The following is a 227603-nucleotide window of genomic DNA, read 5'->3' as shown; positions in this document are numbered from 1 at the left end:
CGAAACCCCGGCAGATCGTGGTCCCGCCTCACGGGGATCTGCGCCTGTTCCAGACGTGCGGCAAGTGCATCAAGATCGCTGCATAGCAAGGCGGGATGCGCTTTGCGGGCAGGCTGAAAACCTTCCTCGACCCCAAGGTGCAATCGCAGCGTGCCAATTTCAAACCACACGCCGCCCCGCCCGGAAAGACGTGCGGGTTTGGGCCGCTCTGGCAGCCCAAGAAGGTCGGTATAGAAGCGACGGGCCTGTCCCTCCTGCCCTTTCGGCATCGCAAGTTGGACGTGGTGTAGAGCGGTCAACATCATGAAATCCCTTGGCATATGCATAAATGTATACCATAGCATACAATAAGCCACAAGAATCTCTTGCCAGATCAATTTTTCTGCGCTTACCTTGTTAACAATACTTTCCCGCGCGCAATCTACGCCGCATCGAGGGCGCGCAAAACGGGACCACAACAGGGTAAGGCGGCGGGATTATTCCATGGATATCACCTTTCTTCTGAACGGAGAGAGTGTGCATGTGTCGGGCGTGAAGCCGGCGCAAACCGCGCTGGACTGGCTGCGTGAAACGCGTGGGCTGACCGGCACCAAGGAAGGGTGCAACGAAGGGGATTGTGGCGCCTGCACGGTAATGCTGGCCGACGAGGAAGGTGCGCGCGCCGTGAATGCCTGCATCCTTTTCATGGGGCAACTGGACGGCAAATCGCTTACCACTGTCGAAGGGGTCGCCCGTGAGCAGCAGCTTCACCCGGTGCAACAGGCGATGATCGAGGAACACGGGTCGCAATGCGGGTTCTGCACGCCGGGGATCGTGATGTCCCTGGCCACCTCTCACCTGACCGGGGATCGAAATCACGACGACGTGCTGGCGGGCAACCTGTGCCGCTGCACCGGCTATGCACCGATCATTCGCGCGGCGGAAAAAGCGTGGCAGGACCCCGTCCCCGAGGGGTTTGGCGTGCCGAATATCTGCCTGCCGGATCCCACCCATGACACCCAGCGCCCGGGCAGCCTGGCTGAATTGCAAGCGGCCTGCACCGCCCGTCCCGACGCCACCCTGATTGCCGGGGCCAGCGATGTGGGCCTTTGGGCCACCAAGGGGCTTCGGGATCTGGACCCGGTGATTTTTCTGGGCGGCGTGAAGGAGTTGCACAATATCCATGTGGGTGAGGACGAGATCCGCATCGGCTCGGGTGTGACCATCGAACGCACCCGACAACTGCTGGCGGACCACCACCCGCATTTCGCCGAGATGTTGTGCCGGTTTGCTTCGAAACAGGTGCGCAACGTGGCCACGCTGGGCGGAAACATCGCCAACGGATCCCCCATTGGCGACTGCCCCCCACCGCTGATTGCGGTCGGCGCGGAATTGACCCTGAACAAGGGGGGCACCCGGCGCACCCTCCCGCTGGAAGATTTCTTCATCGCCTATGGCCAACAGGACCGCGCACCAAGCGAGTTTGTCGAGGCCATCTCCCTGCCCCGCCACGCGCGGGGACTGCGGGTCTACAAGCTTTCAAAACGGTTTGATCAGGATATTTCCGCCGTATTGGGCGCGTTCAACCTGACCGTGGAAGGCGGAGAGATCACCGGCGCCCGTATTGCCTTTGGCGGCATGGCAGCCACGCCAAAACGAGCGAAAGCGGTGGAACAGGCCTTGATGGGCAAGCCCTTCTCTCGTGCCACCATCACCGCCGCCCTGCCCGCTTTTGCACAGGATTTCACGCCTCTGACGGACATGCGCGCCAGTGCAGAATATCGCCTGAAAACCGCCCAGAACATGCTGATCCGCTATTTCGAAGAGGAAAACGGCACCGCCGCCAATGTGCTGGAGGTGACGTCATGAGCATCGGAAAACCGCTCCCGCATGACGCGGCCCATCTGCATGTGACCGGGGCTGCGCGTTACGTGGATGACATCCCGACGCCCAGCGGCACATTGCATCTTTGTTTCAGCCTGTCTGACGTGGCCCGCGGCAAGATCACCGCGATGGATCTTGCCGCCGTGCGCGCCGCGCCGGGTGTGGTCGCGGTGCTGACCGCTGACGATCTGCCCTTTGAAAATGACGTCTCGCCTTCGATCCATGACGAGCCCCTGCTGGCGGTGGATGAGGTGTTTTACCTCGGCCAACCGATCTTTCTTGTCATCGCCGACAGCCATCTGAACGCCCGCAAGGCGGCGCGTCTTGGACAGATCGACATTGATCCCCTGCCCGCCATCCTGACCATTGATCAGGCGCTGGAGGCTGATAGCCGGTTCGAAGAGGGCCCGGTGATCTGGTCGCGCGGCGACACCAGCCTGGCCCTGAAACACGCCCCCCACATCATCGAAGGTCGCTTCGAGATGGGCGGGCAGGAGCATTTCTATCTTGAAGGTCAGGCCGCCCTTGCCCTTCCCGGTGAAGATGGTGACATGCTGGTGCACAGCTCAACCCAGCATCCAAGCGAAATCCAGCACAAAGTGGCCCATGCAATTGGCCTGCCCATGCATGCGGCGCGGGTCGAAACCCGGCGTATGGGCGGCGGATTTGGCGGCAAGGAAAGCCAGGGCAATGCGCTTGCCGTGGCCTGTGCGATTGCCGCACGCCAGACCGGTCGCCCCTGCAAGATGCGCTATGACCGCGACGATGACATGATGATCACCGGCAAGCGGCATGACTTCCGCATTGCTTATCGCGTGGGCGTGGATGAGACGGGTAAGATCCTCGGGCTTGAGATCACGCAGATGGCGCGCTGCGGCTGGGCGCAGGACCTGTCGCTGCCCGTGGCCGACCGCGCCATGCTGCATACAGACAACGCCTATCACCTTGAAAACGTGGAAATCACCAGCCACCGCCTGAAAACGCACACCCAATCCGCCACCGCCTTTCGTGGCTTTGGCGGACCGCAGGGCGTGCTGGGGATTGAGCGGATCCTGGACCATGTCGCCCGCACAAGGGGGCTTGACCCGATCGCCGTCCGGCAGGTGAATTTCTACGCCGACGGACAGACAACCCATTACGGGCAGGAGATCGAAGGCTTTCACATTCCGGCGATGACCGAGGCGCTTCTTGAACGCGCGGAATATGCGACGCGGCGCGCCGACATCGACGCGTTCAACGCCCGAAACCCCGTTTTGAAAAAGGGGCTGGCCTTTGTGCCGGTCAAGTTCGGGATCAGCTTCACCCTGACCCATCTCAACCAGGCTGGCGCGCTTGTCCATGTCTATCAGGACGGCTCTGTTCACCTCAATCACGGCGGCACCGAGATGGGGCAAGGGCTGTTTCAGAAAGTGGCGCAGGTGGCGGCTTCGGTCTTTGCGGTGGATCTGTCCGCGATCAGGATCACCGCCACGGACACGGCCAAAGTCCCCAACACCTCGGCCACGGCGGCCTCAAGCGGGTCGGACCTGAACGGGATGGCCGTGCGCGCGGCCTGCCTGACCATCCGTGACAGGATCAGCGCCCACCTCGCCACATACTGGTCGGTGGCCCCGGGGGATGTGGTGTTCACCGAGGGGCGGGTGCAGGCCGCCGGACGCGTGCCATTATCCTTCGCCGAGGCCGCCCAGATGGCCTATCTTGCCCGGGTCAGCCTGTCTGCCACCGGGTTTTACAAAACCCCCAGGATCAGCTGGGATCGCACCGCCGGGCGCGGACGCCCCTTTCTCTACTTTTCGCACGGAGTGGCGCTGAGCGAAGTGGTGATTGACACCCTCACCGGCGAAAACAGGATCCTGCGCGCGGACATCATCCACGACACCGGAAACAGCCTGAACCCCGCATTGGACATCGGCCAGGTCGAAGGGGCCTATGTGCAGGGTGCGGGCTGGCTGACCACCGAAGAACTGGTCTGGGACGACACCGGTCGGCTGCGCACCCACGCCCCCTCAACCTACAAGATCCCCGCCAGTTCCGACCGGCCTCGCCAGTTCACCGTGGATCTCTGGCATGAACCGAACCCCGAAGACACGGTGGGCCGTTCCAAAGCCGTGGGAGAGCCCCCCTTCATGCTGGGCATTTCGGCTTGGCTGGCGCTGGCAGACGCGGTTGCGGCCTGCGGCACGGGGTTTCATGACCTGAACGCACCCGCCACAGCCGAAGAGGTGCTGGGCGCAATCGGACGGGTGCAGTCATGAGTTTCGACCTCCCCACCCTTGAACGCGCCATTTGTGATCACGGCCCCGTGGTGCGGGTGGTGGTGGCAGAGGTGAAAGGTTCCGCCCCGCGCGACGTCGGGGCAGCGATGCTGGTCTGGGCAGAGGGTCAATCAGGCACCATTGGCGGCGGAGAGCTGGAATGGCGCGCGGCCCGAAAGGCCCGCCAGTTGTTGAAGGGGGGCCGCGCATTTGACCGCTACCCGCTTGGTCCGGCCCTTGGGCAATGCTGCGGAGGGGCGGTAAGCCTGCTCAGCGAATGCTTCGATCTTGAGAAGATCAAATCATTGAAGAATAAGAGTGTTTACGCACGCAGCCTTGATGAAAAAGACCCGCCACTTGCAGTGCATCGTGCCCTGCAGCAGGCGCGCGACCGCGGTGTGTTGCCCACGGCCCGGCTGGTGCAGGGGTGGATGATCGAACCGATCACGGCCACCCGCCAACCACTGTGGATTTACGGAGCGGGTCACGTGGGCCGCGCTTTGATAAACACGCTCGCCCCCGTGCCTGATTTTGTGATCACATGGGTGGACACGGGACCGGAGCGGTTCCCGGAACAGATCCCGGACGGGGTCACGGCACTGCCAGCCACTGCCCCAAATGAGCTGGTTCGCTACGCTCCGCAACACGCGCAGCATCTGGTGCTGACCTATTCGCATCAGCTCGACCTCGACCTTTGTCATGCGATTCTCCTGCACGGCCATGGCGGGCTTGGGCTGATCGGATCAGCCACCAAATGGGCGCGATTTCGGGCCCGGCTGCGGGACCTTGGCCATGGAAACGGACAAATCAATCAAATAACCTGCCCGATCGGCGATCCGGGCCTCGGCAAACACCCGCAGGCCATTGCGATTGGGGTGGCGACCGCGCTAATGAAAGGCGCGGTTGATAAGACGAACCAAAACGGGTTTCAGAACAGGGGGATACCGACCGATGGAGGAGATGCGCGCGCAGGACGCGCTGTTGACGCTTGAGGGGCTGAGCAAAGCCTATCCGGGCGTCAAGGCCAATGACGATGTGTCCTTTTCCATTCTGCCGGGAGAGGTCCATGCCCTTCTGGGCGAAAACGGCGCTGGAAAGTCGACCCTGGTCAAGATGATCTATGGGCTGGTGAAACCGGACAGCGGCGAGATGCGCCTGAAGGGGCAGGTTTTTGCCCCCCACACCCCCGCCGCGGCGCGCGCTTCAGGCGTGGCGATGGTGTTTCAGCATTTCTCGCTGTTTGACGCGCTGACGGTGGCGGAAAATATCGCCCTTGGCATGGACAACCCGCCCAAGCCGCGTGAATTGACCTCACAGATCCGACAAGTGAGCGAGGCTTATGGCCTGCCGCTTGATCCCAAGCGCATTGTTGGGGAGCTTTCGGCCGGGGAACGGCAGCGCGTCGAGATTATCCGCTGCCTTCTGCAGGATCCGAAACTGTTGATCATGGACGAACCCACCTCGGTCCTGACCCCGCAAGAGGTTGAAATCCTTTTCAAAACCCTGCGCAAACTGACCGCAGAAGGCACCGCGATCCTGTATATTTCACACAAGCTCGAGGAAATTCGCGCCCTGTGTGAACATGCCACGATCCTGCGCCATGGTCAGGTGGTCGACACCTGTGATCCGCGCAGGAAATCCGCACGTGAACTGGCTGAGATGATGGTGGGGACCAGTCTGCATGTCCCGGAACGAGAGCCCTCGGAGCCGGGAGAGGTGGTGTTGGAAATGGATCAGGTCAGCCTGAAATCCCACACCGCCTTTGGCACCGACCTCAAGAACATTTCGTTGACCGTGCGGGCAGGCGAGGTTGTGGGCATTGGCGGCGTTGCTGGCAACGGGCAGGACGAATTCCTGTCGGCCTTGTCCGGTGAGGCGTGGCTGTCTCATGGTGAGGTGCGCCTCAAGGGCACCTGCATTGCCAATCTGCGCCCGAATGAGCGCCGCGCCCTGGCGGTTCTGTCCGCACCGGAGGAGCGCCTTGGCCATTCCGCCGCGCCTGACATGAGCCTGACCGAAAACGCCCTGCTGACCGCAGCCGTGCGTCAACGCCTGACCAAGCGGGGGTTCCTGCGCTGGGGCAAGACCGAAACCTTTGCCCGCGACGTGATCAAGGCCTTTGACGTGCGCACCCCCGGCCCGGAAAATGCCGCCCGCTCCCTGTCCGGCGGCAATTTGCAGAAATTCGTGATTGGCCGCGAGGTGCTGCAAAAGCCCGAGGTTCTGGTGGTGAACCAGCCAACCTGGGGCGTGGATGCATCCGCAGCGGCGGCCATCCGCCAGTCGCTTCTGGATCTTGCAGCGCAGGGCGCGGCTGTGATCGTGATCAGTCAGGACCTGGACGAATTGTTGGAAATCTCGGACCGGTTCACCGCCCTTTACGAAGGCAAACTGGCGGAGCCGGTGCCAACCAAAGGGCTGACCGTTGAAACCATCGGCCTGATGATGGGCGGCGGGGAAGAAAACGGTGAAGAGGAGACCGCCGCATGATCCGTTTGGAAAAACGCCCCTCGCCGTCGCGGGCCTGGGCCACATTGACACCTGTTCTGGCCGTTGTGGCGACGATGCTCGCCGGGGGGCTGATGTTCTGGATGCTGGGCAAGGACCCGTTGGAGAGCATTCGCACGATTTTCTGGGATCCGTTGTTTCACGAAACTTTCGGGCCCTATTCACGCCCCCAGCTGCTGGTGAAAGCCGCCCCGCTGATCCTGATTGCGATCGGGCTGTCGCTGGGCTTTCGCGCGGGTGTCTGGAACATTGGCGCCGAAGGGCAATATATCATCGGGGCCATCTGCGGCGCCGGTGTGGGGCTTGCCTTTTACCCCACCACCAACCCGTTGATTTTCCCGGCCATGGTCCTTGCGGGCGCGCTGGGAGGTTGGGCCTGGGCGATGATCCCCGGCTTTTTGAAGGTGCGGTTTGGCACGAATGAGATCCTGGTGTCGCTGATGCTGGTCTATGTGGCCGAGGCGCTGCTTGCGTCCGTATCACAGGGGCTGTTGCAAAACCCGGACGGAATGGGCTTTCCCGGCTCGCGCAATTTCCGCGATTTTCCGGCCGCCCATAATGCCGAACTGATCGCAAACACGGGCATGCATTGGGGGGTGGTCTTTGCCTTTATCGCGGTGATCTTTGCCTATGTGCTGTTGACCCGCCATATGCTGGGTTTCCAGGTGCGCCTGACCGGAGAAGCCCCCCGTGCCGCCCGTTTTGCCGGTGTGAACCCCACCCGGCTGGTGCTGTTCTGCCTGGGCATTTCCGGGGCACTTGCGGGGATGGCCGGGTTGTTCGAAGTGTCGGGACCTGCGGGCCAGATCTCGATTGATTTCAATTCAGGCTACGGGTTCACCGCAATCATCGTGGCCTTTCTGGGCCGGCTGAACCCGATTGGCATTCTGCTGGCCGGGCTTTTGATGGCGCTGACCTATATTGGCGGTGAGCTGGCTCAACTGATGCTGGGCCTGCCGGCGGCTGCGATCCAGATGTTTCAGGGGATGTTGATGTTCTTCCTGCTGGCGATGGACATGTTGACCAATTACCGCATCCGTTTTGCGGCAAAACCCGTGTAAGGAGGAAAGATCATGGACCTGTCACAGATCAATCCACTCCTGCTTCTGGCCTCACTGATGGTGGCGGCCACCCCGATCCTGCTGGCCGCAATCGGCGAAGCGGTGGTCGAGAAAGCGGGCGTTCTGAACCTGGGTGTCGAAGGCATGATGATCACCGGCGCCGTGGTGGGCTTTGCGGTGACGATCAACAGTGAAAACCCCGCCCTCGGGTTTCTGGCGGCCGCATTGGCCGGGGCGGGCCTGTCGATGCTGTTTGGCGTGCTGACCCAGTACCTCCTGTCCAATCAGGTGGCAACCGGGCTGGGGCTGACGCTGTTTGGTCTTGGACTGTCATCGCTGATTGGCAAACCCTATGAGGGGATGAAGGTCGAGACACTGGCGAAATTTGAGATCCCTCTGCTGGCCGATATTCCGGTTCTGGGCCCGGTCCTGTTCCGGCATGACCCGATGGTCTATTTCAGCGTGCTGCTGATTGCGGTGGTCTGGTATGGGCTGACCCATACACGGGCGGGCCTGATCCTGCGCGGTGTGGGGGAAAACCATGACGCCGCCCATGCGCTGGGCTACAAGGTTATCCGGGTGCGGCTGATGGCGATTGCCTTCGGTGGCGCCTGTGCAGGGATGGGCGGGGCCTACATCTCTCTGGTGCGGGTGCCGCAATGGGTGGATGGGATGACGGCTGGCGCGGGATGGATCGCGCTGGCGATTGTCGTCTTTGCCTCCTGGCGCCCCTGGCGGGTGCTGCTGGGCGCTTATCTGTTCGGCGGCATTTCGGTGCTGCAGCTGAACCTGCAGGCGGCGGGTGTGCCGATCCCGGTTGAAGTGCTGGCCAGCTCCCCCTTCGTCATCACAATTCTCGTCCTCGTGGCGATCTCGATGAAAGGGGATCACGGCGCACCGGGGGCCCTTGGCAGGATTTTCCATGCAACACATTAAGGCGCAGGCAATCACGTGAAACGGCAAGAGGTCATCGACATCCTGGACGGCAGCCACCCCACTTTCGGGGGGATCGTGGCGCGCGGCATGGATGCGCTGATCCTGCTGTCCGCCGTGGCCATTGCGCTGGAGACCGAACCGGGGCTTCCCAAGAACCTGCGTCACATCCTGTTTGGCTTCGAAGTGCTGGTTCTGGGGATCTTTACCGCCGAATATCTTCTGCGGGTGACCTGCACCCGCCCCCGGCTGCGCTATATCTTCAGCTTCTGGGGGCTGGTCGACCTGCTCACCATTCTGCCCGCCATCGCCCTTCTGACCCCGCAATGGCAAGCCGTGCGGATCTTCCGCCTGCTGCGTCTGGTGCGGCTTGTCAAACTGTTTCGCGGCAGCCACGCGATGGAGCGGCTGGCAACCGCCTTTCAGGAAGTGCGCGGCGAGCTGGCGATCTTTGGCATCATTGCGGGGCTCATGCTCTATGTGGCCTCGGTCGGGATCTATATCTTCGAACATGATGCCCAGCCCGAGGTGTTTTCCTCGATCCCGCAAAGCCTGTGGTGGGCGGTGGCAAGCTTTACCACCGTGGGCTATGGCGACATGGTTCCGATCACGGCAGGCGGGCGGGTCTTTACCACATTTGTGCTGTTTTTGGGGCTGGGCGTGATTGCCGTGCCCAGCGCCATCATCACCACGGCGCTTCTTGAGGCCGATACCAACATCCAGAAAAAACTTGCGAATTCCGCCTCGGAGGCGGACAAAGAAAACCAATCGAAAACTGCTCAATCCACCAAGGGAGAATAATATGCGTGCATTGAAATCACTGCTGGCCGGTGCAGCACTGGTCGCGGGCCTGGCGGGCGCGGCGCAAGCCGAAGACAAGACCAAAGTCGGGTTCATTTTCGTGGGGCCCGTGGGTGACGGCGGCTGGACCTATGAACACAATCAGGGCCGGCTGGCCGTGGAAGAAGCCTTTGGCGACAAGGTTGAGACCATCTATCAGGAAAGCGTGCCGGAAGGGGCGGATGCGGAACGTGCGATTACCCAGATGGCGCTGGCCGGGGCAGACCTGATTTTCACCACCTCGTTTGGCTACATGGATCCGACCATCAACGTCGCGCAGAAATTCCCGAACGTGAAATTTGAACATGCCACCGGGTATAAAACCGCGCCGAACGTGTCGAACTACTCGGCCCGCTTCTATGAAGGTCGCGCGGTTCAGGGCCACATTGCGGGCAAGATGACCAAGACCAACACCATTGGCTACATCGCCTCTTTCCCGATCCCGGAAGTGATCCGCGGCATCAACTCAGCCTTTATCCACGCCAAGAAGGTGAACCCGGATGTGCAGTTCAAGATCATCTGGGCCTACACCTGGTTTGATCCGACCAAGGAAGCGGATGCTGCCAAGGCCCTGATCGAGCAAGGCGCCGACGTGATCCTGCAACACACCGATTCAACCGCACCGCAGGCTGCCGCCAAGGAAGCCGGCAACGTGATCACCTTCGGTCAGGCCTCGGATATGGCGGAATACGCCCCCTTCCCGCGTGTCTCGTCGATCATTGACAACTGGGGCCCCTACTATGTCGCCCGCACCAAAGCCGTGATGGATGGCACCTGGCAGTCGGTTGCCACCTGGGACGGCATTGGCGCTGGCATGGTGGGCATTGGTGAGATCACCGATGCGGTTCCGGCTGAGGTGAAGGCAGAAGCCGAAGCACTGGTTGCCCAGCTCGCCTCGGGCGAATACCACGCCTTTACCGGCCCGCTGAACAAGCAGGACGGCAGCGCATGGCTTGCTGATGGTGAGGTCGCAGATGACGGCACGCTGGCTGGCATGAATTTCTACGTCGAAGGCATTGACGCAGAGATCCCGTCGAACTGATCTCCTGTTTCAGGATCCTCGAAAGCCCCGCCCTGTGCGGGGCTTTTTTCTTGGTCCGGGCGCGACGGAAACCCGCCGACATTCCGTATCATGAATATATGGACATGAACGGAGACCTGCCATGACACGCGCCTTTCTCACCACCACCGCAACGGCCGCCTTTCTTGCAGCCCTCGCCCTCCCTGCTATGGCTCAGAACCAGCCCGGCGCCCATTTCATCGAAATGTGGGACCTGAATGAAGACGGGCAGGTTACGCTGGACGAAGCCCGAGAGCGACGCGGCGACATTTTCTACACTTTTGACAGCAATGACGATGGCGTCCTCAGCGCCGAGGAATATGAACCTTTTGATCAGGCCCGCGCGCAGGACATGCAGGAGCATGGCCTGTCTGGTGGGCAGGGGATGGGCAAAGGTCAGGGTCAAGGCAAAGGTCAGGGCAAAGGCATGGGGCATGGCCAAGGCAATGGCCAGGGTAATGGTCAGGGCAAAGGCCAAGGAAACGGTCAGCGGAATGGCTCTGGAATGGGACAGGGAATGGGTGAACATGGCGCCGCCCGTTCGATGGAACGCCAAAATGCCGACCTGGATGGCGACGGTCTGGTCACGCGGGAGGAATTCCTGCAAGGGCTGGAGCCATGGTTCACCCGGCAGGACCGCAATCAGGACGGTGTCATCACCCAATCCGATTTCGGTCGCGGTTGACCCCTGATGAGACATCTCGACATCCCCGCCCTCGGCGGGGGTGTTTTTTGCTCATAATGCGCTTGGGGACCAGAGCCAGTGAACAAACAAGTGTCCCAGGTTTTTCCTGCAGGGTTTCAGAGACGGAAACACCTCGGTGCCGCGTATCAGTTTCAGACGCACACACAGGACCTTCATCATGCAAAAAGCCCTGCTTCTATCCGTCCTCATCGCCATCGCTCTGCCCCTGAAAGGGATCAGCGCGTTTTCCCCCGCCGGTCAGGATTGCACATCTGGCCACGACAGCCACAACGCGCGCCCCGCCTTGCATCGGGACTGACACAATCGAAACAAGTTGGGCCGCCGGATGTCTTCCTGACCTGTCCCCGCCCGGCGGCCCGCTTGCCGCCCTCGTCTTTGCACGAGGGCGGTTTTTCCCTTTTCCTTCCGGCAATTCCAAGGCAGTGTCGCGCCATGACCGAGCTGATTTCTCTTGATGGCACACCCGCCGGGCGCTGCGCCTTTGGCACGATGCAATTTGGCGCCAAGGCCGACGAGGCCGCATCGGCGGCAATGTTTGACGCCTGCCTTGAGGCGGGCATCACCCATTTTGACACGGCCCATCTGTACACTGGCGGCGCATCGGAAAAAATCCTTGGCGCCCTGATCAAACCCCATCGCGAGCGCCTGATCATCGCCTCCAAGATCGGCTACCGAACTCCCGACAATCTGGCCTCATTGCGCGAAGAATTTGACCTGTCACGCAGGCGGCTGGGGCAGGAGGTGATCGACCTCCTCTATTTGCACCGGTTCAACCCGAACCTGCCGCTCGAGGCGCAGATCACAACCCTGGCCGAGTTGCAACAGCAGGGGGCGGTGCGCTATCTGGCCGTCTCGAACTATGCCGCATGGCAGGCGATGAAAGCCCAGTGCATCGCGCATTCCATGGGCACCAGACTTGATGCGCTGCAACCGATGTATTCCCTGGTCAAACGTCAGGCCGAGGTAGAGATCCTGCCGATGTGCGCCGCCGAAGGCATCCTGCCGCTGACATATTCACCGCTTGGCGGCGGGCTTTTGACCGGGAAATATGCCGAAGGTGGGGCTGGACGGCTGACCGAAGACGATGATTATGCCATCCGTTATGGGCCGGGCTGGATGCACCATGCGGCACAGCGGGTGAGCGAGATCGCCAGAACCCTCGGCACCCATCCAGCCACCCTGGCCGTTGCCTGGGCTGCGGCCCACCCAACGCGCCCTGCCCCCATCCTTTCCGCCCGCTCAGCCGAGCAGTTGCGCCCCTCACTTGACGGGTTGCAATACCCGATGGACGACGCCCTCTATGCGCGTCTGTCCGCCCTCACCCAATCCCCACCCCCTGCTACGGATCGTTTGGAAGAACATGTTTGACTTTATCATTATCGGCGGCGGCATTGCCGGGATTTCCGCAGGCGCCCGCCTGTCCAGCCTGGGCCGCGTTCTGGTGCTCGAAGCGGAAGAGGGTCTGGCCTACCATGCCTCGGGCCGGTCTGCGGCAATGTTCGAAGAGAATTACGGCGCGACAAGTGTCAAACTGCTCAGCCAGGCCTCACGCCCCCATCACGAGGCGGCAGATGTGCTGACCCCGCGCGGGTTGATGGTGCTTGCCCTCGAAGGGCAGGAAAGCCTGTTTGAAGACGACCTGACTGAATTGCGCCTGCCCCGGATCACGAAAGAAGACGCCCATGATCTGGTCCCGATCCTGAACACGGATCTGATTGTCGGCGCAGGATATCACCCCGATGCGTGGGATCTGGATACCGACCTGTTGCTGAACGGCTTTGCCCGTGAGTTGCGCCAGAACGGAGAGATCCAAACACGGGCGCGGGTCACCGGCATCACCCGCCTGACACATGGCTGGCAGGTCGAAACCACAAACGGGTGCCATGACGGGCATATTCTGGTCAATGCCGCCGGTCCATGGGCGGATGACATTGCCAACATGGCCGGGGTCGCTCCGGTGGGGCTGCAGGCCTATCGCCGCTCCATGGCCCGCCTGCCGGCCCCGGATGGGCAGGATGTAAGCAACTGGCCAATGTTCATGGGAGCCGGGGAAAGCTGGTATGCAAAGCCGGATGCAGGTGCGCTGATCGTGTCACCTGCCGATGAAGATCCCTTGCCCCCGCAGGATGCCTGGGCGGATGACATGGTTCTGGCCGAGGGCCTTGCCCGTTACGAAGAGCATGTCACGACACCTGTCACACGAATACTGGCGAATTGGGCAGGGTTGCGCACATTTGCACCGGATCGGTCGCTGGTGCTGGGCCCTGCCCCGGCGGATCAGGGCTTTATCTGGTGTGCCGGACAAGGGGGATACGGGATGCAATCCGCCCCTGCCGCGTCACAATTGCTGGCGGACCTTGTTGCGGGGCGTCAGCCGGATCTGCCGGAGGAGATCGTCCGCACCCTGACCCCGGATCGGTTCAGCTGAGTTCGCTTCCCGCGTGTCAGTGCCCCTCCTCGCCGCTCAGTGTCCCTCAGTGCCCCTGTGCGTCCACTTTGATGGCCTCCCAGTGAAACTTTCCCGCGCTCTGAAGTGCAAGCCCGACGCAAAGCTCAAACAGGTCACTGTCGGGGGCTGGCTTCGTGGTTGAGACGCGGAAGGCCTCGGACGGTTTGGCCCCTTTCAGGGCGCCATCCGCCCAAAGCTGCGTCATCAACGCCTCGGCAATCAACCGCGCTTCAGATCGGCGGCTGTCGACATCCCGTGCAACCATCAGGCGCACCAGTTCTGCCCGCAGCGTCAGCCGGGTTTTGCGCAGCAATCTCAGAACCCGCAGCCGGGGTGCATCATGCCCGGCCCGGCTGAACACTCCATCAGGAGGTAAAACCACGCCTTCTCCCAGATCGCGCAGCACATTGATATTGCACCGTGCTGCCCGGGGTTCCAACCGGCCCGGCATCACACCCATCCCGGTCAGAGAGCAGCGTTTGCCGGTAACCGGCGCCCAGACCCCACGCTGCCGCGCGACGCGATCAAGCAGGCCCGCCACGGCCCCGGAGGGGGGCAGGACCCGCGCAGGGGCCTGACCTTCTGTGAGCAGATTGCCCAGTGCAACCGCATGCTGGCTGCGCCCCAGCCCAAACCCGTCAAACCACCGATCCACGGGAATATCCGCGCAGGTCGGGGGATCAAGCAGCAGAAAGATATCTTTCTCAACGCAAAGCGCATGCAGCTTGCGATAGATCGCACGGGCCTCTGCGGCCGGCAGGAAGGCCAGCGCGGGGGCGGCCATCATTTCCACCCGTCCGGGCGCGAGTTCGCGCAGGACAGAAAGCCCATCTTCTGATGTGCCCCACGGGGCCTTCATCTGGGTGGCCAGAGCCTGTTCCCACCCAGCCTGGCCGGGAAGAATTTGATCCGGGCCGGGGTCGAAATCAGATTGGCCCGTTCCCCCGCCGCCCCCCTTTTCCGCCCCTGCGCCGACCTGACCAGCGATCAGATCCGCAGCAAGATCCTCTGCCGGCAACACCTGCACGCGACTGTTGTCTGCGGCTCTCAAATGTGCCGGGGTTGGGTGACCGATGCCCACGCGCAGCACCTTGGCCGTGCGTCCGCCCTGTTCAAAAAACTGGCGCAGCGCAGCAGCCGTCACGAAAGTGCCATCATCAACACCAAAAATCAGCTCTGCCTGAAACGCGGTTTTCACGCTGACCGGCACGCCCACGGGCCCCTTTGCAAACGGCCCTACAAACAGGACCACGCCTTTCCCCAGCCATTCAGGCGGGCAACGGTTGTCTTGCAAGAACACGCCGGGAGAGATCGGGAATGCCATAATGCGCCTCTTTTCCTTTGCTGGTGTCACGCCGTTTCGGGCGGATGCGCCGGGCGATCAGCCCAGCAACACGTTCAGGTGCTTGACCACGGAGCGCGCCAGCACATCCGGTTCATACCCGCCTTCAAGCATCGACAGGATCCGCCCGTCAGCATGTTGATCCGCCACGTCCTTGAGGCGATGCGTCACCCATTCGTAATCTGCATCCACCAAATTGACCGATGACATGTCATCGGCGGTATGGGCATCGAACCCGGCCGAGATCAGCACCAATTGCGGTTTGAAATCATGCAGATGCGGCAGCCAGTGGTCGCTTACGGCCTCGCGGAACTCGGTGCTGCCTGCGCCTGCGGAGAGGGGAATATCGACGAGGTTGTCGGTTTCCTTCTCGTGCCCCGTAAACGGATAGAACGGGTGCTGGAAGCTGGAGCAGAACAGCACGCGCGGCTCTTCTTTGAAGATCTCTTCGGTGCCATTGCCGTGGTGCACATCGAAGTCGATGATCGCGACACGCTCAAGCCCGTGGGCCTCAAGCGCATGGGCGGCGGCAACGGCGATATTGTTGAACAGGCAAAACCCCATCGCCTCGGCGCGTTCGGCGTGATGCCCGGGCGGGCGCACGGCGCAGAAGATCGGGTTGGCTTCGCCGGACATGATCAGGTCGACCCCCATCACCCCCGACCCGGCGGCGCGTTCGGCCGCGCGGAGCGTGCCGGGGCTCATCACCGTATCGCCATCCACTTCGATCGACTGCATCCCCTCACCCGGCGCAATCGCATAGACCCGGTCAAGATATTCAGCCGCATGCACCCGTTCGAGCTGTTCACGGGTGACCAGCGGCGCGTCCCGGTGCCGGATCACGTAATCCATCCCCGACATGATCAGCTGGTTCATGATCGCATCCAGCCGTTCCTTGGTTTCCGGGTGCATCGCCCCCGCGTCATGATCCCGGCATTCCGGGTGTGATATCATTGACAGCATCTGGTCCTCCCTTACCTCTGCCTCATTCTTTTTGGTCTGTCCGGTGCAACGGCACCTTTACGGACCGTCAGATCCACCTCTCAACGATCACCAGTTCACGGTCATCGGGATCGGGGCGCTGGGTGAAACCCAGCTCTTTCATCAATCGCAGCATCGGTTCGTTTTTCTTCAAAACCGAGCCTTCGATCACTTCCAGCCCATGCTGGCTGGCGGCATGGAACAGGCCTTTCATCAGTTTGGTGCCAAGGCCCTGATGCTGGATCCGGTCCGAGACCACGACCGCAAATTCGCAGGTCCGCCCATCGGGATTGATCACATAGCGCGCCACGCCAACCTGCACCTCGCTCCCGTCAAGTTCGGCCATGGCGACCAATGCCATTTCGCGGCGATAGTCGAGCTGGGTGAATTGCACCAGCATTTCCGGGCTCAGCTCGTTCACCTGCCCCATGAAACGCATCAGTCGCGCTTCCTCAGACAGGTTGCGGGTGAACTCCTGCACATGGTCCGCATCATCGGTGCGGATCGGGCGGATCATCAACGGCGTTCCATCGGTCAGATAGGTCTGGCGCATCAGGTGGCGCGGATAGGGGTGGATCGCCAGGTGATCATAGATCCCGTCACTGGCCGGCGGGCGGGCCACCTCGATACGTGCATCCACAGCCAGCACCCCATCCGGGCCAGCCATCAGCGGGTTGATGTCGAGCGAGAGCACCTCTGGCAGCTCACTGACAATCTTCGAGACGCGTTTCAGCACATCAACCACCGCCGCCCGGTCCACCGGGGCGTAATCCCGGAACCGGTCCAGCGCCTTGGACACTTTGGTCCGGTTGATCAGACGGTTGGCCACAACCGAGTTGATCGGAGGAAGCGCCACCGCGCTGTCGCGCATCACCTCAACCATGGTGCCCCCCGCGCCAAACAGGATGGTTGGCCCAAATACCGGGTCACGGCTGGCGCCGATCACCAGCTCACGGGTCTGCCGCAACTGCGCCATCGGCTCAACCGTGACACCGTGAATGGCGGCCTCGGGCAGCGCCCTGCGCGCGTTGGCGACAATTTCATGAAACGCCCGTTTCACGCTGGCCGCATGGGCGATATTGATCTTGACCCCCCCCACATCGGTCTTGTGGGTGATATCGGGCGAGTTGATTTTCATCGCCACCGGGAAGCCCACCGTTTCCGCAGCCACCAATGCGGCGCGTGGGTCAGTGGCCTCGATCGTGATATTCACCGGGACGTGGAACGCGCGCAAAAGCGCCTTGCTCTCCGTATCCGACAGCATCTTGCGCCCCTCGGACAGGGCGCCTTCGATGATCATCCGTGCCCCGTCATAATCCGGCTGCGCTTCTGGCGGCAGCGCGCGCGGCATTTCCAGCGCCAGCTTGCGGTTGCGATGGTGCTTTGCCAGATAACTGAACCCCTCAACCGCGCGTTCCGGGGTCTGGAAATCAGAGACCCCGTTCTCGCTGAGCAGCTTGCGTGCCTCCAGCACCGAGCTTTCGCCCATCCAGCAGGCCAGAACCGGCTTTTTGCGCCGCTTCGGCAACGCGTCGATCACCGCGCGGGCCACGGCGGTCGGGTCGGTCATCGCCTGCGGGGTCAGGAGCACCAGAACCCCATCATTGTCCGGATCCGCCATCGCGGCCTTGACGGCCGCATGATAGGCCTCGGGGCTTGCATCGCCCAAGATATCCACCGGGTTGGCGTGGCTCCAGAACGGGGGCAGCACCTGATCCAGCGCGGATTTCGTCTTGTCCGACAGCGGCGGCAGTTCGAGCCCCAGATCCACCGCGCGGTCGGCCGCCAGGACCCCGGCCCCGCCACCATTGGTCACGATGCAAAGCCGCTTTCCGCTGGCTTTTTTCGAGTTGGCAAGGATTTCGGCAGCGGCAAAAAGCTGACCCAGCGTATCGGCCCGCACAGCCCCGACACGCTCGATGGCCGCATCAAACACCGCATCCGACCCGATCAGCGCCCCGGTATGGGTGTGGGCCGCTTCGGCACTTACCGCGTGGCGGCCCGATTTCACGACAATCACCGGTTTCATCCGAGCAGCGTGGCGCACAGCGGACAGGAAGCCGGGCGCATCCCGCAACCCTTCGACATAAAGCAAAATGGCATCGGTCTTGGGGTCGGTCGCCAGAAACTCCACCACATCGCCAAAGTCGATATTGATCGAATTGCCCAGAGAGACCATGGCCGAAAACCCGGAATGGTGCGGGCCGGCCCAATCAGCAATGGCAGACAGAAGCGCACCGGACTGGGACACCAGCGCAAGCCGCCCTTCAGGGGCCTGGGTGCGCAGGAAAGACGCGTTCAGCCCCAGCCACGGACGGGTCAGCCCGACACAGTTCGGCCCCAGGAAACGGATCCCGTATTTCCGCGCGGCGGCGATCGCTTCGGCCTCAAGCCGCTTGCCCTGCACCTTGTCTGCCGCCCCTTCGCCAAAGCCCGCGGACAGGACAATCGCATGTTTGATCCCTTCTTCTCCGAGATCGCGCAGGATACCGGGCACCACCCGGGCCGGAGTGGCAATCACGGCCAGATCCACCTCTTCTGGCAGATCGCTTGTGCGGGCGTAACAGGGCACCTCCCCCAACGTCTCATGTTTCGGGTTTACCGGGAAAATCCTGCCCTTAAATCCCCCTTCGCGAAGGTTGGCATAGGTGAGCGCCCCTACGGAGTTTGAGGTCACACTGGCCCCGTACACCGCAACGGAACGGGGGTTAAAAAGCAGGTTGAGCGGGTGGGCGTCCATTGCGCACTCCTGAAGAAGCCGGTTGCCCCGCCCAACACCATGGTGGCGGGGATGATTTTGTCATAACTGACCTACACAAAACCGCTTTGACCTTCATCAACCAAAAGGCGTTATGTGGTGGTGGCAGATCAAAAAATCTGGCCTCAGCGCGGGTTTATCCAAGTGCCTCCCCCAGCCGGAACAGTCTCTGCAGCTTAAGGCGCCAGATCAATTTCGACACGTATGCAACAGGCCCCGATGGGCTGATGTGACAAAAGGTCAAGGGGCAGGGCTGAGCTTGACCTGATACTCCCATTGCGGAATTCTCTTACTTTATCGAACTGCCAGCAGGAGCAGAAACATGACCAAATTCAACGTCCCCGACATGAGTTGCGGCCATTGCAAAGCCTCGATCACCAAAGCGCTCGAGGGGGCTGGTGACGGGGTTGAGATCAGCTTTGACATGGAAAATCGTCAGGTGGCCGTATCGGGGCTTTCAACGGATCGGGTGATTGAGCTGCTGAATGAAATCGGGTTTCCCGCCACCCCCACCTGACGGACCCGGCACCGCCAAAGACGGGCCAGCTGACCTCATTCATAAAGGGGCGCTGCCCCTCGCCTCTTCGAGGCTCACCCCGAGGTATTTGAAGCAAGAAAAAGAGGCTGCCAGAACGGTCTTTTTTCTTGTCACAAATATCCCTGCCGGAGGCAGATCCCAAGCGAAGCGCGGGACATGAAAAAGCCCCCACTGGTCCGGTGGGGGCTTTATTGTGTGCTCTCAGATGGCTCAAAGCAGATGGCAGGCCACTTGCTGTTGGTTGCCGCGATCCGTAAGGCGCGGTTTTTCCTGACCACAGATCTCTTTTGCATGCGGGCAGCGGGTTCGGAACACGCAGCCTGACGGCGGGTTGAGTGGTGAGGGCAGATCGGCATCCAGCAGCATCACCTCTTTCGAGGCTTCGGCTTTTGGGTCCGGGATCGGCACCGCCGAGATCAGCGCCTGCGTGTAGGGGTGACCCGGCGCGCGATAGAGCTGCTCGGCCTCGCTGACTTCCATCACATTGCCCAGATAGAGCACCATGACGCGGGTTGAGATATGTTTCACCACGGAAAGGTCATGGGCGATGAAGATGAGCGAAAGGCCCATTTCTTCCTGCAGGTCCATCAAGAGGTTGATCACCTGCGCCTGGATCGACACGTCCAGCGCCGAAACCGGTTCGTCGCAGATGATCATTCGCGGTTTCACCACCAGCGCGCGGGCGATGCCGATGCGCTGACACTGGCCACCGGAAAACTCATGCGGGTAGCGGTTGATCATGTTGGGCAGAATGCCGACCCGGTCGAGCACCTCTCGCACCCGCTGCTTGACCTCGGACGTGGACAGGTTCGGGAAATGGGTTTTGAGTGGCTCAGCCACGATCTGACCAATTGTCATGCGTGGATTGAGAGAGGCCAGCGGATCTTGAAAGATCATCTGCATCTCTTTGCGGTGGCGGTTCATTTCGCGTTTGGACAATGACAGAAGATCATCACCCAGCCACATCACCGTGCCCGCTTCGGCCGGCACCATCCGCATGATGGCGCGGGCAAGGGTCGACTTACCGCACCCGCTTTCGCCAACGATGCCAAGGGTTTCCCCCGGCATCAGGTCAAAATCCACCCCATCCACGGCCTTCAGCGTATCAGACGGCGTCCAGGGCATGGCGCCCTCGCGTTTGATATCAAACCAGACTTTCAGGTCCCGCACGGTAAGGAGCGGATCTTTGCTGTTCATGTCCTTCATGCCAGGTCCTCCAGCGATTTCAGGCAGGCGCGGCGACGCACCTTGCGGCCCGCGACACCATCCAGTGCAGGGCGTTCCACGGCGCAGCGATCATCTGCAAAGTCACACCGCGGCGAGAACGGGCACCCTTTGGGCATGTTCATCATGTTGGGGGGGCTGCCCGCGATGGTGGCCAGACGTGCGCCTTCGAGATCCAGCCGGGGAACCGCCTGCAGAAGGCCCATCGTGTAAGGGTGGGTCGGCATTTCGAACAGGCCCTCGGTGGTGCCATATTCCATCTGCTGCCCACCATACATGACCAGCGTTTCCTTGCACGACCCTGCCACGACCCCCAGATCATGGGTGATCAGAATGATCGCCATGTTGAAGTCGCGCTGCAGGTCGGCCAGCAGGTCCATGATCTGTGCCTGCACGGTCACGTCAAGCGCGGTTGTCGGTTCATCCGCCACCAGCACATCCGGTTTGCACAGAAGCGACATGGCGATCATCACCCGTTGGCGCATCCCGCCGGAAAACTCGTGCGGATACATGGTCACACGCTTTTTCGCCTCGGGAATGCGCACGGCATCCAACATGTCGACCGCCTGTTTGACAGCCTCGCGTTTGCTGATCCCTTTGTGGTGGGTCAGCACCTCGGCCATCTGGTCGGAAACCCGCAGGAACGGGTTCAGACAGGTCATCGGATCCTGAAAGATCATTGCGATCTTTTCCGCGCGGATCTTGTTGAGTTGCGCTGTGGGCAGGTTCAGGATTTCCTGCCCATCCAGCTTGACCGAGCCAGAGGCCCGGCCGTTTTGCGCCAAAAGCCCCATGATCGCGAAAACGGTCTGCGACTTGCCGGATCCGCTTTCCCCCACAACCCCCAGCGTTTCGCCTTTGTTGAGGTCAAAACTGATCCCGTCCACGGCGGTCACGGTGCCATCGGGGGTGTCAAACTGGACCTTCAGGTCACGAACTTCAAGTAGTGCCATTTCACATCCCCCTTAGCGGTCTTTCGGGTCCAGCGCGTCGCGCAGGCCGTCACCGATGAAAAAGAAGCAGAAGATCGTGATCACGAAGAAGGTCAGCGGGAAACCCAGCTGCCAAAGCGTGCCATAGTTCATGCTTTTCACCCCTTCCGAGATCAGAGCACCCCAAGAGGTCAGCGGCTCTTGCACACCAAGGCCCAGGAACGAAATGAAGCTTTCGGTCAGGATCATCTGCGGCACCAGAAGCGTGGCGTAAACCACCACAACCCCCAGCAGGTTGGGGACGATGTGGCGGAAAATGATCTGCCAGGTGGGCACGCCGATCGCCACGGCGGCTTCGACGAATTCACGGTTCTTGATGGAAAGCGTCTGGCCGCGCACGATGCGGCTCATGTCAAGCCAGGCGGTCAGGCCGATGCCGACAAAGATCATGGTGATCGAACGACCGGCGACAACCAAGAGCAGGATCAGCACAAACATGTAGGGGATCGACATGAAGATATCGACGAGGCGCATCATGATGCTGTCGACACGCCCTCCGATGAACCCGGCAGTGGCGCCGTAAATCGTGCCAACGATCACCGCTACAAATGCACCGACGACCCCCACGGCCAGCGAAATGCGCGAGCCTTGGACCACGCGGTTATAGAGGTCACGACCATTTTCATCAAAGCCGAAGAAGTGGCCGTTTTCCAGTGATGGCCGTCCGGCCTCTTTCACATTCCCCAGCACATCCCAATCGATGGTTTCGATGTCAAATGCGCTGATCGAATGGCCGAAGACCGAAAACAGGAACACCAGCAGAAGCACAAGGACCGAGGTCATCGCGGCCTTGTTGGCCATGAAGCGGCGGCGCGCATCGGTCCAGGGCGAGCGGCCCTGCACGTCTTCTTGCACCATGCGGTCAGCCATTTCTGCGGTTTTGGCTTGCGTAAAGGGTTGAACGAGCTTGTCTGTCATATCTCCACCCTCACAGCCGGATTTTCGGGTCGATCCAAGCGTAAAGGATGTCGACCACCATATTGAACAGGATCGTCATCGAGCCCAGAAGGATCGTCAGGCCCATCATCACCGCATAATCGCGGTTGAAGGCCGAGTTGACGTAGAAATAGCCAATGCCGCCGGTCCCGAAGATCGCATCAATGATGAACGACCCGGTGACCATGCCGACAAAGGCCGGCCCGAGATAGGAAATCACCGGAAGCAGCGCCGGTTTCAGCGCGTGACGGAAGATGATGGTGCGATCCGGCAGCCCCTTGGCGCGGGCGGTGCGGATGAAGTTCGACCGCAGCACCTCAAGCATCGACGACCGGGTCAGACGGGCAATCGACGCCATGTAAGAGGTCGACAGCGCAATCACCGGCATGATGATGTTTTCCCACTGGCCGCCATTCCAGCCGCCCCCGGGCAGCCAGCCCAGCCAGAGTGTGAAAATCAGAATGAGGATCGGCGCCATCACGAAGTTCGGCAGCACCTGCGCGCCGATGGTCACCCCCACGGCAAAATAATCAAGCCAGCTGTTTTGCCGGATGGCTGCGGCCATGCCCAGGATGCCGCCGACAATGATCGCCAGCACAAACGAGATCACCCCGTAGGTCAGCGTGACCGGGAACCCCTGTGCGATGATATCATTGACCGACCGGTCCTTATATTTGTAGCTCGGGCCAAAGTCGAACTGGGTCACGATGCCCACGACATAATCCCAAAGCTGGACATAGATTGGTTGGTCGAGCCCGTATTTGGCCTCGATATTGGCGAGCACCTGCGCAGGCAAGGGCCGTTCGGAAGTGAACGGGCCGCCCGGTGCGGTCTGCATCAGCCAGAAACTGGCGATCAAGAGAATGATCAGTGTCGGGATCGCAACGGCGACCCTGCGTAAGATGAAGTTAAACATCCTGTCCCCATGTAACAGCGGCGCGCAGCGTGCCTTGATGAAGGTCAAGCGCGGCCTCAACTGTCCCCAAAAGTGATTGCACAGGGCTGTCCCACCCCGGTGCCTCACCAGAAATTTGCGGATTTGCCGCCCTGCCACGGCGTTCCTTTGCAGATTTACAAAGGGCCGACGCACCAGATCGCGGGCATGTGTCAGATTCTCAAGGGTTGTTCAAGCTCTGATCCGCAAAGGGAGGGGGCACTGCCCGGGATCACCCCGGGCAATGCCCCCGTTTGATCAGAGCGTTACTCGGCCACCTTGTAAAGGTCTTTCGAGTACCAGTTCTGTTCCACGTTCTTCACCGGCCAGCTGCCAATGACGTCCGGCTTGATCATGAAGCTGCCCGCATAGTGATAGATCGGGATCAGCGGCATGTCGGCGGCGATGATCTCTTCCACCTTGGAATAGTTGGCCTGCGGATCATCCATGGTTTTTGCATCTTTCAACAACGCGTCCACCTCGGCGTTGTTGTATTTTGCGTCGTTGTAACCCGAGCCCGACTGCACCAGATCCAGGAAGGTCGAGGCTTCGTTATAATCCCCACACCAGCCGGCCCGGGCGATTTCATAGTTCTGTTCCCCACGGGTGTTCAGGAAGGTTTTCCACTCCTGGTTTTCCAGCGACACTTTCACGCCCAGCGCCTGTTTCCACATCTGCGACACCGCAATCGCCACTTTCTTGTGGGCTTCTGAGGTGTTGTAGATCAGGGTCAGTTCCAGCGGGTTCGACTTGTCATAGCCAGCTTCGGCCATCAGCTCTGCCGCTTTTGCGTTGCGCTCGGACTGGGTCCAGGTGGCATATTCCACCGAAGGCACCTGGAATTTCGCGGTGGCACCCGGGGTGAAGGTATAGGCCGGGGTCTGGCCACCTTGCAGCACCTTGTCAACGATGATGTCACGGTTGATCGCGTAAGACAGGGCCTGACGCACGCGCTGGTCTTTCAGGAATTCCGGCGCGTTATCCGACACGTTGATCGTGTAATAATAGGAACACAGGCGCGGGAAGGCCGTGGCCTCATCGGGGTTCGATTCCTTCAGGGACGGATATTGGCCGGCCGGGATCTCGGTGCGGTCCAGCTCACCTGCCATATAGCGGGTCAGGGCCACGTTTTCATCATTGATCACCAGGGCAACAGTCTTGTCGATGATGGTGTTTTCATTGTCCCAATACATCTCGTTGCGCTCACGTACCGAGCGTTCATTGGCGACATGTTCGGTCAGCTTGTAAGCACCGTTCACCACGATATTTTCCGGCTTGATCCAGTCGGCACCGTGCTTCTCGATTGCCCATTTCGGCGACGGGAAGGTCGAAGTGTGGGTGGTGGTCAGTGCAAAATAGGGCAGCGAGCTTTCCAGCGTCACTTCCAGCGTGTGGTCGTCAATCGCCTTCACGCCCAGATCTTCCAGCGGCGCCTCACCTGCCATCACGGGGCCCGCGTTTTTCAGGTTCATCACCTCAACATACCACTGGTATTCCGACGCGGTGGCCGGGTCGGCCAGACGGCGCCAGGCATAGACGAAATCACCGGCAGTGACCGGGGTGCCATCAGACCATTTGGCATTGTCACGCAGGGTAAAGGTGTAGACGGTCTTGTCTTCGTTCGTGGTGAACCCCGTGGCCACACCCGGCACCAGGTTGCCATCTTTGTCCTGATTATAAAGGCCTTCAAACAGGTCGCGCACGATCTCGGACCCGGTCACGTCTTCCACGATCTGCGGATCAACCGAGGTGTGCTCGTCCAGAACGCGATAGGTGAAGGTCTGGTCATCAGCCAGCTTCTCGCCGGTCACCGGATGGGTGCCTGCAGCCAATGCCGGGCTGGCCAGCGCAAAGGCCGAGCCAAGCAGTGCAGCTTTGATGGTAAAGGTCATGTGGTGTCTCCCAATATCAGTTTCGATGCAGCTCGTGGTCGGTGTTGCACAGGGCGTCTAGCACCGGTTGCGCCTTCCTCCCGCCACCCGAGACTCGCGTCTCGGAAGAACATGCAGATGGGGCATCCTAAGCGGACAATGTTACCGGAAACAACTCTTTCCCGAACGACAAGCTATCTGCCATCTTGTTCGGTCAATTCGCGCGAATTGCTCCATGATCCAAGTCAAACTGACGTCTGGTTCGGCACAACTATCGGCCCCGATCGTGATATTTTTTTACCATTCGGTAAATCTTGCCATTTCCAATCCCCCATGCCACCCTTGGCCCGCAGGAATTTCGGCGGGATTTTCGGCAGGATTTCCCCCAGATCTCCGCCCCGCAGGAACCACGACACCACAGATGACACCGACAGATCACACAAAGGGATCAACCGTGCTTAGTGAACAACGGAACGACCAAAAAGGGGGCCATTCTGTGCCCCAGGGTCAGGCGCCAGCTCAGCTGCCCCAAATCGCCGACATTCGAAACCCGGGAATTCCCCTGGACATGGACTGGGTGCGCGGCGCCCAGGCCAACACTTCGGCCATTGAGCGTCGCTGCGCCACCTTGCCCGCACGGCGGTCGGTGAAAAAGGACCATCAGGCTGCATGGCTTTTGAAGGCGATCAGCATGATCGACCTGACCACGTTATCGGGTGATGACACCCCCGGCCGCGTGCGACGCCTGGTGGCAAAAGCAGTTCAGCCCGTGCGCCCGGATCTATTGCAAGCCCTTGATATGGAAGGGCTGACCACCGGTGCTGTCTGTGTCTATCACGACATGATCGAACCGGCTGTGGCGACGCTCGACCAGCTGGGGGCCACCCTGCCGATCGCCGCCGTATCCACCGGCTTTCCCGCAGGCCTGTCCCCGTTCCATCTGCGTCTGGAAGAGATCCGCGAAAGCGTGCGCGCAGGTGCAACCGAGATCGACATCGTGATCTCGCGCAGGCATGTTCTGACCGGCGACTGGCAAGCCCTGTATGACGAGATGAAGGCCTTCCGCGACGCGTGCGGCGAGGCCCATGTGAAAGCCATTCTCGCGACCGGAGAGCTGGGGTCCCTGCGCAATGTCGCCCGCGCCTCTCTCGTGTGCATGATGGCCGGGGCCGACTTCATCAAGACCTCCACCGGCAAGGAAAGCGTGAACGCCACCCTGCCCGTCTCTCTGGTGATGATTCGCGCGATCCGGGACTATTATGATCGCACCGGATATCGTGTCGGATACAAACCTGCGGGCGGAATTTCCAAGGCCAAGGACGCGATCACCTATCTCGCGCTGATCAAGGAAGAGCTGGGCGACGCGTGGCTTACCCCACATCTGTTCCGCTTCGGGGCCTCCTCTCTGCTGGGCGACATCGAACGCCAGCTTGAACACCATCTGACCGGCCACTACTCCGCCGGATATCGTCATCCGATTGGATAAGATCATGACCGTGAAAGAAATTTTCGAAACCATGGACTATGGCCTCGCCCCTGAAAGCGCCAAGGAAGCCCACAGCTGGATCGCGGAAAACGCCCCCTTTGGCCTCTATATCAACGGCAAGATGACCTCCGCAGGCAACAGCTTTGCCTCGAACAACCCCGCCAATGGCGAAGAACTGGCGCAGATCACCCAGGCCAGCGCCGATGATGTGGACGCAGCCGTAACCGCCGCGCGCAAAGCACAAGCAAAATGGGCTGCCCTGCCCGGCCATGCCCGCGCCAAATACCTCTACGCGCTGGCGCGCCTTGTGCAAAAACATGCGCGGTTATTTGCCGTTCTGGAAACGCTCGACAATGGCAAACCGATCCGGGAATCGCGGGACGTCGATATCCCCCTCGTCGCGCGCCATTTCTATTACCACGCAGGCATGGCACAGCTGCAGGATGCCGAACTGCCTGACCGCGAGGCCCTTGGCGTCTGCGGTCAGATCATTCCGTGGAACTTCCCGCTTTTGATGCTGGCCTGGAAAGTGGCTCCGGCAATTGCGATGGGCAACACGGTGGTGTTGAAACCTGCCGAATACACCTCTCTGACCGCGCTCCTCTTTGCGCAGATCTGTGATGAGGCTGGTCTGCCCAAAGGGGTTGTGAACATCGTGACCGGCGACGGGCGCGTGGGCGAAGCCATCACCTCACATGACGACATCGACAAGATCGCCTTCACCGGCTCCACCGATGTCGGCCGCGTAATCCGCCGCGCCACCGCAGGCACCGGCAAGTCGCTCACGCTCGAACTGGGCGGCAAATCACCTTACATCGTGTTTGACGACGCCGACATTGATTCAGCAGTCGAGGGGCTGGTCGATGCGATCTGGTTCAACCAGGGCCAGGTCTGCTGTGCAGGCTCGCGCCTGTTGGTGCAGGAAGGCATTGCGGACAGGTTCTATACCAAGCTGAAAGCGCGCATGGCCAAGCTGCGCGTGGGCGACCCGATGGACAAGAGCATTGATGTAGGGGCCGTGGTCGATCCGGTGCAGCTGCAGACAGTGACCACGCTGGTAGAAGCCGGCAAGCACGAGGGCGAGGTCTATCACACCCCCTGTGATCTGCCCGCAAATGGCTGTTATTACCCGCCCACGCTGATCACCGGCATGTCACCCGCCGCAACCCTGATGCAGGAAGAAATCTTCGGTCCGGTTCTGGTCGCCACCACCTTCCGCACCCCTGCCGAGGCGGTGGACGTGGCAAACAACACCCGCTATGGCCTCGCGGCCACCGTCTGGACCGAAAACGTGAACCTTGCTCTGGACATTGCACCAAAACTGGTCGCCGGTGTGGTCTGGGTCAATGGCACCAATATGTTCGACGCAGCCGCCGGTTTCGGCGGTGTGCGCGAAAGCGGGTTTGGGCGCGAAGGTGGTTGGGAAGGGCTGTTGGCCTATACCAAGCCCAAAGGCACCACCACGGCGCTGAAACCCATTGCCGCAGAGGCGGCGCCGAAAGACGCGAAGGTAGACACGCTGGACCGCACCGCAAAATTCTATGTGGGCGGCAAACAGACCCGCCCGGATGGCGGATATTCCCAAGCGGTCTGGTCATCCAAAGGCGCGCTTCTGGGCCATGTGGGCATCGCCAACCGCAAAGACGTGCGCAACGCGGTCGAGGCCGCCCATGCGGCCAAGGGCTGGGCCAAATCCACCGCCCATCTGCGCGCCCAGATCCTTTACTATATCGGCGAAAACCTCTCAGCCCGTGCCGAAGAATTCGCGGCCAGGATCGACGCCATGACAGGTGGGAAATCCGGCGCAAAAGAAGTTGAGGCCGCGGTGAGCCGCCTCTTCACCTATGCCGCCTGGGCCGACAAGTATGATGGGGCCGCCAAGCCGGTGCCAATGCGGGGCGTGGCTCTGGCGATGCACGAACCCATTGGCGTGATCGGTGGCTTCTGCCCGGACGAAACCCCGCTGCTGGGGCTCGTCTCTCTGATGGCCCCGGCCATTGCCATGGGCAACCGCGTGGTTCTGGTGGCATCCGAACCCTACCCGCTTGCCGCCACCGATTTCTATCAGGTGCTGGAGACATCCGACCTGCCCGCAGGTGTGGTGAATATTCTGACCGGCTCCCATGCCGACCTCGCCGCCCCGATGGCGGGCCACCTGAACCTGGATGCGGTCTGGGCCCAATCCGGGGCGGATATCTCGGCCATCGTCGAGATGGAAAGCGCGGGCAACCTGAAACGGACCTGGGTCAACAACGCCCGCGCCCGTGACTGGATGCAGGCCGAAGGCAAAGAGTTCCTCGCCCATGCGACCGAGGTCAAAACCATCTGGGTGCCCTACGGCGAGTGACAGGAGGGCGACACGTCCCCCCTTCTTCTTGGAAAAAATACTCTCGCCGAAGGCAAAAAACAAAAGCCCCGCAATCGCGGGGCTTTTCTCCTTTGCGTCCTGCAAAAGGATCACTTCCGGCCAAACCAGCGCCGCACCCGTCCTCGCGCCTCATCCGCCTTGTCATCAATCAGATCCCATGTCTCGGAGACATCCTCCAGCGCGGGATCAATCGAGCGCTGGCGAAACTGCCGCCACAGCGCGCGCAGAAACAGCCACGCAATGATCAGGAATGAGAAGAAAAAGATGTTGAACCAGGGGATGATCCGCACATCCGGCCCGTCAATCGGCTCCAGCCCCACCGCATTCGGGTAGATCGAGAAGAACCGGTTGCGCCAGCCATAATGGGTCATGATCGCCCAGTTTGCCCCATCCGCTTTCTGCGCAATGGCCGAGGCCTGCGCCTGCAGGTCAGAGCTGTCAAACTTGAAATAAGGCGGCCAGATCCAGCCCGTATCCTCGTTGCGATACACCATCACCTTTTCCGCCTCGCGCGGAATGAACCCCATCAGAAAGGTCTTGCGCTTGACGGTGTTGATCAACCGGATGTCCCGTGTGACCAGCTCATTTGTGCCGCTGTCTGATTGCGCAAAAAACGGCCGGTTGACCGAGGAGAAATCCATCCGGATGATCTCGGTTCCGGTCACCCGCACCACGTCATGCTGCGGCAGCACATACCAGAAAAGCAGGCCAAACATGACCAGCACGACAGTTCGAAACACACGTTTCACGTTCTCCATCGGATCCCTCAATTCGAGTTGCGCACAACAAGCGCGATAATGACCAGCACGGTCGGAATGATATAGACCAGCCCGATCAGTTTGGGCCGGAATGAGCTGTGATAGGCGGCCATCCCGGCATCCAGAAAACTTTGCCGCTCCGGGCTGTCCGCATCATCGGGATGCCCCTCGGCCCATTCGTTTTCCAGCCTCTCCAACCGAACGGAACGGGAATAGAGTGAGATCAGCCAATAGATCACGGTCAGGCCAAGATAGCCGAATATGATAAATCGCAGAAATCCCATTATCTCCTCCCGCCTTTGCCGATGCTTCCCCAGGGACCAACCCGGTCGATCCGCCTGTCCACACTCGCAGGTTTCTCTGCCCCGCCTGCTTTTGCGCGGCTCCAGGGGTTTTGCGCAGGGCCCCATGGGGTCGGGTGCTCCTCGACCATGCGATCCTCACCGCCAAACAGTCGCTCCCGCGCACCCGCCTTATTGGCCATATAATCACGATGCAGGAACTCTGCCACAAATTCACGCTTTTCGTCAGGCCATGTGGCATAGGCGTCATAGAAGGCCTGCTTGTGACAGATAAAGAGCTGGCGCACATCCAGCGGGGCCAGCTCTGACAACAGCTGGTTGATCAGGTCGCGATCCGGGTGATCCGGGCGGGCCCGCAATGTGTAGAAATACGAAGGATGGCGGCTGTCGATCCGTGGCCATTTGCCCCCGGCTTCGGCCCAGCGCACCATGGCCGCAAGCCCGCGGAACGCCTCGGGCAGGCGGTCGCCCAGCCGAGTTGCCACCCGACGCAGGGCGCGCTCTGACATATCGCCGAGATCCATCCCGACACTGGTCGCCGCATCCACCAGCATGAATTGCATTTTCTGGTGCAGGATCCGCGCCCCATCCACGCCCCGCGCCTTGACCACCGGCTCAACCAGATCATTGTGCTTGAGGAACGAAGCAATGCCGTTCACATCGGTCAGATCATAAACCCGGTCAATCATAGCCCCTTTCAGGGCCGCGCGATCCCCCGCCGTGATGATCGCGGGCGTCTGGGTGTCACGAAACACATAGACCCCGCCAAAATGGCTGGTCCAGAAATTGCCCTGCTCATAAGTGGGCGCGCCCAGATCCAATGGCACGCGGGTCACATCCCCGGTTTCGCGGGCCAGCTCAATCATCTCGTCAATCAGCTGATCATCATACCACGCGCCCTCAACCGTCTGGAAATGATCAATCTTTTCAGCGAGTTTGCGCGCGTTGGCCACATGGCTTTGCGTCGTATCCGCATTGATGGAAATCTTGCGGATCGCCAGTAGGTCGCGCATGTCCCCCACCGTATAAACCGAATTGTCGAGCTCCCCCGCCACCGCATCATGGGCGGTGAGCGCAAAGAGCTTGGCCTCATTTTCCGCCATGAACTGTTTCAGAATGCCCCGCGAGGTGGAGAAAGACGCATTGAGAAGCGGCGCCTTCTTCTGGTCGACGGTGAGGATGATGAACTGCCGATTGCAGCCGCCGGGGTTGAGGTAAGCGTCGTCCTGGAATTCCTCGCCGATTTCCGGCGAAAACCCGGAAATGTCGATGTGAAACTCGGTCAGATCGGTGATCTTGCCGGTGAGTTTCAAAAGCGCCCGATTGTAACGCGCAATCAACGCCGGGCTGTCCACCCGGATCAGATTGCCAAACATCAACCCGCGTTTAATGAGGCGTTTCATTTTAGACCTCCGTATTCCACCAGCGATGCGCCCGGCCTGAGGGTGGGTGCAGAATGCGCCCGCCCATGGGGGCGGGTCGGGCGCATCGCGGCTGCGCCGCGGGAACTGCAAAATAATTTCTCATCTGACTTTCTTGCTAAGTAGATTTTTCATGGGACGGAAAGCTTCTTCAATGCGTGCTCGGGTTTCATCCTGTTCATTTTCACCGTCATTGAGCTTATTTGTGAGCCTCTTTAGCTCTGCTTCATTTTCATTCCACCATTCTGTAAGCTGTTCATCGGACATCCTCTTATCGTGGTTTGCTGTGTTATTTTCCTCCAACCTACGGTTCAAAATTCCGAGGTCCAACACATCCTTAGCCAGCTCGCTTTCAATTTCAGCAATCGGACGGAAAGCGCATTCTGCATCACCTTGCCAACGCAATTCCGCCTCTGCCTGCATCACCATAACTTCCTCAAGGATCTCTCTGGAAAATCGCCACCTTAGCAAGCGCACTTTGTCAGTGACTTGATTTGGGATTTCTGCATCCTGCAACAATTCTATGTCTGATTTTGTCAGATACCCTCGGCGTATCTGATGCAGTATGCGCCTGTATTTAAACAACTCACCAGCATAGCGTTTGGCAAAATCAGCATCTCGTTCCTTCTTCCATGTTTTTAGACCGCACCAAGCAACAATCACACCAACGACGGTAGAGCTGCCTGCAAGCAATGTTCCAAATGCAGTCACCACGTCCGGGTCCTGCCAGACATCGTACATCACCCTTTCCCCTCCAGATACCGCCGCTTCGCCTCTTCTTGCCGGCCAAAGTCGCGCACCATGTTTTCAATCGCCACCTCGTCCGATTTATCGGCGTAGCGGAACTCGCTGTCGGCGTAGCGGTTGATCTCCTGAATGACCATCTCCACGGTGATCGGCACGCGCAGCTCGGCAATCATCGCCTTCTTCTCATCATAGGGTTTGAACAGGAACAGATCGGGGTTTTCCATCCACGCATCCGGCAGTTCAAAATCCATCGCGCGCACCTTCACCGCGTCGGTGATGTTCTTGATCGCGCGGCCGGTAAAGCGGGCATCCGCCTCCTGAATGGCTTTCAGATAGGTGCCCATCTTGGCAATGGTGTCCAGCTCACCAATCTGCCCATGCACCCGGTCAAACACGTTCAGCAAACCGGCCTCTTTCGGTCGGTTATGCGCGTCAAAACTCGCCGCCACCGCGCGTTTGATCTCTTGCGCAGCAAAGGCCTCATGCTCGCCCAGCGGGATCGAGTGGTTCTTGCCCATCAGAAGGTTGAGGATGTCGATATAATCCTCTCGCGTCTGCGGCCCGTCGACCAGAAACCGCGCTCCCGCCCGCTGGCGCAAAGCGTCATCCACATTCTCGGGATAGTTCGAAAACATGCCAAAGGTGCAGTTGCCGCGCACCACGGTGTTGGCGCCGGCAAAGGCCTCCATGAACACGGCGGTCACTTCCTGCTGACCCGCGCTGGATTGTCGGTCGCCGCGCTTGCCCGCAATCTGGTCAATATCATCAATCGTGCCAAACCCAATCACCTGTGGATCGAGCACATTCTGGATAAACGCCTTGGCATTCTGCCCCGACTTGCCCTGATAGCTGTCGATATTGTCGATGCCGAAATTCTGGTAGCGGAACGGATAGCCCGCCACCTGACAATAGTCATTCACCAGCCCCGCCATCATCTGGATCAGAGTGGTCTTGCCCGTCCCCGGCGCACCATCGCCCATGAAAGTAAAGATGAACCCGCCCAGTTCGGCAAAGGGGTTCAGTTTGCGCTCGAAATCATAGGCCATCAGCATTTTCGACAGCTTCATTGCCTGATACTTGGCGATATGGTTGCCCACCACCTCATTGGGTTTCTTGAATGCCATGGTAAGTGTGCTGCCCTTGGCCGCACGCGCAGGCGTGAAGCCCGAAATCGTCAGATCATCCGCCTCAACCCGGTAATTCACACCGGTAAACGCCGCCAGTCGCCCGGCGTTTTGCGCCCGCAACGCAACCTTCTCCATCAGCTGTTCGGCAAAGGCCAGAACGGTTGCAACCAGCTTTTCGTCACTGTCTGAAAAGGCCGCCAGATCCTGATCCAACTCCCACAACGCACCATTCAGCGCAAGCGGAGCATTGTCGGTCAGCACCTCATCAACTGCGCCGATTTCAACCGAAACCTCCGACCCGTGCGGCGCCAGCAAAAACGCCGTGGCATTGGCAAAGACATGCAGCACAGCAAGGCTCTCCGCGGCTAAAAGCTCGGCAAACGCCGCCTTCTTGTCCGCCCCCAACGCGCCCTGTAGATTGGCCCGTTTCAAAGCGGCAAGCTCGGTCGCCTCGGCAAAGCTTTCCCCCACCGCCAGCGCAATCGCAATCGCCCGGCGCAACGCATGCAACACCGTCGCCTGCTTCGGGGACACCAACGGATCGTCCCCGTCCGCGCCTTCGATCCGCGCCACCAGATGCACCCCTTCAGGTCGCGCCGTCGATCGCGTCACCAAACCCGGCGTGGTGGATCGAAACCGCCGCCTTGAGCCAATCCCGCTGGATCGCTCTGGTGCCGATGGCACTTCTTTCGGCCGGGCAATGCGCGGCGTGTGATCAACCCCGTCAAGCAGCCCGGCTGCTGCCCCGTAATGCGCCCGGATCCCTTCATCGCGAAGCTCCATCAAATCTGCTGGCATCGACATAACTCTCTCCTTTCACACTCCCCTCTTCTTGGCAGAAATACTCCGGGGGTCTGGGGGCAGCGCCCCCAGCTTGCTCAATCATCGGTAACTCAAAACCTGCCCACCCGGGCGCACCACAAATTTCCGCACATCCCGAAACCCAGGCGGGTTCTTTTCGGCAAGCACCTGAAAGGGGCGCTCCGGCAGGATAATCGCGCGTTCCATCCGGGTGGCCCCAAGGTCAACCCCGCGCCCGGCAAAGGGATCAAGCTGAAACACCTCGCGCTCTACTGTGCCGAACCAGCCAGACCGCTCTTCCTTCACTTCGCGGCTTTCCAGTTCTTCCAGCGTCCAGGCCATTGCCCAATCCTCACCGGGGGGCGACTTGGCCTCCTCCAGCACCTCGCGCAGCGGCCCGGACTGACGCGTAAACGTGTGGCTATACATCGGGCCAATGTGAAACCGGCGCAGGCGTTTCGGGTGCAGGTTGTCAAAGTCGCGATCAAACCCGGTGGCAATCGTCACCAGCTTCAGCCCCGCCATCGACTGCGCTATCAGATGCGCCCCCACCTGCGGCCAGCGTTCATCATCCTTGGGCAGCGCATATTTGCCGGTATCCTCCACCTCCATCAGATAGATGGTCGGCAGGTTCACCTCGCTGTCATAAACCGCCCAATGCATCAGGTAATGGCGCCGTGTGTGCCGCCCCTCACCTTCATTGCGGCGCCAGATCACGTCCGGGTGCATCTGCGGCCAGAAAAGCTGCCCTTTGGCCAGTTCTTCGTAATATAGCCGCTGAGACAGGCTGTATTGCAGCTTAACGGGCTTGGTCAGATCCCCCACAATCTGGCTCACCATTTCGGATTTCAGCTTGTCGGTGGAGGGCAGTCCCGCCAGATGCCCGGATGCCTGCGCCGCATCCGCCGCCATCTGCATGAGTTCCGCCGCGACCGGAAACCCGCTTTCAACCCGATCAAAGGTAAGCGCCTGTGCGCTCATACCCGAGGTCCCGCCCGAGAAATGATATTTGTTTGCAAGTGCGCGAAAGGTGAAGCCCAGCTTGACAAGATATTCCGCCAGAACCGTGACCTCATCACGCCCCATCCGCCCCTCGGCCTCCATCTGACCTGCGACGCGGGCAAGATGGCCGGTAATGGCGTCGAATTTCGCAAAGTAGCGGCGGGTGATCTGCGTATCGGTCAGTTCGGCGTGGTCACGTGGCGCAAAGCCCGCGCTGGCCTGTTCGGTGGATTTGATTTCGTCAGACATGTGGCTCCTGCAAAGCGCTAAAGGCAGCGACCGACCGAGGGTGGGAGCAAAGCGCCCGCCCGTGGGGGCGGTCGGGCGCTGCCTGCCGTTCGGCAGGCGGTGCAATCAACTCAAAAGGCATTAATACACGCACGCAGCATGCCCTCAGCCGCCATAGGCGTTCTTGTCATGCTTCTCGACAATCGCCGCAAACCGGCGGGCAAAACGTTCATCCGCCTTGGCCTTGGCCTCGAGCACCTCACGCGCAAAGACCATCTGGTCTTCATGCGCTTCCATCATGTCAGCCATACGCTGGTTGGTCGCCGTGCCAATTGCCGCCATCGCGGCCTGCGCTTCCTTGTCGGTCTCGACCCCGATTTCGTTGATCCTGTGCGCAATGTCCTGCTGCTGCGCGGTCTTGAGCGACTTGGTCAGCGCATCGTAGAGCACCACCCGCTGCTTGGTGTCTGTCTGCAGCTTGTTGATCAGCACCATCTGCGTGGCCGCCTGATTTTGCAGGCTGTCCACCCAGGTCTTGCCCTTCTCGATATAACGCTCCAGCGTCTGCGACTTCGCCAGCTTCACCTGCTCATCCTGAACCAAGCTGTTGTATTGCTTGTTCAAATCCGCAAGTTCGGTTTCCAGCGCAGTGCGCGCGGCGGCATCGACCTCATTGGCGATCTTGTTTTCCAGTTCGATGATTTGCGGATCCATACCGAGGATCTCAGCGCGCACGGTTTCCAGTTCACCCACCGTAAACTCACGCTCATCCAGCGTCTCGGTCAGGTTGCCTTCCACCTTTTCCTTCTGCTCATTGAGCACATTCAGTTGCCCTTCCAGCAGGCGCACAATCGTGTCGGACTGGCCAATCAGCTCCTGCAGCTTGTCATCAATAGAGGCCGAGCGCAGACGTTCCTGCCGCATCGCCTCAGATTTTCCCTTGGCGAAAATCCCGATAAATCCTTCCCAGGCCGTCTTGGATCTAAGCTGTTCAAATTCCGAGCTAAATCCGGCGGTCACATCATCCAGCCCCATGATCAGCTCAGCAATATTCGCATTCATTGCCTCGGTATGAGCATGCACGTCATCCAACGTCGCGTTCTCGATATCAATCGACACATCCTCACCCGATTTCATCTTGGCGCGCGCGGTTTCGATCCGCGTGGTCAGCTCGGAAATCTTCGATTGCGCCTCAGCCACTTGTGCCTGGCTTTCCTTGAGCTGCGTTTCAAATTTGGACATGTGCCCTCCCGTCAATCTTTCCCATCTGTCGCCCCATTCAAAATTGCGCGAGGCGAAAGTTAATCAGCATAACATTCAGTTGGGTCGAGTGTAGCGCGATTTCAAGATCGGACCTAGGCAAAACGCACATCTTTAGGGGGAAATTCCGGCGTTCCGCCCCCCGCGTGCAACCCGGCCAAAATCCGCGCAAAATCATTGTGTGTCCCGAAGATCCCCCCTAACGTCTTGTCATGACCAACCCCGCTGACACCCCGCTCCTGCAAGAAATCTCAGCCCGACGGGAAGAGCTGATTTCCCTGACCCAGGACCTGATCCGCATCCCGACCCTGAACCCTCCCGGGCGCGATTATCGCCGCATTTGCAGTTACTTGGCGGAAAGGCTGGGCAAACGGGGCTTCAAGATCGAGATGATCCGGGCGCAAGGTGCCCCCGGTGACAGCATCGCCTATCCGCGCTGGAATGTGATTGCCCGACACGAGGGGGGTGCACCCGGAGACTGCGTTCATTTCAACTCACATCATGACGTGGTTGAGGTGGGGCATGGCTGGACCAAAGACCCGTTTGGCGGGGAACTCGAAAACGGACGGATCTATGGCCGCGGCGCCTGCGATATGAAGGGCGGATTGGCGGCCTCCATCATCGCGGCAGAGGTGTTTGTCGACCTGTACCCGGACCACGCGGGCGCCGTCGAAATCTCGGCCACGGCGGATGAGGAAAGCGGCGGCTATGGCGGGGTCGCGCACCTGGCCGAACTGGGCTATTTCGACCCCGATCGGGTCCAGCATGTGATCATCCCGGAACCCCTGAACAAGGACCGGATCTGCCTGGGCCATCGCGGTGTCTGGTGGGCCGAGATTGAAACCAAAGGCCGCATTGCCCATGGCTCAATGCCTTTCTTAGGGGACAGCGCAATCCGCCATATGGGCGCGGTGCTGGAAGAGATGGAACGCCACCTCTTTCCGCTGTTGGCCAGCAAACGCACCGACATGCCCGTGGTGCCCGAAGGGGCCAAACAATCCACGCTGAACATCAATTCAATTCATGGGGGCGAACCGGAGCAGGACCCAGATTTCACTGGATTTCCAGCACCTTGCGTAGCAGACCGCTGCCGCATCGTGATTGATCGCCGCTTCCTGATCGAAGAGGATATCACCGAGGTCAAAGCCGAAATCCACCGGATGCTCGACAAGATCAAAGCGGAACGGCCCGCATTTGAGTATACACTCACCGACATGCATGAGGTGATCCCAACCATGACCGATCAGGACGCACCAGTGGTCAAATCCACCGCCGCCGCGATCGAAAAGGTGCTGGGTCAGCACCCCGCTTATGTGGTCAGTCCCGGCACCTATGATCAGAAACATATCGACCGGATCGGGCGGCTGAAAAACTGCATCGCCTACGGGCCGGGGATCCTCGATCTGGCACACCAGCCGGATGAATGGGTGGGGGTGGATGACATGGTCGACAGTGCGGGCGTCATGGCACTGGTGCTTGCAGAGCTGCTGTTGTGAAAGTTTAAAGTTTTCACCCTCGGAAAATCGAAAGTTTAAAGTTTCACGCGCCCGAAAAGTAAAAGTTTAAAGTTTTACAACCCACAAATCCTGCGCTCACGCCGCCAGGATCCGCTGCTCTCCGACTGCATTTTCTGGTCAAAAATATCCCGGGGTGAGCGAGCTTGCCTCGCGAGGGGCAGCGCCCCTCATCGCGACGCGCAGCGGCGCAAACAACAATGTCCGAGCAACGCGAGGCCATTAGAAGCACCGAGCCGCAGGCGAGGCCCCGGCCCCGCCACCCCCATCACACCGCGATGTTATCGATCAGCCGAACATCCCCCAGCATCGCCGCCACCAGCAGGCGCGTGGGACGGCTGAGATCAGTGACCGGCGCCAGCGTTTCGGCATCACGCAGTTCCAGATATTCCACCGCGCTGTAGCCCGCATTTTCGATCTGCTGCTTTGCGCTGTCCAGCACCACGCGGATCTCGGCCCCGTTGCGAATCGCTTGCGCCGCCCGGTCCATCTCGCGTTTCATCGCGGGGGCAATCGCGCGCTCCTCGGGGGTGAGCCGCACATTGCGCGACGACATGGCCAGCCCATCCTCTTCGCGCACCGTCGGACAGCCCACCACCTCGGTTTCGATATCCAGGTCCTGCGACAGGCGGGTGACCAGAAGAAGCTGTTGATAATCCTTCTGCCCGAAATAGGCGACATCCGCACGCGATTGCAAAAACAGCTTTGACACCACGGTTGCCACACCGTCGAAATGGCCGGGGCGATGGGCGCCTTCCAGATCTTCGGTCAGGCCGGAAACCCGCACATTGGTCGCAAACCCGTCGGGGTAGATCTGGTCAGGCGTGGGCACATAAAGCGCGTCGATCCCGTAGGGGGCAAGCTTGGCCGCGTCTTCCATTTCGGTGCGCGGGTACTTGTCCAGATCATCGGGATTGTTGAACTGTTTCGGGTTTACAAAGATCGTCACGATCACCCGATCCGCCCCTTTTTTGGCAGCTTCAACCAGCGACAAATGCCCTGCATGAAGCGCGCCCATGGTCGGCACCACTGCCACTTTTTCCCCGGCAAAAATCCACTTGCGACGCAGGGCGCGCATCTCATCCTTGCGACGCACCAGCTTTACACCGGCAATCATATCAGCGTTCATTTCTGCGGCACCTCGTCAGCAAAGACATGTTCCGGCGCGGGGAAACTCCGCGCGCGCACTTCGGCGGCGTATGCCTTGATCGCCTCTTCCCCGTCAACGCCCAAAGTGCCGAAACGCTTGACGAATTTGGGTTTGAAGGCGGTGAACAGCCCCAGCATGTCGTCCACGACAAGCACCTGCCCGTCGCACCCGGCAGAGGCGCCGATACCGATGGTCGGGATCGACAGCGCCTCCGTGATCTCATCCGACAGGCCCTTTGGGGTCTTTTCCAGCACCACGGAAAAGGCGCCGGCCTTTTCCACCGCGCGCGCATCCGCCATGACGCGGTCACGGTCTTCGCCGCGGCCCTGCACCTTGTAGCCACCCAGCGTGTTGATGGCCTGCGGTGTGAGGCCGATATGGGCCATCACCGGAATGGACCGCGAGGTGAGGAAGGCAATGGTTTCGGCCATGGTCACGCCCCCCTCGAGCTTCACCGCATCCGCACCGGTTTCGCGCATGATCGTTGCTGCATTGCGAAACGCCTGTTCGGGGCTTTCTTCGTAAGACCCAAACGGCATGTCGATCACCAGCATCGGGCGGGTGAGCCCCCGGCGCACGGCGGCGCCATGCAGGCACATCATCTCCATCGTGACACCCAGCGTATCAGGCAGCCCGTGCAGCACCATACCCAGGCTGTCCCCAACCAGAACCACATCCACATGGTCGTTCATCATCTGCGCCATCGGCGTGGTGTAAGCGGTCAGAGTGACAATGGGCGCACCACCTTTCATGGCGCGAATGTCAGACGGCGTCAGGGCCGTTTGGTGGCTGCTGGCGGACATGTATTCCCTCCCCGGAACAAGACACGCGGGGTCATCGCCCCACATTCGGCGCAATATACATGCTGCATCGCAGAAAATCAAAGGTCTGGTTTGCGCACAACTCCCCCTTGCCATGCCCCCACCCCTTCGCGTTTCATGGGGGCAACAGTGACAGTCCACAAAGGAGGACAGCCATGAGTTTTCTCAAATCTACCCTTTTCGCCCCCCCCTGCGCCCTGGCCCTGATGGCGGGCACGGCGCTTGCGGGCAATGACACGATCAGTCTCGGCATGGTGCTGGAGCCGCCCAACCTCGACCCGACCAGCGGTGCGGCCGCGGCCATTGACGAGGTGGTCTATGCCAATCTGTTCGAAGGGCTGACACGGTTTGGTCCGGACGGGTCGGTGCGCCCCGGCCTGGCGGAAAGCTGGGAGGTGAGCGAAGACGGCACGGTCTATACGTTCAAACTCCGGCCCGATGTGCGCTTTCACGATGGCAGTGAGATGAACGCGGATGACGTGGTTTTCACACTGGATCGCGCCCGCGCCGAAGACAGCACCAACGCGCAGAAGGCCCTGTTTGCCGGCATTGAAAGCGTGGCGGCGCTGGATCCGCTGACGGTGCAGGTGACGCTGGCCAAACCCAATGGCAACTTTCCCTTCAACATGGCCTGGGGGGATGCGGTGATCGTGGCGCCGGAAAGCATCGGACAGGCCGCCACCCACCCGGTCGGCACCGGCCCGTTCACCTTTGGCAACTGGGCCAAGGGCGATCACGTGACGCTTGAACGCAACCCAGATTACTGGGGCACGCAACCCGCGCTGGCCAAAGCCACGTTCAAGTTCATCTCGGACCCGAACGCCGCCTTTGCCGCGATGATGGCAGGGGATGTGGACGCGTTTCCAAACTTCCCTGCCCCGGAAACACTCACACAGTTCGAGGCAGACCCACGGTTCACCGTGATCGTCGGGTCAACCGAGGGCGAGACGATCCTGTCGACCAACAACAAGGCGCCCCTGCTGGATGACATCCGCATCCGCAAGGCCATTGCCCATGCCATCAATCGGCAAGACATCATCGACGGCGCAATGTTCGGCTATGGCACCCCGATCGGAACCCACTACGCCCCGCATCAGCCCGCCTATGTGGACCTGACCGCGAACTCATCCTTCGACCCGGACCTGTCCAGGCAATTGCTGGCCGAAGCAGCCCCCGACGGGGTGAAACTGCGCCTGATGCTGCCCCCGCCGACCTATGCACGGCGCGGTGGAGAAATCATCGCCGCCCAGCTGCGCGCGGTGGGGATCGAAACCGAGATCACCAATCTCGAATGGGCGCAATGGATCGAACAGGTGTTCAAGGGCAAGGATTTCGACCTGACCATCGTCAGCCACACCGAACCCGCCGATATCGGCATCTATGCGCGGCCGGACTATTACTTCCAGTATGATCGCCCGGAGTTCCAGGAGCTGAACGCCAAACTCGACCTGACCTCAGACCCGGAACAGCGGACAGGGCTGCTTGCCGAAATGCAACAGATCATCGCCGAGGATTACGTGAACGGATACCTGTTCCAACTGGCCAAAACCGGGGTGGCAAACGCCAAGATCCAGGGCCTGTGGGAAAATGCGCCAACCCAGGCCAATGACCTGACCGGGGTCAGCTGGGCCGAGTGATCGCAGGCCATCTTCAAACTGACCATATTCAATCTGACGGGGCGGCAAGGGCGGCCCCGTTTTCCATTCTGGCGGACGCTGGGGGCGTTGCCCCCGAGCCTTCGGCTCTCCCCCGAAGCGCTTCGGTTTTCACCTGAGACAGGGAAAAACCGAAACGCCGCAAGAGCTATCAATGTCATGGGCGTTTCGGAATAAACATGTGCCGCAAGTTTCTCCCGAAACGCTTTAGGATATTTTTGGCAAGAGGAGGATGGCAGGTGTTCTTTTCCTCTTGCTGCAAATATCCCGGGGTGAGCGAGCTTGCCTCGCGAGGGGCAGCGCCCCTTTTGCCCGAGCCAGCGGCGCAGCCGGTGGCGAGGCATCAAGCGCACCGTAGGTGCTCCTTCTGGTCGGGCCGAGCGGGGAATGCCGAGATCAGGAAGGGATGACGCCGGCCTGAGAGCTGCGCCGTTTCAGCATTGCTTCGCGCCAGGTGATATAGCTGACCGCGGACATGATCATCGCGGCACCGGCGATCACCCATCCATCCACCGGTTCGTCAAAAAGCGCATATCCCATGATCACCGCCCAGATGATCTGCAGGAATGCCACCGGCTGGGTAACTGATACAGGGGCCTCGGCAAAGGCGCGCGACATGGCATAGTGACCACCGGTGGCAAAGCCTGCCACCGCCACCAGCCAGGCCAGCTGTATCCCGCTGGGCGTGACCCAGACGATCCAGGCAAAGGGCGCCAGGGCCACGGTCACGGTCAGCGACATCATCGCCACCACCACCGCTGCCGAGGTGATCGACGACAGCCGCTTTGCAATCAGATAGGACCCTCCCAGTCCGATTGCGGTAAAGATCATTGCAAGATGCCCCGGGCCAAGCTCTCGTACCCCCGGGCGCAGGATCACCAGAACGCCGAGGAAGGCCACCCCCACCGCACTCATCCGCCGCCACGAAACACTCTCCCCCAGGAAGAGGGCGGCCCCCAGCATGACGTAGATCGGGTTGAGGTAGTTCATCGCCGTCACCTCGGCCACGGTGATCTGGGTCATGGCGTAAAACCAGCACAGCACCGCCATCGTATGCACCACCGCCCGCGCCAGAAACAGGGTCCAGCTGCGCCGGTCAAACCGCGTCTGCGCGATGCGCCCCAGCGCGGGGGCCACGAAGATCAGCCCGAACAGAAAGCGCAAAAACGCAGCCTGGGTCGAGGGCAGGCTCTGCCCCACATGTTTCACCATTGCATTCATCGCCACAAACATCAGCCCCGCAGCCAGCATCCACAGGATGCCGGACAGGGCCCGGTTTGGCGGTCGGTTGGGCGCCGGGTTGGGGGTGGGGCTGCTGCGCGTCATGGGGTGACATGATCGGATTGCACCCGGCTTGGCAAGGGAAACCCGCGCGGCCCGCCTTTGCCGCCGCCCATCCCGCGCCCCCTCCCGCGCCCTGCGCATTGGTGTGGCAATTTGCGACCTGCCCCCGGCCGGTCCGCCCGCTATGTTTGCATCACCCCGCGCCGCCTGCGCGCAAAACCTGCCAACAGGAGCCCCCATGCGTCTGATGCCTTTCCTCTTTACCGCGTTCACGCTCGCCACATCGCCACTCTGGGCCGAGGACACCACGGATATCACCGAGCTGCGCAATGATGTCTGTTCGCATTGCCATGGCGCAGAAGGAGAGGCGTCGAGCCGGATGTATCCGCGCCTCGCCGCGCAGAACCGCGACTATATCGAGAAACAGCTGCGCAATTTCCGCGACGGCACGCGGGAAAGCGACATCATGAACGGCATGGCCGAAAACCTGTCGGATGCGCAGATCACGGCACTGGCGCAATATTACGCGGCCCAGCCTCCGCTCAAACACCGGGTGCGCTCGTCGAAACAGGCGCTGGAAGCGGTCGGATACTACATCTATCACGAGGGCAATGAGTATACCAAAATCCCGCCCTGCGCCGATTGCCACGGGGAATTTGCAGCAGGCGATGCCTCCCTGCCGCGGCTGGCCGGCCAGCACCGTCATTACGTGGTGGAACAGCTGATGGCGTTTGAGGATCGGTCGCGCACCAATGACAGTGCGATCATGCATTCGGTGGCCAAGAACCTGACCGAGCTGGAGATCAACGCCGTCGCGCTTTATGTAAGCGGGCTGGTCGAGGAGTGATCCGCCGCCGCGGCGTTTTCGCGGCGCATTTGGTCGAAAAACGGATTGCCTGCGGAGCGCGGGCTTCCTACAACTGACCCGCCGGGGAGGCCCCGGCACACATCATTTTCAGGTGCTGCTGATGCGGCCGACCGCGCAAGGGGTTGGCGACTGAGGCGGAGAATCGGGAAGGCAGTGCAAACCTGCCACGTGCCCAACGCTGTAAAGGGGACTGGCCGCAACGATCCACTGGAGCTCGCTCTGGGAAGGACGCGGTCGGGAGGAACCTGAGTCAGAAGACCGGCCTGAAAATCATACTGCGCCGTGTGGACAACGGGGCAAGGACATCCATCAAGGGGAATGATATGGATATGGCCAACCCACAAACATCTTTTGACAATTGTTTTGACACGGCAGAGCGCGAGGCGCTTTACAAGACCATCTTTACCCGGCGCGATGTGCGCGGACAGTTCCGGCCCGACCCGATCCCGGATGACGTGCTGACCCGCGTGCTGATGGCCGCGCATTACGCGCCCTCGGTGGGGTTCATGCAGCCCTGGAATTTTGTCGTGATCCGAGAGGACGACACCAAGCGCAAGGTCCATGATCTGTTCGAAACCGCCCATGGGGAAGCGGCAGAGATGTTCGAAGGCGCCAACCGCGACACCTATCGCCGGCTGAAACTGGAAGGGATCCTGGAAAGCCCCGTCAATATCTGCATCACCTGCGACAAGGATCGCGCGGGGCCCGTGGTGATCGGGCGCACCCATGAACCGGTCATGGATGTCTATAGCAGCGTCTGCGCGGTGCAGAACCTGTGGCTGGCCGCACGCGCCGAAGGGCTGGGGCTTGGCTGGGTCAGTATTCTGGACCACACCCGCCTGCGAGAGGTGCTCCATATTCCCGACCGCGTGGTCCCCGTGGCCTATCTGTGCCTTGGCTATGTGTCACATTTCTTTGACCGGCCCGAGCTGCAATCCGCGGGCTGGCGTCCGCGTCTGCCGCTGGAGGAGCTGGTGAATTTCGAGCGTTTCGGGCAAGGGTCGGAAGACCCCGACGCGGTCGCGCTTCTGGAGCAGATCAGGCAGACCCAGCACAGGCTTGAAGACGGCGGGTATTCAGGCGATTTCGCACAGGCCACCTGTGACGCTGCACCAGAAACCTGACGCTTCGGCTTTGCCCGGAATGCACGCAACCTGTTGAAGTGGCTGTTTTTTGGCGCCACTTCATGCCTCAGATCAACTGCGCACCGCCGGAAGGGATATCCGTATTTCGGGCGCTAGGAGCCTCTTTGTGCTTCTGGTTTCCCCAAACACTTTGTTGGTTCGGATCTGCCCTGCTACCCAACAAAAAACCCCGACCAATGGCCGGGGTTTTCATCTTTGATCCGAGGCGGCTTAGAGCTGCGCCAGCACCTCATCCGAGGCTTCGAAATTGGTGGTGACACGCTGCACGTCATCATCATCTTCAAGCGCGTCCACCAGCTTCATCAGCTTCTGCATGCTCTCCAGATCCAGCTCGGTGGTGATGTTCGGCTGCCAGATCAGCTTGGTCGATTCCGTCTCGCCCAGCGCGGCTTCCAGCGCGGTGGCCACTTCGTTCAGGTCGGTATCGGCGCAGGTGATGCGGTGGTTTTCCTCATCGCTTTCGCAATCCTCGGCCCCGGCTTCAATCGCCGCTTCCATCACGGTGTCGGCATCCCCCACCGAGGCGGGATAGATCACTTCGCCCTTGCGGTCGAACATGAAACCGACAGAGCCGGTTTCGCCCAGATTGCCGCCGTTTTTCGAAAAGGTCGAGCGCACGGTCGACGCGGTGCGGTTCTTGTTGTCGGTCATCGCCTCGACAATCACCGCCACACCGTTGGGCCCATAGCCTTCATAGCGGATTTCGTCGTAATTCTCGGCCTCGCCACCGATCGCCTTCTTGATCGCGCGGTCGATCACATCCTTCGGCACCGATTGCGACTTGGCTTCTTTCACCGCCATGCGCAGGCGCGGGTTCTTGTCCGGGTCCGGGTCGCCCATCTTGGCGGCCACGGTGATTTCCTTGGCAAGCTTGGAAAAGAGTTTCGAGCGGGCGGCGTCCTGGCGACCTTTGCGGTGTTGGATGTTTGCCCATTTTGAGTGGCCAGCCATGGCGACCTCCGTAATTCATGCATGTCCGTATCAGTTGACGCGTTCATTACCCCATGCGGTGGCCGGGGGGCAAGGGGGGCATGGCCCGCCCGAAGATTTGCCTCTGGACTATGCTTTGCGCGCGCGGGCCTGACGGCGCTTTGCGGTCATCCGCAACCCATCGCGAATATTCAGCCCCATCAGGGTCAGGTTGACCCCGCCGGCCAGCAGTTCGATCCCCTGCACCACATAGAACACCAGGTCAAACTCATCTGATTGTGCCTTGTGATCAAGGAAGAAGGCGGCGGGCAACAGCACCCCCAGCCCGGCCAGCGCAATGACCGGCATCCGTTTCTTTTTCGCTGCAATAATCGGCCCCTTGCGTGTCTTGCCCAGGGCCATGCCGGTGGCCCCCACGGTGGCCACCGCGGGGATCAGCACAACCAGCCCATAAAGCACCAGCCGCTTGACCATGGTGATGGTCTCATGGCCGGCAAACAGCTCGGTGATCAGGGTTGAGGACCAGAAGGTCAGGATGGAGAGGAAGGCAATGGTGCCTGCGGCGGCGTGCAGTTTCGGTGTCATGTAAGATCCCTTTTCTTGTGGCGCGATTCTTTTACATAGCTTGCTATATAATATTGCATAGCAGGCTATGTAAAGCTAAAACCCCCCTATGCGTTTTCAAAAAGACATCTCTGCCGGGTATCTGGCCAATCATCTGGCGCGCCTGTTTGCCAAGGCGCTGCAACACAGGATCCGCGATCTGGGGCTGAGCGTGGGCCAGTTTCCGATCCTTCTGGAACTGTGGGCACAGGACGGCCAAAGCCAGAAAGAGCTGGTGCAGAAGCTGGATCTGGAACAGGCCACCGTGGCCAACACATTGAACCGGATGGAACGCGACGGGTTGCTGCGACGGATGAAAGACCCCAGCGACGGGCGTGCGCAACGGATCTGGCTGACCGATCAGGCCAAGGCACTGCGGGACCCGGCCTATGCGGCGGCCAATGCGGTCAATGAACAGGCGCTCTCGGGCCTGTCCGAAGACGAGCAGGCGCAGTTTCTGGCGCTGACCCAGCGCGTTGTCACCCGGCTGCGTGGCACGTCCGAAACGCTTTAGGCCCGCTCATCCTTGGGGGAGCCCATCACCACATGGGTGACGATCTGCTGCACCTGTGGCAGCGTGCCCAGTTTTTCGGTGTGGAAGAGCTTGTAGCTCGCAAGATCCTCGGTCTCGACCCTGAGCAGATATTCCACTGTGCCGGTGATATTGTGGCACTCGCGCACCTCGTCATACCGGGTCATGGCCCGTTCAAACGCATCCTGTGCTGCCTTGGTATGGGTGTTCAGCCCCACGGTCACATAGGCGGCGAAGCCGTGGCCCATCGCCACCGGGTCCAGCACGGCGCGATAGCCCTTGATCACCCCTGCCCGTTCCAGCTCCTGCACCCGGCGCAGGCAGGCAGAGGGCGACAGGCCCACGCGATCGGCAAGCTCGGTATTGGGCAGGCGCCCGTCGCGGGATAGTTCGCGCAATATTTTGCGGTTGATCTGGTCAAAACTCGTCATTGATTGTGAAGATAGCGGCAGAATGCACAATTTTGCAATTCCAAAGCGCCTGAATTGCCCAACACTTGAGAGGACAACAGGATGCCCACGGGATGCTTCCATGACACTTGACCTCTTCACCGCCTTCCTCGCCTTTGCCTTCGTGTCCTCGATCACGCCGGGGCCGAACAACCTGATGCTGATGTCCTCCGGGGCGAATTTCGGCTTTCACCGCACCATCCCGCATATGCTGGGGATTGGCATCGGTTTCACCGTGATGATTGTGCTGGTGGGCGCGGGGCTGATGCAGGTGTTTGACGCGGTTCCGGTGAGCTACACGGTGCTGAAGGGTCTGTCGGTCGCCTATCTTCTGTGGCTTGCCTGGAAAATCGCGCGTGCCGGCGCGCCAGGTAAGGGACAGGGAGCGGGACAGGCGGGCGCCACCCCGATGACATTTCTGCAGGCCGCGGCCTTTCAGTGGGTCAATCCCAAGGCCTGGGCGATGGCGCTGACCGCGATTTCAGCCTATGCGCCGGATCGGACCTTGCAGGCGGTGCTGGTGGTGGCGCTGATTTTCGGCGCGGTGAACCTCCCCTCCGTGTCGGTCTGGACCCTGCTCGGCCAGCAGATCCGCCGCGTCCTGACCAACCCGGCCCGGCTTACCGCCTTCAACGTGACCATGGCCGCCCTTCTGGTGGCGTCGCTTTATCCGGTGCTGTTTGGCTAACCTGCCGACCCGACGCGCATTTTCCCCGTGGTCAGAACTTCCCCCCGAGGTCAATGCACAGTATCCCTAAAGCATGACCACAGATCAGATCATTCTCTTTTCGCTTTTCGCCGCCGTCTTTGCCCTGCTGTTATGGGGCCGGTTCCGCTATGACCTTGTTGCCTTCACCGCCCTGATGCTGGGGGTGGTGCTGGGGGTGGTGCCCACCAAAGATGCCTTTTCCGGCTTTGGCCACCCAGCCACGCTGGTGGTGGCGCTGGTGCTTGTGGTTTCGGCCGGGCTGGTGCGCTCGGGCGCTGTGTTCCTGATCACCCGCACGCTGGTGGATGCAAGCCGCTCGCTGGGCGCGCATATCACGCTGATGGGCGCGGTTGGCGGGGTGCTGTCGGCGTTCATGAACAACGTAGCGGCCCTTGCGCTGTTGATGCCCGTGGACATGCAGACGGCGCGAAAAGCGGGGCGCGCGCCAGGCCTGTCTTTGATGCCTTTGTCCTTTGCCACGATCCTTGGCGGCATGGTCACGCTGATCGGCACTCCACCAAATATCATCATCGCGTCCATTCGTGGCGATGCCATGGGTGAGCCGTTTCACATGTTCGACTTTGCCCCGGTGGGGGGCGTGACCGCGCTGGCCGGGCTGATCTTCGTGGCACTTGTCGGCTGGCGCCTGATCCCGCAACCCGACAGCAGCGAGGCCGCCCGCGATCCGATGGCGGACGCCGGGAACTATGTCGCGGAACTGACCGTGCCGGAAGACAGCAAACATATCGGCAAACGCCTGAAAGAGCTGCTGGAGGCGGCCGAGAAAAACGATGTCGCCATCCTTGGCCTGGTGCGGGACGGCAAGCGCCGCTATGGCACCCAACGCAACACGATGCTGGCGGCGGGGGATGCGCTGGTGCTTGAGGCCCGCCCCGAGGCGCTCGATGAATTTCGCACCGCCCTTGGCCTGGCCTTCGCCGAAGAGGCGCGGCAAGAGAAGCTGACCGCCGAAGGGGCGGGGCTTTCGAAAATCGAAGTCGTAGTGCCGGAAACCGCCCGCATTGCCAGGAAAACCGCTCAGGCCATCGGGCTGGGCTGGCGGCGCAGCACGGTCTTGATGGGAATTTCGCGTGCGGGCAAACAGATCACCAAACAGGTGCGCAAGACCGAGATCATGCCGGGCGACATCCTGCTCCTGCTTGTGCCCGCAGGCAAAGAGGCGGATGTGATCGAATGGCTGGGCTGCCTGCCGCTGGCGGAACGTGGCCTGACCGTGACGCAGGATGAAAAGGTCTGGTGGGCCATTGGCCTGTTTGCGGGCGCGGTTGCAGCGGCAAGCTTCGGGCTGGTTTACCTGCCGGTGGCGCTCGGGCTGGTGGTGATTGGCTATGTGCTGATGAAAATCCTGCCCCTCGCCGACATCTATGACCATATCGAATGGCCCGTCGTCGTGTTGCTTGGATCCATGATCCCACTGGGGGCTGCGCTGGAAACATCCGGCGGGACCGAGCTGATCGCCGGAACATTGGTGGGGATCACGCAGGGCCTGCCCGCCTGGGCGGTATTGACCGTTTTGATGGTTGTGACCATGACGCTTTCGGATGTGCTGAACAATACAGCCACCACAATTGTCGCCGCACCTGTCGGCATCCAAATGGCAGACGCCCTGGGCAAGAACCCCGACCCGTTCCTGATGGCCGTGGCCGTGGCCGCAAGCTGCGCCTTCCTCACCCCGATTGGCCATAAAAACAACACACTGATCCTTGGACCCGGAGGGTATCGTTTCGGCGATTACTGGCGCATGGGCCTGCCGCTGGAACTTCTGGTGGTGGCGGTTTCGATCCCTGCAATCCTGCTCTTCTGGCCGCTCTGATCACCACACACTCCCGCGCCCTTACGCCCTTGCGGGCGACAGGCTTGGGCGTGGCCTCGCTGCGCTCGGTTCATTCCTACCTGCGCCGCTGCGCGCCGTGCTGGGGCTTTGCCCCCGAGCCTGCGGCTCTCCCCCGAAGCGTTTCGACGTTCACCTGAGACAGGGAAAATCCGAAACGCCGTAAGAGCTATCAATGGCGTGGGCGTTTCGGAATAAACATGTGCCGCAAGTTTATCCCGAAACGCTTTTGGATATTTTCGGCAAGAGGAAGATGGCAGGTGGCAGGTGCTCTTTTCCTCTTGCCGAAAATATCCCGGGGTGAGCGAGCTTGTCTCGCGAGGGGCAGCGCCCCTGTCAGGCTCACAACGTGAGCCACCGGTCGCGGCGGCGGAGCAACGCGGAGGCGCCCCTGCGGCGCACTTGCCCTGCGCTTCAGTTCAAAAGCGGATCACGCCTTCATCGGTGACAATCATATCGAGCGGCTGGTCCGTCGGTTCGAGCGGCAGGTTTTCAGCCTCTTGTGCTGCATAGGCATAGCCGATCGCAAGCGTCGGACGTTTGGCGCGCAGCCCTTCCAGGGTGCGGTCATAAAATCCGCCGCCATAGCCGAGGCGCCCACCGTTTCGATCGAAGGCCACGAGGGGGACAATCACCACTTCCGGCTCAAAGAACTCAAGCGTGGCGGGCACCTGCGCCCCGAAGGGGCCTTCGACCAGATCACTGTCCGGGCGCCACTTGGCAAATTTCAGAGGCTGGCCCGCAGCCTCGATATAGGGCACGCCAAGGGTGGACCAGGCCGCGAGGGCGGCCATGGCGGGCAGCGGGTTGATCTCGGTCCGGATCGGCATATAGCCGGAGATGGGTTTGCCTTTATGGGCGGTCAGCTCGCCAATCAGATGTGCCACCCCCAGGGCCGAACGCGCCTCGTTATGGGCGGTTTTACGGCGGGCAAAGGCCGCTTTGCGGGCTGCGGCTTTCAAGTCGGTCAAATTGGTCATGGCAGTCTCAGAATCAGGGTCGCGTTACAGAAGCACCACGGCTGCGAGGCCAAGGAAAGCGAAGAAGCCAACCACATCGGTGACGGTTGTCACGAACGCACCCGAGGCCAGCGCCGGGTCGATATCGAGCCGTTCCAGCGTCACCGGGATCATAACGCCCGCCAGCCCGGCCACCACAAGGTTCACGACCATCGCAATACCGATGACGACACCAAGCATTGGTGTGCCAAACCACAGCACCCCGACGACCCCCATCACGACCGCAAATATCACCCCGTTGACCAGCCCCACAATCGCCTCGCGCCGGATCACCCGCCAGACGTTGCTGGTGGTCAGGTCCTTGGTGGCCAGCGCGCGCACCGCAACCGTCAGCGATTGCGTCCCCGCATTGCCCCCCATCGAGGCCACAATCGGCATCAGGACGGCGAGCGCCACGAATTGCGCAATCACCTTGTCGAACTGGGCAATCACCAGCGATGCCAGGATCGAGGTCACCAGGTTCACCGCCAGCCAGGGAAAGCGCCGTTTGGTGGTGTCGATCACCCGGTCGGAAAGCGAGCTTTCCTCGCCCACACCGGCCAGTCGCAGGATGTCTTCTTCGTGCTCTTCATCAAGAATTGCCATGGCGTCATCGATGGTGATCACACCGACCAGACGGTCATCTTCATCCACGACGGGCGCGGAAATCAGATGGTACTGGTTGAACGCATAGGCCACGTCCCCTTCGTCCTGCAGCACGGGAATGGTGCGGAAACTCTCTTCTGTGATCTCGGTCATCGCGGTGGCGCGCGGGCTGCCCATCAGGCGGCCAAGGGTCACGTAACCGGTGGGGCGCATGCGCGGATCCACCAGGATCACGTGGTAAAACTGTTCCGGCAGGTCATCCTGATTGCGCAGGAAATCAATGGTTTGCCCGACATTCCAATGTTCGGGCGCCACCACCAGCTCGCGCTGCATCAGACGACCAGCGGATTCCTCGGGATAGGAGAGAGACTGCTCCACCACCACCCGGTCGTCATCATCCAGCGCCTCAAGCGCGGCTTCGGTATGTGGCTCATCAAGGTCTTCGATCAGGTCGACGACATCATCGGTTTCCAGTTCGCGCACCGCCTCGGCAAAGACCTCGGGCGCCATGTAGGAGATAATGTCTTCGCGCAGGCCCTCATCCAGTTCGGACAGAACCTCGCCATCAAATTCGCTGCCATACAGGCGCACGAAATCCTCGCGGTCATCCGAGGAAAGCTGCTCCATGAGGTCAGCGATGTCAGCAGGGTGCAGGGGCGCCAGCGCCATGGCAAGCGCGGCCGCATTGTCCGCCTGCAGCGCGTCCTTGACCGAACCAAACACGCCGCGATTGATCTCATAATCCCCGTCTTCGGGCTGCACATCATCTGTGATCTGATCGTCCAGCATCTGCGGCCCTCCTGCTTGCGCGTTCGGCCCGACCATAGGGCAAGGGACCAGGCAAGTGAACCGGACAAAGACGTTGCGATGTTAAATTTCCATGCGTAGGCTGGCGGGTGCAAATTGTTAACAATAGGCGCCGCCATGCAACTTCTTCTGGGCCAGACCCTGACCTTTTCCGAGAACCCGTTCACCACCCGCCCGGACGAGGCCACGCGCCATCACGCCCGGGGTGGCGTGGTTATTGATGCAGGGAAAATCATCGCCGTAGGTCCCGCGGATGACATGCGCGCACAATATCCGCAGGCCCAGGTGACAGACTATGGCAACGCCCTGATTTCCCCGGGGTTTATCGACGCCCATGCGCATTACCCGCAAACCGCCATTATCGCCTCATGGGGCAAGCGCCTGATTGACTGGCTGAACAGCTATACCTTTCCCGAAGAAAGCCGTTTTGCCGACCGGCCCCACGCGCAGAGCATTGCCGAAAGCTATTTTGACCTTGTCACCGCCGCCGGCACCACCACGACGGTCAGCTATTGCACCATCCATCCCGAAAGCGTGGACGCCTATTTCAGCGCCGCTCAAAACCGCGGGTTGCGGGTGTTTGGCGGCAAGACCTGCATGGACCGCAACGCCCCTGACACGCTGACCGACACCGCCCAATCCGCCTATGAGGACAGCAAGGCGTTGCTGGAGGAATGGCACGGGGTGGATCGCCTGTCCTACGTGATCACACCGCGTTTCGCCCCCACCTCAACACCCGAACAGCTTGACGCGCTTGGCACATTGTGGCGCGAACATCCCGACCTGCTGATGCAGACCCATATCTCGGAACAGCACGAGGAAATCGCCTGGGTACAGGACCTGTTTCCCGACAGCCGCGACTATCTGGATGTGTACGAAAAATTCGGACTGGCGCGCGAAGGGGCGCTGTTTGGCCATGCCATCCACCTGACCGAACGCGAACGCGACCGGTTGCACGAGATGAAGGCCAGCCTCATTCATTGCCCCACATCAAACATGTTCATCGGGTCCGGCCTGTTCGACATGGCGGGCCTGATGGCCACCGGACAGCGGATCGGGCTGGCCACCGACACCGGCGGTGGATCAAGCTTTTCGATGCTGCGCACCATGGCGGCGGCCTATGAAGTCGGTCAACTGTCAGGCACGGCCCTGCACCCGGCGCAACTTTGGTGGCTGGCAACAGCGGGTTCGGCCCAGTCGCTTTTGATGGGGGATGTGATTGGCACACTGGCACCGGGATATGAGGCGGACCTCGCGGTGATCGACCTGTCCTCAACCCCCGCCATTGCCCAGCGGGCTGCCCGCGCCGAGGATCTGTGGCAAGCCCTGTTTCCCACCATCATGATGGGGGATGACCGGGCCGTCACCTCGGTCTGGGCCGGGGGGCGCAAACTATACTGACGGTGGAAACCGCGCTTTCAGGGGCGCTGCCCCTCGCCTCTATGAGGCTCACCCCGAGGTATTTCAGGCAAGAAAAAAGGGCGCGCGCCTGCCCTAACGCGTGTCGATATTACGCCCAAACAGCGTGATGTAGAAACGCCGCGCACCCTGTAAGGATAGTGGGCGCTTCCAGTTATTTCTGTGAACCAGCAACACCTGGAAACGCTTTATTTTCTGGTCAGAAATATCCTGGGGGAGAGCCGCAGGCTCGGGGGCAAAGCCCCCTGTCTTGCTCACCCCATCAGCGCGCGGGCCAGACGGTTTTGCGCCTCAACCAGCGCGGGCAGGTCAATTGTGCAAAGCTGGCCATCACGCACCACCTGCCGCCCTTCGACAAAAAGGTCACGCACGTTTCGCGGGCCGGCCAGCAGCAGGGCGGCGGGATCCCAACTGCCGGCGCTTTCCAGGGTGGTGAGGTCCCAGATTGCGATATCTGCCCGTTTGCCGATGGCGATCTGACCGCAATCATGCCGCCCCAGCACCTCGGCGCCACCGCGGGTGGCAAGGCGCAGCACCTCGCGCGCGGACATCTGGTCGGCCCCGCGCACCGCCCGCTGCATCAGCATCACCTGGCGCGCCTCATCCAGCAGGTTGCCCCGGTCATTGGAGGCCGACCCATCCACGCCGAGGCCAAGTTTCGCCCCCGCATCCAGCATCTGGCGCACCGGGGCAATGCCTGACCCAAGCCTGCAATTGGAACAGGGGCAATGGGCGATCCCGGTTCGGGTCCGGGCAAAGAGGTCAATCTCCTGCCCGTCCAGTTTCACGCAATGGGCGTGCCACACATCCTCTCCCACCCAGCCGAGTTCTTCTGCATATTGGCCCGGGCGGCAGCCGAACCGGGCTTTGGAATAGGCGATATCTTCGTCATTTTCCGCGAGGTGGGTATGCATCATGACCTGCTTGTCACGGGCCAGCACGGCCGCGTCCCGCATCAGTTCCCGGCTGACCGAAAAGGGCGAGCACGGCGCCACGCCAACCCGGATCATCGCGCCGTCGGACGGGTCATGGAACCGGTCGATCACGCGGATACAGTCCTTCAGGATCACATCTTCCCGTTCCACCAGCTGATCTGGGGGCAGCCCCCCGTCACTTTCACCGATCGACATTGCGCCACGGGTGGGGTGAAACCGCAGCCCCACCTCCTGTGCTGCTTCAATTGTATCATCCAGCCGGGACCCGTTGGGATAGAGGTAGAGGTGATCGGAAGAGAGCGAACAGCCCGAGAGGGCCAGCTCCGCCAGTCCGGCCGTGGCGCTGATCCGCATCTCCTCGGGACCGAATCGTGCCCAGATCGGGTAAAGTGTTTGCAGCCACCCGAACAGCAACGCATCCTGCCCGCCCGGAACCGCCCGGGTCAGGGTTTGATAGAGGTGGTGATGTGTGTTCACGAGGCCGGGCGTCACGAGGGCGTTCTCTGCCAAAACCACCTCTCCGCCGCGGCCCAGATCCTTGCCGATGTCGGTGATCACCCCCTGGCATATGCGGATATCGACCCCGGACAGTTCCCGCCCGCAGGGGCCGTTCCCATTATCCATGGTCAGGACAAGATGTGCGTTTTTGATGAGATAGTCCATGTTGCCTCCTTTTGACCCGTTTCGGTGAGACAACATGGCAGACCGCCAGAAAGGGCAAAGGACACGATCCACCAAGGGATCATGCCCGGCCAACACCCGCGGATCAAGGGGCGCAGACCCGGAGAGGGCCCGCGCAGGATTGGACGGGAGGTTCCCGTTGGTGAGTGGGCCGGGTGCCCGGCAGGCGGGGTCGCCCCAAACCGGTGGCGGCGTGGGCACGAAAACCCGGTGATCAGACTTTGATCGGGTCAGCTCCGGGTGAGGATCGCCAGCGCGGCGGCGTGGATGTCGGCATTGGCGGCGGCAATGACCTGCCCCCCCTGATGGGCCGGGCCGCCCTGCCAGTTGGTGACGACGCCCCCGGCGGCCTCGACCACCGCCAATGGCGCCTGGATGTCATAGGCCTGCAGCCCTGCCTCGACCACAAGATCCACCTGTCCGGCGGCCACCAGCGCATAGCCATAGCAATCCATACCGTATCGGGTCAGACGACATTGGCGGGCAAGGGTGTGGAACGCGGCCTCTTCGGCCTTGTCGCCCACTTCCGGGAAAGTGGTGAGGATGGTGGCCTCACTCAGGGGGCGGGCCGCGCGGGTGCGCAGGGGGCGGCGCCCCATGGGGCCATCCACCCAAGCGGTGTCTCCGCAGCCAAAAAATCGTTCTTTGATATAGGGTTGGTCGATCACGCCCAGTTTCGGACCCCTGTCATCCCCCACAGCGATCAGCACGCCCCAGGTGGGTGTCCCGGACAGGAAACCACGCGTGCCATCAATGGGATCCAGCACCCAGGTCAATCCGCTAGTGCCGGTCTGGAGGCCAAATTCCTCGCCCAGAATGGCATCCTGCGGACGCCGCTCTGCCAGCAATGCGCGCATTGCCTGCTCGGCCGCCCGGTCACCTTCTGTTACCGGGTCAAAGCCTTCATCCAACTTGTTGTCAGCGTCCAGCCCATCCGCCCGAAAATAGGGCAGGATGGCGTCACGTGCCGCATCGGCCAACGCCTCGGCGACACATGTCAGTTCTTGTTGCGTCTTGTCGGTCAGCATCGGGTCCGGCCTTCTGGCGATTGTCATTGACAGTCGCGTAACGTGGCGGGACAGTCCGCGTCAAGTTCCGAGCAAGGATCAGGCAGCGTCAGACAGGACGCGGGCCAGTTCGAACAGGCGGCGGCGCTGGTTTTCCGGGATGGAATAATAGCTGCGCACCAGTTCCAGCGCTTCTTTATCCGCGAGGATATCGCTGGGCAGGTTCTGTTCGCCTTCACTTGCAGCAGTGCCTTCCAGACCTTCGAAATAGAAGCTGATCGGCACCGAAAGCGCATTGGAAATATCCCAAAGGCGCGATGCAGAAACACGGTTCATACCTGTTTCATATTTCTGGATCTGTTGAAACTTGATACCAACTTTTTCGGCCAGTTGCTGCTGTGTCATTCCGACCATCCAGCGGCGGTGCCGAATACGCTTACCAACATGTACATCCACAGGATGTTTCATCAGCGTGCTCCTCGTTACTTTGATTGTGTATTGATCAAAAACCACACCGGGGGACACAACCACAACCTGTCTTTTTGGGTAGACAACACAACTCACGGCGCTGTTACCGAAAGGGATATGCGTCAATCGCCTTTAAAAACAGGGGAAATATGCTGATAGTTTCCAATATTGGAATGCAACCTATGCATGTTTTGCAAAATGCAAAGTTTTATTTATTTTTTCGACCTACCCAGACCTGCACAAAGGAGCAATCCCGCATTCCCGCAACAATCCGCCGTTCCCCCCTTGCCGCCGATCCGTTAGGTTGCGCCAAACAGGATAAGAGGACTCCCATGCGCGCCGTTCAGATCACCGACCATTCCGGCCACCCCCAGCTGATCGAAGCCCAGCCCCTCTCTGCGCCGGCAGACGGGCAGGTTCAGGTCGAAATCCGCGCCTGCGGGCTGAATTTTGCGGATCTGCTGATGTCACGTGGGAAATATCAGGAAAAACCTGACCTACCCACCATTCTGGGGATGGAGCCTGCCGGGATCATCACCAAGGTGGGGCCGGGTGTGACCGATCTGAAAACCGGCGACCGGGTGGCTGTTTTTTCCGGCCATGGCGGCCTGGCCGAGGTGGGAAATTTTGACGCAGGGCGCTGCGCCCCCCTGTCGGAAGGGATGAGCTTCACCGACGCCGCGGCGTTTCAAATTGCATATGGCACCAGCCACCTCGCGCTGGACTACAAGGCCCGGTTGCAACCGGGAGAGACCCTGCTGGTGCTGGGGGCCGCCGGGGGCGTTGGCCTGACCGCGGTTGAAATTGGCAAGCTGATGGGCGCCACCGTGATTGCCTGCGCGCGCGGGGCCGATAAGTTGGCGATCTGCAAAAAGGCCGGGGCAGATCACGTGATCGACAGCGAATCGCAAGACATCCGCGAGGTGGTGAAATCGCTGGGCGGGGCAGATGTGGTTTACGACGCGGTGGGCGGCGCGCAGGGCGAAGCCGCGTTTCGCGCGATGAACCCGGACGGGCGGTTCCTGTTCATCGGCTTTGCCTCGGGCGACATGCCCAACCTGAAACCCAACCATATGCTGGTGAAAAACATCACCGCGATTGGGCTTTACTGGGGCGGCTACCTGAAATTTGCGCCTGAAGTGGTGGTGGACAGCCTGAAGCAGCTCTTTCAGTGGCACGCGGAGGGCAAGCTGACACCCCATGTGGGCCAGACCTTCCCGCTGGATCAGGCGCTCGACGCGCTGGAACTTCTGCGGGCGCGCAAATCAACCGGCAAGGTTGTGGTGACGATGGGGGATGGGTGAGGCGGGTGGCCGCTTTGAGCCAGCAAGAGCGATGCTATGCGCTGCACCCTCACCGGGTAATGGCGTGCATTGCCCCGTAAAGGATAGGCGTTTTCCTTAGGTGTCAGAAAGTGTTAGCGCGTCTTTGCAACCAAACTGGGTTTTGCCTTATTGATATTGGCATGTATCGATGCCAAGGTCCGCTGCATAACACCTAGGGTTGAAATTTATGCAGAAATTTTCACATGTTTTGCTCGGGTCTTTTTCCATAATTTTGGCGTCATGCGCACCAAGCATCACCAGAGCGCCAGTAGATCTTGCGACAAACTCCAGCTTTAGCAACCAGACTCCCTTACACGTGGGACGGGTTGCCGTTTATACCTACTCAGATAACGGAGCTGCTCTTTTCCAACTGGCTGATTTGGAGGGAGTTAGCTGTGTCGCGAAGCATAAAGCTTACGAAGTTAGTTTCACTGCCCCAGCTCATTTGGACATTCCAACGTATCGTAGCGGTAACTTGCCGCCGACTGTTACGTGCACCTATAAAAATCAGACCAAAACGCAGAGCACGTGGTGTGGTACGCGGAGCGGCAAATCCTATTGTGACTATTCGGACTTCAGATTTGTATTTGATAAATGAAATGCAATCACTCATGCAATTGAAGCACTTTTTCAGCATTTCTTAGATGGCAGGCGAGACGCCTGAGCCACAAGCTCCCTCACAAATCCAAAAACGCGGTGCGAATCAGCGTGAGCAGATCGTTGGACGCCTGATCCTTGGTGCTTTCGGCCGTATACATGTTCACATTGGTGGTCTTGAGCTCGGGCAATGCGCCGCCGTGGTCGATCACCTCCAGTTGGGCCGAGGTTGTGCCCTCGATCACCGCGTGAACTGCAAGGTCGGCAGACAGGGACGCCTCGATCGTGCGGGTCGAATCGCTCTCGACCGCCATTTCCCAGGCGATCCCCACATCATCCAGCGCCTTCTGCGCGCTGGTGCGAAAGATGCAGCCATGCTGAAACGCCAACCGCAGCGGGCGCATTTTCCACGCCCCTCCACCGGGCGCCCCCACCCAGACCAGCGGCAGCGTGATCAGGGTCTCACCGCCACCATCCACCGTATCCTCGGTGGTCAGGATAATGTCGCATTCACCGCGCGCGAACATGGATTTCAACCGGCTGGTGTAAGAGGAAATCAGCTGCACCTTCATACGCGGATATTCCGCATGAAAGGCTTTCAGCACCTTGGGAATGGCCGGATAAACCACGTCTGACGGCACCCCCAGAACAATCTCGCCCTCATAGGCGTGGTCGGTGAGGCGCAAAAACACCTCGTCATTCAGGTTGAGCATCCGACGGGCATACCCCAAAAGCTGCTCGCCATCCGCGGTCAGCGCCACGCCACGCCCGGACCGATCCAGCAACCCGCGCCCCAGGCTTTCCTCAAGCCGCTTCAACTGCATCGACACGGCGGATTGCGTCAGGTTCAAAAGCCCGGCCGCCCGCGTTACCCCGCCCGCATCCGCCACGGTGGCGAAGCTGCGCAATGCGGTCATGTCCAAATTTCTCGGCACATCACTCTCCTTGATATCTCACACCACAAACATTCGTTTTTATTATCGAACAGAATAAGTCATAACAATCACGAAATGTGATGCTAGCGGGTCGAATGATCCGTTTCAAGAAAGGAGTAGAAAAGATGACCGCTTTTGTTCAAACCCACACCTGCCCTTCAACCTCCGACCGTAAAGGGTTCTTTTCGGCTCTGCGCTGGATGACCCACGCCCTGCAGATCCGCCGTGAACGCCAGCTGCTGTCGGAAATGAGCGCAAACCGGCTGGAAGATATCGGCGTAACCCGCGATCAGGCGCTGAATGAGGCGCAAAAGCCGATCTGGGACGTTCCCGCACATTGGGTGTGCTAAAGCGTTTCGACCTTCACCTGACACAGGGAAAAGTCGAAACGCGGTAAGTGCCATCAATGTTGTGGGCGCTTCGGAACAACCATGTGTTCCAGGTTACTCCCGAAACGCTTTAAACCTGTGACATGTTGCAGGGGCGGATGGGTCCCTGAAATTAACACAGTAAAGACCAACCAATCCCCTTGAAAACCCAGCCGCCCTTGCCGATATTAAAGCCAAGGGCGGTTTTCATTTGGGGACCGCCAACAAGTGTTTTGTGGAGGCAAATATGGCTGAATTTGAAACGATCCGCACGGGCGTAGGCTCGCGTGCCGAGATCGACGCGGGGCTGCGCGCCCATATGAACAAGGTGTATGGCACCATGTCGGTAGGTCTGTTGCTGACCGCCGGTGTGGCGTGGGCTGTCGGGTCAAACGACGCTCTGCTGTCGATTTTCCGCGATCCGATGACCCTGTCGCCGAACATCCTGGGCTGGATCGTGATGTTCGCACCGCTGATCATGGTGTTCGCCTTTGGTGCGGCCATCAACCGCCTGTCAGCAGCCGGGGCCCAGACCTTCTTCTACCTGTTTTCGGCCGTGATGGGCCTGTCGATGGCATGGATCTTTGCCGCCTTCACCGGCATCTCCATCGCCCAGACCTTCCTGGTTACCGCGATCGCGTTCGCGGGTCTGAGCCTGTATGGCTACACCACCAAGCGTGACCTTGGACCGATGGGCACGTTCCTGATGATGGGTCTGATCGGCATCATCATCGCCTCGATCGTGAATATCTTCATCGGCTCGTCGATGATCCATTTCGCCGTGTCGGTGATCGGTGTTCTGATCTTTGCAGGCCTCACCGCCTATGACACCCAGAAGATCAAGACCGACTATCTGGCCCACGCCCATGCGATGGACAGCGAGTGGCTGGCAAAATCCGCCATCATGGGCGCGCTGAGCCTCTATCTCGACTTCATCAACCTGTTCATGTTCCTGCTGCAATTCCTCGGCAATCGCGAATGATATTGCAGCGGTCCGAACGGGCCGGATGACAGAATGAAGAAAGGGGCCGGTCACCGAGATCGGCCCCTTTTTTTCGCCCCCATGCGTGGCCCAGACCAGTCACGACATGCGGCAATGAGGTATAGACGCGTGCACAGGTTCATCGAAAACACCGCCAAACTCCTGCTCAGCCCGCTGCTGACCTGGCAGGCGCTGAGAGTGCGCAAGTCCGCCCGGGTGCTACCTGAACCGCCCGGCCATCGGTCCGGCGTGTTCGGCCGGGGACCGGCGCTGAACCTGCTTCTGACCGGCGATTCCTCTGCGGCAGGTGTGGGGGCCCCAACCCAGCATCAGGCTCTGTCCGGGCAATTGGCCCAGGCGCTTGGCGCGTCCTACACCGTGCATTGGCACCTGATCGCCCGAACCGGAAACACCACCCGCAGCACCCTGCCGCTGCTGAAGTCGCAGACACCCGAATATGTGGATGTGGCGCTGGTGGTGCTGGGGGTCAACGACATTACAACCCAGACACCGCTGAGAAACCTGCTCAGGTGTCGCGCCGAACTATACCGCCACCTGCGCGAAGATTGGGGGGCGAAACGGGTGATTGTCGCCGGCATCCCCCCTCTGGGGGCCTTCCCCCTCCTGCCGCAACCGCTGCGATGGTTTCTTGGGCTTCAGGCACGGCGCTTTGATCGGGCGCTGGCGCAGCAGGCGGCGGAACTCAGGGTCGATTACATGCCGTTTGATGTGCCGATGACGCCAGAAATGTGGGCCGAAGACGGGTTTCACCCCGGTCCCAACACCTATCAATTGATGGGGGAACGCGTGGCCGCGCAGATCATGCATCAGTGACGAGGGGCCATTTCACCCGAATTTTCCCGGATGGAAAAGCTCCCCTTCAGACCCTTTTTATGATGTTCTGGCCTTTACCCGCGTCAGCTAAACCGACACGGTCAGCGCCCAAGCCCGCGCGCAATCCCCCAGAACAGAAAAGCCCAGAAAGCAACCGTCAGTAGGAACGCAAAGGCCAATGCCCCCCGCCCCATCTCGATCATGGGAACGCCGGTCAGAAACCCTATGAACAAAGCAGGCGCCAGAAGAAACGCGCCAAGCACCGGCACGGATTGCACCCCAGCCAGCCCCCCGAAAACCCACAGCACCGTCCCAAATACTGCACCGGCAAACGCCCAGATGCCCGCCATGAACCACCTCCGCCTTCCCAAACGGAAAGGGATCACCAAAACAAAAAAGCCGCCCCGGGGGACGGCCTCTTGCGTAGAAAGGGAAGATCTTACTTGATCTTGCCTTCCTTGTATTCCACGTGCTTGCGCGCAACGGGGTCATACTTACGCACAACCATTTTCTCGGTCATGGTGCGTGCGTTTTTCTTGGTCACGTAAAAGTGGCCGGTATCCGCAGTCGAGTTCAGGCGGATCTTGATCGTGGTCGGCTTCGCCATATCAATAGCTCCTCATCGGGCACGGGCGGGTGCCCGGGTGTATCTCTGGAACCCGCCTTTTAGCGACCACAGCGGGTGAGTCAACCACAAAGCCCGGCAAAACCGGTGAAAACACTTCTCCCTCCCATTTTCTGGTCAAAAATATCCCGGGGGAGGCTGAAAGCCGGGGGCAGAGCCCCCTTGCGCGGCGCGCAGCGGCGCAAATCCTCACAGGCTCACACCGTGAGCCAGGCCCAAGCCTGTCGACCGAAGGGAGAAAAGGCGCGGGAGGTCATGTGGCCCAAAAAGAATCGGGCAAATATACGCGGACGGCCTGTAAGCCGGATTTTGTCCAGGTGTTTCCACCCTGGATGACCATTCCTCTAGGCGACCTGTTGCCAGGGCGCTCAAGCTGCCAACCCGAATCTGCGAAGGGCCAAGGCAGCCCCGGGGTTGCCCCCTAGCGATTCCTATTTGGCATTGCTCCCGGTGGGGCTTGCCGTGCCGCTTCTGTTGCCAGTCGCGCGGTGGGCTCTTACCCCACCGTTTCACCCTGACCCCGACATGCAGGGCCGTCTTTTCTCTGTGGCGCTGTCCCTGGGGTTGCCCCCGCCGGGCGTTACCCGGCACCGTTGCCTTATGGAGTCCGGACTTTCCTCGCGTCACGCCTGGGCACGCCCTGACAGTCACCCGCGGTCATCCGGCCATCCGCGTGGGGGATGGGATAGGAACAGCGGGCGGGAGCGTCAAGCATAAAGAGGATAAGGGGCGCTGCCCCTCGCCTCTATGAGGCTCACCCCGAGGTATTTCAGGCAAGAAAAAAGGAATGGCTCAAACCGGAAGCGCGGCGAAATCTTCCGCGGAGAGCGGCCCGTTTGCCCAGGGCCGGTGGCGCAGGCGCACAGCGGCCAGAAGCGTGGCATCCTCTGTGTTGGCCGTATATCCCGCGCGGTGGGCGCAGGCGCGAAACCTGTCGGGGGTGACGTCCTGCGCCGCGAGTGTGGCCCCGGACCGGGCAGCCAGCCCGCGATGGGCAAGGCGCGCCCAGTCAAAGCGCCGCCCCGGATCCATCTTGCGCCCTGGTGCCATATCGCTATGGCCAATCACTGCCTGGGGGGAAATATCCCAACGTGCCATGACCCCGCGCAGGAGCGCCTCCAGCGCACTCATCTGTGGTTCGGAAAAGGGCGAGGCACCGTCATTGTCGAGTTCGATTCCGATCGAGCGGGAGTTGATATCCTGCACCCCGGCCCATTCCCCTGCCCCGGCATGCCAGGCGCGCATCTCTTCGGCGACCATCTGATAGATCTGCCCTTTGCGGCAGATCAGATAGTGGGCGGAGACTTCAAATTCTGGCGAGCACAGCCGATCCAGCGCGGCTTTTGCGCTGTCCATGGCTGTGTAATGCAGCACAATCAGCGACGGGTGCAGCCCATCGCGTCTTGGGCCAAAATTAGGGGAAGGATGCGGGAGGATCCGGGGGGCAGGCCCGTCGCGACCAGACATCTGGCCGCGCTCACTCAGTCGAAATGTTCAGCGTCTCACCCGTCACAAGTGTGGGCAGGGCCGGAGCCCCCGAAGGCTCCCCCGTGATCCCGGCAGCGGCCAGATCCGCGGCGCTGACCGCAGTCTGGGGGGCAGGTGCGGTGCCTTGGGCTGCGCGCACTTTGCGGAACGGTGCCGGATCCCAGCCACAGGCAAAGCCATCGCCATCCGGGTCGATACCATAGCGATCCTTTTCGGGACCGCCGGAGTTCAGGAACGCCTGCTGGGCAGCATCTGTGGACCCATAGCTTGCGCAATTGCGCTCATAGCGGCTCTGCCCACCGAGGCTGAACCGTTTATAGAGCGACTGCCCCACCTGGTTTTGGGTCGACAGCGCAAACTCGACAATGGAGACCCCCAGGCCGCGCGGGCGTGATGGCAGGGCGGTCGGTTCGATCTGCTGATATTGTGCCTGATTGGCCGCACGGCGCGCCGCGTCGCTTTCGATGGTTTCCCGGGACGAAACGGCCTGGAAGTCCTGTTCATCCGAAATCCCGGCATTGCCGGTTGCGGCTGAGGTGGGCGCATCGGGCGCAGCAGCCGGGATCGGCGCTGAGGCCTCCAGCGGCTGGCTCGAGACCGCACTGCCTTCGATCATTGCCGAAAGCGGCGCCCCTCCGTCAAACGGGCTTTTCGGCAGATGAGCCGCGCTGTCAGGCATACGTGTATCAACACAGGCGGTCAGCACCACCATGGAAACCGCGACCGAAACTGGTTTCGTGAAAATACGCATCTTGGCCGTCCTTTGCTTAGCTCATCCGTAAAACCCGTGGAGGTTTACCACCATTTCCCCGGCTTTGCCACAAAACCGGCGCGGGCTTCGACCTCATGGGCGATATTCAGCAGATCGCCCTCTTCCCACGGACGACCGATCAGCTGCAGGCCAAGCGGCAGCCCCTGAGCGTCCAGCCCGGCAGGGATCGAAATCCCCGGCAGCCCGGCCAGGTTCACGGTCACGGTGAAGACATCGTTGAGATACATCTTGACCGGGTCCGCGTCCTTCATCTCGCCCAGACCAAAGGCCGCAGAGGGCGTGGCCGGGGTCAGGATCGCGTCGACACCAGCGGCGAACACATCATCGAAGTCTTTCTTGATCAGCGCACGCACCCGGCGGGCGCGGTTGTAATAGGCGTCATAGAAACCGGCCGACAGCACATAGGTGCCAACCATCACACGGCGCTGCACCTCGGGGCCGAACCCTTCGGCGCGGGTCTTTTCATACATGTCATTGATGCCTTCGCCGCTTTCCAGCGTGGCGCGGTGACCGTATTTCACCCCGTCATAGCGCGCGAGGTTTGACGAGGCTTCGGCCGGCGCAATCACGTAATAGGCGGGCAGCGCATATTTGGTGTGCGGCAGCGAGATATCGACGATCTCGGCCCCTGCGTCACGCAGCATGTCGGCGCCTTTGGCCCAGAGCGCCTCGATCTCGTCAGGCATCCCGCCCATGCGGTATTCTTTCGGGATACCGATTTTCTTGCCTTTGATGTCGCCGGTCAGCATCGCTTCGAAATTCGGCACGGGCAGATCGGCGCTGGTCGAATCTTTCGCGTCATGGCCACACATGGCTTCCAGCATGATCGCGGCGTCGCGCACTGATTTGGTCATCGGGCCAGCCTGATCGAGCGACGAGGCAAAGGCCACCACACCCCAGCGCGAGCAGCGGCCATAGGTGGGCTTGATGCCGGTGATGCCGGTGAAGGCGGCGGGCTGGCGGATCGACCCGCCGGTGTCGGTGCCGGTGGCCGCCAGACAGAGATCCGCAGCCACGGCGGAGGCCGACCCACCGGAGGAGCCGCCCGGCGTGAGCGGCGTATCTTCGTTGCCCCGGCGCCACGGGTTCACCGCGTTGCCGTAACACGACGTTTCATTGGAGGAGCCCATGGCGAACTCGTCCATATTGAGCTTGCCCAGCATCACGGTGCCATTGTCCAGAAGGTTCTGGCTGACGGTCGATTCGTATTCCGGCGTGAACCCTTTAAGGATGTTTGACGCCGCCTGTGACGGCACACCTTTGGTGCAGAAAAGGTCCTTGATCCCCAACGGGATACCGCACATGTCCGGCGCGTCCCCGGCCTGCAGGCGTGCATCCGCAGCCTTGGCCTGCGCGCGTGCCAGATCCGGTGTGTTATGCACAAAAGCGCCCAGCGCATCCGCGCCTTCGATTGCGGTCAGGCAGGCTTCGGTCAGCTCAGCCGAGGTCAGATCGCCCTTGCGCAGGGCATCCCGGGCGTCGGCAATGGTCAGTTTGTTCAGCTCAGTCATTATTCAACCACCTTCGGCACGGCAAAGAAGCCTTCACGGGCATCTGGGGCATTGGACAGGATTTTTTCGGGCATATCGCCATCGGTCACCACATCTTCGCGGCGTTTCAGGCGCTGCGGCGTGACCGAGGTCATCGGTTCAACCCCGTCCACGTCCACTTCGTTCAGCTGTTCGATAAAGCCCAAGATGGCGTTGAAGTTTTCTGCCAGCTCCGGCAGGCGGTCTTCTTCCACCCGGATCCGGGCCAGATGCGCAACCTTGCGCGCGGTTTCGATGTCGATCGACATGGGGTGCCCCCGATGATTTCGCATGTAATGTTGTCGCCCCGTTTAGCCCGTGCAGCCCCAAGGGGCAAGCGTCAGTGAAAGACGGGGGGGCGGGTGGGGGTGCGGCAGGTTAAACAGGTGACAGGTTAAACAGGTGACAGGGCGAGATCAGGCGCTACTCTATGGGCGACGGCCCGAACCGGGCGCTTATGGAAGGACGAGACCGATGAAAATCACCTGGCTGGGACATTCCGGATTTCGGATAGAAATTGAAAATGCCGTTCTGCTGGTGGATCCATGGCTGACCGGCAACCCGATGTTTCCCGAGGACCGTCGCGCCGAGGCCCTTGCCGGCGCCACCCATGTGCTTTTGACCCATGGGCACGGGGACCACACCGGGGACACGCTGGATATCTGCCGTGAGCTGGGCATTCCCTGCGTGGGCATCTATGACCTGATGAGCTGGTGGGAAGGCAAGCACGAGATGTCCGTGGTTGGGTTCAACAAGGGCGGCACGGTTGATCTGGGCGGCGCGAAGGTGACCATGGTAAGCGCGGCGCACAGCTCGTCCATGGCCGGGGCCAACGGACCGATTTATACCGGGGCGGAAGCAGGCTATATGATCCAGGGCGAAGGCCACGTGATCTACCTGTCCGGCGACACGGATATCATGGCGGATATGGAATGGATGGGGGACCTGCACAGGCCTGATATCGGCATCCTCTGCGCCGGGGGGCATTTTACCATGGACATGACCCGCGCCGCCTATGCCGCAAAACGGTATTTCAACTTCCAAACCGTGATCCCGTGCCACTACCGCACCTTTCCCCTGCTGGAACAATCCGCAGACGCCCTGCGCGATGGCCTGCCGGGGGTTGATGTGATCGAACCCGAGGTGCTGGTGCCCATCACGCTATGATCTTCCGGTTTCTGAGAAAACTGGGCTGGAACAGATCACCGCCAGACACATCGGCTCCATATGAAGGGTATTTCCAGCTATGGATCACCGACCCCGGGCCGGATCTTACCCCCGTTGCACGGGTGGTGGCCGAAAACTGGGACAGCGAGCTGGATCAGGACTTCCTCGGGATATTTGCGCAGTTTCCGTGGCATTATCAAAGCCTTGAAGCGGGGAGCGACAGCTATAGCATCCTGCACATCCTTGCCGCAGAGGTGGAAAACGCGGGCGGGCGCACGGAAATCATCGCAGCCCCCGACGCGGACACACCCTATCCGACAAGGGCTGGAGCAGGCAGGTAAGGCATTGTGGCGTCGCGTCTGGCACCAAGCCGGCGCGGTTGGCACTTGGCCCATATCGAAAGTGCCCGCGACCTTGCACCGCGACACCTCGCAGCAAGGGGCTTTGCCCCTCGCGGCTTTGCCGCTCACCCCAGGATATTTGGACCAAGGGGAAAAGTGGATAGGGTCTTTTTTCTTGCGCAAAATACCTCGGGGTGAGACCGAAGGTCGAGGGGCAGAGCCCCTGAGCATTGGGCGCGGCAATCACCACGGGCAAGGCCCACTTCAGGGCAGAAGCCAGATCGCCATTCCCGGAAGCACCAGCATCGACAGCAGGGTCTGCCAGGTCATCACATCCGCATACAGATCGGCGTCCCCTCCCATCTGGCGGGCGACGACATAGCCGTTGGTGGCACAGGACACCCCAAAGACAAAGATCCCCGCCAAGGTCTGTTCTGCGGTCAGGCTGAACTGGGGGGCCAGCAACAGCAGCAGCCCCACCGTCAGGCCGGGGCGCAGCAGCACCCCCATGATGATGCGCAATTGGGGCACAAGCAGGCGCCGGAAGGAAATCCCCGCCCCGATGGCCAGAATACCAACCCCCAGCCCGGCCCGGCCAATCAGCTCAAGCGTATCGTCGATCGGTTTCGGGATCGCTATGCCACCAAGGTTCAACGCAAGCCCCAGCGCGCCCCCCTGCACCAATGGGTTTTTCACAATCCCAAGTGCAATTTTTTTCACCGAGGCCTTGCCCGGACCGAACCCGGCGAGGATCGCCACATTCACCACGTTCAACGGGGCCACCAGCACCGCCATGGCCAAGGCGATTAGGCCCACCCCTTCCGCTCCGAGAAACAACTCAGCCGCCGCCAGCCCGACAAAGCCGTTCCAGCGGGTGGTTGTCTGAAACAACGTGGTGAAGGCGGGGTTGGGCAGCAGGGTTTGCGGCAACAGGCGCAGCCCCAACACCCCCGCCCCTGCGAGACTGACCACGCTGATCAGCAACAGCGCAAAAGGGCCCATGCTGGCGGCCGAGAAATCCACGTTCGAAATGATCCGCAACAGGATCACCGGGATCAGCAGGCGAAAGGAAAGCGTCTCAATTGCGGGCCAGTGTTCGCGCGGGATCATCCCAAACCGAACCAGCGCATAACCGGTCAGGAGCGTGAGCAGAATGGGCAAAATTGCCAGAGCCAGATCCATCTCAATCCCGCATCTTTTGGAAAAAGGCCGTCAGCAGTGCGGCACATTCCGCTTCGGCAATCCCGTCATAGACCTCTGGCACATGATGGCACTGCGGGTGCAAAAAGATCCGCGGACCCTGCGCCACCCCCCCGGATTTCGGATCCGCCGCACCGTAATAGACACGCCTGATCCGGGCGGCGGAAATCACCGCAGCACACATCGGGCAAGGCTCCAGCGTGACAAAAAGGTCGTGTCCAGGCAGGCGTTCGGATCCCACCGTGGCGCAGGCAGAGCGGATGGCCAGCATCTCGGCATGGGCGGAAGGGTCGTTGAGTTCACGGGTCCGATTGCCAGCCCGCGCAATCACGTCACCCGTTGGGGCAACAATAACGGCCCCAACAGGCACCTCGCCACGCAGTTCTGCGGCGCGCGCCTCTTCAAGGGCGGTGTGCATATGGGATGTGAACGGGCTCATAGGGCCTTGATGCCCGTCATTTGCCCCATTGCCAAGCCCCCCACGCCCTTCCAACGGCACCTGCCGTCATTTCCATCTGGCCCTTTGTGGCCGCGCAGGCTATGGCAAGGTATGAGCAAAGAGCCGCAAAATACCCCCGCCACCCCCAAATCGGGGGATCGTATCGCCAAAGTCCTGGCCCGTGCCGGCGTGGCCAGCCGCCGTGAAGCGGAGCGCATGATCGAAGCCGGTCGGGTCAGCGTGAACGGCAAGGTCATCACCAGCCCCGCCCTGAACGTCACCGGCAAGGATCGCATCATTGTCGATGGCAAGGCACTGGCAGACCCTGAACCCGCTCGCCTCTGGCTGTATCACAAACCCACCGGGCTCGTCACAACCGCACGGGATGAAAAGGGCCGCGAAACTGTCTTCGACGCCCTGCCCGAGGACATGCCCCGGGTCATGAGCGTGGGACGCCTCGACCTCAATTCCGAAGGGTTGCTGCTCCTGACAAATGACGGTGAGATCAAGCGCAAGCTGGAACTGCCGGCAACCGGCTGGGTGCGCAAATACCGCGTGCGCGTCAAAGGGGAACCCACCGACGACATGATCGCACCGCTTCGAAAAGGCATCACCCTTGATGGGGAGCGTTTTCAGCCAATGACCGTCTCGATCGACCGGCAACAAGGCTCAAATGCCTGGCTGACCGTGGCCCTGCGCGAAGGCAAGAACCGCGAAATTCGCCGGGCAATGGAAGCGGTCGGACTGACCGTGAACCGGCTTCTGCGTGTCAGCTATGGCCCCTTTCAACTGGGCACACTGAAACAAGGCGAAGTCGAAGAAGTGCGCCGCCGCGTCCTGCGCGATCAGCTGGGTCTGGACGGAGAAAGCGAAACACGCACCCCGATGCGCCGCCGCAAAGGCAAGGCCGCTGCGCTGACCCAAAAAACCGACCGCGCCAAGGAACGCGCCGATGCGCGAAGCGGGCAATCCGCGACCAAACCGGCCTTCAAAGGCAGCGCAAAAGCCGGAGCCAGACCGGGGACCCGCCCCAAAGGCGCCCCCAGCGGCAGACCATCCGGAAAGCCTTCCGCGAAATCCACAGCAAAACCCTCGGCAAAACCCACTGCGCCGCGTGGCTCCAAACGCTGATCCCATCACCCTTAAAGGGGCTCTGCCCCTCGCCTCTTTGAGGCTCACCCCGAGGTATTTTCAGCAAGAAAAAAGGGGGCCTACCCCGCTTTTCCTCTTGCCCCAAATATCCCGGGGAAGGCGAAGCCGGGGGCAGCGCCCCCTCCCCTTTCGCGTTAAAACAGTGAGCCCTGTTCCGGGTCCACCTTGCGAGGCTTGGCCGGGGCGCTCGTTTTTTGAGACGCGGGTTTGGGCGTGGATTTGGATGGGGGTTTGGACGGCGGCTTGGCTGGTGGTTGGTCCGAGGGGGCGACATCGAGAGGGAAGCGCCCGTCGGCGAACTCGATCTCCAAAGATTTTCCCGACCGGGCAGCGGCGACACTTGTCACCAGCGCGCCCTCGGCGCGGACCACGGCATAGCCGCGCCGGAGTGTTTCGGTATAGCCGAGTGTCTGGCGCATCCGGTCCAACGTCCCCAGCCGGTCCCACTGGCGCGAGATGCTCATCTCGAAAGCGCGGGTCAGGCGGGTGGACAGTTCACTCAGCTCCCCCTGTTTGCGGGTGGTTTCCAGTTGAATGCGCCCCGCGCTCAGGCGACCGGCAACGCGTTGAAAATCGCGGCGTTTCTCAGCATTAGCCCGTGACAGGGCGGGGGTCAGGCGGGCGCCAATCTTGCGCAGCTCCTCCCCCTTGGTGAAAACCATCCCCGACAGGGATTGTGGGCGTAGCCCCGCCGCCGCCTGGGTCAGTTGCACCTTGCGGTGTTGCGTGACGGATCGGAGCGCCGCGGGCAGGTCCTTCTCTGCCCGGTCCAACCGTTGACGCGGCGCGTCCAACAGCGTCTCGGGGCGCGGCAGCGCGCGGGACAGATCGCGCAGGCGCTGGCCGCGTTGCGTCACCCCCTGTCCGATGGCGCGGGACAGGCGGGCACCCGCCTCTTCAACCCAGGCCAAAAGCTCCAGCCGCACCGGCACCGCATGTTCAGCCGCAGCCGTCGGTGTGGGCGCACGCAGGTCGGACACATAGTCGATCAGTGTTGTATCCGTTTCATGCCCCACGGCTGAGATCAGCGGGATCTGTGAGGCGCTTGCCGCCCGCGCCACCTCTTCTTCATTGAACCCCCAGAGGTCCTCGATCGAGCCACCGCCACGCGCGACGATCAGCAGATCGGGGCGGGGCAATGCGCCGCCCGGTGTCAACCGGTTGAACCCTTCGATCGCGCGGGTCACTTCGGGGGCACAGGCCGCGCCCTGCACGGCCACCGGCCAGATCAGCACCTTGCGGGGAAACCGGTCGCGCAGCCGGTGCAGGATGTCCCGGATGACAGCCCCGGACGGTGAGGTCACCACGCCGATCACTTCGGGCAGGAACGGGATTTTCTGTTTGCGCGCCTCATCGAACAACCCTTCGGCGGCCAGTTTCTTTTTGCGCTTTTCCAGCATGGCCATCAGCGCGCCTTCGCCCGCCACGACCACCTCGTCCACATTCATGTTATATTTGGACTGGGCACCAAAGGCGGTGAGTTTGCCGGTGACAATCACCTCCATCCCTTCCTCTGGCTGCACGGACAGGCGTGCGGCCTGCCCTTTCCAGGTGGTGCAGGACAGGACATTGCCGTCATCCTTGATGTCGTAATAAAGGTGCCCGGAGCGGGCTTTGAACACACGGCCCACCTCTCCTCGCACGCGAATACGCCCAAACGCCCCTTCGATGGTCTTTTTCACCGCACCCGAGATTTCGGCGACGGTATATTCAGGCGTGTTCTGACCCGGCATGGGGTCGTCGATCAGGTCGGACATGAGGGGATCCCGAGTGCGCGTAACGATGTTGTCCCGACCTTAAAGCGTTTCGGGATAAACTTGAAACAGATGTTTGTTCCGAAAGGCGCATGACAGCGATATCTCTTGCGGAGTTTCGGCGTTTCCCAGCCTCAGGCTGACGTCGAAACGCTTTGGCGCCAGATGAGGGGCCAGATGAGCGGAAAAGAAAGCGCCGCCCTGCCGGGGCGTTCCCGGTCGCGCCCAGCTCAGGCACAGGCACAGGCACAGGCACGGGCAAAGGCACAGACAGAGGCACTGGCAAAATTTTCCTCAGATGATAGCGCCGCAACAGGCTTGTTTCCATGGACGCGGCCCGCTATGCCCCAAACCATATCAGACGCGACACCAGGGGGCACAGATGAACATCCTTATTCTTGGCAGCGGCGGGCGTGAACACGCGCTGGCATGGGCGGTCAAACAGAACCCGAAATGTGACCGGCTGATCGCGGCCCCCGGCAATGCCGGGATGGCGGCGATTGCGGAATGCGCCTCGATCAATATCGAAGATGGTGGTGTGGTGGTTGAATTCGCCCAGGAAAACAGCATCGATTTCGTGATTGTCGGCCCCGAAGCGCCGCTGGCCGCCGGGGTGGCGGATCGCCTGCGCGAGGCGGGCATCAAGGTGTTTGGCCCCTCGGCGGAAGCGGCGAAGCTGGAAGCCTCGAAAAGCTTTACCAAGGAAATCTGTGACGCGGCAGGCGCCCCCACCGCGGCCTATGGCCATTTCACCGATCCGGGCTCTGCCAAGGCCTATATCCGCAAGCAGGGCGCCCCGATTGTGGTCAAGGCCGACGGGTTGGCGGCCGGCAAGGGCGTGATCGTGGCGATGACCGAAGAGGAGGCGCTGGACGCCATCGACGACATGTTCGGCGGCGCCTTTGGCGGCGCGGGCGCCGAAGTGGTGATCGAGGAGTTCATGGAAGGTGAGGAGGCCTCGTATTTCATCCTGTGCGACGGCAAAACCGCCCTGGCCGTGGGCACGGCGCAGGACCACAAACGGGTTGGCGAAGGCGACAGCGGGCCGAATACCGGCGGGATGGGCGCCTATTCACCTGCCCCGGTGCTGACCGATGAGATTGCCAACCGGGCGATGGATGAGATTGTGATCCCCACCGTGGCCGAGATGGCCAAGCGCGGCACGCCTTATCAGGGCGTTCTGTATGCCGGGCTGATGATCAAGGACGGCCAGCCGCGCCTGGTGGAATACAACGTCCGCTTTGGGGACCCGGAATGTCAGGTTTTGATGATGCGCCTTGGCGCGCAGGCGCTGGATCTGCTGCTGGCCTGTGCCGAGGAACGGCTGGAGGACGCTCAGGTCAACTGGGCGCATGATCACGCGATCACCGTTGTTTATGCGGCCAATGGCTATCCCGGATCTTACGAAAAAGGCACCGTGATCAAAGGCTTGGACAGCCTGCCCGAAGACAGCAAGAACATGGTGTTTCACGCAGGCACCACCGAGAAGGACGGCAGGATCACCGCCACGGGTGGACGTGTCCTGAACGTGACGGCCCGGGGCGACAGCCTGCAGGAGGCGCGCGACCGTGCCTATGCGATGATCGACGGGATCGACTGGCCAGAGGGCTTCTATCGGTCCGATATCGGCTGGCGTGCGCTCTGACGACCACAAGACCGTCTGGTCGTTACCGCCGCGATATTTCCGCCGTGACATCCCATGGTGGAACTCGCCCCGCGCCATCTGGTTGCGGGGCGTTTCTTTTGAGGGGGCCTCGCGGGGGCTCGGTGCTTTTGGTGGCTCACTGCGTGAGCCTGAAAAGGGGCGCTGCCCCTCGCGAGACGCGCTCGCTCACCCCGGGATATTTGGAGCAAGGGAAAGAGAAGGGGGAGGCGGCCGCCCGCTGGGCAACCTGGAGCCTTTAAAGCGTTTCGGTTTTAACCTGACACAGGGCAAAAACACTGGGCAAAACTGAAACGCTGCAAGAGATATCAATGTCGTGGGCGTTTCGGAAGAAACATGTGTGTCAAGTTTATCCCGAAACGCTTTCGCCCGGCGCATTTCCCGGCACCCTTGCGCCGAGCTGTTTCAGGGTGTCAAACCCATGCGCCAATTCTGCAATGCTGCGCACGGATGTGAGGGAGCAGCGGATGTAATTGCGCTCTGTCCGCGATGTGGCAAAATGGTCTGAGGCGACCACTTCGATGCCCGCATCCCGCGCCTTTTGTATGAACTGCCCTTCATTCTCGACCTCCAGCCAGAGATGGGTTGCCGGGTGCGCCTGAATATTGGGAAAAATCCGTCGAAGAACCGCCCAGCGCGCGCGGACGATTTGGGACTGGCGGTCGGCGATCCGCATCGCGTCTTTATTGCGGATCATCTGTGTGGTCATGATCAGGGGAAGCGGAGAGGTGAGCCAGCTTGTCAGCGCCGGGTTTGCCTGCAGGCTGCTGACAGCCGGGTGCTGCCCGGCCACGAAGCCAAAGCGCAGGGCTGGGGACAGGCATTTGGACAGGCTCGAGATCAGGATATGGCCACGGGGGAGCGCGCTGACAAAAGGCGGCATGCCGGAGTAGCTGCCATACACATCATCTTCCACAACGGTCAGGCCAAATTCCGCCACCAGCTCTGCGATCCGGGCCCGGCGGGACGCCCCCATGATGGTTCCTGTCGGGTTCTGGATATTTGGCGTGATCACCAGCGTCTTGGCCTTCACCCGTTTGCACACCGCCGCCAGATCATCTGGCCTGAGCCCCTGCTGGTCACAGGCCACCCCTTGCAATCGCAATCCCATGGACTGGGCAATGGTCCTGAGCCCGGGGAAGGTGAATTCTTCGGTCAGCAGCGTCTGACCCGGCCCCATCACATTTCCCAACACCGCCTGCAACGCGGCCTGGGCCCCGGCGGTCAGCGCAACCTCTCCGCCGGCAAGGTCATAGCCCCTCCAGGCCAGCCAGTCCCGGGCGGCATTGCAGGCCAGCCGGATCTGCTCTGGCATGGCATATCCGAACAGGTCCTTGCCCGTTTCGGCACATTCCAGCAAGAGGCGGCGCAAACTGTCATGATCAATTTCAGGTGGTGAGATCTTGCTGAGGTCAAGCATATCCCGACAGCTTGCATTGCGCGCAAACAGCTGGGCGGATTTGCTGGATGGGCTGATGAAGGTCCCTCTGCCGATTTCCCCCTGAAGGAGACCCTGCTGTGTCGCCTCTGTAAAGGCCCGCGTCACCGTCGACAGGTTCACACCAAGCGCATAGGCCAGTTGGCGCTGAGCAGGAAGCCTGTCACCTGCAAGCAATTCCCCGTTTTCAATAGATTTTTTCAGCGCCCTGACAATTGCATCATGCTTTGTCAGGTCCGTTTCCAGCTTTGGCACCCACATGATCGCCGCGCCCTCCCGTTCTACCTATTATTGTCTTGAAGACATTTATTCGGTTGACGCATACATTTCCACAGGCAAATGAGTGGCCATTAATTCTGGTTCCATCTGTGAGGAAACCCATGAACGTTGACCATTTGCTAGAGAAAACCATTCATGAGCTATTTCCAGTGGGGGACAGGGCGCCAAACAACTCACGGCTGCAGAAATCTACCTGTGAACATGCGCTGTCCGTACTCGCTGATGTATTGCCTATTCTGGCGGAAGACCTGTGTGCTTATGTGCAAAAAGATCCCTCTCTTGAGGGACAGCCCGCATTTGCCCTGGTGCCCCATTCGCCGTTTATCGCAACCCTGTGCTACCGGATCGCCCATGCGCTCTGGTCGGACGCCAAATCGGGTGAACATACCCGTGACGCCATGGCGATCAGCCATTTTGCCCGCAGCCTGACCGGCGTGGAGATCCATCCCGCGGCCACGATCGGCAAACGGTTTGTGCTGGATCATGGGACCAACACGGTGATCGGCGCCACCTGTGAGATCGGGTCGGATTGCTATATCCTCAATGGTGTCGTGCTGGGTGCACGGGGCATTGCCGGGAACGATGCGCGCAAACGCCACCCGACCATCGGCAACCGTGTCCAGATCGGAGCTTTTGCCCGGGTTTTAGGGGATGTTCACATCGGCGATGATTGCTTCATTTGCCCCTGGTCCCTGATCACCCGCGACGTTGTCCCCGATACGATCGTGAAGCCGCAGATCCCAACGGACAGCTTTTCCACACATCTACACGAGGCACCCTCTCATGTGGCCTAAGACCCCGGTTCGACAGTTTGAAAACATCATCGTCAAGATGGAAGCCCTTCAGCCTGGGGGGTCACACAAGGCGCGTGCAGCGCGGCACATCCTGCAAGAGGCCCTCACATCGGGCCAACTCACCCCTGGTGGGCCAAAGCGGATCTTGGAGAAGTCGGGGGGGAATCTGGGGGTGAGCCTCGCGTTCGAGGCGGCGCGCTATGATATCGGTGTGGATCTGGTCATCGGGCTCTCGTTTTCGCCGGTCAAACGTCTGCTCTGCCAACGGTATGGCGCCCGCCTTGTGGGGGAAGATGCGCTGCGCCTTGGCAAAAGCCCCAAAGAGGTCATCGCGCAGATGAGAGCGGAGGAACCAGACAAATGGGTCTTCACGGATCAATTCGCCAACCGGGCCAATCTGAAGGCGCATCTGGAGGAAACCGGCCCGGATTTCAGCGACCAGATTGCGCGGGTTTTGACGCCGGGACAACGGCTTATCCTTGTGAAAGGCGCCGGAACCGGGGCGAGTTTTACCGGCATTGCAGCCAGCCTGCGCGCCAATTTCAGCACGCTGTCCACCCATCTGGTGATGCCCGAGGGTTGCGACCTGGCAACAGACAGGTTTGTCGATCATCCGCTGGAAGGGTTTGCCGTGGGGGTGGTGCCGCCTTTCCTCGACCTTTCGCTGGTTGAACAGACCCAGACCATATCCCCTTCCGAGGCGCATTTCGGCCAGAGCGAAATGGCAAAAGATATCGGGTTCTTTCCGGGCATAACCAGCGGTGCCAATTACGCCGCCGCCAAACGCATCGCCAGGGCAAACCCTGACGCGCTCGTCGCAACACTTGCGTATGACAGCGGGGAATCCTACCTCGCCTCGGCGCTTCTGGCCTCAACAGAGGCGAAAAATCAGGGGGAGCGGCAAATTGCATAAAACGGCTTTCAAAAACATCACCTCCTTCTTCCCGGTCATCAGCCTTGCTCTTGGCAATGGGCTTGGCCTCAGTTCCGCCGTGATCTCGGTCACGGTTTCGGCATTGATTGCGCAAGAGATCGGCTGGACGGGCGGCCTGTCAACTGTGCCCTACGGGATCCAGTTTCTGGCCCTCTTGCTGGCCACCTACCCTTCGGCAGCATTGATGGAGCGCTTCGGGCGCAAGCCGGTCTTTGTCCTCGCCGCGTTTTCCGGTGTCATTGGTGGCGCTCTGGGCTATCTGGCTGTGATCTGGTCGGATCCCGTGCTGCTGTGCCTGTCCCATGCGTTTCTGGGGATCAACCTGGCAAATGTGAATTTCTATCGTTTTGCCGCACTTGAGGTCGCCCCGGCGGCGCGCAAGGCGCAGGCCATGTCGCTGGTGGTCTTTGGCGGAACGGCGGCCGCCCTTATCGGCCCGCTCCTGTCGCGCCAGGCTCTGTTCTCGACAAACCTCTTTGCCTCCTCTTACCTGGGCATCGCGGTGCTGTCGGTTGTGATCATTGCCCTGGTGGTGCTGACCCCCCTGCCCTGGCCGGAAACATCCCCCCGGAAGTTCCGGCTGGCAGACCTGCACGCAGCACTGCGCACCCCCAAACTGGCCTTTGGCATGGCCTGCGCCGCGACAGGGTATGGCGCGATGAACCTTCTGATGATTTCCGCATCACTGATCCTCGATGATCTGGGCTGTTTCTTTCAGGAGATCTCCGTTTCCATCCAGTGGCATGTTCTGGCCATGTTTGTCCCGTCGCTTTTCATGGGCAGGATCATTTCAGGCATTGGCGCGATGGCGGTCTGCCTGATTGGCACCCTGTTGCTTGTCGGGTCTTCGGCAGCGGCTGCCCTCTATCCATTGTCCATCCCAACCATCAAGACCACGCTGGTTCTGCTGGGGATCGGCTGGAACATGACCTATGTCGGAGGCTCGTATCTGGTGGCCCAGAACGCCCCGCGAGATCATGCGCTGTCGGTTCAGGCCGTAAATGACGTCTCGATCGGGGTCTTTGCCATGCTGGGGGCGTTCCTGCCGGGGGTCGTTATGGCCTGGATCGGATGGAGTGGTGCAAATCTGCTGGTCATCGCCAGCCTTGTGCCGATTGGAGTGGCCGCTTTTGCCCTGATCCTCTCGCAGCGGCGGACAGGGCACACGGCGACGCCATAATTCCAGATCTCAGGGATCATCCGGTAAAAGGGCACCCGACCGACGGCACGCCACGCCACGCCAAAATCCGGGGCCAAGGTCAGGGACAGTTCGGAAGAAACAGGTGCTTTTGCACGGCCCAGACGCGTTTAGCCCTGACAGGAAAGCGCCGCGTGAACCGCGCCTCGCCCTGAGAACGGTCCAAGCCGGCGGCTCTTGATCTGCCCCGCCTCGAACCGCGTCGCCATGACGTTCTGCCAGCCCGCATCCACGGTAATGATCTCCGGCCCCGCTCCGCATTCCCGAATGCCACCGGTGATGAACTCCTGCCCGATCCGATGATTGGTCAGCCCGGTTTTCGAGGCGACCTCAACAAGCCGCCCACCGCGCGCAGTTTGTTCAAGGCGCCAGATCCGCAGGGTTTTCGCGAGATGCGGCCGGTCAATATAGGCGATCTCGATATGACCATCGCCATCAAGGTCGGCCGCCCCGATGACCGCAAGCCAGCGATGCCGCTTTCCGATCGGGGCCGTTTCGGCCAGCACCACCATTTCGGAACCCATCGGATGATCCGGTGCCGCGCGTTCGCCCCAGATGCGAAGCGCCGAGCCCTTGTCGAAATAGGACACCACGGTGATCACTTCGGGTTTGCCATCCCCCGTGACATCAATCAGCCGTGGGGACGTGTCTTCATAAACACCCCCCAGAACCGCATTCCCGATCATTCGGGTGCCATCAAGCGTAAACTCAATGCCCTGATATTCGCCCCCCGGCACCACCCCGTGGCCATAGGCCGTGGTCGGGGCGCCATAGGCCGCGCCGGTGATCTCTGCCACGGCGACATCCGGGGAAAGCCCCCCTGCCACCAGCGCAAAGGCCAGCACAGCGCCGCGCGCGCAGCCGCGCCACAGACGGGCGGGCAGGCGCGGCGCGTGCCCTACCCCGTCGGTCATCAGATCTGTTTTTCCGGCAGATGCACCACCAGACCGTCCAGCGCATCGGTGACTTTCAACTGGCAGGTCAGGCGCGAACGATTGGGATCGGGCTCATAGGCGAAGTCGAGCATATCCTCTTCCATCGCGTCCTTGGCCGGCACCTTCTCGACCCAGGCTTCATCCACATAAACATGGCAGGTGGAGCAGGCACAGGCGCCGCCGCAATCCGCTTCGATACCGGGCACGTTATTGTCGCGCGCGCCTTCCATCACGGTCAGGCCAGCGGCCACATCCACGACATGCTCAGTGCCGTTATGCTCGATATAGGTGATCTTTGCCATATGGCTCTCTCCAGTTGCTGTAGCGGGTCTTTCCCAAAGCGCGCTGATGTCATCCAGAAACAGGCAAAACCCTGCGCGCGATAAAAGAGTTCAGTTTCACGGGCGGATCGGGGGGTGCCTGTTGCACAGGCTGTCCCGAACCGCTTCAATTTGCCGATATAAGCGGTGTGAGGCGCAATTTCGACCCATCAATGACAAAACCAGCGGGAAAAGTGACATCGAGGCGGCAGCATCCTTCTGCCGAGCCTGCACCCGGACAAAGAGCGGGCTACCGGCGGCGGGAAAATACCGCTAGGCTGCCCGGAAAATGGCCGCAATCAGATAAGAGCAGACCCCATGCGCCTTCTTTCCTTTCCACTCCCCATTGCCTTTCTGGGACTGGTCCTGACGGGCTGCACCTCTGTCGCACCCGAGGCGACCAAACTGCCCGAAGGCGCCATCCTGCTTGCCCCCGGTGAACGGCCGAAAGGCGGGCGGATCGGGGCCTGCTACGGCAAGGATACCACGCCCGCCGCGATCGAAACGATCACAGAAAGCAAACAGGTCGAACCCGCCGTCTTTGCCCCGGATGGCAACACGATCATTACCCCGCCACGTTATGAAACCGTCACCCGCCAGGTGATCACCGCAGGGGGGCAGACCTATTATTTCGAAGTGCCCTGCCCGCCGAGTTTCACACCCGAGTTCATTGCCTCGCTTCAGCGGGCCCTGCAGGCGCGCGGCTTTTATGACGGCCCTGTCACCAGCACGCTGGATGCCCCGACACGGGCCGCAATCCGGGCCTTTCAAAGCCCGCAGTTCAACAGTGATATTCTGACCATGGACACCGCCCGCAAGCTTGGGCTGGTGGCCTATGCCTCTCCGCCGATTTATGAGTGATCCGCAAGGGGCGGAGCATCCGAGGGTGCCCGCGCCGCCCTCAGGTCACACCCCATAAGTGTTTCGCCTTATTATTGTGCCTCAATAATAAGGCGAAACACTTTAAACAGCAAAAAGCCCCCCGACCGAACGACCGCAAGGGCTTGTCGCTTTCGGCGACTGCACACCGCATTGGTGCTGATGTGTCAAAACAGGGTGCGCATCCGGCCAGCGATCCACTGCGAAATCGGATCGGTCGCCATCACCCAGGCCCCGGCCTGCTCTATCCCGGTGCCCGCAGCCAGTTTTGCCACGCGGGTCTCGTAGGTTGTTGCGCCAAGCTGGACCATAAGAAAGGCCTTGAACACCAGAAACAGCGCCAAGGCGACCGCCAGCCCACGCAGCGGAAAACCGCGGCGCAAGCCACCACTGCGCGACGCAGGCACCAAAAGCCCGTCGCGCTCAACCAATTGCACATATCCGCGCGACATCTTGCGATGGCGCGTTTCAATATCACGCATGCGCTTGCTGAATTTCGCGTAATTTGCGTCAGCCATGTCAATATCCTCAGGTTGGCCCCCACCAACGAGATACTTCACAACCATAGCAAATTTGACCGATATTCACGAGGAAACAAACTGTTTCCGCCACAATCTCACCGCATTTTCGTTAAGGTTAGCGTGGTCCAGTCAACAATCTCATCCCGTGAAACAAGATTGAACCCGTTTTCTTGATAAACAGAGATCACCTCATCGGCTTGAGGGTTCAGGATTCCAGAGAGAATCGCATAACCACCGGGGCGAATCGCGCCTGCCATATCAGGTGCCAGACCAATCAGCGGGCCCTTTAGAATATTGGCAAAGACCAGATCAAAAGGTGCCGCATCCCGCAGTTCGGGCGCGTCAAAACCAGCCGCCTCCACACAATTGACCTTCCCGTCAAGGTCATTGGCCGTGACATTGGCCCGCGCCACGTCCACCGCAACTTCGTCGATATCCGAGGCCAGCACCGGGTTGGGCCAGATCTTGGCCGCAGCCATCCCAAGCACGGCAGTGCCACAGCCGATATCCGCCACGCTCTCGCCCACGAACCCCTTGTCTGCCAACCCGTCAAGCGCACGCAAACAGCCCAAAGTGGTGCCGTGATGCCCGGTCCCAAACGCCATAGCCGCCTCAATCAGCAGCCCGATCTTATCCGCGGGCAACTGGTCAGCATCATGGGCGCCGTATACAAAGAACCGCCCTGCCTCGACCGGGGCCAGCTCACGTTTCACATGTGCCACCCAATCGGTTTCCGGCAGTTCCGAGACGATGAAATCCTTCGCCCCATGCATGGATGCCAAAAGTGCCAACCCGGCCGCATCAGGCGCTTCGGTGAAATAGCCGCCCACTTCCCACAAACCGCTGTCATCTTCCACCTCAAACACACCAATCCCGGTCGGTTCAGGGGTAAGGGCCTCCATCGCAGCGCCCAGCGCTTCAGCGGCCTCTTGGCCAGAGAGGGTGGTAAGAGCAGTCCAGGTGGGCATGATCAGGTCTTTCGATAGGTTCGCAGGCAACAGATGCCATGGGCCTAGCCCCGGAAAGGCAGAGGGTCAAGCTTCCCCATCATCATTACCCCTTACATGATACCGCAGACAGAGACCTGCCTCGCGCCGCTCGGCCCCTTTCTGGCCTTCGGCGAGGATATTTATGGCAAGAAGAAGAGCACAACCCGTCTTTTCCTCTTGCGACAAATATCCTGGGGTGAATGCGCCAGCAGAGGGGCAAAGCCCCTTCCGAGCGAAGCGAGGCCATTGCCGAACAATGCCTTCAACCTGCACAGGTCGGCTAAGGCGCGCACTTATCCGCTCAGGCTCCGGTCCCAATTGGGCAGGTCACACCGGTGCCGCCAATCCCGCAATAGCCCCCTGGGTTCTTTGACAGGTATTGCTGGTGATAGGCTTCGGCCGGGTAAAAGGTCTCCGCCCGGGCGATTTCCGTGGTGATCGCGCCAAATCCCTGCGCGGCGAGGCGCGGGGCAAATTCCTCGGCCGAGAGGCGCGCTGCATCCAGCTGGGCATCGGTTGTTGCATAGATGGCCGAGCGGTATTGCGTCCCCGTATCATTGCCCTGCCGCATCCCCTGGGTTGGGTCGTGGTTTTCCCAAAACACTTTCAACAGCGCCTTATAGCTCGTCTTGGCTGGGTCATAGACAACACGCACCACTTCGGTGTGTCCGGTCTGGCCGGTGCAGAGTTCGTCATAGGTGGGATTGGGTGTAAATCCCCCGGCATTGCCAACCATGGTCAGCCAGACGCCGGGTTGCTGCCAGAAGATCCGCTCGACGCCCCAGTAACACCCCATGCCGAACAGGGCGACCTCGTGAGCCTCGGGCACATCCAAGGTCAAAGGACGGGCAAAAACATGATGGGTATCCCCAAAAGGCAGCGCCGTGTCGCGCCCCGGAAGAGCCATTGTTTCGTCCACCATGGTCAGTTTCTTCTGTTTGCCAAAGAGCATCGCGCATCCTCCTGTTCTGCCCCAAAGGTGGGGCTACTCTGCCGCCTTGGCAAGAGGGCCGGCGAACACGGTCTCGTGACCTTTTTCCGGGTGGCGCGGGATCAGGAGTGCAAGGGTCAGCGACACCATGGCCATACCCGCCGCCAACGCGAACACCGCCCCGGGCGAGATCACCCAGAGATAGCCCAGAAGCGCCGGCAGGAACACGGCGGCAATATGGTTGATGGTGAAGGCCACGGCTGCGGTCGGCGCAATGTCCTGCGGATCGGCGATTTTCTGGAAATAGGTCTTCAGTGCAAAAGCAAGGGCAAAGAACAGGTGATCCAGAACATACAGCCCCATGGCCAGCATCACCCCCCAGCCGAAATAATAGATCCCGCCATAGGCCAGAAACACGCCCACCAGCCCGACATATTCAAACACCAAGGCGCGGCGCTCTCCCCAGACCGAGACCGCTTTTCCCATCAAGGGGGCAAATACCATATTGGCCACATAGTTGATCAGAAAGAGCGCCGTCACCTCGTGCACTTCAAAGCCGAACCGCTCCACCATCATGAATGCCGCAAACACGACAAAGATCTGACGTCGCGCCCCCGCCATGAATTGCAGCGCGTAATAGAGCCAGTAGCGACGGCGCAGCACAAAGGTCTTGAGCTGCGGCTCGGGGCTTTCAAACCTCGGATAGGCAAACCAGCAGAAGATCGCGATGGCCAGGGTCAGGCCGCCGGACAGCATGTAAACGAAATTGTAGCTCAGCCCGAGTGTCTTCCAGGTCAGCACCAGAAACCCATAGGCCAGAAGCGATGCCCCCGACCCCACGGCGGTGATCCAGCCCAGCATCTGCGGCGCGCGTTTCTTGTCGATCCACTGCAACTGCAATGATTGCGCAATGGTCTCGTAATAATGGAACCCGACCGAGCTGAGCATGGTCACGATCAGCAGGCCCGAGAAGCTCGGGAACCAGGCGGTGATCGCCGTCGCCGCCCCCAAAAGCGCAAGCGCGCCCACCGCCAGGGTCTGCTCCCGCATGATCCATAAAAGTGCAATCACCCCAATCGCCAGAAATCCCGGGATCTCGCGCACCGTGTGCAACCAGCCGATCTCCACCCCGGTGAACCCCGCCTCACCGATCACGAAATTATTCAAGAGCGCAAGCCAGGTTGAAAACGCAAGCGGCATAGCCGCTGTCATCAGCAGAAGCAAAAAGACGGGACGGCGCCAGAATGGCAGCGCGCGCGCCGCATCGAGGGTCAGGGTGGTGTGTCTCATGACCCCGCCATACGCGCGTTTTCGGTTAGCGCCAACAGAAAAACACATTCACCAAACGCAATTTTTCTATGATATAAGTCAAAGTATCAGGCACCCCCGTCCCGTAAACTCGCCCAAACCCGCGCAACAGAGGTCTCACTGCCACCATGATCAACATTGTTCCCCTGATGGACCGTATCGGAGAAAGCCCCACCGCCGCGCTGTTCGGCCTGATCACCGGGATCGTGTTTGGCGTGGCAGCGCAGCGGTCGCGATTTTGTCTGCGGGCGGCCACGGTGGAATTTGCCCGGCGGACCATGTCCTCCAGCGTGGCGATCTGGCTTCTGACCTTCTCAACCGCCGTGGTCTGGGTGCAAGGCGCCGCGATGCTTGGGCTCTTGCGCACCGAAGACGCGCGGATGATGGCGGTGACCGGCAGTTGGTCGGGCGCAATCATTGGCGGGCTGATGTTTGGGGTCGGCATGGTGCTGGCACGGGGATGTTCGGGTCGGCTTCTGGTGCTGGCCTCCACCGGGAACCTGCGATCGGTCATGTCGGGGATGCTGATGGCGATTGTGGCGCAGATGTCACTGCACGGCTATCTGGCGGATACCCGCACCTGGCTGGCGTCGCTCTGGATGACCAAGGGCGGCACCAATGTGAACCTGTTGACACTTATCGGCCTGCCCGAGTGGTTTGGCCTTTTGCTGGGGCTGTGCACGGCGGTGCTGGCGCTGGTGCTGGCGCGGCGCTCAAACCTTGGCGCACGGCGGCTGATCTTCGGCTCCGGCGTGGGCTTTGCGGTGGCGCTGGGCTGGGTCCTGACCTTCCAGCTGTCACAGGCGGCTTTTGATCCGGTCACCGTGACCTCCGCCACCTTCACCGGCCCCTCGGCCAATACGCTGATGTTTTTCCTCACCTCGGACCCGGTTTTGGAATTTGACGTGGGCCTTGTGCCCGGCGTGGTGATCGGCGCCTTTGCCGCAAGTTACCTTTCCGGCGAGTTCAAGTTCCAGGGCTATGAGGGCGAAGCCGTGATGCGCCGGTCGATGACGGGCGCGGTGATGATGGGGTTTGGCGGGATGCTCGCCGGGGGCTGCGCGATTGGCGCAGGCGTGACCGGCGGGTCGATCTTCGTCGCCACCGCCTGGCTTGCGCTCCTGTGCATGTGGATCGGGGCAATCATCACCGATTATCTGGTCGATCAACCCAAAGGTGGCAGCGTGGCGCAACCGGCGGAATAAGGGCGTCCTTTCCCTTATTTTCTGGTCACAAATATCCTGGGGTGAGGACCCGCTGCCAAAGCGGGGACGAGGGGCAAAGCCCCTTCCCTCCGGCAACAGTTCTGCGGCCTGCGGTTGCCCTCAATAAAAACTCTGCGGATCGATATCGACCTGAATGCGCAGGTCGCCTTTGACCGGAAACTGGGTAAGCCATTTGCGGATGGCACTCTGAATAGGCGCTGTTTTATCCGCCTTGATCAAGAGCCGCACCCGATGCCGTCCCCGCACGCGGGCGATGGGCGCAGGCGCGGGGCCATAAAGCTGCGCACCGATTTCCTGCAGCGGCTGGGTGCGCCGCGCCATCTCAGTGCCAAGGTCAAACACCGCCTGCACATCGGTTGAGGACAGCACAATCCCGGCCATGCGCCCATAAGGGGGCACTCCGGCATGGCGACGCTCGCCCGCTTCGGCGCTCCAGAATTTCTCTTCATCGCCTGACAGGATTGCGCGGATCACCGGGTGTTCGGGCTGAAACGTCTGCAAAAGCGCGGTGCCGCGTGCTTCTGATCGCCCGGCGCGGCCAGCCACTTGGCGGATCAGCTGGAACGAGCGTTCGGCGGCGCGCAAATCGGACCCTTGCAGGCCAAGATCCGCATCAATCACCCCCACCAGTGTCAGTTTGGGAAAGTTGTGCCCCTTTGCCACCAGCTGCGTGCCGATGATGATATCCGCCTCGCCGGCCGCAATCCGCTCGATCTCGGCCTTCAGCGCGCGGGCGGATCCAAACAGGTCCGACGACAGCACCGCGATACGCGCCTCCGGGAAGGTCGCGGTGACTTCTTCGGCGAGGCGTTCAACCCCCGGCCCAACCGGCGCGAGTTTGCCTTCAACCTCACAGTCCGGGCAGACCTCCGGCATCGGTTTCGTCTCACCACATTGATGGCAGACCAGCCGTTTCTGGAACCGGTGTTCCACCATACGCGCATCACAATGATCACAGCCGATCTGGTGCCCACAGGCCCGGCAGATCGTGACCGGCGCATAACCGCGGCGGTTGATGAACAGAAGCGATTGCTCACCTTTTGCCAGCCGCCGTGTCACCGCCCCCCTGAGCGCAGGCGAGATCCAGGAGTTTGACGCAAGCTCTTCGCTGCGCATGTCGATCGCCCGCATCTCGGGCAGGACGGCAGGGCCATAGCGGCTGGTCAGGTCAATGCGGTTGTATTTCCCTGCCTCGCAATTGGCCCAGGTTTCCAGCGACGGCGTGGCCGAGGCCAGCACCACCTGCGCCTCCACGATCGAGGCGCGCAGCACCGCCATGTCGCGGGCCGAGTAAAGCACCCCGTCTTCCTGTTTGTAGGAATTGTCGTGTTCTTCATCGACGATGATCAGGCCAAGGTCGCGAAATGGCAGGAACAGGGCGGACCGGGCGCCCACCACCAGCTGCGCCTCCCCTTCGCCCACCATGCGCCAGCAGCGCCTGCGTTCGGTCATGGTCACGCCGGAATGCCATTCGGCAGGGCGCGCGCCAAAGCGTTCCTCGACCCGTTTGAGAAACTCGGCTGTCAGCGCGATTTCCGGCAAGAGCACCAGCGCCTGACGGCCCTTTTTCAGGCACGCCGCCACCGCCTCCATGTAAACTTCGGTCTTGCCCGCCCCGGTCACGCCCCGCAAAAGCGTGGTGCCATAGCGGCCAGACCTCACCCCGTCGCACAGCTGGCGGGCCGCCGCCGCCTGATCGTCGGTCAGGGTCTTGCCGGGTTTGAGCGGATCCAGGAAGGGATAAGGCAAATCGCGCGGCGCATCCTCTTCACGCAGCGCCCCCAATTTCACCATGCCTTTCACCACCGAGGCCGACACATCCGCAAGCCCCGCCAGTTCTGCCTGCGTGAACGCCGCCCCCGGATTGTCATCCATCGCGGCCAACACCTTGGCGCGGGCATCGGTCAGCCGGTTGGGGCGAAACCCGGAGGCGCGCAGCACCTTGCGCATGGAGGGCGGATCCATCAACCCCGGCGCGCGGGTGGCCAGCCGCAGCATGTGGTTCATCGGCGTGATCGTGTAATCCCCCACACGGGTCAGGAACTGCACCATCTCGAGCCGCATCGGCGCCACATCAATCACCTTGGTGACCTTGCGCAGCTTGGCCGCATCAAAGCCCCCCTCGCCTGCCCCCCAGACCACACCCAGCACCTTGCGCGGACCCAGAGGCACCTCGACATAAGCGCCCTGGACACATCCCCCTTCCGGCGCACGATAGGTCAGGATACGGTCAAGTGGCTGGGTGGTCAGCACGCCAACCCGTTCACCTTCCCTGAAATGCCGCACATCCATGCTCATGGGGATCACCTGCCCTTGTCCCGGTTGCCGTGAGGGGTTTCTGCCCGTCCCTTTCTGCGCTATGAGAGCGGCAAGAACAAGCCACCCGGCCCAGAGGTTCGCAGAGATCCGGGCCAAACCATCTTAAGGAAACGTGCATGAAATTCTTTGCCGATACCGCCGACATCGACGCCATCAAGGAACTTGCCGCCACCGGCATGCTGGACGGCGTGACCACCAACCCCTCGATCATCAAGAAATCGGGCCGTGACATTATCGAAGTCACCAAGGAAATCTGCACCATCACCGATGGCCCGGTGTCAGCAGAGGTTACCGCCACCGACGCAGAGACCATGATCGCCGAAGGCCGCAAACTGGCGCAGATCGCAGACAATATCGCGGTGAAAGTGCCGCTGACCTGGGACGGGCTGAAAGCCTGTAAAACCCTGTCGGACGAAGGCACCATGGTAAATGTTACCCTGTGCTTCTCACCCAACCAGGCACTGCTGGCGGCCAAAGCCGGCGCCACCTTCATCTCGCCCTTCATTGGCCGTCTGGATGACATCGCACTGGACGGGATGGAGCTGATTGCAGATATCCGCACCATCTATGACAATTACGGGTTTGAAACCCAGATTCTGGCCGCGTCGATCCGCAATGTGAACCACATGAAGGATTGCGCCATTGTCGGCGCCGACGTGGCCACCGCGCCCCCGTCGGTCATTCAGGCGATGGCAAAACACGTGCTGACCGACAAAGGTCTGGACGCGTTCCTGGCCGATATCGCAGCGGCCGAGATCAAGATCCTCTGAGACCGGGATCGAAAAACATGTCGCGGTGGGGCCACGGCCCTGCCGCTTTTACGGTATTTTAACCAAAAACATGCGGTAATGGCCGTGCGTTTCGTGTATACACACGGGAAAAGATAAACAAAAATACCTGAGGCAGTGATGGCGACTTCTCTTTCCATTGCGGATGATTTGCGGGAGGCATTGATCTCTCGACCCGAAGTTATTCTGGATGATCAGGATCTTATGCGCGCGCTGATTGCAGCGAATGAACGCGCGATGGGATCAAACATCGTGGATTTGCGCGGTGTCGCAATGGAACGGCTGGAAACCCGGCTGGACCGGCTGGAAGACACCCATCGCTCCGTCATTGCCGCTGCTTATGAGAACCTCGCAGGGATGAACCTGATCCATCGCGCCGTGCTGCGCATGCTGGATCCGGCAGATTTCGAAGATTTCATGATGGATCTTGGCGGCGAAGTGGCCGATATTTTGCGTGTCGACGCGGTGCGACTGGTGCTGGAAACGGTGCAGAGCGAAAAGAACGCAGCCGTGCAGAAACTGGGCCAGGTGCTGGCCACAGCCCAGCCCGGCTTCATCGACGACTACCTCGGCACATCGCATGACCAATCCGGCCGCACCGTGTTCCTGCGTCAGATCCAGGAACAAAATCCGGCCATATACGGCGAAAGCGGTTATTGGGTGCGGTCCGAGGCCTGCATCCGCCTTGATCTGGGCCATGGTCGTCTGCCCGGTATGCTGGTGCTAGGGGCCGAGGACCCGCATCAGTTCAAACCGGGGCAAGGCACCGATCTTCTGCAATTCTTCGGCGGGGTGTTTGAACGGGCAATGCGCCGCTGGCTGTCGTGAGTGACCCTGCGGTCATGATCTCCCCCGGTGCGCGGGACGCGCTGGAGGGGTTTTTGACCCACAAACGGGCGCTGGACGGGGCTTCCGACAACACGATTTCGGCCTATCAGACCGACCTGATCGGCTTTCTGTCCTTCATGGCCGCCCATCTGGGCGGACCGCAGGGACGGGCCGCCCTTGCCAATGTCACCCTGTCGGACATGCGCGCCTGGATGGCGCATGAACGCGGACGCGGCGTCGCGGCACGGTCGCTGGCCCGCGCGCTGTCTGCGGTGAAAAGCTTCTATCGCTGGCTGTCCGACCGGGACGGGTTTGATGCCACCGCCGTTCTGTCCGTGCGCAGCCCGAAATTTTCCAAAAAACTGCCCCGACCGTTGCCGGCGGAGGCCGCGAAAGCGGTGCTGGATCTGGTTGGCGACCAGGCCCGTCAGGACTGGGTCGGGGCACGGGACATTGCCGTGGTCACCCTGCTATATGGCTGCGGCTTGCGGATTTCCGAAGCCCTTTCTCTGACCGCAGCAGACGCCCCGCTGGCCGAGGTGCTGCGGATCCGCGGCAAGGGTGGCAAGGAACGGCTGGTGCCGGTGCTGCCAGCCGCCCGCGACGCGGTGGAAACCTATCGCCGCCTTTCCCCCCATGCGGAAACGCCGGAGGCACCGCTGTTTCGGGCAGTGCGCGGCGGGCCGTTGCGGCCAAGGCAGGTGCAGAAAGTGATGGAACAGACCCGTCTGCAACTCGGTCTGCCTACCAGCGCCACACCACATGCGATGCGTCACAGCTTTGCCACACATCTTCTGAATGCGGGCGGCGATCTGCGCGCCATTCAGGAACTTCTGGGCCATGCCTCTTTGTCGACCACCCAGGCCTATACGGCGGTCGACACCACCCGCCTGATGGAGGTTTATGAGGCGACCCATCCACGGGCCCGCCCATCTGCCCGTTCAGCGGCCCGCTCATCAGACTGAGACAATCTCAACCTTCCCCCTTTCTTCCAGCCCGCTTTTCCGGCACAAGGGCCGCATGGATATTCGTACAAAAGCCCTGCTCGTCCATCTGCTCACCGCCACCGGTGCCGTTTTCGCCATGCTGGCCATGCTGGCTGCGGTGGATGAGAAATGGGGGCTGATGTTTGTCTGGCTTGTCGTGGCCTTTGCCGTGGACGGGATCGACGGTCCGCTGGCGCGCCATTACGAGGTCAAGGTCAATGCGCCGCAATATGACGGGGTGTTGATGGATCTGATCATCGACTATCTGACCTATGTGTTCATCCCGGCCTATGCGCTGTTCAAATCGGGGCTGATGCCCGGCTGGACCGGCTGGGTGGCGATCATTGTGATCACCTTCACCTCGGTTGTGTATTTTGCGGACACCCGGATGAAAACAAAGGACAATTCCTTTTCCGGCTTCCCCGGCTGCTGGAATATGCTGATCATTGTCCTGTTCGCCACCGAGCCCAGTTTCTGGCTGATGCTGGGGCTTGTTGTCACCCTTGCCATCGCCATGTTCTTTCCGCTGAAATTCATCCACCCGACCCGGACAAAACGCTGGCGGAGCGTCAGCCTTCCGGTGGCGCTGGCCTGGACCTTTTTTGCTGGCTGGGCCGCCTGGGTGGAGTTCCATCCGGAAAGCTGGGCCCATTGGGGGCTGGTCTTGACCTCGATCTACCTGTTGGGGGCGGGGATTGCGCAACAGATCATTCCCGAGCGCAGCTGACGCCGGGCCGGCGGCGGCCCGATCCACGATGATCTTGCCCCTATTTATCCCTTCCTGTTCCGGGTCGGGAAACGCCCCAGCGTAAAAGCAGATTTCTCCAGTCGCTTTGCAAACAGTTTGGTGTAAAATGCCACCAGTCGAGAGACGTGATTTTTGGTTTCAGGTCGGAGGTCCCCCATGTGCCGTCTGTTTGTCGGAGCTGACACATCCTTTTGGGAAAGCAACACCCGTGTGTTCCGCGTGGACGGGGCGCTTTTGTCGCTTGAGATCGAGAACTTCTACTGGGACGTGCTGGACCGGATTGCCCGCCGGGACGGAATGAATACTGAGCAGCTGGTCAACACGCTGTATTTCGAAGCGATCGACGCCGATCATACCGAGGGCAGTTTCGCCTCATTCCTGCGGGTATGTTGCGGCCGCTTTCTGGACCTGCTGCAGAAAGGCGAAATCCCGGACGATGATACGCCGATCCGGGAACTGGATGCGGATGCCATTCTGGAGCGCGAAAATCAGCCCCGCCTGCGGGTGGTGCACGAAGCTTGAGCCTCAGGTGAGGGCGTTCGGGGGCCCGCGTGCAAAAGCCCCCCTTCGGATAGCCAGCGGATCGCCAGAAGCGGGCCGCCCTGATTATTCCGACCAACGCTTCAGCGCCTCTTCATCATTCACCTTGGCATCCACCCAGGCGGTTTCGCCTGCGCGGCTAAACTCTTTTTTCCAGAAAGGCGCGCGGGATTTCAGGTAATCCATCAGGAACTCTGCCGCCTCGAACGCGGCCACCCGGTGTTTGGCGGCGGTGGCCACCATCATGATCTGGTCTCCGGGGCGCATCGGCCCATGCCGATGGATGACAAGGCAATCTGCCAGTTGCCAACGCCCTGACGCCTGATCCACCATGGCGGCAATCGCCCTTTCGGTCATGCCGGGATAATGTTCGATTTCCATCCGGTCGAGCGACCCATCATCATCTCGCACCACCCCGGTAAAGCTGACCACGGCGCCCACATCACTGCGACCGCGCCCAAACCCACGGAGTTCGTCGCTGGGGTCAAATTCTTCGGTCTGGACACGGACGGTCATATCAACCGCCTGTCATGGGCGGGAAAAACGCCACTTCGCGCACGCCGTCGAGCGGTGCGTCGAAATCCGCCAGCTCCTGATCAAGCGCCACCCGCAGGGCGGAAAGATCTTTGAACGCTTCGGCGTAACGCGGCTCCCGCGCGCGCAGTTCCTCCACCAGCTCCGCCACGGTTGCGGCGTTGGTGTCGACCTGTTCGCGCGGTTCACCCACCCGTTCGCGCACCCAGGCAAAATACATGACTTCAACCATTTTCAGGCTCCTCACGCAGGAAAGGCAGCGCCTTTCGGAAGTAATCCCAGCCGGTGATCATGGTCAGGATCCCGGCGATCCATAGAAGCGACACACCGATATAGGTCGACCAGACGAGGCCGGTCGAATAGAAATTCAGCCCCAGATCATCAGGCAAGGTGCCGGCAAAGATCTCGGCGACAATGGCTTCATCCATGCCAATGGTACGCTCCAGCAGGCTGTGTTCGAAAATCCCGGTCGAAAACAGAACCGCGATGGCCACCATCTGCACGGTGGTTTTCCACTTGGCCAGATTGGTCACTTTCAGCGCACGGGCCTTGTCGCCAAGGGTCTCTCGCAGGCCGGACACGAACACCTCGCGGTAGATGATCAGCGCAGAGGGCAGAAGGATCCACGGGGTCATGCCCGCATAGCCATTGATCACCAGAAGTGCGATCAGCACCATCGCCTTGTCGGCAATCGGGTCCATCGCGGCGCCAAACAGGCTTTCCAGTTTCCAGGCCCGCGCCAGATACCCATCAAGGTAATCGGTGATCGAAGCGACGATAAACAGGATCATCGCATACCAATCCGCCCAGGGCCGGGCGAAATAGAGGAACATCACGGGGACCAGCGGGGCTGCGATCAGCCGGGCTACGGTCAGGATATTAGGAAGTGTCCATCTCATGGCATAACCCTTAACGCGTCACGACCGGTCATGGAAGAAGGCATAGATGGTTTCGGCCAGACTTTCTGAAATTCCATCAACAGCTTTGAGGTCCTCAAGCCCCGCGCGCGACACGGCTTTGGCAGAGCCGAAATGCGCCAGAAGCGCGCGCTTGCGGGCCGCCCCCACACCCGGCACCTCATCCAGCGGCGTCGCCCCCTGTGCCTTGGCGCGTTTGGCCCGGTGGGTGCCAATGGCAAACCGGTGTGCCTCATCCCGCATGCGCTGGATGAAATAGAGCACCGGGTCGGTGCGCCCAAGCGCGAAGGGGCGCTGGCCGATGCGGTGAAATTCTTCCTTGCCATGATCCCGATCCACACCTTTTGCCACACCGACCATCGGAATGTCGGTCACCCCCATCTCCTGCATGATTTCATGGACCGCGCTGACCTGCCCGGCCCCGCCATCAATCAGCAAAAGGTCAGGCCAATGCCCCTCCTGCCGGTCGGGATCTTCCTTGAGCAGCCGTTTGAACCGTCTGGTCAGCACCTCTTTCATCATGCCGAAATCATCCCCCGGCGTGAGGTCCTCCCCCTTGATGTTGAACTTGCGATACTGGCTTTTCAAAAACCCTTCGGGACCGGCAACAATCATTGCCCCCACCGCATGTGCCCCCTGGATATGCGAGTTGTCATAGACCTCGATCCGGGCGGGCGGGGTGTCGAGGTCAAACGCCTCGGCCAGCCCTTTCAAAAGCCGCGCCTGCGTGGCGCTTTCCGCCATCCTGCGACCCAGGCTTTCGCGGGCATTGCGCTGTGCCCCGGCGACAAGTTCGGATTTTTCACCCCGCAACGGCACGGCAATTTCAACCTTGCGGCCCAGCTTCTCACTCAGCGCCTCTTCCATCAGATCCTGATCATCCAGCGGATCTGACAGGAGGATCAGGCGTGGCGGCTCTTTCTGGTCGTAAAACTGACCGACAAACGCCTGCAAAACCTCCCCCGCACTGACCGCATCACGCCCATTGCCCACACGTGGATAGAAATCACGATTGCCCCAGTTCTGATGGGCACGAATGAAAAAGACCTGCACACAGGCCTGTCCGCCATCCATATGCAGTGCGATCACATCCGCCTCCCCCACGCTGCGCGGGTTGATGCCCTGCGATTGCTGCACCTGGGTAAGGGCCTTGATCCGGTCGCGCAGGACCGCGGCCTTTTCAAACTGCATCGCCTCTGACGCCGCCTGCATCTCGGCCGCCAGATCGCCCTGCATCTTGGTGGTGCGCCCGGACAGGAAATCCTGCGCCTCGCTGACCAGCCCGGCATAATCCTCTTTCGACACCCGATCCACGCAGGGCCCCGCACAGCGTTTGATCTGGAATTGCAGGCAAGGCCGGGTGCGGCTGGCAAACATCGCATCCGAGCAATTGCGCAAAAGGAACACGCGCTGCAGCTGGTTCAGCGTGCGATTCACCGCGTCCGCGCTGGCAAAGGGGCCGAAATACTGCCCTTTTTCTTTCCGCGCACCGCGATGTTTCTTGATCATCGGAAAGTCATGATCCGTGACGAGAATGTTCGGAAAGCTTTTGTCATCGCGCAGGAGCACATTGAAATGCGGTTTCAATTGTTTGATCAGGTTCTGCTCCAGGAGCAGCGCCTCAGTCTCTGTCCTGGTGGTCAGAAACATCATCGAGGCGGTCTGGCTGATCATCCGTGCGATCCGCGCAGAGTGCCCGCTGGGCTTGGCATAGTTCGACACCCGCTTTTTCAGGTTTCGCGCCTTGCCCACATAAAGCACCCGCCCCTTTTCATCGAGCATGCGATAGACACCCGGCGACCCGTCCAGCAGGCGCAGATATGACTGGATCACCTCATGCCCGGCAGGCCTGGGTTTGGCGTCGGGGGCGGGGGTGACATCGGGCCGGTTGGTGGCACTGTCTGACGTACGATCCTGATCCATGGTGTCCTGTGCGAATCTCTTGCTGACTGCAATCTTACCGTGCGAGAGGCAAGGGAAAACATGCCCACAAAATCTGTGGATAAGTCTGAGGATTTCCTGCGCGACCGCAGGGATTTCCCTTGTTTTACACCCTCCCCTTTAGTTTGCCTATTTTTTAGGCAGTTTCTTAAGTGACTGATATTTCATGCAAAAAATATGAACATTTTGTAATGTTTTGATTTCATTGCAAAAAAGATAGTTAACGCGAGGGAAGAATTGAACGGGTGCACAACTTTGGGCTGCTCATGCAATTTCACCTTCCCTAAAGCGTTTCGGAATAAACTTGGAACACATGTTTCGCCCGAAACGCCCCCGACATTGATATCTCTTGCCGCGGTTCGATTTCTCTCTGTCTCAGGTGAAAGTCGAACCGCTTTGGGTTACTTTTCGACCCCGCGAATATCCGGCGTTTTCCAGCCAAGATGCTGGCCGCCATCCACGGCAATCACCTGACCGGTCACCGAGGGCGCATTCAGAAGATAGGAAAACGCAGCCACGATATCCATGGTTCCCGCACCACGCCCCAGCACCGTGCCCGCACGTTGCGCTGCAAAATGTGCCTCGGACTGGCGGTGCCCGATCAGGGTGGGTCCCGGCGCAATTCCGTTGACCCGCACATGGGGTGCAAGCCCCTGGGCTGCCGTCTGGGTGAGGGTCCAAAGACCAGCTTTGGCCAGCGTGTAAGTCATGAATTCCGGGGTCAGTTTCTTGATCCTCTGATCCAGCATATTCACCACCACGGCGCGCGCGACAGGTTCCCCATTTTCATCCATCACCGCCTCTGGCACCTGTGCGGCAAAGGACTGGATCATGAAAAACGGCGCCCGCAGGTTGGAATTGATGTGACGGTCCCAGCTGTCTTGCGTGGCGGTCGAAATGGTGTCGTATTCAAACACCGACGCATTGTTGACCAGCGCAGAAAGCGGGCCGCCCAAGGCCTCGGCCGCCTGCGGGACCAGCATTTCTGCCGCCCGCATATCCAGCAGGTCTGCCTGAAGCGTCACCGCGTTCCGGCCAAGGTCGCGGATCATCGCGGCGGTCTCTTCCGCCCCGTTGGCAGAGGCCGCATAATGCACCGCCACGTCATATCCCTGACGCGCCAGTTCCAGCGCCATTGCGCGACCAAGCCGGGCCCCGGCCCCGGTGACCAAAGCCCGTTTTGTCATCTGCTCTGTCATCGCGCGCTCCTGCAAAGGGTTAATGGGCCAGCACTATCGACACGTAGACCAGATAAAGCAATGTCAGAACACCGCCCCAGATCCGGCCCATATGCCATTTCCAGAACACGAAGGGTGCAAGCAGTGCGGACACGGCCAGCATCACCCAGATATCGAACTGAAGGATGCCCGGCTCAACCGGGATCGGCCCCACAAAGGACGCCACACCGATAATGGCCAGCAGGTTGAACATGTTCGACCCGATCACATTGCCCAGCGCCACCTCGGCCTGATTGCGCAGGGCCGCCATCACGGTGGTGGCCAGTTCGGGCAGGGAGGTGCCAAGGGCCACGAGTGTCAGGCCGATCACGGTTTCAGAAACCCCCATGGCGCGGGCGATATTTGTGGAGGCATCCACCAGCAGATCCGCCCCGAGAGGCAGGCCGATCAACCCGAGGATCAGGAACAGGATCACCTTCCACCAGGCCATGTCGGGGTCAGCCCCTTCGACCTCTTCATCCTCGTCACAGGGCTCTGCCTGATTTTCCTTGCACGCGCGGCGATGGCACAGCGCCTCACCAAAGGCCGAATAGAGGATCAGCCCCAGCACCGACAGCAGGATCGCGCCCTGCACCCAGGTGATGACGCCATGAAAGCAGAGGATGAAAAACAGGACCGAGGCCGCCATCATCTGTTTATAGCTTTTGCGTGTGTCACACGAACCGGTCGACAGCCCGCGCATAAGGGCGGGCACCCCCAGCACCAGAAGGATATTGGCAGTATTTGACCCCACCACATTGCCCAGCGCCAGACCGGGCACGCCTTCATGGATGGCCTGCACCGAAATCAAAAGCTCGGGCGCAGAGGTGCCGAACGCCACAATGGTCAGCGACACAATCAGCGCAGGCACGCCAAGGCGCAGAGACAGGTTCACCGCGCCACGCACCAGGCTGTCGCCTGCGAGCAAAAGAATAATGAGGCCAAGGGCCGCGAAAATCAGATCCAAGGCTCAGCCCTTTCCCCTACACTCACATCCGTTCTTCCGGGCGGATTTACCCAGAAGAAACCGCCCACACCGGGGGCATTTCATTGCGTCCACGCGGTTCTGACCGGGATAGCGGAGCTTGCCGAACATGGCCAGCACCCCCATCGCCACCAGAAAGAGGACAACAATCTTGATCACCATTTAAAGGCCAAACCGCGCATATTCCGCACGCTCCTCGATCTGGGTGATCGCGTCATTCATCAGGCGCAGGCCAAAGCGGGACAGGATCCCGCGCCGGACGCCATAAACACGGAAGCGCACCTTGTCGCCAAACCGCGCCTTCATTGTGGGCACCAGATGGCCGATCCCGTCCACCAGCCCTTTCTCGATGGCCTTGCGCCCCAGCCAGATCTCGCCGGTAAACAGGTCTTCGCCCTCCGGCAATTTGCCAGCCCGGCGGGTTTCCACCTGGGTCTTGAAATTCACGTGGATATCGTCAAGCAGCCCTTTCAGACGTTCGACATCTTCGGGGTTTTCCGGGCGGAACGGGTCCAGCTGTGATTTGGATCTGCCCGCCGTGTAAACCCGCCGATCCACGCCCAGCTTCTCGATCAGGCCCGTCAGACCAAAGCCCGCCGATATCACGCCGATGGAGCCAACAACCGAGTTTTCATCCACCAAGATCTCATCCGCCGCCGTCGCCAGCCAATACCCGCCCGAGGCGGCCACATCTTCGACAAAGGCCACCACTGGCACATCTTTTTCCGCCGCCAGCTGGCGGATGCGGGCGGCGATCAGGCTGGACTGCACCGGCGAGCCACCCGGAGAATTGATCACCAGCGCCACCGCGCTGGGTTTCCCCTTGCGAAAGGCGCGCTCGATCGCGGGGGCCATGGAGACATCGTTCAATTGCCCGCGATTGCCGCTGGCGATCATGCCCTGCAGGCGGATCACCGCAACCGTGGGCGGGCGTTTCAGGAAGGGGATCAGCTTTACCATGGGGGTGATGTAATCTGCCTGCAGGTTGGTCACAAGGGTTGAGACGGGGGGTTTCTCCCCGTCAGTGATATTTCCTGGATCGAACGCCGGGATCAACTGCGCAGCCGCCAGCCGGTGCGGAAAATCCAGCCAATGGCCAGCAGGCACGCGCTCATGAACCCGACGATGGCCACCACCGACCAGACCACCGACACGTCAGCCACGTCAAAAAACGCCCAGCGGAAGCCGGAGATCAGATAGACCACCGGATTGAACAGCGTGATGGATTGCCAGACCGGCGGCAGCATCGAGATCGAGTAAAAAGAGCCGCCAAGGAACACGAGAGGCGTGATCACCAAAAGCGGCACCAGCTGAAGTTGTTCAAAGTTTTTCGCCCAGATCCCGATGATGAACCCGAGCAAAGCAAAGCTGAGACAGGTCATCACCAGAAACGTGATCATCCAGATCGGGTGCGCAATGGTCAGATCAACAAAGAAATGCGCGGTGGCAAAGATGATCAGCCCGATCATCAGCGCCTTGGTCGCAGCCGCCCCCACATAGCCGATCACAATCTCGACAAAAGACACCGGCGCCGAGAGGAGCTCATACACCGTGCCGATGAATTTCGGGAAATAGATCCCGAAGCTCGCATTTGTCGTGGCCTGCGTCAGCACCGTCAGCATGATCAGGCCCGGAACGATGAAGGCGCCATAGCTCACCCCCTCGACCTGGTCGATCCGCGACCCGATGGCCGCGCCAAACACCACGAAATAAAGCGAGGTGGACAGGACCGGGGATATGACCGACTGTGCCAGGGTGCGAAATGTCCGTGCCATTTCAAAGCGATAGATCGCGGCGATTGCATTCCAGTTCATGCCACATCCTCCTTCACGAGGTCGACAAAGATCTCTTCAAGCGAGCTTTGCTTGGTCGACAGGTCCACCATATGCAGCCCGGCCGCGCGCAGATCCGCCAAGAGGCCGGTGATCCCGGTGCTGTTGGCCTGCGTGTCATAGGTGTAGATCAGGTGGCCGTTTTCCATGGTCACCCCCTTGCCCGCCAACGAGGGCGGCAATTCCTCGATCGGATCCGAAAGCTCGATATGTAATTCCTTGCGCCCCAGCCGCTTGATCAGCGCGTCCTTCTCTTCGATCAGCAGGATTTCCCCCTTGGAAATCACCCCGATCCGGTCCGCCATCGCCTCGGCTTCTTCGATGTAATGGGTGGTGAGGATGATGGTCACGCCAGTCTCCTTCAGACGCGCCACGATCTCCCACATGTCCTTGCGCAACTCCACATCCACGCCCGCCGTGGGTTCATCCAGAAACAGGATGCGCGGGTCATGGCACAGGGCCTTGGCGATCAGCACCCGACGTTTCATGCCGCCGGACAGGGTCATGATCCGATTGTTGCGCTTGTCATAAAGGCTGAGCAGCTTCAGGATCTCCTCAATCCGCGCGTCATCACGTGGCTTGCCAAACAGCCCACGCGAAAACCGCACCGTATTCATCACCGTCTCAAACGGTTCCAGATTGATTTCCTGTGGCACCAGCCCAATCAGGTTCCGTGCCGCTCGAAATTCGTGAACATGGTCATGCCCAGCCACGGTGATTGTCCCCGAACTCGCCGTGGCGATCCCGCAAATTATTGAAATGAGAGTTGTTTTCCCGGCCCCATTTGGACCAAGCAGGGCCAGGATCTCACCTTCCTCAATCGAAAGATCCACGCCTTTCAGCGCCTGGTGCCCGCCATCATAGGTCTTGGTCAGCCCGCTGACCTTCAGGATCTCGGCCATGATCACTCCTGTCTTCCCCATCTGCCCGTCTTTATACGCAGGCCAAAGAGATCAGATAAGCAATCCCGCAGCACCTTCAAGACGCAAAAGCTGAACTTTTGTCTCTATCCCGCCCGCGCCGGAAAACCCGACAAGCCTGCCACCGGCCCCCATCACGCGATGACAGGGAATGAGGATCGGGATCGGGTTGGCGCCACAGGCATTTCCGACCGCCTGCGCGGAATTACCGGTCAGCGCAGCAATTTCGCCATAGGTCAGGGTCTCTCCGTAAGGGATGGACGACATGGCCGCACAAACCGCCCGCTGAAACTCGGAGCCTCTGACGCGAAGGGGTAAATCGAACTGACGCAGCCGCCCATCGAAATAAGAGACAAGCTGCGCCTGCGCCTCTCGCAACAGCGGGCTCACCCCCTGGTCAGGAGCCTCCCCCCAGATCAACTGTGTGATCGCTCCGCTTTCTTCTGTAACAACAAGCGGGCCAACCGGAGAAGGACATGTGATCTGCAACATGCCCCCACCCTGCCCCACAAAACCGCCATCAGCAATCCGAAGCTTGCGAAGAAGGGGCTTTGCCCCTCGGCCTCCCTCTTCGAGGGCGCCCTCACCCCAGGATATTTCTGACCAGAAAATAAGGGCGCAGATCTTCTTCTTGCTCAAAATACTTCGGGGGAGAGCCCATCTGAAAGATGGGCCGGGGGCAGCGCCCCCAACCGGCTCACGACGTGAGCCTTCAACAGCGCCGCGCCGCAAGCGCGGCTCCGCCTGACAATGAAAGGCCATAACAGGCAATAAAAAAGGACGCGCCGCAGCACGCCCTTAATTGTGTCAGATGGCAACCATCACCCCAGCGCGCTGTTGCAGCGGCCACAGGTGTCTGGGTGGTCATGTTTGCCTACATCCGGCAGGATCTTCCAGCAGCGGCCGCATTTCTCGCCCGCGGCTTTTTCAAACACCACGCCCACGCCCTCAACTTCCGGCAGGCGGAAGGCTTCGGCGGGCAGCGGGTCATGTGTCAGCACGATCTGCGAGGTGATGGCTACATCTTCAAACGTCACGGTTTTCAGCGCATCCAGCACATCAGCGTCCCGCACATGCACCACCGGCGCGGCTTCCAGAGAAGCACCGATCACCTTGTCGCGACGCTGGATTTCCAGCGCAGCGGTGACCACACGACGCACGCGGCGGATACCGGCCCATTTCGCAGCCAGCGGTTCATCAAGCCAATCGGCGGGCGTGTCCGGCAGGTCGATCATGTGGACCGAGCTGTCATCCCCCGGGAACCGCTCCAGCCAGACCTCTTCCATGGTGAAACACAGAACCGGCGCGAGCCAGGTGGTCAGACGGTGGAACAGGATGTCCAGCACGGTGCGGGCGGCGCGGCGGTTCAGGCTATCAGCCCCATCGCAGTAAAGCGCGTCTTTGCGGATGTCGAAATAGAAGCTCGACAGATCCACGGTGGCAAAGTTGAACACGGCCGAGAACACGCCCTGGAAGTCGAAGGTCTTATACCCCTCGCGCACGGTGTGATCGAGTTCCGCCAGACGGTGCAGCACCCAACGTTCCAGCTCGGGCATATCCGCCACATCCACGCGCTCGCGCTCGTCAAACCCATGCAGGTTGCCGAGCATGAAACGCATCGTGTTGCGCAGGCGGCGATAGCTGTCGGCCACCCCTTTCAGGATTTCGTCGCCGATGCGCAAGTCGACCGAGTAGTCCGATTGCGCGACCCAAAGGCGCAGAATATCCGCGCCATATTGCTTGATCACCTGTTCCGGCGCGATGGTGTTGCCCAGCGATTTGGACATTTTCATGCCCTTCGCATCCAGCGTGAACCCGTGGGTGATCACGTTCTTATAAGGCGCGCGGCCTTTCGTGCCACAGGCCTGCAGCAGGGATGAATGGAACCAACCGCGGTGCTGGTCGGTGCCTTCCAGATACACGTCAGCAATGCCATCCTCGGTGCCATCTTCGCGGTCGCGCAACACAAAGGAGTGGGTCGAGCCACTGTCGAACCACACGTCGAGCACATCGAAGACCTGCTCATATTCCGCCGGGTCTGCCGCATTGCCGATAAAGGCTTCCTTGGCCCCCTGTTTATACCAGGCGTCGGCCCCTTCGGCCTCGAAAGCCGCTGAGATCCGCGCGTTCACATCGGCATCACGCAGCAGGAAATCCGGGTCCGTCGGCAGCGCGCCTTTTTTCACGAAACAGGTCAGCGGCACACCCCAGGCGCGTTGACGCGACAGCACCCAGTCGGGGCGCGCTTCGATCATCGAATAGAGGCGGTTGCGGCCCGCTTGCGGCCACCATTTCACCAGCTTGTCGATCGAGTTCAGCGCACGGGTGCGGATGGTTTTGCCCATCTCATCCTGCCCATCCCCCACTTCGCGGTCCACCGACGCAAACCATTGCGGCGTGTTGCGGAAGATCACCGGTGCCTTGGAGCGCCAGCTGTGCGGGTAGGAGTGGGTCACCCGGCCACGGGCGATGATGCCACCGGTCTCAACCAGTTTGGCGATCACGGCGTTGTTGGCCTTGCCCTCTTTGCCCTTGCGGTCAAAGACCTGAAGCCCTGCAAAGAACGGCACATGGGGCAGGAATTCCGATTCCTCACCCACATTATGGGTCATCCGGTCGATCCAGTTGCGCTTGACGAAACATTCATAGTCGTCGGCACCGTGGCTGGGTGCCGTGTGCACGAACCCGGTCCCGGCATCGTCCGTCACGTGATCGCCATCGATCATCGGCACGTCATAGTCCCAGAAGCCATTTGCTCCGTCGAGACCAGCGAAGGGGTGCTTGGCGATCAGGCCAGCAAACTCGCTGGCTGCCACATCCCGCACGCGGGTGAATTCAGTCACGCGGGACTTGCCCAGCGCATCCGCGGCCAGCGTGTCCGCAAAGAGGTAGAGGTCGCCCGGTTTGGTCCAGCTTTCTTCTTCGGTCGCATCAACGCGGTAAAGCCCATAGGCCACCTTGTCGTTATAGGCGACCGCCTTGTTCGACGGGATCGTCCAGGGGGTGGTGGTCCAGATCACCACGCGGGCCTCTGCCAGATCACCTTCGGCATTGGCAAACGAGAACGGCACCCAGATCGTATGCGACTTGTGGTCGTGATATTCGATCTCGGCCTCGGCCAGCGCGGTCTTTTCGACCGGTGACCACATCACGGGTTTGGATCCCTGATAGAGCGTGCCATTCATCAGGAATTTCATGAATTCCTCGGCAATCACCGCTTCCGCGTGGAAATTCATGGTCAGATAGGGGTCCGCCCAATTGCCGGTGATGCCCAGACGCTTGAACTCTTCGCGCTGGATGTCGATCCAGCCCTCGGCGAACTTGCGGCATTCCTGACGGAAATCGACGACATCCACGTCGTCCTTGTTCTTGCCCTTCTTGCGGTATTGCTCCTCGATCTTCCATTCGATCGGCAGACCGTGGCAATCCCAGCCCGGCACATACCGCGCATCATATCCCATCATCTGGTGCGAGCGCACGATCATGTCCTTGAGGATCTTGTTCAGCGCGTGGCCGATATGCAGGTGGCCGTTGGCATAGGGGGGGCCGTCATGCAGCACGAAGGGCGGGCGATTTTCGGCCTTGCCCTTCTCGCGCAGACGATCATAGACGCCGATCTCGTTCCAACGATCAAGCCAGCCCGGCTCGCGCTTGGGCAGGCCTGCACGCATCGGGAAATCGGTTTCGGGAAGGCTCAGGGTGTCTTTGTATTCTGGGGTGTCGGCACACATGTGTCCGGTCCTTTTCGGAAACTGTTCGTCTGTCTGGGGAAGGAGCGGCGCGGCAGGTCCATACGCCTTGTCCCGGCGTCTCAGTTCGCGAGCGCCGGGCAGATAATTCGAATAATGATGATCGCCTGATGGTGCATCATGGGGGCGTTATAGGGCCGCGTGCGGGCTTCGTAAAGCCATGATACCATGGCACCCTGCGCGCAATTGTCCTGCTTTCACCGCTTGGCAAGCCGCTGCGACCCGACTAATTTAGTCAGGAAACCCCAACAAAACCCGGACCTTCACGATGCCCACCCCCACAATGCCCAACCCAATGCAGCTTTTCGACATCACCGGGGAAGAGATCGACCAGGTGCTGACCCGGTTTTACGCCCGGATCCGCACCCACCCCGAACTGGGTCCAATCTTCAACGGCCATGTTGGCACCGGGGATCCGGAATGGCAGGACCATATCGCGCTGATTTCACGGTTCTGGCGCGGGGCCATCCTGCGCGAGCCGGGCTATGACGGCAACCCGATGCGCGCCCATATGCAGGCGGGCAATGTGATGGCAGAGCATTTCGACCCGTGGCTTGCGCTGTTCGAAGAGGTGGTCACCGAAGAGCTTGCCCCGCAAACCGCCCGCCCATGGATCACGCTGGCCCACCGGATCGGGCGTGGGCTGCGGTTGGGCGTCGAAGACCTCCACCGGCCAAAATCCGCCCCGCCCAGCCTGTTCTGACAGCGTCTTTTTCTTGCTGAAAATACCTCGGGGTGAGGACGCAGTCCGAGGGGCAGCGCCCCTTTTCACCACAAATCAGGCCGCGCCAGCATCACCCAGAAAATCGCCAGCATCGCCAGAAAGGCGGGCCAGCCACAGGCAAACCAGATGCGGTAAAGGCGGTGGTATTGGTCCGGCAGATCTGCCCCCTCCCGCGCAGCCCCCTTCGCCAAATCCCGCAGCCGGATCTGGATCCAGACCACCGGCAGCCAGAACAGGCCAACAAAAAGATAAAGCCCGATACCGGTCAGCAACCATGGCTCCCACAGGCTCCACCCCAATCCCCATGCCAAAAACATGCCAGTGATCGGTTGCACCACCGCTGCGGTGGCGGTGAAAACCATGTCTGCCAACACCACGATCCCCGCCACATGGGCGATCAGGGCCGGGTCCCGCGACCGCTGGGCAATCACCATGAAGAACGCAATCCCCGCCCCCGTGCCCATCAGCACCGTGGCCCCAAGGATATGGGCCCATCGCAGCAATAGCAGCCCGTCCACCACGCCTTCCATCAGCGGCTCTCCAACATCGCCCGCAGGGTCAGCGCAGCCAGAATCACCGGGATCACCTTGACCAGCGGCCCCAGCGGATCGATCCAAAGCTGCGGGGTGACAAAACTTGCCGAGCACAGATAGATCACACTGACGGAAATCATCCCCCAACAGGCCAGCCCGGCCCAGCGCCGGACCCAAAGCGCCATCCCAAGTGCAACGTCAACCACCGCCCAGAAAAGAACGGAGAGCTTTGCGGGCCACAGCGCCCAACCCGCATCGGTCAGAACCTGCGCCGCCGCGGTCAGAGAAACCACCCCCATCACACCGGACACAATCCAGAAAAGCGACAGCCCCACCAAAAGCACAGGCATCAGCAGCGACAGGCGCGCCTGCACCCGGTGCTCTGCCCCGACCGGTATCGACGCCAGAACCGCAGGCAAGGAGGCAACCGTCCCACCCGCCGCCTGAAAGGCCGCCGGATCACCAGTGATCCCGTCTTTCAAGACCTCAAGGGCGGTGCTGCGCAGGGGCGAACGCCAGCCCAGCCGCCCGAGGCCATCGGCACAGCGCCCGACCAGTGGAAGCAGGATCGCAGGCACGGGAAGCGACATTCGGGCAGGCCGAAAGCCCAGCCAGTTTCGATGGGCCGCAATCAACTCGCGCAAAGGACGAGGCGTGTCTTCAACCAGATCAAACACCTCCCCTTCAGGCAATTTCCCGGCCAGTGCGGCCTCAACCGCACGGGCGAGATCGTCAATGCCAACAGATTGCACCGGCGTTTTACCAAGGGCCACCGGCTGCACAAACGGCACCGCCGCGAGCATCCGCAAAAGCATGGTGCCGCCATAGGCCTGCTGTGCAATGACCAGGCCGGGGCGCAGGATCCAGACCGGGGCGGCCGAGGCAAGAAGGGCGGCATCCCCAGCCGCTTTTGACCGAAAAAAGGCGGTGCTGGCATCCGGGCACACCCCGGCGGCAGAGATCTGCACAATGGCCACATCATGGCGCGCAGCGGCCTCAGACAACGCGGCAAGCATCCTGTGATGCACCGCCGACAGGTCATCTTCGCCGCCATCCTGCAACGCGCCGGCACAATTCACCACCGCGTCACTGTCTTCTAGCAGATCAGCCCAGTCGGATGGGGCGGTCAGATCCCGCAAATCGGCAATCTGCCACGCCAGATCGGGCAGGATGCGCTGCGCGGTTGCGCGGTTGCGCCCCAGCCCGGTCACCTGATAGCCAGCGGCGCTGAGGTGGCGGGCAATATGCGCGCCGATCAGCCCATACGCCCCCAATACCAGAACCCGCCTCCGGTCTTGGCGCTTCACGGATCAGGTCCCGGTTTGGGAGCCCCCCCGTCGCCCTTCCCCCGGTTTGCGGCCCAGCGATTGAGCCAGGCCAGAGCCACCAGCGACAAGCCCAGCGCAAGGAAGGAAAAGACCCGCATCAGCCCGTCCAACCCGGCCGCATCCACCAGGAAAACCTTGGCAGAGGTCAGGGCGATCACCCCCATGGCCACCCGGCGCATCAGATCGGATCCGCGTGCAATCGCCTGATAAAGCAGGCCCGCTCCGACCAGCAGAAGGGCAACCGTGTAGGTGTAAAGCTCAGGCTGGCGCATCGGTTGGCCCGCAAGTTCAGGGCCGCGCCAGAAATGGGCAATCTCACCCACGGCCCAGAAGGCCAGAAGCCCCGCCCCGCCAAGCCCGAGCCCAAGGCGGGCTTTTCCCGGCAGGTGCGACATCCCACGCGCCACGCCCAGCAAAAGCAACGCGGGCAGCGCATAGGCCACGCCAAGGGTGCTCAGCCCCGGCCAGCCGTGGATCACCTCGCCATAGGTGGTGAACGGGTTGTCCACCAGCAGCGCACGCGCCAGATAGCCAAGCGCCAACACGCCATAGATTGCCGCCAGACCAAGTCGCAGCGTGGCCAAACGCCCGCCCAGTTGCAGCCGCCACAGCTGCACCGCGCCAACCAGCATCCAGATCAGCGCATTCAGCCCATCGCCCCAATGCTGTTCATATTGCACACCCGTGGCCGTTTCGATCGCACGGTCCAGCAAGAGGGCGGCAAAAATGGCCGTCAGCGACAGGGCGGCACTTTCCAGCGTGACCAGAGCCTTGAACCGATTGCGGTCCTTGCCGAGCCACCAGGCCGCCGCCAGCGGCAGGATCGACCCCGCAAAGGCGAAGCTCACGCTGCGGATCGGGGCCTCATCCGCCCAGGGCAGACCCGGGTCCAGCACCAGCCGGGCCGAGACCAGAATGGTGCCAACCACGGCAAACCATTCCAGCAGCGGCAGATCGAACCGCCGGTCAATCTCGACCGTGACCAGCACGGTCAGCGCCAGCGCCACGGTCAGCGCCGAGGGCGACAGCACCAGCATCAGGGCAAAGCTGATCAGGCCAAGCGCCGAAATCAGGGCAAGCGACAGCCGCATCCGGTCCTTGTCACCGGCGCGTGCAAACCGTTCCAGCTTGATCACCATCAGCGCGGCCACCGCCAGCACCACCAGCGCCCAGCGGAAGGCCCCGATCTGGTTGGCAGGCACCCATGTCAGCTCCAGCACCGCCAGCATGGCCGGGGCAAAGATGGCAGACGCAAAGGCCCAGACACGTCTGTGACCATCGCTGGTCAGGCTGCGCCAGGCGGCAATGATCCCCACCCCCACGGCGAGGGCAAGCAGATAGGCCGGGGCCAGACGCAGGTCGCTCTCAACCCCGCGCTCGATCCCGTTTGCCAAGGCCCCCTCCTGTCCGATCGGCACGATGAACGCCTGCCAGACATCCAGGTAGAGCACAGGCTGCATCGCGGCGGTGATCAGCATTCCGATGGCGGGCAGGATCGGCAGATCCTCCATCGCCACACAACGCCGCGCCCAGATGGCCATCCCCCCCGACAGGAGCGCCAAAGCCAAGATCGACAACCAGAACTCGGCGCTGCCAGCCGTCGAGGACAGCATCAGCCAGACCACGCTTACCGCCATCAACCCCTGCAAAAGCAGCATGCGGCGCGGCAGGCTGCGCAGCGATTTCGTCGTGACCAGATGTGGCAGAAGCGCCGCCCCCGGCAGGCGGGGCAGAACGCGCCACCCCATGACGATCACCGCGGCAAATGGCAAGATCAGCGCCGAGCCGATCACCCATTCCGGGTCCACATCCGCAAAGCGCACCAGCACGACCAGCAGGATCTGTCCCAAGATGATCGACAGCGCCGACAGCCACTTCCAGCGGCGATAGGTATCAATTGCCAGCCCCACCAACGTGACCAGCCCAAGATGGGCCACCACCGGAGACGCGTCGGAGCTTCCCCCAAGAAGAAACGGGGTGACAAAGGCCCCGACAATGCCCAGCACGGACAAAAGCGGCCCGGTCAGCCACCCCAGCACAATGGCCCCGGCCGCAACCAATAGCAGCCCGGCAAACAACGTGGTTGGCTCGATCAGATCATACATGTGGCGCGCGGCCAGCAGCCCGGCAAACAGGGTTACGATCCCTGCCCCGGAAAAGACAGAAGGCAGGAAGGCGGCGGGGCTGTCTTCGCCGTCCCCCCAGCGTTTGCGCAGATACTCACCTGCGCCAATCAGCAGGGCACCGAAACCAAGGGCGGCCAGCACCCGTGCGGTGGGCGGCAACAGCCCGGCTTCGATCCCGTATTGCACAAGGAAAATCCCGGCCAGCGCCAGCGACACCGCCGCCACGGCATAGACCCAGTTCTGCACAAGCCAGCTGCCCAACTGCCCCATTATCCGGTCAAAGGCCGAGGGCGTGCGCGGGGCGGGTTTTTGCGCAGGCAAACCCGGCTTTACAGTGCCCGGTTGACGCGCGGCTTTGGTGGTCGGGGGAGGCGTTGTGTCGGAAGCCGGGGCGCGCCCTGCCATTTTGGGATCCCCCCAAGGAGCCCGCGATGCAGCCTGTGATGCGGGCCCTGATGCAGCCTGTGGCTTGGCTGTTGGGCCGGGCGTCGCCTCTTGCAATCCGGCTTGACGGGGCTGCCCGGTCGCGGCCGCTCCCCCCTCCAAGGGGTCGTTCTGCGCCCTGCCCTCCAGCGCCTCCAACTGCTGTTCAGCAGACCGAACGCGACGGCCGAGATCAATGTTCTCGCGTCCCAGATGCGCTGTTCTGACCAGCAGATAGACCACACCCACCGGCAGGCCCAATCCATAAATCAATGCAATCAATACCAAAAACGATTCCATCACATGCTCCTGTGAGATTCGCAGTCAGCCTATCCGGCTCAATGGCAAAGCACCATTGAGGAAAACCCGTAGCGAAAGGCCAAAGCGTCGCGGCTCAGTCTTTCTGGCTGAAAAGCCCCACAAGGGCACGTTTCACGATGACCGTCACCTGCGGGCGTTTTTGCGCAGTGAAGGGCAAGGGGCGGCACACCTCCATCGCGGCGACGCCAACACGGGCGGTCAGCGCCCCATTGACCACCCCTTCGCCGAACCGGCGCGACAGTTTTGACAAGATCCCGCCGCCGGCCAGAGACCCAAGCAGATCGTCCCCGACGGCCACGGCACCGGTTGCAACGAGATGGGTCATGACCGCGCGCAAAAGGCGCCAGCTGCCCAGAGTGCCAGCGCGCCCGCCATAAATCTCGGCCACGCGGCGGATCATGCGGATATTTCCGGTCAGCGCCGCCACAACATCGGCAAGTGCCACCGGGACGATGGCGGTCACGGTGGCCACCTGACGTGCGGCGGCCTCGATCTCGCGCAGGGCGGCCTGATCCAGAGGGGCCATCAGCTCATTTTCTGCAAGCGCCAGCAGCGTGTCGGCGTCAAACGCATCCGCTTCGCGCGCGCTGAGGCGATCAAGTGACCATTTCATCTCGTCCCGGCCACGATAGAACCGGGTCAGGCGCGTCACCACCGCGCGTGCTTCGCCAAGATCCTGATGGGCAAGGGCGCGGGCCACCTCCCCCTGCAGGTGATCCACCCGGCGCAACCGCACCAGGGCGAGCATTTCGCTGAGGCCCAGAAGCGCCCCCACCAAGAGGAAGGCCGCCAGAAGCGCCATGGCCACGGTGCCCAGCCAGAGGTTGCGCGTGATCAGCCCGGTGATGAAATCATAAGCGGCAACAGACAGCCCGAATCCCGCCAATGCCATGAACAGCGACCAGAACCACCGGCCCAGTCGGGATGGGCTGCGGGATGCAACCGACGCCACCGCCTGCATGGCGGCCCCGGTGGGTTCGGACTGGGGCGCATCCGGCACCGGGGGCACCTCGGCGGGGCTGTGTGTCGGCGCATCCTCCAGTTCGATCAGAACGGGGCCTGCATTTTTGTGGTCGGTCATTGCGGCTTACTCCATTCATATCGGATATCAGGCAGGGTTTCGTCATTGTCCCGGCCATCACCACGGGCCACTTCGTGAAACCCCTTGCGCAGATAGAACCGCTGGGCGGCTTCGTTGGCGACAAAGGTATAAAGGGTCAGCCGGTTGCTTGCCTGTTTGGCATGGTCCACCAACGCGCCGCCAATCCCCCGCCCCCGTGCATGAGGGGCGACGTAAAGCGCATGGATGTCGCCCTGCGCACGCGCCAGAAACCCAAGCACCCGGCCCTGCTCCTGCGCCACGCTAACCCAGCCACGCGCCACCAGCCTGGCTGCAAATTCCTTTTCCGACGCGCGGGAATGCACCCGGGGCATCCAGGGCGTGGCCGCATTCCACTGGCTGAGAATATTGGCAATGGCGGGGGCCTGGTCGGGCGTTGCGGGTGTGATCTTCATAGCCGGTCCCCGATGAGGAACTCGGCTGCGCGATCAAGCCGGATATGGGGCGGGCCTTCGCCCGGCTTCAGGCTGATATCAGCCGGGGCAAAGCGCATGATCTGATAATCTGCATCCAGCCAGCTTTCGGCGCCATTGCGGGCAGGTGACAAGAGCCGCGCCGGGTCTTCGGGCAACGCGCCGGGATAAAAAGCGGCCGACTTTCCCGTCTCCAGCAGCCGCCCACGCACACAGTCCAGCGCCTGCCCCTGATGATCAATCCGCTCCTCCACCGTGGTGCGCAGGGCGGCAATCGCCATGGCCGCGGTTTTGGCACCGGCGAAATCAGCCCGATCCCTTGCCTCGCGCAACAGCGCCTCGGTGATGGCGGTCAGGTGCGGATGCTGGGAATGGTGCAGGTGATCGGCCTTGGTTGCGGCAAACAGGATCCGCTCGACCCGGCGCCCGAGGAAAAGCTGGCTGAGGAACGCATTGGACCCCGGGCGAAACGCCGAGAGGATATCGGCCATTGCCCGGCGCAGATCCTCAAGCGCAGCTGGTCCCGCATGGATTGCGCCCAGCACATCGACCAGCACCACCTGCCGGTCGATCCGGGAAAAATGGTCACGGAAAAAGGGTTTCACCACCCGCGCCTTATAAGCTTCGAACCGGCGTTCAAACTCACGATACAGCGACCCGCGCGGCGGTTTGGCAAGCGGGGGCAGCGGCGCGAATGTCAGCGCGGGAGAGCCCTCCATGTCGCCCGGTAGCAAAAAGCGGCCGGGGGTGCAGTCGGAAAACCCGTCCTCACGCGCCTGTCTGAGATAGGTGGCAAAGCTCTCGGCCAGAGTTTTGGCATGGGGTTCGTCAAGGGCGTCCGCGCTGTCTGTCGCGCTCATGCGGGCAAGGAAACCCGCCGCCTGCTCGCGCCCGTCCACCCGCGCCAGCGTGTCGGCAGACCAGTCGGCAAAGCTTTGATCCAGCAGCGCAAGATCCAGCAGCCATTCGCCGGGATAGTCGACAATGTCCAGATGCACCGTGCGCGGGCCACGCAGCCCGCCCAGAAGCCCCGATGGCTGCACGCGAAACGACAGGCGCAGCTCGGATATGGCGCGGGTCGAGGCGGGCCAGACCGGATCCGGCCCGGTCATGGCCGCCAGATGTGTTTCATAGTCGAACCGGGGGACCAGATCATCTGGCTGGGGCTGCAGGAACGCGGTCTGGATCCGGCCCGTGGTGGCGGCGGTCAGCCCGGTCATTCGCGCCCGGTTCATGAGGTTGGCCACCAGCGAAGTGATGAACACGGTCTTGCCTGCACGGCTGAGCCCGGTCACGCCCAGCCGGATCACCGGTTCAAACAGTGCCTCGGATGTGGCATCCCCCACCGCCTCGATCTGGCGTGAAATGCTGTCTGCAATATCCCCGAGCCCCACGGTGTTCTCCTTGTTGTTTGACAAAGAGATAAGGCGGAGGGCGGGGTTTCGCTAGGGGGGAACTGGGGGGGAAGTTGGCGCAACCTGTCCCCGGCAGAGGGGCGCGGCCCCCGCGCGGCATGTGTGCCCGGGATATTTCCGACAGGATAAACGCAGGCTTGTGGGGCGGCGCCGGGCGCGGTATGCGAAGCCATGCCCAGATTTGCGTTGAAAGTCGAATATCATGGCGCGGGATATGCCGGATGGCAGCGCCAGAAAGATCAGCCCTCGGTGCAGGGGGCGATTGAGGCGGCGCTTGCACGTCTGGAGCCGCGCGCGCATACGATTGCGGCGGCAGGGCGCACCGATGCCGGGGTCCATGGCCTGGGTCAGGTGGCCCATTGTGACATGGAGCGGGATTGGGATCCGTTTCGCCTGTCGGAGGCGCTGAACCACCACCTCAGAGAAGCGCGGGTGGCGATTGTCGATTGCGCACAGGTGAGGGATGCGTTTCACGCCCGGTTTTCCGCCACCGAGCGGCGGTACCTGTTTCGGCTGATCTCGCGACGCGCGCCCCTGACCCATGATCGGGGGCTGGCCTGGCATATCAAACATCCGCTGGATGCGGCCATGATGCAGGCCGGGGCTGACCGGCTGATCGGGCTGCATGATTTCACCACGTTCCGCTCGTCGATCTGTCAGGCGGAAAGCCCGGTGAAGACGCTGGATGAGTTGCGGGTGGAAGAGGTGATCCGCCCAAATGAGGTGGAGTATCGCTTTCACGTGCGCGCACGCTCGTTCCTGCACAATCAGGTGCGCTCATTCGTCGGCACGCTGGAGCGGGTTGGCGCGGGGGCCTGGACCCCCGATGATGTAACCGCCGCCCTTGAGGCACGTTCCCGCCCCGCCTGTGGCCCGGTCTGCCCGCCCGAAGGGCTGTATCTGGCCGGGGTCACCTATCCGCAAGACCCGTTCGCCTGAACGAGGTCAGATCAGGATATTTCAGACCAGGGTGAACTGGGCTGTGCCGAGCCTGCGACCATTCACCTGCACGCTTAGCTGATGGGCGCCGGGATAGAGGCGAAAGGTCGTGGCATTTCCCTTGAAGTGATGGGATTTCTGCAAGGTCACCCGCTGCCCGGCTTTCAGGGACAGGGTTTTCAGCTTGAACACTTTCTCGGACAGTTTGCCGCCCGCGCGCTGAAACTGGATCACATAGTCAACCAGCAGGGCGGTGTCGTGATCCACGGTCAGGTCAAACCGGAACTCCAGCGCCGTATCAATCGGCACCCGGGAATGCCCGGGCGCAAGCTGGATCGGTCCCATCGTCACCTTGGCATCGCTGCGATAGCCCAGCAGATCCAGCGCGCCGGGATGGCCCTGTTTGACCAGCGTCCGGCAGGCATGGCGGGTCATCCAGCCCAACTCTTTTGCGTTCTGCCGCCCCTCTTGCCGCCACCGGGTGAGTGTTGCGACCACCAGTTCCGGGTCGGTCTTGGCAATGTCATTCAGATGATTGGCCACCGAACGGGTCACATAGCGGGTCGGATCGGCGTGGAGCGTATCAAGGATCCGGATCGTCTCATGTTCCGCCCACCCGATCCGCTGCCCCCAGGGCAGCTTCGGGCGCGCACCCTCAGACGCCAGGCGGCGCACGTGGTAGTTCTCATCCTGCGCCCAGCCAGCCAGCACGGCCTGCATCCGACCCTTGTGACGGATCAGGAACGGACGGATGGCAAATTCCATCGAAAACCGGCGGGTCAGCGCATGGAGCAGCGGCAAGGAGACATCGAGATCCTCAAGCCCGTTGCGCGCCACGAACTGCCCGAACGGGTCGATAATGAAATCACCAAAGTCATCGTCGCTCTTCGACGGGTCCAGCTCAGGCGGCAACGCATTGTGGATCACCTCTGCTGCGGCAGGGAACGCCTTTGGCAGGTGATCCTCCAACACTTCGGCAATCCACAGGATCCGCGCCTTGAGCTCCAGCGCGGGCAATTGCCCCATCACCTGCGCCTGGAAACCCGCCGCGTCAAATCCGGGCAGCGCATCAGACAGCCAGCCGGCCAGCATCTCGACCTTCCTAGCATTGATCAACTGATCTTTCAGACTGAACCCCTGTGACATGCGCCACCCCTTTGTTCACGTTTTACCCCACATTACTATCCCCCCAGTTTTTCACAAGCCAAAAGCGGCGCGGCCCCTGTGGAAAACTTATGCACAGCTAATTCAGCCGATTTTCCCGTCAGGGCTTCCCCCCGTTCGATGCCTCGGCCATAATAAAACCCCAACGAGCAGAACAGCTTTTCAAGGCGGCATATCCATGAGCGAAGACCTTCTGGCCGGGCACATAGCCAACGCAGGCCAAGATACCTATGATGCATCCTCGATCGAAGTGCTGGAGGGGCTGGAGCCTGTGCGCCAGCGTCCGGGCATGTATATCGGTGGCACGGATGAACGTGCGCTGCACCATATGGTGGCGGAGATCCTCGACAACTCGATGGACGAGGCCGTGGCCGGGCATGCCAACCGGATCGAGATCGAACTGCACGCCGATTACGCGGTCACCATCCGCGACAACGGGCGCGGCATCCCCATTGATCCGCACCCGAAATTTCCCGACAAATCGGCGCTTGAGGTCATCCTGTGCACCCTGCACGCGGGCGGCAAATTTTCCGGCAAAGCCTATCAGACCTCGGGTGGCCTGCATGGCGTGGGCTCGTCGGTCGTGAACGCCCTCTCTGACAGCATGGTGGTCAAGGTCGCCAAGAACAAAGAGCTGTTTGAGCAACGTTTTTCGCGCGGATTGCCGCTGGGCCCGGTGGAAAAGATCGGTGCGGCCCCCAATCGCCGCGGCACCGAGGTGACATTTCACGCCGATGAACAGATCTTCGGCAAGCACCGTTTCAAGCCCAAGCGCCTGTTCACCCTTGCGCGCTCCAAAGCCTATCTGTTTTCCGGCGTCGAAATCCGCTGGAAATCCCATATCGACGATGGCGAAACGCCCACCGAAGCCAGCTTTCACTTCCCCGGTGGCCTGGCCGATTACCTGAAGGAAACTCTTGGCAAGGCGTCGGTCTATGCCGAGGCGCCTTTTGCGGGCAAGGTCGAGTTTCGTGAGAAATTTGGCGAGCCGGGATATGTCGAATGGGCGATCAACTGGACGCCTTCGCGCGACGGTTACATCCAATCCTATTGTAACACCGTGCCCACCCCCGAAGGCGGCACCCATGTCACCGGGTTCTGGGCCGCGATCCTGAAGGGGATCAAGGCCTATGGCGAACTGGTGGGCAACAAGAAGGCCGCGAACATCACCCGTGACGACCTGCTGGCGGGGGGCTGTGCGCTGGTCAGCTGTTTCATTGCCGACCCGGCCTTTGTCGGCCAGACCAAGGACCGCCTGTCGACAGAAGCCGCCGCCAAGATGGTCGAACAATCCGTGCGCGACCATTTTGACAACTGGCTGGCGGCGGATACGAAATCTGCGGGTGCGATCCTCGATTTCCTTGTGCTGCGCGCCGAAGAGCGTCTGCGCCGCCGGCAGGAAAAAGAGACCCAGCGCAAAACCGCCACCAAGAAACTGCGCCTGCCCGGCAAGCTGGTGGATTGTTCCGCCACCAACCGCGACGGGACCGAGCTTTTCATCGTCGAGGGCGACTCGGCGGGCGGATCCGCCAAAATGGCACGCAACCGCAAGACACAGGCGCTGTTGCCCTTGCGCGGTAAGATCCTGAACGTGCTGGGCGCGGCGAGCTCGAAACTTGGCACCAACGCGGAAATCAGCGACCTGACACAGGCGCTTGGTGTCGGGCTGGGCACGCGGTTCAACGTGGATGATCTGCGCTATGACAAGGTCATCATCATGACCGACGCGGATGTGGACGGGGCGCATATCGCGTCACTTCTGATGACGTTCTTCTTCACGCAAATGCGCCCGATGATCGACGCGGGGCACCTCTATCTGGCCTGCCCGCCGCTCTTCCGTCTGACGCAGGGCGCCAAGCGGGTCTATTGCATTGACGAGGCCGAGCGCGATGCGTGGTTGGAAAAGGGCCTTGGCGGCAAGGGCAAGATCGACGTCTCGCGCTTTAAGGGTCTTGGCGAAATGGACGCGAAGGACCTGAAAGAAACCACGATGGACCCAAATTCACGCACACTCATCCGCGTGACCATCGACGAGGACGAACCGGGCGAAACCGCGACATTGGTCGAGCAGCTGATGGGCAAAAAACCCGAGCTGCGGTTCCAGTATATTCAGGAGAACGCCAAGTTCGCTGAGGATTTGGATGTTTGACAAAACTCACATTCGATAAAAATCACTCAAAAGAGAATTCAGAAAAGGTTGAGTTTCTTGACACCACTTTGTGGTTGCTGAACCGCTTATCCGTTGAGTTGATACTAGCTGGGGACAAACAGGTCTTTAGTAAGCAACAGAGACGAGTTGCTTCAGGTCTCTTAATCTCTGCTTGCTCAACAGGCGCTATAATATCAGATCTCACGAGTGAACTCTCAGTACGTACCAGTAATAGCCTTCAACTCGCGCGTACGGTTTATGAAGGCTGTCTAGGGGCCTCATACATACTTGCAGGAGACAAAGAGTATGCCAAGCGAGCGGAAATGTATTCTATCTACAAGACTTTCCGATCACAAAGAACCTTCTTCAAAACCGACGACACCAGCCAGCTAGTTCAAGCGTATCCAAAGTTATGCAAGTCGGAACAAATTAAAGAATGCGTGGATTTCTTTGAGAAAGGAGATGGAGCAAGAAAAAAACAGTGCTATTTACATGACCGCACACAACGCATCGATATTGTCGGCCGCGCCTCCTCCAAAGCAAAGGTCCTATTTCAGGGCGTTGAAGCTAGTTGCTTTGAACTCGCATCAGAATTTGCACATGCATCTTTTTTTGCCTTCGAACGCGATTCCGACAACGCAAGAAACGCAATAGGATTAGGCGTTGAAGGCCTCTCGGCCCTGGCCATTCAAACCGTAATCCTGAGCCTCGACGCAGTTGCACAAACTGTTTCAGCTCTTGAGCCGGAAATAGAAAGCTCAAATCATATCCACGAAGCAGTGATACTTTTCTACCAAGCCCAAGCACCAGAATCTGCTGAGCAGATTGAGCTGTTGAAGTAGAGTTCAACTGCTTTCCCGGCACGTGCGCAGCACGGGCCACGCCCGACCCTCCCCACGGGAGGGCGTATTGCTACGGTTCCGGGTGATGCTACGTTGATGATCAATCACACCACTCGCCAAGCCCCACCGTTTCGAACGCCCACCCAGGGTCGGGCGTGGCCCTTCGGTTGCACAGTTTGGGAGGGTGCTGTCCAGCCTTCGACCGGACCGGGCGTTTCCGGCAGGAGGAGCGTTCCCTCTCGGCAGATCACTCCAACCGCAGCCCTTCAATCACGCCCATCATCTCGGCATCCGTATCGTCACTATCCGCTGACAGGGCCAGTGCGACCAAGGCCCCCGGCGTCCCACCGAAGGCGCGTTTATAGTCGGCGGCGAGGTTGATGCTCTCCGTTGCCGCCCCTTCCCCCGACGGGCGCAGAACCACGGTTTTGCCGCGGGCCCCAAGGTAAGGCGAGGGCAGGAGACTGCCGCGTTTATGCGCGCCGCCATGCACGTAAACCAGCACCCGGCCATCGGGGTTTTTCAGCAGCTTGCGCAGGCTCTGCCGTGTCGCCTGATCAGCCTGATCTTTGGGCAGGAAGGCAAAGTAAAGCGCCAGATTGCGATCATCCCCGCCTTTGCGGGTCAGATCCGTGGGCGGGACAGATTTCGCCACGGACCATGTCCATGACGCCCTGCTTGCCCCCTGTTCGGATATGGGCAGGAGTTTATAGGTGATCGACACGGACCCATCCGCATCCACCGCCATGCGATCTGGCGCTCCTTCAAACGTCACCCGCGAAAAGAACGAGGCAAACCAGTGGGTCTTCCAATCGTCCAGCCGGATCGGACCGGCTTTGGCGGGCACCACAACCATCCCCAAAAGGGCAGAGAGAAAAAGAATACGGGTCAACATGACACCGGCATAGCACCGTTTGAGCAAGGATCAATCTCCCGGATCCGTCCCTCACATGAATGTCAGTGCATGTCATTGACATGTGACCCGGTCCTGAGGCCCCGCACAAACGGAATTTTTGCCCCCAGTCTTTCGTGACTGGCACAATTTTGAATTGTATAATAGGTTGGCAGCCTCTTTTTTGCGACGGCTTTAAAAGGAACATATTGTTGCAGACGCCACCAAATATTGACGCGGTCATAACCTGGGTCGATGGGAACGATCCGGATCACAAGGCCAAACGTCTGGCATATCAGGGCAAGCAAACGAACCTTCACACCGCTGCAACCTCGGATACGCGGTTTGACAGTCAGAACGAGGTGTATTTCTGCATTGCCTCGATCCTGAAATATGCCCCTTTCATTCGCACCATCCATGTGGTGACGGACAATCAAAGCCCCGCGTTTCTGAAGCGTTTCAGCGATGAAGGCCTATGCGCACCGGATCGCATTCGCATTGTCGACCATCGTGAGATTTTCCGGGGGCATGAGGATGTTTTGCCCACGTTCAACTCAAACTCCATTGAAACCATGCTCTGGCGCATCGAAGGGATGGCTGAGCATTTCGTCTCGTTCAACGATGATTTCTTCATTAACCAGCCACTTTCTGCGAGCGATTTTTTTCAAGACGGCCTGCCGGTCCTGCACGGTCAATGGGAAAAACCCGAGATCAATTCATTCCGAAACCGTAAGCGCGAACTGCTCCAGGCTCTTGGCTTGAAGAAAACCGGGATCAAGCCAAACTTTCTGATTGTTCAGAACAGGGCTGCTCTTTTGGTGGGAATGAAAGATCGGTATTTTTGTTACGGGCATTATCCCCGCCCGCTGCGCCGCTCTGTTTTTTCGGAATACTTCAACGAAAACCCCGGCGTTTTGAAAGACCAGATCCAGCACCGTTTTCGGCGATCCAAACAGTTCACGCCGCCATCCCTGGCCTATCACCTTGAGATCAGTCGCTTCGGCGTGACACCCTCTCAGCCAGCATCCGTCGCCTATTTCCACCCGGAAGAAAGCCCAAGCCGCACATGGTTTGACGACCTGCGCCAAGAGGCGAGCAAATTCGGCTGCATTCAAAGCCTTGACGAATGCCCGAGCGATCTGGCGGCAGAGATCCAGATGGTTTTGAAAACAAAATTTCAAAGCCATCTGCCCTCATGCCTGCATCCGGAATGTGCAGAATATCAGGCGGCAGACGAGGCCAGAACCGTGGGCGTTTCAGGATAGACAGGTGCTTCAGGCCGCTCCTGAAACGCTTTAACCAACCTCGGCAATCACCCCATCTTCCAGCCGCAACACCCGGTCCATCCGGGCGGCCAGTTCAAGGTTATGCGTGGCGATGAACGCCGACAGGCCGGTGTCCCGCACCAGTTCCATCAGGGCGGCAAACACGGTGTCCGAGGTGGACGGGTCGAGATTGCCGGTGGGTTCATCCGCCAGCAAGATTGCGGGGCCATTGGCCAGCGCCCGACAAAAGGCAACACGCTGCTGCTCACCGCCGGACATTTCCGCCGGACGGTGATCCGCGCGCTCGGCAACCCCCACACGTGCCAGCAGATCCTGCGCCCGCGCCCGGGCCGCGCGGTCAGACACCCCCGCAGCCAACTGCGGCAGAACCACGTTTTCCAACGCGGTAAACTCCGGCAGCAAGTGGTGGAACTGATAGACAAACCCCACCCGATCCCGGCGCATTTCGGTGCGTTTGCGGTCAGCGGCGCGGGTCATGTCCTGCCCGCAGATCTTCACCTGTCCGGCATCTGCCCCATCCAAAAGCCCGGCAATATGCAGAAGTGTGGATTTGCCGGAACCAGAGGGCGCAACCAGTGCCACCACCTCACCTCTGGCAAGGGTCAGGTCGGCCCCGCGCAGCACGCGGATCTCGCCGGGGGTTGCGGGATTAAAGGTCTTTTCCAGGCCGGTGAGTTCAAGAACGGGATCACTCATAACGCAGCGCCTCTACCGGGTTCATCCGTGCCGCTTTGCGGGCAGGAAACAGGGTGACAACAAAGCTGAGCGTCAGCGACAGGGCCACCGCAGAGAAGACATCCCAGAACTCAAGCTTGGCAGGCAGGCGATAGATGCCACGGATCTGTGGATCCCATGCCCCCCCGCCGGAAAGGTAATTCACCAGCGAAAATACACTGTCGATATTGATCGCAAACAGGCAGCCAAGGATCACCCCCGCAATGGTGCCCACCACGCCGGTCAGCGAACCACAGAGGAAAAACACCCGCAAGACCGCCCCTTCGGTCAGCCCCATGGTGCGCAGAATGCCAATGTCACGCCCCTTGTTCTTGACCAGCATGATCAGACCCGAGGTGATGTTCATCGACGCGATCAGCACCAGCACCGACAGGATGATGAACATCACGTTGTCTTCCATATCAAGCGCATTCAAAAACGCCCCGGACCGGTCGCGCCAGGTCCAGGTGGTTGAAGGCTCCTGCACGGCCTGCATCATCGGCAAAAGCAGCTCATCCACCGCTTCCGGCTCCTCGACCATCACCTCGATCTCATCTGCGGTGCCTTCGCGGTTGAAAAAGCTCTGCGCCTCGGCAAAGGGCAGATAGACACGGGTGCGGTCAATGTCCCAGCGACCGGCCGTAAAGATATAAGTGACCTCATAGACATTCACCCGAGGACTGGTGCCAAAGGCGGTTTTCACCCCGTTGGGCGAAATGATCTTGATCTTGTCACCGGTGGTCACCCCCAGTTCCTGCGCCACACCCGACCCGATCGCAATCCCGTTTGGAAACTGCGAAATATCGCCCAGATGGCTTTCCGGCCGTGCGATGCGGGGAATGGTCAGAAGGTCCTCATATCGGGTGCCAAAGATCTCAACACCGGCATTGTTTTGCCCCTTGTTGGCCATCACCTGCCCCTTGATCAGCGGGGCTGCGCGGGTCACGCCGGGGAGTGCACCAATGCGCTCAGCCCAGGCGTCAAAATCCCGGATTTCGCGGGTGACCTGCCCCTGCTCGTTCACATGGGTCTGGGAAAACACGGTGACATGGGAATTGGCCCCAAGGATCGTGTCGACGAATTCGTCCCGGAACCCGGTGCGCACGGCAAGGGTGATGATCAGCGCGGCCACGGCCAGCGTGATGCCAATCAGGCTGATCCATGTCATCGTGCTGACCCCGCCTTCGGTGCGACGCGCGCGCAGATAGCGCCAGGCGATCATCCATTCATAGCGGGAAAAGGGGGCGGTGCGGGCCAAGGGGCACTCCGGTTCTTGCTCGTTTGCTTGCGTTTTTTGTAAGGGAGAGGCCAGCAGCTGCCACTTTCCCCTCATTCTGTCTGGCAAAGTGGGGGGTCGGCCCGCAAAGGTCAAGCGCGAGGCCGCCTTGCCCTCCTGTCTTTGCCCTCAATCGGCAGCAAAACGCCTTGTGCCAGCACCGTTTTCAACATGCTGAACCGATCCCGTGGACAAAGCCTCCCCGCTCTGTGGAGAAGCCACAGATTTCTGTGGACAAGTGAGGTTATTTCACAAGTTCCTCTTTACAGGTTACCCCAAAGCAGACACCATATCTAGTAAGGAAACGGCGCGAAGACCGCCGAACCTAGTACAGGCAACGAGATCTGCACCGCATCATTGGGGCGATGCCAGCGCGGATCTGACACCGAGAAGGGTACGCGACATGGCTGCCACCGAGCATTACCTTGAAACCGACGACATGCATCCGATCGACATTGTCGAATATATCGCCGAGCACCACGCCTGGGAGTTTGATCGGGTGGCCGATGACCAGATCGCCATGGCGGTCGAGGGACAGTGGCGCAACTACTCGATCACGCTGGCCTGGTCCGATTATGACGAAACCCTGCGGCTGATCTGCAGCTTTGAAATGGAACCGCCCGAGGACAAGCTGCCGAAAATCTATGAAGCGTTGAACAGTATCAACGACCAGTGCTGGAAGGGGGCCTTTTCCTACTGGCACGAACAGCGGCTGATGGTGTGGCGCTATGGGCTGGCGCTGACCGGCGGCGGGACGGCGTCCCCCGAACAGATTGACCACCTGATCGCCACGGCGGTGGCCACATCCGAGCGGTTCTATCCCGCCTTCCAACTGGTCTCATGGGGGGATCACACGGTAGAAAACGCCCTGCAGGTGGCCATTGCCGATGCCTATGGGCGGGCGTGAGACCGCTTAGGCCGGGCGAAACAGGGGCAAAAGGAACACGAGAAACGAGCAGTTCTCCCAGCAAAATTCGGTCTTTCGGGGCCGTTTTTTGTTGTCTGGAACAGGTGGTCGGCAGAAGGGGCTTTGCCCCTCGCCTCTTCGAGGCTCACCCCAGGATATTTCCAACCAGAAAATAAGCCCTGCGGCACGGTTTGCGCACAGTTTGCCGATTGCGGCCCGGCAGTGTCCTGCCTTGAGCAAGTCACCCAAAGCGCGTCGAGGCACACCTGATCCACTTGATTTGCCCAAAACGCGCGGAACCTGTTGATGCCATGGACGTTTCGGTATCAAACTGTGTTTCACGCTGGCCTCAAACGCTTTCATTTCGGCCAGAATTCGGGAGGGAAACGGATGGATGATCTGAAAACGCGCGGACTGGTGCTGCTTGGCTGTGGCAAGATGGGGTCGGCGATGCTGGAAGGCTGGCTGGGGCAAGGGCTGCCAGCCCGGTCGGTCTGGGTGCAGGATCCTTACCCGTCGGACTGGCTGAAAGGGCTGGACGGCCTCAACCTGAACCAACCGCTGCCTGCAAACCCCGCCATTGTGCTGATTGCGGTGAAGCCGCAGATGATGACCGACGCCCTGCCCGAGCTGGCCCCGCTCGGCAATGGGGATACGCTGTTTCTGTCCGTGGCCGCAGGCACGCCGATTGCCACCTATGAAACCCTGCTTGGCAAGCGCACCCCGATCATCCGCGCCATGCCCAACACCCCGGCGGCGATTGCCCGTGGCATCACCGCAATCTGCGGCAACGCGATGGCAGATGCGGCCCAAATGGACCTGGCCGAGATGCTGTTATCTGCGGTGGGACAGGTGGTGCGTCTGGACGGCGAGGAGCAAATGGACGCGGTCACCGCCCTTTCTGGGTCCGGCCCGGCCTATGTGTTCCACCTGATCGAGACACTGGCCGCGGCGGGGGCTGCGCAGGGCCTGCCTGAGGATCTGGCCATGCAACTGGCCCGGGCCACGGTGGCGGGCGCGGGGGCGCTTGCGGAAGAGGCCGAGGAGACCCCGACACAATTACGTGTAAACGTGACCTCACCCGGCGGCACCACGGCGGCGGCCCTTTCGGTTTTGATGGATGAAAACAATGGCTTTCCTGCACTGCTCACCCGCGCGGTGAAAGCGGCAGCGGACCGGTCAAGGGAGCTTGCAAATGGCTGATCTCACACCTGAAATCACGTTTGATGATTTCATGAAAATCGACATACGCAAAGGCACGGTTCTGCGTGCTGAACCTTTCCCCGAGGCGCGCAAACCGGCCATCAAGCTCTGGGTTGATTTCGGGCCGGAGGTGGGGGAGCGCAAAAGCTCAGCCCAGATCACCCAGCATTATACGCCCGAGGAGCTGGTTGGGAAATCGGTGCTGGGGGTGGTGAATTTTCCACCGCGCCAGATTGGCCCGATGCGGTCAGAGGTGCTGATCCTTGGGCTTTATGATGCGCAGGGCAATGTCGGGTTGATCACGCCGGACAAGGACACGCCGGATGGGGCACGCCTATGCTGAGCCTCTTTATCTCTCGCCCTCTTCCCGATGCGGTTCTGGATCGGGCCCGGGCGGGATTTGACGTCACCCTGCGCCACGACACCAGCGCGATGGGGACGGCCGAGATGGTCACCTCGTTGCGTGAATTCGATCTGGTCCTGCCCACGCTGGGCGATCTTTACACGGCTGAGGTGTTTGCCGAGGCGGGGGAAAGCCGCGCGCGGCTGCTTGCCAATTTCGGGGTGGGCTACAATCACATCGACGTTGAGGCCGCTCGGCGCCACGGAGTTGCGGTTACCAACACGCCCGGCGCGGTGACCGATGCCACCGCCGACACCGCCATGACATTGATCCTGATGACCGCCCGACGCGCCGGTGAAGGGGAGCGTCTGGTTCGGGCTGGCGCGTGGGAGGGCTGGCATCCAACCCAGATGCTGGGCCTGCACGTGACCGGAAAAACCGTGGGGATCATCGGCATGGGACGGATCGGGCAGGCCATTGCCCGGCGCTGCCATTTTGGCTTTGGCATGAAGGTCGTGTATTTCAACCGCTCCCCCAAGCCGGTCGATTTCCCGGCCCGGCAGATGCAGAGCATTTCGGAGGTTGCCCGCAGCTGTGACATTCTGGTCATTGCCACGCCGGGGAGTGCGGAAACGCATCACCTGATCGGGGCCGAGACCTTTGCCGCCATGCGGCCGCATGCTCTGATGGTCAACATCTCACGCGGGGAAGTGGTGGATGAGCAGGCCTTGATTGCCGCGCTGGATGCCCGATCCATCGGCGGGGCGGGGCTGGATGTCTATGAGTTCGAACCTGCGGTGCCAGAGGCGTTGATGCGCTTTGAAAACATAACCCTGTTGCCCCATCTTGGCACCGCCACGCTAGAGGTTCGCACCGACATGGGCATGTTGGCATTGGATAATCTGGAGGCTTTTGCCCGGGGGGATGCGCTTCTTACCCCTGTGTGAGGGGCGCCCGCGCGGCAGAAGCCCGAAACGTCTCAGCGATCCGCCTGATCGCCCACCGCTTCGCGCCAATGGCGGCGGCAAAGCGACACATAGGTTTCATTGCCGCCGATCTGCACCTGGGCCCCGTCCACCAGCACCTTGCCGGTTTCGTCCTGCCGCACCACCATCGTCGCCTTCTTGCCACAGTGGCAGATGGTGCGCGCCTCGCGCATTTCATCGGCCAGGGCCAGCAGGGTGGCGGAGCCGGGAAACAGGTTGCCCTGAAAATCCACCCGCAGCCCGTAGCACATGATGGGCACATCAAGATCATCCACCGCACGGGCCAGTTGCCATACCTGTTCGTGCTCCAGAAACTGGGCCTCATCAATAAAGATACAGGCACAGGGAGCAGCCGCCAGCCGTGTCTTGATCTTGGCGAAAAGGTCTTCTCCGGCCTCAAACGTATCTGCTTTGGCCCCAATCCCGATCCGCGATCCAATCCGCGCCTCACCTGCCCTGTGATCGAGCTTTGCCGTCAGGAGATAGGTCTGCATATTGCGTTCGTTATAGTTATACGACGCCTGCAGAAGCAGGGTGGATTTCCCCGCATTCATGGTTGAATAGTGGAAGTACAGTTTTGCCATGGTCCTGAAATACGCTGCGGACCAGACCGGTTCAACCGGCAATCTGCCCACATGTCGAACCGCAGACTATTCCCCACACCCTTTCAGCCACCCGGCGGGCGGCGCAAAGGAAAAGCAGTATGGGGGCGAAACAGTGACACCAACACCCGAGGTCAGTAGCACATTGTGCCTTGGGGATGGAACAGACCTCATCACTCACACGCACCACTCATTTCGAGCCTCGGAAAAGCTTCCGAATTTCCCAGGAAATTGCCTAGGCCCCCACCTGTTTCAGCGCTTGCGCACCAAAACCATTTACCCTTCACTCTACAACTTCATAAAAGCCATTCCCTTGGCGCCAGAATAATGGGAAAAGGGAGGTGGAATTCCCCGTGGCCCGTGTATTGGGCCACAGCATGAGGTTAAAAGCATGGCAAGCATTGGCAGCTACTTGAAGAAACACACCGAAGCATTGGTGAAAGATGTTGGCTTGGAAGCCGCATGCGAACTGACCGGCAAATCCAAGGCCACTTTGGGGCGCTATTATTCCGACAGTGACGAACATAGCGATCGCTTCATGCCAATTGATGCAGTGGCGTCTTTGGAAGAAGCGTCGAAATACCCGCATGTGACCGGGGCATTGGCCGAATTGAAGGGGATCACCCTGTCTTATGACGCCGAGCGGAAGAACCGTCCCTCGGGCGGTGTGAATGCGGATGTTATTGCGCTTTCTCAAAGGTTTGCAATGCTGATGGCAGAGTATCAGCAATCCATAGAGGACGGTGTGATCACCATAAACGAGGCCAAACGTCTGCTGCGCGAAACCCTCGCCTTGCAACATGTGCTTCTGGATATGAAGCTGCATCTGGAAGAAGAAGCGGGCTGAGTCTTTTGCGCTGAAAACCCGGATTTGGCGCGGGGCGTCAGCCCAGCAGGATCACCAACCAGGCAATCCCAACCGCAATTGCCGTCAAACCAACAAAGGCACTGGCGGCATCTTTGGCCCGACCGGCAAGCTCGTGATGGTCTTGCGTGACCAGATCCACGGCGCGTTCAATCGCCGTATTGATCAGTTCAGCTGCAATCACCAGAAAGCCAAGCGAGAGAATCAGCGCGCGTTCCGCCGTGCTGAGATCCAGCACGAATGCCAGTCCCGCGGACAGGATCCAGGCATAAACCCATTGGCGCACGGATTTTTCGTTGCGCCAACCGTCACACCATCCCTGCCATGACCAACGGCAACGATCCCAAAAGCGGGCCAGTTCCATTTGCACCCGTGCCCACATCAGCCATCCCGCCTTTCCAGATAGTGCTCCACCGCATCCTGCACCCGGCGAAACCTGTCTCCGCCCAGCTTGACGCCGCCATACCAGCGCGTCACCACGATGATGTGATCGCTTAACCCGGCGCGCTCCAGCATGCGCACGATCACCATGCCCGCGCCGCTTTCGCCATCATCCCCCTTCTGCGGGCCATCCTCAAGGATAGCCCCCCAGGTGTTATGGGTTGCCTTGGCGAATTTTTTGTTTTTGGTCAGTTGCTTGAGGAAATCTCGCACGTCATCGCGCGTTGTGACGGGCCCACCCGTCACCGCATATTTCGATCCCCGATCCGTGAGAAATCCGGTAAATTGCTGCATCTTCATCCGCGCCATGGGACAAACTATAATCCCGGTCTGCGGAGGGGGCTAGCCCAGCCGTTTGAAAAGCCCGCGGTTCTGACAGATTTCCGGGGAAGAATGGGATCCCCCTTCATGATTGTCGAGCCACAACTGGCACCCTTCCGGGTCCGAACATTGCATGCAGCGATGCACCGCGTCATCCAGCCCGGTAAAGCTGATCCGCCCGGCTTCGAGTTCTTCGGTCAGGTTCAACCCCTGGGTTGCGGCCATCCGCTCGACCAGGTCGGCGTGATAGGCAAAGCCTTGTCTGATTGTATCCTTCATAGGTCTATCCTCCGCCCCCAAGTGTGCCGGGGCGCCCCACATCCCACCTTGACCTCGGTCAAACAGGGGGTTGGCGCACAGCAATGGCCGTAAGAGTTGTCAGTGTTGTGGGCGGGTCGGAACAAACAGGTGTTTCAAATTCATCCCGAAACGCTTTAGGCTGGGATCATGTTTACAATCGAGCATGAATTTGACGCCACGGTCGTCACCCTCGTTGATGAAGGCGAAACACCCCTGAAGGAAGATGTCACCATTACGGCCTTTGCCAGCTGTGTGACCGTCGAACAATGGGATCCGCGCACGGACGAGGTGCAGAAAATCACCCTGTCGATGACGCAGATCACCGATCTGGTCGCAGCACTGGATCTGCCGGAAGGGATCTACCGCACTGTGCGCCCCGGCGACGAGATCGACGAAAGCTGAGACCGTCCCCCCGTGCACCTGATGCATGCGGGTCAGTGCGGCCGGTCGGTGCAGCCGGTCGAGAAGACGCCCTGCCCGGCTGTGGGGGCTCAGGCCTCGCCCTGAATGCGGTCGATATAGGCGCGAAGTTCTTCGGCCTCTTGCCGCGCATCCCGCAGGCCATCCATCGCAGCGCGCAGTTCGGCCTCGGTCTGCTGGTGTTGATTGGTCAGTTCCGCCTCGCGGCTCTGCAAATAGGTGATGGCCTGATCGCGGGTTTCTTCCGCCTCATGCAATTGCTGCGCCATACGGTCAATTTCCCCCATCTCGTTGCCGGTGACCTTGGCAAAACGATGGATGATCCAATGGGCAAACCATCCAAGTGCAAATGCGGCAAAGAGGATAATCGCGGTGACGATGATAAATTCGGTGCGGTTCATCCGCAGGCTCCTTGTGGCTTATTGCGACGCGGCATCCGCGGGGTCGACTGTGTCGGGGCGCGGAGCGGGACGGGGATCTTCTGTTCCCGGTGTTTGAACCAGAGTGGCGGGGCCGGCGAAATCGCTGGCGGCGGGGGCGGTTTGCTGATCCTCGGCCTGCCCGGCATCGGAGCGGTCCTGGACCTCTGCCTCATCAGGCTGCGCGTCTGTTTCCGCGGCAGGATCGGACGGATCTGTATCCTCGGTGCTGGCCTCTCCCGAACCCGTCGGGGTGGCGTCATCCGGGCTAGACGGGACAGCCGGGGCAGCCTCATCGGTGGGCGCAGCTTCTGATGTGGGGGTGTCCGGGTCCGCCACGGCTTCGGAGCTTTCGGCACCCGCCTCATCTGAGGGCAGATCCAGCAGGTGGAACTCGATCCGACGGTTCGCCTCACGCCCCTCTTCGGTGCCATTATCCGCGATCGGATCGTCTTCGCCATACCCTTTGGCGGACAGGTTTGACGTCAGCACCCGCCGCCCCAGCAGCGCGGTCAGAACGGCCTGAGCGCGGCTTTGCGACAACGCCCGGTTCATTTCTTCACGCCCCTGGCTGTCGGTATACCCAGCGATTTCCATCCGCACATCCTCACAGCCGCGCAGCTGTTCGGCGATCTTGTCCAGCGTATCCCCGGCGGAGGCTTCGATATTGGCGGACCCCGGCGCGAAACTGATCTTGCTGTCCGTCAGGAAGCCGTTGATGGCCGCCACGCATTCCTGCGGGCTGGGCAGACCCAGTTGCGGGTCGAGTTTCTCCTGATAGGTCACATTGATCTGATAGTTCTGCGACGCCCCCAGCTTTTCGGCCAGAATACGCGAGATTGTGGCGCTGGCTTCCGGGTCCCCGGTATTGCCACGCACATCCACCACGTCCGGCTGCACCACAACCGACCCATTGGCGAGGTGCCCCAGCACCTCCAGCCCGGCCAGAACACGGATGGGCCAACCTTCCGGCAGGTCCGGGTCAAGCCGGGTGGCTTCATAAACCCGTGTCACACCAAAGGCGGCCTTGGCATAGCTTTCAGCGGCGGCACGTTGCAGGTCATCGGTCATGCGCCCGCGCAATTGCACCAGCCCTTCGGGGCTGAGGGTGGCCACAAACTCGGGCGGGCCGTCTTCGCCGTCTCCCGAACCGTCAATCTTGACAATTTCCGGCAGGATCGAATGCAGGGAATAGAGCTGGGGAAGATCGGCCTCAAGCTCTCCCACCACCCGGTCAAACACCGCCTGTTTGGTGCCCGCGGGGGCCACGAGGGTCACATCCGCATCCGAGAAAGTTACCGAACCGCCGCCAAACTTGCTGACGGCCTGGATGCCCGCATTGACGGCATCCGACCAGTCAGGAGACGGCACCCCAAGACCAATTGTACAGTCAATCGCCCCTTCAATCCCCGCCTGCGCGGCCGCGGCGGCAATCTTGGCGCGCCCGATCTGATCATGGGCCGAACAGGCGTCAAAGCGCGGGGTCCCCTCTTCGATCAGGAAGCGCAGGGTAAAGGGGGTGATCACCGGGCGTGGTGCCGAAATATCCATTAACAGCAACAGGTTGCGCGGGGCTTCACGTTTGAGCTCACGTTCCCACCCGGCCTTCTGCTTTGCACTGTCTGACACGGCGGTGATCGAGACACGTTTGGCATCCATCGAGATCTTGGCACGCGGCAGCGTTTCAAGCGCGGTCACGGCAAAGTCCAGCACCTCATCCCAGTTTGCGGGGGTGGTATAATCGGCGGTCCCCATAAGGTCGGTGACATGGGTGCGTCCGGCAATAGCCTTGATACGCTCTTTCAGCCGGTCCCGGTCGGAACTGGCCGGGATCAGGCCGATCAGGGAAATACCCGCATCATTGCGCAGGATCTCCAGGGAAAAGCGCGGCGGGGCGATATCTTCGGTGGCGGCGACCTGCATATTGTCGATCACCCGCCCGCTGTCGATCACCGTGCCGGCGGCCGAAACGGCGCGAAGGCGGGTCACCTCGTCCGGGGCAATGCCGGACACCACAACCTCAAGGCCATCCGCCTCAACCTCAGCCCACTCAAACCCCTGCAACAGGAATTCGTCCCGCACCCCTTCGGCAGACAGGGTTTCAATGGTCGACACAGCCACCCGTGCGCCGACAAGTGACAGCAGGGCGGCAGCGGCAAACAGGCCGGGGGCCAAAAACGAGGGGGCAAGGCGCATTATCCGGTTCCGGGTCCAATGGAAGAGGTCAATCACTGCAATCGTCTTAGGCGACCGCCGCCGGTGGTGCAATCACAGCAGCGCAGAAATGGCAAGAAACAGCACAGGAATCAGGCCGGTATCGCGGTTTGAGCGAAAAAGTCGCAGGCAGGTTTCGGTATCATCGATATCAAGCATCCGCATTTGCCATGCCATATGCCACCCCATCGCCCAGGCCCCGCCCAGCGCCACCACCAGCGACAGGGCGTTGCGTTCCCCCAATGCCTGCACCATGGCCAGCGCCATCATCACGATGGTGAGGATCATGAAAAACATCAACCATTTGCGGGTTTTCTCCCCAAACAGGCGCGCGGTGGATTTCACCCCGATCAGCGCGTCATCTTCCTTGTCCTGATGGGCATAGATCGTGTCGTAAAAAAGGGTCCAGCTGATCCCGGCGAGATAAAGCGCAACCGCAGGCCATTCGAGGCTGCCGCGATGCGCCACCCAGGCCAGAAGCGCGCCCCAGTTGAAGGCAATGCCCAGAAAGGCCTGCGGCCACCAGGTAAACCGTTTGGCAAAGGGATAGACCAGCACCGGGATCACCGCGACAAACCCCATGACAATGGCCGCCATATTGAAGGTCAGCAGGATCCCCAGCGAAATCAGCGCCTGCAATCCCATCCAGATCACCGCCCCGCGCACGCTCACCTGTCCCGAGGGGATCGGGCGGCTGCGGGTGCGCTCGACCGCGGCATCAAACTTGCGGTCGGTGATATCATTCCAGGTGCAGCCCGCCCCGCGCATCAGGAAAGAACCAATGGCGCAGCCCAGCGCAATCCACAGATCATGGGGTCCAAACTGGCCTGAATGCCCAATGGCCAGCAACAGCCCCCACCAGCAGGGGATCAGCAAAAGCCAGGTGCCAATCGGCCGGTCCGCACGGGACAGGCGCAGATAAGGGCGCGACCAGGCGGGGGCCAGATGATCCACCCAATTGCCCGTATAAGCGTCCGCCACCTGGCCGGTTTGCTCTGGAAGTTCGTCACGTTGGGTCATAGGGTTCGCTCATGAAACAGGCAAAAGTTCGACTCTTTGTAGAGCAGCCTCTGGGCAAGGGGCAAACCGTTTTGATGGATCGCGATCAGGCGAACTATCTTTTCAACGTCATGCGCATGGGCGCGGGCGATCTGGTCGCCCTGTTCAACGGGCGGGATGGCGAGTTTACCGCCGAAGTGGTCGAGGCGGGGAAGCGCAAAGGCGTGCTGCTGTGCCTGCACCAGACAAAACCCTTGCAGCTGCCACCGGACCTCTGGCTGTGCTTTGCGCCGATCAAAAAGGCGCGCACCGATTTCATCGTGGAAAAAGCTGCTGAAATGGGGGCTGCGGTGATCCAGCCGATGCAAACCGCCTTTACCAATTCAGAACGCATTCGCCGCGATCGGTTGCAGGCCCATGCGGTGGAAGCGGCTGAACAATGCGGCGGCACCTATGTGCCCGAAGTGCGCGAACTGGAGCGGCTGGACAAGCTGCTGGCCGGCTGGCCCGAGGGGCGCCAGATCATGTTCTGTGACGAAGCCCTGGTGGGCGCCAAAGAGGTGCTGGGCCAGGTGGGTGGCGACAAATGGGCCATTTTCATTGGCCCCGAAGGCGGGTTTTCCGAGGCCGAGCGCAGCAAGCTGCGCACGATGGGGCACGCGGTCAGCCTTGGCCCCCGCATCCTGCGCGCCGACACCGCTGCCGTGGCCGCACTGACCATCTGGCAGCAACATCTGGGGGATTGGGGGTGAGCCCCCCGGCGGACACATCTGCCCCGGCCCGCATTTTCGGCATCCTCGCCCGCGCGGCCCCGGTGGCGGTTCTGTTTCGGCGCGGCCCCTCACGACATGTGCAGATGCTGTGCTGGGATCTCGAGACGGACAAGGTGACGCCGGGCCAGTGGCTGAAACACCGCGTGTATGAACGGCGCGGGGATCTGTCCCCGGACGGGCGGCATCTGATCTATTTTGCCGCCCCGCACAAACCACCCCTCGACAGTTACACCGCGATCAGCCGCCCGCCGTATTTCACCGCGCTGGCCTTGCTGCCGCATGGCGGGGCATGGAACGGGGGCGGCGTATTCCTCGACAACCAGCGATACTGGGTGGATCAGAGCGGGCCATGTATACCGCAAGCGGATCAGCATTATCCCGGCTGCACGCTTTCACGGGTGATGCAGCCGCCCGCCCATCTTGTGCCTTCAATGGGCGAAGATGCGGTGCTTTATCTGCCGCGGATTCAGCGTGACGGCTGGACGCTTGACACACAGGACACCACCGGATCGGGCTGGCTGCGCACAGAGACATGGCACCTGTCCCGGCCGGTCATCACGGGCTGGACCCTGCACAAACGCTTTACCGCGTCTTTGACCGACAAAGGCCCGCAGGGACAGATTTACTGGGAAACCCACCGGCTGGAAGGGCCGGACGGGGGGCAGGATTTGCACGATGGCTGGGCCGAGGTGCATCGGGGAGAGGTGCTGTTTGCAAAAGATGGCAGCCTGTTTCGCCATGCACCCGAAGAAACGCCCCGCCTGATTGCCCATCTCACGCCCAACAGGTTCGAACCGGTCAGCGCACCTTATGAGGGGATTATCCGTCCCACATCCGCTGACCCGAAAAAAGACATGTCCCCCTGGCATCCTCTCAAGGACGACAAGACATGATCCGCCCGGCCCGCCCCGGTGACGAAGCCGCCATGATGCAGTTCCTGTCACGCCACGCCGAAACCACCATGTTCATGCGGGCAGGGTTGGCACGCTTTGGGTTGAGCGGCTCACAGCACCCCCATGCGGCAAAGTTCTGGGTTGAAGATAAAGACGGCAAGATCAGTGGCGTGTTCTCCCGCTCCAACGCAGGTTTCCTCAATGCCTGCGGGGAAGGGGCGATGTTCTGGCAAGGGTTTCATGATGCGATGCAGGGCCAGCAGGTGGCCGGTCTGAACGGTGCCGCGACACTGGTCGATGGTATGCGGGCGGTGCTCGGCCTAGACGACGCGGCGTATGACCTGAACCGGGTTGAACCGCTTTATCGCCTGTCGCTGGATCAGCTGCGCGATCCGGGGCCTGCCGAAATCCGCAAACCGGAACAACAGGATACCGCCCTGCTGACCCAATGGTTTCGGGCCTATCACATCGAGGCACTTGGCGCGGCAGATGACGCAACACTGACAAAGGTGATTGCCGATCGGGTAGACGCCACCATCAGCTCTGGCCATGTGCGTCTGTTGATCCGGGATGATCAGCCCACCGCCATGACCGCCTTCAACGCACACTTGCCCGAAATGGTGCAGATCGGTGGGGTCTACACCCCCCCAAATGCACGTGGAAAGGGGCTTGCACGCCGGGTGGTTGCCGCCCATTTGAAAGAGGCACGCACAGCCGGGGTCCAGACCGCCATCCTTTTCGCCAGCGGCGAGGCCGCCTGCCGCGCCTATGAAGCCATCGGGTTTGAACGGATCGGGGACTACACACTCGCCATTCTGTCGACCCCCGTCACGATCGGAGACCGCACATGATCCGTCCCGAAGCCCGCGCCCGGATCCATCGCTTTCGCGAAGCCATTATCGGCGGCGGGGTGGCTGCCCTTGGCCTGTGGTGGGCCATCGGCTCGTTGGGGCTTTTGAAATGGATGGGCGTCGCACTCGCCCTCATTGGCGCAGCCGTGGCCTGGCAGGGGGTGCAGCGCGCGCGCATTCGGGCGGGGACCGGCGGGGTTGGCGTGGTGCAGATCGACGAGCGGCAGGTGATTTATCTGGCGCCGGTCGGCGGAGGGTTTGCCTCACTTGATCTGATCCACGAAATCAGCATAGCGCGGGACATGGCAGGGCTGCCGGTCTGGCGCTTTCGCACCGGGATGGAGCTTTTGACCATTCCGGTATCTGCCGAAGGATCGGAACAGCTGTTTGACGCCATGGCCGTGCTGCCGGATATCGACATTTCCGCCGCCATCCGGGCCGTCAACACCGCCATTGATGCGCGCAACGCAACGGCCAGCTCTGACAGAGTCGTGATCTGGTCGCGCAAGGTCGTCCCGCTGCATTGACCCAAAGGGGCATTCGGACGGATTGACACCGCCCCGCGTTTCCCCCACCTAATGCGGGTCCGAGATACGCGCGAGGAGTGCCCTTCATGTCCATCCCCCAATCCGGCGGCGGCCCGATCACCGACCATAAGCAGCTGGCCCAGTTTCTGGAAGACGGCTGCAAACCGCGCGAGGCGTGGAAGATCGGCACCGAGCATGAGAAGTTCGGCTATTGTCAGGACAGTTTCAAACCGCTGCCTTACGCGGGCGACCGGTCGATCCTGCATATGCTGGAAGGGCTGCGCGATGAGTTCGGTTGGGAAGAGGTGCGCGAAAGCGGCAACCTGATTGGCCTGAAACGGGCCGGGGCCAATATCTCGCTGGAACCCGGCGGGCAGTTTGAACTGTCCGGTGCGCCGCTCGAAACCATCCACCAGACCTGCGACGAGGTGAATGAGCACCTGCGCGAAGTGCATCAGATTGCGGATAAAATCGGTGCGCGCTTCATCGGTCTGGGGGCGGCCCCGGAATGGACCCACGATCAGATGCCGGTGATGCCGAAAGGGCGCTACAAGCTGATGACCGACTATATGGACACGGTCGGCACCCATGGAAAACAGATGATGTATCGCACCTGCACCGTGCAGGTGAACCTCGATTTCGCGTCAGAGGCCGACATGGTGCAAAAGTTCCGCGTGGGTCTGGCGTTGCAGCCGGTGGCCACCGCACTGTTTGCCAATTCGCCGTTCTTCGAAGGCAAACCGAACGGGCACAAAAGCTGGCGCTCGCGGATCTGGCGCGATCTGGATGCGTCGCGCACCGGGATGCTGCCCTTTGTGTTTGAAGAGGGGATGGGGTTTGAGCGCTATGTGCAATATGCGCTCGATGTGCCGATGTATTTTGTCTATCGCGACGGGCAATATATCAATGCTTTGGGCATGTCGTTCCGCGATTTCATGCAAGGAAAACTGCCTGCCCTGCCGGGTGAAACCCCGACGCTCTCCGACTGGGCCGACCACCTGACCACCGCCTTTCCCGAAGTGCGGATCAAGCAATATATGGAAATGCGCGGTGCCGATGGTGGCCCGTGGCGTCGTATCTGTGCCCTGCCCGCCTATTGGGTGGGTCTGATGTATTGTCAGGACAGTCTGGATGCAGCCTGGGATCTGGCCAAGGACTGGGATGCGGAGACCCGCGAAGCCCTGCGCGTGGCGGCCTCTGTCGATGGGCTGCAAGGTGAGGCAAACGGCGTGAAGATCATTGATCTGGCCCGCGAAACCGTCGAGATCGCCAAACAGGGGCTTAAAAACCGGGCCCGTCCGGGGATCGGGGGCATGGTGCCGGATGAACGCCACTTCCTCAACGCGCTGCAAGACAGTGTGGAAGAGGGAAAAACGCCTGCGGATGAGTTGTTGGAGCATTACCACGGCGACTGGAAAGGTGACTTGAAACGGATCTACGCCGAATACAGCTATTGATCCCACCAAACTGGACAGTCAGCCGGGTTGGAAAGCCAGCCAGATCGAAACCTCAGAAGGGCCGCGCCTCAAAAGCGCGGTCCTTTCTTTTCTGTGGCATTTAAAACGTTTCGGTTTTACGGCCTTCAGGCGGGTTCCGTGGCATAGGGGCGCAGCCCTTTCAACGCCAGATCTGCCCCCAGATAGGTGTCACAGGCCACCCCCTGTGCCGACAATGCCTTTTCATAGACATTGGTCGAGCGGGCATTGCCGATCAGCGCCACCCGCTGCCCCAGCCAGTAAGGGCGCATCGCGGCAAGTTCGGCCCCCACCAGGGCGCCGGTCAGCTGGGACGCGGCCTCAGCCTCCGACACCAACCCAAGGGTTCTGGCGGCCTCAAGGCTCGCAATCTTGCTGGCAAGTTTCTGCGGGCGGGCGATGATATCAGACAGCGTGTGCTCAAATCCCTCGCCAACACTTGGCGTGACCCCAAGCAGCCCCGCCAGCCGCACCGTCGCGGCGGCCTGAAAGCTGACAATCTCTTCGGCGCTGATCTGTGCCCAGACCGTCTGTTCGCCAATCAGGCAGGCCACCCCGTCGAATTTGGGATCCTGCGCCAATAGCCCGGCCAGCCGCACCACCTCATAGCCGATCAGCCCGGCAGGGTTTTCCTGTTTGACCGCTGGGGCAAGATAAAGACGCGGATCCACATGCGGCACATGACGGGGGGCGGCCAGGGCACATGGCACGCTGAGCGGAGCCCCGGCCCGCACACCGGTGGCCAGAATGCGGGTATGTGGTTGCAATGACACCGTATGTTCAATCTCGGGCACAAGGGATTCCAGCGTCACCCCGGCATCCAGAGTGCGGCGAATCTCATCCCCACCATTGGGCCACATTCGCAGAATGCGCCCCTTCACCTCGACAGCAATCCATTCCATTTTACTTCCCCCAAAGGCGTTGTCCGGCAAGATCTAAGGCAAGATCGAGGTCATTTTATAACACGATTTTTCCCCCTTCACCCCCGAAACCACCCCAGTTTAACACAAATGGCGGGAATATGCCTTGCCTGCAAAGACCCGGCATGGCATTCCCCCTACGCCCGCAGGTGGAACAGGGCAGATGAGAGAGGTCAATTTGCTGCCCTTTCCCATTTGACTTACTTTGAAATGCCGCCTATAGACCGGGCTTCGAATAGACACTTGCCCGAATCCGTAGCAAGAGATCGTCGACTGCTTGATCTGAGTGATCAGAGCGCGGGGACGAGAGACGGAACCGGGCCCAAACGGAGACGGGCGATGAAACGCACCTATCAACCCTCGAACCTGGTTCGCAAACGCCGTCACGGCTTCCGCTCGCGCATGGCCACCAAAGCTGGCCGCAAAATCCTGAACGCGCGTCGTGCGCGTGGCCGGAAGTCGCTGAGCGCGTAAGCTTTGACCGCAGATCACCGGATTTCCGTGACTGCGCCGGACAAGATGAGATGCAGACCGCCGAGGCCCATGCCTGCGGCGGTTTTTGCACGTGAGGGGATGACATGCTGACCACATTGACCCAAAGGCGCGATTTTCTATCCGCGGCCCGTGCGCGTCGTGCGCCCCAGCCGGCCTTTCTGCTGCAGGCCCGGCGCCGGCGGGACGACGAACCGGCTGGCGAAGGCCCACGCATTGGCTATACATGCTCGAAGAAAGTCGGCAATGCCGTGGCCCGCAACCGCGCCAAGCGGCGCCTGCGTGCCATTGCCCGCGAGGTGCTGCCCACCCATGGCAAGCCGGGCTGGGACTATGTGCTTATCGGCCGCAAGGACGCCACCGCCACCCGCCCCTATAATGACCTGATGGAAGACCTGATTCGCGCGTTGAAAGAGGTCCACACCCCGCGCGCGCCCCGCCCGAAGCCAAAACCAAAACCGAAAAAACTAGAAAACTAGAAAACTAGAAAACTAGAAAACTAGAAAACTAGAAAACTAGAAAACTAGAAAACTAGAATCCAACCCAGAGGCCCCGTCAATGACCCCGCTTGCCCATCTTGCCGCCCTGCCCATCCGGGCCTACCGGCTGATCTTCTCCCCCTGGGTCGGGTTCAATTGCCGCTATCAACCCACCTGTTCGGCCTATGCGCTTGAAGCCCTGGAAAAGCACGGCGCCATCAGGGGCAGTTGGCTGGCTGCCAAACGCATCGCCCGCTGCAATCCCTGGGGGTCCTGCGGCTACGACCCCGTCCCCCATGGGCGCCACGACTCGTCCGGATGTGATCACTCTTGATCCGGCCTAAAGCGTTTCGGTTTTGCCCTGTGTCAGGTTAAAACCGAAACGCTTTAAGTGCCCTTTCCGCCACAGGTTGAGTATTCTTCGCAAGCAAGCTTGTTTGAGGTCCCTCTTGCGCTAAAACGGCCTCACCCGAAACAGCAAACAAGAAGGAGGGGCTACATGACCAATATCAACGCATCGACCCTCCGAGCCGCCGATTGTGCCGCCTTTGCCGCACATCCAAAAGGCTTTGCCGCGGGCTTCTGGACCGTCTTCGCGTCGTAAACGCGACCGCACGACGAACCACCATTTCCGGTATTTGAACATCAGGCCCCCACACGGGTGTCTTCTCTCAAAACCGGTTGTCTCTAACATTTTGTGATCACAGACCAATCCCTGCGCCTGCGCTCAGCCGATTGCACTCTCTGTCACAAATTTTCCTACCCAACCGCATGGCGATCCAAGCCCCCTTGGCGCCATGTCCAAACCAAGGGACCCGGCACCAGCCGGTCATAAAACCATGATGGACAGTAATTTTCACACCGGAGCGATCCGGCTTCAGGACCTGATTGACGATCTCGTCACCGAACATGGCGCCGGACGCGTCACACGCGTGCTGGTGACGAACCTGCTTGCACGGCTGCGTAAGCGGCCACGCGGAGAGGAACTCAGCAACCACCTGCGTCGCGACGTGGGTCTGCCGCCACATGACCCGCCCCCAGGGTTTCGAGATCTCATGATGTAATCCACAGGGGCAAAATGCCCCTGCCCTCGCAATCCCCACTCTCCGGCACGGTTTCCACTGTGCCGGCCGATGGCTTGCGGCCTGAGAACCGTTTTCATCACCAGCCCTGCCCCCTTCCGCTTGAGCTGAAGGGGACTTGAGGTCGCAAGCTGCCCACGAATCATCCCCATGAACAAGGAATATGACATGACCACCTCTCCCAACTTACCGCGCCGCCAGGGCAACCCGATGGCACAGGTCATCGCCGCGCTGATCAAACGCCACGGTCGCTGGCGTGTTCTGCGCGCGGCCCTGTTTGCAGGCGCGCCCCTGCCGCGTCGCCATCGCCAGGCGCCGCGCTCATCCCACCTTGCCAAGGACATGGGCCTGCCTGAGGTAAAGGACCTTTATCCGCCCGCATCCGGAAGGGATGTTTTCTGGTGACCCCGCGGGGCGAGACCACCTGGTGTCGCCCCCGATCCCCCTTGTTTCCCTGCGCAAAAGCCCCTAAAGGCGGGGCATGACTGATACGCTTGATGACATCCACCCGCTTTTTGCCGGCGCCCCTTCCACCACCGAATTCAAGAAGCTGCGCAAGCGGATCATTCGCAATGTGCGCGAAGCGATCGACCAGTATGGCATGGTGGAGCGCGGGGCCAAATGGCTGGTCTGCCTGTCCGGCGGCAAGGACAGCTATACGATGCTGGCCGCGCTTTACGAGTTGAAATGGCGCGGCGTTCTGCCGGTGGAGCTTCTGGCGTGCAATCTGGATCAGGGACAGCCGAATTTTCCGGCCACGGTGCTGCCGGAATTCCTTGCTAAAATGGATGTCCCCCATCGCATCGAATACGAAGACACCTTCTCGATCGTGATGGACAAGATCCCGCAGGGACGCACATTCTGCTCACTCTGTTCGCGGCTGAGGCGCGGAAACCTCTACCGGATCGCGCGGGAGGAGGGATGTTCCGCCGTGGTGCTGGGCCATCATCGCGACGACATTCTGGAAACGTTTTTCATGAACCTCTTTCATGGTGGACGGCTTGCAACCATGCCGCCCAAACTGGTCAATGAAGAGGGCGATCTGTTTGTCTACCGTCCCTTGGCCCATGTGGCAGAAGAAGACTGCGAAAAATTCGCCACCCAGATGAACTACCCAATCATCCCGTGTGACCTCTGCGGATCGCAGGACGGGTTGCAGCGCCAGCAGGTTAAGGGAATCATTGATCAGTGGGAGAAGAATTTCCCCGGACGCCGCCAGATCATGTTCAAAGCCCTGATGAACACGCGCCCGAGCCACCTACTGGACCCGCAATTGTTCGATTTTGCGGGGCTTTCGCGAAACCTGCCGGATAACATTGAAAATTAGACCTAAATTTTGCCAGGCCATTAACGTTCAGTTGACTTCAAGTGCCTACTTTATCCGTGTCGGGGCAGTTTCGCCTCGCGCAAAGAGGATGAAGACGTATGGCTGCCTCCGGCAACTCAAATTGGTTCCATAATGTAAAACAAGCTGCACGCACGGCGATGCTCGGACCTCAACTGGCCGCCTTTCTGCCCGCAGTGGCCCTCGGTGCGTTCTGGTTCGGAGGGGAAGGGCTTCTGGTCCTTTTTGCAGTGATTTTTCCCAGCCTTCTTCTTCTGATGGGGATTGTGACCCAACCGGCGCCAAGCGTGAATGCGGGCCCAACCGATACAATCACCAACCTGCCGGTGCGGGACCGGCTGATCAAATCCCTCGACCATGCCCTGAGCAATGAAAATATCCCGGACAAGGCCTGTGTCGTCGTTGAGGTGGATGATTTCGACAATGCGCGGAAAAACCTTGGCGACGCCTTAGCAGAACGGTTGCTGCAAGCCTGTAGCGAACGCATTGTTGGTGTTCTGCGCAGCACTGATATGCTGGCCTATCTCGGCAATGCGCGCTTTGGCATGTGTCTGGACAAATCCCGCCGGGTTGATCTGGAGACTCTCATCCAGCTTTCAGGCCGCCTGCAAGCCGCATTTGACACGCCATTTCTCATCGAGAATGTTCAGGTTCATTGCACGCTGTCCGTGGGGTTCGCACTGCCCTCCCGCGCGCCGAAACGCAGCGGAGAATCCATTCTGAATGCGGCGGAAAGCGCCCTGCAGGAGGCCATTTTCTCGGGCCCAGGATCAATCCGCGCCTTCACCAAGGGCGATCGCGCACGCGTCGCTGGATCAGAACACTCGGTGAAAGAAATCCTGACGGCACTCAATGAAGGGCAGATCGTCCCGTGGTTCCAGCCCCAGTTGTCAACCGACACCGGCGAATTGTCCGGGTTTGAAGCCCTTGCACGCTGGAACCACCCCGATAAGGGACTGATTGCCCCCTGTGCTTTCCTTCCCGCACTGGTTCAGGCAGGCTTGTCCGAACGCCTCGGCGAAGTCATGCTCTACCATTCCCTGACCGCACTCAAAGATTGGGACAAGCTGGGCATTCGCGTCCCGTCGATTTCCGTCAATTTTTCCGCCGACGAGCTACGTAACCCGCGGCTTTTCGAAAAGGTGAAATGGGAACTGGACCGCTTTGATCTGGAACCCAGCCGCCTGACCGTCGAAATCCTCGAAACGGTTGTGGCCCAAACCGACGACGACATAACCTCCCACAATATCGCTTCATTCTCCAAATTGGGATGCGGGGTGGATCTGGATGATTTTGGAACCGGACATGCCTCCATTTCCAGCATTCGCCGCTTTGACGTTAGCCGGATCAAGATTGACCGCTCATTCGTAACGCATGTTGATACTGATCGGGATCAGCAAAGCATGATTGCCGCCATCCTCACCATGTCGGAACGCCTTGGTCTGGAGGCAATTGCGGAAGGTGTCGAGACCCACGGAGAGCATGCAATGCTCGCTCAACTCGGCTGTGCCCATGTCCAGGGCTATTCAATTGCAAAACCCATGCCCTTTGACGCGACAATCGGGTGGCTGCAAACTTTGGAGGAAAAGGTGGCCGCATCAACAATCTTGCCCAAGCGCGCTTAGCTATTCCTTGGCATCAGGCCGGAAAACTGCTTGACCTTTTGCTTCAAGCCCGCTTGAACCACTCTGACCTAATATTACAAGAGCGGTGGGCTTTATGGACGACCAGAACAAGAACCTGATCCTGGCAACAGTACTCAGCTTTCTCGTGATCACCGGATGGCTGATCATGTTCCCTCCGGCCGACCCTGAACCCACCATCGACACCCAGCCACAGGCCGCATCTGAACTGTCGCCCCCCGCCACCCCTTCTTCCGTGGAGGACGCAACTGCGCCGGGGAAAACCACTCAGGACGTCACCGATCAGCTTGCGGAAGTTGCCAGGGTAAATATCGACACGCCCAACCTGGAAGGATCAATCTCTCTTCTGGGCGGGCGACTGGATGATCTACGTCTGAAATCCTACCACACGGAGCTGTCGAAGGAGAGCCCGATCGTGACCCTTCTGCGTCCGACCGGAGACGCAGGTGCTTACTACGCGCTTTACGGATGGACCCCGGGTGGACAAACCGCACCTGAAGACGTTCCCGGCCCCTCCACAATCTGGAACGTGGAAAGCGGAAACAAGCTCACAGTCGACACCCCGGTTACGCTGCGGTGGGAGAATGGTAAGGGCCTGATCTTCCGACGCACAGTGGCGGTTGATGACAAATACATGTTTACGGTTACGCAGACCGTGGAAAATACAGGCTCGGTTCCCAGTCGCGTCGCCCCATATGGCATGCTGGCGCGCCATGGCGAGCCGCAGGATCTGAAAGGGTTCTTCATTCTCCACGAAGGGATCGTTAGCCAAACTGATTCTGAGTTGCTTGAAACCGACTACAGCGATGTCACCGACCTGGATTTTGATCCTCGCGAAGGGGCGCGTGCCGAACTTGTCGAAGTCACGGAAAATGGCTGGATCGGGTTTACCGATCACTACTGGATGACCACGCTCATCCCGGCGTCAGGTCAATCCTTTACCTCGGCCACGCGCTATGCCGAGAAATCGGATATCTATCAGACACAGGTTCGCCTGCCTGTCATGGAGGTGGCGCCCGGGACAACCGCTTCGGTGGAAACCCGCCTGTTTGCCGGTGCCAAAGAGTGGGAAACCATCCGGAATTATCAGAATGAAGAGGGTATTTACCGTTTCCTCGACTCCATCGACTGGGGGTGGTTCTTCTTCCTGACCAAACCGATCTTTGCCCTTCTGCACTGGCTGAATGGCGTCATCGGCAATATGGGCTGGGCCATTATCGGCCTGACTCTGGTGATCAAGGCCGTGTTGTTCCCGCTTGCGTATAAGTCTTATGTCTCCATGGCAAAGATGAAAGAGCTTCAGCCTGAGATGGAGAAGCTCAAGGAACGCGCTGGCGATGATCGCCAGAAGGTTCAGCAGGGCATGATGGAGCTTTACAAGCGCGAAAAGGTCAATCCGGCCTCTGGTTGCTTGCCGATCCTGCTGCAAATTCCGATCTTCTTCTCGCTTTACAAAGTGATTTTTGTCACGCTTGAACTGCGCCATGCTGCATGGATTGGCTGGATCCACGACCTTTCCGCACCGGATCCCACGTCCATTCTGAACCTGTTTGGGCTGCTTCCCTTCGCAGCACCCGGTCCCGACAGCCTGTTGGCCATCATCTCTCTGGGCATCTTGCCGATCTTGCTGGGGATCTCGATGTGGTTGCAACAAAAGCTGAACCCGGCACCCACCGACCAGACACAGGCGATGATTTTTGCCTGGATGCCCTGGGTGTTCATGTTCATGCTGGGCGGATTTGCCTCGGGCCTCGTGCTCTACTGGATCGCCAACAACACGATCACATTTACCCAGCAATATCTGATCATGCGCAGCCACGGGCACAAACCGGATGTGCTGGGCAATGTTCTGAAAAGCTTTAAGCGCCGGGCAAAGGACGCCGGATGACCGGGCACATTGCCCAAATCTGGCGCCACCCGATCAAGGCACATGGGCGTGAAGCAATGGTAAAAGCGCGGCTCGAACCGGGTCGCGCTTTGCCTTTTGATCGGCAATGGGGGGTGCTCCATGAGGCCGCCAGACTGGCGCAAAATGCAGATGGTTGGGAGGAATGCCGCAACTTCTCGCGCGGCGCCGGGGTGCCCCTGCTGCAAGCCATGGAAGCCCATTTCGACCTGCCGACCGGAACCGTGACCCTGACCCATCCGAAGATGCCCGGCCTGACGATCAACCCGGACAAACCAGAAGATCAAACGCGGTTTATCAAATGGGTTCAACAGCTTACCCCGGAGGGGCGGCCAAAACCGACACGGGTCATCAAGGCAAAGAACGCAATGACAGACAGTCAAACCGTGTCACTTTCGCTGATGAACCTGGCCAGCCACCAGGCAATTTGCAGCCGGATCGGGCGCGAGTTGTCGCCGCTGCGCTGGCGAGGTAACTTGTTGGTATCTGGCCTTTTCCCTTGGGAAGAACGTGGCTGGGTTGGCAAACATATTCGCATCGGCAATGCCGAATTTTACATCCGCAAGGAAATCACCCGCTGCCGCATGACCGAAGCCAGCACACGCACCGGAGAGCGGGATGCCAACACTCTTGGCGCGCTGCGCGATGGCTGGGGCATCCAGGAAATGGGGGTTCATGCGGTGGTGACCAAGGGCGGTGAGATCACCGTGGACGACAAGATCGAGGTTCTGGAATGACACAACTGCCTTTTCCAATGGCCGAGGAGCCGGATGAGTTGATGCGCGAACGGGGGCGCAAGCTTTTTGCGGGTCAGACCGAGTTTCTGAAAGGCGTGGTGGCCATGTCCGGCCTGCCCGACCCGGACCGGCTTGAGGTCTGCTTTGCAGGCCGCTCAAATGTTGGAAAATCTAGCCTTATCAATGCCTTGACTGGTCGCGTCAAGCTGGCGCGCGCCTCCAACACACCCGGTCGCACGCAGGAAATCAACTTTTTCACCACCACGGACGGCCCCTATCTGGTTGACCTTCCAGGCTATGGATTTGCCAATGCGCCGGTGGCTGTGGTCGAAAAGTGGCAGCGCCTGCTGAAATCCTATCTGTCGGGACGGGCCAACCTGCGTCGAGCCTTTGTATTGATCGATTCACGGCATGGCGTAAAGAAGGTCGATGATGAGATTATGACCCTTCTCGACAAATCTGCCGTTACTTTTCAAGTGGTTATGACCAAGGCCGACAAGGTGAAGGAGAAGGATCGCGCCAAGGTGCTGGAACAGGTTCGCAAGGCCCTGTCGAAACATCCCGCCGCCTATCCCGAACTGGTCCTGACTTCATCGGAAAAAGGGGACGGCATTGCCACCCTGCGCGCGATCATTGCGGGGCTCGACTGAGCCCGCACTGAGCGTCGTTTTGATCAGAAAAAACCAGTTGGTTCTGAGGCAACGCTCCGAACGGCACCGGCGGCAAAACTTTAAAGTTTTTGCATTCCCAAAAGGGGAAAGTTGCAACTTTCACCGGGTCAGAATCGAAAAGTTTAAAGTTTTTCCTCCTCAAACCTGTCCCGGTAAGAGCTGTCACACGGCCTGATCAGACATGCTGGGCGCCGTTCACCTCGATCTCGGTGCCGGAGATATAGGAGCTGGCATCGGAGCAGAGGAAGTAGATCGCATTCGCCACCTCATCGGGTTGGCCCAGTCGCCGCATCGGCAGTTGCTCGACAATCTTCTCCGTGCCCGGCGAGAGGATCGCGGTTTCCACTTCTCCCGGCGCAATGGCATTTACGCGCACACCGAGCGGGCCAAAGTCATGGGCCATTTCGCGGGTGAGTGCGGCCAGCGCGGCCTTGGAGGTGGCGTAGGCGGCACCGGCAAAGGGGTGCACGCGCGAACCGGCAATCGAGGTGACATTGACCACCGCGCCCCCGGCCGCGGCAAGCTCCTCTTTCAGCCCGCGCGCAAGCACCACTGAGGCGAAGAAATTCACATGAAACACTTTCCCCCAGTCCAGCAAGTCAGTGTTGAGCGTGCTGAGCCGCGCCCCCCCCGGACCCTTGGGGGAAATGCCTGCATTGTTCACCAGCGCATCCAGCCGACCGTTCAGTTTTTCCTGAATCAAGCCCACCGCATTGATGGTGTCAGCCGGATCCGAGAGGTCGATGACCACATGGTTTTCGCGCCCCCCGCCCCAGGGGCATTCCTCGGGGAAAGGTTGGCGGGAACAGGTGATCACCCGCCAGCCTTCGCGGTTGAACTTGCGCACGGTGGCATGGCCGATGCCGCGGCTGGCCCCGGTCAGAAGCAGGGTTTTACGGTCGTCACTCATCGGGAACTCCTTAAGGGGCATGGGGGAATTGCGCCCACCCTATCAGGGACACGGAAAGGCGCAATGCCTCTTGGCAGCGGGGCGCGGAGGGCTTAACACAAAAGGGAATGAGGACAGTAGGATGAAGACCCAGAATATGAACCGCGATTGGATCGCCACCGCCCGCACGCTTTCTCAGGCCCTGCCCTATCTGCAACGATATGCGGGCGCCACGGTTGTCATCAAATTTGGCGGCAATGCCATGGGCAGCGACGAGGAGATGGCCAGTTTTGCCCGCGACATCGTGCTGATGCGCCATGTGGGGGTGAACCCGGTGGTGGTGCATGGCGGCGGGCCGATGATCAATGCGATGCTCGAGAAGCTGGATATCAAAAGCGACTGGGTGAACGGCAAACGGGTGACCGATGCAGCCACGGTGGAAGTGGTCGAAATGGTGCTGTCTGGTGTTGTGAACAAGCGCATTGTGCAGGCGATCAATGCGGAAGGTGGCAAGGCGGTTGGCCTGTCGGGCAAGGATGCGGGGCTGGTGACATGTGATCAGACCAACCCGGATCTTGGGTTTGTCGGCACACCTTCCGAGGTGGATGCCACGATTTTACGTGACCTCGCGTCGGCAGAGACGATCCCGGTGATCGCGCCTTTGGGAGCGGGCCGGAATGGCGAAACCTTCAACATTAACGGCGACACGATGGCAGGGGCAATTGCGGCGGCGCTGAAGGCGGACCGGCTTTTGCTTTTGACCGATATCGAGGGGGTGAAGGGCGCAGATGGGGAGGTTCTGACCGAACTGACTGCGGATCACATTCGCGAGTTGATTGCCGAAGGGGTGATCGCGGGGGGGATGATCCCCAAGACGGAAACGGCCCTGGCGGCTGTCGAGGGCGGTGTGCGCGCTGTGGTCATTCTGGATGGGCGCGCCCCGAATGCCTGTCTGCTGGAACTGTATACCGATCATGGTGCGGGGTCGATGATCCGGGCGTGATTGCGGGAAAGACGCGGGAAAAGGGGCGCTGCCCCTCGGGCTTTGCCCTCACCCCGGAGTATTTTGCCAAGAAGAAAGCGGGCGCGGGGCGTGGGGGCCATCTGTCGCGGCAATGTGACTTGTCACCGCGCGGGGACGGCGTAGGGTTGCGGCATGGAATATGAAGCCCTGATACGACTGACCGCCTTTCTTGGCCTTTTTGCGCTGTTTACCGGCATCGAAACCCTGGTTCCGCGACGCAAGCGGGTTCAGACGCGGGCGCGGCGCTGGACCACCAATTTTCTGATCATCGTGATAGATGCGCTGACGGTGCGGGCCATGGCAGTTTTTTTGCCACTTCTGGCGGTCGGGGCGGCCCTGGACGCGGCGGCAAATGGCTGGGGGCTTCTGAACTGGCTGGCGCTTCCGGGGGGCGTTTCGGTTTTGCTCGCGGTGCTGATCCTGGATTTTGCGATCTGGTTCCAGCACATGGTGTTTCACAAGGTTCCTGTGTTGTGGCGGCTGCATCGGGTGCATCACGCGGATCGTGATATTGATGTGTCCACGGCGCTCAGGTTTCATCCGGTCGAAATTGCCGCGTCGATGGTGATCAAAATCGGGGTTGTGTATCTGATTGGTGCCCCGGCCTGGGGGGTGGTGCTGTTTGAGGTGATCCTGAATGGGTCCGCCATGTTCAACCATGCGAATATGCGCCTGCCGCTGGCGGTGGACCGGGTGGTGCGGTGGGGATTGGTGACGCCGGACATGCACCGGGTGCATCATTCCGTGCATCGCCATGAGGCGGACAGCAATTATGGGTTCTGCCTGTCGATCTGGGATCGTATCTTCGGGACCTATACGGACCAACCGCAGGACGGCCATGACAAGATGACCATCGGGCTAGAGTGGCAGGACGACCGTCCAGCACAGTTGGGGTGGAGCCTGATGCTCCCGTTTCGGGACAAATGAGCTGGGCGCCTGCCGCCGAAGAGATGCAGCTGGAAGTGTTCGGGATGCTGCACGATGCGGGGGAGACGATCGTTCTTCTTGGTCCACGTGAGCCGGGGTTCTGGGCGCGGTTTTCCTCTTCTCCCGAGTATCTGGACGGGGCGCCAGATCCATTGGATCGCTGGTCAAAGCGCATGATCGGGGAGCTGGCGCAGGCCTGGGGCGGACAGGCGGTTTTCCCCTCGGACGGCCCCCCTTACCCGCCCTTTTTCCGCTGGGCGCAGGAAAGCGGGCGCGCCTGGCCTTCGCCTGTCACCCTGCTGGTGCATGAGCGGGCCGGTCTTTGGGTCAGTTTTCGCGGTGCCATTCGACTTGCCGGGGAGCGCCCCTTGCCCAGGCCCGCTGCCTCCGGCTCTCCCTGCCAGACATGCCCTGCCCCCTGCACAACCGCCTGCCCGGTCGCGGCCCTGACCCAGGACGGCTATGACCTGCCGCGGTGCCATGCCTATCTCGACACGGAGGCGGGAAAAACCTGCCTTGAAGGGGGATGTATGGTGCGAGTTGTTTGCCCTTTGTCACAAAACTATGGCAGGTTGCGTGAACAATCCCACTTCCACATGAAAGCGTTTCATCCCCAATGACCCTGACCCTGATCCTGACCCGCCACGCGAAATCAAGCTGGAGCGATCCCAGTCTGGACGATCATGAGCGCCCGCTCAACAAACGCGGCGAAGCGTCGGCCAAGGCCATCGGGCGCTGGCTGGCCGAACGCGGGCATATCCCGGATCAGGTGCTGAGTTCCAACGCGAAACGCACGCGCGAAACCTGGGCCTATATCGCGGATAAACTGGTGGGCGGACCCGAGGCCGAATATCGCGAAAGCCTGTATCTGGCGGACCCGGACCAGATGCTGGAAGAGCTGAAGGGGGCCCGCGGCCAGACCGTAATGATGATTGCCCACAATCCCGGCACAGCCTATCTCGCCCGGCGGCTGGTGGCCACACCCCCTGCCCATGAGCGGTTTCACCATTACCCGACCACCGCCACCGCGGTGATCCGGTTTGACGTGGACAGCTGGTCGGATGTGACCTGGCACAGTGGCACGGTGGATGGGTTCGTGGTGCCGCGAGATCTGATCTAAGCGCTTCAGAATACCGGGCCTGTCGCCAGAAAGGAGACCCAGATGGACACTCACTCCGGCGGCTGCCTCTGTGGCAAAATCCGTTTCACGGCAACCGGAAGCCCCCTTCGAGTGGGCATCTGCCATTGCCTTGACTGCCGCAAGCATCACGGCGCGCTCTTCTATGCAGCGGCCGTTTTCCACCAAGATGCGGTACAGATTGATGGGCAAACCAACACCTATCAGGGGCGGCATTTCTGCCCCACCTGCGGCTCCTCGGTCTTTGCAAGAACGGGCGATGAGATAGAGCTTCACCTCGGCGCACTGGATCAGCCCAGCCAGTTCACACCAGATTACGAGCTTTGGACAGATCGGCGGGAGAACTGGTTGCCGGCGTTTCCCGGCGTAACGTCTTCCCTGCGCAATCGGTAAAGCGTTTCGGGATAAACTTGAGACACATGTTTATTCCGAAACGCCCACGACATTGATATCTCTCACCGCATTTCGGTTTTGCCCTGTGTCAGGTAAAAACCGAAGCGCTTTAAGGAGACAAGTCAGTGGAGGCTTGGGGGGAGGGGCGCTGCCCCTCGCCTCTCCGAGGCTCACCCCGAGGTATTTTTGGCAAGAAAAAGAGGGCCCGAAGCCCCCTCTTCCTCCAAGAGATCCTGTCTCTTTTCCTTGCACGGTCATCGGCGCCTCCGCCTGTACCGTATGATCATGCTGGCAGATTTTGGTTAATGCTTGATTTCTTTTTCTTGCACCAAATACCTCCGCCGGAGGCAAGAAAATTGCCGAGCGAAGCGAGGCTACCCCGCCCCGCAAAGAGGCCGCCGCAGGCGGATGATGGCGGGGCGGAACACTCCCGGTCAAAAGAAAACGCCCCGGCGACACAGGCCGGGGCGTTTCATTTCTCATTTCAGCGATGATCAGAGGATCTGGCTGAGGAACAGTTTGGTGCGTTCCGATTGCGGGTTGTTGAAGAACTCTTCTGGTTCGTTCTGTTCCACGATCTGGCCCGCATCCATGAAGATCACGCGGTTGGCGACCTCTTTGGCAAAGCCCATTTCGTGGGTCACGCAGAGCATGGTCATGCCCTCTTCGGCCAGTTCCACCATGGTTTCCAGCACTTCCTTGATCATCTCAGGGTCGAGCGCCGAGGTGGGTTCGTCAAACAGCATGATGCGCGGCATCATGCACAGCGAGCGGGCGATGGCCACACGCTGCTGCTGACCACCCGACAACATGCCCGGATATTTATGGGCCTGATCGGGGATTTTCACCTTTTCAAGGAAATGCATCGCGCGCTCTTCGGCCTCTTTCCGGGGCGTTTTGCGCACCCAGATCGGGGCCAGCGTGCAGTTTTCCAGGATGGTCAGATGTGGGAAGAGGTTGAAGTGCTGAAAGCACATGCCCACCTCTGAGCGCACCTTATCGACGTTTTTCAGGTCCGAGGTGAGCTCGGTCCCGTCCACGATGATCTGCCCTTCCTGGTGTTCTTCCAGGCGGTTGATGCAGCGAATCAGGGTCGATTTGCCCGACCCTGACGGCCCCGCGATCACGATCCGCTCGCCCTGATAGACGGTCAGATCAATGTCGCGCAGCACGTGGAAAGCACCATACCACTTGTTCATGCCGCGGATTTCAATGGCAACCTCATCGGACACTTTCATGGCCGATCGGTCAGCGTGACGGTCGAGAGTAATAGAAGACATTACTTACTCCTTTAACGGTGGTCCGTGCGCAGACGACGTTCGAGATACATCGAATAGCGCGACATGGAGAAACAGAAGACGAAGAACAGGATGGCGATGAAGCCGTAAAGCTCCCACACCAGACCAATCCAGTTCGCATCTGCACGGATCGAGTTCGACAGACCCAGCGGGTCAAGAAGGCCGATGATCGACACCAGCGTCGTGTCCTTGAAGACGCCGATGAAGGTCGACACGATGCCCGGGATCGAGATCTTGAGGGCCTGCGGCATGATGATCAGCCGTTGTGCCTTCCAGTAATCCAGACCCAGCGCATCTGCGGCCTCATACTGACCGCGCGGCAGCGCCGCGAGACCGCCCCGGATCACCTCGGCCATATAGGCAGAGGCAAACAGGGTGACCATGATCAGAACCCGCAGGATGATGTCGAAATCCGTCCCCGGCGGCAAGAAGATGTTCAGAAGCGTCGAGGCCACGAACAGGAGGGTGATCAGCGGCACGCCGCGGATGAACTCGATGAACCCCACGCAGAGGGTTTTCACGATGAACAGATCCGACTGACGCCCAAGGGCCAGAACGATGCCGATTGGCAGCGAGCACCCGATGGCCACCACACCGATGGTGATGGACAGCATGAAGCCACCAAAGTCACGGCTGACCACTTTGACCAGATCCAGCGGAATGATCGCAGCCATCGCGTTGCCAAAAGGCATCGCCATGAACAGCCACCAGCCCAGCACAACAAGCACTGACAGGATCAACCCGGTCAGGCTGCCCAGGGCGGCCGCCAGATATTTGTAGGCAAAGAAGCCAATGACAAATCCAAGGGCTGCCGCGATTGGCAGCCACAGGCTACCCCCCCACAGGAGCCACGGTGTGAGGAAGGGGAAGATCGCGGTGAAAATGAGCGGATTGGGCAGGCGTTTCGCCCCCGCTTCAATCTCGGCCGCGCGGGCATCCTTGTCGGTCGACAGCGCCTTGTAGCCAATGATGGCACCGGTGGCGAGCAGGGCCAGACCGGCAATCCCGCCAGCCAGACCACCAAGGTAAAGCGCCGCAATGCCAAGAACGACACAGAGAAGCACCCAGTTCATCCGGCGCGAGATCATCGAAAACAGCACCGGCGTCACCGCCACGAACAGAAGCGCAAAGGCCAGGATCGGGCGCCAGTATTCTGCAGGCGGGTAGAACCCGAACAGAAGCTGCACCCAGCGTTCCTTGATCACGCCCCAACAGGCGACATGACCGCCCCCGGTCAGTTCACGACAATGATTGACCGAGGTGCCGGACCAGGTGGGCGCAATTGCCCAGCCCAGCAAGGCCGAGATAATCCAGACCACAAAGGTCAAAGACACAATCGACAGGATGGAATTCAGAACCGAGCTGAACAGGTTGGCCCGCATCCAGCCGATCACCCCGACAGAGGAGGCGGGCGGCGCACGTTCGGGCAACATTTCAGAGCGGACATAAGACATATCGGACATATCAGCGCTCCTTCAGCTTCACGGATTCATTGTACCAGTTCATCACCGCCGAAATGGTCAGCGAGATGGCGAGGTAGACCAGCATCAACAGAAGAACCGTCTCAAGCTCGCGCCCGGTCTGGTTCATGGTGATGCCACCCAATGTGCCCGTAATGTCCATGTATCCCACCGCAATCGCCAGCGACGAGTTCTTGGTGAGGTTCAGGTAGTTCGAAATCAGCGGCGGGATGATCACGCGCAGCGCCTGCGGCAGGATCACCAGGTTCATGGTCCGGTTCGGACGCAGCCCCAGTGCACTTGCGGCTTCGGTCTGGCCTTTCGACACGGCCAGAATACCGGCCCGCACGATTTCCGCGATGAAGGCCGCCGTGTAGAGCGACAATGCCAGCCACAGGGCAATCAGCGAGTTGCGCATATAGATGCCACCCTTGAAGTTGAAGCCCTTCAACTCAGGATATCCAAGGTGGAAGCCCAGCATCACCAGAACAGTGATGGTTGGCACAAACACCACCCCCAGACGCCAATACCAGGTGGTCGGGCGATCACCGGTCGCTTCCTGAATGCGATCTGCGCGGCGTTTGATGCGCGACGAGACAAACAATCCGCCGATGAACACTGCAGCCAGCACAATCAGATCGATGCTGATGTCAAAGCGCAGGCTGGACGCGCCAAACAGGTGGATATTGCCCAGCGTGTTGTGAAACAGCGGTTCAGGGATATAGATGCCCCGGTTGGTCAACGCCACGCTGTCAAACAGCGACATGGTTGCCTCACCGCTTTTGAACGCCCGCGGCGCCGGAAGGGTTTCGATCAGGATCGCCATGGTGAACACGATCCACAGCAGGACCGGCACGTTGCGGAAACCCTCAACATAAACCGCCGACAGGCGCGAGACGATCCAGTTGGGCGACAGGCGCAGAACGCCGATGACAACCCCAAGGATCGTGGCCGTGATACAGCCCAGCACCGCCACCAGCAGCGTGTTGAGAAGCCCCATCAGGGCCGCGCGCAAATGGGTATCGCGGTTGGTATATTCCAGCAGGCGCTGGTTGATGTCATAGCCAGCCGGCTCGCCCAGAAAACGGAAGCTGGGCTCTTTGCCGAGGTCCGCAAGGTTGCTGGCGGTGTTTGAAAACAGCCAACCCAGAAGGGTCAGGAAGCCAATCAGCGCGATGATCTGGATCGTCATCGAACGGTATCGGCTGTCATATAGCAGCATGGACAGGCGGAAAGACGCCTGAGGCTGCAGGTCAGGTGTAGTGGTCATTTGGGACATCCCCGTTGCCTCTGGCGATTATCTTGAAGGGCGCGTCTTTTGCGCGCGGGCCAGAGTGCAGTCGATTGAGAGGGAAAAAGGGCGCGGTTTCCCACGCCCTTTTTCGGGTGTTATTAACGGAAGGGCGGCGAGTAGATCAGGCCGCCATCACGCCACTGTGCGTTCAGGCCACGCGCCAGACCAATCGGGGTGTCTTCGCCGATGTTCTTGGCAAAGACTTCGCCGTAGTTGCCAACCGATGCAATGGCGCGGCGCGCCCAGTCAGCGTCAAGGCCGAGCATCTCGCCCAGGCTACCTTCGGTGCCCAGCAGACGGTTGATTTCCGGGTTGTCGCCAGCAGCGGCCGACAGTTCAGCCACGTTGGTCGAGGTGATGCCGAACTCTTCTGCGGTGATCAGCGCGTTCAGCGTCCAGCGCACCACGTCACCCCATTCGTTGTCGCCGTGGCGGACCAGCGGGCCCAGCGGCTCTTTCGAGATGATTTCCGGCAGGATGATCGACGAGGTCGGATCTTCGAAGGTCGAACGGGCAGCAGCCAGACCCGACGCGTCGGTGGTGTAAACGTCACAGGAACGTGCGTTATACTGTTGCAGCGCTTCGGCCTGGGTTTCGATCGGCACCGGTTCATAGGTCATGTTGTTGGCCCGGAAGAAATCGGCCAGGTTCAGCTCGGTGGTGGTGCCGGTCTGAATGCAGACGGTGGCGCCATCAAGCTCCTTGGCCGAGCTTACGCCCAGATCCTTGTTCACCATGAAACCCTGACCGTCATAGTAGTTCACGCCAATAAAGGTGAACTTCAGGTCCGCGTCACGCGACAGCGTCCAGGTGGTGTTGCGCGCCAGCATGTCGATCTCGCCTGAGGCAAGAGCGGTAAAGCGGGTTTTGCCGGTGGTCGGCACAAATTCCACAGCATCCGAATCGCCCAGAACCGCGGCAGCCACCGCGCGACAGACCGAAACGTCAAAGCCTTCCCAACGACCGTTTGCATCCGGCGCAGCGAAGCCCGGAACGCCAGTTGCCACGCCACAGTTCAGCTTGCCGCGGGCCTTGACGTCATCAAGGGTTGCTGCGGCAGAAGCGCCAGCGGCGAGACCGGCGACGGTCAGCGCGCCAAGAAATACGGTTTTTTTCATGTTTACCTCTTCCTGATTTTCACCCCTTTTGCGGGGCGCATTTTTACGGTCTTTGCGACCGTGGGTATGTTTGCGAAAGGGCACTCCCCCTCTCAGCGTGGGGAGAGTTTGGGCGAATTCATCAGTTTTCGTCAAGGGTTACATCGAAAATATGGATGGGTGACCCAGGGGAAGGCGACAAATTCTGTCAGGCGCTAACGCAACGGTTGCGGGCATTTCCGTCAAGGTGACGGATTTATCCGGCGCAATGTCGGAAAAACCGCGAAGCATGGAGGAATTCACCACGTTTGATGTCAGCCTGCGCCGTGGCCTCTTCATCTTCGCCCCATTGTTCTTCTTGCCATTTTTCATCCAGACGGGACAGGTTCCACGCCTCTTCCGCCTCCAGATGTCCCTCGGTGACCGCAAATGCCAGCACAAGTGAGCCGGAAATACCGACAAGATCGTGAAAGGCCGCCAGCTCAAACGGGGTAAACCGGTGCACCCGCCCGGTCAGACGCGCGATGGCGGCCGCATCCTGGGGGGCGTGAATCACCCCGGAAACCGGCGTGAGTCGCGCCTCAAGCGCGGTTGCGGCCCAGTCCAGAACCGGGTCCCATTTTGCCGCCTGACGGTCGATCAGTTCCTGCGGGTGGGTGGCGCGGTAGCAGAGCAGATCACTGTCACCATAGGCCGCCAGCATATCGGCCACCTCGGCAAATTGCGTGGCCACCTTGTCGATGGCCGAGTTGGCGGTGCGGGTGACCGGCATGGTGTTGGGGTCGATCTTGTCCCCCTGCGCGTCCCATTCATCCGCGATCGCCTCGGCCATCACGCGGGTTGGCACGACGAAAGGGGTTTTGGCCGGGGTCTTGATGGCACGCCCGTCAAGGATGACGGAAAACCCGCCCTCGACCTCTGCCACCTCGGTCTGTTTCCAAAAACGTTTCGCAGCCCAACCGCTCATTCCATCCCCCATAATGTCTCAAGCGCCGGTATCAGCGCCTCGTAACTGTCGATCAGCAGATCCGCACCCGCCGCCAGCAATTGTTGCGTATCATGATAGCCCCAGGTCACACCGATCGTGCGGAAACCGGCGGCAACCCCCATGGAGATATCAAATGTGGTGTCACCAATCATCACCGCCCGCTGCGCATCGGCCCCGGTCTCGGCCAGGGTGGCGTGCAGCATCGACGGGTGCGGTTTTGACGGGTGCGTGTCGGCGGTCTGGCTGGTCAGGAAGAAATGCCCGATATCATGCGCCTGATAGGCGTGATCCAGACCACGCTTTGCCTTGCCGGTGGCGACCCCAAGCAGCACCTCGTCGCGCGCATGCAACTGTTCCAGCGCCGCGCGGGCACCGGGATACATCGGCGCGGCAGCCTCGCCGCCTTTTTCCGCGCGCAGCTTGACGAACATGTCCTTGTAGCCCTCGGCGGCGCGGGTGACCTCGGCCTCGGGCATGTCCGGCACCAGCGTGGCAATCGCCTCTTGCAGCGACAGGCCGACAATCGACAGGATTTCCTGCCGGGTCGGGATCGCCACGCCCATATCCGCAAATGAGCGCGACATCGCTTCGACAATTACGTCCTGACTGTCGATCAGCGTGCCATCCACATCAAAGACGACGAGTTTCAGGTCAGACATGTTGGTCCTCCACACGGCGCCCGACCCTGGGTGGGCGCATCATGTCGTCCATGAGAGGGGCACAGGTCCCATCCGGCAAAGCGGTCATATATGCAGCGACAGCAGAAATGCGCCCTCCCGGGGGGAGGGTCGGGCGCCGTGTGGCTTCGCCCCACGCGGTGCGCTCATCTCTTGAGCCGTCTGTGAAGGTCATCCCGCTCACATCGCCTCAAACGGGTCATCGGCGGCAAGGTCCGGGGTCCAGCCCAGCGTGTCAAAGGTCTGCGCCATATGATCCGGCAGGTCTGCGGTCACGGTGATCGGTTTCTTGGTCACCGGATGCTGAAAGCTCATCGAGCGCGCGTGCAGGTGCAGTTTTTTCGAGATCACCCCGCCCATCATCGCGCCCCAGCCATCGCCAAGGTTTTCCTGTCCAGAGCCGCCATATTTGCCATCGCCAATGATCGGGTGGCCAATTTCGGCCATATGGGCGCGCAGCTGGTGGGTGCGGCCGGTGATCGGCTCCATCGCCACCCAGGCGGCACGGGACGCCACGCGAAACAGCGTGGCATACAGCGTGTGCGCGCGTTTGGCACCGGGGGTGGACGACATGTCGCGCGGATGCACGGCGTGCATTTTCTCGCCCTGACCGGACCCGCCACCGCCGGCCTTGACCAGACCAAAGCGGATCTCGCCCAGATAGGGCACAGGCACGCCAGCCACCACCGCCCAGTAAATCTTGCGGGTTTCCTTGTGGCGGATCGCAGCGGTCAGCCCCGAGGCCGCCGCCTGCGTGCGCGCCAGAAGCAGCACACCCGAGGTGTCCTTATCCAGCCGATGCACCAGGCGTGGCTTTTCCTCATAGTCGAACTTCAGCGCTTCCGCGAGCCCATCCACATGGCGTTTCTGTTTCGACCCGCCTTGTGTGGGCAGGCCGGGCGGCTTGTTGATCGCCAGAATATGGTCATCGCGATAGATCACGCAGGACTGGATCATCTTCGCGTCGGCATCACTCACCTTGGGTTTCGCCTTGGGCTGGGCGGCGGGACGCGCGTCGCCCTCTTCCGGCAATGGCAGCGGCGGGATGCGCACCTCCGTGCCCGGCCCCACGCGGGTCGAGGGTTTGGCCTTGGCGCCATCCACGCGGAACTCGCCCTTGCGGCAGCCCTTTTCGATCCGCCCCTGCCCCACATGGGGAAAGAGCCGCTTGACCCAGCGATCCAGACGCTGCTCGGCCTCGCCCGGGCCGATGGTGATCTTCTGCACGCCGCTCATGCCAGCACCATACGGGTGGCAAAGACCCCCGCCACAATCGCCGCCAGAGACAGGCCGACCGAGGCCAGCACATAGCCCAGCGCCAGCCCGTGTTCGCCGCGTTCATAGAGCGTCAGCGCGTCGAGTGAGAATGCCGAGAAGGTGGTGAAGCCGCCAAGCACGCCGGTCATCAGGAAAGGTGCCAGATGCTGGCCCCCTTTCTTGGCAATAGTTACCATCAGCACGCCCATCAGGAACGAGCCCAGCACGTTCACCACCATGGTGCCCGAAGGAAAACCCGGCCCAAAGGCGCGCATTGCACCGACATTGGTCAGATAGCGCATGGAGGCGCCGATTGCCCCGCCAAGGGCCACTTGCAGAAGATGTGTCATCATGGGGCCTGACTGCGCCGCCCGGCCCCTATTGTCAAGCGTTAGGGGGGATTGGGCCGCGCGCGGGGCTCACTCGGCCGGGGCGCTGTCCTCCTCGCGCACCGCTTTTTTGCCGGTGAGCATCGGGCGCACCAGATCCTCGCGCTTCCAGATCCGGTAAAACAGAACCGCCCCCACATGCAGGCCGACAATCACCGCCAGCAGGGTCGACAGCCGATGATGCCAGCCATTGGCCCAGCGGGCGGTTTCAAACTCAACCAGACCGGCGAGCGGCCCGACATTCAGGTAATCATCCGGGTCGGAAAACAAGCCGGAGGCCACCTGCAGCCCCACGAGGCCCAGCAGCGCAAATACGGACAGCGCGCCAAGCGGGTTGTGGCCGGGCCAATAGCTTGGCTGCCGCATGGGCAAGCGCGTCAGGTAACGCAATGTGGTCGCAGGACCAAACAGGAAGTGGGTAAACCGGGCGGGGGCCGGCCCAACCAGCCCCCAGATCAGGCGAAACACCAGAAGGCCAATCACCAGATAGCCCACGTAGTAATGCACTGTCATGACCGCCGGGCCCCATTTGCCCAAGCCCCATGCCAGAAGGACCGCCCCGGCAAAAAGCCAGTGGAACACACGCAGCGCCGGATCCCAGATCCGCCGCCAAACAATACCCTCGGGCAGTGTGTCTGGGGTTACGGGCTTCATCACGCGATACTCCTTACTTTCTGGCCTTGTTTTCCGGTCAAACCTGTCCCGGGGTCGCGGGGCGGCGCCCCTAGTCCCGGTTTCGCTTGCCCCGCAGCTTGGCAAAATAATCGGACCGGCGCTTGAGTTCACGTTCAAACCCGCGCTCGACCGGCAGGTAATAGACCCCTCGCTTCATCCCATCCGGGAAATAGTTCTGGCCCGAAAACCCGTCCGGCGCGTCGTGATCATATTCATAGCCCGCCCCATAACCCTGATCTTCCATCAGCGCGGTTGGCGCATTGAGGATGTGTTTCGGGGGAGGTTCCGAGCCGGTTTTCTTCGCCGCCCGGCGCGCCGCCTTGATGCCCACATAGACCGCATTGGATTTCGGGGCGAGGGCCAGATAGACGGCGGCATTGGCCAGCGCCAGCTCTCCCTCGGGGCTGCCCAGACGCTCATAGGTCTGCCAGGCATTCAGGCAGACGGTGTTGGCCTGCGGATCGGCAAGCCCGATATCCTCGATCGACATCATGGTCAGGCGGCGGGCCAGAAACCGCGGATCTTCGCCGCCTTCCAGCATCCGGGCCAGCCAATAAAGCGCCGCATCCGGGTCGGATCCGCGAATGGATTTGTGCAGGGCGGAAATCAGGTTGTAATGTTCATCGCCGGATTTGTCATAGATGGCGGCGCGTTTCATCAGGCGCTTTGACAGTTGATCTGTGCTGAGCTTGTCGCCCTCGGCGGGCAACCTCCAGGCCATCACCTGTTCAATCAGGTTCAAAAGCGCCCGCCCGTCCCCGTCGGCCATTTCCAAAAGCGCCTCACGCGCAGGCCCGTCCAACGGCAACGCGCGATCCAGCTCTTTCTCCGCCCGTTGCGCCAGCCGCTCCAGATCAGCCAGCGTCAGCCGGGTCAGCACCAGCACCTGTGACCGTGACAGGACAGCGGCATTGAGTTCGAAGGACGGGTTTTCCGTGGTGGCCCCGACCAGCAGGATCGTGCCATCCTCCATATGCGGTAGGAACCCGTCCTGCTGCGCTTTGTTGAAGCGGTGAATTTCATCGACAAAAAGCAGCGTGCCCTGCCCGTTCTGGCGCCGGATCTTTGCCGCCTCGAACACTTTGCGCAGCTCAGGCACGCCAGAGAAAATTGCGCTGATCTGGACGAAATGCAGGTTGGTCTCATGGGCCAGCAGCCGCGCAATGGTGGTTTTGCCCACGCCGGGCGGGCCCCAAAGGATCAGCGACCCCAGCGCCTGTGCCGCCAGCATCACCCCCAGCGGGGCCTCTGGTCCCAGCACCTGCTCCTGCCCGATCACCTCACCCAAAGATCGCGGACGCAGCCGGTCCGCCAGCGGGCGCGGCGCAAGGGTTTCGGGCTGCGCGGAGGGGGGCGCATCTGGATCGGAAGGCGTGTCGAAAAGGTCGCTCATAGGGTGAGACTATGCCCCCCATGCAGGTGAGAAAAGGCCAAATCGCCCCGTCCCGAAAACCGTCCTGAAAACCGGCCTGAAAACCGGGCAGAGGGGTGCTATTCAGGTCCGGTCACAGCAGGTTATATTCCTGTGCCCGCTGCACCGCCTCGGCGGTGGTGCGCACAAACAGGCGTTCGCGCGCCGAGCGCAGCCGGGCCTTCAGCGCACTTTCGGAAATCCCCAGAAGGGCCGCGGCCTCTGCGTGGCGTGACCCTTTGGCGATCAGGCGAAGGGCCATGCGCTGCGCCGAGGTAAGCTGTTCCGGCGGGGTGGATTTTTCATGCAGTTCCTGAACGATATCCTGGATCTGGCGGATTTCTTCGTCGGAAAATTCCCGATCGCTGCGGGCAAACCCACCAATGGTGCGCGAGGATGTGGGTCCGTAGGACACGGTCAGACCATAGGTCAGACCATGGGCTTTGGCCTGATCCAGAATGCCGTGAGGGTCAGGCAGTTCAATCTCACTCCAGCGAATCGCCCCTTCTTCGCCAAACCCCCAGAACACGGTGGGATCACCCAGCATATAGCCCTTTTCGGTGTAGACCTCGGTCCAGCTTGCGTCATAGGTCTGTATCATCAGATGGGCCGATGCATACCGAATATGCAGCCCCAAAGCGTAACCTTTTGGGGACAGGTCCGTCAGGCGCGAAAGGCCCTGATCCAATCCGTTTACATCGTTCATCTCATTTGGCTTTCTGCATAATGGTGGGACGTATATTTTTACAAAGAAAGGGTTTGTCAAACAACTTATGGGTGACGTTACCGCAATTCCCCCTCGCCTTTCCATTGTAAAATGAAAGCCTTGGTCGGATTGCCGGTTCGAAAAATTGCAGCCCTCTGGTCAGGCACTTGATAACTCAGGCGAATTCCCGCCGAACCCCACAGGCACAATAGGTGCCGACCTCTTGCCCGCAGGCATAAAAAAAACCCCGCCAAAGGCGGGGTTTTTCGACGAGATCCAGTCAATCCGGATCGGTCTTTATTCCTCGGCAGCCACTTCTTCGGCTTCCAGGCGGGCGCGGTCAGCTGCGCCTTTGGCGTCGACATCACGGTCAACGAATTCGATGATGGCCATCGGCGCCATGTCACCATAGCGGAAGCCAGCTTTCAGAACGCGGACATAACCACCGTTACGTTCGGCAAAACGCGGGCCGAGAACGTCGAACAGTTTGGCCACGTGCTGGTCTTGTTTCAGACGGGCAGCAGCCTGACGGCGGGCGTGCAGATCGCCACGTTTCGCCAGCGTGATCATTTTCTCGATGATCGGGCGCAGTTCTTTGGCTTTCGGCAGGGTGGTTTTGATCTGTTCGTGTTCGATCAGCGAACCGGCCATGTTTGCGAACATGGCTTTACGGTGTTCATGGGTGCGGTTCAGGCGGCGGTAACCACGAGCGTGACGCATTTTCTATATCCTTCATTTGGTGCTCTTGAATGAGCGATGCTTTGTCTGTGAACCGATGCGTGTCGGTCCCTCTCCTTGGGGCAGGATTGCCCAGATGTTCCCCACCAATGTGGGCATTTCGGGGGCCGCTTTACGCCGCCCCCGGAAACTTGTCAAATCAGAACTGGTCTTCGAATTTCTTCGCCAGCTCTTCGATGTTCTCAGGCGGCCATTCTTCGACATCCATGCCGAGGTGCAGGCCCATGCCCGAAAGCACTTCTTTGATTTCGTTCAGCGACTTGCGGCCAAAGTTCGGGGTGCGCAGCATCTCGGCTTCGGTTTTCTGGATCAGATCGCCAATGTAAACGATGTTGTCGTTCTTCAGGCAGTTTGCCGAACGCACCGACAGTTCCAGCTCGTCCACTTTCTTCAGGAGAAGCGGGTTGAACTCAAGGCCATCATCTTCGTCCTGGCGACCAGCGGCTTCCGGCTCGTCGAAGTTCACGAAGATCGACAGCTGGTCCTGCAGGATGCGGGCAGCGAAGGCCACGGCGTCATCCGGGGTCACGGACCCGTCGGTTTCCAGTTTCAGGGTCAGTTTGTCATAGTCGAGAACCTGACCTTCACGGGTCGGCTGCACGTCGTAAGACACTTTCTTGACCGGCGAATAAATCGCATCAACCGGAATGAGGCCAATCGGCGCGTCTTCCGGCTTGTTCTTGTCGGCAGCGACATAGCCTTTGCCGGTGTTGACGGTCAGTTCCATGAACAGGTCAGCGCCATCGTCGAGGTGACAGATCACGTGGTCCTTGTTCAGGACTTCGATGCCAGCCGATTCCGAGATGTCACCAGCGGTCACAACCATCGGGCCTTTGGCGGAAATCGACAGGCGCTTCGGGCCTTCCACTTCCATCGACAGGGCCACACCTTTGAGGTTCAGGATCACGTCGGTCACGTCTTCACGCACACCGGCGATCGAGCTGAACTCATGCAGAACGTTGTCGATCTGAACCGAAGTGATGGCGGCACCTTGCAGCGACGACATCAGAACGCGGCGCAGCGCGTTGCCCAGGGTCAGACCAAAGCCACGCTCCAGCGGTTCTGCCACAACGGTGGCTTGACGTGCAGGGTCATTGCCCGGCTTCACGTCCAGCTGGGTCGGCTTGATCAGTTCTGCCCAATTCTTATGGATCATGTGTCCCTCCATTCCAGTCCGTGCCCCATGTTCCGTATAGGCAGGACGCCCGAGGTTGAAAAACGACAAAAGCCGGGGGGCAGAAAACCTGCTCCCCGGCGAAATTTTTTGCGATTACACGCGGCGACGCTTCGGCGGGCGGCAGCCGTTGTGGGCAATCGGGGTCACGTCGCGGATCGAGGTGATGTTGAAACCGATTGCGGCCAGGGCGCGCAGAGCCGATTCACGACCCGAACCGGGGCCTTGAACTTCGACTTCCAAGGTTTTCACGCCATGTTCCTGGGCTTTTTTGCCAGCGTCTTCCGCAGCCATCTGAGCAGCATACGGGGTCGACTTGCGCGAGCCTTTGAACCCCATGGTGCCAGCAGACGACCACGCGATGGCGTTGCCTTGCACGTCCGAGATCAGGATCTTGGTGTTGTTGAACGAGGAGTTCACGTGGGCAACGCCCGACGCGATGTTCTTGCGCTCTTTGCGCTTCATGCGGGTCTTATCACGAGCCATTGGTCTAACCCTCCCTTACTTCTTCTTACCAGCGATGGCCTTTGCGGGGCCTTTGCGGGTGCGAGCGTTGGTGTGGGTGCGCTGACCGCGAACCGGCAGGTTGCGACGGTGACGCAGGCCACGGTAGCAGCCCAGATCCATCAGGCGCTTGATGTTCATCTGCACTTCGCGGCGCAGGTCGCCTTCAACATTGTAGTTGGCGTCGATATGCTCGCGGATGGCCAGAACTTCGGCATCCGACAGTTCGTTCAGACGACGGGTGCGGTCGATGTTGAGGGCCTCGCAGATGGAGTCAGCCGAGGTGTGGCCAATTCCGGTGATATAAGTCAGGGCGATCGGGACCCGTTTGTGGGTCGGGAGGTTTACGCCGGCGATACGTGCCAAGTGTCACTTTCCTTTTCGTTGCGGTTCCGTAGTTCCGGAACCTTTTTTCACAACCAAAGCCCGCGGGGATCTTTTCCTGCGGGCCCTTGCTGAAACTCTGATCCGGTGGCGTTGGGGCGCGACCCCGCTGACACACCGATTCCCATAAGGGATGAGGTGGATTAGAAGGGTTTTAAGGAAAGGTCAAGGAAGGATTTCCAACAAGGCCCCCGCACCCGTGCCACGCCCCTGCCCCGCAGCTTTTTCTTGTTCCAAATATCCTGGGGTGAATTGGCGCCGCAGGTGCCAAGAGGGGCAACGCCCCTTCCCCCATGGAAAAGACCCAGAACGAAAAACGCCGCGCAAAAGGCGCGGCGTCTTAAAACCTGTGTCACACGGCGGTCAGCCGTCCAGCAGCCCCGCGATTGAGGATTTCACCTCGTCAATTGAGCCAAGACCATCGATGGATTTCAGATTGCCCTTGGCCCAGTAATAGCCAATCAGCGGCGCGGTCTTCTTGTAGTATTCCATCAGGCGGAAACGCACGCTTTCTTCATTGTCATCGGCGCGGGCTTCTTTGCCGGCGGCCACCGCCTCGGCGGCGCGGTTCACGATGCGCTTGACCAGCGTTTCGTCATCCACCTGCATCTCGATGACCATATCAAGCGCCTCACCCTGCTCTTCCAGAAGGGCGGCCAGCGCATCGGCCTGCGGCAGGGTGCGCGGGAAGCCGTCAAAGATGAAGCCCCCCTTCTTGTCGCCCTGCAGCTTTTCCTTGATCAGGCCAATCACGATCTCATCGGTCACAAGACCACCGGCATCCATGATGGCGGCAACCTTGAGACCCATCTCGGAACCCGAGCTTTTGGCCTCGCGCAGCATGTCCCCGGTGGAGAGCTGGATCATGTCCCGCCCCTCTACCAGAATTTGTGCTTGGGTGCCTTTACCGGCGCCGGGTGGTCCGAGAAGAATGATGTTCATCGTCTGGCTGGTCCTTTTTTCTTGCGTTTTTTGCCCCGCAGTTGGGATTTCTCGATCAGCCCTTCATACTGGTGCGCCAGCATGTGGGACTGAACCTGTTGGATCGTGTCCATCGTGACCGACACAACAATCAGAACCGAGGTGCCGCCGAAATAGAACGGGATGGCCAGTTGGCTGCGCAGCACTTCCGGCAGAAGGCAGACCAGAGCCAGATACCCCGCGCCCAGCACCAGGATGCGGGTCACGATATAGTCCAGCGCGGCTGCGGTCTTCTTGCCCGGTTGGATGCCCGGAATGGAGCCGCCCTGCTGTTTCAGGTTCTCGGCCACTTCATCCGGTTTGAACGCCACCTCTTTGGTATAGAAGAAGGTGAAGAACACGATCATTGCGGTGAAGAACAGAAGGTAAAGCGGCTGACCGGGGCCGAAATAGGCCAGGATCGTCGACATGATCGGGCCGGTCTGGCCTGACGAGAAAGTCGAGATTGTGGTCGGCAGCAGCAGAAGCGCCGAGGCAAAGATGGCCGGGATCACGCCTGCGGGGTTCACCTTGATCGGCAGGTGCGAGCTGTTGGCCTCATAGACTTTCATGCCCACATTGCGGCGCGGATACATGATATGGACCTTGCGCAGCGCCCGTTCCATGAACACCACAAAGGCAATCACGACGGCAACCATCACCATCACACCGATGATCACGGCGGGGCTGATGGCCCCCGAACGGCCAGAGGCAAGGAACTGTCCCAGAGCGGCGGGGATCTCGGCCACGATGCCGACAAAGATGATCAGCGAAATGCCGTTGCCGATGCCGCGCGCGGTGATCTGTTCGCCCAGCCACATCAGGAACATGGTGCCGCCCACCAGGGTGATCACGCAGGACGCGAGGAAATAAAGGCCCGGCGTCGTCACAAGCTCACCAGCCTGCAGCGAATTGGCCAGTGCAAAGGCCTGCCCGGTGGCCAGCAGAACGGTGCCATAACGGGTGTATTGGTTGATCTTCTTGCGGCCCTGCTCACCCTCTTTCTTGAGCTGCTTGAGCGGCTCCCACATCGAGCTGAGCAGCTGGATGATGATCGAGGCAGAGATGTAGGGCATGATGCCAAGGGCAAAGACACCCATCCGCGACAATGCGCCGCCGGTGAACATGCCCAGCACGCCCGCGATGCCCGATTGCGCCTGTTCCATGAAGTCGCGCAGGGCGCCCGCGTCAATGCCGGGGACCGGAATATAGGTGCCGATACGGTAAATGATCAGCAAGCCGATGGTGAAAAAGATGCGTTGGCGCAGCTCGGTCGCTTTGCCGAAAGCGCCCCAGCTCATATTTGCCGCCATTTGTTCTGCTGCAGATGCCATAAGGCCCCCTCATCAAGTAAAAACACCGCCGGACCGTTCCCGGCTCCGGCGGCGCTTGAAAACGTAGAAAGACATGTAAGGGGGTTTCACGCCCCTCACAAGGTCTTATTCAGCTGCTGCCGGAGCGGCCACGGTGAGCTTGCCACCGGCTTTCTCAACAGCTTCAACAGCCGATTTCGACGCACCGGTCACGGTGATCGACGCTTTGGCGGTCAGTTCGCCTTTGGCCAGAACGCGGATACCGTCCAGTTTGCGGCGCACCAGGCCCGAAGCCACCAGGCTGTCCTCGGTGATGTCGGCTGCATCCAGCTTGCCGGCGTCGATGAATTTCTGGATCAGGCCCAGGTTTACAACGGCAAATGCCTTGCGGTTCGGCTTGTTGAAGCCACGCTTCGGCAGGCGTTGGTAGAGCGGCATTTGGCCGCCTTCGTAACCATTGATGGCCACACCCGAACGCGATTTTTGACCTTTGATACCACGACCACCGGTTTTACCGGTGCCCGAGCCGGGACCACGGCCAATGCGTTTGCGGGGTTTGGTTGCGCCGGGATTGTCGCGCAGTTCATGAAGTTTCATGTCGCTTCTCCTTAGCCGGAACTGACCCACGAAGCGTAAAGGGGCCAAACACGGCGTTTCTTGATTTTGATTCTACGGGCGGATGCCCACCGGGTGCGTATAGACGAGGGGCGATTGTCTTGCAAGGGTCTGTAACAGATCGGGATCAGCGCGGTCTGGATCGCCCCAGCGCCTGTTTTGCAACACCGAAAATCACAAGCCAAACCGCGCATCGAAACAACATCGCGCCGAGGGTGCGCAGTTCGTAAGGTCCACCGCGCATCACGTGCATGACCAGCAGCAGCAATACCAAAAGCGACGCCCCCAGAATGGCACCTGACAGATGCACCGACCAGTTTTGCCGCCCCAGCAGCCCCACGCCACTGAGGATATAGAAAAACCCGGCCATGAAATTGAACCAGAGCACAAAGGGCACCACCTCCCCCACCGCCTGTTCAACACTTTCCCCTCCGAAAAGCGCCAGCCCACCGGCAAACACCGTCATCGCGCCAAACAGGATGGCAAACGATCCGGCCAGGGTGAGGGATCTTGTGGAAGAGGTCCGGGACATGTGCATTCCTCCTTCAAACCCGGTTTAGTCCGAGCGGCATAGGATCACAATCCGACCAAAGGTCGCGTCTTTTGCAGGCGGAAAACACAAAACCCCGGCACTTGGCCGGGGTTTTGTTTGCCCCACATCAAAGGCGGGGACACAAGGTGCCGCGAGATCACTTCTCGCAGTTGCACTTGTGCATGTATTCGGTCCAGGTCGGGGTCGGTTCCGACGCGAGGAATTTCTTGGCGGCCCCAAAGATCGTAGTGCCGATGGTGGCGAAGAGAACGGCGGCAAAGCCAACGGGTGCGGTGATCACGGCCATATCGGTGAGTCCCTAAAGAAGTTGTCTGTTGCGCCCGTCATAAGGCTGAACATGTTAGATAACCAATCGCATCTGCGAAGCCCCGGGTTGCAGTGAGTGCATGGGTCGAGCGGATGGGGGTGTCATGCGGGGTTCGGGAGGAGAATGAAGGGCAGCGCCCGGGTCCCTCCCGAGATGGCAGACCACCTAAACCGCGGATTGGGTCTATCCAGTTGATCGCGTTAGTCACGCGTGCGCCACGCCCGAACGATACGGGACAGGTTTTGGAGTGTCGTTGGCGGGCGAAATAGAAATACTACGACAACAAGCGCCAGCAAGAATGCCCCAACCCCGTTTCCGCTTGCGATACCAAATGTCAGCTCTGCATTCGCGATGAGCTGCAACGTCTTATCCATGATTGAGGTAGGTGGTTCTGTCGGCATGACACACTCCCGGCTTTAGTGTGTCACCCCTTAGATAGGTAGATTTTGCTTCTAATTCAGAAATGCGTAAACCCTCGAAAAATAATACGCAAACCGACACAAGCAACTCAAGTATGGATGATTTATTTACCATACCCCCCAAAAAAACACCCCGGCCATTTCTGACCGGGGTGCTCAAAGCTCTCAAAGGAAAAGAGGGTTACTCTTTCTCCTCAACGATCTCGACCATGTGCGAGATTTTGTTGATCATGCCACGCACGGCCGGGGTGTCTTCCAGCTCGCGGGTTTTGTGCATTTTGTTGAGGCCCAGGCCGATCAGCGTCTGGCGCTGTTTCGAGGGGCGACGGATCGGGCTACCGATCTGTTTTACAACGATGGTTTTAGCCATTGGTCAGCTCTCCTTACGCGTCAGCAGCTTCAGCCGGGGCAGCGTCTTTGTTGCCCAGGATGTCAGCCACTTTTTTACCACGACGCTGTGCGATTTGACGCGGGCTTGCTTCTTTTTGCAGGCCGTCAATGGTTGCACGGATCATGTTGTAGGGGTTCTGCGAGCCGATCGACTTCGACACAACGTCCTTGATGCCCAGCATTTCGAACACGGCACGCATCGGACCACCAGCAATAATACCGGTACCTTCCGGGGCGGTGCGCATGATCACCTTGCCGGCACCGTGACGACCTTCGATGTCGTGGTGCAGGGTGCGGCCTTCGCGCAGCGGCACGCGGATCATTTGGCGCTTGGCTTGCTCGGTGGCTTTGCGGATGGCCTCGGGGACCTCTTTCGCTTTACCTTTACCAAAGCCAACGCGGCCTTTTTGGTCGCCAACAACCACGAGAGCGGCGAAGCCAAAGCGCTTACCACCTTTTACGGTTTTCGACACGCGGTTGATCGCGACAAGGCGATCAGCAAATTCCGGTGCTTCTTCTTCGCGGCGGCCACGGCCACGGCGATTTTCACGTTCTGCCATTTGGCATTCCTTTCATGTGGCGCATATTGGCGCCTGTAAAATTCAATCCTGGTGGGCGATCAGCGAACCAACCGCCCCCGGATCATCGGAGGGGCATCGGGATGTTCCCCACGCCCCTCACAAGTCTTAGAACTTCAGGCCACCTTCACGCGCAGCGTCGGCCAGGGCCTTCACTTTGCCGTGGAACAGGAAGCCACCGCGGTCGAAGTAGCATTCTTCGACACCGGCTTTTTTCGCACGTTCGGCAATGGCGGCGCCCACTTTGGCAGCGGCTTCCACATTGTTCTTGCCGAAAACACCCAGGTCTTTTTCCATCGAGGATGCGGCGGCCAGGGTTTTGCCCTGAGCGTCGTCGATGATCTGCACCGAGATGTTTTTGTTGGAGCGGTGCACCGACAGGCGCAGCTTGCCAACATTGTGCTTGCGAAGTTTGTTCCGGACGCGCAGGCGGCGCTTGAGGAACAGGGTCCGTTTGCTGTTTGCCATCTGTCTGGTCCTTACTTCTTCTTACCTTCCTTGCGGAAGATGAACTCGTCTTTATATTTGATACCCTTGCCTTTGTAGGGCTCGGGCTTACGCCATTCGCGGATATTGGCCGCGGTCTGGCCGACGAGTTGTTGGTCAATGCCCTCAACGATGATTACCGTCTGCTTCGGAGCGGTCACGGTGACGCCCTCCGGAGCTTCGAATTCAACGTCATGCGAGTAGCCGAGGTTCAGTTTCAGGGTGTTGCCCTGCATCTGAGCACGATAACCAACACCGTTGATTTCCAGCTCTTTCTTGAAGCCTTCGGTCACGCCGGTCACCATATTCTGAACCATGGTGCGCGACATACCCCATTGCTGACGTGCACGTTTGGACGAGCCGCGCGGCTCAACCGAAACGGCATTGTCTTCAACAGAGATGGTCACATCATCAGTGGCGGTGAAGCTGCGGGTGCCTTTCGGGCCCTTCACTTCAACGGTCTGACCCGACACGCTGGCGGTCACGCCTGCGGGCAGCTCGACCGGTTTTTTACCAATACGAGACATTCCAGACCTCCTTAGAATACGGTGCAGAGCACTTCGCCGCCAACATTGGCTGCGCGTGCGCTTGCATCCGACATCACACCTTTCGGAGTGGACACGATCGACACACCCAGGCCCTGGCGGACTTGCGGGATGTCTTTCACGCCCATGTATACGCGACGACCGGGTTTGGAGACCCGTTTCAGTTCGCGGATCACCGGGGTGCCATCAAAATATTTCAGGCTGATTTCAAGGGTCGGGTGACCGTTGACATCAGTGCCAGCCTCATAGCCGCGGATGTAGCCTTCGTCAGAAAGCACATCCAGAACCCAGCCGCGCAGTTTCGACGCCGGGGTCGAAACGGTGGACTTGCCACGCAGTTGAGCGTTGCGGATACGGGTGAGCATATCGCCGATAGGATCGTTCATATCTTCTCTCCCTTACCAGCTCGATTTCACCAGACCGGGGATCTGGCCGTTCGAGCCCAGTTCCCGCAGTGCGATCCGCGATACTTTCAGCTTACGATAGTAAGCGTGCGGACGGCCGGTCAGCTGGCAACGGTTGTGCAAGCGGGTGGCCGACGAGTTGCGCGGCAGTTTAGCCAGTTTCAGACGCGCTTTGAAACGCTCTTCCATCGACTTCGATTCATCGTTTGCGATCTCTTTCAGCGCAGCACGTTTGGCGGCATATTTCTCCACCAGCGCCTGACGCTTCTTCTCGCGTTCGATCATTGCTTTTTTAGCCATGTCTTTTCCTTCCCGCGGATCAGCTGTTGAAGGGCATGTTGAAGTGCTTCAACAGGCTCTTTGCTTCCGCGTCGGTGTTCGCGGTGGTGGCAATCACGATGTCCATGCCCCAGGTTTCATCCACTTTATCAAAGTCGATTTCCGGGAAGACGATGTGTTCTTTCAGGCCGGTGGCATAGTTGCCGCGACCGTCGAACGATTTGCCCGAAACACCGCGGAAGTCACGGATACGGGGCATCGCGATGGTGATCAGACGGTCCAGGAATTCATACATCCGGTCACCGCGCAGGGTCACTTTCGCACCCAGCGGCATGTCCTCACGGACACGGAAACCAGCGATGGATTTCTTGGCTTTGGTCGTCAGAGCCTGTTGACCGGCGATGGCGGTCAGGTCAGCCACGGCCGACTTGGCTTTTTTCGAGTCTTTTACAGCCTCGGCACCGCAACCGATGTTCAGAACGATCTTGTCCAGCTTGGGGATCTGCATGTCGTTCTTGTAGCCGAACTCTTCTTTCAGAGCGGCACGGATGCTGTCCTTGTAGGCAGCTTTCAGACGAGGGGTATAGTCAGCCATCAGATTGCCTCCCCGGTCGACTTGGCGAAACGCACTTTCTTGCCGTCTTCCTCGCGGAAGCCAACACGGGTCGCTTTGCCGTTCTTGTCAAGAATTGCCAGGTTCGACAGGTCGATCGGCATCGCTTTCGGGATGCGACCACCTTGCGAAGTTTGCGACTGGCGGGTGTGGCGGATGGCCATGTTCACGCCGTCAACAACGGCTTTGCCAGCCTTCGGGTCAACAGAAGCGATTTCGCCCTGCTTGCCCTTGTCCTTGCCGGCCAGAACGACAACCTTGTCGCCTTTTTTCAGCTTAGCAGCCATCTTACAGCACCTCCGGAGCCAGCGAGATGATCTTCATGAAGTTCTTCGCGCGCAGTTCGCGAACAACCGGTCCGAAGATACGGGTGCCAACGGGCTCGTTGTTGTTGTTCAGAATAACGGCCGCATTGCGGTCGAAGCGGATGGCGGTGCCGTCTTCACGACGGACCTCTTTGGCGGTGCGTACGACGACGGCCTTGCGGACGTCCCCTTTTTTCACGCGACCGCGCGGGATGGCTTCCTTAACCGAGACGACAATGATGTCGCCAACGGATGCGTATTTACGCTTGGAACCACCCAGAACCTTGATGCACTGAACGCGACGTGCGCCGCTGTTGTCAGCTACATCCAGATTGGTTTGCATCTGGATCATGTGGTTTCTCCCGACCTTTGGGGCGCCGATGCATGGCGGAACCCCCAGGGTTTCGACTTGTTAAGTCGTCCGGGAAGGTAAGCAGGTAGCTTAGCCTTCCAGAACTTCCCAACGCTTGGTTTTCGACTTCGGCGCGCATTCGATGATGCGGACGATGTCGCCAGCCTTATAGGCATTCTTTTCGTCGTGAGCGCGATATTTCTTCGACTTACGAACGGTCTTGTGCAGCAGCGGGTGCTTGAAACGACGTTCCACCGAAACGGTGACGGTCTGTTCGTTGGCGGCGCTGGTGACGACACCTTGCAGGATACGTTTGGGCATGCTCGTGGGCTCCTCTTATTCAGCCGCAGCTGCAGCTTTTTCGTTCAGAATGGTTTTAACACGGGCCGCGTTGCGGCGTGCTTTGCGCATCTGAGCGGTGTTTTCGAGGGCGCCGGTGGCCTGCTGGAAACGCAGGTTGAAGGCTTCTTTCTTCAGGTCAGCCAGAGCAGCACGCAGCTCCTCAGGCGACTTCTCGCGAAGTTCCTTGGCGTTCATTTCGCCTTGTCCTTTCCTTGCACCAGAGAGCGCTGTCCTTATGTCGACAGGTAACCCTTAACCTGGTGGGTGAATATTCAATACACACGAATCCCGTGACCGGAATCCGCGCGATGCGCCTCTATAGGGGGGATAGGGGATGGGGGCAAGGGAAAGTTTGTGAATTTACGCGCACGTTCCGTAGTCGATCCAGATCTGCACTTCGATCGGGTTTTCGCATTCGACAGCCAGCTTTAGTTTGGCCTCAGCCTGAAGATGCCGCGGAAAACAACGCACACGCAATCACGAAAACCTACTCTCCCTCGCCCTCCCCTTCCAATACCACTTTCCTGCCCCCGCAGCCGACCTTACCCCTCGAACACGACCTCTATCATGTCCGCCTCCCCATCGCCGCGCCCCACAAGCAGCATCCAACTGCCCTGCGGCAACAGCTTTTGACCGTAGAGCAGATTGTTTTCGCAAAAGAGAAGGTAGGACACGGGTTTGGAATAGGCATAATTGCCATGGGGCCGGAACCGCTCACCGAAAGCAGCATAGAACGAGATGCCGTCCCGGCTACCATCCGGCAATTCATAACAATCCGGGGCGGCCTCGATCAGCCATTCATCCCCGGTGGGATAATCTGCCGCCGCATGCCCAGGCAGGAAAAAGGTTCCAAGCGTTTGAACCTTCAGCAGATCCTCGCTTGCCTCTGCAACCGTACTGTTGTTGCGCCCCACCCGCAGGCCTTGCCGTGTCTCCATCACAAACCCGGGCGCACGGAACATCATGATATAAAGATACGGGTCCTCCGCCCCGAACAGCTGCGCCGGATCGGTGACAGCGACATGAAACTGCTGCCGCGCCAAATGCCCCCGCATCACCGAGGATCCGGGGCTTCGTGGCACAAGCTCCACCTCTTCCCCGCCCTGCAACAGGGCGATTTCCAGTCCGGGTGTGGTGGTGTTCCTGGGCGCGACCCAAAGCGCAAGAAGCACAAGCCCGATGATAGTCGCAAGGCCTGCAACCTGCTTTCCGTTCAATGCCTCAGACCTCATCCGCACCTCCTACATCACAGCAACAGACCTAATGTATCGGGCCGCACCCGCCCTCACCAGACCAACCTCCCTGACCGGTTTGCGCCAAATCGTCGCCCGGTCAGCACACAAAAACCTCTCGCCAGTCTTGGCCGGGTTCAGTATGAGGGGCCATGGCCAATATATCCTCTCTCTTCGTGACCCGCCTTTACCACGCTCAACTGTCCGAACATGGCCCTGCCATCGACCAGGATGAGCTTTATGACAGCTGCTATTCCATCGCCGAGGACGACGAGGCGGGGCAGGAATGGTGTGAAGCCGAGGGCTATCCCGGCTACACCTCTTACGCCTCCCTGACCGACCTGCCCTGGCGCTTTCCGATCTTCAAGGATCTGGTCGACAGCCTTGATAAACACGTCGCCGCCTTTGCCGAGGATCTGGAGTTCAATCTGGATGAGCGCGAATTGGTGCTGGAGGACATCTGGATCAACATCCTGCCGCCCGGTGGCTATCACTCGGCCCATATCCACCCGCATTCGGTGATTTCCGGCACCACCTATCTGGCGCTGCCCGAGGGCGCCGGCGCGCTGCGTTACGAAGACCCGCGCCACGCGCGCATGATGGCCGCCCCCCCGCGCCGCAAAAACGCACGGGAAGAGCTGCAGAGCTTCATCACCAAACGCCCCGCCGAGGGGGACATTCTCCTGTGGGAAAGCTGGCTGCGCCATGAGGTGATGCAAAACACCGGCGAAGAAGAACGCCTGTCGGTGAGCTTTAACTACAAATGGGGCGAGTGAGCCTCCGCGCCTCGCCCATTGAACGACACCAAACCGCGCCCACTCGGCGCGGTTTTGCTTTTCGGGCGCAGAAACCGGCAAGTTGCCGCGCTGGCCCCCGCTGATATTGGATAACACTGGCGGCGTGGATAGCATCATGTTCAACAAACGCATCAGCAAATACGCGTTCAAACACTCAGCATGACGGGAATGACCATGAAAGCCCCCCTTAAAGCCGCCCTGATCCTTGCTCTGCTCCCCCTTATGGCCACCGCTTCGCTTGCCGGTAATGGCAAGGGGCATGGCAAGGCGAAAGGTTATGGCGCTGGGGGTTGCCCGCCGGGGCTTGCCAAAAAGAACCCGCCCTGCGTGCCGCCCGGATTGGCGAAACCCAAGGTCGGGGATCGGCTGGACGATTATGAGTATTCCGTTTTCGACGACTATGACCGCTATCGCCTCGATCGCCGCCACAGCTATTACCGTGTGGGCGAGCTGATCTACCGCGCCGATCCAACCACATTCCAGGTGCTGGAGGTGATTGGATTGATGGACCAGCTGCTGCGGTAGGGGCTCAGACCTCAGGGCCACGCCCGACCCCGGGTGGGCGTTTCGGCTCGGTGCAGTTCAGCACCTGTATACATCCAACCCTAACATCACTGGATGTCGATACGTCGCAAAACGCCCTCCCGTCACACCAAAGGTGTGCCGAGTATCATTGGCATGCCTTCGGCATGACGGGAGGGTCGGGCGTGGCCCGTGCAGAGCACAGGCCTAGAACACTGCTCAACCAAACAAAAACCCCCGCCGAAATCTCGACGGGGGCTTTTTTGTTTTCGCAGTGATTTTCGCGGAAGCGAAAATTACCAGTCTTCGCGTTGCACGACGCGCGATTTGATCGGCAGTTTCATGGCAGCGAGGCGCAGGGCTTCGCGGGCCACTTCATCCGACACACCGTCGATTTCGAACATCACGCGGCCCGGCTTCACTTTGCAGGTCCAGCGGTCCACGGAGCCTTTACCTTTACCCATACGAACTTCGATGGGCTTGGCGGTTACCGGGGTGTCCGGGAAGATACGGATCCAAACACGGCCCTGACGTTTCATGTGACGCGTCATGGCACGACGTGCAGCTTCGATCTGACGTGCAGTCACACGCTCGGGCTGCAGGGCCTTCAGGCCGTATGAGCCGAAGTTCAGATCGGAACCACCTTTTGCCTGGCCTTTGATCCGGCCTTTGTGCATCTTGCGGAATTTAGTACGCTTTGGTTGAAGCATCTTTCAGGTCTCCTTAGCGACGGCCGCCGGCGCCACGGGGCGCGGGACCTTCCTGGAGCTCTGCCTGACGACGATCACGAGCCGACGGATCGTGCTCCATGATTTCGCCTTTGAAGATCCAGGTTTTGATACCGATGATGCCGTAAGGCGTCATTGCTTCTGCATGTGCGTAGTCGATGTCGGCGCGCAGGGTGTGCAGCGGCACACGACCTTCGCGGTACCATTCGGTACGTGCAATCTCAGCACCACCCAGACGGCCAGCAACGTTTACGCGGATGCCCAGGGCACCCATGCGCATGGCGTTCTGCACGCCACGTTTCATGGCACGACGGAACGACACACGACGCTCAAGCTGCTGAGCGATCGATTCCGACACGAGGGCGGCGTCCAGCTCGGGCTTGCGCACTTCAACGATGTTGAGGTGCAGTTCGCTGTCGGTCATCTTGGCGATTTTCTTGCGCAGGGTTTCGATGTCTGCGCCTTTCTTGCCAATGATGACACCCGGACGGGCGGTGTGGATCGTCACGCGGCACTTTTTGTGCGGACGTTCGATGATCACACGAGCGATACCGGCCTGCTTGCATTCGGTCTTGATGAAGTCACGAATTTTCAGGTCTTCCAGAAGAAGGTCCCCGTAATCTTTCGTGTCTGCATACCAGCGGCTGTCCCAGGTGCGGTTGACCTGAAGACGCATGCCAATCGGATTTACCTTCTGACCCATTAGGCTTGCTCCTCAACTTGACGCACCTTGATGGTGAGTTCCGAGAACGGTTTGATGATTTTGCCGAAACGACCACGGGCGCGCGGACGACCGCGTTTCATGGTCAGGTTCTTGCCCACATAGGCCTCGGCGACGATCAGTTCATCGACGTCCAGGTTGTGGTTGTTTTCAGCATTGGCGATGGCCGACTGAAGGCATTTCTTCACGTCTTGGGCGATACGCTTGTTCGAGAAGGTCAGATCGGTCAGAGCGCGATCAACCTTCTTGCCGCGGATCATGCCAGCAACCAGGTTCAGTTTCTGCGGGCTTGTGCGAAGCATGCGGGTTTTGGCCATAGCTTCGTTGGCGGCCACGCGGCGGGGATTTTTATCCTTACCCATGGCTTACTTCCTCTTCGCTTTCTTGTCAGCCGCGTGACCGTAATAGGTACGGGTCGGCGAATATTCACCGAACTTCTGGCCGATCATTTCTTCGGTCACCGACACGGGAACGTGCTTTTGACCGTTGTAGACGCCAAAGGTCAGACCCACGAACTGGGGCAGAATGGTCGAACGACGCGACCAGATCTTGATGACCTCATTTTTACCCGATTCACGGGTTTTTTCGGCTTTTTTGAGGACGTAAGCGTCAACAAAAGGGCCTTTCCAGACAGAACGTGCCATATCTTAACGACCCTTCTTCTTGGCGTGACGCGAGCGGATGATGAGCTTCGACGACGCCTTGTTCTTGTTGCGAGTGCGGGCACCCTTGGTCGGCTTACCCCAGGGGGTAACCGGGTGACGACCACCCGAGGTGCGACCTTCACCACCACCATGGGGGTGATCAACCGGGTTCATAACAACACCACGAACCGACGGGCGGATGCCTTTGTGGCGCATACGACCGGCTTTACCGTAGTTTTGGTTCGAGTTGTCGGGGTTCGACACGGCACCAACGGTGGCCATGCATTCCTGACGCACAAGACGCAGTTCGCCCGACGACAGGCGGATCTGAGCGTAGCCACCGTCACGACCAACAAACTGAGCGTAGGTGCCGGCTGCACGGGCGATCTGGCCGCCTTTGCCCGGTTTCATCTCGATGTTGTGGATGATGGTGCCGATCGGCATACCCGAGAACGGCATTGCGTTGCCCGGCTTGATGTCGGCTTTTGCGCTTGCGATGATCTGATCGCCAACAGCCAGACGCTGCGGGGCCAGGATATACGCTTGCTCACCGTCTTCGTATTTTACGAGGGCGATGAATGCGGTGCGGTTGGGGTCGTATTCGATCCGCTCAACAGTGGCGGCGATGTCAAACTTGTTGCGCTTGAAATCAACGATACGATAGAGACGCTTTGCCCCGCCACCACGGCGGCGAGAGGTGATCCGTCCGGTGTTGTTCCGGCCGCCCGACTTGGTCAAACCCTCGGTAAGGGATTTGACCGGACGACCTTTCCACAGCTCCGAACGGTCGATCAGAACCAGCCCACGCTGGCCCGGCGTCGTCGGTTTGTACGACTTAAGTGCCATGCTTTCTGTCTTCCGTTAGCTTGGCGATGCCCCGAGTTTGCCCGAGGTCACCACCTGGTAGGTAAAGCCCCCTGAACGCCATTGGCTGAACAGGTGACCAGGTTAAAGGGCCCTTTTGATCTGGCTTACACCGCACCACGAGGTCCCCGAATTCCAAATATCAAAAGGCCGCAGAACGAATCTGTGGCCTCTCGACTGGTGTGCAGTATCAGGGATGGGGGGAGGTGTCTATAGGTGGGGAGAAAATCTCACACTTAGATGATGCTTTCGCGCAGCAAAACCCTATGGTCTTCGTACATCCGTCGATTATCCGAATTGAACTCCGATTTCATATCGCAAGACATTCCATATAGATCGACAAGCGTAAATGCAGTCGGGCAGTAATCCCGCAGTTCTCGATTTCGAGCATCCCGCAAACCATTCACCCCCCTATCAAGAATTTCAAATCCGACCACAAGATGGTAAGCATCAACCGAAACTTTTGAATCCTCAGCTGGTGACATATAAAAGCTCCTCTGAGTGGTGTCGTGATTTTCAGCAGCGTAGGTTTTAACCTCAAGATACACTGGGATCCCATCCCTTATGATTAGAACATCAGGATACCCTGTCGATTTTCCCTTGCCAGATTTTGTTTTTGGTGGAGCCGCTTTCAATCCAACTTTCTGCAACCCCTCAACGACAAAAGGCTCCATATCGTTCCCAACCTCGTTAGGACGAGGTCTTTGAATCGGCCTTTTATTCGCCTCCAATCCAGCCCACCGCATTGCCTGTTGAATTTTTTCCAACACCTCACGACAATCTGAAGCCTGTCGATCAAATCTAAGAACAGAAACACCACATAGCGCCCTCACAACAACTTCGAATGGTATCCCCTTTACCGGGCGGATAAATTGCTCCAAAGCCGCTTCCAGAATTTTTTCACGCTCTGTCATTGATTTGCTTTCCTAAATATCACAATCCTATTGCTGTTGGTGCCGCGCCGATTATTCTTAACGCCCCAACAATTTGATGTTTTGGTAAACTCCTGCTGGTTAATCATCACTGCTAACACCTCAAAAGGCAGCCCCTTAGCAGCCTTGATTACATTTTCCTCAAGCCGGATAGACCCATTGCGCACTTCTCCAACCTCAAAAGCAATATGCCCACCCTTTTTTGTTATCCGCGCCAACTCCTTCAAAGTTCCCCCAACAAAATGCGTCCAGTCTTCAACAGAGCGATGCGTAGATATTCGAACCTCTTTGGGATCCACCCCTAGGAACCAGCACCGCAGCCAATTGTCTGCTTCATAGTTAACAATATCCAGAAATGGCGGAGACGTGACCGTCAGCATGACCGTTTCATCCTCAATCATCCGTGTCAGATCCGATTGCGCAGTCAACAACATGCCATTTGATACCGGAGGAACACCATCGCTCAACAGCGTTTTAGACTTCTTAATAATTATGTTTTTAATGTCTCGCAACGGCGGCACCTGCGAGCGTTTTTCATTGATAGCACGTTGGCGCTCAACAGAAACCGCCTGATTTGGCGGCAATGTATAAACCGAGAAAAAGCCAGACGAATGCCCCGTCAGGCGATTGATCGCAACCATTCTTATCCAAGCATCAACTTTGTCGAAAACACCTTCCTTCTGACGCTTCAACAACCACCCCTTCAAACCTTCCAACCCAGCAAGGGTCGATGGATGGTAAAAGGCAAGCAAATCTTCTTCCGTGAATGAAGAAAAATCTTCCCACGGAATCTCATCTAAGCGCTGAAGGACCTGCACCATTGTGGGTGGGGATATGCGCGGCTCAACAAAAGCCCGACTCAGTGGGTTCGTGTCGTTTCCATATGGAACGCGCCCCAAAAAAGCAGCTTCCAACGGCGTCGTTCCACGCCCCATAAAGGGATCATAGACGATATCACCAGGCCTTGTAAGTCGTTCGATAAAGAACTTAGGAAGTTGCGGCTTGAAACAAGCACGATAACTTACTTCGTGAAGTCTATGAGCCTGCCGTTGCTTTGATGTCCAAAATTCATTTATGAAATACGGAACCCCCTCTCGCTCATCCATGAGAGTACGAGAGCCAAACTCATCAAATGCAACCAGTTCATCCAGAAAAGACCTCTTCACGTTTTCTTCGACTAAGCACAGCTGCTGCATACCACCGACATCTCCCGGGTTGCCTATCACCACAGTATCTAGCCTTTCTACGACGAGAAATACAGCACCTCCAACAAAAAAGCCCCCCGCAATCGCGAGGGGCTTTTTCAGTTCATGAGCCTACAATCGGCCGCCGGATCAGAGACCGGTGGATACGTCGATTGCGTTGCCCTCTTCGAGGGTCACATAGGCTTTCTTGACGTCTTTACGCTTACCGATCTGACCGCGGAAGCGTTTGACTTTACCCTTGGTGATCGTCGTGTTCACGGCTTTCACCTTCACGTCGAACAGGGTTTCAACGGCTTCTTTGATCGACGGTTTGTTCGCGTCGATTGCCACTTCGAAAACATAAGCACCGTTTTCCGATGCCAGCGTTGCTTTCTCGGTGATGATCGGCTTGCGGATCACGTCGTAGAGTTCTGCTTTAGCGGTCATTTCAGGCGAGCCTCCAGAGCTTCGACACCTGCTTTGGTGATCACCAGGGTGTCACGCTTCAGGATGTCATAGACGTTGGCGCCAATGGTCGGCAGGATGTCCAGGCCTTCGATGTTCTTTGCAGCGCGTGCAAAGTTCTCGTTTACCTCGGCACCGTCGATCACCAGAGCACGTTTCCAGCCCAGGTCCTTGACCTGTTTGGCCAGGGCGGCGGTCTTGCCTTCCGAAGCGGCTTCGTCGATCACAACCAGTTCACCAGCTTTCAGCTTGGCGGACAGGGCGTGTTTCAGACCCAGCTTGCGGAATTTCTTCGGCAGGTCGTGGCCGTGCGAACGCGGCGTCGGACCTTTGTAGATACCACCTTTGCGGAAGATCGGCGCGTTACGGTCACCGTGGCGGGCGCCGCCGGTGCCTTTTTGGCGATAGATCTTCTTGGTCGAGTAGGAGGTTTCCGAGCGGGTCTTCACCTTGTGGGTGCCCTGCTGCGCATTGTTGCGCTGCCAGCGAACCACACGGTGCAGGATGTCCGCACGCGGCTCCAGACCAAAGAGGGCTTCGTCCAGTTCAACCGAACCGGCTTTGCCGCCATCGAGTTTGATCACGTCAAGTTTCATGCTTCACCACCTTCCGCAGGAGCTTCCTCGGCGGGAGCTTCGGTTGCAGCAGTTTTCAGAGCAGCCGGGAACGGAACGTTCTCGGGCAGCTTCTTTTTCACGGCGTCTTTCACGGTGACCCAGCCACCTTTCGAGCCGGGCACAGCGCCCTTGATGAAAACGAGGCCACGGTCGGCATCGGTTTTCACAACCTCGAGGTTCTGAGTGGTCACACGGACGGCACCCATGTGGCCGGCCATTTTCTTGCCTTTGAACACGCGGCCCGGGTCTTGACACTGACCGGTCGAACCGTGCGAACGGTGGCTGATCGACACACCGTGGGTGGCGCGCAGACCACCAAAGTTGTGACGCTTCATGGCACCGGCAAAACCTTTACCGATCGAAGTGCCTGCCACGTCCACTTTCTGACCTTCAACAAAGTGTTCAGCCGAGATTTCAGCGCCCACTTCGATCAGGTTTTCGGCGGGAACGCGGAATTCCACCAGCTTGCGCTTGGGGGCCACGCCAGCTTTGGCATAGACACCGCGCATCGGCTTGGAGGTGCGTTTTGCTTTTGCTTCCCCGGCACCCAGCTGAACGGCGGTATAGCCGTCAGTTTCGATGGTGCGCTGAGCAACAACTTGCAGATTGTCCAGTTGAAGAACGGTCACAGGGATCTGTTTGCCGTCTTCCATGAAAAGGCGGGTCATGCCAACCTTTTTAGCGATTACACCAGAGCGCATCTTAGATACCCTCCTTAAACCGAAATCTGGACGTCAACGCCAGCAGCCAGGTCGAGCTTCATCAGCGCGTCCACGGTCTGCGGGGTCGGGTCAACGATGTCGAGCAGACGCTTGTGCGTGCGGATCTCGAACTGATCGCGGGATTTCTTGTCGATGTGAGGACCACGGAGAACCGTGAATTTCTCAATCTTGTTCGGCAGCGGGATGGGCCCGCGAACCTGTGCACCAGTCCGTTTGGCGGTGTTGACGATCTCTTGCGTGGAGGCATCCAGCACGCGATAGTCAAACGCCTTCAGACGGATACGAATGTTTTGGCCTTGCATAGCATTCGCCCTTTCAGGCTAGGAGTTGATAGGACGACAGGTGGCTCATTCCCCCTGCCCTCGTCGAACCCAATGTGAATTTAAGGTCGTTCCAGATTGGCCATCAGGCAAAACCGAATCTTCCCCATTGCAAATTCACAATGCGAACCCGCGCGATATACGGGGGAATGGGGCGTGTGGCAAGAGAAAAGCCGCGAAAAAACGGCAATCTCACCGTCATCTTTCTGACCGGGCTGCCGCTCGACCTCTGGCAATGCACCTACGGCAAAGGGCTTAGCCCAACCAGCCTTTTGGGGTCTGGATCGGGCTGTCATCCCAAGCCGCCTCTTTGGCGTCTTCGATGCGGCGCTTGCGCTCAAGCTTCTTTTGCCTTGTCACCCGATACCGCCAGCGGGTCGCAAACCCAAGGATGATTGTCATCACGAGGGACACACCGGCCATCCCCCACTGGTCGATCATAAACGACCGAAGTGCGTCCTCACGCCCGCCCCAATAAACATCCAATTGGTAAAGCTGATCCGGCACAGAGATATTTTTGTCTGCAAGATCGTGAAGGATCAGATCCTCCCAGGAAATTTCGGATCGCACAAACCCCGATACGGTCAATGTTTGATCCGGGGCCAGTCGCGCAGCCAGCTGCGACAGGACCTCATCGCGATGGATCGCCAGATCCTGAACGATCACCCCGGGCCCGGAACCATCCTCCGAAACCAGGAGCAGATAGTGAATGTCAGCCTTGCTTTTGGCGATCACATTCTCAATGCCGGAATAGCGCCCTTTGATACGAATTTCACCATAGGCGTTGACCGCCTGATCCGAGGTGAAGTCCCGCAATAGAACCGTTTCTGATGGCGGTTGGCTTTGCACATCTTTCATCGCCAGCTGAGCGTCGACGGCCTTGATCAGCAAACCGATCGACAGCGGGGCCGCACCGAGTAAGACCGATGCAAACAGCCACCAGGGCATGCGGTTGAAAAAGAACTTGCTAAACAAATGACCCTCAAATGGCTGTGCCAAACTAGAAAACTAGAATTCATATGCGATAGGGATGCAAGTGGAAAACACCATAGCAGCATCCCAAAAGGCGTCCCTTCTTTTTTTCCTTGAGTGAGAAGGTGCATCTCGGGATCATCTCGTGGCTTGAACGCAAAAGGGGCCGCCAACTGGCAGCCCCTTCTTTTGAACATTGACGGGGTGGGGTCTCAGCGATTTGCAAGCAATTCGCCTGCCACCCACTCAACGAATTTCGACACTGGTTTGGTGGTGTGTCTCAGGATCGTGGAATTCAAACAAAAAAGGCCGCCCAAAGGCGGCCTTTTCTATTCTTCTGTTGATTGGCTTTCGGCGATTTGACGTCGTCAGTTCACCTGTCGCCCAGATCAAATTTCCCGAGGAAATTTAATCTTACTCAACGATTTTCGACACAACGCCGGAGCCGACGGTGCGGCCGCCTTCGCGGATGGCGAAGCGCAGTTTTTCTTCCATTGCGATCGGGGCGATCAGTTCAACGTTGAACTTCAGGTTGTCGCCCGGCATCACCATTTCGGTGCCTTCCGGCAGCTGAACGGTGCCGGTCACGTCGGTGGTGCGGAAGTAGAATTGCGGACGGTAGTTCGCGAAGAACGGGGTGTGACGGCCGCCTTCTTCTTTGGTCAGGATGTAGACCTCAGCTTCGAACTTGGTGTGCGGGTTAACCGAACCCGGCTTACACAGAACCTGGCCACGCTCAACTTTCTCACGGTCGATACCGCGCAGCAGAACGCCAACGTTGTCACCAGCTTCACCGCGATCCAGCAGTTTGCGGAACATTTCAACACCGGTACAGGTGGTGGTCTGGGTGTCTTTCAGGCCAACGATTTCGATCGAGTCGCCAACGTTGATCACGCCACGTTCCACACGACCGGTCACAACGGTACCACGGCCCGAGATCGAGAACACGTCTTCGATCGGCAGCAGGAAGTCACCGTCAACCGGGCGATCCGGGGTCGGGATGTATTCGTCAACAGCGGCCATCAGCTCACGGATCTTGTCTTCACCGATTGCGTTGTCACGGCCTTCCATGGCGGCCAGCGCGGAACCCGCGATGATCGGCATGTCGTCGCCCGGGAAGTCGTATTCGTTCATCAGTTCACGAACTTCCATTTCAACCAGCTCAAGCAGCTCTTCGTCGTCAACCTGGTCAACTTTGTTCATGAAGACAACCAGAGCAGGCACACCAACCTGACGCGCCAGCAGGATGTGCTCGCGGGTCTGCGGCATCGGGCCGTCAGCAGCGTTCACAACCAGGATACCACCGTCCATCTGCGCGGCGCCGGTGATCATGTTCTTCACGTAGTCAGCGTGACCCGGGCAGTCAACGTGGGCGTAGTGACGGTTCTCGGTCTCATACTCAACGTGCGCGGTCGAGATGGTGATCCCGCGGGCTTTCTCTTCCGGCGCGCCGTCGATCTGGTCGTAGGCTTTGAAGTCACCAAAATACTTGGTGATCGCTGCGGTCAGTGTCGTCTTGCCGTGGTCAACGTGACCAATGGTGCCGATGTTTACGTGCGGTTTACCGCGTTCAAACTTTTCCTTAGCCATGATGGCCTCCTTTTAAATTGGTCCGGACGGGGCCGCCCCCGCCCGGTTTTCTGTGTGGGGAAAAACGCTTACGCGTATTTCGCCTGAATTTCGTCCGAGATGTTCTGCGGAACCGGATCGTAATGCGAGAACTGCATGGTGAACTGCGCACGGCCCGAAGACATGGAGCGCAGGGTGTTGATGTAGCCAAACATGTTCGCCAGCGGCACGTTTGCATCGATTGCAATCGCGTTGCCGCGCGGCTCTTGACCAGACACCTGACCACGACGCGAGGTGAGGTCGCCGATGATGCCACCGGTGTACTCTTCAGGCGTAATCACTTCCACTTTCATGATCGGTTCCAGCAGCTTGGCGCCAGCCAAACGCATGCCTTCACGCATACACATACGGGCAGCGATTTCGAAGGCGAGAACCGAGGAGTCCACATCGTGGAACTTACCGTCGACCAGGGCAACCTTGAAGTCGATCACGGGGAAGCCGGCCAGCGGGCCGCTATCCATAACCGAGTTGATGCCTTTTTCAACACCCGGGATGTATTCCTTCGGAACGGCACCACCAACGATGCGGCTTTCGAACGAATAGCCTTCGCCAGCTTCAGTCGGCATGATTTCCATTTTGACTTCAGCATACTGACCCGAACCACCCGACTGTTTCTTGTGGGTGTAGGTGTGCTCGATCGCTTTCGAGATGGTCTCGCGATAGGCAACCTGCGGGGCACCGATATTGGCTTCCACTTTGAATTCGCGCTTCAGACGGTCCACCAGGATGTCGAGGTGAAGTTCGCCCATGCCCTTCATGATGGTCTGACCCGATTCCAGGTCAGTTTCCACGCGGAAGGACGGGTCTTCAGCGGCCAGACGGCCCAGACCTTGCGACATTTTCTCTTGGTCAGCCTTGGTTTTCGGCTCAACCGCGATCTCGATCACCGGATCCGGGAAGGTCATGGTTTCCAGAACCACCGGGTCGTTGGCAGCACACAGCGTGTCACCAGTGGTGGTGTCTTTCAGACCTGCCAGCGCGATGATGTCGCCTGCGAACGCTTCAGTGATTTCCTCACGGTCGTTCGAGTGCATCATCATCATACGACCAACGCGCTCTTTCTTACCTTTGGTCGAGTTCAGGAGCGTGTCGCCCTTGTTCAGGACACCCGAGTAGATGCGGGTAAAGGTCAGCGAGCCAACGAAGGGGTCGTTCATGATTTTGAACGCCAGAGCCGAGAATGCCATATCGTCGTCCGCACGGCGGGCGATGTCACGGGTTTCGGTTTCGTCACCGGGTTTGAAGCCCATGTAATCCACAACGTCCAGCGGGCTGGGCAGATAGTCGATCACAGCGTTGAGCAGCGGCTGAACGCCTTTGTTCTTGAAGGCGGACCCACCCAGAACCGGAACGAAGTCCAGCGCCAGGGTGCCTTTGCGCAGCAGTTTGCGCAGGGTCGGCACGTCGGGTTCGTTGCCTTCCAGATAGGCTTCCATCGCGTCGTCGTCTTGTTCAACGGCGGCTTCGATCATCTTCTCGCGCCACTCGTTGGCCATGTCCGACAGGCTGTCACGGATCGGTGCTTTGATCCACGATGCGCCAAGGTCTTCACCCTGCCACAGCCATTCTTCCATGTTGACCAGATCGATCAGGCCTTCCAGCTCGGTTTCGGCACCGATCGGAATACCAACCGGAACGGCGCGGGCGCCGGTGCGGTCTTCGATCATGCGAACGCAGTTGAAGAAGTCTGCGCCGATCTTGTCCATCTTGTTGACGAACACCATGCGCGGAACCTTGTAGCGGTCAGCCTGACGCCACACGGTTTCGGTCTGGGGTTCAACACCGGCGTTGGCGTCCAGAACACAGACGGCACCGTCGAGAACCGCCAGCGAACGTTCAACTTCAATGGTGAAGTCAACGTGGCCGGGGGTGTCGATGATGTTCATGCGGTGCTTGGGCGTCTGAGCGGTTTCACCGTCTTCGGTGCGTTCCCAGAAGGTGGTGGTCGCAGCCGAGGTGATGGTGATCCCGCGTTCCTGCTCCTGCTCCATCCAGTCCATGGTGGCTGCACCATCGTGCACCTCACCAATGTTGTGGGACTTGCCGGTGTAGTAAAGGATACGCTCGGAACAGGTGGTTTTACCTGCATCGATGTGAGCCATAATACCGAAGTTGCGGTACAGCTCGAGCGGATATTCGCGTGCCATGGTGTTCGTCCTTCCTTGGCGTTACCAGCGGTAATGGCTGAACGCTTTGTTGGCGTCGGCCATTTTGTGGGTGTCTTCGCGTTTCTTAACAGCAGTACCGCGCGAGTTCACGGCATCCAGAAGTTCACCTGCCAGGCGCTCTTCCATGGTGTTTTCATTGCGGGCACGGGCCGCTTTGATCAACCAGCGGATGGCCAGGGCTTCGCGGCGCTCGGGGCGCACTTCAACCGGAACCTGGTAGGTTGCACCACCAACGCGGCGCGAACGAACCTCAACCGAGGGTTTGATGTTGTCGAGCGCTTCGTGGAACAGCTCCACCGGGGCACGCTTGACTTTGTCTTCGATGCGATCCAGCGCATTGTAGACAATTTTCTCTGCGACCGACTTTTTGCCGTCGATCATCAGGTTGTTCATGAATTTCGAAAGAACTACATCACCATATTTGGCGTCGGGCAGTACTTGGCGCTTCTCAGCGGCGTGACGACGAGACATATCAGACTCTCCTTACTTCGGACGCTTGGCGCCGTATTTCGAACGACGTTGCTTACGGTCTTTGACGCCTTGGGTATCCAACACACCACGCAGAATGTGATAACGGACACCCGGAAGGTCTTTCACACGACCGCCACGGATCAGAACAACCGAGTGCTCTTGCAGGTTGTGGCTTTCACCGGGGATGTAGGAGATGACCTCGTAGCCGTTGGTCAGGCGAACCTTCGCAACTTTACGCATAGCCGAGTTCGGCTTTTTCGGGGTCGTGGTGTAAACGCGGGTGCAAACGCCGCGCTTTTGGGGGCAAGATTCCAGGTGCTGCGACTTGGAACGCTTGACTTTGGGCTGACGCGGTTTGCGGATCAGCTGTTGGATCGTTGGCATAGGGCTCGTTTCCCGTTTCTCAACTTCGTCTACGCAAGGCCGGGGCCCCACGCGGTTAAATCTTCTTCGCATGACAGGATCATGACGATCCTCACAAAGCGAAAATCCGCGAGCGTTTCCTTACCGAGGCAAACGTCGCGGTTGGTTCACAGAGGGCCGGTTCTTCAAAACAGTTCCGGTCTTGATCCCACAATTCCTGTAAGTGCGCAGGGGTCTCCCCCTTTGCTGGATGCTCGCGCGTATAAACAGAGTCGCCCCCCCTGTCAACAGCACGCCCCTACTTGGCCGCCGTCACACCATCCTGCCCCCGGTTGCGCAGCGGACGGCCCGCCAAACGCTCGCGATATAGGGTGAACAATCCCGTGCCCACCACAATTGCCGCACCGATCAGTGTCAACCCGTCAGGCCAGTCGCCAAAAATCAACAGCCCGGTGATCAGCGCCACCACCAGCCCCGCATAGCGAAACGGCGCGATGAACCCAATATCCCCCACCCGCATCACCATAACCGACAGCAGATATCCCATCGTGATGAACCCCGCCGCAAGAACCAACAGGCCCGCCGAAGCCGCATCCACCCCGGACCAGTCCTCACCGATGGACAGGAGGGAAAACCCCACAGTGATGGCAATGGCGGTCAGAAACGCCACCGTCGTGGACGGGGTTGCCGGATCCATCCGCCGCACGATCAGGTCACGCAATGTGATCAGCGCCACCGCCGCCAGTGCATAAGTCGACCAGACCGAAAACCCCTCCCCCCCCGGCTGGACAATCAACAAAACACCGACAAATCCCACAAGGATGGCCACAAGGCGCCGCCAGCCAAGCGGCTCCCCCAAAACCACCCAGGCCGCCAGCGCCACCGTCAGCGGCACGGCCTGTATGATCGCTGTCACATTGGCAATCGGCATGTTGTAAAGAGCCGTCAGAAAACAGTAGGTCACAGTGATTTCGGCCCCGGCGCGCAAACCGATCAACATCCATTCACGCCAGGGCAGGTTGAAGCGAAGGACCCCCAGATAGCGCCCGACGACATACATCAAAGCCACCGCAATCACCCCGCGCAGTGTCACGGTCTGCCCCAGCGGCATCCCGTCCAGCATCAGCTTCACACACATGTCGTTCAGCGTGTAGCAGGTCATCGCCGCGGTCATGAACACCGCGCCTTTCATATTGTCGCTCAGGGCCATTACACGATCCTTTTTCAGACTGTTAAAGCGTTTCCAGTTCTTGTTGGATCACGCAATAACTGGAAACGCCCACCATCCTTGCAGGATGCGCAGCGTTTCCACATCACGCTGTTTCAACGTAATATGGAAGCGCTTTAACAATCCATCCCCTTGCACGCCAGCCCAATCACGACGGATCCTGCCCACCGCGCCCGGTCGGAGTTGGCCTTCCCCGCGCCTCCTTTTCCTTGTTTCAAATATCTCGGGGTGAGCGGCCTCGCCGCGAGGGGCAGCGCCCCTCTTCACGCCCGCCACCGCCCCCGGCCCGTCCCCCTTAAGCAAACGAGCGCGGCCCTCGGAGAGGACACATCCCCCATAGAAAAAGCCCCACCGAAAGGCGGGGCTTTTTGCATGTTTTCAGGTTGGATCACCCAGATCAGGGCTGCTCGTCGCCACCCATTTCCGGAGTGTCGATCAGGCCGAGGTCATCTTCCTCAACATCCGAACCGAACACGCTCGCGGCGTCCTCGACCGGTGCGGCAAGCATCGCGGCCTGTTCGGCCTCGGCGCGGGCCTCTTCGATCACCTTGTTGTCGCGGGCCTGGGCCACGCGGCGCACGTCCTGGGTGGCCCCACCGGTCCCGGCCGGGATCAGGCGACCAACGATGACGTTTTCCTTGAGGCCAACCAGCTTGTCGCGTTTGCCCTGGACCGATGCCTCGGTCAGAACACGTGTGGTCTCCTGGAACGAGGCGGCCGAAATGAACGACCGGGTCTGCAGCGACGCTTTGGTGATGCCAAGCAGGATCGGTTCACCCGATGCCAGGCGACGCCCTTCGCGCGATGCTTTCTCGTTTGCCGCGTCAAACTCGGCCTTGTCCACATGTTCGCCCTTGAGCAGCGTGGTCTCACCCGAATCCGAGATCTCCCACTTCTGCAACATCTGGCGCACGATCACTTCAATATGCTTGTCGTTGATCTTCACGCCTTGCAGACGATACACGTCCTGAACTTCGTCGATCATGTAGTTGGCCAGGGCCTCAACGCCCATAACAGCCAGAATATCGTGCGGCGCGGGGTTACCGTCCATCAGATATTCGCCCTTCTGGATGAAGTCACCTTCCGCAACCGGAATGTGCTTGCCCTTGGGCACCATGTATTCGACCGCATCCTGGCCTTCTTCAGCCGGCTCGATCGAGATGCGACGCTTGTTCTTGTAGTCGCGGCCAAAGCGCACGTAACCATCAATCTCAGCGATGATCGCGTGATCTTTCGGACGACGGGCTTCGAAGAGTTCAGCAACACGCGGCAGACCACCGGTGATGTCCTTGGTCTTCGACCCTTCGCGCGGGATCCGTGCGACGATGTCACCGGCTTTCACCGACTGACCATCTTCGACCGACAGAATGGCATCAACCGACATGGTGTAGGCCACCGGGTTGCCCGCGTCATTGCGCACGGGTTCGCCGTTTTCGTCCACCACGATGATTTCCGGCTTCAGCTCGTTGCCTTTCGGCGCAGCACGCCAGTCGGTCACGATTTTCTGCGTCATGCCGGTGGCGTCATCGGTTTCGTCCCGCACCGAGATCCCGGAGGTCAGGTCGAGGAACTTGGCCTTACCGTCTTTCTCGGCGATCACCGGAAGGGTGAACGGGTCCCATTCAAACAGCTTGTCACCACGCGACACGTCGGCCCCGTTCTTGACAAACAGTTTCGCGCCATAGCCCGGTTTGAAGGCCGCCCGTTCCACACCGTTTTCATCGACAATGGCAACAACCATGTTGCGGCCCATGACAATGGTGTCGCCGTGGCGATCTTCCAGGATATTGGCGTTGCGATACTCGATCTTGCCTTCCTGGTTGGCTTCCTGGAACGACTGCTGGCCACCTTGTGCAACCCCACCAATGTGGAAGGTCCGCATGGTCAGCTGCGTGCCGGGTTCACCGATCGACTGGGCTGCGATGATGCCGACGGCTTCGCCCACATTCACGCGGGTGCCGCGGGCCAGGTCACGGCCATAGCAGTTGGCGCAGACGCCTTCTTCTGCCTCACAGGTCAGCGGGCTGCGAATGCGCACGGCAGCGATGCCGCTTTCTTCGATCGTGTCGGCCTTGCGTTCGTCGATCAGCTCGCCTTTGGCGACCATCACTTCGTCGGTGCCCGGCTTGATCATGTCTTCGGCCGCCACGCGACCCAGAACACGTTCGCCCAGCGACGACACAACTTCACCATCATTCACGGCCGCTTCCACGGTGATCGCGTTTTCGGTGCCACAATCCACTTCACGCACGATGCAGTCTTGGGCCACGTCCACCAGACGGCGGGTCAGGTAACCGGAGTTTGCGGTTTTCAGAGCGGTATCCGACAGACCCTTACGGGCACCGTGGGTCGAGTTGAAGTACTCGAGCACGGTCAGACCTTCTTTAAAGTTCGAGATAATCGGCGTTTCGATAATCTCGCCCGACGGTTTCGCCATCAGGCCGCGCATCCCGCCCAGCTGTTTCATCTGGGTGACAGAACCACGCGCACCGGAGTGGGCCATCATGTAAACCGAGTTCGGTTCCATTTCGGCGCCATTTTCGTCGCGCTTATTGGCCGAGATGGTGCCCATCATCGCGTCGGTGACCTTGTCGTTACATTTCGACCAGGCATCGACCACCTTGTTGTATTTCTCGCCAAGGGTGATGAGACCGTCCATATACTGCTGCTCAAACCCCTTCACCTGGTCACGGGTTTCGTCGACGATTTCCCACTTGTTGTCGGGGATAACCATGTCGTCTTTCCCGAACGAGATGCCAGCCTTGAACGCTTCTTTGAAGCCCATGGACATGATCTGGTCACAGAAGATAACCGACTCTTTCTGGCCGCAGTAACGGTAGACGGTGTCGATGACCTGCTGCACTTCCTTCTTCCGCAGAAGACGGTTCACCAGCTCAAACGGGGCCTTGTTGTTCTGCGGCAGCAGAGCACCAAGACGGACCCGGCCCGGCGTGGTTTCAAAGCGCACCATCACGGTGTTGCCCTCGGCGTCCACCTGCGGAATGCGGGCGGTAACCTTGGCGTGCAGATGCACCTCACCAGCGTCCAGCGCGTGGATCACTTCATCCACGTCAGCAAAGACCATGCCTTCGCCTTTCATGCCCTCACGCTCCATCGAGATGTAGTAGAGGCCAAGGATCATATCCTGCGACGGAACGATGATCGGCGCGCCGTTGGCGGGCGACAGAACGTTGTTGGTCGACATCATCAGAACACGCGCTTCCAGCTGGGCTTCCAGCGAGAGCGGCACGTGAACAGCCATCTGGTCCCCGTCGAAGTCAGCGTTGAACGCCGAACAGACAAGCGGGTGCAGCTGGATCGCTTTGCCTTCGATCAGGACCGGTTCAAACGCCTGAATGCCAAGACGGTGCAGCGTGGGCGCACGGTTCAGCATGACCGGGTGTTCGCGGATCACCTCATCGAGGATATCCCACACTTCGGGGCGTTCTTTTTCCACCAGTTTCTTGGCTTGCTTCACAGTGGAAGACAGGCCTTTGGCTTCGAGACGCGAATAGATGAACGGCTTAAAGAGTTCGAGCGCCATCTTCTTCGGCAGACCACATTGGTGCAGCTTCAGTTCCGGACCGGTCACAATGACCGAACGACCCGAGAAGTCGACGCGTTTGCCCAAAAGGTTCTGACGGAAGCGACCCTGCTTACCCTTCAGCATGTCGGAGAGCGATTTCAGCGGACGCTTGTTGGCGCCGGTGATCACGCGACCACGACGGCCGTTGTCAAACAGCGCATCCACAGATTCCTGCAGCATCCGCTTTTCGTTACGCACGATGATGTCGGGCGCACGCAGTTCGATCAGGCGCTTCAGACGGTTGTTCCGGTTGATCACGCGGCGATAGAGATCGTTGAGATCCGAGGTCGCGAAACGGCCCCCATCCAGCGGCACCAGCGGGCGCAGTTCTGGCGGGATCACCGGCACAACGGTCATGATCATCCACTCGGGGCGGTTGCCCGATTCAAGGAACGATTCAACGATCTTCAGACGCTTGATGATCTTCTTGGGCTTCAGCTCGCCGGTGGCTTCAGCCAGGTCAGCGCGCAGCTGCTCGGCTTCGGCTTCCAGATCAATCTGGCTCAGCATCTCACGGATGGCTTCCGCACCGATATTGGCGGTGAAGGCGTCCATGCCGTAAGTGTCCTGGGCATCCATGAACTCTTCTTCGGTCATCAGCTGACCGTAGGTGAGGTCGGTGAGGCCCGGTTCGATCACCACGTAGTTTTCGAAATAAAGAATGCGTTCCAGATCACGCAGGGTCATGTCCAGCATCAGGCCGATGCGCGACGGCAGCGACTTGAGGAACCAGATATGTGCCACGGGGGCGGCCAGTTCGATGTGGCCCATACGCTCGCGGCGGACCTTTTGAAGGGTAACTTCAACACCACATTTCTCGCAGACAACGCCGCGATATTTCATGCGCTTATATTTGCCGCAAAGGCATTCATAATCTTTGATCGGGCCAAAGATACGCGCACAGAACAGGCCGTCACGTTCGGGTTTGAACGTGCGGTAGTTGATGGTTTCGGGTTTCTTGATCTCACCATAGGACCAAGACAGGATCCGTTCCGGGCTGGCCAGCGACACCTTGATTTCGTCGAAAACCTTCGGCGGGGTCAGCGGGTTGAACGGGTTGGTTGTCAATTCCTGGTTCATTTTGCGTTCCTTTTTCTAAGGGGAAGGGTGGGAGGGGTAAGGCGGGCGCCTTACTCCTCACCCTCCGCATCCAGGAGTTCCATGTTGAGGCCGAGGCCGCGGACTTCTTTGACAAGAACGTTGAACGATTCCGGCACGCCGGCTTCGAAATTGTCCTCGCCTTTGACGATGCTTTCATAGACTTTCGTCCGGCCAGCCACGTCATCCGATTTCACCGTCAGCATCTCTTGCAGCGTATAAGCCGCGCCATATGCTTCCAGAGCCCAGACCTCCATCTCACCGAAGCGCTGGCCACCGAACTGCGCCTTACCGCCCAGCGGCTGCTGGGTAACAAGCGAGTACGGCCCGGTCGAACGCGCGTGGATCTTGTCATCCACGAGGTGGTGCAGTTTCAGCAGGTATTTCACACCCACCGTCACCTTGCGCGAGAACTGTTCGCCGGTGCGACCGTCAAACAGAACCGACTGGCCCGAGGTGTCGAAACCAGCACGGGTCAGCGCGTCGTTCACGTCAGCCTCTTTCGCACCGTCGAAGACCGGCGTTGCAATCGGCACACCACGGGTGACATTGCCTGCGGCATCCACCAGCTCATCTTCGTCCATGCCCACGATGCCTTCTTCATAGACATCGTCGCCATAGGCGATGCGCATGGCTTCGCGCACCGGGGTCAGGTCGCCGGACCGGCGGTATTCACCCAGGGCTTCATCCACGTTCAGACCCAGACCGCGTGCGGCCCACCCCATGTGGGTTTCAAGGATCTGACCAACGTTCATCCGCGACGGCACGCCAAGCGGGTTCAGACAGAAGTCAACCGGGGTCCCGTCAGCGAGGAACGGCATGTCTTCCATCGGCACAACCTTGGAAATAACACCTTTGTTCCCGTGACGACCGGCCATCTTATCACCCGGCTGAAGCTTACGCTTCACGGCGATGAAGACTTTGACCATCTTCATCACACCCGGCGGCAGATCGTCGCCACGACGCACTTTCTCGACCTTGTCTTCGAAACGGTGCTCAAGCGCACGTTTCTGGGTCTCGAACTGTTCGTTCAGGGCTTCCACGATCTTGGCGTCATCCTCGTCCTCAAGGGCGAGCTGCCACCACTGACCGCGCGACAGGGTTTCCAAAAGCTCTTCGGTGATGGTCGAACCGGCTTTCACGCCTTTCGGACCTTTCACAGCCACTTTGCCGAGGATCATGCCCTTGAGGCGCGCATAGATGTTGCGCTCAAGGATGTTCAGCTCGTCATCGCGGTCGCGGGCAAGGCTTTCGACCTCTTCACGCTCGATCTGCAGGGCACGTTCGTCTTTTTCCACACCATGACGGTTGAAGACACGCACTTCCACAACGGTGCCGAAATCACCCGGTTTCACACGCAGCGAGGTGTCGCGCACGTCCGAGGCTTTTTCGCCGAAGATGGCGCGCAGGAGTTTCTCCTCCGGCGTCATCGGGCTTTCGCCTTTGGGGGTGATCTTACCAACCAGAATGTCGCCCGGTTCCACATCCGCACCGATGTAAACGATGCCGGCCTCGTCGAGGTTGCGCAGCGCTTCTTCACCGACGTTCGGAATGTCGCGGGTGATCTCTTCCGGCCCAAGCTTGGTGTCACGGGCAGCGACTTCGAACTCTTCGATATGGACCGAAGTGAACACGTCGTCACGCGCGATGCGCTCGGAAATCAGGATCGAGTCTTCGTAGTTGTAGCCGTTCCAGGGCATGAACGCGACAACCACGTTTTTACCCAGAGCCAGTTCGCCCATATCGGTCGACGGGCCGTCAGCGATCACTTCGCCTTTCGACACTTTGTCGCCCACCTTCACCAGCGGACGCTGGTTGATACAGGTGTTCTGGTTCGAGCGCTGGAACTTGCGCAGACGATAGATGTCCACACCAGCGTCACCCAGGGCCAGGTCTTCGGTGGCGCGCACAACGATCCGGGTGGCATCCACCTGGTCGATCACGCCGCCGCGTTTGGCCTGAATGGCCGCGCCTGAGTCGATCGCAACCTTGCCTTCGATACCGGTGCCCACAAACGGAGCTTCGGCCCGCAGGAGCGGCACGGCCTGACGTTGCATGTTCGAGCCCATCAGAGCACGGTTGGCGTCGTCGTTTTCAAGGAACGGGATGAGCGAGGCCGCCACTGATACCAGCTGTTTTGGCGACACGTCGATCAGGTCAACGCTTTCGCGCTGCGCCATGGTGTATTCGCCCGATTTACGGGTGTTCACCAGATCGTTCTCAAACCGGCCTTCTTCGTCCAGATGCGCGTTGGCCTGAGCCACGGTATGACGCATCTCTTCGGTGGCGGACATGTAGTTCACCTCGTCGGTGACCTTGCCATCCACAACCTTGCGATAAGGCGTTTCGATGAAGCCGTATTTGTTCACGCGGGCAAAGGTGGCCAGCGAGTTGATCAGACCAATGTTCGGCCCTTCCGGCGTTTCAATCGGACACATGCGGCCATAATGGGTGGCGTGAACGTCACGCACCTCAAAGCCAGCACGTTCGCGGGTCAGACCGCCCGGCCCAAGCGCCGAGAGACGGCGTTTGTGGGTGACTTCCGACAGCGGGTTGGTCTGGTCCATGAATTGCGACAGCTGCGAGGAGCCGAAGAATTCGCGAACAGCCGCCGCCGCCGGTTTGGCGTTGATCAGGTCCTGCGGCATCACGGTGTCGATCTCGACCGAGGACATGCGTTCCTTGATCGCACGTTCCATCCGCAGAAGACCCACGCGATACTGGTTTTCCATCAGCTCGCCAACGGAACGCACACGACGGTTGCCGAGGTGGTCGATGTCGTCCACGTCGCCTTTGCCGTCCCGCAGTTCCACCAGCGCCTTGATGCAGGAGATGATGTCTTCGCGGCGGAGCGTGCGCTGGGTGTCTTCGGCATCCAGATCAAGACGCATGTTCATCTTCACGCGACCAACGGCCGACAGATCGTAACGCTCTGAATCGAAGAACAGCGTGTCGAAGAGGGCAGACGCGGCTTCCACCGTGGGCGGCTCACCCGGGCGCATGACGCGATAGATATCCATAAGCGCGGTTTCGCGGCCCATGTTCTTGTCCGCGGCCATGGTGTTGCGGATGTAGGGACCGACGTTGATATTATCGATATCCAGCACCGGAATGTCGGTGAAACCGGCATCCAGCAGCTCTTTCAGCGAGCCACCGATCAGTTCGCCATCCTTGTCATATTCCAGCGTCAGCTCGTCACCGGCTTCCACATAGATCGCACCGGTTTCTTCATTGATGATGTCACGGGCGACATAGCGGCCAACGATGCTGTCAAACGGCACCAGAAGGTTGGTGACTTCGCCCGATTCCATCAGTTTCTTGACGGCACGCGGGGTGATCTTTTTGCCAGCTTCGGCAATGACTTCGCCAGAGGCAGCATCGACCAGATCCTGGGTCGGACGGGTGCCGGCCACACGCTCGGGGAAGAACTTGGTAACCCACCCCTTGTTCTTGTCGAGCTTGTAGTTGACGGTGTCGTAATAGGCGTCACAGATGCCTTCCTGGTCCAGACCCAGCGCATAAAGCAGGGTGGTCACAGGCAGTTTGCGGCGACGGTCGATACGGGCAAAGACGATGTCCTTGGCGTCGAATTCGAAATCGAGCCAGGAGCCGCGATAGGGAATGATGCGGCAGGCAAAAAGCAGTTTGCCCGAGGAGTGGGTCTTGCCTTTGTCATGGTCAAAGAACACGCCCGGCGAACGGTGCATCTGAGACACGATCACGCGCTCGGTGCCGTTCACGACAAAGGTGCCGTTCGGTGTCATCAGGGGCATATCGCCCATGAACACGTCTTGTTCCTTGATGTCTTTAACCGACTTCGCACCTGTATCTTCGTCGATATCAAATACGATCAGACGCAGGGTCACCTTCAGCGGCGCCGAATAGGTCAGGTCACGCTGCTGGCATTCTTCCACGTCGAATTTCGGCGTTTCCAGTTCGTATTTCACGAACTCGAGAATGGCGGTTTCGTTGAAATCCTTGATCGGGAAAACCGACTGGAACACGGCGTTGATGCCTTCGCCGTCCATCGGCTGGGGCTGATCGCCGGATTTGAGGAAAAGATCGTAGGATGCTTTCTGAACCTCGATCAGGTTCGGCATCTCCAATACTTCACGGATTTTACCGTAGTATTTACGCAAGCGTTTTTGGCCAAGATAGGTCTGCGCCATCCGGTAACTACCTTTCATGTTCTCAACTGATGCGCCGACCGTCGGGTCCCCGGTGACGCCTCGTCCGAGATTGGGGGGGTGGACCAATTCATGGAAACCGTCCCAAAGGTTTCCTCCCGTCCGAACCTTTCCCAGGAGAGGGGCCTGCATCGCGGACGATCAGGCCGTTTTCACGAGGCCCCGAATGGCCCCTCTCCAAGACAGGTTCGGCTGGACCCGGATCTCTCCGGGCCCAGCCAGTATTTGCAAGGGCATATGCGCCCTTAAAAGCGTAAAGCTTAGGCCAGTTCGACTTCGGCGCCAGCTGCTTCCAGCTTGCCTTTGATGTCTTCTGCTTCGGCTTTGTCCACGCCTTCTTTGATCTTGCCGCCAGCTTCGACCAGCTCTTTGGCTTCTTTCAGGCCAAGACCGGTGATGCCGCGAACTTCTTTGATCACGTTGATTTTCGAAGCGCCGGCGTTCTTCAGAACGACGTCGAATTCGGTTTTTTCTTCCTCAGCGGCGCCACCAGCGTCGCCACCAGCGGCCATAACAACAGCGCCACCAGCAGCCGGCTCGATGCCGTACTCGTCTTTGAGGATGGTTTTCAGTTCTTGTGCTTCCAGCAGGGTCAGACCAACGATGCTTTCGGCGAGTGCTTTCAGATCAGCCATTTTACTGTTTCCGTTCGATTTAGATGTGTTCCAACGTGTAAGGGGTATCCAGACACGGGGATTTCAGTTTGCTTATGCAGCTTTCTCTTCGATGGTCGAGAGAATGGATGCGATGTTCGAAGCAGGTGCGCCAATGGCCCCAGCGATGTTCGAAGCAGGTGCGCCAATGCAGCCCACGATCGAAGCGATAAGCTCTTCACGCGACGGCATAGCGGCAACGGCTTTCACACCAGCCAGATCCAGAGCGGTCTCGCCCATTGCACCACCAAGGATTTCCAACTTGTCGTTGGTCTTGGCGTATGCGTCCATCACCTTGGCAGCAGCCACAGGATCTTCGGAATAGGCAAGAACGGTCATGCCCGAAAGGAGGTCGGCGATCGAAGCGGCCGGCTTACCTTCCAGAGCGATTTTGGCGAGCCTGTTCTTGGCAACACGCACCGACCCGCCAGCTTCGCGCATTTGCGAACGCAGGTCTTGCATTTCAGCAACTGTCATACCCGTGTAGTGGGCAACCACTACAACGCCAGAGCTTTCAAAGATTTGGCCGAGTTCGTCGACCAGCTTCTCTTTTTGTGCTCTATCCACAGTTTCACTCCAAGTATGGGGGGCAAGCCCCCCGGCTCATATTTCACCAGATTTTCATGAGAAAACCCGGCAATCGGGTCCTTTACGGGTCCTTCGCAAAATCGCCCCAGGGCTGAGCCAGCCAAGAGAATTCTTTTGTCCATTTCCCGTCTCAGGCAGGAATTATGATCCTTGCGCATCCCATGAGGGCCAACCTTGGCCGCCCCTCATCTGATCCGCCGGGGTCACCCACCGTCTCGGACGAAATGCAAAACAGCGCACGACGAATCGCACGCTGGGTTGCAAGAGTGTCTTTAGAGGGTTCGGGCCGGTTTTCCAACCCCTAATCGGGCGCAGGGATTTCCCCCCCGCCCTGCTCTCATTCCTGAAAACCTAACACAAGATTGCGACCAAAGCAAAAGGGCGCCCCGCGGGACGCCCTTTCGTAACCTTTTGCGACCGGATCAGTTGCCGGTTGCGTTGTCGATGTCCAGCGTGACGCTCGGGCCCATGGTCGAGGTCAGGACGACCTTTTTCATGTAAGCGCCTTTGGCACCCGACGGCTTGGCTTTCTGCACGGCACCGACAAAGGCGCGCACGTTTTCAACCAGCTTGGCTTCGTCGAAGGACGCTTTACCAACGCCTGCGTGCACAACACCGCCTTTTTCGGCTTTGAACTGCACTTCACCACCTTTGGCGGCTTCCACGGCGGCTTTCACATCCATGGTCACGGTGCCAACTTTGGGGTTCGGCATCAGGTTGCGCGGGCCGAGGATCTTACCCAGGCGACCAACAACCGGCATCATGTCCGGGGTTGCAATGCAGCGATCGAAATCGATGTTGCCGCCCTGGATCGACTCCATGAGGTCTTCGGCGCCAACGATGTCTGCCCCAGCGGCCTGAGCTTCTTCAGCTTTCGGGCCACGGGCGAAGACAGCAACGCGCATGGATTTGCCAGTGCCGTTCGGCAGGCCAACCACACCGCGCACCATCTGGTCTGCGTGACGGGTGTCAACGCCCAGGTTCAGGGCGATTTCCACGGTTTCGTCGAACTTGGCCGAAGCATTGCCCTTCACCAGAGCAACAGCATCTTCCACGGTCAGGTTTTCTTTGCCGGCGAATGCTTCGCGAGCGGCTTTGGTGCGTTTACCCAGTTTCGCCATCTTACTTCACCTCGATGCCCATGGAGCGGGCAGAGCCCAGGATGATCTGCATTGCGGCGTCGATGTCGTTCGCGTTCAGATCTTTCATTTTCGCTTCGGCGATTTCTTTCACCTGAGCGGCGGTCACCGAACCCACGGTCTCACGACCCGGGGTGTTGGCACCGGATTTCAGCTTGGCAGCTTTTTTCAGGAAATAGGACGCGGGCGGCGTCTTGATGTCCATGGTGAAGGACTTGTCCTGATAATAGGTGATCACGGTCGGGCACGGGGCGCCAGCATCCAGTTCCTGGGTCTTCGCGTTGAAGGCCTTGCAGAATTCCATGATGTTGATGCCGCGCTGACCCAGCGCGGGGCCGACGGGCGGCGACGGGTTGGCTTGACCTGCAGGAACCTGCAGTTTCATGGTGCCAGCTACTTTTTTAGCCATTTGGCTTCTCCTTTAACAACAGCTCAGGGACGCGTCCCCTTGCCTTTCATTGCCGTGGTCCGGTGCCGGGCCGCGACCCTTTCCCTTCCACGCAAAAGAACACGCCCGGATGCGGGATCCGGGACGCGATGGGTGCCGATACACCGATCACGGACAGGACGCAAGTGATTTTGGGAAAAACCGGGTGGGAATTGAAGTCTGGCAATGCACAGCCTGCCCTACCGAACCCCCAATGAAAAAGGCAGGTGTCGCCACCTGCCTCGTAAGTCCTGTTCGTCTGCCCACGACAAACCTGGTGCAAACCAGATGCAAGCCAGACGCCGCTGGCCAATCAGGCCTGTTTCGACACCTGGGTGTATTCCAGTTCCACCGGGGTGGCGCGGCCAAAGATCGAAACGGAAACCTTGAGGCGCTGCCCGTCTTCGTCCACCTCTTCGACAGTGCCGTCAAAGCCTTCAAACGGACCGTCGGTCACATTGACCTTCTCACCCACTTCAAAGCTGATCAGCAGTTTCGGCGCCTCGGCATTGCCTTCTTCGGCACGTCCCAGGATACCTTGCACCTCTGCATCGCGCATCGGCATCGGGCGGCCCTGCGGCCCCAGGAAGCCGGTGACGCGGTTGATCGAGTTGATCAGGTGATAGCCCTCATCCGACATTTCCATGTGAACCAGAACATACCCCGGCATGAAGCGGCGTTCCGAGGTCACTTTCTTGCCCCGACGCACTTCGATCACTTCTTCGGTCGGCACCAGCACTTCGTCGATCTGGTCCTCAAGACCCTTCTCGATCACTTCCGAACGAATCTGTTCGGCGATCTTCTTTTCGAAGTTCGACAGCACACTTACCGAATACCAGCGTTTCGCCATTTCAGCCTCGTCTCAATATCATCACGTTGGGGCGGCAACCGCCCATATCCTCCCGTCACCGCCTTCACCTGCGGGGTCAGACGACCGGGAATAAAAAAGCGGCGTGCAACTTGATTCGCCGCACGCCCCTATCGGTTATTGCGCCCGGACTACCCGTGAAATCAAGGGAATTCAAGAGGGCGCCCGAAGTTTCGCAGAACCAAAGGTCCGGCGAAACGATCAGCTAAACATGCCCAGAGCAGCGGTCAGTGCGCTGCGGATCCCCAGATCCACCACCGAAAAGAACAGGGCCGTCAGCGAGGCCAGCACAAAGACCATAGCCGTGGTCAGCAGCACCTCACGGCGGCTCGGCCAGACAACCTTGGAAACCTCAGCGCGCACTTGCTGGATGAATTGAAGCGGATTGGTCATTTTTTCTCTCAGACTTAAAGGGTCAGGCGGTGAAATACGCAAAGCGGGCGGGATTTTCAAGCCCACCCGTGCACAGAGCACGCAATTGCCTGCATCATAGCACGCGGCAGGTTGAAAATATCACCGATGAAGGGAAATGGCAGGGGCAGCAGGGTTCGAACCCGCGACCTACGGTTTTGGAGACCGTCGCTCTACCAACTGAGCTATACCCCTAAGGCCGGGTGTTGGATTACGACAAGTCGGACGGGGGTGCAAGGGGGTGCGCGCCGAAAAAGAAACTGTCCACGAAAAAACCGGACAAGACCGTCTAGGAAAATCGGAGCATACATCACGGAATGTTGGCACAAGCCTTCAATTTCCAACCCCGGCACATGCGCAGCACGGGCCACACCCGTTGTGCTCAACGCGAAAAGGGCGCCCCAGAGGGCGCCCTTTCCACTTATCTGTTGATTGGCTTTCGGCGATTTGACGTCGTCAGTTCACCTGTCGCCCAGATCAAATTTCCCGAGGAAATTTAATCTTACTCAACGATTTTCGACACAACGCCGGAGCCGACGGTGCGGCCGCCTTCGCGGATGGCGAAGCGCAGTTTTTCTTCCATTGCGATCGGGGCGATCAGTTCAACGTTGAACTTCAGGTTGTCGCCCGGCATCACCATTTCGGTGCCTTCCGGCAGCTGAACGGTGCCGGTCACGTCGGTGGTGCGGAAGTAGAATTGCGGACGGTAGTTCGCGAAGAACGGGGTGTGACGGCCGCCTTCTTCTTTGGTCAGGATGTAGACCTCAGCTTCGAACTTGGTGTGCGGGTTAACCGAACCCGGCTTACACAGAACCTGGCCACGCTCAACTTTCTCACGGTCGATACCGCGCAGCAGAACGCCAACGTTGTCACCAGCTTCACCGCGATCCAGCAGTTTGCGGAACATTTCAACACCGGTACAGGTGGTGGTCTGGGTGTCTTTCAGGCCAACGATTTCGATCGAGTCGCCAACGTTGATCACGCCACGTTCCACACGACCGGTCACAACGGTACCACGGCCCGAGATCGAGAACACGTCTTCGATCGGCAGCAGGAAGTCACCGTCAACCGGGCGATCCGGGGTCGGGATGTATTCGTCAACAGCGGCCATCAGCTCACGGATCTTGTCTTCACCGATTGCGTTGTCACGGCCTTCCATGGCGGCCAGCGCGGAACCCGCGATGATCGGCATGTCGTCGCCCGGGAAGTCGTATTCGTTCATCAGTTCACGAACTTCCATTTCAACCAGCTCAAGCAGCTCTTCGTCGTCAACCTGGTCAACTTTGTTCATGAAGACAACCAGAGCAGGCACACCAACCTGACGCGCCAGCAGGATGTGCTCGCGGGTCTGCGGCATCGGGCCGTCAGCAGCGTTCACAACCAGGATACCACCGTCCATCTGCGCGGCGCCGGTGATCATGTTCTTCACGTAGTCAGCGTGACCCGGGCAGTCAACGTGGGCGTAGTGACGGTTCTCGGTCTCATACTCAACGTGCGCGGTCGAGATGGTGATCCCGCGGGCTTTCTCTTCCGGCGCGCCGTCGATCTGGTCGTAGGCTTTGAAGTCACCAAAATACTTGGTGATCGCTGCGGTCAGTGTCGTCTTGCCGTGGTCAACGTGACCAATGGTGCCGATGTTTACGTGCGGTTTACCGCGTTCAAACTTTTCCTTAGCCATTACGCCTTGCCTTGTACTTGGAGGGACCGAAACAGCCCCTTAGGTTCATCATCGCGCGCTCGTTACTTGGTTGAGGCCGGAAAATCAAGCCTTCCCTGCATTCATCGGTGCTGAAAGCCGAAACTGTTGAGACAGGGTGTCAGCCAATCCACCTTTTTCACGGGATCATGGGCAAAAAGGGGTGCATTCCCGCAGGCTTACTTATGCTTGAACTCCTGTTGCCGACCGGTTGCTTCGTCGATGTCCCGTTCCGGGGTCTCTACCCTTTCATCCGCATCACTATCCGTTTCATTCAAGGGCTCATAATCCGTGCCCTCATCGCGACAGATCGCCTGCAATCCGCGCCATTCCTCCGGCGTCAGGGAAGGGGTGTATTGTGTATCCGCCGCGACCGCCGCCCCCGCCGCCAGGATCCGCTCTTCGAGCTGCGGGTGGGAACTCAGATGCGCCATCAACCCTTCGGCGTCCCCATATTCTTCCTTCAACCGCTCGAAAAAGCTGCCCAGCGCCGCGGGGGAAATCCCTTCGCGCGTCAACACTTGATGGGCGTATTCATCCGCCGCGGTTTCCGCAGCCTGGCTATAGCTGGCATTGATCAGCTGGTTGGCCATAAACAGCACAACCGTTCCGCCCGCAAAATCGCCAAAGAGAAGCCCCAGCACCCCGATCGAACCGGCGGACCGCAACGCATCGCGGGTTGGATCCCGGTTCACCACATGGCCGATTTCATGGGCCAGAACCGCTGTCACCTCGTCTGGATTGCGCGCCTCGTCAATCAGGCCACGGAACAGAATCACATGCCCCCCCGGCAGGGCAAACGCATTGACCAGATCGTGGTCGAACACATGGATATCCACCGGGTATGGCAAGGCCTCTTCCGGCAGCAGGCGATCCCGCAGACCGGTCAGCGCGGCCTGGCCTTCGGGGCCCTGACAGGTGCGCACCTCAAGATCCGCCTCCCCCAGCACCTCGCGAATCTGCGCCAGCGTGCTGTCGCCCAGCGCCTTTTCGCCATCAGGCGGCAGGATTTCGGCCAGTTGCGCCGCCATCAGCGGCACCAGCACAAAGATGATCGCCGCAACCGAGGCCACGGCGCCCGAGGCCCAAAGTGCAAGCCTGCCGAGAGGGAGTGCTGTCGCGCGCCTGCCCAGCGCGGGCGCAGAGCGGCGCACATGGTCGACAAGCTCTGCATCGCGCAGGAACAGACGCGAGACCATGTCCCCTTTGCAAAACAGAACAAGCCCGTCCCGATCCGCCTGATCCCGCAGGGCGCGCAACTCGGCCCAGGGCCAGAACAGGGGCGCGCCTTCCGGCAGGTGCAGTTCAAGCCCGGTCGGAGCCCTTCGCACCCCCACGCGCGTCAGGACCGCGCGATGACCGTGGGCAAAATCGGCAAAACCGTCGAAGTTGATAGGGGTCTCACTCATATCGCTGCCCCCACATCCAACGCGTCGGCAAAGCCTTCGGCTTCGGCAAATTCATCCCGGTCCCGCTGGCGGATCTGGCGCAGCTGGCCGGGGTCAATCAACTCGGTCACTTCGGCGAAGTGACGCGCGAGCGGCAGGGCAAAGATGGCCTGCGAGGCGGCACCGGTCACAAGGAATATCGTGAAATAGGCCCCAATCAGAAGCGGTGCGGAGACGGCCCCCATCGCGCCCAAATTCTCCAACTGTTCCAACTGCTCCGGGTCCATCAGGTCGGCCCCGCCAAGAAACAGGAAGGCCAGCGTGGCCAGGATCACCATCAGCCCGGTCAGCACGATATTCAGGATGACCCCGCCCAGAAGATAGATCCCGAGAACGCGCCCCGCACGCGGTCGGGCGCGAAAGCCCAGGGTGCCAAGTTTCTTGGCCTCGATCAGCCGTCGGAAACTGTCAGCTTTCCAGAAGGCCCAGCCATAGACGGCCCATGGGCTGGTCAGGGCCAGCAGGGCAAACCACCAGGGATTGTCAAACGCTGCGGCCATACCGATCGCCACCACGCTCAGGATCACCGGGTAATAGACATGTTTCATCGCCCCGTAGAGCAGGAAACGCCCGCCCCCCTGCTCAAGGCGCTGATCCCCGAAGAAGCTGCGATGGGTGAGGTATTTTTCCAACCATAAGCGGGTGAGCGGGAAGCTCAGCCCCAGGGTCACGATGCTCAGCCCCCAATGCACCATGGCGCGCCAGGAATAGCCCCAGGCGCCTTCGTCCATCCCGAACCGGATCCCGCGCCAGCGGGTGCGCGCCAGCACATAGCGTCGCGCGCGATAGGCGGCAAAGAAGTAAAGCGGCACCAGCCCGACAAAGCTGAGAGCATAGGCGGCCTCGTTGCCCTGAAACAGCGCAAAACTGAAATACATCAGGAGCAGGTTCACGATGCCGATGTAAAACGCCATGATCACCACCGCGACCAAAAACCCCATCAGCTTTTCAATCGGGTCGCCCACATATTCCAGCGGCACCCCGCCGGGGCGGATTGCACTCCAGAAATAGCGCCGGATCCGGGTGCGCGCCCAGAAGCGATAGATGCCCAGCGTCAACACGGTCAGAAAGCCGGTTTTCAGGGCCAGAAAAAACAGGGGCATACCGCGCCCCGCGTAGGAAACTGGTAAGATACGGGGCGCCATGTGTCACTCGAACTTGTTGTTGCGGGGGAACCCGTGTGGCGGGGCTTTGCCCACCCCTGCCCGTTTGCCAAGCCAGGGCGACAGGTCGGTTTCGGTGCGGGTGCGTTCCCCTGCGGCGGGCCAGGACAGACCCTCTTCAAGGGAAAAGCTCTTGATGTCGGACAGGCCGCCATCCAGTTCAAGCACCCCCTGTTTACCACGGGCGGAATTGTATTTCTGCAGGCGGACCCCCTTGCCACGGGTCATTTCGTTCAGCTCATCCAGAGGGAAGACCAGAAGCTTGCGGTTTTCCGACACCACCGCAACGTGATCCCCGGTCACCGGCACACAGACCTGCGCATGCCCATCCCCCACATTCAGCACCTGTTTGCCGGTGCGGGTCTGGGCCAGAACGTCATCCTCATTGACCACAAAACCGTTGCCCTCATTCGAGGCCACAATCAGCTTGGCACCCGGGCGATGAATGAAGAGGTCAACAATCTCGGCCTCGTTGGGCAGATCCACCATCAGGCGCAGGGGTTCGCCCATGCCACGCCCACCGGGCAGGTTGGCCGCCGACAGGGTGAAGAACTTGCCATTGCTATCAAACACCAGCAGCCGGTCAGTGGTTTCCGCGTGGAAGATGAAACGCGGCCCGTCGCCATCTTTGAACTTGAGGTCACGTTTCAGGTCGATATGGCCCGACATGGCGCGGATCCACCCCATCTTGGAGCAGACCACGGTGATCGGTTCGCGTTCGATCATCGCCTCAAGCGGCACGTCTTCAACCTCTGCCGCTTCGGCAAACTGGGTGCGCCGCAGGCCCCCTTCGTGATCCTTGCCAAAGGTCTTTTTCGCCAGTTTCAACTGCTCGGCAATCTTGCCCCATTGCAGATCTTCCGACGCGAGCAGATCCTCAAGCCCCGCGCGCTCTTCCATCAGCTTGTCGCGTTCCTTGACCAGCTCAACCTCTTCCAAACGGCGCAAGCTGCGCAGGCGCATGTTCAGGATGGCTTCGGCCTGCACCTCGGTCAGTTCGCCTTCGCCGGGGGCGGGCGGGACGTAATCCGCCTCGGACATGGCCCGCGGGAACGCGCGCCCCCAGACCTCGCGCATCAGGGCGGCCTTGGGGTCGTCGTCATAGCGGATGATATCAATCACGCGGTCAAGGTTGAGAAAGGCGATGATAAAACCTTCGAGCACCTCAAGACGGTGGTCGATCTTTTCCATCCGGTGGCGCGATCGCCGCCCCAGCACCTCGCGCCGGTGATCGAGAAAGGCGCGCAGCACCTCTTTCATCGAGCAGACCTTGGGCGTGACCCCGTCAATCAGCACGTTCATGTTCAGCGAAAAGCGGGTTTCCAGATCCGAATTGCGGAACATCATGTTCATCAGCAGCTCGGGATCCACGTTTTTGGATTTGGGTTCCAGAACGATTCGGATGTCATCTGCGGATTCGTCACGAATATCCGCCAGAATCGGCACTTTCTTGGTCTGGATCACCTCAGCGATCTTTTCGATCAGCTTGGATTTCTGCACCTGATAGGGGATCTCGGTGACAATGACCTGCCATTGACCGCGGCCCAGATCCTCGATCTCCCATTTGCAGCGCAGCCGGAACGACCCGCGCCCGGTGCGATAGGCGTTGGCGATGTTTTCGCGCGGCTCGACAATCACGCCGCCAGTGGGGAAATCCGGGCCCGGAACGTAGTTCAAAAGCGTATCATCGCGCACATCCGGCACCTTGATCATGTGCAGGCAGGCGTCGATCAGCTCTGAAATATTATGCGGCGGGATATTGGTGGCCATGCCCACGGCGATGCCAGCCGCCCCATTGGCCAGCAGGTTCGGAAACTCTGCCGGCAGCACCACCGGCTCGGTCAGACGACCATCGTAATTGTCCCGAAAATCAACCGCGTTTTCATCAAGCCCCTGCAACATTGCCTCGGCGATGAAGGTCATCCGCGCCTCGGTGTAACGACTGGCTGCCGGGTTGTCGCCGTCGATATTGCCAAAGTTGCCCTGCCCGTCGACCAGCGGATATCGCACGGCAAAATCCTGTGCCAGACGCGCCATCGCATCATAGATCGCCGCATCGCCATGCGGGTGGAAATCCCCCATGGTGTCGCCTGAAATCTTGGCCGATTTCAGGAACTTGCCCGTAGAGGACAGCTTCAGACGTGACATCGCGTAAAGGATGCGACGATGCACTGGTTTCAGCCCGTCACGTGCATCCGGCAGCGCGCGGTGCATGATCGTCGACAGCGCGTAAGTAAGGTAACGTTCACCAATGGCCCGGCGCAGTGGCTCGGAAATCGACTGGCTCTTCTCGTTGTGATTTTCGGTCAAATCTGTCATACTGATTGTGTATCGAGTGCTGAGGTAAGGGTAAAGCTGCTTAAGGGGAATGACGTCATACTTTCCCCGTAACCTTTTTTAAAGCGCATTGTAGTAATTCACCCAAATTGTTGGGGGGCATGTAATGGGTATTTTCAAACTAACTTTCTTGACCGTTGGCGCGTTGGGGCTGGCCATGGCGCATTTTGGACGGGACGAAGGCCTGCCAGCCGATCGTCTGGGCCTTGAGCCAAGCATCGAAGCGGCCACAATCGAGCCGGTTTCGGCATCTCTCAAGACCGCGACCTTTATTGCCCCTGCGGCAATTGCGGCAGACCCGGCCCCCGCTGCCGTGGTAACGAAAGTCAAACCAAAAACAAAAATCACGCCTCCGGATCCTGATAGCGAAGTCGGCCGGGCGATGGCTGCCGCGCGTGAGATGGCAAAAACGGCTGAGGCTGAAATTGTCAAAGTGGCCGCTACTGCGCAGATTTCCGGCACATCTGCCCCGAAATTCGTGAACGCCAGCGCCGTGAACCTGCGTGCCGGCCCCTCTACCCGCCACGGCAAACTGGGCCGTGTGACACGTGGCATGGAAGTGCTGGACATGGGCGTCGCGGCCCCGGGCTGGACCCAGATCAAGGTCATCGAGACCGGCCAGCGCGGCTTTATGGCGACTAAATTCCTGTCAGCCAGCCGCTAAAGCGTCCCGCCTTATACCTGAAGCAGGGATAAGGCGGGGGGCGGCGCAACATACGCGCGTTTTGCGTGTTCCGCCACAAACCAGCCTTTCAGGTTTTTGGCGGAATGCTTTAATACAGAAATTGGAAAACCTGCCTCACGAACGCTGTTGGAGTTTAAATTTTTCAACGCCTTACGTGATGTGCGGCAGGTCCCCTTGATCCAGTTGCGCCATGGTGGGAGGGGGCGGGCTCCTCCCAGACTTCCCTCTTGTCGGACCTCTTGTCGGAAAAATCATCTGATTTTCTGTTGACGCGGGTCCCCCGTCCTTGCCAACTCACCCTCATGACACAGAAATCCCTGCTTATCACCGGATGCTCGTCGGGCATCGGATATGACGCGGCGCATTGCCTTGCCAAACGCGGCTGGCGCGTCTTTGCCACCTGCCGACAACAAAAGGATGTCGAACGCCTGAACGAAGAAGGGCTTGAGAGCCTGCAGCTCGACTATTCCAGCACCGCGTCAATCGAGGCGGCAATGGACGCCGTATTGACCCGCACGAATGGCCGCCTTGATGCGCTTTTCAACAACGGGGCCTATGCCATTCCTGGCGCTGTTGAGGACGTGCCGACCGACGCCCTGCGCGAAATCTATGAGGTCAATGTCTTTGGATACCATCACCTGACCCGTCTGGCGCTTCCCGTGATGCGCGCGCAGGGCCACGGGCGCGTGGTCAACAACTCCTCGGTGCTGGGCCTGACCGCCCTGCCCTGGCGCGGCGCCTACAGTTCAACCAAGTTCGCCCTGGAGGGGCTGACCGACACATTGCGGCTGGAAATGCGCGGCACCGGCATCCATATCGCGCTGATCGAACCCGGCCCGATCACAACCCGTATCCGTGAAAATTCCCGGGCCCCGTTCGAGCGCTGGATCGACTGGGAAAACAGCGCCCGCGCGGGCCTTTACCGCAAATTGCGCACCCGGCTCTATGATGACAGCGGCACGCCTGACCGGTTCGAACTGCCCCCTTCTGCTGTCACCGAAAAACTGATCCATGCACTCGAACACCCCCGTCCCCGCCCACGCTATTACGTGACCCGCGCCACCCATATTGCCGGGACGGCCCGGCGGTTGATGTCAACGCGGATGCTTGACCGGGTTACCCCGAACGGCTGAACAGAAAGGGGCGCTGCCCCTCGCCGCCTGCGCGGCTCACCCCGGGATATTTGCAGCAAGAGGAAAAGAGCATCTACCATCTTCCTCTTGCCTGAAATATCTTGGGGTGAATTGCCCCCATACGGGGCAAGAGGGGCAAAGCCCCTGACGGGACACGACAAACGCCCCCTCGCTTTTTACTCGGGTGCGCGCTATCCAATTGCCAGTCAACAGGAGATCCAGATGTTTGAAGATCCGCTTTTTGTCCTTGTCGTCATTGCTGTGGCCGCTGTGCTGATCATCCTGCTGATGGGTATTGGCACATTCGGCGCGGGCGGGAAGGTGGCACAAAAGCATTCCAACCGCTTCATGCGGTACCGGATCTACGCACAGGCCGTGGCCATTGCGCTTATTCTCCTGTTCATCTGGATGAGAGGAGGCAACTGATGGTCATTCTGAACAAGATATACACACGCACGGGTGACAAGGGCGAGACCGCGCTGGGGGATGGCACGCGACGCGCCAAACATGATCCGCGCGTGAGTGCTTATGGCACAGTGGATGAGACCAACGCGGTGATTGGTCTGGCCCGACTGCATGCCGGAGATGACGTGGACGCCGCCCTTGCCCGCATCCAAAACGACCTGTTTGATCTTGGTGCCGATCTTTGCCGCCCAGAGATGGCCAAAGACGCCGAGGCCGAATATCCGCCGCTGCGCATGGCGCAAGAGCAGGTGGACCGGTTGGAGGCGGAGATCGACGTGATGAACAAGGCACTTGATCCCTTGCGCAGCTTCATCCTGCCCGGGGGGTCCCCCCTCGCCGCCCATCTTCACATGGTCCGCACGGTCAGCCGCCGCGCCGAACGCCTTGCGACAGAGCTTGCCAGTGTCGAAGACGTGAACCCGGTCGCTGTGAAATACCTCAACCGCCTGTCCGACTGGTGCTTTGTGGCGGCCCGCATGGCCAATGACGGTGGCAAGGCAGATGTGCTCTGGGTGCCGGGGGCGAACCGCTGAAAGCAGCGTGGTTTCCAGTAGACATTGCGGCAACCGGACGGGTGGAGCCAGGGCCCGCACCGATGCCGCAGGCCGTGACTGACTCAGTCCTCATTCAACCTGGTGCAAGCCCGATCAACGGCACGTTTCGAATGACGCAAACCGGTGGCTTGATCACCTATGACTCCGACCTTTTGGCGTCCCCCAAGGCGTTCATCGCCACAATGGTGCATGAGCTGTCACATTACGCGATCCTCACCCAGCCTGCCCGGGCGGAATGGGAAACGGAACCAATGCTTGAGGAACTGGTCACCGATCTTTTTGTGATCGCCTCGGGGTTCGGGATCTTCAAGATTGAAAGCATCACCAACGCCTCGGCCTTTCAATCTCCTTTGGCACAGGGTTGGTGCATCTCTCATGCCGGTTATATTTCACCCGAGTTGTCAGCCGTGGCGTTGGCATTTTATCTGAGGCTGAACGATCAAGACCCTGATCTGGCAAAACCTCACCTGTCCGGGCTCAATCAGAAACGCCTGACCCGCGCCCTGCACCAATTGGACCGAGATGCAGAGCTGCTTGATGCTGCCTCGCCAAGATAAATGAAAGATTTGGGGCATGTCGCGAAACATTCTCGTAAAGAATCTCCTCCAAAAACAAAAAACGCGGCGTCCTTGGGACAAGACGTGACGATTTTGCGCTGTTTTTGACGGCCACGACTCGTTAAACGTGTCGCGAGAGCATGACCGCCCTTCGGGGCATAACTGGGAGAGACACGCCAATGAAGGTGCTTGTACCTGTTAAGCGCGTGATCGACTATAATGTGAAAGTTCGTGTAAAAGCGGATGGGACCGGTGTCGATCTTGCCAACGTGAAAATGTCGATGAACCCCTTTGACGAGATTGCCGTCGAAGAGGCCATTCGCCTGAAAGAAGCCGGCAAGGCAGAAGAGATTGTGGTCGTTTCGATCGGCGTGAAGCAAGCTCAGGAAACCCTGCGCACGGCGCTGGCCATGGGGGCGGATCGCGCCATCCTGGTTGTGGCAGCCGAAGATGTGCATCAGGATATCGAGCCGCTGGCCGTTGCCAAGATCCTGGCCAAAGTTGTTGAAGAAGAGCAGCCTGGTCTGGTTCTCGCCGGCAAACAGGCCATCGACAATGACATGAACGCCACCGGCCAGATGCTGTCGGCGCTCCTGGGCTGGTCGCAAGGCACCTTTGCCTCCGAGCTGGACATCGACGGCGACAAGGCTGTTGTGACCCGCGAAGTGGACGGCGGCCTGCAGACCATCAAGGTCAACATGCCGACCATCGTCACCGTCGATCTGCGCCTGAACGAGCCGCGCTATGCGTCGCTGCCGAACATCATGAAGGCAAAGAAAAAACCGCTGGACGAGAAAACCGCCGCCGATTACGGCGTTGACGTGTCGCCCCGTCTGGAAATCGTCAAGACCGAAGAACCTGCTGCCCGCGCCGCTGGCATCATTGTGGGTTCGGTCGACGAACTGGTTGAGAAACTCAAAGAAGCGGGGGCTGTATAATGGCTGTTCTTCTTCTCGCAGAAGTCAACAATGGCGAACTGGCGCTGGACGCCACCGCCAAGGCCGTCACCGCTGCCAAGGCACTGGGTGATGTGACCGTTCTGGCCGCCGGTGGCACCGCCGCCGCCGCCGGTGAAGCCGCCGCCAAGATCGACGGCGTGGCCAAAGTGCTGGTTGCCGAAGACGCATCGCTGGGTCACCGCCTGGCCGAATCGACCGCAGCGCTGATCGTGTCGCTGGCTGGCGATTACGACCACATCGTGGCCCCGGCCACCACCGACGCCAAGAACGTGATGCCCCGCGTGGCCGCCCTTCTGGACGTAATGGTGATCTCGGACGCAACCGAAGTGGTTGACGGCGACACCTTCGTGCGCCCGATCTATGCCGGTAACGCCATGCAAACCGTCAAATCGTCGGACGCCAAGAAGGTCATCACCTTCCGCACCTCGACCTTTGACGCCGCTGGCGAAGGTGGTTCGGCGGCTGTCGAAACCGTGTCCGCTGCTGACAATCCCGGCCTGTCCGAATGGGTTGAAGACAAGGTTGCCGAAAGCGACCGCCCCGAGTTGACCTCGGCTGGCGTTGTTGTGTCGGGCGGCCGTGGTGTGGGCTCGGAAGAGGATTTCAAACTGATCGAAACCCTCGCCGACAAGCTGAACGCAGCCGTTGGCGCCTCGCGCGCAGCCGTTGACTCGGGTTATGCTCCCAACGACCTGCAGGTCGGTCAGACCGGTAAGGTTGTCGCCCCCGAGCTGTACATCGCCGTGGGTATTTCGGGCGCCATCCAGCACTTGGCTGGGATGAAGGACTCGAAGATCATCGTTGCGATCAACAAAGACGAAGAAGCTCCAATCTTCCAGGTGGCTGACTTCGGTCTGGTGGCCGACCTCTTCGAAGCCGTTCCGGCCCTGACCGAAAAACTCGGCTGATCCAGCTTTCGAACCAAATAGAAAGGCCCGCCAAATGGCGGGCCTTTTTTGATGTGCAGCTATGCCCTGTCAGGGATGCGCGCGAATGCAACTGACCAGCGCATCGGCGGCAAGGTCATGGGCTACAGCCCCCAGCATGCACTGAGCAGCTGCCGCATCCATTTCCGGGAAAACCAGATCTTCGCGCCCGATTGTGATATCCTGCGACGAGACTTTTACCTCAACGATATCCTGCACAAAGGGGCGCACCTCGTTGATCATGTCCTCGTCCACCATTGCCGGGTCCGGTCCAAGCACACCATGCGGGCAGGTTTCCGAAATGGCGCGTTCAGAAAGCCACAGCAGGATCAGCGGACTTTCGATGCGCGCCACCAGCGATTTCATGCGCCCAACCCATGCTTCCTTCAGCTCCATTTCGACCATGGCAAACTTCTCCGCCGAAATCTCCTGAAGGGTCTGCAGCATATGGCGCGTAAAATTGAACTCGGTAAAATCAACCTCACGATAAATCGCTTTCAACAGGTTGGATGCGCGCAGGAAGCGGTCATTGCGACGGGGATGGACAGCATAGAACCGGTTGGACAGGTTCACCGCACCGGGCACCTGAAGGACCGTCCTCTTTGCATGGTTGCAGGCGTCCAGAATGGTCTGATCATGGGCAAACACATCGACCCCTGCATTCATGCATCCGAAATTGACCACCGGCATTCCCAACAGACCTTCCATAAGGTCCGGATAGGGATATTGCACAAATTTTCCGTAAGTTTCACTTCCCCCGAGGGCCGCTACATACGCACCATCCAGCGAACGCTGCGGTCCGCGAAACAAAATCTTCGACGCCCCATAACGGCATGGAAAATACTCAAGCGACGCTTCGCCAAGGCTTTGATAGGCCATTTCACCCACTCCATTTTTTCACCCAAGGAGGAGATTCGCCCAAAGCTCTTGAAATTTTGCTAACCTGAGAATTCGATTTAAACTGGTAACCAGATATTAAAACATCTCGGGAAATTCGCCGTTCCGGACCAGCCTTTATGAAATCAGTCTATCCAGGCGATGACTATGTGGCACGATGGCTGCGTATCGAACAGATTGAGTTCGGGTCACTATCCTTGTTTTGACAGCATCCCACATGTCCCAACGCAAAACCTGCCCCCAGCACCGAAGCAAAGAGAGGATTGCAGCAATTGCCATCCTTCGTGCGAAGCCCCCCGCATCATTGATGAACTCTCCCAGCCTGCCACCGCCCTCAAAGTGGAGATCACGCACAGGTGCACATGCCTATCACCACCCGATGGATGATGTGCCGGTTACGCGGCTTTGGTGGGTTTCGGCCCCTCACTTTGGGCCTGAGAACGCTCCACGATCCTGAATGTGGCAATAACCCCATCCAGATTTTCGGTTTCCATACGCAGTGACACGCCACTGGAGCTCGCCTGTTCGAACATGGCCGCGTTTTGCTGCGTAACCTGATCGAGCTGCTCTGCTGCGACCGTGATTTCCTGAATGCTCACCGATTGATCCGCCGCTGATTTTGCAATTTCGTCGATCCGATCGACAATGTCGGAAACCGCGTCCGCAATGGACTGAAGCGCAGCACCGGTGCGGTCTACCATTGCCACACCACGGTCCACTTCTTCCTCACTGCGGTTTACCAGTTCGGAAATCTCTCCGGCCGCCCTGGAAGACCGGGCAGCCAGATCACGGACCTCAGACGCGACAACGGCAAATCCCCGACCAGCTTCACCTGCGCGAGCGGCTTCGACACCGGCATTCAATGCGAGAAGGTTCGTTTGGAACGTAATGTCGTCGATCAGCCTGATGGCCGCTCCTATCGCGCCGGAGGAGGTTTGAATTTCGCGAATGGCAGAGACCGTCGACTGCACCAGCTCATTGCCGGAGCGGACTTTATCATTGGCTGACATCGCAGCAGCGTTCACCTCAGCTGCCAGACCAGCCGTTCCTGTGACCGACTGCGACAAAGTTTTGATGGCAGAGGTGGTTTCTTCAAGCGTCGCCGCAGCACGTTCCGTGCGAATGGCAAGGTCCTGGGTCGCGCCGGCAATTTCCTGAGTAGAACCGCTGATCACCGTTCCACTGTCCCGCACCCGCGCAAAGCTCGCTGAGAGGCGGGCAATGGACGAGTTTACCTGCGCCTGAATTTCTGCAAACACTCCGTCGTACTCACCGGTCATCTGATACGTCAGGTCACCTTCTGCCAATGCCGCAAGCGCATGGCTGATCTGGTTCAGACCTTTTTCTGTTACATCACACACCCGGTTCAGCCCGGTCCCAATCTCGGCAAAAGCGCCCTCCATCTGCGTAGGATCCAGCCGCTGGTCGAACTTCCCCCAGGCACAGGCGTTGACAACGGTCGCGATCTCTTCGGCGACCTGCATTTCACGTTGCAACTGATCTTCACGCTCCTGGGCAATTTGGCGTTCGCGCTCAGCATCCTGACGCGCCAGTTCCGCTTCTCGCTCCTGCTCGCGACGCTGCATCTCAATACGTGCTTCGCGTTCCTTTGCTTCACGGATGGCCATAGCGCGACGTTCGAGGCTGTTGTGTCGAAACACATCCAACGTGGCCATGACCTCTCCAAACTCATTTGCCTGAACAGGGGGCAACTCTATCTCGAGATTGCCATCGGCGAGCTCTCGGGCGGTTGTGACCAACCGACTGAAACCACGACGGATCTGCCCTGCAAAATAGACCGATATCATCAGCGCAAGACCGATTGCCCCAAGCGATGCCAGAACAAGCACGATAAGGCGCTGATCTGTAGCGCCCTTTTGTTGCGCCATCAAAACCTGCAACTCATCCGAGATCAAATTCTCTATGTTTTTCAATTGATTGATACGTTCCGTCTGGAGGTTGAAGAAATCCCCTCCGGTGAAACCACCCAGATTTCCTGCGCCTTCCTGCCCCAAGGCGATATTCCGCATCCGCTCCACTTTTTGAGCTACCTCGGACGCCTGCATTTTTTCATAAGCTGCGAGAGCGGCGGGGGTGGCCATGAAACGGAAATTATCGAAATTGACGGCTTGCGCTTCGATCAATCCCTTCAACCGGGCGGCCCGCTCAATATCGAAGAGACCTGCGGCAAAGCCACCGGAGCCCACTGCCCGCTCGATCCCGGCGGCTTCTTTGCCTTTGAGGAGGTGCACGAAAGCCAGGGTCTCATCCGCTATGCGTTTATCATCGCTGATCAAAGAAACACGCTGCACCAGATCCAGCATGTCGGTGTTGAGATTTGTATACAGCGCGATGGCGGATTTGGCGGAGATCGCAAGCTGGTCAACCTTTTCACGTGTCGAGGCGATATCCTGAAACCGTGCCTGATAGCCGGAAAGCCGGTCCCAGAATGCAGCATCAATCGCGCCGAGATCGCTTTGCGCCACAAAGGTCAGAAGCTCGGCATGGCGCGAATCTGTCTTTAATCGTTGATCAGCAAGCTCCTGTTTGAACTCCTTGCCACCGGAGGACAGAAACACGGATGTCGCTCCACGCTCTTTCTGCTGCTCATGCACGGCCTGCGTGATCAGTGCAATTGGTGAAATCAGCTGACTGAGCCTGTCCAACTGCCTTGCTTCATTCACCTTTTCCAGAACAAGGATGGTAGAGAACGCCAGTGCCACAAGCAACGGGACAACGGGAACGAGGAAAATGGCACGCGAAACTTTCAGGTTACCAAAGTCAAACACGGACATATCTGGACGGCCTCCGAAACGAGAGTTTACCGTCCTAACTAGGGGGAAGGTCTGACTTTTCCCTTAACTTCCCTACGTCCGGTCAGCGTTTCAAGTTCAGGGTATGGTCGCGCAACCAGGACATGAAGCCGCGGGGATCCTCAGACAACATGGCCATCTGCGCCTCGGTCAGAACAGGCCCGACAACCGGGCGCTGCGGCTTGTTGCAGCTTTTGACAATCTCGCGCAACAAAAGCCCCTGGCGCAGCGTCGGTGACAGGCGGTTGGCGATCTGATACCAGCGCGAATTGGCACCGGGGAAATAAATGGGCACAACCCTGGCCCCCGACCGGCGGATCAACTGGGCGGTAAACACATTCCAGTCCCGTTCGACCGGCGGCCCCCAGAGCGTGTCACTGGACGCAACAACACCGGAAGGAAACAGCGTCACAAGCCCACCTTCCTTCAGCCACTCCATTGTTTTTGCGCGCATTTCCACCATCTTGCGTTGCGCTTCGGGATCATGGGGAAAGGGCACCGGGATCATGTAGCTCGACGCGACTTCATCAATCCCATCCAGAACCGACCGGGTCAGAATGCGGTAATCATCGCGCCGTTGCCCAATCAGCTGAGCAAGCACCATTCCATCCACCAGCCCGTGCGGGTGATTGGCAACCACCACAACCGGCCCATCCAGCGGGATATGCGCGAGCTCTTCGGCAGGGGTCTGAACATCAATTCCCATCACGTCAAGGCAGGCGCGCCAAAAGGCCTGCCCTTTGGGAACCCCCTGCTTTTCGACCTTGCGCACCATTCGGATGATCGCAAGCTTTCCGGTCATCCATTCAATGGCCCGGATGGCCACCGCCTGCAGCGGGTTGTTGAATGAATTTGCGTATGTCAGACCGCGACGGTCGTAATGGGCCTGCGCCCCGTCATCGTCATATGCGTCTTGATCAGAGGTCAAACAGGATCACCATTGGTTTTGAACACATCCGAAGGAATGCGTTGTTACATTCCCTCACCGAACTTGTCCGCAACAAGCGTGTCCAGCGCATCAAGCAGCTTGGCGGCTTCCGGGCCGGATGTATCCACCTGGATGCTGGTGCCCTGAGACGCGGCCAGCATCAACAGCCCCATGATCGAGTCTCCCTCGGCCTCAAGCCCATCCTTTTCAACCCGCGCATGGGCATCATGTGCCTCGACCGTTTCAACGAATTTCGCAGAGGCGCGCGCATGCAGCCCCTTGACGTTGATGATCTCAAGAACCCGGCTATTGCTCATGTCGATGTCCCCTGACCCGCGTTGATACAATCAATATATTTGCGCCCTGCTGTCAGGGCCATTTCCGTTGCGCGTTCCACTGGCAAATGGCGCGATTTTGCCAATTTCACCAGCATCGGCAGGTTGGCTCCGTAAAGGATCCGTCGATCTGATTTGCAACAGGCTGGCAGGGAAAGGTTGGAAGGCGACCCCCCGAACATATCCACGACGACAACCACCCCGTCGCCCTGATCAACCCGATCAGCCGCCTGGCAAATCTCATTCTGCTTTGCGGCTCGATCCAGCTCGGCCGTTGTCGCAATGGCGGCCACACCTTCCTGCTGGCCGACCACATGTTCAACCGCGGCCAGATACTCGCCAGCCAATCCACCATGTGCGACGATCACAATTCCGATCACGCCTCTTTCCCCAAATTGTCCATCGCCTGCCCCGTGGACTGACGCTCAAGTTCCCGATGCCTAATTGACACCTGCCAGCCCTTATGTGCAAGTGCCTTTGCCAGCTTTTCCGTCAGGGCGACCGAGCGGTGCCTTCCCCCGGTGCATCCAATGCCAATGGCCAGATGCGCTTTTCCCTCTTCGCCATAGGCCGGTAGCAGAAACTCCGCCAGATCCGAAATCTTGTCGAAAAACGGGGCAAACCGCGCATCCTGCGCGACATAGTTCAGCACGCGGTCATCCTGCCCGGTCAGGGCGCGCAAGTCGGGATCCCAATGCGGGTTGCGCAGGAAGCGCGCATCAAAGACCAGGTCCAACCCGCGTGGCACCCCCCGCTTATAGCTGAAAGATTGAACGGAAACGGCCAGCCGATCCGTTCCCGAAACCGACAACCACCGAAGCAGCTCTTCTTTAAGGTCATGAGGCGACAGGTCTGCCGTATCAATCAGCACATCCGCCCGCCCTCGCACCGGTTCCAGCAGGCGCTTCTCAACCCGAATGCCATCAAGCGGCGTGTCCGCAGGGGCAAGCGGGTGCCTGCGGCGGGTTTCGGAATAGCGGCGCACCAGCACGTCATCAGTGCAATCCAGATATAACAGCTCCATGTGATAACGCGGATCGCTGCGCAGCGTTTCAATCACCTCAAGCATCATCTCGGTCGAGAAGTCCCGGTTGCGCGCATCCACCCCAAGCGCAATCGGGTGGGTCAGCGCCGGGCCCGTCAAAACGCGGTTCACAAGGGACAGCGGCAGGTTGTCGATTACCTCATACCCCACATCCTCCAGAACCCGCACGGCCGTGCTGCGTCCTGCCCCCGACGGGCCGGTCACCAGAACAACACTGGGGGGGCTGGGATCGCGTTGCGCAGGATCTGTCGCGTCAACCATCTTCTTCATTATGGACACCGAGTTTTACCATGTAAAATAAGGCACTTGGAAAATGCGGCGCGTCAACCCGCCAAAGGGTGGCAAGCGGGTATTTTGCCACGATTGTGACCGGGCGCGATGGCGGCAGGCGCTGATCTTCGGTCTGCGACAGGTCCACCACCCAGGCCAAAGGGGCAGAGTTTGCGTGGGGCACCCGGATCAATCCGACCCCGCGCGCTTCCATCTTTCCTGCCATGTGATCAGGGGCATGGGCCGTAAGTCCAGCCGGCGTGGCTGCAACACGGGTCAGATCGTCGGATACAAGCATCGCCCCGAGGGAAATAAGCTGAAGCGCCAGCGCGGATTTTCCGCTCCCGGACGGGCCAATCAGCATCACCCCCCTGCCATCAATCGCAACCGTGGTCGCGGGCACATAGCCGCGCGCGTCCGGGGTCAGAACCGCACCAGTCAGGGAACCGTGCGAGGCGGCCTCACTCACACCGGAAGCCCGACCACAAAACGTGCACCCAGGGGTTCAGAGGTGATGTCCGCATCGGTTGGGCGAATGTTTTCCGCCCAGATCACCCCGCCATGTGCCTCGACAATCTGCTTGGAAATCGCCAGGCCAAGGCCTGAATTGTTGCCAAACTGGTTTTCCGGGCGTTCGGAATAGAACCGCTTGAACACCTTCGTCAGGGCCTGTTCGGGAATGCCCGGACCGGTGTCTTCGACCACAACCAGCACCCGGTTGGCACGCCTGCGGACCCAGACCCGGATCGCATCCCCTTCTTCACAGAAGCTGAGCGCATTGGTGATCAGATTTACAAAAACCTGTGCCAGACGCGCCTCAAGCCCATTGATCACAATCGGTTCCGGCGGCAGGTCGGAAATAAAATCCACCCCTTTATCAACCGCTTCATTGCCGAGATACTGTGTGAGGTTCCCAAGCATTTTCAGAAGGTTGAATGGTTCTTCCTCTTCCTTCACAAGCTCGCTGTCCAGCCGTGAAGCGTTGGAGATATCACTGACCAGACGGTCCAGCCGACGCACGTCATGCTCAATTACATCCAGCAATTTGACGCGGTGCTCATCCTTTTTGGCCACCCGGAGCGTTCCGATGGCAGAGCGCAGCGACGCAAGCGGGTTCTTGATTTCATGGGCGACATCAGCGGCAAATTGTTCGTTTGAATCGATCCGGTCATAAAGAGCCGCCACCATGCCGCGCAGCGCACCGGACAGCCGGCCAATTTCATCGGGGCGACCGGACAGGTCCGGAATACGCACACGGCCCGGATTGACCTTGCGCGCATTCTTGTCGCGGCCCAGCTCGGCGGCCGTGGCCAGATCCGACAGCGGGTTGGCGATGGTCGAGGCCAGAACCAGACTCAACCCGATCGAAACAAGAATGGCAATCACGAACATCTGCAACAATTGTTCCCGCTCACTGCGCACCAGAAGATCCAGTTCCCCATCCGCGGATGAGACCGCAACGGCGCCAAGCGTCACCCCGTCCTTCAGGATCGGGGCCGCAACCGAAAACACCATCCCGACATCACTTTTTGCCCCCGGGGCAATCTGCGTTCCCCCGGCCAGGGATTTGTCCAGCAGGGTCCGGACCAATGCCTCACGATCCAGTGGCTTGGATTTTTCCCCGCTCGCCAGAACCGATGAAACACTGTCCCAAAGACTGTTCAGCATATCGGTGATAATGGTTGAATGGGCGCCCGGAGCAAGCCCGTTTACAGGGTCGGGCACGGTGCGCGCCTGTCCGACAACATTGCCCAACAGGTTCTTTTCCCGATCAAAAACAAAGGCTTCTACACCTTCGGGCAGGCTGAGGGCCGCCAGTGTTCCGGTGACATCAAGCCCTGTAGAAAGGGGTGTGCCCTCTTGCATCTGCGCTTCGAAAACATTGGCAATCAGTTCGGCCTCAACCACCAGGCCGCGTTCGCGCTGCAGCACAAGACTGTCGCGGAACGGGTTGAGATAGAGCACCCCGGCCACCAGCACCAGCAGACCCAGAAGGTTGAAAATGATAATCTTGCGGGCAAGCGGTGAACGATTGATGGAAATCAATCCCCGCTTGGCCCGTCCATCGCGCAGCTCGGCTTCGACGGTGTTCTGGGGACCAACCCAATCTTCACCGATAACCACATCCGAGCCTGATGACACTTTGGTATCGCGCAAATTCTTCCCCAGTCTCTGTTCTGTCCGCCTGGTCCAACCCCAGCCTCACGGGCAGGGATTTATTCCTCGTTATAGCGGTAGCCGATCCCGTAGAGGGTTTCGATCGCCGAAAAATCCTTGTCTGCCATACGCATTTTCTTGCGCAGGCGCTTGATATGGCTGTCGATGGTCCGGTCATCCACATAAACCTGATCATCATAGGCCACATCCATCAGCTGATCCCGGCTTTTCACAAAGCCTGGACGCGAGGCCAGCGCCTGCAGCAGCAGGAACTCGGTCACGGTCAGCGAGACATCATTGCCCTTCCATGTCACCGCGTGGCGCAAGGGATCCATGGTCAACTCACCGCGTTCGAGGATCTTGCTTTCCTCGACATCCCCTTCATCATCCTTTGCCCGCACTTCCTGACGACGCAGAAGCGCCCGGATGCGTTCCACCAGCAGACGTTGGGAAAACGGTTTGGTCACATAGTCATCGGCCCCCATACGCAGGCCAAGAACCTCATCAATCTCGTCATCTTTGGATGTCAGGAAAATGACCGGCAGGGTCGAGGTTTTCTGGCGCAGGCGCTGCAGCAGATCCATCCCATCCATGCGAGGCATCTTGATATCCAGCACAGCCATGTCGGGCATGCGCTTGGTAAAGGCATCCAAAGCGGATTGCCCGTCATTATAGGTTTCCACCTCGAAGCCTTCCGCCTCAAGGGTGATCGACACCGACGTCAGAATATTACGGTCGTCGTCAACAAGAGCGATCCTCGACATTACAGAGGTCTCCTTGTGCTGCTCGTGAATGTTGTTTTGTTTTGTCTTATTCTTGCCATAATCCCGTTTTCGGCCTTGAGAATCAACAGAGAACTGCGAATCGGCTTTCGCACATGCATCAATAAAACCGCGAAAGTGTAAAAACATGGCGAATATGTCTCACCCTACGGAAGGCGACCTGGCGGGCAATTCTGCGACAGTTTGCGCAAACAAGCGTTTGGTTGCGCTAACGAGCCAATTGCGCCCTGTTCCCTTTCATTTCCCCCATGCTATAGCCGCCACACCACGCTCGTTCACATGAGGGTGGCGCGCGTGGCCCGGCCCGCGGATCGGGTCAGGACAGACCACGCGCTTACATGTGGAACAGATACGCCGGGGGATCTCTGGACCGGCGACAGGAGCGAATTCTATGACCACTGGACGGGTAAACCCGGCACGCCGCTTGGAAGATCAAGGCATCACCGGGCTGGGCAATGTCTATTACAACCTGATGGAGCCGGCCCTTGTCGAAGCCGCGCTGAAGCGCGACGAAGGCAAGCTGGGCAAAGGCGGCGCCTTCCTGGTCACGACGGGCAAACACACGGGCCGCTCGCCCAAGGACAAGTTTGTTGTGAAAACCCCCAGCGTCGAGGAGCATATCTGGTGGGAGAACAACCCGCCGATGGACCCGGCCAAGTTCGATGTGCTTTACCAAGACATGCTGGAGCATATGAAGGGTGGCGATTACTTCGTGCAGGACCTGTTTGGTGGCGCAGACCCCGCACATCGCCTGGACGTGCGCGTGGTGTCGGAACTGGCCTGGCACAACCTGTTTATCCGTCACCTGCTGCGTCGCCCCGACCGTGACGAGCTGGACGAGTTCGAGCCGGAATTCACCATCATCAATTGCCCGACCTTCAACGCGAACCCCGAACGCCATGGCTGCCGTTCGGAAACCGTGATTGCGCTGAACTTCGACCGCAAGCTGATCCTGATCGGCGGCACCGAATATGCGGGTGAGAACAAGAAATCGGTCTTCACCCTTCTGAACTACATGCTGCCCGAAAAAGGCATCATGCCGATGCATTGCTCGGCCAACCACGACACCGGCAACCCGGTCGACACCGCTGTGTTCTTCGGCCTGTCCGGCACCGGCAAGACCACCCTGTCGGCAGACCCCTCGCGCACGCTGATCGGTGATGACGAACATGGCTGGTCGGACACCGGCACCTTCAACTTCGAAGGGGGCTGCTATGCCAAGACGATCAACCTGTCGGCTGAAGCCGAACCGGAAATCTATGCCACCACCGAGAAATTCGCCACCGTGATCGAAAACATGGTGTTTGACGAGGAAACCTTTGATCTCGACTTCAAAGACGACTCGCTGACCGCGAATATGCGCTGCGCCTACCCGCTGCACTATATCTCGAACGCATCGAATTCCGCCATTGGTGGGCACCCGAAGAACATCATCATGCTGACCTGTGACGCCTTTGGTGTGCTGCCTCCGATCGCACGCCTGACCCCGGCGCAGGCGATGTATCACTTCCTGTCCGGCTTCACGTCGAAAGTGGCTGGCACCGAGAAGGGCGTGACCGAACCGGAACCCACTTTCTCGACCTGTTTTGGGGCGCCCTTCATGCCGCGCCGCCCGGCCGAGTATGGCGCGCTGCTGCGTGACAAGATCGCCAAGCACGGCGCAACCTGCTGGCTGGTCAACACTGGTTGGACCGGTGGAGCATACGGTACCGGGTCGCGTATGCCGATCCGCGCCACCCGCGCGCTGCTGACCGCCGCCCTCGACGGGTCGCTGGCAGATGCGGAATTCCGTAAGGATGAAAACTTCGGCTTCGAAGTTCCGGTCAAGGTTTCGGGCGTGGCTGATCTGCTGCTTGACCCGCGCCGCACCTGGGATGACGCCCAGGCCTATGATGCCCAAGCCCAGAAACTGGTTGAGATGTTCGCCAAGAACTTCACCCAGTATGAGGCCGATATTGACGATGATGTGAAAGCGGTTGCCCTGGGCTAACCCCCTGCAGATCATCTAAAAATCACCGCCCCGCGTTCCTATGCAACGTGGGGCGGTTTTCGTTTCGCGACCCCTTCCCTACAGCCAGCACCGCTGGTTAATGCGTTTCGACTTTAACCCGAGACAGGGAAACGTCAAAACGCCGCAAGAGAGATCAATGTCGTGGGCGTTTCGGAATAAACATGCGTTTCAAGTTGATCCCGAAACGCCTTGACGTTGCCTGACCTGACGCGCGGTCAGACTTTACCACGCCGCAAAACCTGCGCTGATCTGTCCCCATGCGCGATCTCACCGACTCCAGCCAGCCCGTCCTGATCCCCGGCTCACCAGCGTTGCGGGGCACATGGCACGAAGCGACCCGCCCCCGCGCCGTGGCGGTGCTACACGGGGCAACCGGCGTACCGCATCCCTTCTACCGGCATTTCGCCAACTGGTTGGCACAGGAGCAACAGGTAAGTTGCCTGACATATGATTATCGCGGCTTTAGGGCCTCGGCGCACACGCCAATCCATCGCGTCACCGCAACCATGCAGGACTGGGGCATCGGGGATCAACAAGCTGCCCGCGACTGGTTGTCGGCCCGGGCACATGGTGCTCCGATCTGGGTGATCGGACATTCCCTTGGCGGTCTGATGGGCGCGCGCCAAAGCCGGTCGGACGAGATTTCACGGATCATTGCGGTCTGTTCCGGACCTGTGCACACCCGCGATCATCCCTGGCCGTATCAGGCCCTGGTGAGGGCCCTTTGGTATGGTGTCGGGCCGATGGCCCTGGCCATGTGGGGATACCTTCCCGGACGGGTTTCCGGGCTGGGCAGCGACATTCCCGGCCCGGTCTTTCGCCAATGGAAACGCTGGTGCACCACCCCCGGTTTCGACGTGGCAGAGCTTGGCCCCATTCCGACCACAGGTCCAAATTGCCCGCTGCGCACGGTGGCGCTCAGCGATGATGGCGCGGTTCCGCCGCATGTGGTGGCCCAACTGGCGCAGAGATATCCGTCCTGCCCCCATGAACATGTTGTGCTCCACCCCGCAGATTTCGACCTGAAACAGGTGGGACATACGGCGATATTTGCCCGCCGCAATGCAGCAATGTGGCCCGCGATTCTTGGCGACACCTAAGCGTCAGCCCATCAGCCCCTTACGGATCAGGTTCACCCCCGCCACGGTGAGAATCACCAATGTCACCCGCTTGAAGGTCTTTTGCGGCATCGCATCGTGAAAACGTCCGCCAATCACCATGCCAATCCCTGCCGGGACCAGCATCAGGGCAGAAAGGGGAGCCGTGTGAAGACTGAACACACCTGATTTCAGATGCGCCACCAGAAGGGCCAGAGCGCCAACCCCGTAGATCACCCCCTGCACACGCATCTGCTCGGCCTTGGGGGTGTGAATGGCGGTCAGATACGCCACGGTGGGCGGCCCCCACACCCCGGACAACCCGCCGATAAACCCGGCTATCGCACCGACAATCCCTTCATCCCGCAGCCTGTTTTCTGCCTTCAGGCTGGGCGACCAGCCCCGCAATTGCATCAGGCAAAACAGGACAATCGGCCCGCCAATTGCAATGAACAGCCAGCTTTGCGGCAGCACCCGCACCAATTGGGCGGAAAAGGCGATCAGGACAAGAAAGGCGATCAGGAAGATCTTGAACTTGCCGATCGTGCCCCAAGCGGCGGCAGGCCCCTGACGCAGGCTTTGCTGCACATTGGTCAGCACCGTGGGCAGGATCAGCGCCGCCAGCGCGGTTTCCGCCGGCAGCACCGTGGCCAGCCCCGAGATCATGATCAGCGGCATGGCAAACCCCACCGCGCCTTTCACGAACCCCGCCGCCAATGTCACGAAAACTGCCAGGGACAGGACCCAGGGGGACAGCTCTGCCAAAATACCCATCTTTAACTCCAGAAAGTCTTTGCCTCCCGTCTTACAGGAACAGGAAGGGGGCGTCATGCGCCCTATCGCCGCGTCATAATTGTTCGAATGCGATGCTGCATGCGCATTTTTATTGCGCTGCAACTGCAAAATGGCTATCCGGGGGACGAGAGCTTTTTTGCGGGTCCGAATCCGGGCCCCTTTGACAGGAGACAGTAAGATGAGCGCCCTGATCGACAATATTCTGACCCTCACCGGCGCGGCCATTGCCCCGGTGGAAAC

At 59.8% G+C, this 227603-nt stretch carries 231 protein-coding genes, 1 tRNA gene, 1 other RNA gene and 1 riboswitch (2 of these 234 only partly in view); of the genes, 84 read left to right on the top strand and 149 right to left on the bottom strand.

What is annotated here, in order from left to right; genetic code table 11:
• A protein-coding gene (locus tag K3J57_RS02215) for a VOC family protein (RefSeq protein ID WP_259796892.1) crosses the window boundary here: on the bottom strand, positions 1–305 show its 5' portion. 58 nt of this gene lie to the left of the window's left edge; the window shows 305 of its 363 coding nt (coding positions 1–305); its start codon is at positions 303–305; its stop codon lies off the left edge, out of view.
• A 178-nt stretch (positions 306–483) separates the two neighbouring features.
• Here K3J57_RS02215 and xdhA point away from each other — a divergent pair, with 178 nt between their 5' ends.
• The 12 genes from xdhA (at position 484) to K3J57_RS02155 (ending at position 13654) form a co-directional block, all read left to right on the top strand.
• Positions 484–1848: a xanthine dehydrogenase small subunit gene (xdhA, locus tag K3J57_RS02210; protein WP_259796890.1), complete on the top strand. Its 1365-nt coding sequence runs from the start codon at positions 484–486 to the stop codon at positions 1846–1848.
• On the top strand, positions 1845–4118 hold the full coding sequence (gene xdhB / locus K3J57_RS02205; RefSeq protein ID WP_259796888.1) for a xanthine dehydrogenase molybdopterin binding subunit: 2274 nt from the start codon (positions 1845–1847) through the stop codon (positions 4116–4118). The genes xdhA and xdhB overlap by 4 nt, the downstream gene beginning before the upstream one ends.
• A complete protein-coding gene (xdhC, locus tag K3J57_RS02200; RefSeq protein ID WP_259793749.1) occupies positions 4115–5110 on the top strand; it encodes a xanthine dehydrogenase accessory protein XdhC in 996 nt (331 codons plus the stop codon). The genes xdhB and xdhC overlap by 4 nt, the downstream gene beginning before the upstream one ends.
• Positions 5070–6608: an ABC transporter ATP-binding protein gene (locus K3J57_RS02195; protein ID WP_259776617.1), complete on the top strand. Its 1539-nt coding sequence runs from the start codon at positions 5070–5072 to the stop codon at positions 6606–6608. Before xdhC ends, K3J57_RS02195 begins: the two co-directional genes overlap by 41 nt.
• Positions 6605–7687, top strand: coding sequence for an ABC transporter permease (locus K3J57_RS02190; protein WP_173485220.1), 1083 nt, complete (start codon positions 6605–6607; stop codon positions 7685–7687). Before K3J57_RS02195 ends, K3J57_RS02190 begins: the two co-directional genes overlap by 4 nt.
• Before the next feature lie 12 nt (positions 7688–7699).
• The gene (locus tag K3J57_RS02185; protein ID WP_055188214.1) at positions 7700–8623 is read left to right on the top strand and encodes an ABC transporter permease; all 924 of its coding nucleotides are present in this window, start codon (positions 7700–7702) and stop codon (positions 8621–8623) included.
• A 15-nt stretch (positions 8624–8638) separates the two neighbouring features.
• Entirely contained in the window at positions 8639–9421 is a 783-nt protein-coding gene (locus K3J57_RS02180) for an ion transporter (protein ID WP_259793747.1), read from the top strand.
• 1 nt (position 9422) lies between these two features.
• A complete protein-coding gene (locus K3J57_RS02175; protein ID WP_259772966.1) occupies positions 9423–10502 on the top strand; it encodes a BMP family ABC transporter substrate-binding protein in 1080 nt (359 codons plus the stop codon).
• Between the two features lie 121 nt (positions 10503–10623).
• Positions 10624–11205 (top strand): EF-hand domain-containing protein, encoded by a 582-nt coding sequence (locus tag K3J57_RS02170; protein ID WP_259796885.1) that lies wholly within the window; start codon positions 10624–10626, stop codon positions 11203–11205.
• 178 nt (positions 11206–11383) lie between these two features.
• Complete coding sequence (locus K3J57_RS02165) at positions 11384–11524, top strand: hypothetical protein (RefSeq protein ID WP_259793741.1); 141 nt, start codon at positions 11384–11386, stop codon at positions 11522–11524.
• 134 nt (positions 11525–11658) lie between these two features.
• Positions 11659–12594, top strand: a complete 936-nt coding sequence (locus K3J57_RS02160) for an aldo/keto reductase (protein WP_259796883.1) — start codon at positions 11659–11661, stop codon at positions 12592–12594.
• Positions 12587–13654, top strand: a complete 1068-nt coding sequence (locus K3J57_RS02155) for an NAD(P)/FAD-dependent oxidoreductase (protein ID WP_259796881.1) — start codon at positions 12587–12589, stop codon at positions 13652–13654. Before K3J57_RS02160 ends, K3J57_RS02155 begins: the two co-directional genes overlap by 8 nt.
• Positions 13655–13700: 46 nt before the next feature.
• Here K3J57_RS02155 and K3J57_RS02150 read toward each other — a convergent pair whose 3' ends face one another.
• From K3J57_RS02150 to K3J57_RS02140, 3 genes are all read right to left on the bottom strand, one after another.
• The gene (locus tag K3J57_RS02150; RefSeq protein WP_259796878.1) at positions 13701–14999 is read right to left on the bottom strand and encodes a hypothetical protein; all 1299 of its coding nucleotides are present in this window, start codon (positions 14997–14999) and stop codon (positions 13701–13703) included.
• Between the two features lie 57 nt (positions 15000–15056).
• Positions 15057–15980, bottom strand: coding sequence for a histone deacetylase family protein (locus K3J57_RS02145; RefSeq protein WP_259776609.1), 924 nt, complete (start codon positions 15978–15980; stop codon positions 15057–15059).
• Between the two features lie 67 nt (positions 15981–16047).
• The gene (locus K3J57_RS02140) at positions 16048–18738 is read right to left on the bottom strand and encodes a bifunctional acetate--CoA ligase family protein/GNAT family N-acetyltransferase (RefSeq protein ID WP_259772972.1); all 2691 of its coding nucleotides are present in this window, start codon (positions 18736–18738) and stop codon (positions 16048–16050) included.
• 340 nt (positions 18739–19078) lie between these two features.
• Here K3J57_RS02140 and K3J57_RS02135 point away from each other — a divergent pair, with 340 nt between their 5' ends.
• Entirely contained in the window at positions 19079–19273 is a 195-nt protein-coding gene (locus K3J57_RS02135) for a heavy-metal-associated domain-containing protein (protein ID WP_259796875.1), read from the top strand.
• A gap of 231 nt (positions 19274–19504) precedes the next feature.
• Here the strand turns inward: K3J57_RS02135 and oppF are convergent, their stop codons facing one another.
• The 5 genes from oppF to K3J57_RS02110 form a co-directional block, all read right to left on the bottom strand.
• Positions 19505–20500 (bottom strand): murein tripeptide/oligopeptide ABC transporter ATP binding protein OppF, encoded by a 996-nt coding sequence (gene oppF, locus K3J57_RS02130; RefSeq protein WP_371732366.1) that lies wholly within the window; start codon positions 20498–20500, stop codon positions 19505–19507.
• A complete protein-coding gene (locus tag K3J57_RS02125) occupies positions 20497–21471 on the bottom strand; it encodes an oligopeptide/dipeptide ABC transporter ATP-binding protein (RefSeq protein WP_259776606.1) in 975 nt (324 codons plus the stop codon). Before K3J57_RS02125 ends, oppF begins: the two co-directional genes overlap by 4 nt.
• A 12-nt stretch (positions 21472–21483) precedes the next feature.
• Positions 21484–22380, bottom strand: coding sequence for an ABC transporter permease subunit (locus tag K3J57_RS02120; protein ID WP_259797720.1), 897 nt, complete (start codon positions 22378–22380; stop codon positions 21484–21486).
• Positions 22381–22438: 58 nt separating this feature from the next.
• On the bottom strand, positions 22439–23362 hold the full coding sequence (oppB, locus tag K3J57_RS02115; RefSeq protein WP_173485207.1) for an oligopeptide ABC transporter permease OppB: 924 nt from the start codon (positions 23360–23362) through the stop codon (positions 22439–22441).
• A 284-nt stretch (positions 23363–23646) separates the two neighbouring features.
• Positions 23647–25272, bottom strand: a complete 1626-nt coding sequence (locus K3J57_RS02110; RefSeq protein ID WP_259796873.1) for a peptide ABC transporter substrate-binding protein — start codon at positions 25270–25272, stop codon at positions 23647–23649.
• A 547-nt stretch (positions 25273–25819) separates the two neighbouring features.
• On the opposite strand from K3J57_RS02110, the gene deoC reads away from it, so the two are divergent.
• Both deoC and K3J57_RS02100 read left to right on the top strand, forming a co-directional pair.
• The gene (gene deoC, locus K3J57_RS02105) at positions 25820–26737 is read left to right on the top strand and encodes a deoxyribose-phosphate aldolase (RefSeq protein ID WP_371732365.1); all 918 of its coding nucleotides are present in this window, start codon (positions 25820–25822) and stop codon (positions 26735–26737) included.
• 4 nt (positions 26738–26741) lie between these two features.
• Positions 26742–29084, top strand: a complete 2343-nt coding sequence (locus tag K3J57_RS02100; RefSeq protein ID WP_259793733.1) for an aldehyde dehydrogenase family protein — start codon at positions 26742–26744, stop codon at positions 29082–29084.
• Positions 29085–29194: 110 nt separating this feature from the next.
• On the opposite strand, the gene K3J57_RS02095 is transcribed toward K3J57_RS02100, so the two are convergent.
• The 7 genes from K3J57_RS02095 to K3J57_RS02065 all read right to left on the bottom strand — a co-directional run bounded on the left by K3J57_RS02095 (position 29195) and on the right by K3J57_RS02065 (position 36733).
• Positions 29195–29863 carry a DUF1523 family protein gene (locus K3J57_RS02095; protein WP_259776602.1) on the bottom strand — a complete coding sequence of 223 codons (669 nt, stop codon included), beginning with the start codon at positions 29861–29863 and terminating at the stop codon, positions 29195–29197.
• A gap of 8 nt (positions 29864–29871) precedes the next feature.
• On the bottom strand, positions 29872–30147 hold the full coding sequence (locus K3J57_RS02090) for a hypothetical protein (protein ID WP_173485202.1): 276 nt from the start codon (positions 30145–30147) through the stop codon (positions 29872–29874).
• Positions 30147–31568, bottom strand: coding sequence for a DUF6638 family protein (locus K3J57_RS02085; protein WP_259796872.1), 1422 nt, complete (start codon positions 31566–31568; stop codon positions 30147–30149). The genes K3J57_RS02090 and K3J57_RS02085 overlap by 1 nt, the downstream gene beginning before the upstream one ends.
• 120 nt (positions 31569–31688) lie before the next feature.
• The gene (locus K3J57_RS02080) at positions 31689–32327 is read right to left on the bottom strand and encodes a hypothetical protein (protein ID WP_259793727.1); all 639 of its coding nucleotides are present in this window, start codon (positions 32325–32327) and stop codon (positions 31689–31691) included.
• On the bottom strand, positions 32327–34264 hold the full coding sequence (locus K3J57_RS02075; protein ID WP_259793724.1) for an AAA family ATPase: 1938 nt from the start codon (positions 34262–34264) through the stop codon (positions 32327–32329). The genes K3J57_RS02080 and K3J57_RS02075 overlap by 1 nt, the downstream gene beginning before the upstream one ends.
• A 78-nt stretch (positions 34265–34342) precedes the next feature.
• Positions 34343–35512 (bottom strand): hypothetical protein, encoded by a 1170-nt coding sequence (locus K3J57_RS02070; RefSeq protein WP_259793716.1) that lies wholly within the window; start codon positions 35510–35512, stop codon positions 34343–34345.
• A gap of 144 nt (positions 35513–35656) precedes the next feature.
• Positions 35657–36733, bottom strand: a complete 1077-nt coding sequence (locus K3J57_RS02065) for a coiled-coil domain-containing protein (RefSeq protein WP_259793715.1) — start codon at positions 36731–36733, stop codon at positions 35657–35659.
• A 230-nt stretch (positions 36734–36963) separates the two neighbouring features.
• On the opposite strand from K3J57_RS02065, the gene K3J57_RS02060 reads away from it, so the two are divergent.
• Positions 36964–38247 (top strand): acetylornithine deacetylase/succinyl-diaminopimelate desuccinylase family protein, encoded by a 1284-nt coding sequence (locus K3J57_RS02060; RefSeq protein ID WP_259796871.1) that lies wholly within the window; start codon positions 36964–36966, stop codon positions 38245–38247.
• A gap of 286 nt (positions 38248–38533) precedes the next feature.
• On the opposite strand, the gene panC is transcribed toward K3J57_RS02060, so the two are convergent.
• Both panC and panB read right to left on the bottom strand, forming a co-directional pair.
• Complete coding sequence (panC, locus tag K3J57_RS02055) at positions 38534–39394, bottom strand: pantoate--beta-alanine ligase (protein ID WP_259796870.1); 861 nt, start codon at positions 39392–39394, stop codon at positions 38534–38536.
• Positions 39391–40218, bottom strand: coding sequence for a 3-methyl-2-oxobutanoate hydroxymethyltransferase (gene panB, locus K3J57_RS02050; RefSeq protein ID WP_259796869.1), 828 nt, complete (start codon positions 40216–40218; stop codon positions 39391–39393). Before panB ends, panC begins: the two co-directional genes overlap by 4 nt.
• A 173-nt stretch (positions 40219–40391) precedes the next feature.
• On the opposite strand from panB, the gene K3J57_RS02045 reads away from it, so the two are divergent.
• Positions 40392–41873: an ABC transporter substrate-binding protein gene (locus tag K3J57_RS02045; RefSeq protein WP_259796868.1), complete on the top strand. Its 1482-nt coding sequence runs from the start codon at positions 40392–40394 to the stop codon at positions 41871–41873.
• A gap of 414 nt (positions 41874–42287) precedes the next feature.
• On the opposite strand, the gene K3J57_RS02040 is transcribed toward K3J57_RS02045, so the two are convergent.
• Positions 42288–43217, bottom strand: a complete 930-nt coding sequence (locus K3J57_RS02040; RefSeq protein ID WP_259786158.1) for a DMT family transporter — start codon at positions 43215–43217, stop codon at positions 42288–42290.
• A gap of 196 nt (positions 43218–43413) precedes the next feature.
• Between K3J57_RS02040 and K3J57_RS02035 the strand changes: the two genes are divergently transcribed.
• Both K3J57_RS02035 and bluB read left to right on the top strand, forming a co-directional pair.
• The gene (locus tag K3J57_RS02035) at positions 43414–44022 is read left to right on the top strand and encodes a c-type cytochrome (protein WP_259796867.1); all 609 of its coding nucleotides are present in this window, start codon (positions 43414–43416) and stop codon (positions 44020–44022) included.
• Positions 44023–44122: 100 nt separating this feature from the next.
• Positions 44123–44324: riboswitch (cobalamin riboswitch) on the top strand.
• A gap of 48 nt (positions 44325–44372) precedes the next feature.
• Positions 44373–45167, top strand: coding sequence for a 5,6-dimethylbenzimidazole synthase (gene bluB / locus K3J57_RS02030; RefSeq protein ID WP_259797718.1), 795 nt, complete (start codon positions 44373–44375; stop codon positions 45165–45167).
• A gap of 231 nt (positions 45168–45398) precedes the next feature.
• Here bluB and K3J57_RS02025 read toward each other — a convergent pair whose 3' ends face one another.
• Positions 45399–46139, bottom strand: a complete 741-nt coding sequence (locus K3J57_RS02025) for a YebC/PmpR family DNA-binding transcriptional regulator (RefSeq protein WP_173485189.1) — start codon at positions 46137–46139, stop codon at positions 45399–45401.
• A 108-nt stretch (positions 46140–46247) separates the two neighbouring features.
• Positions 46248–46703, bottom strand: coding sequence for a hypothetical protein (locus tag K3J57_RS02020; RefSeq protein WP_259793685.1), 456 nt, complete (start codon positions 46701–46703; stop codon positions 46248–46250).
• A gap of 88 nt (positions 46704–46791) precedes the next feature.
• Between K3J57_RS02020 and K3J57_RS02015 the strand changes: the two genes are divergently transcribed.
• Positions 46792–47235 carry a MarR family winged helix-turn-helix transcriptional regulator gene (locus K3J57_RS02015; RefSeq protein WP_259786156.1) on the top strand — a complete coding sequence of 148 codons (444 nt, stop codon included), beginning with the start codon at positions 46792–46794 and terminating at the stop codon, positions 47233–47235.
• On the opposite strand, the gene K3J57_RS02010 is transcribed toward K3J57_RS02015, so the two are convergent.
• Positions 47232–47684: an Lrp/AsnC family transcriptional regulator gene (locus K3J57_RS02010; RefSeq protein WP_259776587.1), complete on the bottom strand. Its 453-nt coding sequence runs from the start codon at positions 47682–47684 to the stop codon at positions 47232–47234. The genes K3J57_RS02015 and K3J57_RS02010 overlap by 4 nt on opposite strands.
• Positions 47685–47784: 100 nt before the next feature.
• Between K3J57_RS02010 and K3J57_RS02005 the strand changes: the two genes are divergently transcribed.
• The gene (locus K3J57_RS02005; RefSeq protein WP_259796865.1) at positions 47785–48390 is read left to right on the top strand and encodes a LysE family translocator; all 606 of its coding nucleotides are present in this window, start codon (positions 47785–47787) and stop codon (positions 48388–48390) included.
• Between the two features lie 73 nt (positions 48391–48463).
• Entirely contained in the window at positions 48464–50245 is a 1782-nt protein-coding gene (locus K3J57_RS02000) for an SLC13 family permease (RefSeq protein ID WP_259796863.1), read from the top strand.
• 437 nt (positions 50246–50682) lie between these two features.
• Here K3J57_RS02000 and K3J57_RS01995 read toward each other — a convergent pair whose 3' ends face one another.
• The gene (locus K3J57_RS01995; protein WP_259793680.1) at positions 50683–51243 is read right to left on the bottom strand and encodes a 5-formyltetrahydrofolate cyclo-ligase; all 561 of its coding nucleotides are present in this window, start codon (positions 51241–51243) and stop codon (positions 50683–50685) included.
• Between the two features lie 24 nt (positions 51244–51267).
• On the bottom strand, positions 51268–52656 hold the full coding sequence (gene mgtE / locus K3J57_RS01990; protein WP_259786153.1) for a magnesium transporter: 1389 nt from the start codon (positions 52654–52656) through the stop codon (positions 51268–51270).
• A 135-nt stretch (positions 52657–52791) separates the two neighbouring features.
• On the opposite strand from mgtE, the gene guaD reads away from it, so the two are divergent.
• Complete coding sequence (gene guaD, locus K3J57_RS01985) at positions 52792–54075, top strand: guanine deaminase (RefSeq protein WP_259796861.1); 1284 nt, start codon at positions 52792–52794, stop codon at positions 54073–54075.
• 272 nt (positions 54076–54347) lie between these two features.
• On the opposite strand, the gene K3J57_RS01980 is transcribed toward guaD, so the two are convergent.
• The 3 genes from K3J57_RS01980 to K3J57_RS01970 form a co-directional block, all read right to left on the bottom strand.
• The gene (locus tag K3J57_RS01980) at positions 54348–55691 is read right to left on the bottom strand and encodes an 8-oxoguanine deaminase (RefSeq protein WP_259793668.1); all 1344 of its coding nucleotides are present in this window, start codon (positions 55689–55691) and stop codon (positions 54348–54350) included.
• Positions 55692–55939: 248 nt separating this feature from the next.
• Positions 55940–56737 (bottom strand): histidinol-phosphatase, encoded by a 798-nt coding sequence (gene hisN / locus K3J57_RS01975; RefSeq protein ID WP_259797717.1) that lies wholly within the window; start codon positions 56735–56737, stop codon positions 55940–55942.
• Positions 56738–56815: 78 nt separating this feature from the next.
• On the bottom strand, positions 56816–57184 hold the full coding sequence (locus K3J57_RS01970) for a helix-turn-helix domain-containing protein (RefSeq protein WP_055188149.1): 369 nt from the start codon (positions 57182–57184) through the stop codon (positions 56816–56818).
• A gap of 332 nt (positions 57185–57516) precedes the next feature.
• Here K3J57_RS01970 and K3J57_RS01965 point away from each other — a divergent pair, with 332 nt between their 5' ends.
• Positions 57517–58488, top strand: a complete 972-nt coding sequence (locus tag K3J57_RS01965) for an NADPH:quinone oxidoreductase family protein (RefSeq protein WP_259796859.1) — start codon at positions 57517–57519, stop codon at positions 58486–58488.
• Between the two features lie 698 nt (positions 58489–59186).
• Here the strand turns inward: K3J57_RS01965 and K3J57_RS01960 are convergent.
• Positions 59187–60041 carry a LysR family transcriptional regulator gene (locus K3J57_RS01960; RefSeq protein ID WP_259786149.1) on the bottom strand — a complete coding sequence of 285 codons (855 nt, stop codon included), beginning with the start codon at positions 60039–60041 and terminating at the stop codon, positions 59187–59189.
• A 125-nt stretch (positions 60042–60166) separates the two neighbouring features.
• On the opposite strand from K3J57_RS01960, the gene K3J57_RS01955 reads away from it, so the two are divergent.
• The 3 genes from K3J57_RS01955 (at position 60167) to K3J57_RS01945 (ending at position 62225) form a co-directional block, all read left to right on the top strand.
• Positions 60167–60391: a DUF1127 domain-containing protein gene (locus K3J57_RS01955; protein ID WP_254449675.1), complete on the top strand. Its 225-nt coding sequence runs from the start codon at positions 60167–60169 to the stop codon at positions 60389–60391.
• Between the two features lie 265 nt (positions 60392–60656).
• The gene (locus K3J57_RS01950) at positions 60657–61391 is read left to right on the top strand and encodes a Bax inhibitor-1/YccA family protein (RefSeq protein ID WP_259773956.1); all 735 of its coding nucleotides are present in this window, start codon (positions 60657–60659) and stop codon (positions 61389–61391) included.
• A 114-nt stretch (positions 61392–61505) separates the two neighbouring features.
• A complete protein-coding gene (locus K3J57_RS01945) occupies positions 61506–62225 on the top strand; it encodes an SGNH/GDSL hydrolase family protein (RefSeq protein ID WP_259793654.1) in 720 nt (239 codons plus the stop codon).
• A gap of 101 nt (positions 62226–62326) precedes the next feature.
• Here the strand turns inward: K3J57_RS01945 and K3J57_RS01940 are convergent, their stop codons facing one another.
• From K3J57_RS01940 to gatC, 7 genes are all read right to left on the bottom strand, one after another.
• On the bottom strand, positions 62327–62575 hold the full coding sequence (locus tag K3J57_RS01940) for a hypothetical protein (protein WP_259786147.1): 249 nt from the start codon (positions 62573–62575) through the stop codon (positions 62327–62329).
• Positions 62576–62664: 89 nt separating this feature from the next.
• Positions 62665–62832, bottom strand: a complete 168-nt coding sequence (rpmG, locus tag K3J57_RS01935) for a 50S ribosomal protein L33 (RefSeq protein WP_012179442.1) — start codon at positions 62830–62832, stop codon at positions 62665–62667.
• A gap of 300 nt (positions 62833–63132) precedes the next feature.
• Positions 63133–63523: RNase P RNA component class A (gene rnpB / locus K3J57_RS01930), an RNA gene on the bottom strand.
• Positions 63524–63642: 119 nt separating this feature from the next.
• A complete protein-coding gene (locus tag K3J57_RS01925; protein WP_259793651.1) occupies positions 63643–64317 on the bottom strand; it encodes an N-acetylmuramoyl-L-alanine amidase in 675 nt (224 codons plus the stop codon).
• 10 nt (positions 64318–64327) lie between these two features.
• The gene (locus tag K3J57_RS01920; protein WP_259793647.1) at positions 64328–65089 is read right to left on the bottom strand and encodes a hypothetical protein; all 762 of its coding nucleotides are present in this window, start codon (positions 65087–65089) and stop codon (positions 64328–64330) included.
• 44 nt (positions 65090–65133) lie between these two features.
• Positions 65134–66621, bottom strand: coding sequence for an Asp-tRNA(Asn)/Glu-tRNA(Gln) amidotransferase subunit GatA (gatA, locus tag K3J57_RS01915; protein WP_259793637.1), 1488 nt, complete (start codon positions 66619–66621; stop codon positions 65134–65136).
• Positions 66621–66908 carry an Asp-tRNA(Asn)/Glu-tRNA(Gln) amidotransferase subunit GatC gene (gatC, locus tag K3J57_RS01910; protein ID WP_055188129.1) on the bottom strand — a complete coding sequence of 96 codons (288 nt, stop codon included), beginning with the start codon at positions 66906–66908 and terminating at the stop codon, positions 66621–66623. The genes gatA and gatC overlap by 1 nt, the downstream gene beginning before the upstream one ends.
• Positions 66909–67113: 205 nt before the next feature.
• Between gatC and K3J57_RS01905 the strand changes: the two genes are divergently transcribed.
• The gene (locus tag K3J57_RS01905) at positions 67114–67806 is read left to right on the top strand and encodes a metal-dependent hydrolase (RefSeq protein WP_259786144.1); all 693 of its coding nucleotides are present in this window, start codon (positions 67114–67116) and stop codon (positions 67804–67806) included.
• Positions 67803–68147, top strand: a complete 345-nt coding sequence (locus K3J57_RS01900) for a hypothetical protein (protein ID WP_259793631.1) — start codon at positions 67803–67805, stop codon at positions 68145–68147. The genes K3J57_RS01905 and K3J57_RS01900 overlap by 4 nt, the downstream gene beginning before the upstream one ends.
• 264 nt (positions 68148–68411) lie before the next feature.
• Here the strand turns inward: K3J57_RS01900 and K3J57_RS01895 are convergent, their stop codons facing one another.
• Entirely contained in the window at positions 68412–69329 is a 918-nt protein-coding gene (locus K3J57_RS01895; RefSeq protein WP_259796856.1) for an AEC family transporter, read from the bottom strand.
• Position 69330: 1 nt separating this feature from the next.
• Positions 69331–69786: a nucleoside deaminase gene (locus K3J57_RS01890; RefSeq protein ID WP_173485763.1), complete on the bottom strand. Its 456-nt coding sequence runs from the start codon at positions 69784–69786 to the stop codon at positions 69331–69333.
• A gap of 111 nt (positions 69787–69897) precedes the next feature.
• Between K3J57_RS01890 and K3J57_RS01885 the strand changes: the two genes are divergently transcribed.
• The gene (locus tag K3J57_RS01885; protein WP_259796854.1) at positions 69898–70917 is read left to right on the top strand and encodes a pseudouridine synthase; all 1020 of its coding nucleotides are present in this window, start codon (positions 69898–69900) and stop codon (positions 70915–70917) included.
• Positions 70918–71072: 155 nt separating this feature from the next.
• On the opposite strand, the gene xseA is transcribed toward K3J57_RS01885, so the two are convergent.
• The gene (xseA, locus tag K3J57_RS01880; RefSeq protein WP_259793625.1) at positions 71073–72695 is read right to left on the bottom strand and encodes an exodeoxyribonuclease VII large subunit; all 1623 of its coding nucleotides are present in this window, start codon (positions 72693–72695) and stop codon (positions 71073–71075) included.
• 379 nt (positions 72696–73074) lie between these two features.
• Between xseA and purD the strand changes: the two genes are divergently transcribed.
• Positions 73075–74337: a phosphoribosylamine--glycine ligase gene (purD, locus tag K3J57_RS01875; protein WP_259796852.1), complete on the top strand. Its 1263-nt coding sequence runs from the start codon at positions 73075–73077 to the stop codon at positions 74335–74337.
• Between the two features lie 367 nt (positions 74338–74704).
• Here purD and K3J57_RS01870 read toward each other — a convergent pair whose 3' ends face one another.
• Positions 74705–76054, bottom strand: coding sequence for an aminotransferase-like domain-containing protein (locus K3J57_RS01870; RefSeq protein ID WP_259796850.1), 1350 nt, complete (start codon positions 76052–76054; stop codon positions 74705–74707).
• 119 nt (positions 76055–76173) lie between these two features.
• Between K3J57_RS01870 and K3J57_RS01865 the strand changes: the two genes are divergently transcribed.
• Genes K3J57_RS01865 through K3J57_RS01855 form a run of 3 tightly spaced genes read left to right on the top strand, consistent with a single transcriptional unit; the run spans position 76174 to position 78980 of the window.
• A complete protein-coding gene (locus K3J57_RS01865; RefSeq protein ID WP_259793593.1) occupies positions 76174–76866 on the top strand; it encodes a serine O-acetyltransferase in 693 nt (230 codons plus the stop codon).
• Positions 76856–77779 (top strand): PLP-dependent cysteine synthase family protein, encoded by a 924-nt coding sequence (locus tag K3J57_RS01860; RefSeq protein WP_259793592.1) that lies wholly within the window; start codon positions 76856–76858, stop codon positions 77777–77779. Before K3J57_RS01865 ends, K3J57_RS01860 begins: the two co-directional genes overlap by 11 nt.
• Positions 77772–78980, top strand: a complete 1209-nt coding sequence (locus tag K3J57_RS01855) for an MFS transporter (RefSeq protein WP_259793589.1) — start codon at positions 77772–77774, stop codon at positions 78978–78980. Before K3J57_RS01860 ends, K3J57_RS01855 begins: the two co-directional genes overlap by 8 nt.
• Positions 78981–79108: 128 nt before the next feature.
• Here the strand turns inward: K3J57_RS01855 and K3J57_RS01850 are convergent, their stop codons facing one another.
• Together K3J57_RS01850 and K3J57_RS01845 are read right to left on the bottom strand one after the other, a co-directional pair.
• Entirely contained in the window at positions 79109–79912 is an 804-nt protein-coding gene (locus tag K3J57_RS01850) for a VCBS repeat-containing protein (protein WP_259796847.1), read from the bottom strand.
• Positions 79912–80235, bottom strand: coding sequence for a 2Fe-2S iron-sulfur cluster-binding protein (locus K3J57_RS01845; protein WP_055188107.1), 324 nt, complete (start codon positions 80233–80235; stop codon positions 79912–79914). Before K3J57_RS01845 ends, K3J57_RS01850 begins: the two co-directional genes overlap by 1 nt.
• 336 nt (positions 80236–80571) lie before the next feature.
• Here K3J57_RS01845 and K3J57_RS01840 point away from each other — a divergent pair, with 336 nt between their 5' ends.
• On the top strand, positions 80572–81114 hold the full coding sequence (locus tag K3J57_RS01840; protein WP_259793580.1) for a peptidoglycan-binding domain-containing protein: 543 nt from the start codon (positions 80572–80574) through the stop codon (positions 81112–81114).
• Between the two features lie 185 nt (positions 81115–81299).
• Here K3J57_RS01840 and K3J57_RS01835 read toward each other — a convergent pair whose 3' ends face one another.
• The 4 genes from K3J57_RS01835 to K3J57_RS01820 all read right to left on the bottom strand — a co-directional run bounded on the left by K3J57_RS01835 (position 81300) and on the right by K3J57_RS01820 (position 84863).
• Positions 81300–81650 (bottom strand): hypothetical protein, encoded by a 351-nt coding sequence (locus K3J57_RS01835; RefSeq protein ID WP_173485771.1) that lies wholly within the window; start codon positions 81648–81650, stop codon positions 81300–81302.
• A gap of 98 nt (positions 81651–81748) precedes the next feature.
• On the bottom strand, positions 81749–82621 hold the full coding sequence (locus tag K3J57_RS01830) for a 50S ribosomal protein L11 methyltransferase (protein WP_259773938.1): 873 nt from the start codon (positions 82619–82621) through the stop codon (positions 81749–81751).
• 322 nt (positions 82622–82943) lie between these two features.
• Positions 82944–83594, bottom strand: a complete 651-nt coding sequence (gene msrA, locus K3J57_RS01825; RefSeq protein ID WP_259796844.1) for a peptide-methionine (S)-S-oxide reductase MsrA — start codon at positions 83592–83594, stop codon at positions 82944–82946.
• Between the two features lie 33 nt (positions 83595–83627).
• On the bottom strand, positions 83628–84863 hold the full coding sequence (locus tag K3J57_RS01820) for an MFS transporter (RefSeq protein ID WP_055188098.1): 1236 nt from the start codon (positions 84861–84863) through the stop codon (positions 83628–83630).
• A gap of 149 nt (positions 84864–85012) precedes the next feature.
• On the opposite strand from K3J57_RS01820, the gene K3J57_RS01815 reads away from it, so the two are divergent.
• Positions 85013–86086 (top strand): YeeE/YedE family protein, encoded by a 1074-nt coding sequence (locus tag K3J57_RS01815; protein ID WP_259797716.1) that lies wholly within the window; start codon positions 85013–85015, stop codon positions 86084–86086.
• Positions 86087–86206: 120 nt separating this feature from the next.
• Here K3J57_RS01815 and K3J57_RS01810 read toward each other — a convergent pair whose 3' ends face one another.
• The gene (locus K3J57_RS01810) at positions 86207–88405 is read right to left on the bottom strand and encodes a primosomal protein N' (RefSeq protein ID WP_259796841.1); all 2199 of its coding nucleotides are present in this window, start codon (positions 88403–88405) and stop codon (positions 86207–86209) included.
• A 137-nt stretch (positions 88406–88542) separates the two neighbouring features.
• On the opposite strand from K3J57_RS01810, the gene fsa reads away from it, so the two are divergent.
• The 5 genes from fsa (at position 88543) to K3J57_RS01785 (ending at position 92298) form a co-directional block, all read left to right on the top strand.
• A complete protein-coding gene (gene fsa / locus K3J57_RS01805; protein WP_173485776.1) occupies positions 88543–89196 on the top strand; it encodes a fructose-6-phosphate aldolase in 654 nt (217 codons plus the stop codon).
• A gap of 138 nt (positions 89197–89334) precedes the next feature.
• Positions 89335–90042: a DUF484 family protein gene (locus K3J57_RS01800; protein ID WP_173485777.1), complete on the top strand. Its 708-nt coding sequence runs from the start codon at positions 89335–89337 to the stop codon at positions 90040–90042.
• 14 nt (positions 90043–90056) lie between these two features.
• Positions 90057–91007 carry a tyrosine recombinase XerC gene (locus K3J57_RS01795; RefSeq protein ID WP_259797714.1) on the top strand — a complete coding sequence of 317 codons (951 nt, stop codon included), beginning with the start codon at positions 90057–90059 and terminating at the stop codon, positions 91005–91007.
• Positions 91008–91062: 55 nt separating this feature from the next.
• Entirely contained in the window at positions 91063–91755 is a 693-nt protein-coding gene (locus tag K3J57_RS01790; protein WP_173485778.1) for a CDP-alcohol phosphatidyltransferase family protein, read from the top strand.
• Between the two features lie 177 nt (positions 91756–91932).
• Positions 91933–92298, top strand: a complete 366-nt coding sequence (locus K3J57_RS01785; protein WP_259786130.1) for a ribbon-helix-helix domain-containing protein — start codon at positions 91933–91935, stop codon at positions 92296–92298.
• 84 nt (positions 92299–92382) lie between these two features.
• Here the strand turns inward: K3J57_RS01785 and K3J57_RS01780 are convergent, their stop codons facing one another.
• The 12 genes from K3J57_RS01780 to ileS all read right to left on the bottom strand — a co-directional run bounded on the left by K3J57_RS01780 (position 92383) and on the right by ileS (position 104393).
• The gene (locus K3J57_RS01780; protein ID WP_259796837.1) at positions 92383–92832 is read right to left on the bottom strand and encodes a molybdenum cofactor biosynthesis protein MoaE; all 450 of its coding nucleotides are present in this window, start codon (positions 92830–92832) and stop codon (positions 92383–92385) included.
• A gap of 1 nt (position 92833) precedes the next feature.
• The gene (moaD, locus tag K3J57_RS01775) at positions 92834–93082 is read right to left on the bottom strand and encodes a molybdopterin converting factor subunit 1 (RefSeq protein ID WP_055188082.1); all 249 of its coding nucleotides are present in this window, start codon (positions 93080–93082) and stop codon (positions 92834–92836) included.
• Positions 93075–93749 (bottom strand): CDP-diacylglycerol--glycerol-3-phosphate 3-phosphatidyltransferase, encoded by a 675-nt coding sequence (gene pgsA / locus K3J57_RS01770; protein WP_259776552.1) that lies wholly within the window; start codon positions 93747–93749, stop codon positions 93075–93077. Before pgsA ends, moaD begins: the two co-directional genes overlap by 8 nt.
• Before the next feature lie 18 nt (positions 93750–93767).
• Positions 93768–95690 carry an excinuclease ABC subunit UvrC gene (gene uvrC / locus K3J57_RS01765; RefSeq protein ID WP_259793558.1) on the bottom strand — a complete coding sequence of 641 codons (1923 nt, stop codon included), beginning with the start codon at positions 95688–95690 and terminating at the stop codon, positions 93768–93770.
• Positions 95691–96109: 419 nt separating this feature from the next.
• Positions 96110–96907: an SDR family oxidoreductase gene (locus K3J57_RS01760; RefSeq protein WP_259773927.1), complete on the bottom strand. Its 798-nt coding sequence runs from the start codon at positions 96905–96907 to the stop codon at positions 96110–96112.
• A 19-nt stretch (positions 96908–96926) separates the two neighbouring features.
• Positions 96927–97892: a calcium/sodium antiporter gene (locus K3J57_RS01755; protein WP_173485785.1), complete on the bottom strand. Its 966-nt coding sequence runs from the start codon at positions 97890–97892 to the stop codon at positions 96927–96929.
• Positions 97893–97895: 3 nt separating this feature from the next.
• Entirely contained in the window at positions 97896–98072 is a 177-nt protein-coding gene (locus K3J57_RS01750; RefSeq protein ID WP_055188074.1) for a hypothetical protein, read from the bottom strand.
• Positions 98073–98870: a S49 family peptidase gene (locus K3J57_RS01745; RefSeq protein WP_259797713.1), complete on the bottom strand. Its 798-nt coding sequence runs from the start codon at positions 98868–98870 to the stop codon at positions 98073–98075.
• Positions 98871–98962: 92 nt separating this feature from the next.
• Positions 98963–99724, bottom strand: coding sequence for an ABC transporter permease (locus K3J57_RS01740; protein ID WP_259773924.1), 762 nt, complete (start codon positions 99722–99724; stop codon positions 98963–98965).
• Positions 99721–100644, bottom strand: a complete 924-nt coding sequence (locus K3J57_RS01735; RefSeq protein ID WP_259786123.1) for an ABC transporter ATP-binding protein — start codon at positions 100642–100644, stop codon at positions 99721–99723. The genes K3J57_RS01740 and K3J57_RS01735 overlap by 4 nt, the downstream gene beginning before the upstream one ends.
• Positions 100645–100695: 51 nt before the next feature.
• Positions 100696–101154 (bottom strand): methylated-DNA--[protein]-cysteine S-methyltransferase, encoded by a 459-nt coding sequence (locus K3J57_RS01730; protein ID WP_259796833.1) that lies wholly within the window; start codon positions 101152–101154, stop codon positions 100696–100698.
• 329 nt (positions 101155–101483) lie between these two features.
• Entirely contained in the window at positions 101484–104393 is a 2910-nt protein-coding gene (gene ileS / locus K3J57_RS01725) for an isoleucine--tRNA ligase (RefSeq protein WP_259796830.1), read from the bottom strand.
• 286 nt (positions 104394–104679) lie between these two features.
• Between ileS and K3J57_RS01720 the strand changes: the two genes are divergently transcribed.
• The gene (locus K3J57_RS01720) at positions 104680–105114 is read left to right on the top strand and encodes a group III truncated hemoglobin (RefSeq protein WP_259793555.1); all 435 of its coding nucleotides are present in this window, start codon (positions 104680–104682) and stop codon (positions 105112–105114) included.
• A gap of 65 nt (positions 105115–105179) precedes the next feature.
• Here the strand turns inward: K3J57_RS01720 and K3J57_RS01715 are convergent, their stop codons facing one another.
• The 6 genes from K3J57_RS01715 to K3J57_RS01690 form a co-directional block, all read right to left on the bottom strand.
• Positions 105180–105665, bottom strand: a complete 486-nt coding sequence (locus tag K3J57_RS01715) for a DUF2269 family protein (protein WP_259786119.1) — start codon at positions 105663–105665, stop codon at positions 105180–105182.
• Positions 105665–106975: an SDR family oxidoreductase gene (locus K3J57_RS01710; protein WP_259796828.1), complete on the bottom strand. Its 1311-nt coding sequence runs from the start codon at positions 106973–106975 to the stop codon at positions 105665–105667. The genes K3J57_RS01715 and K3J57_RS01710 overlap by 1 nt, the downstream gene beginning before the upstream one ends.
• Positions 106972–109845 carry a DUF2339 domain-containing protein gene (locus K3J57_RS01705; RefSeq protein ID WP_259796826.1) on the bottom strand — a complete coding sequence of 958 codons (2874 nt, stop codon included), beginning with the start codon at positions 109843–109845 and terminating at the stop codon, positions 106972–106974. Before K3J57_RS01705 ends, K3J57_RS01710 begins: the two co-directional genes overlap by 4 nt.
• A 94-nt stretch (positions 109846–109939) precedes the next feature.
• Positions 109940–110947, bottom strand: a complete 1008-nt coding sequence (locus tag K3J57_RS01700) for a YcjF family protein (protein ID WP_259796823.1) — start codon at positions 110945–110947, stop codon at positions 109940–109942.
• Positions 110944–111381 (bottom strand): GNAT family N-acetyltransferase, encoded by a 438-nt coding sequence (locus K3J57_RS01695; protein WP_259793552.1) that lies wholly within the window; start codon positions 111379–111381, stop codon positions 110944–110946. The genes K3J57_RS01700 and K3J57_RS01695 overlap by 4 nt, the downstream gene beginning before the upstream one ends.
• The gene (locus K3J57_RS01690) at positions 111378–112793 is read right to left on the bottom strand and encodes a YcjX family GTP-binding protein (protein ID WP_259796821.1); all 1416 of its coding nucleotides are present in this window, start codon (positions 112791–112793) and stop codon (positions 111378–111380) included. The genes K3J57_RS01695 and K3J57_RS01690 overlap by 4 nt, the downstream gene beginning before the upstream one ends.
• Positions 112794–112985: 192 nt before the next feature.
• Between K3J57_RS01690 and truA the strand changes: the two genes are divergently transcribed.
• On the top strand, positions 112986–113753 hold the full coding sequence (gene truA / locus K3J57_RS01685) for a tRNA pseudouridine(38-40) synthase TruA (RefSeq protein ID WP_259796818.1): 768 nt from the start codon (positions 112986–112988) through the stop codon (positions 113751–113753).
• Positions 113754–113774: 21 nt separating this feature from the next.
• On the opposite strand, the gene K3J57_RS01680 is transcribed toward truA, so the two are convergent.
• Entirely contained in the window at positions 113775–114899 is a 1125-nt protein-coding gene (locus tag K3J57_RS01680; protein WP_259796815.1) for a YhaZ family DNA alkylation repair protein, read from the bottom strand.
• A 196-nt stretch (positions 114900–115095) separates the two neighbouring features.
• Here K3J57_RS01680 and parE point away from each other — a divergent pair, with 196 nt between their 5' ends.
• Complete coding sequence (gene parE / locus K3J57_RS01675) at positions 115096–117066, top strand: DNA topoisomerase IV subunit B (RefSeq protein ID WP_259796813.1); 1971 nt, start codon at positions 115096–115098, stop codon at positions 117064–117066.
• A complete protein-coding gene (locus K3J57_RS01670; RefSeq protein ID WP_259796812.1) occupies positions 117063–117908 on the top strand; it encodes a DUF5677 domain-containing protein in 846 nt (281 codons plus the stop codon). The genes parE and K3J57_RS01670 overlap by 4 nt, the downstream gene beginning before the upstream one ends.
• Before the next feature lie 247 nt (positions 117909–118155).
• On the opposite strand, the gene K3J57_RS01665 is transcribed toward K3J57_RS01670, so the two are convergent.
• Positions 118156–118803, bottom strand: coding sequence for a DUF3047 domain-containing protein (locus K3J57_RS01665; protein WP_259796810.1), 648 nt, complete (start codon positions 118801–118803; stop codon positions 118156–118158).
• A 209-nt stretch (positions 118804–119012) separates the two neighbouring features.
• Here K3J57_RS01665 and K3J57_RS01660 point away from each other — a divergent pair, with 209 nt between their 5' ends.
• A complete protein-coding gene (locus tag K3J57_RS01660; protein ID WP_259796807.1) occupies positions 119013–120065 on the top strand; it encodes a stealth family protein in 1053 nt (350 codons plus the stop codon).
• A 30-nt stretch (positions 120066–120095) separates the two neighbouring features.
• Here the strand turns inward: K3J57_RS01660 and K3J57_RS01655 are convergent, their stop codons facing one another.
• Together K3J57_RS01655 and K3J57_RS01650 are read right to left on the bottom strand one after the other, a co-directional pair.
• Positions 120096–120782, bottom strand: a complete 687-nt coding sequence (locus tag K3J57_RS01655) for an ABC transporter ATP-binding protein (RefSeq protein WP_259796804.1) — start codon at positions 120780–120782, stop codon at positions 120096–120098.
• Complete coding sequence (locus K3J57_RS01650) at positions 120775–122058, bottom strand: lipoprotein-releasing ABC transporter permease subunit (RefSeq protein ID WP_259796803.1); 1284 nt, start codon at positions 122056–122058, stop codon at positions 120775–120777. Before K3J57_RS01650 ends, K3J57_RS01655 begins: the two co-directional genes overlap by 8 nt.
• 421 nt (positions 122059–122479) lie before the next feature.
• Here K3J57_RS01650 and K3J57_RS01645 point away from each other — a divergent pair, with 421 nt between their 5' ends.
• The 4 genes from K3J57_RS01645 (at position 122480) to K3J57_RS01630 (ending at position 125476) form a co-directional block, all read left to right on the top strand.
• Complete coding sequence (locus K3J57_RS01645) at positions 122480–122983, top strand: type III secretion system chaperone family protein (RefSeq protein WP_055188041.1); 504 nt, start codon at positions 122480–122482, stop codon at positions 122981–122983.
• 390 nt (positions 122984–123373) lie between these two features.
• The gene (gene proC / locus K3J57_RS01640; RefSeq protein WP_259796802.1) at positions 123374–124186 is read left to right on the top strand and encodes a pyrroline-5-carboxylate reductase; all 813 of its coding nucleotides are present in this window, start codon (positions 123374–123376) and stop codon (positions 124184–124186) included.
• On the top strand, positions 124179–124529 hold the full coding sequence (locus K3J57_RS01635; protein ID WP_259776529.1) for a tRNA-binding protein: 351 nt from the start codon (positions 124179–124181) through the stop codon (positions 124527–124529). The genes proC and K3J57_RS01635 overlap by 8 nt, the downstream gene beginning before the upstream one ends.
• Entirely contained in the window at positions 124526–125476 is a 951-nt protein-coding gene (locus K3J57_RS01630; RefSeq protein ID WP_375542828.1) for a 2-hydroxyacid dehydrogenase, read from the top strand. Before K3J57_RS01635 ends, K3J57_RS01630 begins: the two co-directional genes overlap by 4 nt.
• A gap of 32 nt (positions 125477–125508) precedes the next feature.
• Here the strand turns inward: K3J57_RS01630 and K3J57_RS01625 are convergent, their stop codons facing one another.
• On the bottom strand, positions 125509–126099 hold the full coding sequence (locus K3J57_RS01625; RefSeq protein ID WP_259796800.1) for a thymidine kinase: 591 nt from the start codon (positions 126097–126099) through the stop codon (positions 125509–125511).
• 409 nt (positions 126100–126508) lie between these two features.
• On the opposite strand from K3J57_RS01625, the gene K3J57_RS01620 reads away from it, so the two are divergent.
• Positions 126509–126964, top strand: a complete 456-nt coding sequence (locus K3J57_RS01620; protein WP_055188032.1) for a hypothetical protein — start codon at positions 126509–126511, stop codon at positions 126962–126964.
• Between the two features lie 37 nt (positions 126965–127001).
• Here the strand turns inward: K3J57_RS01620 and K3J57_RS01615 are convergent, their stop codons facing one another.
• The 3 genes from K3J57_RS01615 to K3J57_RS01605 are packed head-to-tail and all read right to left on the bottom strand — an operon-like array spanning position 127002 to position 128023.
• Positions 127002–127364, bottom strand: coding sequence for a diacylglycerol kinase (locus tag K3J57_RS01615; protein ID WP_259796799.1), 363 nt, complete (start codon positions 127362–127364; stop codon positions 127002–127004).
• Positions 127364–127717 (bottom strand): YigZ family protein, encoded by a 354-nt coding sequence (locus tag K3J57_RS01610; RefSeq protein WP_055188976.1) that lies wholly within the window; start codon positions 127715–127717, stop codon positions 127364–127366. The genes K3J57_RS01615 and K3J57_RS01610 overlap by 1 nt, the downstream gene beginning before the upstream one ends.
• Positions 127718–127765: 48 nt before the next feature.
• Positions 127766–128023, bottom strand: coding sequence for a DUF6455 family protein (locus K3J57_RS01605; RefSeq protein WP_055188030.1), 258 nt, complete (start codon positions 128021–128023; stop codon positions 127766–127768).
• Positions 128024–128191: 168 nt separating this feature from the next.
• Here K3J57_RS01605 and K3J57_RS01600 point away from each other — a divergent pair, with 168 nt between their 5' ends.
• Positions 128192–128446 carry a DUF8831 family protein gene (locus K3J57_RS01600; RefSeq protein WP_055188028.1) on the top strand — a complete coding sequence of 85 codons (255 nt, stop codon included), beginning with the start codon at positions 128192–128194 and terminating at the stop codon, positions 128444–128446.
• Positions 128447–128535: 89 nt separating this feature from the next.
• Here K3J57_RS01600 and K3J57_RS01595 read toward each other — a convergent pair whose 3' ends face one another.
• The 3 genes from K3J57_RS01595 to ubiA are packed head-to-tail and all read right to left on the bottom strand — an operon-like array spanning position 128536 to position 132117.
• Positions 128536–128865 carry a hypothetical protein gene (locus K3J57_RS01595; RefSeq protein WP_055188026.1) on the bottom strand — a complete coding sequence of 110 codons (330 nt, stop codon included), beginning with the start codon at positions 128863–128865 and terminating at the stop codon, positions 128536–128538.
• A gap of 18 nt (positions 128866–128883) precedes the next feature.
• Positions 128884–131115: an OmpA family protein gene (locus K3J57_RS01590; protein WP_259796798.1), complete on the bottom strand. Its 2232-nt coding sequence runs from the start codon at positions 131113–131115 to the stop codon at positions 128884–128886.
• A gap of 36 nt (positions 131116–131151) precedes the next feature.
• A complete protein-coding gene (ubiA, locus tag K3J57_RS01585; RefSeq protein ID WP_259773902.1) occupies positions 131152–132117 on the bottom strand; it encodes a 4-hydroxybenzoate octaprenyltransferase in 966 nt (321 codons plus the stop codon).
• Positions 132118–132128: 11 nt separating this feature from the next.
• On the opposite strand from ubiA, the gene K3J57_RS01580 reads away from it, so the two are divergent.
• The 5 genes from K3J57_RS01580 to K3J57_RS01560 all read left to right on the top strand — a co-directional run bounded on the left by K3J57_RS01580 (position 132129) and on the right by K3J57_RS01560 (position 136597).
• Positions 132129–132848 carry a 16S rRNA (uracil(1498)-N(3))-methyltransferase gene (locus K3J57_RS01580; RefSeq protein WP_259796796.1) on the top strand — a complete coding sequence of 240 codons (720 nt, stop codon included), beginning with the start codon at positions 132129–132131 and terminating at the stop codon, positions 132846–132848.
• The gene (locus tag K3J57_RS01575; protein ID WP_259796793.1) at positions 132845–133762 is read left to right on the top strand and encodes a hypothetical protein; all 918 of its coding nucleotides are present in this window, start codon (positions 132845–132847) and stop codon (positions 133760–133762) included. The genes K3J57_RS01580 and K3J57_RS01575 overlap by 4 nt, the downstream gene beginning before the upstream one ends.
• Positions 133759–134613 carry a GNAT family N-acetyltransferase gene (locus tag K3J57_RS01570; RefSeq protein ID WP_259796790.1) on the top strand — a complete coding sequence of 285 codons (855 nt, stop codon included), beginning with the start codon at positions 133759–133761 and terminating at the stop codon, positions 134611–134613. Before K3J57_RS01575 ends, K3J57_RS01570 begins: the two co-directional genes overlap by 4 nt.
• Positions 134610–135140 carry a hypothetical protein gene (locus K3J57_RS01565; RefSeq protein WP_259778596.1) on the top strand — a complete coding sequence of 177 codons (531 nt, stop codon included), beginning with the start codon at positions 134610–134612 and terminating at the stop codon, positions 135138–135140. Before K3J57_RS01570 ends, K3J57_RS01565 begins: the two co-directional genes overlap by 4 nt.
• A gap of 86 nt (positions 135141–135226) precedes the next feature.
• Positions 135227–136597 carry a glutamate--cysteine ligase gene (locus tag K3J57_RS01560; RefSeq protein WP_259796789.1) on the top strand — a complete coding sequence of 457 codons (1371 nt, stop codon included), beginning with the start codon at positions 135227–135229 and terminating at the stop codon, positions 136595–136597.
• Between the two features lie 125 nt (positions 136598–136722).
• Here K3J57_RS01560 and K3J57_RS01555 read toward each other — a convergent pair whose 3' ends face one another.
• On the bottom strand, positions 136723–137517 hold the full coding sequence (locus K3J57_RS01555; RefSeq protein ID WP_259796788.1) for a 2-dehydro-3-deoxygalactonokinase: 795 nt from the start codon (positions 137515–137517) through the stop codon (positions 136723–136725).
• Between the two features lie 357 nt (positions 137518–137874).
• Here K3J57_RS01555 and rpmH point away from each other — a divergent pair, with 357 nt between their 5' ends.
• The 10 genes from rpmH to yihA all read left to right on the top strand — a co-directional run bounded on the left by rpmH (position 137875) and on the right by yihA (position 145869).
• Complete coding sequence (gene rpmH, locus K3J57_RS01550; protein WP_048599009.1) at positions 137875–138009, top strand: 50S ribosomal protein L34; 135 nt, start codon at positions 137875–137877, stop codon at positions 138007–138009.
• 104 nt (positions 138010–138113) lie between these two features.
• A complete protein-coding gene (gene rnpA / locus K3J57_RS01545; RefSeq protein ID WP_259796787.1) occupies positions 138114–138506 on the top strand; it encodes a ribonuclease P protein component in 393 nt (130 codons plus the stop codon).
• Between the two features lie 79 nt (positions 138507–138585).
• On the top strand, positions 138586–138840 hold the full coding sequence (yidD, locus tag K3J57_RS01540; RefSeq protein ID WP_259776519.1) for a membrane protein insertion efficiency factor YidD: 255 nt from the start codon (positions 138586–138588) through the stop codon (positions 138838–138840).
• Between the two features lie 505 nt (positions 138841–139345).
• Positions 139346–139570 carry a hypothetical protein gene (locus K3J57_RS01535; RefSeq protein ID WP_055188007.1) on the top strand — a complete coding sequence of 75 codons (225 nt, stop codon included), beginning with the start codon at positions 139346–139348 and terminating at the stop codon, positions 139568–139570.
• A 186-nt stretch (positions 139571–139756) separates the two neighbouring features.
• The gene (locus K3J57_RS01530) at positions 139757–139993 is read left to right on the top strand and encodes a hypothetical protein (RefSeq protein ID WP_259773894.1); all 237 of its coding nucleotides are present in this window, start codon (positions 139757–139759) and stop codon (positions 139991–139993) included.
• 76 nt (positions 139994–140069) lie between these two features.
• A complete protein-coding gene (ttcA, locus tag K3J57_RS01525; protein ID WP_259786097.1) occupies positions 140070–140915 on the top strand; it encodes a tRNA 2-thiocytidine(32) synthetase TtcA in 846 nt (281 codons plus the stop codon).
• A 158-nt stretch (positions 140916–141073) separates the two neighbouring features.
• The gene (locus tag K3J57_RS01520) at positions 141074–142558 is read left to right on the top strand and encodes a putative bifunctional diguanylate cyclase/phosphodiesterase (RefSeq protein ID WP_259776515.1); all 1485 of its coding nucleotides are present in this window, start codon (positions 141074–141076) and stop codon (positions 142556–142558) included.
• Between the two features lie 94 nt (positions 142559–142652).
• Positions 142653–144464 (top strand): membrane protein insertase YidC, encoded by a 1812-nt coding sequence (gene yidC / locus K3J57_RS01515; RefSeq protein WP_259793533.1) that lies wholly within the window; start codon positions 142653–142655, stop codon positions 144462–144464.
• The gene (locus tag K3J57_RS01510) at positions 144461–145219 is read left to right on the top strand and encodes an MOSC domain-containing protein (protein WP_259796786.1); all 759 of its coding nucleotides are present in this window, start codon (positions 144461–144463) and stop codon (positions 145217–145219) included. Before yidC ends, K3J57_RS01510 begins: the two co-directional genes overlap by 4 nt.
• On the top strand, positions 145216–145869 hold the full coding sequence (gene yihA / locus K3J57_RS01505) for a ribosome biogenesis GTP-binding protein YihA/YsxC (RefSeq protein ID WP_055187997.1): 654 nt from the start codon (positions 145216–145218) through the stop codon (positions 145867–145869). Before K3J57_RS01510 ends, yihA begins: the two co-directional genes overlap by 4 nt.
• A 196-nt stretch (positions 145870–146065) precedes the next feature.
• On the opposite strand, the gene K3J57_RS01500 is transcribed toward yihA, so the two are convergent.
• The gene (locus K3J57_RS01500; RefSeq protein WP_259796785.1) at positions 146066–146800 is read right to left on the bottom strand and encodes an SDR family NAD(P)-dependent oxidoreductase; all 735 of its coding nucleotides are present in this window, start codon (positions 146798–146800) and stop codon (positions 146066–146068) included.
• Between the two features lie 121 nt (positions 146801–146921).
• Here K3J57_RS01500 and argB point away from each other — a divergent pair, with 121 nt between their 5' ends.
• The 5 genes from argB (at position 146922) to K3J57_RS01475 (ending at position 150261) form a co-directional block, all read left to right on the top strand.
• On the top strand, positions 146922–147782 hold the full coding sequence (gene argB, locus K3J57_RS01495) for an acetylglutamate kinase (protein ID WP_173485824.1): 861 nt from the start codon (positions 146922–146924) through the stop codon (positions 147780–147782).
• Between the two features lie 153 nt (positions 147783–147935).
• Positions 147936–148730 carry a sterol desaturase family protein gene (locus K3J57_RS01490; protein ID WP_259796784.1) on the top strand — a complete coding sequence of 265 codons (795 nt, stop codon included), beginning with the start codon at positions 147936–147938 and terminating at the stop codon, positions 148728–148730.
• Complete coding sequence (locus tag K3J57_RS01485; RefSeq protein ID WP_259796782.1) at positions 148727–149350, top strand: ferredoxin; 624 nt, start codon at positions 148727–148729, stop codon at positions 149348–149350. Before K3J57_RS01490 ends, K3J57_RS01485 begins: the two co-directional genes overlap by 4 nt.
• Complete coding sequence (locus K3J57_RS01480; RefSeq protein ID WP_173485827.1) at positions 149347–149850, top strand: SixA phosphatase family protein; 504 nt, start codon at positions 149347–149349, stop codon at positions 149848–149850. Before K3J57_RS01485 ends, K3J57_RS01480 begins: the two co-directional genes overlap by 4 nt.
• Before the next feature lie 42 nt (positions 149851–149892).
• Positions 149893–150261: a GFA family protein gene (locus K3J57_RS01475; protein ID WP_259793528.1), complete on the top strand. Its 369-nt coding sequence runs from the start codon at positions 149893–149895 to the stop codon at positions 150259–150261.
• Between the two features lie 494 nt (positions 150262–150755).
• On the opposite strand, the gene K3J57_RS01470 is transcribed toward K3J57_RS01475, so the two are convergent.
• The 32 genes from K3J57_RS01470 to K3J57_RS01315 form a co-directional block, all read right to left on the bottom strand.
• Positions 150756–151541, bottom strand: a complete 786-nt coding sequence (locus tag K3J57_RS01470) for an amino acid ABC transporter ATP-binding protein (protein WP_055187982.1) — start codon at positions 151539–151541, stop codon at positions 150756–150758.
• An 11-nt stretch (positions 151542–151552) separates the two neighbouring features.
• Positions 151553–153022, bottom strand: coding sequence for an amino acid ABC transporter permease (locus tag K3J57_RS01465; protein ID WP_259796780.1), 1470 nt, complete (start codon positions 153020–153022; stop codon positions 151553–151555).
• A gap of 1 nt (position 153023) precedes the next feature.
• Positions 153024–154289 (bottom strand): amino acid ABC transporter permease, encoded by a 1266-nt coding sequence (locus K3J57_RS01460; RefSeq protein ID WP_259796777.1) that lies wholly within the window; start codon positions 154287–154289, stop codon positions 153024–153026.
• 122 nt (positions 154290–154411) lie between these two features.
• Positions 154412–155431, bottom strand: coding sequence for an amino acid ABC transporter substrate-binding protein (locus K3J57_RS01455; protein ID WP_259778587.1), 1020 nt, complete (start codon positions 155429–155431; stop codon positions 154412–154414).
• Positions 155432–155666: 235 nt separating this feature from the next.
• The gene (locus K3J57_RS01450; RefSeq protein ID WP_259796776.1) at positions 155667–156377 is read right to left on the bottom strand and encodes an ATP12 family chaperone protein; all 711 of its coding nucleotides are present in this window, start codon (positions 156375–156377) and stop codon (positions 155667–155669) included.
• Positions 156374–157057: an HAD-IA family hydrolase gene (locus tag K3J57_RS01445; RefSeq protein WP_259796774.1), complete on the bottom strand. Its 684-nt coding sequence runs from the start codon at positions 157055–157057 to the stop codon at positions 156374–156376. Before K3J57_RS01445 ends, K3J57_RS01450 begins: the two co-directional genes overlap by 4 nt.
• A gap of 198 nt (positions 157058–157255) precedes the next feature.
• A complete protein-coding gene (locus tag K3J57_RS01440) occupies positions 157256–158311 on the bottom strand; it encodes an RluA family pseudouridine synthase (protein WP_259796773.1) in 1056 nt (351 codons plus the stop codon).
• The gene (gene crcB, locus K3J57_RS01435; RefSeq protein ID WP_173485835.1) at positions 158308–158685 is read right to left on the bottom strand and encodes a fluoride efflux transporter CrcB; all 378 of its coding nucleotides are present in this window, start codon (positions 158683–158685) and stop codon (positions 158308–158310) included. The genes K3J57_RS01440 and crcB overlap by 4 nt, the downstream gene beginning before the upstream one ends.
• Before the next feature lie 66 nt (positions 158686–158751).
• The gene (locus K3J57_RS01430; RefSeq protein WP_259797712.1) at positions 158752–159375 is read right to left on the bottom strand and encodes a cytochrome b/b6 domain-containing protein; all 624 of its coding nucleotides are present in this window, start codon (positions 159373–159375) and stop codon (positions 158752–158754) included.
• A 70-nt stretch (positions 159376–159445) separates the two neighbouring features.
• Positions 159446–160789, bottom strand: a complete 1344-nt coding sequence (locus K3J57_RS01425; protein ID WP_259796771.1) for a replication-associated recombination protein A — start codon at positions 160787–160789, stop codon at positions 159446–159448.
• A gap of 112 nt (positions 160790–160901) precedes the next feature.
• On the bottom strand, positions 160902–161513 hold the full coding sequence (locus K3J57_RS01420; RefSeq protein WP_259796770.1) for a helix-turn-helix transcriptional regulator: 612 nt from the start codon (positions 161511–161513) through the stop codon (positions 160902–160904).
• Between the two features lie 297 nt (positions 161514–161810).
• Entirely contained in the window at positions 161811–162233 is a 423-nt protein-coding gene (rplQ, locus tag K3J57_RS01415) for a 50S ribosomal protein L17 (protein ID WP_055187964.1), read from the bottom strand.
• A 157-nt stretch (positions 162234–162390) separates the two neighbouring features.
• Positions 162391–163407, bottom strand: coding sequence for a DNA-directed RNA polymerase subunit alpha (locus K3J57_RS01410; protein WP_173485839.1), 1017 nt, complete (start codon positions 163405–163407; stop codon positions 162391–162393).
• A 114-nt stretch (positions 163408–163521) separates the two neighbouring features.
• Positions 163522–163911 (bottom strand): 30S ribosomal protein S11, encoded by a 390-nt coding sequence (rpsK, locus tag K3J57_RS01405; RefSeq protein ID WP_259786083.1) that lies wholly within the window; start codon positions 163909–163911, stop codon positions 163522–163524.
• 15 nt (positions 163912–163926) lie between these two features.
• A complete protein-coding gene (gene rpsM / locus K3J57_RS01400; protein WP_173485840.1) occupies positions 163927–164295 on the bottom strand; it encodes a 30S ribosomal protein S13 in 369 nt (122 codons plus the stop codon).
• Positions 164296–164676: 381 nt separating this feature from the next.
• Positions 164677–165255, bottom strand: coding sequence for an adenylate kinase (locus tag K3J57_RS01395; protein WP_173485841.1), 579 nt, complete (start codon positions 165253–165255; stop codon positions 164677–164679).
• A complete protein-coding gene (gene secY, locus K3J57_RS01390) occupies positions 165252–166607 on the bottom strand; it encodes a preprotein translocase subunit SecY (protein ID WP_259773872.1) in 1356 nt (451 codons plus the stop codon). The genes K3J57_RS01395 and secY overlap by 4 nt, the downstream gene beginning before the upstream one ends.
• A 105-nt stretch (positions 166608–166712) precedes the next feature.
• Positions 166713–167183, bottom strand: coding sequence for a 50S ribosomal protein L15 (rplO, locus tag K3J57_RS01385; RefSeq protein WP_173485843.1), 471 nt, complete (start codon positions 167181–167183; stop codon positions 166713–166715).
• A 145-nt stretch (positions 167184–167328) separates the two neighbouring features.
• Complete coding sequence (locus K3J57_RS01380) at positions 167329–167733, bottom strand: hypothetical protein (protein ID WP_259793521.1); 405 nt, start codon at positions 167731–167733, stop codon at positions 167329–167331.
• Positions 167734–167890: 157 nt separating this feature from the next.
• Complete coding sequence (locus tag K3J57_RS01375) at positions 167891–168040, bottom strand: hypothetical protein (protein WP_161805370.1); 150 nt, start codon at positions 168038–168040, stop codon at positions 167891–167893.
• 621 nt (positions 168041–168661) lie between these two features.
• Positions 168662–168850, bottom strand: coding sequence for a 50S ribosomal protein L30 (gene rpmD, locus K3J57_RS01370; RefSeq protein ID WP_259793520.1), 189 nt, complete (start codon positions 168848–168850; stop codon positions 168662–168664).
• A 13-nt stretch (positions 168851–168863) separates the two neighbouring features.
• Positions 168864–169430, bottom strand: a complete 567-nt coding sequence (gene rpsE, locus K3J57_RS01365) for a 30S ribosomal protein S5 (RefSeq protein WP_055187943.1) — start codon at positions 169428–169430, stop codon at positions 168864–168866.
• 126 nt (positions 169431–169556) lie between these two features.
• On the bottom strand, positions 169557–169916 hold the full coding sequence (gene rplR, locus K3J57_RS01360) for a 50S ribosomal protein L18 (protein ID WP_055187941.1): 360 nt from the start codon (positions 169914–169916) through the stop codon (positions 169557–169559).
• An 11-nt stretch (positions 169917–169927) separates the two neighbouring features.
• The gene (rplF, locus tag K3J57_RS01355; protein ID WP_055187939.1) at positions 169928–170461 is read right to left on the bottom strand and encodes a 50S ribosomal protein L6; all 534 of its coding nucleotides are present in this window, start codon (positions 170459–170461) and stop codon (positions 169928–169930) included.
• Between the two features lie 11 nt (positions 170462–170472).
• Positions 170473–170865, bottom strand: coding sequence for a 30S ribosomal protein S8 (gene rpsH, locus K3J57_RS01350; RefSeq protein WP_173485848.1), 393 nt, complete (start codon positions 170863–170865; stop codon positions 170473–170475).
• Positions 170866–170877: 12 nt separating this feature from the next.
• Positions 170878–171183, bottom strand: a complete 306-nt coding sequence (gene rpsN, locus K3J57_RS01345; RefSeq protein ID WP_259786079.1) for a 30S ribosomal protein S14 — start codon at positions 171181–171183, stop codon at positions 170878–170880.
• A 19-nt stretch (positions 171184–171202) separates the two neighbouring features.
• Positions 171203–171757: a 50S ribosomal protein L5 gene (gene rplE, locus K3J57_RS01340; protein WP_055187932.1), complete on the bottom strand. Its 555-nt coding sequence runs from the start codon at positions 171755–171757 to the stop codon at positions 171203–171205.
• Complete coding sequence (rplX, locus tag K3J57_RS01335) at positions 171757–172062, bottom strand: 50S ribosomal protein L24 (protein ID WP_055187930.1); 306 nt, start codon at positions 172060–172062, stop codon at positions 171757–171759. The genes rplE and rplX overlap by 1 nt, the downstream gene beginning before the upstream one ends.
• 1 nt (position 172063) lies before the next feature.
• A complete protein-coding gene (rplN, locus tag K3J57_RS01330; protein ID WP_005621870.1) occupies positions 172064–172432 on the bottom strand; it encodes a 50S ribosomal protein L14 in 369 nt (122 codons plus the stop codon).
• A 90-nt stretch (positions 172433–172522) separates the two neighbouring features.
• Positions 172523–172753: a 30S ribosomal protein S17 gene (gene rpsQ, locus K3J57_RS01325; protein WP_055187929.1), complete on the bottom strand. Its 231-nt coding sequence runs from the start codon at positions 172751–172753 to the stop codon at positions 172523–172525.
• A gap of 15 nt (positions 172754–172768) precedes the next feature.
• Complete coding sequence (rpmC, locus tag K3J57_RS01320) at positions 172769–172969, bottom strand: 50S ribosomal protein L29 (protein ID WP_259776495.1); 201 nt, start codon at positions 172967–172969, stop codon at positions 172769–172771.
• A gap of 347 nt (positions 172970–173316) precedes the next feature.
• On the bottom strand, positions 173317–174006 hold the full coding sequence (locus K3J57_RS01315; RefSeq protein ID WP_259786076.1) for a hypothetical protein: 690 nt from the start codon (positions 174004–174006) through the stop codon (positions 173317–173319).
• Between the two features lie 152 nt (positions 174007–174158).
• Between K3J57_RS01315 and K3J57_RS01310 the strand changes: the two genes are divergently transcribed.
• Together K3J57_RS01310 and K3J57_RS01305 are read left to right on the top strand one after the other, a co-directional pair.
• Positions 174159–174782, top strand: a complete 624-nt coding sequence (locus K3J57_RS01310) for a TIGR02466 family protein (protein ID WP_259776491.1) — start codon at positions 174159–174161, stop codon at positions 174780–174782.
• 195 nt (positions 174783–174977) lie between these two features.
• Positions 174978–175328: a hypothetical protein gene (locus K3J57_RS01305; RefSeq protein ID WP_259786074.1), complete on the top strand. Its 351-nt coding sequence runs from the start codon at positions 174978–174980 to the stop codon at positions 175326–175328.
• A 293-nt stretch (positions 175329–175621) separates the two neighbouring features.
• Here the strand turns inward: K3J57_RS01305 and rplP are convergent, their stop codons facing one another.
• The 30 genes from rplP to K3J57_RS01155 form a co-directional block, all read right to left on the bottom strand.
• On the bottom strand, positions 175622–176035 hold the full coding sequence (gene rplP / locus K3J57_RS01300; protein WP_173485855.1) for a 50S ribosomal protein L16: 414 nt from the start codon (positions 176033–176035) through the stop codon (positions 175622–175624).
• Positions 176036–176048: 13 nt separating this feature from the next.
• Entirely contained in the window at positions 176049–176756 is a 708-nt protein-coding gene (rpsC, locus tag K3J57_RS01295) for a 30S ribosomal protein S3 (protein WP_055187916.1), read from the bottom strand.
• Entirely contained in the window at positions 176756–177136 is a 381-nt protein-coding gene (gene rplV, locus K3J57_RS01290) for a 50S ribosomal protein L22 (protein WP_055187914.1), read from the bottom strand. Before rplV ends, rpsC begins: the two co-directional genes overlap by 1 nt.
• A gap of 3 nt (positions 177137–177139) precedes the next feature.
• Positions 177140–177418, bottom strand: a complete 279-nt coding sequence (rpsS, locus tag K3J57_RS01285; protein ID WP_055187912.1) for a 30S ribosomal protein S19 — start codon at positions 177416–177418, stop codon at positions 177140–177142.
• A 3-nt stretch (positions 177419–177421) separates the two neighbouring features.
• Positions 177422–178264, bottom strand: coding sequence for a 50S ribosomal protein L2 (gene rplB, locus K3J57_RS01280; protein WP_055187910.1), 843 nt, complete (start codon positions 178262–178264; stop codon positions 177422–177424).
• A gap of 254 nt (positions 178265–178518) precedes the next feature.
• Positions 178519–179196 (bottom strand): hypothetical protein, encoded by a 678-nt coding sequence (locus K3J57_RS01275; protein ID WP_259796769.1) that lies wholly within the window; start codon positions 179194–179196, stop codon positions 178519–178521.
• The gene (locus tag K3J57_RS01270; protein ID WP_259796768.1) at positions 179193–180410 is read right to left on the bottom strand and encodes a DNA methyltransferase; all 1218 of its coding nucleotides are present in this window, start codon (positions 180408–180410) and stop codon (positions 179193–179195) included. The genes K3J57_RS01275 and K3J57_RS01270 overlap by 4 nt, the downstream gene beginning before the upstream one ends.
• 138 nt (positions 180411–180548) lie before the next feature.
• Positions 180549–180845, bottom strand: coding sequence for a 50S ribosomal protein L23 (locus K3J57_RS01265; protein WP_173485858.1), 297 nt, complete (start codon positions 180843–180845; stop codon positions 180549–180551).
• On the bottom strand, positions 180842–181459 hold the full coding sequence (gene rplD, locus K3J57_RS01260) for a 50S ribosomal protein L4 (protein ID WP_259776484.1): 618 nt from the start codon (positions 181457–181459) through the stop codon (positions 180842–180844). The genes K3J57_RS01265 and rplD overlap by 4 nt, the downstream gene beginning before the upstream one ends.
• Positions 181456–182181 carry a 50S ribosomal protein L3 gene (rplC, locus tag K3J57_RS01255; RefSeq protein WP_173485860.1) on the bottom strand — a complete coding sequence of 242 codons (726 nt, stop codon included), beginning with the start codon at positions 182179–182181 and terminating at the stop codon, positions 181456–181458. The genes rplD and rplC overlap by 4 nt, the downstream gene beginning before the upstream one ends.
• A 14-nt stretch (positions 182182–182195) precedes the next feature.
• Positions 182196–182504 carry a 30S ribosomal protein S10 gene (gene rpsJ / locus K3J57_RS01250; protein ID WP_055187900.1) on the bottom strand — a complete coding sequence of 103 codons (309 nt, stop codon included), beginning with the start codon at positions 182502–182504 and terminating at the stop codon, positions 182196–182198.
• Between the two features lie 273 nt (positions 182505–182777).
• Entirely contained in the window at positions 182778–183470 is a 693-nt protein-coding gene (locus K3J57_RS01245) for a hypothetical protein (RefSeq protein WP_259793515.1), read from the bottom strand.
• 438 nt (positions 183471–183908) lie between these two features.
• On the bottom strand, positions 183909–185084 hold the full coding sequence (gene tuf, locus K3J57_RS01240) for an elongation factor Tu (RefSeq protein ID WP_173485861.1): 1176 nt from the start codon (positions 185082–185084) through the stop codon (positions 183909–183911).
• A 68-nt stretch (positions 185085–185152) separates the two neighbouring features.
• A complete protein-coding gene (gene fusA / locus K3J57_RS01235) occupies positions 185153–187270 on the bottom strand; it encodes an elongation factor G (RefSeq protein WP_259786070.1) in 2118 nt (705 codons plus the stop codon).
• A gap of 21 nt (positions 187271–187291) precedes the next feature.
• Positions 187292–187762: a 30S ribosomal protein S7 gene (gene rpsG, locus K3J57_RS01230; RefSeq protein WP_055187895.1), complete on the bottom strand. Its 471-nt coding sequence runs from the start codon at positions 187760–187762 to the stop codon at positions 187292–187294.
• Between the two features lie 12 nt (positions 187763–187774).
• Entirely contained in the window at positions 187775–188146 is a 372-nt protein-coding gene (gene rpsL, locus K3J57_RS01225; protein ID WP_008331617.1) for a 30S ribosomal protein S12, read from the bottom strand.
• 277 nt (positions 188147–188423) lie between these two features.
• Positions 188424–189335, bottom strand: coding sequence for a DMT family transporter (locus K3J57_RS01220; protein ID WP_311196493.1), 912 nt, complete (start codon positions 189333–189335; stop codon positions 188424–188426).
• A 415-nt stretch (positions 189336–189750) separates the two neighbouring features.
• Entirely contained in the window at positions 189751–194019 is a 4269-nt protein-coding gene (rpoC, locus tag K3J57_RS01215; RefSeq protein WP_259786068.1) for a DNA-directed RNA polymerase subunit beta', read from the bottom strand.
• A 50-nt stretch (positions 194020–194069) separates the two neighbouring features.
• Positions 194070–198206, bottom strand: a complete 4137-nt coding sequence (gene rpoB, locus K3J57_RS01210; RefSeq protein WP_259786067.1) for a DNA-directed RNA polymerase subunit beta — start codon at positions 198204–198206, stop codon at positions 194070–194072.
• 278 nt (positions 198207–198484) lie between these two features.
• The gene (rplL, locus tag K3J57_RS01205; RefSeq protein ID WP_008559766.1) at positions 198485–198859 is read right to left on the bottom strand and encodes a 50S ribosomal protein L7/L12; all 375 of its coding nucleotides are present in this window, start codon (positions 198857–198859) and stop codon (positions 198485–198487) included.
• 72 nt (positions 198860–198931) lie between these two features.
• Positions 198932–199444: a 50S ribosomal protein L10 gene (gene rplJ, locus K3J57_RS01200; RefSeq protein ID WP_055187884.1), complete on the bottom strand. Its 513-nt coding sequence runs from the start codon at positions 199442–199444 to the stop codon at positions 198932–198934.
• A gap of 443 nt (positions 199445–199887) precedes the next feature.
• Complete coding sequence (rplA, locus tag K3J57_RS01195) at positions 199888–200586, bottom strand: 50S ribosomal protein L1 (RefSeq protein WP_259786066.1); 699 nt, start codon at positions 200584–200586, stop codon at positions 199888–199890.
• A 1-nt stretch (position 200587) separates the two neighbouring features.
• Positions 200588–201013 (bottom strand): 50S ribosomal protein L11, encoded by a 426-nt coding sequence (rplK, locus tag K3J57_RS01190; RefSeq protein ID WP_055187878.1) that lies wholly within the window; start codon positions 201011–201013, stop codon positions 200588–200590.
• 331 nt (positions 201014–201344) lie between these two features.
• Positions 201345–201881 (bottom strand): transcription termination/antitermination protein NusG, encoded by a 537-nt coding sequence (nusG, locus tag K3J57_RS01185; RefSeq protein ID WP_055187874.1) that lies wholly within the window; start codon positions 201879–201881, stop codon positions 201345–201347.
• Between the two features lie 219 nt (positions 201882–202100).
• The gene (gene secE / locus K3J57_RS01180; protein WP_259773851.1) at positions 202101–202292 is read right to left on the bottom strand and encodes a preprotein translocase subunit SecE; all 192 of its coding nucleotides are present in this window, start codon (positions 202290–202292) and stop codon (positions 202101–202103) included.
• Positions 202293–202429: 137 nt separating this feature from the next.
• Positions 202430–202505: transfer RNA gene (locus tag K3J57_RS01175), tRNA-Trp, on the bottom strand.
• A 307-nt stretch (positions 202506–202812) separates the two neighbouring features.
• A complete protein-coding gene (tuf, locus tag K3J57_RS01170; protein WP_173485861.1) occupies positions 202813–203988 on the bottom strand; it encodes an elongation factor Tu in 1176 nt (391 codons plus the stop codon).
• A gap of 197 nt (positions 203989–204185) precedes the next feature.
• On the bottom strand, positions 204186–205415 hold the full coding sequence (locus tag K3J57_RS01165; RefSeq protein WP_259796767.1) for a M48 family metallopeptidase: 1230 nt from the start codon (positions 205413–205415) through the stop codon (positions 204186–204188).
• Complete coding sequence (locus tag K3J57_RS01160) at positions 205412–206557, bottom strand: DUF898 family protein (RefSeq protein ID WP_259793512.1); 1146 nt, start codon at positions 206555–206557, stop codon at positions 205412–205414. The genes K3J57_RS01165 and K3J57_RS01160 overlap by 4 nt, the downstream gene beginning before the upstream one ends.
• 45 nt (positions 206558–206602) lie before the next feature.
• Positions 206603–208936 (bottom strand): DNA topoisomerase IV subunit A, encoded by a 2334-nt coding sequence (locus K3J57_RS01155; protein ID WP_259796765.1) that lies wholly within the window; start codon positions 208934–208936, stop codon positions 206603–206605.
• Positions 208937–209060: 124 nt separating this feature from the next.
• Here K3J57_RS01155 and K3J57_RS01150 point away from each other — a divergent pair, with 124 nt between their 5' ends.
• From K3J57_RS01150 to K3J57_RS01120, 7 genes are all read left to right on the top strand, one after another.
• The gene (locus tag K3J57_RS01150; RefSeq protein WP_259796762.1) at positions 209061–209618 is read left to right on the top strand and encodes an SH3 domain-containing protein; all 558 of its coding nucleotides are present in this window, start codon (positions 209061–209063) and stop codon (positions 209616–209618) included.
• A gap of 323 nt (positions 209619–209941) precedes the next feature.
• A complete protein-coding gene (locus K3J57_RS01145) occupies positions 209942–210772 on the top strand; it encodes an SDR family NAD(P)-dependent oxidoreductase (protein ID WP_259786061.1) in 831 nt (276 codons plus the stop codon).
• 222 nt (positions 210773–210994) lie between these two features.
• Positions 210995–211198, top strand: a complete 204-nt coding sequence (locus K3J57_RS01140) for a twin transmembrane helix small protein (protein ID WP_055187853.1) — start codon at positions 210995–210997, stop codon at positions 211196–211198.
• Positions 211198–211770 carry a cob(I)yrinic acid a,c-diamide adenosyltransferase gene (locus K3J57_RS01135; protein ID WP_259793509.1) on the top strand — a complete coding sequence of 191 codons (573 nt, stop codon included), beginning with the start codon at positions 211198–211200 and terminating at the stop codon, positions 211768–211770. The genes K3J57_RS01140 and K3J57_RS01135 overlap by 1 nt, the downstream gene beginning before the upstream one ends.
• Positions 211771–211901: 131 nt before the next feature.
• Entirely contained in the window at positions 211902–212348 is a 447-nt protein-coding gene (locus tag K3J57_RS01130; RefSeq protein ID WP_259796758.1) for a hypothetical protein, read from the top strand.
• Positions 212349–212527: 179 nt separating this feature from the next.
• The gene (locus K3J57_RS01125) at positions 212528–213286 is read left to right on the top strand and encodes an electron transfer flavoprotein subunit beta/FixA family protein (protein WP_055187837.1); all 759 of its coding nucleotides are present in this window, start codon (positions 212528–212530) and stop codon (positions 213284–213286) included.
• Positions 213286–214215, top strand: a complete 930-nt coding sequence (locus K3J57_RS01120; RefSeq protein ID WP_173485874.1) for an electron transfer flavoprotein subunit alpha/FixB family protein — start codon at positions 213286–213288, stop codon at positions 214213–214215. The genes K3J57_RS01125 and K3J57_RS01120 overlap by 1 nt, the downstream gene beginning before the upstream one ends.
• Before the next feature lie 69 nt (positions 214216–214284).
• Here K3J57_RS01120 and K3J57_RS01115 read toward each other — a convergent pair whose 3' ends face one another.
• From K3J57_RS01115 to K3J57_RS01075, 9 genes are all read right to left on the bottom strand, one after another.
• Positions 214285–215112 (bottom strand): DUF6473 family protein, encoded by an 828-nt coding sequence (locus tag K3J57_RS01115; RefSeq protein WP_259793507.1) that lies wholly within the window; start codon positions 215110–215112, stop codon positions 214285–214287.
• 413 nt (positions 215113–215525) lie between these two features.
• Positions 215526–217925, bottom strand: coding sequence for a methyl-accepting chemotaxis protein (locus K3J57_RS01110; protein ID WP_259796756.1), 2400 nt, complete (start codon positions 217923–217925; stop codon positions 215526–215528).
• 82 nt (positions 217926–218007) lie between these two features.
• The gene (locus tag K3J57_RS01105; RefSeq protein WP_259776464.1) at positions 218008–218871 is read right to left on the bottom strand and encodes a lysophospholipid acyltransferase family protein; all 864 of its coding nucleotides are present in this window, start codon (positions 218869–218871) and stop codon (positions 218008–218010) included.
• A 44-nt stretch (positions 218872–218915) separates the two neighbouring features.
• On the bottom strand, positions 218916–219188 hold the full coding sequence (locus K3J57_RS01100; protein ID WP_055187827.1) for an HPr family phosphocarrier protein: 273 nt from the start codon (positions 219186–219188) through the stop codon (positions 218916–218918).
• Positions 219185–219586 (bottom strand): PTS sugar transporter subunit IIA, encoded by a 402-nt coding sequence (locus K3J57_RS01095; RefSeq protein ID WP_173485877.1) that lies wholly within the window; start codon positions 219584–219586, stop codon positions 219185–219187. Before K3J57_RS01095 ends, K3J57_RS01100 begins: the two co-directional genes overlap by 4 nt.
• Positions 219583–220521 (bottom strand): RNase adapter RapZ, encoded by a 939-nt coding sequence (gene rapZ, locus K3J57_RS01090; protein ID WP_375542818.1) that lies wholly within the window; start codon positions 220519–220521, stop codon positions 219583–219585. Before rapZ ends, K3J57_RS01095 begins: the two co-directional genes overlap by 4 nt.
• Positions 220505–220990, bottom strand: coding sequence for an HPr kinase/phosphorylase (locus K3J57_RS01085; RefSeq protein WP_259786055.1), 486 nt, complete (start codon positions 220988–220990; stop codon positions 220505–220507). The genes rapZ and K3J57_RS01085 overlap by 17 nt, the downstream gene beginning before the upstream one ends.
• Positions 220987–222678 (bottom strand): sensor histidine kinase, encoded by a 1692-nt coding sequence (locus K3J57_RS01080; RefSeq protein WP_259786054.1) that lies wholly within the window; start codon positions 222676–222678, stop codon positions 220987–220989. Before K3J57_RS01080 ends, K3J57_RS01085 begins: the two co-directional genes overlap by 4 nt.
• Positions 222679–222737: 59 nt before the next feature.
• The gene (locus K3J57_RS01075; protein ID WP_259793505.1) at positions 222738–223442 is read right to left on the bottom strand and encodes a response regulator transcription factor; all 705 of its coding nucleotides are present in this window, start codon (positions 223440–223442) and stop codon (positions 222738–222740) included.
• 409 nt (positions 223443–223851) lie between these two features.
• Between K3J57_RS01075 and K3J57_RS01070 the strand changes: the two genes are divergently transcribed.
• Positions 223852–225450 carry a phosphoenolpyruvate carboxykinase gene (locus K3J57_RS01070; RefSeq protein ID WP_259796752.1) on the top strand — a complete coding sequence of 533 codons (1599 nt, stop codon included), beginning with the start codon at positions 223852–223854 and terminating at the stop codon, positions 225448–225450.
• Positions 225451–225728: 278 nt separating this feature from the next.
• On the top strand, positions 225729–226571 hold the full coding sequence (locus tag K3J57_RS01065; protein ID WP_259796749.1) for an alpha/beta hydrolase family protein: 843 nt from the start codon (positions 225729–225731) through the stop codon (positions 226569–226571).
• 3 nt (positions 226572–226574) lie between these two features.
• Here K3J57_RS01065 and K3J57_RS01060 read toward each other — a convergent pair whose 3' ends face one another.
• Entirely contained in the window at positions 226575–227342 is a 768-nt protein-coding gene (locus K3J57_RS01060) for a sulfite exporter TauE/SafE family protein (protein WP_173485882.1), read from the bottom strand.
• A 199-nt stretch (positions 227343–227541) separates the two neighbouring features.
• On the opposite strand from K3J57_RS01060, the gene K3J57_RS01055 reads away from it, so the two are divergent.
• Positions 227542–227603, top strand: the beginning of a protein-coding gene (locus K3J57_RS01055) for an acyl-CoA dehydrogenase family protein (protein ID WP_259786050.1). It continues 1585 nt past the right edge of the window; the window shows 62 of its 1647 coding nt (coding positions 1–62); the start codon lies at positions 227542–227544; its stop codon lies off the right edge, out of view.

The organism is Aliiroseovarius crassostreae (genome assembly GCF_025137635.1).
Lineage (GTDB): Bacteria > Pseudomonadota > Alphaproteobacteria > Rhodobacterales > Rhodobacteraceae > Aliiroseovarius > Aliiroseovarius crassostreae.
The sequence above is the reverse complement of the archived record's forward strand: the minus strand, read 5'-3'. Positions and strand labels throughout refer to the sequence as shown.

Coding starts and splice junctions, on each gene's coding strand:
- rpsN (WP_259786079.1), bottom strand. CDS start 171,183: ATGGCTAAAAAAGCAATGATCGAACGCGAGAAGAAGCGTCAGGCGCTG.
- K3J57_RS01700 (WP_259796823.1), bottom strand. CDS start 110,947: ATGACCGACCACAAAAATGCAGGCCCCGTTCTGATCGAACTGGAGGAT.
- K3J57_RS01810 (WP_259796841.1), bottom strand. CDS start 88,405: ATGAGCATGGATGTGCGGCATTTCAGGGAAGGTGAACGGGTTGGCGTG.
- ttcA (WP_259786097.1), top strand. CDS start 140,070: ATGACTGATACGCTTGATGACATCCACCCGCTTTTTGCCGGCGCCCCT.
- K3J57_RS01100 (WP_055187827.1), bottom strand. CDS start 219,188: ATGAGCAATAGCCGGGTTCTTGAGATCATCAACGTCAAGGGGCTGCAT.
- purD (WP_259796852.1), top strand. CDS start 73,075: ATGAACATCCTTATTCTTGGCAGCGGCGGGCGTGAACACGCGCTGGCA.
- K3J57_RS01460 (WP_259796777.1), bottom strand. CDS start 154,289: ATGACCACTACACCTGACCTGCAGCCTCAGGCGTCTTTCCGCCTGTCC.
- K3J57_RS02035 (WP_259796867.1), top strand. CDS start 43,414: ATGCGTCTGATGCCTTTCCTCTTTACCGCGTTCACGCTCGCCACATCG.
- K3J57_RS01475 (WP_259793528.1), top strand. CDS start 149,893: ATGGACACTCACTCCGGCGGCTGCCTCTGTGGCAAAATCCGTTTCACG.
- K3J57_RS01265 (WP_173485858.1), bottom strand. CDS start 180,845: ATGACCGCTAAAGCAGAACTCTACGACGTGATCCGCAAGCCGATCATC.
- pgsA (WP_259776552.1), bottom strand. CDS start 93,749: ATGAGATGGACACTTCCTAATATCCTGACCGTAGCCCGGCTGATCGCA.
- K3J57_RS01450 (WP_259796776.1), bottom strand. CDS start 156,377: ATGAGCGGTTGGGCTGCGAAACGTTTTTGGAAACAGACCGAGGTGGCA.
- K3J57_RS01615 (WP_259796799.1), bottom strand. CDS start 127,364: ATGTGGGCACGGGTGCAAATGGAACTGGCCCGCTTTTGGGATCGTTGC.
- fusA (WP_259786070.1), bottom strand. CDS start 187,270: ATGGCACGCGAATATCCGCTCGAGCTGTACCGCAACTTCGGTATTATG.
- K3J57_RS01425 (WP_259796771.1), bottom strand. CDS start 160,789: ATGAGCGACCTTTTCGACACGCCTTCCGATCCAGATGCGCCCCCCTCC.
- deoC (WP_371732365.1), top strand. CDS start 25,820: ATGGACTGGGTGCGCGGCGCCCAGGCCAACACTTCGGCCATTGAGCGT.
- K3J57_RS01420 (WP_259796770.1), bottom strand. CDS start 161,513: ATGAACGATGTAAACGGATTGGATCAGGGCCTTTCGCGCCTGACGGAC.
- rplK (WP_055187878.1), bottom strand. CDS start 201,013: ATGGCTAAAAAAGTAGCTGGCACCATGAAACTGCAGGTTCCTGCAGGT.
- K3J57_RS01870 (WP_259796850.1), bottom strand. CDS start 76,054: ATGTGGGTGCCAAAGCTGGAAACGGACCTGACAAAGCATGATGCAATT.
- ubiA (WP_259773902.1), bottom strand. CDS start 132,117: ATGACCCAACGTGACGAACTTCCAGAGCAAACCGGCCAGGTGGCGGAC.
- argB (WP_173485824.1), top strand. CDS start 146,922: ATGAAGACCCAGAATATGAACCGCGATTGGATCGCCACCGCCCGCACG.
- K3J57_RS02060 (WP_259796871.1), top strand. CDS start 36,964: ATGACCAACCCCGCTGACACCCCGCTCCTGCAAGAAATCTCAGCCCGA.
- yidC (WP_259793533.1), top strand. CDS start 142,653: ATGGACGACCAGAACAAGAACCTGATCCTGGCAACAGTACTCAGCTTT.
- K3J57_RS02135 (WP_259796875.1), top strand. CDS start 19,079: ATGACCAAATTCAACGTCCCCGACATGAGTTGCGGCCATTGCAAAGCC.
- K3J57_RS01140 (WP_055187853.1), top strand. CDS start 210,995: ATGTTTGAAGATCCGCTTTTTGTCCTTGTCGTCATTGCTGTGGCCGCT.
- K3J57_RS01220 (WP_311196493.1), bottom strand. CDS start 189,335: ATGGCCCTGAGCGACAATATGAAAGGCGCGGTGTTCATGACCGCGGCG.
- K3J57_RS01720 (WP_259793555.1), top strand. CDS start 104,680: ATGCCCACCCCCACAATGCCCAACCCAATGCAGCTTTTCGACATCACC.
- K3J57_RS02185 (WP_055188214.1), top strand. CDS start 7,700: ATGGACCTGTCACAGATCAATCCACTCCTGCTTCTGGCCTCACTGATG.
- K3J57_RS01520 (WP_259776515.1), top strand. CDS start 141,074: ATGCTCGGACCTCAACTGGCCGCCTTTCTGCCCGCAGTGGCCCTCGGT.
- K3J57_RS02015 (WP_259786156.1), top strand. CDS start 46,792: ATGCGTTTTCAAAAAGACATCTCTGCCGGGTATCTGGCCAATCATCTG.
- K3J57_RS01125 (WP_055187837.1), top strand. CDS start 212,528: ATGAAGGTGCTTGTACCTGTTAAGCGCGTGATCGACTATAATGTGAAA.
- K3J57_RS01440 (WP_259796773.1), bottom strand. CDS start 158,311: ATGAGCGGCGTGCAGAAGATCACCATCGGCCCGGGCGAGGCCGAGCAG.
- K3J57_RS01745 (WP_259797713.1), bottom strand. CDS start 98,870: ATGGTAAAGCTGATCCCCTTCCTGAAACGCCCGCCCACGGTTGCGGTG.
- K3J57_RS02045 (WP_259796868.1), top strand. CDS start 40,392: ATGAGTTTTCTCAAATCTACCCTTTTCGCCCCCCCCTGCGCCCTGGCC.
- crcB (WP_173485835.1), bottom strand. CDS start 158,685: ATGATGACACATCTTCTGCAAGTGGCCCTTGGCGGGGCAATCGGCGCC.
- K3J57_RS01315 (WP_259786076.1), bottom strand. CDS start 174,006: ATGAGGTCTGAGGCATTGAACGGAAAGCAGGTTGCAGGCCTTGCGACT.
- K3J57_RS01560 (WP_259796789.1), top strand. CDS start 135,227: ATGTCCATCCCCCAATCCGGCGGCGGCCCGATCACCGACCATAAGCAG.
- rpmD (WP_259793520.1), bottom strand. CDS start 168,850: ATGGCTAAAACCATCGTTGTAAAACAGATCGGTAGCCCGATCCGTCGC.
- K3J57_RS01130 (WP_259796758.1), top strand. CDS start 211,902: ATGACGCAAACCGGTGGCTTGATCACCTATGACTCCGACCTTTTGGCG.
- K3J57_RS02160 (WP_259796883.1), top strand. CDS start 11,659: ATGACCGAGCTGATTTCTCTTGATGGCACACCCGCCGGGCGCTGCGCC.
- K3J57_RS01060 (WP_173485882.1), bottom strand. CDS start 227,342: ATGGGTATTTTGGCAGAGCTGTCCCCCTGGGTCCTGTCCCTGGCAGTT.
- K3J57_RS01380 (WP_259793521.1), bottom strand. CDS start 167,733: ATGTCCCGGACCTCTTCCACAAGATCCCTCACCCTGGCCGGATCGTTT.
- xdhB (WP_259796888.1), top strand. CDS start 1,845: ATGAGCATCGGAAAACCGCTCCCGCATGACGCGGCCCATCTGCATGTG.
- K3J57_RS01955 (WP_254449675.1), top strand. CDS start 60,167: ATGACCGCTTTTGTTCAAACCCACACCTGCCCTTCAACCTCCGACCGT.
- K3J57_RS02100 (WP_259793733.1), top strand. CDS start 26,742: ATGACCGTGAAAGAAATTTTCGAAACCATGGACTATGGCCTCGCCCCT.
- truA (WP_259796818.1), top strand. CDS start 112,986: ATGCCCAGATTTGCGTTGAAAGTCGAATATCATGGCGCGGGATATGCC.
- proC (WP_259796802.1), top strand. CDS start 123,374: ATGGATGATCTGAAAACGCGCGGACTGGTGCTGCTTGGCTGTGGCAAG.
- K3J57_RS01785 (WP_259786130.1), top strand. CDS start 91,933: ATGTGCCGTCTGTTTGTCGGAGCTGACACATCCTTTTGGGAAAGCAAC.
- rplB (WP_055187910.1), bottom strand. CDS start 178,264: ATGGCACTTAAGTCGTACAAACCGACGACGCCGGGCCAGCGTGGGCTG.
- gatA (WP_259793637.1), bottom strand. CDS start 66,621: ATGACTGAGCTGAACAAACTGACCATTGCCGACGCCCGGGATGCCCTG.
- K3J57_RS01705 (WP_259796826.1), bottom strand. CDS start 109,845: ATGGAATCGTTTTTGGTATTGATTGCATTGATTTATGGATTGGGCCTG.
- K3J57_RS01795 (WP_259797714.1), top strand. CDS start 90,057: ATGATCTCCCCCGGTGCGCGGGACGCGCTGGAGGGGTTTTTGACCCAC.
- K3J57_RS01480 (WP_173485827.1), top strand. CDS start 149,347: ATGACCCTGACCCTGATCCTGACCCGCCACGCGAAATCAAGCTGGAGC.
- K3J57_RS01120 (WP_173485874.1), top strand. CDS start 213,286: ATGGCTGTTCTTCTTCTCGCAGAAGTCAACAATGGCGAACTGGCGCTG.
- K3J57_RS01150 (WP_259796762.1), top strand. CDS start 209,061: ATGGGTATTTTCAAACTAACTTTCTTGACCGTTGGCGCGTTGGGGCTG.
- panB (WP_259796869.1), bottom strand. CDS start 40,218: ATGTCCGCCAGCAGCCACCAAACGGCCCTGACGCCGTCTGACATTCGC.
- K3J57_RS01730 (WP_259796833.1), bottom strand. CDS start 101,154: ATGTTGCAGATCACATGTCCTTCTCCGGTTGGCCCGCTTGTTGTTACA.
- K3J57_RS01890 (WP_173485763.1), bottom strand. CDS start 69,786: ATGAGCCCGTTCACATCCCATATGCACACCGCCCTTGAAGAGGCGCGC.
- K3J57_RS01145 (WP_259786061.1), top strand. CDS start 209,942: ATGACACAGAAATCCCTGCTTATCACCGGATGCTCGTCGGGCATCGGA.
- K3J57_RS01535 (WP_055188007.1), top strand. CDS start 139,346: ATGATGGACAGTAATTTTCACACCGGAGCGATCCGGCTTCAGGACCTG.
- K3J57_RS01135 (WP_259793509.1), top strand. CDS start 211,198: ATGGTCATTCTGAACAAGATATACACACGCACGGGTGACAAGGGCGAG.
- K3J57_RS01865 (WP_259793593.1), top strand. CDS start 76,174: ATGAACGTTGACCATTTGCTAGAGAAAACCATTCATGAGCTATTTCCA.
- K3J57_RS01605 (WP_055188030.1), bottom strand. CDS start 128,023: ATGAAGGATACAATCAGACAAGGCTTTGCCTATCACGCCGACCTGGTC.
- K3J57_RS02080 (WP_259793727.1), bottom strand. CDS start 32,327: ATGTACGATGTCTGGCAGGACCCGGACGTGGTGACTGCATTTGGAACA.
- K3J57_RS02165 (WP_259793741.1), top strand. CDS start 11,384: ATGCAAAAAGCCCTGCTTCTATCCGTCCTCATCGCCATCGCTCTGCCC.
- K3J57_RS02040 (WP_259786158.1), bottom strand. CDS start 43,217: ATGACGCGCAGCAGCCCCACCCCCAACCCGGCGCCCAACCGACCGCCA.
- K3J57_RS01940 (WP_259786147.1), bottom strand. CDS start 62,575: ATGGCGGGCATCTGGGCGTTTGCCGGTGCAGTATTTGGGACGGTGCTG.
- rplQ (WP_055187964.1), bottom strand. CDS start 162,233: ATGCGTCACGCTCGTGGTTACCGCCGCCTGAACCGCACCCATGAACAC.
- msrA (WP_259796844.1), bottom strand. CDS start 83,594: ATGCTCTTTGGCAAACAGAAGAAACTGACCATGGTGGACGAAACAATG.
- K3J57_RS02110 (WP_259796873.1), bottom strand. CDS start 25,272: ATGACCTTTACCATCAAAGCTGCACTGCTTGGCTCGGCCTTTGCGCTG.
- rplV (WP_055187914.1), bottom strand. CDS start 177,136: ATGGGTAAGGATAAAAATCCCCGCCGCGTGGCCGCCAACGAAGCTATG.
- K3J57_RS01110 (WP_259796756.1), bottom strand. CDS start 217,925: ATGTCCGTGTTTGACTTTGGTAACCTGAAAGTTTCGCGTGCCATTTTC.
- K3J57_RS01275 (WP_259796769.1), bottom strand. CDS start 179,196: ATGACAGAGCGTGAAAAAATTCTGGAAGCGGCTTTGGAGCAATTTATC.
- K3J57_RS01395 (WP_173485841.1), bottom strand. CDS start 165,255: ATGAACATCATTCTTCTCGGACCACCCGGCGCCGGTAAAGGCACCCAA.
- K3J57_RS01625 (WP_259796800.1), bottom strand. CDS start 126,099: ATGGCAAAACTGTACTTCCACTATTCAACCATGAATGCGGGGAAATCC.
- K3J57_RS02150 (WP_259796878.1), bottom strand. CDS start 14,999: ATGGCATTCCCGATCTCTCCCGGCGTGTTCTTGCAAGACAACCGTTGC.
- tuf (WP_173485861.1), bottom strand. CDS start 185,084: ATGGCTAAGGAAAAGTTTGAACGCGGTAAACCGCACGTAAACATCGGC.
- rpmH (WP_048599009.1), top strand. CDS start 137,875: ATGAAACGCACCTATCAACCCTCGAACCTGGTTCGCAAACGCCGTCAC.
- rpsL (WP_008331617.1), bottom strand. CDS start 188,146: ATGCCAACGATCCAACAGCTGATCCGCAAACCGCGTCAGCCCAAAGTC.
- K3J57_RS02070 (WP_259793716.1), bottom strand. CDS start 35,512: ATGTCTGACGAAATCAAATCCACCGAACAGGCCAGCGCGGGCTTTGCG.
- K3J57_RS02125 (WP_259776606.1), bottom strand. CDS start 21,471: ATGGCACTACTTGAAGTTCGTGACCTGAAGGTCCAGTTTGACACCCCC.
- oppF (WP_371732366.1), bottom strand. CDS start 20,500: ATGAAGGACATGAACAGCAAAGATCCGCTCCTTACCGTGCGGGACCTG.
- bluB (WP_259797718.1), top strand. CDS start 44,373: ATGGCCAACCCACAAACATCTTTTGACAATTGTTTTGACACGGCAGAG.
- K3J57_RS02175 (WP_259772966.1), top strand. CDS start 9,423: ATGCGTGCATTGAAATCACTGCTGGCCGGTGCAGCACTGGTCGCGGGC.
- K3J57_RS01905 (WP_259786144.1), top strand. CDS start 67,114: ATGAAAATCACCTGGCTGGGACATTCCGGATTTCGGATAGAAATTGAA.
- K3J57_RS01655 (WP_259796804.1), bottom strand. CDS start 120,782: ATGAGTGATCCCGTTCTTGAACTCACCGGCCTGGAAAAGACCTTTAAT.
- K3J57_RS01565 (WP_259778596.1), top strand. CDS start 134,610: ATGATCCGTCCCGAAGCCCGCGCCCGGATCCATCGCTTTCGCGAAGCC.
- K3J57_RS01645 (WP_055188041.1), top strand. CDS start 122,480: ATGGCTGCCACCGAGCATTACCTTGAAACCGACGACATGCATCCGATC.
- K3J57_RS01470 (WP_055187982.1), bottom strand. CDS start 151,541: ATGTCTTCTATTACTCTCGACCGTCACGCTGACCGATCGGCCATGAAA.
- K3J57_RS01595 (WP_055188026.1), bottom strand. CDS start 128,865: ATGAACCGCACCGAATTTATCATCGTCACCGCGATTATCCTCTTTGCC.
- K3J57_RS01610 (WP_055188976.1), bottom strand. CDS start 127,717: ATGCAGCAATTTACCGGATTTCTCACGGATCGGGGATCGAAATATGCG.
- K3J57_RS01445 (WP_259796774.1), bottom strand. CDS start 157,057: ATGTCTGACCTGAAACTCGTCGTCTTTGATGTGGATGGCACGCTGATC.
- rpsH (WP_173485848.1), bottom strand. CDS start 170,865: ATGAACGATCCTATCGGCGATATGCTCACCCGTATCCGCAACGCTCAA.
- K3J57_RS02170 (WP_259796885.1), top strand. CDS start 10,624: ATGACACGCGCCTTTCTCACCACCACCGCAACGGCCGCCTTTCTTGCA.
- rpsC (WP_055187916.1), bottom strand. CDS start 176,756: ATGGGTCAGAAGGTAAATCCGATTGGCATGCGTCTTCAGGTCAACCGC.
- tuf (WP_173485861.1), bottom strand. CDS start 203,988: ATGGCTAAGGAAAAGTTTGAACGCGGTAAACCGCACGTAAACATCGGC.
- K3J57_RS01885 (WP_259796854.1), top strand. CDS start 69,898: ATGAGCAAAGAGCCGCAAAATACCCCCGCCACCCCCAAATCGGGGGAT.
- rplA (WP_259786066.1), bottom strand. CDS start 200,586: ATGGCGAAACTGGGTAAACGCACCAAAGCCGCTCGCGAAGCATTCGCC.
- K3J57_RS01920 (WP_259793647.1), bottom strand. CDS start 65,089: ATGCGTATTTTCACGAAACCAGTTTCGGTCGCGGTTTCCATGGTGGTG.
- K3J57_RS01160 (WP_259793512.1), bottom strand. CDS start 206,557: ATGCCCCTGTTTTTTCTGGCCCTGAAAACCGGCTTTCTGACCGTGTTG.
- K3J57_RS02075 (WP_259793724.1), bottom strand. CDS start 34,264: ATGTCGATGCCAGCAGATTTGATGGAGCTTCGCGATGAAGGGATCCGG.
- K3J57_RS01735 (WP_259786123.1), bottom strand. CDS start 100,644: ATGGCCGAGATCCTGAAGGTCAGCGGGCTGACCAAGACCTATGATGGC.
- K3J57_RS01995 (WP_259793680.1), bottom strand. CDS start 51,243: ATGACCAATTTGACCGACTTGAAAGCCGCAGCCCGCAAAGCGGCCTTT.
- K3J57_RS02095 (WP_259776602.1), bottom strand. CDS start 29,863: ATGGAGAACGTGAAACGTGTGTTTCGAACTGTCGTGCTGGTCATGTTT.
- K3J57_RS01115 (WP_259793507.1), bottom strand. CDS start 215,112: ATGGCCTATCAAAGCCTTGGCGAAGCGTCGCTTGAGTATTTTCCATGC.
- K3J57_RS01895 (WP_259796856.1), bottom strand. CDS start 69,329: ATGGATCTGGCTCTGGCAATTTTGCCCATTCTGCTCACGCTCCTGACC.
- K3J57_RS01845 (WP_055188107.1), bottom strand. CDS start 80,235: ATGGCAAAGATCACCTATATCGAGCATAACGGCACTGAGCATGTCGTG.
- K3J57_RS02145 (WP_259776609.1), bottom strand. CDS start 15,980: ATGCTGTCAATGATATCACACCCGGAATGCCGGGATCATGACGCGGGG.
- K3J57_RS01070 (WP_259796752.1), top strand. CDS start 223,852: ATGACCACTGGACGGGTAAACCCGGCACGCCGCTTGGAAGATCAAGGC.
- moaD (WP_055188082.1), bottom strand. CDS start 93,082: ATGGTTGAAGTCATGTATTTTGCCTGGGTGCGCGAACGGGTGGGTGAA.
- K3J57_RS01790 (WP_173485778.1), top strand. CDS start 91,063: ATGGATATTCGTACAAAAGCCCTGCTCGTCCATCTGCTCACCGCCACC.
- K3J57_RS01490 (WP_259796784.1), top strand. CDS start 147,936: ATGGAATATGAAGCCCTGATACGACTGACCGCCTTTCTTGGCCTTTTT.
- rplE (WP_055187932.1), bottom strand. CDS start 171,757: ATGGCTGACTATACCCCTCGTCTGAAAGCTGCCTACAAGGACAGCATC.
- mgtE (WP_259786153.1), bottom strand. CDS start 52,656: ATGCTGGACGATCAGATCACAGATGATGTGCAGCCCGAAGACGGGGAT.
- secY (WP_259773872.1), bottom strand. CDS start 166,607: ATGGCATCTGCAGCAGAACAAATGGCGGCAAATATGAGCTGGGGCGCT.
- K3J57_RS01430 (WP_259797712.1), bottom strand. CDS start 159,375: ATGAAGCCCGTAACCCCAGACACACTGCCCGAGGGTATTGTTTGGCGG.
- K3J57_RS01510 (WP_259796786.1), top strand. CDS start 144,461: ATGACCGGGCACATTGCCCAAATCTGGCGCCACCCGATCAAGGCACAT.
- rplN (WP_005621870.1), bottom strand. CDS start 172,432: ATGATCCAGATGCAAACCAATCTGGATGTAGCTGACAACAGCGGCGCA.
- xseA (WP_259793625.1), bottom strand. CDS start 72,695: ATGTCCGACCTGATCGACGACCCCATGCCGGGTCAGAACACGCCTGAA.
- K3J57_RS01925 (WP_259793651.1), bottom strand. CDS start 64,317: ATGTCTGGTCGCGACGGGCCTGCCCCCCGGATCCTCCCGCATCCTTCC.
- K3J57_RS01715 (WP_259786119.1), bottom strand. CDS start 105,665: ATGGAAGGCGTGGTGGACGGGCTGCTATTGCTGCGATGGGCCCATATC.
- K3J57_RS01485 (WP_259796782.1), top strand. CDS start 148,727: ATGAGCTGGGCGCCTGCCGCCGAAGAGATGCAGCTGGAAGTGTTCGGG.
- K3J57_RS01695 (WP_259793552.1), bottom strand. CDS start 111,381: ATGAAGATCACACCCGCAACGCCCGACCAGGCCCCCGCCATTGCCAAT.
- rpsG (WP_055187895.1), bottom strand. CDS start 187,762: ATGTCTCGTCGTCACGCCGCTGAGAAGCGCCAAGTACTGCCCGACGCC.
- xdhA (WP_259796890.1), top strand. CDS start 484: ATGGATATCACCTTTCTTCTGAACGGAGAGAGTGTGCATGTGTCGGGC.
- K3J57_RS01555 (WP_259796788.1), bottom strand. CDS start 137,517: ATGGAATGGATTGCTGTCGAGGTGAAGGGGCGCATTCTGCGAATGTGG.
- K3J57_RS02085 (WP_259796872.1), bottom strand. CDS start 31,568: ATGAAACGCCTCATTAAACGCGGGTTGATGTTTGGCAATCTGATCCGG.
- parE (WP_259796813.1), top strand. CDS start 115,096: ATGAGCGAAGACCTTCTGGCCGGGCACATAGCCAACGCAGGCCAAGAT.
- K3J57_RS01245 (WP_259793515.1), bottom strand. CDS start 183,470: ATGCCCTGGTGGCTGTTTGCATCGGTCTTACTCGGTGCGGCCCCGCTG.
- K3J57_RS02155 (WP_259796881.1), top strand. CDS start 12,587: ATGTTTGACTTTATCATTATCGGCGGCGGCATTGCCGGGATTTCCGCA.
- K3J57_RS01760 (WP_259773927.1), bottom strand. CDS start 96,907: ATGACAGAGCAGATGACAAAACGGGCTTTGGTCACCGGGGCCGGGGCC.
- K3J57_RS01570 (WP_259796790.1), top strand. CDS start 133,759: ATGATCCGCCCGGCCCGCCCCGGTGACGAAGCCGCCATGATGCAGTTC.
- K3J57_RS02000 (WP_259796863.1), top strand. CDS start 48,464: ATGACCACAGATCAGATCATTCTCTTTTCGCTTTTCGCCGCCGTCTTT.
- rplD (WP_259776484.1), bottom strand. CDS start 181,459: ATGAAACTTGACGTGATCAAACTCGATGGCGGCAAAGCCGGTTCGGTT.
- uvrC (WP_259793558.1), bottom strand. CDS start 95,690: ATGGATCAGGATCGTACGTCAGACAGTGCCACCAACCGGCCCGATGTC.
- hisN (WP_259797717.1), bottom strand. CDS start 56,737: ATGCTGACCGACAAGACGCAACAAGAACTGACATGTGTCGCCGAGGCG.
- K3J57_RS01820 (WP_055188098.1), bottom strand. CDS start 84,863: ATGAGACACACCACCCTGACCCTCGATGCGGCGCGCGCGCTGCCATTC.
- K3J57_RS01305 (WP_259786074.1), top strand. CDS start 174,978: ATGAAAGCCCCCCTTAAAGCCGCCCTGATCCTTGCTCTGCTCCCCCTT.
- rpsS (WP_055187912.1), bottom strand. CDS start 177,418: ATGGCACGTTCTGTCTGGAAAGGCCCTTTTGTTGACGCTTACGTCCTC.
- K3J57_RS01530 (WP_259773894.1), top strand. CDS start 139,757: ATGACCACCTCTCCCAACTTACCGCGCCGCCAGGGCAACCCGATGGCA.
- K3J57_RS01835 (WP_173485771.1), bottom strand. CDS start 81,650: ATGGCTGACGCAAATTACGCGAAATTCAGCAAGCGCATGCGTGATATT.
- K3J57_RS01945 (WP_259793654.1), top strand. CDS start 61,506: ATGAGGTATAGACGCGTGCACAGGTTCATCGAAAACACCGCCAAACTC.
- K3J57_RS01780 (WP_259796837.1), bottom strand. CDS start 92,832: ATGACCGTCCGTGTCCAGACCGAAGAATTTGACCCCAGCGACGAACTC.
- K3J57_RS01980 (WP_259793668.1), bottom strand. CDS start 55,691: ATGGACTATCTCATCAAAAACGCACATCTTGTCCTGACCATGGATAAT.
- K3J57_RS01680 (WP_259796815.1), bottom strand. CDS start 114,899: ATGTCACAGGGGTTCAGTCTGAAAGATCAGTTGATCAATGCTAGGAAG.
- K3J57_RS01310 (WP_259776491.1), top strand. CDS start 174,159: ATGGCCAATATATCCTCTCTCTTCGTGACCCGCCTTTACCACGCTCAA.
- K3J57_RS01155 (WP_259796765.1), bottom strand. CDS start 208,936: ATGACAGATTTGACCGAAAATCACAACGAGAAGAGCCAGTCGATTTCC.
- K3J57_RS01375 (WP_161805370.1), bottom strand. CDS start 168,040: ATGGCCGTGATCACCGCACCCGTTGGCTTTGCCGCCGTTCTCTTCGCC.
- rpsQ (WP_055187929.1), bottom strand. CDS start 172,753: ATGCCCAAACGTATCCTGCAAGGTGTCGTCACCAGCGCCGCCAACGAA.
- rpsJ (WP_055187900.1), bottom strand. CDS start 182,504: ATGCAAGGCCAAAACATTCGTATCCGTCTGAAGGCGTTTGACTATCGC.
- guaD (WP_259796861.1), top strand. CDS start 52,792: ATGCAACTTCTTCTGGGCCAGACCCTGACCTTTTCCGAGAACCCGTTC.
- K3J57_RS02025 (WP_173485189.1), bottom strand. CDS start 46,139: ATGGCTGGCCACTCAAAATGGGCAAACATCCAACACCGCAAAGGTCGC.
- K3J57_RS01860 (WP_259793592.1), top strand. CDS start 76,856: ATGTGGCCTAAGACCCCGGTTCGACAGTTTGAAAACATCATCGTCAAG.
- gatC (WP_055188129.1), bottom strand. CDS start 66,908: ATGTCGATCGACATCGAAACCGCGCGCAAGGTTGCGCATCTGGCCCGG.
- K3J57_RS02195 (WP_259776617.1), top strand. CDS start 5,070: ATGGAGGAGATGCGCGCGCAGGACGCGCTGTTGACGCTTGAGGGGCTG.
- rplL (WP_008559766.1), bottom strand. CDS start 198,859: ATGGCTGATCTGAAAGCACTCGCCGAAAGCATCGTTGGTCTGACCCTG.
- K3J57_RS01965 (WP_259796859.1), top strand. CDS start 57,517: ATGCGCGCCGTTCAGATCACCGACCATTCCGGCCACCCCCAGCTGATC.
- K3J57_RS02010 (WP_259776587.1), bottom strand. CDS start 47,684: ATGACGAGTTTTGACCAGATCAACCGCAAAATATTGCGCGAACTATCC.
- K3J57_RS01270 (WP_259796768.1), bottom strand. CDS start 180,410: ATGCAGCAGCTGTGCTTAGTCGAAGAAAACGTGAAGAGGTCTTTTCTG.
- K3J57_RS01410 (WP_173485839.1), bottom strand. CDS start 163,407: ATGATCCATAAGAATTGGGCAGAACTGATCAAGCCGACCCAGCTGGAC.
- oppB (WP_173485207.1), bottom strand. CDS start 23,362: ATGTTTAACTTCATCTTACGCAGGGTCGCCGTTGCGATCCCGACACTG.
- K3J57_RS02065 (WP_259793715.1), bottom strand. CDS start 36,733: ATGTCCAAATTTGAAACGCAGCTCAAGGAAAGCCAGGCACAAGTGGCT.
- yidD (WP_259776519.1), top strand. CDS start 138,586: ATGACCCCGCTTGCCCATCTTGCCGCCCTGCCCATCCGGGCCTACCGG.
- K3J57_RS01850 (WP_259796847.1), bottom strand. CDS start 79,912: ATGACCGACGGGGTAGGGCACGCGCCGCGCCTGCCCGCCCGTCTGTGG.
- K3J57_RS01580 (WP_259796796.1), top strand. CDS start 132,129: ATGAAACAGGCAAAAGTTCGACTCTTTGTAGAGCAGCCTCTGGGCAAG.
- ileS (WP_259796830.1), bottom strand. CDS start 104,393: ATGTGTGCCGACACCCCAGAATACAAAGACACCCTGAGCCTTCCCGAA.
- K3J57_RS01750 (WP_055188074.1), bottom strand. CDS start 98,072: ATGGTGATCAAGATTGTTGTCCTCTTTCTGGTGGCGATGGGGGTGCTG.
- K3J57_RS02190 (WP_173485220.1), top strand. CDS start 6,605: ATGATCCGTTTGGAAAAACGCCCCTCGCCGTCGCGGGCCTGGGCCACA.
- K3J57_RS01075 (WP_259793505.1), bottom strand. CDS start 223,442: ATGTCGAGGATCGCTCTTGTTGACGACGACCGTAATATTCTGACGTCG.
- K3J57_RS02090 (WP_173485202.1), bottom strand. CDS start 30,147: ATGGGATTTCTGCGATTTATCATATTCGGCTATCTTGGCCTGACCGTG.
- nusG (WP_055187874.1), bottom strand. CDS start 201,881: ATGGCGAAACGCTGGTATTCGGTAAGTGTGCTGTCGAACTTCGAAAAG.
- K3J57_RS01165 (WP_259796767.1), bottom strand. CDS start 205,415: ATGAGTGAGACCCCTATCAACTTCGACGGTTTTGCCGATTTTGCCCAC.
- rplO (WP_173485843.1), bottom strand. CDS start 167,183: ATGAAACTTCATGAACTGCGCGACAATCCCGGCGCAACCAAACCCCGC.
- K3J57_RS02020 (WP_259793685.1), bottom strand. CDS start 46,703: ATGACACCGAAACTGCACGCCGCCGCAGGCACCATTGCCTTCCTCTCC.
- rpoC (WP_259786068.1), bottom strand. CDS start 194,019: ATGAACCAGGAATTGACAACCAACCCGTTCAACCCGCTGACCCCGCCG.
- K3J57_RS01465 (WP_259796780.1), bottom strand. CDS start 153,022: ATGTCCGATATGTCTTATGTCCGCTCTGAAATGTTGCCCGAACGTGCG.
- panC (WP_259796870.1), bottom strand. CDS start 39,394: ATGAACGCTGATATGATTGCCGGTGTAAAGCTGGTGCGTCGCAAGGAT.
- rplR (WP_055187941.1), bottom strand. CDS start 169,916: ATGGCAAACAGCAAACGGACCCTGTTCCTCAAGCGCCGCCTGCGCGTC.
- rpmG (WP_012179442.1), bottom strand. CDS start 62,832: ATGGCGAAGCCGACCACGATCAAGATCCGCCTGAACTCGACTGCGGAT.
- xdhC (WP_259793749.1), top strand. CDS start 4,115: ATGAGTTTCGACCTCCCCACCCTTGAACGCGCCATTTGTGATCACGGC.
- K3J57_RS01635 (WP_259776529.1), top strand. CDS start 124,179: ATGGCTGATCTCACACCTGAAATCACGTTTGATGATTTCATGAAAATC.
- K3J57_RS01970 (WP_055188149.1), bottom strand. CDS start 57,184: ATGAAACATCCTGTGGATGTACATGTTGGTAAGCGTATTCGGCACCGC.
- K3J57_RS01665 (WP_259796810.1), bottom strand. CDS start 118,803: ATGTTGACCCGTATTCTTTTTCTCTCTGCCCTTTTGGGGATGGTTGTG.
- K3J57_RS01620 (WP_055188032.1), top strand. CDS start 126,509: ATGGCAAGCATTGGCAGCTACTTGAAGAAACACACCGAAGCATTGGTG.
- rapZ (WP_375542818.1), bottom strand. CDS start 220,521: ATGAAGAAGATGGTTGACGCGACAGATCCTGCGCAACGCGATCCCAGC.
- K3J57_RS01065 (WP_259796749.1), top strand. CDS start 225,729: ATGCGCGATCTCACCGACTCCAGCCAGCCCGTCCTGATCCCCGGCTCA.
- K3J57_RS01455 (WP_259778587.1), bottom strand. CDS start 155,431: ATGAAAAAAACCGTATTTCTTGGCGCGCTGACCGTCGCCGGTCTCGCC.
- K3J57_RS01740 (WP_259773924.1), bottom strand. CDS start 99,724: ATGAACTGGAATGCAATCGCCGCGATCTATCGCTTTGAAATGGCACGG.
- K3J57_RS01600 (WP_055188028.1), top strand. CDS start 128,192: ATGTTTACAATCGAGCATGAATTTGACGCCACGGTCGTCACCCTCGTT.
- K3J57_RS01840 (WP_259793580.1), top strand. CDS start 80,572: ATGCGCCTTCTTTCCTTTCCACTCCCCATTGCCTTTCTGGGACTGGTC.
- rpmC (WP_259776495.1), bottom strand. CDS start 172,969: ATGAACGCCAAGGAACTTCGCGAGAAGTCGCCTGAGGAGCTGCGTGCT.
- K3J57_RS01830 (WP_259773938.1), bottom strand. CDS start 82,621: ATGCCCACCTGGACTGCTCTTACCACCCTCTCTGGCCAAGAGGCCGCT.
- yihA (WP_055187997.1), top strand. CDS start 145,216: ATGACACAACTGCCTTTTCCAATGGCCGAGGAGCCGGATGAGTTGATG.
- rplC (WP_173485860.1), bottom strand. CDS start 182,181: ATGCGCTCTGGTGTAATCGCTAAAAAGGTTGGCATGACCCGCCTTTTC.
- rpoB (WP_259786067.1), bottom strand. CDS start 198,206: ATGGCGCAGACCTATCTTGGCCAAAAACGCTTGCGTAAATACTACGGT.
- secE (WP_259773851.1), bottom strand. CDS start 202,292: ATGACCAATCCGCTTCAATTCATCCAGCAAGTGCGCGCTGAGGTTTCC.
- fsa (WP_173485776.1), top strand. CDS start 88,543: ATGAAATTCTTTGCCGATACCGCCGACATCGACGCCATCAAGGAACTT.
- rplP (WP_173485855.1), bottom strand. CDS start 176,035: ATGCTTCAACCAAAGCGTACTAAATTCCGCAAGATGCACAAAGGCCGG.
- K3J57_RS01950 (WP_259773956.1), top strand. CDS start 60,657: ATGGCTGAATTTGAAACGATCCGCACGGGCGTAGGCTCGCGTGCCGAG.
- K3J57_RS02120 (WP_259797720.1), bottom strand. CDS start 22,380: ATGGCTGACCGCATGGTGCAAGAAGACGTGCAGGGCCGCTCGCCCTGG.
- K3J57_RS02005 (WP_259796865.1), top strand. CDS start 47,785: ATGACACTTGACCTCTTCACCGCCTTCCTCGCCTTTGCCTTCGTGTCC.
- rplX (WP_055187930.1), bottom strand. CDS start 172,062: ATGGCTGCTAAGCTGAAAAAAGGCGACAAGGTTGTCGTTCTGGCCGGC.
- rpsK (WP_259786083.1), bottom strand. CDS start 163,911: ATGGCTCGTGATAAGACCCGCATGAAGCGCAAAGAGCGCAAGAACATC.
- rnpA (WP_259796787.1), top strand. CDS start 138,114: ATGCTGACCACATTGACCCAAAGGCGCGATTTTCTATCCGCGGCCCGT.
- rplF (WP_055187939.1), bottom strand. CDS start 170,461: ATGTCTCGTATTGGTAAAAAACCGGTCGAGCTGCCCGCAGGCGTGACC.
- K3J57_RS02140 (WP_259772972.1), bottom strand. CDS start 18,738: ATGGACGCCCACCCGCTCAACCTGCTTTTTAACCCCCGTTCCGTTGCG.
- K3J57_RS01900 (WP_259793631.1), top strand. CDS start 67,803: ATGATCTTCCGGTTTCTGAGAAAACTGGGCTGGAACAGATCACCGCCA.
- rpsE (WP_055187943.1), bottom strand. CDS start 169,430: ATGGCAGAACGTGAAAATCGCCGTGGCCGTGGCCGCCGCGAAGAAGAA.
- K3J57_RS01800 (WP_173485777.1), top strand. CDS start 89,335: ATGGCGACTTCTCTTTCCATTGCGGATGATTTGCGGGAGGCATTGATC.
- K3J57_RS01500 (WP_259796785.1), bottom strand. CDS start 146,800: ATGAGTGACGACCGTAAAACCCTGCTTCTGACCGGGGCCAGCCGCGGC.